The following is a 230,686-nucleotide window of genomic DNA, read 5'->3' as shown; positions in this document are numbered from 1 at the left end:
TCGTCCTTCGGCATCGTGAGCGCTCCGCTCATTTCCTTGCGATTCAGGAGAGAGCGAGAGAATCTGCAGGCGGGCGCACCGTCAAAGAAAAAACATCAGCTCTCTGCCGGTCGCGTCAAAAAGTTATTCACGCAATCTCCATGCGCAAACCCGGTCTCAAGTACCAGACTGCGAGGCGCCGAGATTCCGGCGAAAAGAAATGCGCCGCGAATTCCATTGCGCAGTCGGCTTTTTTTTGCTGAACTCTACGCCCGGCGCGCAGCTTGTGCCCTGATGAGTCTCAAGCGTACGCCGCTTTTTTCCGCACACGCCGCTCTTGGAGGCAAAATGACGCCGTTCGCCGGTTGGGAAATGCCGGTACAATACTCCTCTATCATAGATGAACACATGGCGGTCCGCAAATTTGCTGGAATATTTGATGTTTCGCATATGGGTGAAATTGCTGTACGTGGCAAAAATGCGCTGAATCTGCTGGAAAAACTGACATGCAACTCCGTCGCCGCCATGCAACCCGGACAGGTTCAATACAATGCAGTGTTGAATGCAGCCGGAGGCCTGGTGGACGATATCACCGTATATCGAGTCAATGAGACGGAATACTTCATTGTGGCCAATGCCTCCAATTACCTGACAGTGACGCAGCACCTTCGCTCGTACGCTGAAGGCGATGTTGAAATTGAAGATCAAAGCGAACGCTGGCATCTGCTGGCTGTTCAAGGCCCGCAGAGCGAGGAATGTCTCTTAAGCGCACTTGATTTGAACTTATCCGAAATCGGATATTTCCGATTTCAAGATTTTAGCTGGAAGGGAAAACTGCTGCGCATCAGCCGCACCGGATATAGCGGCGAGGATGGCTTCGAGATCTACTCCGACAATGAAAGCGGCCAGGCAATCTGGGAATTGATTCTCGGAACGCAGCGATCGAAAGGTTTGATTCCCTGCGGCCTCGGCGCTCGCGACACCCTGCGGCTGGAGGCGCTCTATCCGCTCTATGGCCATGAGCTCAACGAGCGCTGGACGCCGGTCGAAAGCGGCATCGGCTGGATTGTGCGTAAGAAATCGCCGCCCTACCTGGCCATGGATCGAATCCTGCGCGAGAAGGAGCGCGGCGTGACCGCACAGGTAGTTCCTTTCCAACTGCTGGAAGGGGGCGTTCCGCGCGAGGGTTACCCGGTGCTCGATCCTTCGGGCGTAAAGATTGCGCAGGTGCTGTCCGGCGCCTACTCGCCCAGCTTGCGCCATGGCATTGGCACGGCTTTTCTTCCAATTGCCATGCGCGCCGCCGGAACTAAATTGCAGATTGAGGCGCGCGGCCGCCTGTTGCAGGCCGAAACAGTCAGCGGGCCTTTTGTGCGCGGATCGGCGAAACGCGGAAAGTAGCTGCGCTGCAAGCTGCGAATACTTTACAGCAGGGGGGCCCGTCCCAGGCTGCCCGCCAATGGCCAGCAAGATTCCGGAAAATTGTCTCTATACGCCAAAGCATGAATGGGCCCGCGAGGAAGCCGGCCTGCTCTGGATTGGAATCACTGATTATGCACAAGATTCGCTGGGCGATATTGTATTTCTGAGTACGCCAGCGGTCGGCGCCGCACTTTCCGCCGGAATCAGCTTCGGGTCCATTGAATCTGTGAAGGCCGCTGAAGACCTCTATGCGCCGACCAGCGGCGTGGTGGCCGAAGTCAATGAGGCGCTGCGTTCCGCTCCGGAAAAAATCAATCAGGACGCATATGGCAGCTGGATCCTGAAGCTCAAAGACTTTGACCGTAGCCAGCTCTCCTCCTTGCTGAGCCCCCAGGCGTACAGCGAATTGCTGGCCAAAAGTGCAGGCTAAGCCCCCGAGGCCTCCCTCCGCCGGGATCTCCGATTCGGCAAAAACTCTTTACAAATAGCTTCCCGGAGGCAACCTGGAGACATCAGCTTTGCGGGGTAAATGATCGACATGGAGTGGGAGAAGATTCTGCGCGATTCCGTCCAGGATGGGACAATTCGAGAGCTCTACCTGCGTCATGTCCCCGTCTTGAAGACCTGTGAAAATTGGAACGATGTCAAGGAAATTGGGCTGATCGACCACCGCACCAAGTACGCCCACTACAAAGGCATTCTGGTAAAGTACGGCGAACGACTCTTCTATGTATCTGAGGAGCGTATGCATGCGCTGGCGCCGTTTCGCGAATGGAAAGCCAAGAACCGCATCAAAGTAACCGACTTAGAGAAAAAGTAAGTTTGTGACGATGTAACAATGAGCCGCTTCGACTACGAGGCCCCTGAGTATCAGGCCGACGGCTCTTTTCAGACGACTCATTTCACAATTGAAGGCTCCGCACAGAGCGGCTGGCGCATCCTGCGCAATTCACAGGCGTGGATGGAGCTTGGTCCGGGCTACGAAGCGCTGCCTACGCTCTATTGCGGCGTCTGTTCTACGGACCTGGCGCGCCGCTTCCTTCCCTACCCTTTGCCGCAGGTCATTGGCCATGAAGTTGTCGCCCTGCATGAGGGACGCCCGGCGGCCATCGAGATCAATGCCTCACACCTTGCACGCGGGCTGCACGATAGCAATTGCCCGTTCTGCAGCAAGGGCATTAACACTCAATGCCCGCAGCGAATCACACTCGGCATCGATCGCTTGCCTGGCGGATTTTCGCCGATGGTGCTGGCTCCCGTTGAGGCCATCGTCCCCGTGCCGGAAAATATCTCGCCGCTGGCGGCGGCGCTCACCGAGCCCTTTGCGGCGGCGCTGCAGGGCGTGGATTGCAGTCAGCCGCGGCGCGGCGAACGGATTGCGGTGCTCGGACCGCGGCGGCTGGGCGCATTGATGATCGCTGCACTCAACGCTTTTCGCAAAGAATGCGGCTACTCTTTTACCATCGTCGGCGTTGCGCGTCATGACTCACTGTTACAATTGTCACGCGATCTGGGCGCCGATGAGGCCCTTGATCTCCGGCAATGCAATCCGTCCAGCCTGGATAGAACCTTCGATCTGGTCTTTGATACGACCGGATCGATGCAGGGTCTGGAACTGGCCCTGAACATGGCGCGCCGCGCCGTGCATTTGAAATCGACCAATGGACAGGCGGCTTTCGGAATGCAACGTCTGACCGACCTGGTCGTGGATGAGCTGGCGCTTCTGCCCTTCCACGAATCCAATTTAAACTTCAAGTGGCCTGCAGAATCTGAGGCTCGTGAGAATCGAGCAATCTTTGCGGCGCCGGCCCTCAATTTCCAGGCGCGCCAGAAGTTGGAGCAATGGGCAAAGAGCAGCAGCCGTACGGTATACTCCCTCTCGCCTGCCGAAGCCGCCGACCGACTGGACGTCGGCGGCTATCCGCCGCAAGCGCCCTACCCCCGTTTTGATCTGGCCGTCGTCGATTCCCTTGCCGACGCTGATAGCATCATCCGACCGACTCCTCCGCGCGAGTTTTCGCTGCTGCGCGCCCGCGGTGCGATTTTGCTGGCGCCGCACCGCGCCGGCTCGCCGATTGCGCCAGAAGTCATGGAGAAAAGCGCCGCACCCTCGCTTGCTGATTCGCTTCTTGAGCGGCGGATCGCAGAAGGCCTGGAGCTGCACAGCTCGCGCTGCGGCGATTTCCGGCGCGCTCTGGCTATACTTTCGGCACATCCCGAAATCGCCGCGCGACTGCAGGAGAAAATGATCACCCAGCTGAAGCCGCTTTCGGAGATCTCGGAGGCGTTTCAGCTGGCGGCAGACAGCGGACGCAGCGTAAAAGTCGTAATGGAGACGCGTTGACCTGCCCGCCGACGCGCGCGCTTACTCTCCGCCGCCCGACTCGCCATCCGAAAGCTCGCTCAACTCTTTTACCCGGTATCCGATGCCCCGTACCGTCTCGATCGAAACGCCGTCAGCTCCTAGTTTTTGGCGCAGACCTACAATGAGCACATCCACGGAGCGAGCCGTTACTGGAGTTGCCTCGCCATGTACCGCTTCGACGATCTGATTGCGCGTAAATACCCAACCAGGCTTGCTGCAAAAGAGCTGAAGAATGCGAAACTCGCTGCGCGTCAGCTGAATCAGTTCATCCCGACGGCGCACTTCGAAGCGCCGCGGATCGATCGCAATGCCGCCATACTGTAGAATTCGGTCGACCTCTGAGGGCGTCGCAGTCTGCTTCCGGCGCCGCAAAACAGCGCGCACCCGAGCGATGAGAACACGCGGGCTGAATGGCTTGGTAATATAGTCGTCGGCGCCAAGTTCGAGACCGCTGACTATGTCAGCCTCCTCATCCCGGGCGCTGATCATCACTATTCCCGTTCGTGCAGTTTCTGAACGACTGCGCAACTGGCGGCATAAATCGAGACCATCCATATCTGGTAGGTTCAGATCAAGGAGTACTAGATCAGGGGTGCGCTCTTTGACAGAGCGTATTGCCGGCTCCCCGCGATCCTTGACCTCCACCTGAAACAGCGCAGGATCCAGGGATTTTTGGATTAGCGCGACAATATCGCGATCATCCTCAATGAGCAGGACTAGTGGGCGCGTCATGAGCAGGGCCAGTGTGACGGCCGCTCCCGAAATGTGTCAACTACAGCGCAGTGCTGACCATCCCGCAACGCTACTGAATTTCGATTGTAAGGACCCGGGACTGAAGCGCTGTGGCCGGACGATGACTGCGCTCAGCGTAAACGTAAACAAAATCGCGCTTTTGCGAAACTCGAGGCCATTGAACTACCCTGAGCCGGCCGCCGCCGCGCGCATTTGCCTGGAGGCCGGCGCCGCTGGCGTTACAGTCCATCCGCGACCTGATCAGCGCCACATTCGTCCGGCAGACGTCATCGCTATCGCCAGGCTGATTGGCGAAGAATTTCCAGATCGGGAGTTTAACATTGAAGGCAATCCCTTTGAACCTGATTTTCTGGAGCTTGTGCAGGAGGCGCGCCCTGCCCAGTGTACGCTGGTGCCCGATGCGCCCGGACAGGCCACGTCCGATCACGGTTGGAATCCAGAAACCGATAGTCGTCGACTGAGCGCGGTATTGGAAAAGCTGCACGAAAACGGGACGCGCAGCAGTCTCTTCATGGACGCGAACCCCAAATGGATTGAAGCCATTGCCAAATTGCGACCGAATCGCATTGAACTTTATACAGAACCCTACGCTCGCGCGGCGGAGAGGCCAGAAGCTGCCGCTGTCTGCCGCCAGTTTGCCGAATGCGCACAACTTGCCGATGGCCTGGGGCTAGGCGTCAATGCCGGTCATGATTTAAGTTTGAGCAATCTTGGCCCGCTGTTGCAGGCAGCCCCGATGATCTGCGAAGTCAGCATCGGCCATGCGCTGATCGCCGACGCTGTGTTCAGCGGACTGGCCGACGCCGTATACAGGTATCTGTCCGTAATTCGTCTGGCAGCCAAAGCCTGAAACAAGGAGCGTCTTGATGACTGGAAAGCCCGTAACTCCGCTGGTGGCTTGCGATGCGCTGATTGAAATCGGCAACCGAGTATTGCTCATCGAACGAAGGAATCCGCCGCATGGTCTGGCAGTGCCTGGCGGCTACATGGATATCGGCGAATCTGCGGAACAGTGCGCTATTCGCGAAGCCCGCGAAGAGACCGGTCTGGATGTCGAACTGCTGGCTTTGCTTGGCGTTTATTCTGATCCCCGGCGCGATCCGCGCGGTCAGGTAATCACGATGGTTTACGTAGCGCGCTCCGCCGGGCAGCCAGTCGCTGGAGATGATGCCGGGGCTATCGTCATGGTCGATCCGGCGAATCCGCCGCCGGGCCTGGCTTTCGATCATCGACGCGTCCTTTACGACTACGTTTGCTACAGGCGCGGCGAGGGTCCTCCGGCGCCGGCCTTGATGCTGGATCGACTGCGGAGGCCAATTACTCAACCCTGAGCGGCAGCACGGACGTGTTGAAAAAAGAAGCCAAAGGTTGCAGCAAGTTCCAGCACCTCAGCAGCCATTGAAAAACGCAGACCGGCATCGCCGTGCGACAGAAAGGGCGTCAAACAGAGGCGCGCCGGCTTGCCCAGCCGCTTTAGCTCGGCAAAGAGATTGGTCGATTCCTCTGGCGGAATGACATTGTCGGCGACGCCGTGTACGATGGCAACCGGAGCGTCCAGGGCTGCAAGGTAGCGCGCCGGCGAGATCTTTGGATAGATCAAATCCGCCTGCTTGCTTTTCAGAATTGCGCGGGACACGGAAAGTCGATAGGCGGAGGATTCCATCAGGCGCTGCATCAATTTTCGTTCGGACGCGGGCAGCTTTGCAATCAGCGCCGGCGCTCGCTGCTGCGCGCCTTCACGGCGAAATCCATTGTCGAGGGCGCGTTCCTTGATCGCGCGAAAGAGAGCAGGATGCGCCTTCAAGGCTAGAGGACCGAAATTCCAGAGCACCACCATCATTCCGTAGTCGTCGGCGCGCTCCGCACCCAGCAAAAACTGCATGGCAGTGTCGACATGACTGAAGCCGCCGATGGCGCAAAGCGCTGCCACTCGATTGCGCGCTGGACCTCGTGCGGCGGCAATAATGCCAAGGCCGGCAGAGAAGGATGGCGCCATCAGCCCAATAGGCTTGCCGTCCCCGAGTTCCGGATGCATGGAGGCAGCCACAAGGCTCGATTCGATTTGGTCGACCTGGCGCGGCGCGATCAGCAGCTTCTGAATGTCATCATATTGCGGCGCGATGGCGCGATATCCAGCAGAAGCCAGTGCGCGGCATACGATGTTGACACGCGGGTCCTTGCTGCCCTGCACCGACATTCCGTGTACAAACAGAACATTGCCAAAGACCTGATCCGGGGGCTCATAGACTAAGGCCGGCTGCTTCTTGCGGCCCGCAGCGAGGCTGATTTCACGAACGGACAAATGCCCAAAGCGCTCCAGAGTAAGCCGCACCATGAACTTGAGGGCATGCAATCGTGCAAACATCGTCGGCCTTGATTGGCAGTGCGCCGCGGCTTCGCAATGAAATTTGCAGGTTGACGCCAGAGTGCAATCGGTCTGGCATTGATTAGATCCAAACCCGTGGAGAAGATCGAGCGAATTGCATGCCTCTACCTGGCATTCCTGAATCATCCTCGGGGCCTATCTTTCGCGGAGATCCGCAATTCCATGCCGGTTGCATACGAAGGGCAGCCAGAATCGGCGCGGCGTAAATTTGAGCGTGATAAAGACGAGTTGAAGGCGCTCGGCCTGCCGTTGCAGCACTATGCTCCCGATTCGCGCCTGCCCGATGGTCGAACGGCGCGCGATCATGTCTATGCAATCTCCGAAGAAGCGGAGCCAATGCCGGTCATCCAGCTGAGCGCCGAGCAAGCGCAGATTCTGGCAATGCTGCTGCTGGGCGCAGCAGCCGACTCTCCGCCTGCTGGCGATCACGAACGCGCGTTGTTGCGATCGGCGGCAGCCAAACTGTTGTATTTGAATCCGCACGCACTGAAAGAGTACGAAGATGCGGCGCCGGCCAAAAATTCCCGGGCGCGCCCTGTCGATTCACCGGAGCTGACGGCGGCCCTGGAAACGCTGGCTGCTGTCCACGACGCGATTCACAGGCAGCGCGTCCTGGAGTTCAACTACCGGGCGCGGGATGGAAGGTCGCAACATCGACGGGTAGCGGGGCGCGGTCTCATCGCTCACCAGCGACGTTGGTGTCTGGCGGCCTACTGCTACGATCGTCGTGCAATTCGCTTGTTCTATCTAGATCGCATGGATACCGTCCGGATCAGCGAAACCCGATATGAAAAGGATCCATCCTTTAATATTCGCAACTATTCATTGCATCCATTGGCCGTTCATGTCCATGATCCGCAGCAAATTGCCATCAAACTCGATTCACAACGCGCCGACGAAGCGATGGAATTCCTGACGGCGGCAAATGGAACGCTGGAGATAAGGCAAACTTCGGAAACGCAGCTGAATTTGACGCTTACCAATCGCGAAGCTTTGTTTGACTGGATGCTGAAGAAACCGGGAATCGTGGTCGCTCTTGGTCCGGCGCAGGCCCGCGAGCAATTTGAAGAATACCGTCAGGCGGTGATCCAATTGTACAAGGCGAGCGCTCCTTGATGTCTGCCGATGCTCGATTGCGTCGGCTGCTGCGTTTGCCGGCTTTTATTTGCGCCAGGCAGGGCATGACATTGGCCGAACTTGCCGCTCAGGCAGACTATCCCAACGAAGCAACGCTCAAGCGCGATCTTGACCAACTGATGATGTTCGGCGCACCCCCCTTTTCGCCCGCTGACTTTGTCACCGTTTCCATTGAAGACGATCGCGTGTTTCTGGATTTTCCCATGGGCCTCGATCGACCGCTGAGTCTGACAGCCCACGAATGGGCCGCCGTGCAGCGACGTCTTGGCCGCGAGCTGGAGTTTCGCACCGCCGGCGATCCAGTGAGTGATCACTTACGTCGGCTTTTGGGTCAGATAGATCGGATTCCGGTTTCGATCGAACCCGCTGACGCCTATGCTGGCAAGCGCGCTCTGATCCAGGAAGCGCTGGATGACGGACTGCAGCTTGAATTTCTCTACCGAACGCTCTCCTCCAGAGAAGCGGAGCTCCGTCGAATCGATCCCTGGGCTCTGCTGCGACGCGGTGCAGCCGACTATTTGATTGGCTGGTGTCACGCTCGCAAAGAGGCGCGCAGTTTTCACCTCGATCGTATCGACGATCCAGGCATACTTGAAGCGCCGCTCGTTTCAAGGGCTCCCGATGATCTCATGCGTATCGTGCAGCAGAGCCCGATCTTTCAACCAGCTGGATCGATTCGAGTGCGCATTGCATTTCGCGATGTTCTGCGCCAGGCTCTTGAGATGCAAACGCCGTTGTCAGATGTGCGGCCAATCGACGCCGACGAATTTCATCTCCTTACCTCAAATACTGGAAATACAACTCCGTCTCTGCCAGAGAATTCGGCATCAGACCAGGCGCCGCTTTCGACCTGGCTTTCTGCAGAAACTACCTGCGCCGAAGCGATCTGGTTCCGCACCATGCTGCGCGGTTTTGGACCTGGCATTGCAATACTCAGTCCGAAATCACTGCGGGCGACCTTTCTGGCGGAGCTCCAGACGATGCCGACGCCCGCGCCCCTCTGAGCTTGAGCCCAGGCCGCGGACAGTGAGCTGCCGATCAGAAGGCGCTGGCCAGGAGGGTAGCATCGAATGCGCTTGTCATCGCCGGTCTGAAACGGTTGCTGGTCAGTCAGCGTCCAAGGCACAACCTGTATGAAAACTCAATCGCTTTCCGAAGCTCTGCATGAGCGCATCCTGATCCTCGATGGCGCGATGGGCACCATGTTGCAGCAGCGCCGCTTCGAAGAACAGGACTACCGTGGCGAGCGATTCAAGAATCACGCCCATGAACTCAAAGGCAATTCGGACATTCTGGCGCTGAGCCAGCCCGACGCGATTCTCGAAGTTCATCGCGCCTATCTGGAAGCAGGCGCCGATATCATCGAAACGAATACCTTTTCTTCGACCAGCATTGGTCAGGCCGATTATGCCACCGAGGGATTGGCGTACGAAATCAATCTGGCCGCGGCGCGCATTGCGCGCCAGGCCGCTCAGGAATATACCGAACGGGATCCATCCAGGCCGCGCTTTGTAGCCGGCGCAATCGGCCCGCTGAACAAGGCGCTCAGTCTTTCGCCGGATGTAAACAATCCCGCTTTTCGAGCGGTAAGTTTCGAGGAGGTCGTGGCAGCATACTCCGAACAGGTGCGCGCTCTGGCCGAGGCCGGCGTCGATGCGTTTCTTGTAGAAACCGTATTCGATACGCTGAATTGCAAAGCCGCGCTGTTTGCAATTCAGCGTTACAATCGAACCGCGAAGTCGCCAATTCCGATTATGGTTTCTGGCACTATTGTCGACATGAGCGGCCGAACGCTTTCCGGACAAACCACAGAGGCATTCTGGATTTCTATTTCACACACGCCGCACCTGATCAGCGTCGGATTGAACTGCGCCCTGGGATCCGAACAAATGCGCCCGTTTCTTCAGGAAATGTCGCGAGTGGCCAGTTGCCGGGTCAGCCTTTATCCGAACGCCGGTTTACCGAACGAGATGGGCGGCTACGATGAGACGCCGGAATACATGGCTAATGTGGCCAGGGACTATGCTCGACATGGTTTCCTCAACATTGTTGGCGGTTGCTGCGGGACCACGCCAGCGCATATCCGCGCTATCGCAGCAGCGGTGCGCGAAGAAAAACCGCGCACGCCGGCAGCGCCGCTGCCACTGTTGCGTCTCTCCGGTCTGGAGCCATTGATCGTCAGACCGGAATCCAATTTTGTAAATATAGGGGAGCGCACCAACGTCACCGGTTCGAAGAAATTCGCCAGACTCATTCTGGCTGGCGACTACGAAGCCGCATTAGCCGTAGCTCGCGAGCAGGTTGAAAGTGGCGCCCAGGTCATCGACATTAACATGGATGAGGGGATGCTCGACTCCGAGCAAGCGATGACAACTTTCTTGAACTTGATAGCTGCAGAACCCGATATCGCTCGCGTTCCAATCATGATCGACTCCTCCAAGTGGTCGGTCATTGAAGCCGGGCTGCGCTGCGTTCAAGGCAAATCCATTGTCAATTCCATCAGCCTGAAGGAAGGCGAAGAGGTTTTTCGGAATCGTGCGCAAACGGTTCGAGACTACGGGGCCGCCGTAGTAGTCATGGCCTTCGATGAAAAAGGCCAGGCTGACAATTATCAGCGCCGTATAGAAATCTGTCAGCGCGCCTACAGAATACTCGTGCAGGAAGTCGCATTCCCTCCTGAAGATATTATTTTTGATCCAAATATTTTGACAGTTGCTACTGGAATCGAGGAACACAACAACTATGCGTTGGACTTCATTGCTGCCGTGCAATGGATCAAGCAAAGTCTGCCGGGCGCGCGAACCAGCGGCGGCGTAAGCAATATATCCTTTTCCTTTCGCGGCAATGATGTCGTCCGCGAAGCGATGCACTCTGCATTTCTTTATCATGCAATTCGAGCCGGCCTGGACATGGGGATTGTAAACGCCGGACAGCTGGCCGTCTACGAAACCATTGAAGCCACGCTGCTGGAACGTGTGGAGGATGTCCTCCTCAATCGCCGGCAAGACGCAACAGAACGGCTGATTGCCCACGCCGAACTCGTAAAGGGCAAAGGCATTGAGGACCGCAGCGAAGCACAAGCATGGCGCACACAGGCAGTAGAAGAACGCATCAAGCATGCACTCGTAAAAGGAATTGTCGAGTATGTCGAAGCCGACGCTGAAGAAGCCAGGCTCAAATACGGCCGGCCGCTAAGCGTAATTGAAGGACCGCTGATGGATGGAATGAATGTCGTCGGCGATTTATTTGGGGCAGGAAAAATGTTTCTACCTCAAGTAGTGAAAAGCGCACGGGTAATGAAGAAGGCTGTGGCCTACCTGGTGCCATACATTGAAGCTGATCAAGCTGGGGCCGTTCGCAAAAACGGCGTAGTTTTGCTGGCCACAGTCAAAGGCGATGTTCACGACATTGGAAAGAACATTGTCGGCGTTGTGCTGGCCTGCAACAACTTCGAAGTAATTGATCTCGGAGTGATGACGCCGTGCGAAAAGATTCTCGACGCGGCCATCCAGAATTCAGCGGACGTCATTGGACTCTCGGGCCTGATCACGCCGTCGCTGGATGAGATGGTTCACGTTGCCGAGGAAATGGAACGACGCAAAATGCGCCTGCCGCTGCTGATCGGAGGCGCTACAACTTCTCGGATTCATACGGCGGTAAAAATTGCGCCGGCTTACGATAACCCGGTCGTACATGTCCTTGATGCATCTCGCAGTGTACCTGTCGTGCAGAGTTTGATTACTCCGGAGCAAAGGGAGGCTTATTCCAGCCAAATTCGTGCTGAATATGACTCGCTTCGGGAGGAACACCTGCGTCGGCAGACCGCAAAGAAATTACTAACGCTTGCGGAGGCGCGATCCAATCGGCTTGCGATAGATTGGTCAAGCGCCGACCTTCCAACGCCGCGACAACTGGGGGTACACGCAATTCAGGCCAGCATTGCAGAACTCCGTCCGTTCATCGATTGGTCCCCTTTCTTCCTGGCCTGGGAATTGAGCGGCAAGTATCCGGCTATTCTCGATGACCCGAAGTTCGGCGAGGAAGCTCGAAAGCTTTTGGCCGACGCAAATCGATTGTTGGATCGATTCGAAGCAGAAAAACTTGTCCAACCCCGCGGAGTATATGGGCTGTTTCCGTCCAATTCCAGGGGAGATGATATAGAAGTCTATTCCGCTGCCGATCAGAGTCAAATTGTCTGCACCTTTCATACACTACGTCAGCAAACAGAGAAGCGCGCTGGCGAACCAAATCGCGCATTGGCTGACTTTGTCGCACCGTCCGATTCAGGCCGGATGGACTATCTGGGCGCATTTGCCGTCACCGCCGGTATGGGGGTCGAGGAACTTGCCGCGCGATTTGTCGCTGAGCATGATGATTACCAATCTATATTGGCCAAGGCAGTTGCTGATCGTCTGGCAGAGGCCTTTGCCGAATATCTGCACTGGAAGATTCGTCGTGAATTCTGGGGATATGCCCCCGACGAAGATGCTTCGTCCGAGAGGCTCATTCGTGAAAAATATCGCGGCATTCGACCGGCGCCAGGATATCCCTCTCAGCCTGACCATACTGAAAAGGATGCTCTATTTGCGTTGCTCGAGGCTACCAGGCATACCTCGATCTCTCTTACCGAATCCCGCGCCATGACTCCAGCAGCGTCCGTATGCGGGATAATTTTTGCTTCACAAGACGCTGATTACTTCAATGTCGGCATGCTCGGCCGCGATCAGGTCGAAGAATACTCCAAGCGCAAAGGTCAGTCGGTTGCGGATACTGAAAAATGGCTTCGGCCCAATATCGCTAGCTAGAGTTTCGGATATAGTACCAGGCCGGCGGCGGATACAGGTCTGGGCGTAGATCCCAGAGTCGGGCGAGGCTTTGCAGGCGCCCAGGCATATCGGCAAGGCTAACATTTTTCAATTCGATAGAACGGAATGTGTTATGTGGCCAACAGTGGTACGTACTACGGATCGAAAAAGGAACAGACGCAACGTAGCGGACGATCGGGTCCCAGTGCCCATGATTTGATATTGATATGCTGGAGACAAGAAGCAGAAGGACCAAATGTGCGATCAAAAGACTTCTGGAAACACTATGGTATCGTGCGATTGCAGAAACTCTCTCCCAAAGGCCAGGACTAATGCGAATTCGCAGCCGCTCCAGGTTTGTCGTCGCGCGCTGATATTCAGTGGAACAGGGGTGCGATCCTCCGGCAAAGTGAGTTCGCAGTAGATGTCGGCCGTGCAGTGCAACGGCCGCGTCCAGCATCCTGCAAAAAGGAACAAAGCGCCAATCCTTGCTTTCATTCCAGAATTCAAGCAGATGAGCTGGGACCATAATTGTAGTATTGTGGGTCGGTCCTTCAATACGGTCGGAACGCGAGACTTCGATGGATCTATCGGGAGCAAGCGCGATCATTTCCAGCTGGTGTTGCCGAAGCGCTGAACGTTCCTATCAAATTTGTGGTACGTACCACAGCTCCCCGTTAGCAATTTTTGAAATACATCGGGTATTCCCGTGGCCGAGATTCCTGCGACCATAGTCGTGGGCGGACAGGCATGGCCGCATCCAAACTCGGTCGGGCAGATTCACGCCGGGAAAGGAAAAAAGGCGCCTACTACAAACCTTGCTTGTATTGAGCGGAGGGCGTGGTTCGATCACTTTCCTGCTGATTACGGCCAACTCAAAATCTGATCGACATCCTCAGCAGCCAGACAGGGAACTCCTGAGCTATGGGCCGAGTCCGTTATTGAGAGGGGGGTGCAGGCGCCCAATTCTTTCGCCAGACCATGAAGCGAAGGCGCATGAACAATGCAGGATTTTTTGCTGACGCTGCAATAGAGAAGCCGGGAATTGCAGGGATGGCACGTAAGACTCGCCGCTCCGAAACGGCCTTCGATGGACTACGAATCGCGGTGGTGCATGATTGGTTGACAGGCATGCGCGGCGGCGAAGTAGTCCTTGAGGAGATCTTGCGGATCTTCCCTCAGGCGGATCTCTTCACGCTTTTACATAATAGAGGGCGGCTCAGCGAGGAAATTGAACAGCGGCGCATTACCTGCAGCTTCATCAACCGATTGCCGCTGAAGAATCGACTGTACCGGCACTACCTTGCACTGTTTCCGACAGCTATTGAAAGACTGAATCTTGTCGACTATGATTTAGTTCTCTCAAGTTCGCACTGCGTTGCCAAAGGAGTCATCCCGGGCCCCAGGGCGGCACATGTATCTTATGTGCATAGCCCGATGCGCTACGTCTGGGACCAGTACCAAAGGTATTTTCCGCCTACGGGCGTAATCAATCGCCTGGTAGTTCCCTTTCTTGCCAATTACCTGCGCCTGTGGGATGCAGCTTCCAATGCGCGCGTCGATCGCTTTGTCTGTAACAGCCGCTTTGTAGCGGCGCGAATCGCAAAATACTATGGGCGGCAGGCGATACCCGTTGCCCCGCCATGCGTTGCAGATGATTTTGTCTCTCCGCGTGCCGCCACCCCTCGAGGCGACTTCTACCTTATCGTTAGCGCGCTGGTTCCTTACAAACGCATCGACCTTGCAATTGAAGCGTTCAGAAGGGACTCCACTCGGCGATTGATCATCATTGGCAGCGGGCCGGAAGAGAAGAAGCTCAGAAAGTCGCTGCCAGATAACGTTCAAATGCCTGGCCCAAAGAATCGAGCGGAGATCGAAGCGCTTTACGCGAGCGCGCGGGCGCTTATCTTTCCGGGCGAAGAAGACTTTGGGATTGTTCCGGTTGAGGCCCAATCCTTTCTATGTCCCGTGATTGCCTACGGCCGCGGCGGAGCGCTGGAAACCGTCGTAAACGGGAAAACCGGGGAATTTTTCTACGAGCAAACGCCGCATTCCTTGCTTGATGCGATACTTCGATTTGAGAAGCGTTCCTATCGTACCGAAGACTTGCAAAAGAACGCGCGAAAATTTAGCGCTTCTGCATTCAGAAGCGGCCTGCTCCGAGAGGTGCAGTTAGCTTTAGAAGGAAAGCGGAGCCCCTGCACATGAAGGTCATATATCTTACAGACATTCATGACGCACTCCGCGAATTGCGAGTGCTCCTCAGCACCACGGAGGCGGATCTTTATTTGCTCTCCGGCGACATTCTCTATCGAGCATTCTACGACGAAGACAAACTGTATGAATTTGTCTGCTTGCAGGAGGACTTCTGGAATCTTGCCAGACGGCTAAAGGTAAAAATAGCCCCCTTCGATCTAGCAACAGATATCCTTCGGTTTCCGGAAAAGTACGGCGAAGACAACAAGGCGGATTCCCATCTCGAGCAAAAGGCTACAGATTATCGGCGCCTTTTTGAGAAGGCCGCAAAAAACATGAAGGAGAAATACGAAACCATAGAGGAGCTCATTGTTAAATTCAGTCATGCACCAGCGCTCGTGCTTCCGGGTAACTACGACATTGACTTGCGCTATACTTCGCTGCGAGATCGGGACTTACATCAGCAGCGTCGTGAAATTCGTGGTTTGGTATTGGCCGGCTATGGCGGAGCGCCTATTGCAACGCCGGGCATTCCGGAGAAGCTGGCAGTAGTATACCACGAGAGCCAGGAAGAGGGCCGGCTCTATTCGGAGCCGCAGGACTTTTTTGAGGAAATCCGCCCGGATATTCTAGCAATTCACAATCCTGCTTACGGATATTTCGACCGGGTTCCAATGTTTGGCCATGTCGGATCGCTTGGCATTCGCAATTACCTGGATCAAAATGCGCCCGCCCTTGTCGTCTCAGGCCATGTCCATGAAGACTACGGAGTGTGCCTGCGCAATGGCTCTCTGCTGCTGAATCCATCTAATTTTGGCGGCGTTGACTCTCCCTATGGCTGGCAGCCAGGCGGCGTCTATGCCGAACTTCAAATGGACGATCGATTTGTTCAGAACGTCGGAATTATGCGACTGGCCGAGGATCGCCACTTTGAATTGTTGAGGGTCTCTCGAATTGAAGATCGACTGCAGGGAACGGTTTGCACTGAGAATGCAGAGTACTGCCATCTTGATCTATCCGGCTTTGTGAGGGACGCGTCAGGCGCCGCCATTCAATGAAGCCGCCGTTTGGCGACCACGCCGTCGTCCAGGAGTTCAATCGAGTCAAACTGTACTTTCGAAGGTTGGAGACCGACGAATCGCGAAGTAGAATCAAGGAGTTTCGCCGGCTGGCGCTGCGTCTCCGGGCGACGGGCATTGAAGCCGCCTTTGACTTCGTTGGTTCACTCAACTTTGGCCAGTCTCTACCCCAGTCGGACGTCGATTGCGTTCTCTACTATTCCTGCCCTATACACGGCGAAATCCATTGTCCCGACAACTGTCCGACCTGCAAGGAGCTGCAGACCGCCGTCTTTGAAGGCATTGCCGACCTTCATGCGCCGCTAGCTTACAAAGTCGAATTCATAGATTGGCTAAACCTCGCGCATTTGCGGCGCGAAATAGAATTAGAAAACGCCGAGTCCGATCAACTCCTGGCTTTTGCTTTCTATCGGAGCATCAGTCGCGCAGTCAATGCACGCCTGCTGCGACCATTGCAAATTGATCTTACAGAGCGACCGGAATTAATACAAAGAATGAAGCCCAAGCTCTGGGAGATTTTTGACGCACTCGGCAAGAGTTCGCGGCACCGACTATCTTTCAAAAAGTACCAGCAGAGAGTGGAAGGTCAGGGCGCGCGCTTGCCTGATTCCATCGGCGAGGCAATTCGACTGGTTCTTGGCTTTCTCTTACCCGGCGCTGCCGGCGCCAGGGGGCCGGCCGAGGCCGCCGGGGAAGAGCCTCCAGACGACCGGAATTGACGGCTTAGCCAGCGCGCCGCGACGAACCCAGATTAGAACTCCGCGCAAAGACTCGCGAACCGCGCTAGCGATCGCTTTGCTGTATGCCGGACCTGCTCCCTCGTTTTTCACGCATTCGCAGAATCATCGTATCCAGGCCGTAAACCAGAGCGCCCAGTATTGTAAAGCCAACGATCGACTCCACCGGCATCCAGACAAAAACTGCGCCCAGCAAGCCGAGAAAACAACCCAGATACTGGATGTACTGTAGTTGATCGCTTGTCGAGCGCCAGAGCAGCCGCTCCAGCCGAACCTCGTCGAAGCGTTGCAAATTGTCGATGATGACTTCCTGAACGTTGATCTGTTCAATCAAAAACATAACCGCATTGAGCGCATAGTCTTCGATCACATGACTTTGCTCTTCCATTGCATCGGGAAGAGAGTGCAGGTAGTTGAACAGCCGCTCCTCATACTTGTCCATGCGAAATGAGAGACCGCCAATCACATCCTGCAAACGCGAGGAGATGTCCTGATCCCCGGTCAGCATCTTGTAGACGCGCAAGATGCCGCCTTCAACAAAACCGACATTCTCGAAATCAATCCCCTTGACGAAATCCCGAACCCGTTGTTGAAATTCTGGCGAACGCAGGAATTCATTGATATAGTGCTGCGAAACTTCCATGATATCCGATCGAAATTCCGGATTTCGCAGCAGGCTCCGCAGCGAATCAGTAATGCGTTCGCGATGCTTCGACACCATGCCGCTCTTGCGGATTTGATCGACTATCAGCTCCGAATTGATGATCTCTTTGCTGATCTGCTCGCCCAGACGAATGACAATCTGATTCTTGCGCGAAGGAATCAGCCCCTGGCCAAGCAGCGGTCGCTTTTTGCGAGGATAGAACAGCATCTTAATCGCCAGCCAGTTGGTACCGTAACCTACGAGGCCGGTAACACAAAGCGTGCGGACAATTCGTTCCAGCTGCAAGATTTCGCCGCGCCATGGAAGTTGCAGTGCAAAACTGAAGTCAAAGAAAATCGAAGCTCCAAAACCAACGACACAGAGATAGGGCAGCAATTTGAGCAGGAATAGAACCGGAGAAAAGCGCGATTCCGTACTGGGGAAAGTAACCTCGCGCGGTTCGGATCGGGGGGCCAGGCGGCGGCCCCATTTTTCCACCAGATGCAGCAATCGATCCGAAGTTATATCTCCGGAAGATCCGACATTCGAGCTGGCGGATGCAGCGGCGGAGTCGCCCTCGGCGTTCTGCTGGCTGCCCTTGATCTCTTCTGGATTCAGATGAGTACGCTCCAGCGCTAGAGAATGTAGCGCGACAGATCCTGATTTTCCACGACTTCCTTCAACCGCAGCTGTACAAATGCCCTGTCGATGCGCACCCTCTTCTGGTCCTCGTTGAGCTCGGGGGCGTCGAAGGAAACCTCTTCCAGCAGCCGCTCCATAATCGTGTGCAGTCGGCGCGCGCCGATGTTTTCCGTGGTCTCATTGACCCGAAAAGCAAAGGCGGCAATTTCATCCAGACCATCTTCGCAGAAGTCCAGTACGACTCCATCGACGGACAGCAAGGCCTGGGCCTGGCGAGTTAGAGAATTGCGCGGACCGGTTAGGATCTGGCGAAAATCCGATTCGCTCAGCTTTTCCAGCTCTACGCGAATCGGAAATCGACCCTGCAACTCGGGAATCAGATCGCTGGGCTTGGCGCTGTGAAATGCGCCGGCGGCAATAAACAGAATATGATCCGTCTTGATCGGCCCCTGGCGAGTATTCACAGTGGCCCCCTCGACAATGGGCAGCAGATCGCGCTGCACGCCTTCGCGAGAGACGTCGGCGCCAGCATGCATCTGGCTGCGACCACAGATCTTGTCCATTTCGTCAATGAAGATGACGCCCATCTGTTCGCTGCGGCGAATCGCTTCGCTCTGTACTTTGTCAGCGTCCACCAGACGATCCAATTCTTCTTCGATCAGGACGCGACGCGCATCGTGAATCGAAAGCCGGCGCCGTTTGCTTTTCCGCGGCAACAAATCGCCCAGCATGTTCTGGACCTGCATATCCAGATCTTCCATATTTGGTCCGCCGGATAGCACCTGCACCATTGGCAGCGCTGCGCTCTGCGTTTCCAGCTCGACCTCGCGCTCTTCCAGCTCGCCGGCATCCAGCTTCCGCGCCATCAAATCACGCGCCTGCAATCTGCGCTCCTCTTCGGCCGGATCGCGCGGCGCGTCGGCCTTGAGCCCGGCGTTGGCTTGCGCTCCGACCTGCGACAGTCCGGAAAGCGTCCGCAACAAATCCGGCGCGGCCCCCTGCGGTCGCGCCTCGTTGCTGCGACTTGACGGTAAAAGCAAGTCCAGCAGACGCTCGCGGGCGCCAGCCGCCGCCTGCTCCTTTACGCGCTCGCGATATTCCTTGCGGACCAGGTTGACGGCGCTGGCCACCAGATCGCGCACCATCGATTCAACATCGCGGCCAACGTAGCCGACTTCAGTGTACTTCGTTGCCTCGACTTTCAGAAAAGGCGCGCCCGTCAGTCTCGCCAGACGACGCGCGATCTCCGTTTTGCCGCACCCCGTAGGGCCAATCATCAAGATGTTCTTTGGATAGATTTCGTCGCGCAAGTCCTCGCTGGCCAGACGGCGACGCACTCGATTGCGCACAGCGAGGGCCACGGCGCGCTTGGCAGCCTGTTGACCGACGATATAGCGATCCAGCTCAGCGACAATCTGGCGCGGACTCATCTCTTCTACCAACCGTATCGAAGCGCTGGCGTCAAAATCGCGCGCCGTTGTCATCGCCATGGCGCCTGTTGGTTGCATTTCGTCCATCAGCTGAGCGTCTCCAGCGTAATGTTGCCGTTGGTGTAGACGCAAATCTCTCCGGCAATCCGCATCGATTCTTCGACAATGCGCCGGGCGTCCAGCTCAGTGCAGCGCGCCAGGGCCCGGGCCGCCGATAGCGCATAGTTGCCGCCAGAGCCGATTGCCAGAATGCCGTCGTCCGGCGCTACAACGTCGCCGGTTCCGGAGATTAAAAACATCTCCTGGCGGTCGGCCACGACCAGCAGGGCCTCCAGTCGACGCAACATGCGATCTGTGCGCCAGTCGCGGGCCAGCTCCACCGCTGAACGACTCAAGGCGCCCTGGTATTGCTCCACCTTTTTCTCAAATAGTTCCAGCAGTGTGAAGGCATCGGCCGTAGCTCCGGCAAAGCCAGTGAGGATATCACGCTGCGCTAGACGCCGAACCTTTTTCGCCCCGGCTTTCATCACGGTCTGGCCCATGCTGACCTGGCCGTCTCCGCCCATTGCTGTCAGGCCGTTGCGCTGTACTGCCAGGATTGTAGTCGAATGGAATTCCGGTCGCTTCATCGATCTGGATGCCAGGCTGCCGGGATGGCCCCCCGACAGACAGTTTTTTTCCCGGCAGGACGCATTCCGCCAGGCAAGCGCCGGCCAGCTCCGTCCAATAACGAACCGGTCCCACGACCGCGGACGCCGTCGATGAAACGAATCCTGGTAGTAGAGGACCAATCGGCAGTGGCGCGAGCCCTATGCGAGGCGCTGAGTGAAGCGCTGGAAGCGCAGCAGGTGACGGCCGAGGCCGCAGGGACGGCCGCTGCTGCCCTGCAGTCAGCCAGGCAAAATCCGCCGGACCTGATTTTCCTGGACATCATGCTTCCAGATATGAGCGGTCTGGATCTGGCTGTAAGGCTTCGATCGCTGCCCGGCCAGGACAGCACGCCGCTGGTCTTTGTAACTGCCCGCAACCAGAGTCAGGATCGTGAACGGGCGCGGCTTCTTGGTTGTGCGGCCTTTGTCGCCAAGCCCTGCTCGCTGGCCACGCTCACTGCACTGGCAGCGCGTCTGCTGCCTTCGGGTCCGGCGCTGAATTGCGATCCGGTCCCAGACGTTGTAAATCCACGGGCGCTTGACTAGCGCTTTCCGTGTGGGTGGCAATTGCGGTGAATTTCGCGCAGGCGCTCTTTCGATACAGCCGTATAGATCTGGGTGGTAGAAAGCGACGCATGTCCCAGCAGCTCCTGCACTGCACGGATATCAGCGCCGCTGTTGAGCAAGTCGGTAGCAAAGCTGTGACGGAATCGGTGCGGATAGAGGCGTTTGCGCAAAGCCAATCGTCGTCCCAGTTGACGCAGCGAGAAGCGCAGGCCGCGGTCGCCCAGCGGACGCGCTCTTGAATTGAGGAAGAGCGCTCCCTCCATTCGATCCTGTTGCTGGACGCCGCTGGAGGCCAGCAGGCGTTCGCGCTGGGCGATGTAAACGCGAAGTGCGCGCCGGGCTGGCGGACCGACAAAGACGATGCGTTCATGCCCGCCCTTGCCGCGTACTTTGAATTGCTCGGGCGCAGAGCGAAGCGTCGTCGCATTCAAATTGAGCAGCTCGGAGACGCGCAGACCGCAAGAATACAGCAACTCAGCAATGGCAAGATTGCGCGCCGCCAGGAAACGGGAAAGTCGCGGTCGTTCGGGCCGCAACGGCTGCCCCGATTCGGCCAGGACGCGCTCCATATCGCCGACGGGCAATGGCTGCGGCAGCGGCCGAAAGAATCGCGGGGCCGGGATGTCGCGCGCCGGAGATCGTAGAATCTTCCCGCGCAGTTCCAGATAGCCATAGTAGGCGCGCAGCGAAGCCAATTTGCGCGCCTGCGAGCGCGCCGAGATCCGCCGCGCACCGCTCGCCCCGGTTACAGCGTGACTGGCGCTGCGCGAGAGGGTCGCGCCGCTACGTTCCATAAAGTAGGCGCGCAGCGTGCGCGTATCCGCTGTCAGCGGCGAAAGCTCCGCCTGATGCAGGTAGCGAAAGTACTCGGCCAGATCGCTCAGATAGGCGCGCTGCGTGTTGGCTGATAGATCGCGCTCGTGCGCCAGATAGTCGTAGAAGCTATCAAACTCAGCGCCCAGCGCAGGATCGGCCAGGGCCGAAGCAGCCAGTTCCTGATTCACCAGTTTGCGCCAGGCCATTGAAATACATATCGGCGCCTGAGGCGTCGGCGCTGAGCGCAGCCTCGTAGTTCTCAGCGCGGGCCCGACTTTCCGTCAGGTGGGCGCTCAAATCGCTGTGAAAAAGTCGCAGGCGCTGCAAGGCGGCGGAATCGAGCCGCAACGACTGATCGTTATTCAAATACTGCGCTGCTGGCAGGATTCGATAAGAAAGCCGGCCGCCGCTGCGATCGCGCCAGACCCAGACTGGAGTGTAGCTGATTTGCCGAAAGCGTGCGCGCACCGGACCCTTTTGCAAAGCAAAACGGAAAATGATGCCGCCGTCGGTATACCGCTTCTGCTGGTTGCTGACAAAATTGCCTGTACTGTAGATGATCAGTCGATCGCGCGTCTCGCCAAAACGATCGGTGATGCTTGTGATCTGATAGGGCTGCACAACATGGGGATGTCCGCCGAGCACAATGTCGGCGCCATTCTGCAGCGCAAAATCAGTCCAGCGCCGCTGGTAGGCGTCCGGCAGACGCATGTACTCAGTGCCATAGTGAAAAATGACAATGATTGCATCGGGCGATTGACCGCGCGCCAGCTCCAGATCTTCGGCGATCTGCCGGCCGTTTTCAATTTGATTCACTACTACTCCGGCGGGAACCCGGATGCCGTTGGTTCCGTAGGTGTAGTTGAGCAGCGCCAGACGCAGGCCCTTGATCTCCAGCCATAAAATGCGATGCTGGTTCCAGTCATCGAGCGAGCGATAGGTTCCCAGTCGTCGAAATCCAAGCTCTTCGACAACATCAATGGTGCGCAAAATCCCGCGGCGCCCTTTGTCGACGGAATGATTGTTGGCCAGCGTCAGCACATCAACGCCGGCGCGCTTAGCCGCCGCCGGCAGAGCGTCGGGCGAACCAAATTCCGGATAGCCGGAATAGAGCCTTCGTTCGCCGGGCAGCGTAGTCTCCAGATTGGCAATGGTCAAATCGGCGCTGGAGAGTTCGGCGGCAATTGGTTCAAAGACGCCGTCGAAATTGTATTGCTGAGTCTGCGCATCCCAGGCGGCAGCCAGTTGCGGATCGTGACACATGATATCGCCAATGTTGGCAATCGTCAACCAGTCCTCTTGATCGTCGGCCTGCAGCGGCTGCGTCCAGCAGCTCTCGACCCCCGACGCCGTCAGACACAGGGCAAGCAGAAGCAGCGCGCCCGGCCGCGATCGGAGCGACTTCATTGCTGGCGCGCTCCGCCGGGCCTGGCTCCCGGGGCCGCGCCTGCTGCTGGCGAGAAGCCAAGCTCTGCAGGCGTCTTGTCCAGCAGCGACAGGCCCCGTGATACGCGCGTCGCGGTGCGCAGCATATCCAGCAGGCGGAAGCCCTGCGACTGAGACATCCAGGCGCGGAAGCTGGGAATGGTTTGCAGATTGTAATGAAAGGGAAAGTCGTCGGGAAACTTTTCACCCTCGGGATAGCCAAGCACGTACTTAGCGCCGGAGGTCGCAGTGCGAATTACAAAGCCACGCTCATCGTGCGGTAAGGCCAGAAAATTGCGTCGCATTGCATCCGGATAGCGGAAGTATTCCTCGGCATTGGAGGTGTATATCAGACGAACAGGAGCATCCTGGTCCTCCGAGATGCGTGCGATTTCCTGCATGGTGACATCACCTTTGAGGTCGCCTGGAACGGCGCGGATGCGTCCGGCGCGAATCATATCCCGGATATAGTTGTAGTCATCCTGGTTATTCACAAAGGTAGAGAGACTGAACTTACGGACCATGTAGTCCAGATCGCGGATGCGCTCCGGCACATCCGTGGAGCCGCGATGCGCTACCTGGAAGGCGGCCCGAATGCGGGGGTAGTCCGGCTCCCCGCCAAAACGGGCCTCCAGCAGTCGCAGCGATTGGGCGCGATTGCGCTTTTCCCACAGCGAGCGAAAGTCAGCGTAGCGCGGCGAAATCGTAATGAAGAACATATGGATTCGATTTACGTCTACAGCGACGTAATCGAAGTCCATCAGCCAGGCATATTCACTGCGCGCCCAGGCGATGAAGGTGAAGTTTTGATCCGTGCCAACGCCAACATAGCCGCCGCCCAGGTTGGCGATATGCGCTCGAAACAAATCGATGCGCCGCTCGTTGGAGGCCGGATAGTGGTCGGCGTGCAGCCCGGTATCTTCCGGCAACACATCGTGCCGCGACAGGTCCGGCAACGGATCAGAGTCGCTGGCAATGAGGGCGCTGGCCCACAGAGCCAGCAGCGCCGTAAGAAGACGGCGCAGGGTTTGCCGACGCGCAGGCAGAAAAGCGAGCATACTGCAGGCTTCGCGTCAGCCAGCCCGGAAGCAATTCATAATTTCGTTTACAACCGCGACGCTTTCCGCCGCGCTTCCTGCGATGGAACAGGCCTACCGCAGCACTCGCGCAAAATTGATTCTGGCCAGCAAGGGTCTGGCGATGGGAACAGCGGACATCATACCTGGCGTAAGCGGGGGCACCATTGCCCTGATCAGCGGCATCTACGACCACCTGATCCAGGCAATCAGTTCCGTCGGTTTGCGCCAGGCGCTCCTTGCCATCGAGGCGCCGTTGGCGATATTCAGGCCAACGCGCCGTAAGATCGTTTTTGATGGCCTTCGCGAGATTCCCTGGAACTTCCTCTTGCCGCTGCTGGGCGGCATCGTCGCCGCTATGCTCGTTATGGTCCGCGTGATCCCATTTATGCTGGAGCGCTATGCCTTCTATTCCTTCTCTTTCATGTTTGGACTGATCCTTTTTTCTATCTCTGTACCCTATCGAATGATGCGTCACCGCGCGCTGGAGTACGTCTTGATTGCCCTGTTTGCAGCGGCCGCCTTTGTACTCACCGGCGTATCAAGGGTTTCCGATGGTCGACTGACCCTGCAGAGTCAAAGCGGCCAGACTGCGCAGACGCTTACCAATCAGAAGGGCGAATGGTCGCTGCGCCTGCCGCTGGGAACCAGGGCCGAGGACTGGCGCGCTCGCTTGCAGGCCAGCGGCGGCGTCGAAGAGTTTGTAGTGCGTGTAGATCCGCTCTCCGCTTCCGGCGCCGAAGCTCAGGTCGCGCTCCATTCCGATAGCACGCTTCTGGCTTCCATCCAATCTTCTCATCGTCGCGACAGCGAACTGGAGATCAGCGGGCGCTTTGCGGTGCGCGGCAATACCAACCCGCTTTTTGTTTTCTTCAGCGGGGCCATCGCCATCTGTGCAATGATCCTGCCCGGCATTTCCGGGGCTTATATGCTGGTGGTCATGGGCCAGTATCAGCTGACGCTGGAAGCGCTGCGCGATTTGAGCGGCGCCCTGCCCGTGCTTCTGGCGCAGGGCTGGTCCGCAGCGGCGGCCAGCGGCGGCCAGGCAGCGACGCTGGTCATCGTTTTTGTGGCCGGAATCTTGACTGGAATTCTGACCTTTGTACGATTGCTGAAGTGGCTGCTGGCGCGCTGGCACTCGCCAACGATGGCGGCGCTAACCGGTCTGATGATTGGCAGCCTGCGCGCCATCTGGCCCGGTTCGGCCCTGCCGGAGGGCGACGGACTCTTCTTTTACGTTGTGGCTGGCATCGGCTGCGCCGTCGGCGGCGCCGTTCTGGTTTTTCTACTGGAGCGCGCTTCGACCAGGCTGCACGATCCTGACGCTCCAATCCATGAACCTTGAATTGTTGCGCGGCCTCAGCGAAATTGTTGGCCGCGCTCATCTTCTGGCGGCCGGCGAAGATGCCGAGGACGATCTACGGGCCTGGGCCTCGGATCGAACGCGCTGTCTGGAGCTTCGGCCTGGCGGCGTCGTCTTTCCAGAAAACGAAGACCAAATCGTTGCAATCGTTCGGCTCTGTCGCCAGTACCGGATGCCAATCGTTCCCTCCGGCGGTCGCACCGGATTGGCTGGCGGCGCCGTCGCCCAGAATGGCGAGCTGGTGCTCTCGCTGCATCGCATGGATCGGATTCTCGATTTTGATCCCTATCTGCCAGCCGTTCGCGCTCAAGCCGGTTGTATTACCGCGACGCTACAGCAGGCCTGCAGCGAACGCGGACTGCTTTTCCCGCTCGATCTGGCGGCGGCAGGGGCTTCGATGCTGGGCGGGAATCTGGCCGCCAATGCCGGCGGCATTCGCGTGATCGGCTACGGGATGCTGCGCGACTATGTCCTTGGCTTGCGCGCCGTGAGCGGCGCCGGCGATATACTTCATTTTCCTGGCGCCATTCTCAAAAACAACACCGGGTTTGATCTCAAGCATCTGTGGATCGGCAGCGAAGGAGTACTGGGTATTATTCTGGAAGCCACGATTCGCCTCGCGGCGCAGCCAACGATGCTGCGCACGGCAATGGCAGCGCATCGTGATTTGCGCCAATCGCTGGACTTGCTGGCCCGGCTGCGCAGCCGCGGCGCTCGCCTGCTGGCTTTTGAGATCTTTGATCGCGAAGCCCTGGCTGTCGTTCGCCGACACCTGCAACTTCCGGCCCCCTTTGGCGGCGACTATCCCTGCTATGCACTGCTGGAATGGGACGCTGAGCGCGAGACGGAGGAAACGCTTCTGGCTGAATGTCTTGAGGCCGAACTTGCCGAAGATGTCCAGATTGCCAGCTCCAGCGCCGGCCGGCAAACGCTCTGGAAGTATCGTGAATCAATCAGCGAGTGTCTCTCCATGGGGCCGCCGCTGCACAAATACGACCTCTCCGTGCCCATTGCCGCCTTGCCCGATTTTGTAGCGCGCTGCCACGCTTTGCTGGCAGCGAAAGCGGTGCGGCCAGTCTTCTTTGGACACGCCGGCGACGGCAATATTCATCTCAACCTGGTGCAAGAAGAGGGAATTTCAGCTGCCGGCTGGCGGACGCTACTGGCAGAGCTGGATGCGACGATTTTCACCATGACCGCCGAATTGGGCGGCAGCATCAGCGCTGAGCATGGCATCGGCATTCTGAAACGGGAGTGGCTAAGTCTGAATCGCAGCTCGCCAGAAATCGCCTTGATGAAAACGATCAAAGGCGCGCTGGATCCGGATGGGATCATGAATCCTGGCAAAATGCTGCCCGATTGAACCAGCGCCGAATTTTCCAGAGTTCGATTCGCGGCCGACGCCCTCCGGTCGCAGGCTGCGGGTTGCGGCCAAAAAAGGAGCTTGCCCGTATTGGCCGCCGTCCGCCCTATCGCGGGAGTCCTATGGCGGTCAGCGAAGCAAAAAAAAGCCAGGCCCGGAACATCATCCTGAGGGCCGTGGAACAGCGACGGATCATTTCTCTGAAGACGTACTACCTTTCCGAGTACGGCGAGTTCCTGCTGCACGCCATCGCCGAAGAAATTTTGAAGTCCGCCGGCCGTATCGAGCTGCTCGATATGGTCTACACCGCAGCCAAAGAGCTGGTGATCAACGCCACCAAAGCCAATTTGAAGCGCGCCATGTTTCACAAGCTGGGCCGACTGCCGCAGAGCCCTGCCGAATATGAAGAGGCCATGCGCCACTACCGCACCAATCTGGTCGAAGAAAAGATCCTGGAGTTCGTTCCGCTCTTTCGCGAGCTTAACTTTCCAGTGATCGCCACTTTCTACTACAAGCCCGAGGTCATGCACATCAAGGTTAAGAATCGATTCACGCTGCTGCCCTTCGAAGAAAGTCGCATCCGCGAAAAGTTTGAAAAGGCGCGGTCATTTTCCAGCCTGTTGGACTTTTACACGGAATACGGCGACGAAACCGAAGGCCAGGGACTGGGCCTGACTATGGTCGGGATCATGCTGGATAACAGCGGGATTGACAAACACCTGCTCACGCTGTATTCCAATGAATTCAATGAGACGGCCGCCCGCCTGGAAGTCCCTCTGAACGAATCCTACACGCCAAAGCGCCGCCATTTTGAGGGCGAGCTGCAGAGCATGGGCGGCGAGCATGAGCGCGAGCGACTGCGTCATATCTACGCCAGTCGTTCCTTTTTTTAGCTGGCCAGATCCGAACGTCGAAGGCAGGCTCTCGCCATGAGTTTGCACCGGCTACGATCAAGAAGCGCCAGACATCTGGCCATTGGCGCGCTTCTGGCGCTCACTGTGTTTGGATCGAAATCGCCGGCCCTTGCGGCGCCGGATGCTGCGCCCTTTGCCTATCGCCTGCAGCTCAGCGGACCGATCACGCCGGCGGCGGCAGAAACGCTGCAATACGCGCTGCAGCGCGCCGAAGAGGATGGCGCGCTGGCGCTGATCCTCCGCCTGGATACGCCCGGCGGCCTGGTCAGTTCCATGGACGAAATGGTGCGCGCCATCATGAGTTCTAAGGTTCCGGTGATCAGCTACGTGGCGCCGCCTGGCGCCAGCTGCGGATCGGCCGGCGTATTCCTGATGTACGCTTCCCAGGTATCGGCTATGGCCCCTGGAACCAACATCGGATCCGCTACGCCCGTCAGCACGGGAGGCGGCGGATTTGGCGGCGAGCAGCAACCGGAGGCCGGCGAGGATCGCATTCCCGAAACCGCCGGGGCCAATGATGAGCTGAATATGAAGCGCAAGATCTTACACCACGCCCAGGCCCAGATTCGAAGCCTGGCGCAGTACTATGGTCGAAACCAGCGCTTTGCGGAGCGCAGCATCACGCACGCCGATAACCTGACCACCGAGGAGGCCGCAGCGATCGGCGCTATTGATCTGATCGCCGAGAACGAAGCGCAGCTATTGCAAAGGATTGAGGGCCGGCGAGTGCGCATGGCCGCGGGCTACGAGGACCTTCGCCTGCAAGGCGCAGAAATTCGCGAAATATCGGCGGACTTTCGCAATCGCATCCTCTCCATTCTCAGTCATCCGCAAGTTGCCATGATACTGATGATGCTTGGCATGCTGGGATTGATGGCCGAAGTCTACTACTCGCCCGGCGCCATCTTTCCAGGCGCTCTGGGCGCGCTCTGCCTGGTTGTCGGACTTTACGCCCTGCAGACGCTGCCCGTGGACTACAGCGGCCTCGCCTTGATAGCTCTGGGCATCCTCTTTTTCATTCTGGAAATCAAGATCGTTTCCTACGGATTGCTTTCGGTTGCCGGACTGATCAGCATATCGCTGGGCGCGCTGATGCTATTTCGCAGCGGCGATGAATTCCTGGGCGCAGGCCAGAGCGCCATTCTGACCATCGCCATTATGGGCGCCGCCGGCATGGCCGCGATCGCCTACCTTGCGGCAAGGGCGCAGCGTGCGCCGCGAGTTTCTGGCTCGGAGCAGCTGATTCGCGAGAGCGGCGAGGCAAGCACGGAAATAAACGCCAGCAGCGGACAGGTCTTCATTCATAGCGAATTGTGGCAGGCGCGCAGCGAAGGCGGGCCAATTCCGCGCGGCGCAAAAGTAAGCGTCGTGGCGCGCAATGGCCTTTGCCTTACGGTGCGCCAGGAATAGTGCTGGTCGATACAGGGCCTGGCAATCACTGTCGCAGCGATGCCGCTTCGCGCAGCGTCCACATCGGGCGCAGCGACAATCAGGCGCAGGAGACTGACCCATGACCCCGATATACATAGCGATTCCGCTGGCCCTGTTTTTTCTAGCCTCGTCCATCAAGGTCCTTCGCGAATATGAGCGCGCCGTTGTTTTTCGCCTTGGTCGCTTCTCGAAAGTCAAGGGGCCGGGATTGATCTTGCTGATCCCCTTCATCGACAAGATGGTAAAGGTTGGCATGCGCACCGTTACCATGGATGTTCCGCCGCAGGATGTGATCACCAGAGACAACGTCTCGATCAAGGTCAATGCCGTGGTCTACTTCCGTGTGATGGATCCGGAAAAAGCGATCATCGATGTTGAAGATTACTTTTTCGCTACCTCCCTGCTTTCACAGACTACCTTGCGTTCCATCATGGGCGAATCGGAACTGGATGAGATTCTTTCGGAACGCGAAAAGATCAACGCCGAGCTGCAGAAGGTCATCGATAAGCACACGGATGCCTGGGGCATCAAGGTTTCGATGGTCGAAGTGAAGCACATCGACCTGCCCGCCGAAATGCAACGCGCGATGGCCCGTCAGGCGGAAGCGGAACGCGAACGTCGCGCCAAGATCATTGCTGCCGAAGGGGAGTTTCAGGCCTCGCAAAAACTGGGCGAGGCGGCGGCGGTCATTGGCGCCCACCCGGTTGCCATCCAGCTGCGCTTCTTGCAAACGCTCACCGAAATCGCAGCGGACAAAAATTCTACGACGATCTTTCCGCTGCCAATTGAGCTGTTACGCCCATTCCTGGAAATGAAGCGCTAAAAGAACCGAAAATGCTCAGCCGCCGCCGCCAAAGCTAAAGCCAGGCGGCGGACCGTCCTCACAGGGAGCGCCGTAGATGCTCATATGCAGGCGATAGGCCGGTGCATAGTATGGCTCGTTGCGAAACAGGTCCAGGAATAGTTCCAGAGGCCCGCGTTCATCAAGCGCCGGATTTTCTACCACAAAGCGGTCCAGGATTGCGTGCTCGGGTCCGATGACAGCGCCCCTGTATTCAAATTCCGCTCGATCGCCGTCGCTCTTGAGCAGGCGACGCAGATAGCGACGCTGCCCCTCGGGCGAATCGCACTGGATTGGCGCCTCCAGGCTGCCGCGCTGCCCTGCGGCAATATCTACGTAACTGACACAGGCCACATGCCAGCCAGACGCCAGCGTTGCCAGGACCAGCAACCATTTCCCTCTGGCAACAGCTTGCGGCATTTTTTCAAATTGCAGACGCCCCTGCTCAATGCAGGAAGTGACGCATCCCCGTAAAAACCATGGTTACGCCGCGCTCGTTGGCAGCGGCAATAACTTCATCGTCACGCACCGAACCGCCCGGTTGAATCACAGCCCGCGCGCCAGCGTCGGCCAGCACATCCAGGCCATCGCGGAAGGGAAAAAAGGCGTCCGATGCAGCGACCGAACCCTGCAGACTCAGTCCAGCGCGCGCCGCCTTGCTGGCCGCAATTTGCACTGAATCTACCCGACTCATCTGTCCGGCGCCCACGCCAAGAGTGGCAAGTTCGCTGGCAAATACGATGGCATTGGATTTGACGTGTTTGACGACTCGCCAGGCAAAATCCAGGGCGCGAGCAAGGCCCTGGTCGAGGCCGGCCCCCGCTACCAGTTTCCAATCCTGACGCATCACCAGCGATGCGTCTCGCTCCTGCAAGAGGACGCCGCCGGCAATCCAGCGCGCTTCCATGGAGGGCGCACGATAGCGCTCGGGCGCCGCGACGCGCAGCAGGCGCAGATTTTTCTTTTCGGAAAATAGTTTCAGGGCCTCATCTTCAAAATCCGGGGCCACGATTACTTCCGCAAAGTTCTCATTGATCGAGGCAGCCGTAGCCGCATCGCACACGGCGCCCAGAGCAATGATGCCGCCAAAGGCGCTGATCGGATCGCAGGCGCGCGCGCGCAAAAAGGCGGCCTGCAATTCGCCAGGTTGTAGCCGACTGCCATAAGCTGCCGCGCTTTCCACCACGGACGCGCCACAAGGATTGAGGTGTTTGACGATGACGGCGCCAGCCGCCGGTAATTCCAGCGAAGTGCGCAAGGCGGCATTGAAATCCAGCATGTTGTTGTAGGATAGCTCCTTGCCCTGCAACTGCTCGATGCCAGCGCGGCCGCCGGCCGCCTCACGCGCCGCTTCGATCGCCGGCCGATAGAGCGCCGCCTGCTGGTGCGGATTCTCGCCGTAGCGCAGCGACATGTTTCTTTGCAGGGTAATGGTCGTTCGTTCTGGAAAAGTCTCGCCCGCCTTCTGGTTCAGGTACTCGGCAATCATCGCATCGTAGGCGGCGGTATGATTGAATACCTTGCGCGCCAGCGCCAGACGATACTCTTGATGCAAAGCATCGCCCTCAATCGCCTGACGCAGAGCCGCATAGTCCGCCGGGTCGCAGACCACGGTTGTAAAGCCGTAATTCTTGGCGGCGGCGCGCAGCATCGCCGGGCCGCCAATATCGATATTCTCGATTGCATCTTCAAAGCTTGCATCAGATCGCACTATGGTCTGCGCAAAGGGGTAGAGATTGACTACCAGCAGGTCGATGCTCTCAATGTTGTGATCGCTCATTGCCTTGCGATGCGAGTCTTGATCCAGCAATCCCAGCAGACCGCCATGGATGCGCGGATGGAGAGTCTTGACCCGGCCATCCATGATCTCTGGAAATCCTGTGTAATCCTCAATGGCCTGCGCAGCGATTCCCGCCGACTGCAAGGCCTTGAGCGTACCGCCGGTGGAGATCAGTTGCACCCCGCGGCCGGACAAATACTGCGCCAGTTCAATCAGTCCGCTCTTGTCGGACACAGACAGCAAGGCTCGTTTGATTTCGCTCATTCCAGTATTCTAACCCGTCGACCTTCAATGCGCAGTTTGCCGCGCACAAACAGATCAACGGCCTCCGTTAGTATTCGATGTTCCTCAGTGAGTATGCGCGCCGCCAGAGCAGCTTCGTCGTCGGTTTCGTTTACCGGCACGGCTGCTTGCAGGATGATCGGACCGGAGTCCAGTCCCTGATCGACAAAATGCACGGTACATCCGGCCAGCTTCACGCCATATTCAAAGGCCTGCCGTTGTCCATGCATGCCAGGAAAGGCCGGAAGCAAGGATGGGTGAATGTTGATCAGTCGATGTTTGTAGCGCTCCACCAGCTCGGCGGAAAAGATTCGCATGAATCCCAGGGCCAGAAGCAGCGCGGGCCGTCGGCTTTCAACCGCCGACAGAAGTTCGCGATCAAAATCGCTGCGCGAGGCAAAGCCCCTGAAATCAACAACCTGCACATCGATGCCGGCGTGGCGGGCCAGCGCTTCGGCGCCGGTTTGCGGCCTGTCGGCTATTACGGCGACGATCTGCAGCCCGGCCAGGCGGCCGCTGCGTATCGCCTCCAGCAGCGCCGCGAGATTGCTGCCGCGCCCGGAGACCAGAGCCACTGCGGCCAGCTTGCTCACCGACGGGCGGCCTCTTCGCTGAAGCGTATCGATGAGAGAATCACGGAGAGTTCGCGAGCCAGTTCTTCGTCCGGCGTCGCATCGGCATTGTAGAGGGCGACTATCATGCGTCGACCTTCGGCGATCATTTGCACCATCCAGAAGCGGCCGTCGCGGCGGTATTCGCAAGCGGCGGCCAGCGCTCCCTGTGGGGTGTGGTAGAGGGCGACGCGATCCTCGGCATACTCCACGCCATTCTTTTCCAGATAATAGCGCAGTTCTTCGGCCGGGTCGAAGGCCTCTTCGGCATCGCGACGGGTGGCCGCCAGCTGCAAAGCGCCGGCGCCATCGGGATCAAAAAAGCATGGAATGTTCTCAATGATCTCCTGCTCCCAGTCGGCCGGAACGAAGACCTGAAAAAATACGCCGTGGAAAATACGGTAAGCGGCCTCGGCTTCCATGAATCTGCGAGGCTTGCGTGGCAGCCGCGGGCGTCAAGCAGCTAGACCTGAAGGCGAGGCCGTCATCATCCGGCTTGACCTGAGCGATTGCAGAAGGGCGAATGTCGGTGTTTTGATTCTTGGACCGCAAAAATACCGCAAGAGCCCGGTCTACATTGTAACCTCGATTCTGGCCATCGCCCTGCTGGCCCTGGCCATGGGCAGCGCCGCAGTAATTATCGCTGTCGCCCTGGTCCTGATGACCTTGCTCTATCCAATCTTCCTCTGGATCTGGGAGCGGGTCTACGGCGCAGACGATATCGCCGATCAGGTTTTCTACGCGCATACCGAGGATGGCTGGAATCTGCCGCTGCATTTCCATCGCCCCTCGCATCCAAGGCCAGGCGCATATCCGGTGATCCTGAGTCATGGCATCGCCGCCAACAAATTCAGCGTTGATCTCGATCGTGCGCACAGCCTGGCCTACTACCTGAAGCGTCAGGGCTTCCCGGTCTTTGTCGTGTCGCTGCGCGGCGTCGGCCGCTCTTACCATCAGGGCCGCACCCGCTATCGTGATTTCAACTTCGATGACATTGTACAACACGATCTTCCTTCCATCATCGCCACCGTTCGTCGCCTGACCGGCGCCCCCAGGGTGAACTGGGTGGGACACAGCATGGGCGGGATGGTCATGTACGGTTTGCAGGGACGCAAGCTGGCCGGACATGAGGATGTGGCCAGCTTCGTAGCCATCGGCAGCCCTGGCCGCATTGATCATACGCGCCGCTCGCTATGGGGCGCAGTAACTCGCTTCCCGTGGGTCAATGAGTTGATCGACTTTCGGTTTGGCGCTCAGATTGTTTCGCCCCTGACCGGCCGCTTTACAACGCCGATCGAAGAGATGATCTTCAGCAAGGACAACGTTTCCACTACGACCATTCGCAAGATGATGAAGAACGGCGTGGAAAATATCTCCTATGGCCTGGCCAATCAGTTCATCAACTGGATGCGCAGCGGCAAGGAGCTCAGCGTCGATGGAAGTTTCAACTATCGCGAGGGCCTGCGCAATATCGAGACGCCCACCCTCTTTCTATCCGGCGCCAGAGATCATGTGGCTATCCCCGAGAGCGTTCGCTTTGCTTACGAACGCGCCGGATCGAAAATTAAGAAGTACATAGAACTTGGTCATGAGCAGGGCCTGCCTGTGGACTATTGCCACACCGGATTGGTGCTTGGCGAACGCGCTCCAGAGGATGTCTTCCCGCTGGTTCTGGACTGGCTGGAGCAATATGGGATCGAGCGGCGGCGGCGCGGCTGGATCAAGCGCGTCTTTCGTCGCAAGAAGAAGGGCCCCAGGCGCGCTCGGAAATTTCGCGACTATCGCGACAGCAACCGCCCCTCCGGCGTGATCCAGGCTTGAGCAAGATGAAAAGGTATCTGGGAAGCTACAGCGTCGCGCTCGCTCTTGGCATCACTGGCCTGCTCGCCTTCTCTTCTTGCAAGAGCGTCAACGCTTACTTCGGGCGCTCTTCGATGGGCGCAAATTACTTTGCCTCCGACTTCGAATGTAAAACGCAGCTGGAAGCGGAATCCGATGAGCGCATCCGCGGTCTGCGCATCGCCAACTTTCAGCTGCCCTTTGCACGGGATACACAGCAGCGCGGCGTCGGCGGGGCGCGCGTGGTCATAGCCGGCGATTCGATTGCCGCGCTCTTTACGCCGACGCTGAGCGCCGCCTACCTGCCCGGCATCGATGTTGCCAATCGCGGCATTCCGGGGGATACCACGGCGATGCTCTTACAGCGGCTCGATACCGACATCGTCCCGCTGCGGCCAAAGCTGGTAGTTATTTCGATTGGCGGCAATGACCTGATTATGGGCCGTTGCCTGGAACTGACGATGCAAAACACGCTGGCCATCGTTCAACACCTGCGCCAGCAGTCGCCCGGCGTGCGTATTGCGCTGCTCTCCATTCCGCCGACGGTGGCGGAACGTCCCAATACCATTACGCCTTTCTATAACCAGCGGCTTCGTTCCGCACTGGGGCAAGAAACGGACCTGAGCTTTGTTGATCTATGGCCTGAACTTTCGCGCAGCGATCGACCCGGCCTGCGCGACGAGTTTCGGATTCCACTTGGACCGGCTTTTGACCTGGTCCATTTCAATGCCGAGGGCTATCGCGTGGTTGCTCGGCGTATTGCGCCCCTGATTGAAGCACAGCGGCCGTGAGCTAGGGCTTACTGGGGACAATAGGCGCCGATCACTTCGTACGAGGTAGTTGAGTCGGCCTCGGCCGTGCAAATACTCTGCACGGCGATCTGTTCACTCAAGGCAAGCGGGACAAACGCACAGGCTATTTTCGAGTAACGATAATCGCTGCGGGCGCTAAATTCCGCAAAGATATCTTCCTCGATAAATGCGCTGATACTGCTATGCCAATGCAGTCTGAGCTTACGATCAACAATTTCATCCCTTGGCGGCGGAGTACCGGGATCTCCACATTCATTCTCTCCGAATTGTGTCCGTTTGCTGTGAATCAAAATTTCCAGACCGTTTTCAAATGCACGATAGCTTCCCCGACCTGCGATAGACTCTGAATGAGGTGAGGTGCACCCGTGATCAGCACTGGCTGACAGTCGCAGTTCGCCGCTGCTCAGGAAATACTTTGTCTCATAGAAGGAGGAGATGTCAGAGTCGCAAATGACATTCGCATGACGTGCCAGCAAACGCAAACCAAGGCGGTCACTGTGCGGCGGTTCGACAGGGCTCAAGTAGCCCCCAAATACAAAGGCATTCGCGGAAATTGAATACCATTGACCGCGTCGGCCAGAGATCAGCTCTTCGCCTGTCACGCTCGCGGCCCGAAGCGGGGTTCCATAGGGGAGTGCATTGATGATGGGCGCTGCGGTAGATGGCGCTGCGCGGATGTGAAGCACAGCGGCCGTAACATACAGTGTATCGCCAAAGAGGCTGCGATTCCATTCTTGAATGACAACGCAGCCGCCTGGCATTGCCAGAACAAATGCGAATACGCAGCATCGCGCCGGGGCGCGCCACATTTTACAATTCCAGACGCAGGTTGGCGCTGGCAGCGTAGTCCTCGCGGGTGCCAAGGGCTTCCACGCCGACCTTCACCGGCCCGAGGTTCAATTCGACGCCAGTGCGAATGAAGTAGACGTCACGCGGAACCGAAGCGTAACGCTGTACGGTCATAGTCAAGTTTGCCGACTGTCCGCTGAGCGAGGATGGGATTGCCGGGTTGGGCTCCAGGGCAAAAGCGCCGCCGCGCAGCAAGAGCGCATCCAGATTGCCAGTGTTGCGTGACAGTCCAAATCCAAAAGTAACATTGAATATATAGAGCAACTGAACGCCAGTGCGTATATCAATTGGAACAGATTGAACGCTGGTCTTGATTTCAGCCAGATCGTCTGCCGCCCAGGTCAAGGCTGTTCCGCCCTCCAGACGCAGGGTGGTGGACTCGGGGGTCGTGGTCGCGTAGCGCAGCCGAATGTCAGAAGCATAGTAGCCGATGCCCACAGATATGCCGCGGAAGCGCAGGATTGGTCCCATGGCAATGTCGCTGGCCTCCGCCAGATGGTAGCGCAGTTCTGCGCCGCGGTTTTCCATGCGCACATTGAGATCGCCCCGCAGTCCGTTCTGGTCTTCAAAGGATTCCGAATGGCGGATGCCGCTCACGTAGACATCGAAACGTGAAAGCGAAAAGAAGCCCGGAGAGGATTCGCGATTTTCGTTAAAAGGATCGTAGGGGTTGCCGGTCAAGGCGCCAAGGTTGATGCCAAAGAAGACGCGAGAGTTTACAGAAGCGCCAGCGCTGGGGATATCCTCCAGCTGGCCAACGCCGGGCGAGGATACGGTCTTCTCTTCCAGCTTACGATAGCCAGCGCCGACATTGGCCCCGGCAGTCCAGCCATAGAGATTCACGGTGCCAATATAGGGCGAGGCAAGGTTGCCCAGCACTGCCGCGTAGGCCATGCGGTCAAAAAAGTCTTTTACGTACTGATCGTAGAAGTCTCGATATAGCTGATCATACTGAGCTTGCGAAACAGGCAGAGAGGAGCACACCGATCCGTTACAGGCAATCTGGGCCGACAGCGACTGAAGGGGAAGAAACGCAAGAGCGCTCGCAAAGAGGAGCGAAACCAGTAACCTTAGCTTCATAACACTAAACCTGCACTTTACAGACAGCCTGCTCAACATAGGACGAGAGAGTTTCTATAGTAATAACAGCCAGAGGGCAACTCAATTTCATTCTTTTTCGGCCTGGCCCGAGGACTGCACCTGCAGCTCGGCGACGCCAAGTTCCTTCAGCAAAGCCGAGAGCTGCAAAAAGCGCTCCAGCGGCGCGCGACGATGCGCCTGCAATTGAATCCGTCGGCCATGTAACTCCGCCGCCCTGAGTCGCAATTGCCCCAGAGTCAGGGAGCGGCCCGCCCACTGCAGCTCGCCATTGAGACCGAGGCTCAGCTGAAGGTCGGCGCCAGCGCCTCTGCCGCCAAGCGCCGGAAGCTCGGTCGGGGCCAGCAGCGTTGCCGAGTTGACGGCGACAATCAAGAAGAGCACCAGAATGAAGACGATATCAAGCAGCGATATCAGAGGCAGAGACGGCGCATCCTCATCCATCGAAAGGGCGTCCAGCGGACTGTCGGTTTCAAATCCGTCGCTCAACCTTTTTCTCCGGCGCTGAACAGCAACTCCAGGCGACGGTAGCGATCACGAAATGCATAGTGCAGGACCAGGGCGGGGATGGCCAGGCACAGACCGGCAATCGTTGTACTGACTGCCTGATGGATGCCGCCGGCCACCTCCGCAAGAATGGATTGTTGCGACTGCGCCACGCGACCAAAGGCCTCCTGCACGCCCAGCACAGTTCCCAGCAGACCAAGCAAGGTGGCGATATGCGCCAGGTAGAGCAACCACATCACTGCCGATCGCAGACTGAGGCTTTCCAGCCAGAAGGCGCCCAGGCGGTGGCTGGCCTCCCCCTGGCGAATTCGTTCCTGAATACGCTGACGCATCTGCACGCTGGCCGCCTCAATTTGGCGGAAACGCGTTGCGCAATAGATTGCAAGCGCCAGTATGACCACGGAAACGAGCGCCAGAGCCAGCATCGCCGGTCCGCCGGCAAGCAGGTAGTTGAACCAGGGAGCCACGGCTCCAGCACTGCGCGGACCAGCGCCCGAGCAAATCCTTTTCCGTTTCCAGAGCAAGGTCTTGAGCCTCCGTAAACGAGCGTTGCACAGCGTAGCCTTTGTAGTCTTTTCCATTGCCTTTTATGCAATGGCCTACTATGCCCTTGAGACCTGGCGCCCGGGAATCCTTGCGGCGCCCGAAGGCATAGATGGCAACAGTCTCTCCGCTGCGGTCGGAATCTTCACTGCGATTGTAATGCTTGCTTATGCCGGCGCCAATGCTGTAGCCGGCGGTTCGCTGAGTGCAGATCCGTGGCGGGCGGAGCGCAAGCGCTGGCGTCAGCCTTCACGCAGTGCGCAGTCGCGCGCGCCGCAGTCGACGCGGATCATGGATGCGGAATTCGAGGAAGAGCAAAGCGGGAAGCGACGCGCTGATGCCGAAGCGCGGGATTCACGGAAAGGCCGCTATGAAGAAGAGGCGCGAGGGCCGCGGCGCAGACGAGGCGGTCGCCGCCGACGTCGACCAGGCCATGGATCGCCCGACGAATGAGCCATCCAGCGCAAAGCGCGCTTCACATACGCTCGGCGGATCAGGCGCAGGAAGCTGCACGATGGATACTGCAAAGCGCTCAAGAACGCCAGTCGCGCTTGCTGCTTTTCTCCGGCCAGCTGGGGGCCGGTAAGACCACAATCATACGCCAGCTGGCTGCTCTGTTAGGCATCCAGGACAATGTAAACAGCCCCAGCTTCAATCTCCTGAATGTCTATGACGCCGCCGGCCTTCGGCTTTTCCACTATGATCTATATCGACTGGGCTCGCCGGCAGAGCTGGAACAACTGGACTTTTTGGAACGCTGGCAAAATCGCAACAGTTCAAATGAATGGCACTGTGTAGAATGGCCAGAGCGCGCCGGCCGGGTTTGGCAGGGCGGTTCCGGAATGCTATGGATCAATATACAAACGGGCGTCCTCGAGGAGGAGCGCCGCTTGAGCATCTTTGATGCGCCGCCATCGCTTGAGGGACATTTTGTCTGATCTCTGCCTGACATTGGACGCTTGCGGTCGCTTCTTGCAGTGTGGCATCTTTGCTGGGAAGGCCATCGGCGTCCATAGCGAGCTGGCCCCGCGCGAATCCTTTCAGCGCTTGATACCGAGTCTTCAACAATTATTGAGCAGTCACAATGTACGACGTCCGGATTGGATTCTATGCGGCCGAGGCCCGGGCTCCTTTACTGGCATTCGCGTGACCCTGAGCGCCGCGCGCACCCTCGCCCAGGTATGGGAGGCGCCAGTACTTACGATCAACAGCCTGCACTATTATCTCTATTCTGCCATGCTGCAGAATGATCACGGCAACGCTGCAATTCTGCTGGATGCGCGCCAGGGTCGCGTCTACGCAACAGCCGCCGACACAATCGAGTGGTTGACGCCGCCGCCGACGGTAGACGCGCCCCCGCTGCTCTGGCTGGAACAGGTCGACGCCGCCTGTCGCCTGTACACGGATGATCTGGGCGCAGTGCGTCCGCTGCTGGAATCGCGCCCCGATCTGCAACAACGGCTAGAAGCCATGCCCGAACCGCGGCTGGCAGACCTTTTTCGCCTGGCAATTGAATTGGGCGGCAAAGACGCGGCGCGACACTGGTCGCTGGCGCTGCCAGAATACCTGCGACTCGATCCAGCGCACGCGCGCTACCCTCAGGGAATCAACCAACTATGAGTATCATTGCAAGATTGTTGCGTTTTCTAGAGCGCCGCGCCGGCGAGACTATCAAACTTGCCGACCTTTTCAAACACCTGCAGGGCGACGATGCGCGGCCTCGCTCGCACAAGTCTGGAGGCAAAGGCAAGCTCCAGCGCAAGGATCGCGATGCGGACAGTCGGCGCTGGCAGCGCGCCGATCTGGAGGCGGCGCTTGCGGCGCTGGTCGAGCTTGGCGTCGTCCATTTGAGCGGCAGCGGCGTAGTGGCCCGCAAACCCTTCCTCTTTCGCGGAAAAATCTCCTTGAGTCCGCGCGGCATGGCCTTCGTGGCCTTGCGCGGCGCCTCTCCGACGGCGCGCGAAGTCTTTGTCGCCCCCCAGGACCAACGCGGCGCTTTGCCCGGCGATGATGTGCTGTTGCGCCTGACCGATCGCAGCCGGGATCGTTTCGAAGGCGTGGTGTCGGAGGTTCTGCAACGCGCGCGGCAGCTCTACCGGTTGCGACTGGAGGGACCTCCGCGCAATGGTCTGGCCCCAGGCGTAGTGCTCGATGCGCCCGGCAAGATTGCCGCCTGCGCCGATGTGCGCCGCTTGCCAGCAGATACCCTGGCGCGGCTGAAGACCGATCAGGTCGTAATTGTGAAGCTCAGCGGTCGACAGGTGCGCTACCAGGGCGCGCACTTTCAAGAGGCCATCTTCCAGCGCTTTGAAAATGCCAACGACATGGATGCCGACTATGCTCGCATCCTGATGAAATATGACATCGATCCCGTCTATCCCGACGAGATTGAGCTGCCCGGCGAATTGGATCAACCGACGCCGGATCGCGTACACGATTGGAAAAAACGCGCCGATCTGCGCCAGCTCTACACCATCACCATCGATGGCGCTGATTCCAAAGACTTCGACGACGCCCTTTCGCTGCAGCGTAACCGCAGCGGTCTGTGGAAACTCTTTGTGCATATTGCCGACGTAAGCCATTATGTAAAGAAGGGCGGGGCCCTGGATCGCGAGGCCGCGCGTCGGGCGACCTCCTGCTACCTGGCCAACCGGGTGGCGCCGATGCTGCCGCCGGTCCTTTCCGAGAATCTCTGCTCGCTGGTAGCGGGTAAGGATCGCCTGGCGTTTACTGCAGAGATGCATATCGATCCAGGAACCGGCGCCATTCGCAAGGCCGAGTTCTACAAGTCAGTGATCCACGTTAATCGAAGACTGACCTACGACATCGCCGAAACGGAAATCGACCAGGAAGCGCGCGGCGAGATGCCCCGCGGCAAACGCGGCGACAGCGATCTGGCATCCGATGGCAGCGCTCCCGGAGAACCGTCGACCCTCACGCAACTCTGGAATCTGGCGCTGTTACAGCGACGCCAGCGCATGGCCGCCGGTCGCATCGACCTCGATGTCCCGGAATCGAAAGTGCGCATTGGCGCGGACGATCGCATCGAAGCCATTGACCAGCGAGCGCGGCTGAAATCCAGCATGCTGATTGAAGAGTGCATGCTCTCCGCCAATATCGCCGTCGCCGAAGCGCTGCGCCGCAAAAAATCGCCTACGCTATTTCGCGTTCACGAGCCTATGGACGAGGCAAAGGTGCTCAACCTGAACGCATTTTTCGAATCCTACAATGTCCCCTTCACAATCAAGGACAGCAGCAGCAAACGCATTCAGAAGGCTATTGAAGCCGTGCGCAAACACCTGGGCGGAGAGAAGCTGGAACGCGTGTTTCACATGACGCTGCTGCGCTCCTTCATGCAGGCCTCTTATCGCCCGCAGGCCCTCGGACACTGGGGCCTGGGCTTCCGCGACTACTGTCACTTTACCTCGCCGATCCGACGCTATCCAGACCTTGTCGTACACCGTTCGCTGGAGGCCCTGCTCGCGCGCAAAAAGCCGGCCTATTTGCCGGAAGAGGTCGAGGAGCTGGGCTACCATTGCAGCGAGCAAGAACGCAACGCAATGGATGCGGAGCGGGATCTATTTAAACTTAAAGTAATGCGCTATCTTGAACAGCGCGACTTACGCTCATTTCGCGGCGTTATCACCGGCTTTAAGCCCGATCGAGTCTTCCTGGAAATCAGCGATGCGCCGGCGGAAGCAGTTGTTGAAGCGCAGCATCTAACCAATGAACGCGAACTGCCCTTGCCCGACCGTTTCTCGGTCTATGTCAAACGCCTGGGCCGCCCGGCGCTGCTTGGCGAAGAATGGGACCTGGCCCTGGAGCGACTGGACTTTGAGGAGATGCGCATCTATTGCCGACCGCTCCTTGCCAGTGCAAAGGGAAAATAGCGGGCAGCATCAGCGAGTGGCGCTCCGCAACGGACCTCAGTCCAGAGGCCACTGCGGCACGGTTTGAATGGCTCGCTGCTGTTCTCCCTCTGTGACCGGCGGCCTGCTGCGTCCGTCGCCCTGGCGGCGCTCTGCGGCCACTACCGAACGCCACCAGGCTTGCGGCGCCTCAGCGCGCAATGGCTCCTGCGCCTGGCCCAGCAAGGGCAGAAACAACTCAACGCCAAGCGCAGGCGCCTGCTGGAAGACCGTCTCCGCCGGATCGTCCCAGCTGTGCATTGCCAGGTTGAAAGTGCTCCAGTGGACTGGCATGAAGCGTCGCGCACCCAGCAGACCGAAGGCGCGCAGCGCATTTTCAGGACCTAGATGGATGTTGCCCCAGGAAGGATGGTAGGCGCCGACTTCCAGCATCGCAACATCGAAGACGCCCAGTCGTTCCTTGATCTGTGTATACTGAGTGCTCAGACCTGTATCGCCGCTGAAGAAAACGGAATTTTTCGGGCCGCGAACTGCGAAAGACGACCACAAAGTAGAATTACTCAAACCTGGACCGCGTCCCGAAAAATGCTGCGCCGGGGTCGCGGTAACCTGAATGTCGCTGCCCGCTACGGTCGCGCTTTCCCACCAGTCGAGTTCGATGATGCGCTCGGGCGGCACGCCCCAGGCTTCCAGATGGGCGCCCACTCCCAACGCCGTGATAAAGGGCGACTTGCCGCGCGCCAGTTGCAGAATGGTCGGGTAGTCGAGGTGATCGTAGTGATCGTGAGAGATCAACACCGCATCGACTTCCGGCGTCTGTCGCAGCGCGACCGGCGGGCGATGAAAGCGCAAGGGACCAACCAGGGCAAAGGGCGAGGCGCGGTGGCCAAAGACCGGATCGGTGATCAAACGCACACCGTCTATTTCAATGTATACAGTTGAATGACCGAGCCAGGTCAGGCGCAGCCCGCTTTGCGGCTTTTTCGTCCACGGCTCTCGCGGATCTTCCATCGGCAGCGGAGCGCCAGGAGTGCGCCACTGACCGCCCCACAGAAAGTCGCCAATGCCAGGACGCTCCTCGCCGCGGCGCAAACCCGGCAGCTGCGGATGGATATTGCGAAAACCGCCGTCCCGCCAGAGCTTCGAGGCGCGCATACGTTCCAGGCGTAGACCGGTCGCCCTCTTGCCAAAGCTGCGAGTCATAAAACTTGTGACCTCTTCTGCATCGCCTTTCTATAACGCGGCCGCCAGTCGCTGGCGGTCGACTTTCCAATGGCCTTCTTGAAAAATCAATGCAGTTGAAAGCGCCGGCAACTGGCTGGCAGGACCGCGCGGCTCAGGCAAAGAGTTCCTGCCAGGCGGCGCTGATGCTGCGGCTTTTCATGAAGGCCGTGCCTATCAAGACGGCATCGGCGCATTCCTGCACAGCGGCCAACCCCTTGCGGTCCTCTACCCCGGACTCGGCTATCAAAATTGCGTCCGGGCGCAGTCTGCGCAGCGCTGGCGCGATGCGCGCGCTCAAACTCAAATCCATTTGCAGCGTATCCAGATCGCGATGGTTGATGCCAATCAAGCGCGCGCCGGCCTCGGCGGCAAGCGCCGCCTCGCTTTCGTTGTGCACTTCAACCAGAGCCGCAAGGTCTTGCGCCGCAGCGGCGGCCAGCAATCGGCCAAGACTCTCCTCGTTCAGAATGCGCACTATCAGCAACACTGCGTCGGCGCCGGCCAATCGCGCCTCAAGGATTTGTTCCTCCGCAATGATAAAGTCTTTGCGCAGCAGCGGCAGGCCAGCCTCCGCGGCCGCGGCAAGATGTTGCAGGTCGCCCTGGAAAAACTCGCGGTCGGTTAGCACGGACAGTGCGCTGGCGCCGCAGCGCCGGTACTCCTGAGCCGCGGCCGCTGGATCATAGTCCGGACGAATCAGGCCCATCGAGGGGCTGGCCTTCTTGCATTCGGCGATGACGCGCAGCGCTGCGCCGGCGGGGCGTCGCAAAGCGGACTCGAAGTACGTTTGACCAAGGTGAGGACGCGGACTGGCCGCCAGCGTTCCCGAAGACCGTAGCGCTTGAAGTTCGCTGCGTTTTGCGGCAACAATCCGCTGCAGAAGACTGGCGCCGGAAAGCGCAGAAGCGCTCACGCGTTGAGCGCCTCTGCCTCCGATTCAAAGATCTCGAAAAGCGAGGTTAGTTCGATGACATCAAAAATACGTTTCACCGAGGGGCGAATGCAACAAAGCTTGAGGCTGCCCTCGCGCGAGTTGAGTTTACGCAAGGTGGCAATGCAGGCCCGAAAACCAGAGCTGCTCATATACTCCACCTTTTCCATGTTCAAGATAAGGTGCTGCGCGCCGGCATCAATCAATTTGCCCAGCTCCTTCTCGACTTCGTTGGCCACGGAGACGTCCAGTCGACCCTCCAGATAGACTACGAGCTTCTCGCCGACTTTCTTTGAATTCAACAAGGTTCTGGCCCCCGACGCCAATGGAACGGCGGTTCAGTGGGCCCCGCGGGCTGGCGGCATGTCAAGAAAAAGGGGCCTTGATGGTCCCCTTTTTGCGAATGCATTGACCCAGGCCAGGAGCGTCGCATCTTTCGCTTGTGTCCTCCGTCAGTCGCTCCGCCGGACTTCTCATCATTGATGCGCACGCCATGGCCTACCGCGCTTACTACGCATTGCAGGGTCAAAATCTCACACACCCGGGCACCGGACAGCCGGTGCATGCGATCTTCGGCTTCTTGCGGATGTTTGTGAAACTGCTGCTGGACTATCAACCGGAACATTGCGCCGTAGTCTGGGACGCGCCGGGCAAGACCTTGCGCGACGATCTCTACTCAGAATACAAAGCCACGCGTAAGCCGATGCCGGACGATCTGCGTCCGCAAATCGACGAAATCAAGGAATTGTGCCAGCGCGCCGGCTTTGTCAATTTGCAGCAAAGCGGCTATGAAGCGGACGATTTGATTGGCGCACTTGCTCATCGCTTTGGTAAGAAACGCCGGGTGCTCTTGATTACCGGGGACAAGGATTGCTATCAATTACTCAACGACAACGTCACCATGTTGCGCGGCGCAAAGGGCGTAACGGAATTTACAGAAATAACTCCGCAATGGGTGCAGCAGGAAATTGGCGTCAGTGTCGCTCAGATTCCGGATTACATGGGGCTGGTGGGCGACGCCTCGGATAATATTCCAGGCGTCAAGGGCGTCGGCGCCAAGACGGCGGCAAAACTATTACAGGCCTATCCGACTCTCGAAGAAGTCTACGAGCATGTGACGGAGGTCGAAAGCAAGTCCCTGCAACAGAAGTTGAGCGAGGCGCGCGACCTGGCGTTTCTGTCGCGCGACCTGGCGACGATCCGCACAAGCATTGCCCAGATTGATGAACTGGATGAAGCAAAGCTGGCGACCCCGGACATCACGGCGGCGGAGCGCATCCAGCTCTTTCGCCAGGAGGGCTACAACGCAATCTATCTTGAATTGCGCAAAGCCGCTGATCGGCGCGCGGCCAGCGCAAATGCTGCTGCTGCGCCGACAACCGGCGCCCCTGCAGCAGCCGGCGCGCGGCCCAGAAAGAGCAAGAAAAAGCCCGACGCAGAAGGCGGCCTCTTTGATCCGCCTCCAGCAGCAGAGGTCGCGGCGACTGAGGATTTGGCCGGCGCCCCGGCAGCGCTTGATTCTTTCTCCGATTTTGCCAGCGCCCATGCGGCAGGCGCCCTTCGCTACCAGCTAGTCAGTGATAGCGCACAGTGGCAGCGCTGTCTGACCGAGCTACAGACCGCAATCGAGCAAAGCGGAATTCTGGCCATTGACACCGAGACCGATAGCGCCGATCCGATGCGCGCCCGGCTGGTCGGCATTTCTCTGTCTGCGCTCCCTGGCCAGGCTTGGTACATCAACGCCCCGCCCGCCGGGACGCCCTTTGCCAGCCAGGGTTTGAAACCCGAAGACCTCTGGAAGGACCTCGGCCGCCTGCTGAGCGCGCCGGGCTTGCGCATCGTCGGACAGAATATAAAGTACGACTATATTGTTTTGAAGCGTCATGGATTTACCATCCCGGGCATCTCCTTTGATACTATGATCGCTTCCTATTTGCTTAATCCAAATGTTCGCCGCAACAATATGGACGATCTTGCGCTTGATCAACTGGCATACAACACGATCAAGTACGAAGACATCGCCGGAAGCGGCCGCAACAAGATCACATTGGATCAGGCGCCGCCAGAGAAGGTGGCGGACTATGCTTGCGAGGATGCGGACATCACTCTGCGCCTGCATCATTGCCTGGCCCCGCAGATTGACAGCAAAGGCTTACGGCCCGTCAATGAACAGATCGAGACGCCGCTGATTCCTGTGCTGGCCTCCATGGAAATGACCGGCGTAGCCATCGATCCGCAGTACTTTGCGCAATTGGCCAAAGAGTACCACAGGGAGATCGCCGCTCTGGAAAAGCGCATCTTCAAAGAAGCTGGCTACCAACTGAACCTGAATTCAACTCGCGAATTGCAGAAGCTGCTGTTTGAAGATCTCAAGCTGCCGCATGGCAAAAAGACGAAAACGGGCTTCTCAACCGACCAGAGCGTCCTGGAGGAGCTGAGCGGCGTTCATCCGATGGTCGACTGGATCCTCGACCGTCGTAAACTGGCAAAGCTGCTGGGCACCTATATTGAAGCTTTGCCAGAGCAAATTCATCCGCAGACTGGACGCATCCATACCAGCTTCAACCAGACAATCGCCGCCACCGGACGTCTGTCTTCTGTAGATCCGAATCTACAAAACATCCCGATTCGCGAGGAGGCCGGTCGCGCCATACGTCGCGGATTTGTCCCCGCGCGCGGCAATCGATTGCTGAGCCTGGACTACAGTCAGATCGAATTGCGCATCATGGCGCATTATTCCGAAGATCCGTCGCTGATTGAAGCATTCACCAAGAAAGACCTGGATGTTCATGCGCGCACCGCCGCGTCGCTTTTTGATGTCGCGGAAAGGGATGTGACCGCAGATATGCGCGCCCGGGCCAAGGCCGTCAATTTCTCCATCATCTACGGCGTCACCGAATTTGGCCTTTCGCGAAATCTGGGAGTTGCCCGGGAGGAGGCGCGCGGCTACATCGATCGCTTCTTTGAGCAGTACCCGGGCGTGCGGCGCTACATGGACGAGACAGTGGCCTTTGCCGAAAAACATGGCTATGTCCAGACCCTTTCCGGTCGCATTCGACAGATTCCAGAGATCCAATCCTCCAATCGATTTCGCCGCGAAGGGGCGGCTCGCACCGCAATCAACACGCCCATTCAAGGCGCCAGCGCCGATATCATCAAGATGGCGATGCTGCAGATTCATGAGGATATGCGCAAAGCCGGCGTGCAAAGCCGGATGATATTGCAGGTGCACGATGAGCTGCTTTTCGATGTTACACCGGATGAAGCCGAGATGATCCGTGACATCGCCCTGCAGCGAATGGAGCGCGCCGCTGAGCTGCGGACTCCGCTGCGCGTGGATTGGAAATTTGGCGATAACTGGGACGAGGCGCACTGAATTGCAAAGCTGGCAGCGGCCGCGGCAGGCGCGGCGCCGGCCAATCAGCGAGCGCCTGTTTCTACCATTCCCGCTTTGACTGCAAACTTAACCAGGTCCGCAGCCTTGTGAAAATCCAGCTTCTTCATAATGTTGGCGCGGTGGACTTTTGCGGTACGCGGTGAAATCTGCAATGCCCGGGCCGCTTCCTCGTTGCTTTTTCCCTGAGCGATCAACTTCAGAACCTCGCACTCGCGATCCGTAAGCAGCGCCAGCGAGCCGCTACGATTGCTGGCTTCGAGCGAAGGACTCGAACGTTCGGTAAGGCGGCCGGCTACGCGCGGACTGAGATAGGTCCCGCCCTGTCGAATTGCTTGAATGGCCTGCAATAGATCATCGCCTGCGTCGTCTTTGAGTACGTAGCCCTCGATATGCTGGCTGCGCAGCTGATCGATGAATTCGTTGCTGTCGTGCCGCGTCAGCATGATGATCTTGAGCTGCCGGTTCTGTCGCCGCAACCGACGGGCCGCTTCCAGCCCGCTCATCCGCGGCATGGAGATGTCCATGATAACCAGGTCAGGCTTGATTTCCTGAATCTGTTCGCAGGCGCTTTGTCCGTCGCCAGCCTCGCCCACAATTTCAAGATCACTCTGCCGGCCTAGAATATGACGCAGGCCCTCACGTACGATGACGTGATCATCGACCAGAAAAAGACGCACCTTCTTCATCGATTGGCCTCCCGCATGCTCGCCAGCGCGTCCGCGCCGAGATAGCCCAATCGAGTTCCGCTGCGCTGCAGCGCCTCCCGGCAAAAGCCGAGATCATAAACCCGGATGGACGAAAAACAAAAAAGCCCCCGGCATCCGGGGGCTCTTCCGACCTTTTCGGCCGCCGTTCGCATTTTTTTCTCTCTTCCTTTTTTTTGAACGCTCAAAACTCAGATAACACATGTTGCATGCGCAAGGCCTGTTTGCGGTCTTCTGCATAACGGACCCATGTCTGCGCTTACTGCTCTGCCCCTTCTGATTCTTGCCTGTGCTGCCTTGTTGCAGCTTGCGTACCCGGAGAACGGTTTTTGAAAGAAAAATATCTGAAGCAGGGGAAACGGATCGCTGACGGGGGAAATCGAGCGTATTTCCCATCGGCCAGAGGGCGTTCAGGCCCGCGCTTGACCGGAAGCCGCTTCGGCAATCGGACTGAGGCCAAGAATTGAACTATTTTGAGTCATTTCTAGTCTTCATAGATGGCTTTTGTTTCATCCATGCATCAATATAGTTCATTTCGGAATTTTAAGAAACCTGAAATCTCTGGAGCCTTTTCCCTTGCGCTGCAGCGCGGCAGGGGTCTCAGCTTCTCCTGCCGGGCCAATGCGTGCCCGTCAGGGTCGGCCGCGATGGAAACAAGGACAGCCTGCAGCTCCGGAAAGGTCGACCTGGGCGGTCGGTTCGACGAACGCCCGGCCCGCTTCGGGTTGCTCATCGTGCTGACGCTGCTTGCTGCCCAGTGCGCTGCCTCGCGCCTGCTTCGCTCCGAACTTGACGATGCCGCAATTACAGCAAGCGTCTTCGCTCGCATTGCACAGGACCAGGAGAGCGATGCCTCCTCGGTTCAAGTGCTTACCGACGAAGGCGAAGTCTATCTGATTGGCCGGGCTGCCTCGGAGTCAGCTTTGCGGCGCTTTGAGGACTACGCTCGCCGATCCACCGGAGTCTGGAGCGTCATCAATCGGATGCGCCTCGGCGATCGTCGCTATACTAGCGCCGATGCCGATCGCAACTTACGGCAACAGATCAGCGAATCGCTGGCGGCAGAAAGCGATCTGAAGGGTCAGAATATCAAGATTGTTGTCTACGATGGCGAAGTGTATCTGATTGGACGCGTCGCCGCCGACACACAGCGCGTTCGCGCTGTGCTGGCGGCCCAGGAGAGCGAAGGCGTGCGCCGCGTGTACAACCAGATCAAAGCAGGGCCGCGGATCTTTTAGCACGCCCGCAATTGGCGCGTCGCGAGGGGCCGGTGGCTGCGGATCCTCCCTTCCTCAGCCGCGACTCAACTGCTCCAGATCTTCAATCCATTCGCCCAGCCGCGCACTGAAATACTGACGCTGTTCGGCGGTCATCATTTGGTCGATTTTCAGCGCCAGATCCTTGAAGCTGCGCCGCCAGCGGAGGACAGCCAGCCGGTAGTAATTGGGGCGGCTGGCTTCAGCATGCAGCAACCAGGCGCGAAGCAAGGCGTCGGTCCGGGCGCCCCGCTCTGGAGATTGCAACGCTGCAAGCAACTGGGCCTGTCGTTCGCGATTCATTTGCAATCGCAGCGGCGTCTCATCGGGCATGGCCCGGGCGATCTGACCAAGCTCGCCTTTCTGGTCCTGCTGCAGACTGCCCAACCATTCCTCTACAGATTCTACGGTCTCCTTTGCGCTGCGTTCAGTGCGTTCTTCCGGCGACAATGCCGCCTTTTGCGCCAGCTCTTCGTTGTAGTCTGCCAGGCGATCGGGAAGGTCTTGCAGCTGCCGGTCGCCAAGTCCCAGCAGCAGCAAGCGAGCATCCGGGTAGATTCGAATCATCAGCGCGTTGCGAAAGCCCGTCATTTGCTGTTGCGCCCAGTCAAGATCCGCTTCCTGTAGACCGCGTTGCACTCGGCCGCGAAGGTCGCGCAAGAATGCGCTGTAGGCTGGCAGCTGGGTCGTTCGATGCCACCGGTAGTGCGCCTGGATTTGCCGCCGGACCCATTGCTCCTGCTGATCATCAAATGCGAAGACCCGGTCCAGACGATAATAGAGCAAGGTATCGGCCTGACGATAGGCGGTCCTTACAACAACCCGGGAACAGTTGCCGGCCAGCAGGCCGCACAGCAACAAGACCGTAACGCTCAGCTTGCGCAGCTTGTAGCGCGGCCGGGTGTCGCAGACGCGAGCTATGCTCGCCCGGCCTGGAAAGTCTGCGATGATTTTAGCGAGGGTTGCGTTCTGGCTCTTCATCTAGTCCTCAGTAATTCGGCGGCGCGGCTTTCAGCGGAACTGAAGTCCTGCCTGAGCGCCGAAGGCCGCGATCCGCTTGATCCGCCAGCCATTCTAATCCAGGCGCACGGCATGGAACGCTACCTCAATCTCTGCCTCGCCGGTTCGGACGGCGCGACCTTTGGCATTCAGTACCTGTTTCCCAATCGTCTCGTACAATGCATTCTTTCCGGATTGGAGCAAGTTCATTTTCCCTTTGATAAGGAGGCAGCGCGCTTTGCGCTGCAGGCGCTGCTGCTGGAAGACGCGGCCGAAGCCGCCTCTGGCGCCCTGGCGGACTACCCGGGCGATGGACCCGATCAAGCGCGCCGCCGCGACCAGCTGGCAGGCGCCCTTGCCGAGGTATTTGATCAGTATCTGAGTCATCGACCGGATTGGATGCTGGCCGATCGCGCCGCCGTCCTTGCTTCCCAACCGCCGATTGAGGATCTTGACTGGCTCTGGCAGCGGCGCCTCTGGGAAAAATTGATCCAACGCTATCCGGAGTTTGCCCTGCCCGATCGGTTGCAGCAGTGGCAGGCGCTGCATCGCGCTGGCCAGCATTCGGCGCCTTTCACAGGAAATCTTTACTGCTTCGCGATCTCCTATCTCCCGGAGATCCATTTGCGCATTCTAGTTGAACTTGCACAACGACGCGACGTTCATCTGTTTACTCTCTCTCCTGGTCTGCCGGATTTCGCTGCTCAAAGCGGCGCCATTCGCCTCCGCGATTTTCTGCAACGACTTTCGCGTGAGAAGTTCAGCAGCTGGCGATGGCTCGATGACGCGCAGAAGCGACCATTGAGCCCGCTGCACCAGATAGCGGCGGCAATGGAAGGCTTCGCCATTACGCCCCACGGCGAAGGCGATCCTCTGCATCTATCCCGGCGTGTACAACTGCACAGCTGCCACACGCCGTTGCGCGAGGTTGAAGCGCTGCAGCTCTGGCTGTTGCAACGCTTTCAGGAAGATTCATCGCTTCGGGCAAGCGACGTCCTGGTGATGGCCCCGGACATCAATCGCTACGCCCCCGCATTGCAAGCGGTCTTTCGCAAGGCCGGGTCCGCTTCGATGCCAATCAGCGTTGCCGACCGCACGGCTGCGCCGGAGCGCGAGGGCCTTGAACTGCTGCTGGCCGCCCTGCAACTGCCGGGCGAACGCTACCGCGCAGGACTGCTGACCGGCCTGCTGCAACATCCCTTGCTTGCGCAGCAGTTTGGCTATCGACCCGAGTTGGTCGATGAATATGTGGCCGCCGCGCATATTCGCTGGGGCGCAGACAGGAACTTTCGCCAGTCCCGGCGGCCGGCAAATCAGCATCCAGGCAGCTGGCGAGAAGGCCTTGATCGCTTGCTGCTGGCCTGGTCTACAGAGCAAGCCAGGGAAGGCAGTCCGCCGCTCAACACGGAAAACATCCGAGAACTTGCGGCCATGGCCGCAGCCGTCGATGCCATACTGGATTCCACCCGGGGCATGGAAGAATTGTTGTCCGCCGCAACATGGACCGAACGCCTCTTGCAGATGATCGAAGCGCTGCTGCCCGCTTATCCGCAGCGCCTGGCGATCGAACGGGCCATTACTCGATTCAAGACAATGGCGCTGCGTCTGCAGCCCTCGCTTCCGCTGTCCGTTGATTGCATTTCCGCATACTTACGGCGTTTCGCCGTCGAGAGTGCAGCCGGCAAGGGATTCATGTCAGGCGGCATTGCCGCCTGTACCATGATGCCCATGCGCAATGTACCTTTCAGGATTGTTTGTTTGCTTGGCATGGACGAAAGCTCCTTCCCCCGCGGGCGCCGAACCATTTCCTTTCATTTGCTGCAGCGCTATCCGAGAGCCGGCGATCCCTCGCGCCGCCTGGAGGATCGTCTGCTTTTTATGGAGGCGCTGCTGGCGGCCGGCGACTGGCTCTACCTCAGCTATTGTGGACAGGATGCCGCTGGCGCGAAGTTGCTGCGCGGACCTTCGACGCTGATCGATGAGCTTTCTACGGCACTGGGTGCGAACGATGGACAAACGTTGCTCGATCGTCAAACGCTGCATCCGCTTTACGCCTGGGACCGACGCTACTTCATCAGCGGACGATTGCCAGGCGATTCCTTGCTGCCGCGCGGGACCTCGCCGCGATTGCTGGAGGCGGCGCGCAGCGTCACAGTCGCCGGTCCGCGTCGCTCAGCTCAGATTGTCCCAGGCAATTCGGCGCGCAAGACAGGCGCTAACCTGGTCGGGCCGCTCAATCTGGGCCAGTTGCTCGATGCGCTGCGCAATCCGGCAGCTCGTTACCTGCGCAATATCGGACTGCGGCTCAGCCCCGCCGATCGCCTCAGCGAAAAGCCAGGGAGCTGCCGCGAGTGGGAACAACAAAACGAATCTCCCTGGCGCGCCGATCCGTTGCAGCAGTATGCGCTGCGCGGCAGCATTCTGCATTGGTTGATTTCCGGGAAAAGCGTCCAGGATGCAGTGGAGGATGCGCTGATCGATGCCGCCCTTCCTGCGGGATGGAGCGGTCGACAAATCGCGCAGCAACTCTGTGCCGAGGCGCAGCACTTGCTTGCGGCAGCGCCTTCCGGCATGCGCGCGACAGTTCTGAAACTTTCGAGACATATTGGCGATGCACTGCTGGAAGATGAGCTGCCAGTCCTGGAGGGCGACGGACGGCTGCTACTACTCAACCATGGCGCTATCAATGCGCGGCGAATTGTGGAGAGTTGCCTGATCTACAGCGCGGCGGGCTGCGAGGGCGATTCCTATTTTTTTTCGCGCGAGTCTGAGGCCTCCATGCTCCGCATTCGCGGCCAGGCCGGCGAAGACTTGCTGCGCTTTGCGGTGCAATTCTACCATGGACTCGAGCAGGAATTTTCGCCGCTGTTCTTGAAGAGCTCGTTGCGCTACTACCAGAGCATTCAAATGGAGGGCGCAGACCGGCGTAGCGCGCAGCAGAAGGCGCTGGCATGCTATCTTCCATCCTTTACAGGAGCTCCTGGCGAGGGTCAGACGCCCGAGCTGCGTTTGCTATTTCCGGACCTTGCGCCGCTGGCTGAATCGTCGCCCTGGTTGCCGCAATTTGAGGAGCTTGCTCTTCGATTCTGGTCGCTGCTCAGTCAAACAACAACGCTGCCGGAGCTATGGAAATGATCCCGGCGCTGGATCCCTCAAGTTGTCCGCTGGATGGACTGAATTTGATCGAGGCCTCCGCCGGCTGTGGCAAAACGCACGCTATCACGCGACTTTGGTTGCGCCTGCTTCTGGAAGCAAATTTGCGACCGGCGCAAATTTTGACGGTTACTTTCTCAGAAGCTGCCGCCGCCGAATTGCGCTCGCGATTGCATCGCACGTTGCGCGAGGCGCTTGAGGACGGCGCTGATAGCTCCGATTTGCAGACGGTAGTGCAAAAAGCCGTCCAGCAGCAGGGACGCGCAGCCGTTCGGCAAATTCTTCAGCGCGCGCAACATGAGTTCGAAGAGGCGGCTATCTACACCATCCACGCCTTTTGCGCAACAACACTGGAGCAAGAGGCCCTGGCCAGCGGGGCGCCAATTGAAGTGCGCGTTCAGCCCGATGAGAGCTCGCTGCTGGCGGAGGCGGCCTTTGAATTCTGGGATCGGTTGATGCATTCCAGGGCCGAACAGACTGCCGCAGCTGCGCTCCAGAATCTGCTTTCGCCGGAAATACTCTATGACCTGGCAATGCAATGGTCGCGGAGGCCTTCCCTCCAATTGTTTGGTTTGCGACCGGAGGCGCTCCAGCAAGAAGCAGCCACGCCGCAGGACGCCTTGCAAATCTACAGTTTGCAGCAACTGCAGCTGTGGCTGGATCAGGCGCCGCAGTACATCGCAGGCGCGGCGACGCGACGCGGCGAACAAACCTATCGCGATATGCTCGGTCGCCTGGCAGCAGCGCTGCGCGACGATCGCCGCGGGCCCGGGTTGCGCGAGGCGCTCTGGCTGCGCTATCCGGCGGCGCTGGTAGACGAATTTCAGGACACCGATCGCCTGCAGTGGGAGATTTTCGCGGCGCTGGCGGAGCGCAGCACGCTGTTTCTGATTGGCGATCCGAAGCAATCCATCTATCGCTTTCGCAGCGCAGACTTGCCGACTTACTTTTTGGCTCGCGACCGGGCGCAGGCTGCCCAGCGACTCTACGGTCTCCATGCCAGTCGTCGCTTCAGCGAAGCAATGACCCGCGCCCTCAACGCGATCTTTGCCGAGCGTGACGGCGCGGCGCCGCCCTTTCTGCATGAGAAATTGCCATCGCCGCCGCTGCAATCTGCGCGACCGTCTTCGAGCACTGAGCCGGCAGCGGCGCTTCAGATTCAGCTGCTGTGGCCGCCGGATGGAATGGATGGGCAATGGAAAATTGCGGATCTGCGTCGCCGGGCAAGCGTCCTTGCGGTACAGGCTATCGCCGCTGAACTCAGCAATGGCCGGCCGCCGCATGAAATTGCAGTGCTGACACTCAAACATTCGGAAGCGGAAGAACTGGCCGCCGACCTGCGCTCAGCGGGCATCGCCGCCGCGTTGCGTCGTCGCCAGAGCGTATTTGGCGAGCCCGCGGCTCTGGAGCTGGCGGCGCTGATGCACGCGATGCTGGCGCCGGAACAAATCGGCCTGGCCCGCCGGGCTTTTGTCACTGCGCTCTGGGGACTGCGCTTCACCGACCTGGCGGATGAAGGCTTGATGGAGGAATGCCTCGCTCAGTTGCGCGCCCTGGAATCCTGCTGGCGCACGCGCGGCGCGCTGGCCTTTTCGATGGAGCTGCAGACCCTGCGCCAGATGCATCGCCGGCTGGCCGGCGACCGCGAGGGACTGCGCTGGATTGCGAACCTCGGCCACCTTTCCGAGCTGCTGGAGACGTCGCCCGCTCAAAATCCCCGCGAACAACTACGGTGGTTGGAAGCCAGGATTGCCGCCGGTCGTGATGAAGAAGACAGCGCCATTCGACAGGAAAGCGAAAGCCCCGCCGTTCAATTGCTGACAGTACACGCCAGCAAGGGTCTTGAATTTCCCTCGGTCTACATTCCGTTTTTCTATGGCCCAAGTGCAAGAAGGGATCGCCACTGGATTGTAGCTGACGACCTGCTGCCCGATCTCGCAACGGATCCAACCGCGCCGCAATCGTATTGCGCGCCAAGCTGGCTGAAGGATGCGCTCGATCGGCCGTGGGCCGATGCAGCGACTCTGAAGAGGGCGGAAGAAAGCGGCGCCCTGCAGGAACGTCAGGAACGTATTCGTCTGTACTACGTAGCGCTTACCAGGGCCCGGGAGCGACTGACGCTCTTTGTGGGCCCCGCTCGCGATGCATTGCACACGGCCCCGGCCCGCGGAAAAGCTGTGGCGCGCGACGCCGCCACACACTTGCTGTTCTGGCGGCCCCTGGCGCGCCCGCCGGCTGCCCGCGAGCAACTGGTCGACGCCCTGAACAATTTGCAGCAACTTTCCGACGGAGCGATCCAGATCCTGGATTCCCGCAATACGCAGAGCGCTCCGTCGCCATTTCCGATCTCCGCCGCCAGCAGCGTCGAAGAAGAATACGCCCTGGGCGCCACGCCGCAGGTATCCGTTGGATTGCGCTGGACCAGCTTTACCGCCGAGTACCACCGGGCGCAGCAGCAACAATCGATGTCTACCCTCAGCGACGACGCCCGCGACCTTGATCAATCGCCTTTGCCGCCGGCAGCTGAAGATCCGGCTGCCCTCGCTGCGACTCGCTTCAACATTGAACCTTCTGCTTCCGAAGCCGGGGCGGTTGGCCTGCATGGATTTCCCTCCGGCGCCAGCGCTGGCATATTCTTTCACAGCTGGTTAGAGTCCATACTGCAGCTCGAAGATCTCAGAGATACGCAGAAGCTTCTAGAAATCACGCAACGAGAGCTGGCATCCTACCGGCCATTGCATACGCACGACCTGATGCAACGCTGGCTGAAACCAATGCTGGCAATGCTGGAGGCCCTGTTGCGTCGCGAACTGGCGCCAGGCCTGCGCCTCCGGGATCTGCCGCGCCGCGACCGTAGCGCCGAAATGCGCTTTCAATTTGCCGATGCCGGCCAGCGCGACGTACAGTGGATTGGCGCCATTGACCTTACGCTGCGCTGCGGCCAGCGCTACTACCTGTTGGACTGGAAATCCAATCGATTGGGTCCAGACTTCGCCGCCTACAACGCCGACGCCCTGGATCGAGCCATGCAGGACGGCGGTTATCTGCAGCAAGCTCAGGTATATTGCGCCGCGCTGCGGCGTCTGCTGCGACAATCAATCGTCGACTATCAGGATGAGCGACACTTCGGCGGAGCGCTTTACGTTTTTCTGCGCGGCATCAACCCGGAAGCAGCCGACGACGATCGTAGCGGGCTGGTGGCGTATCGGCCGGACGCAAACGCTGCAGCGCCAGGCCTGCTGAGCGGGGAGACGCCATGAAGCCAGAAGCGCTTGCTGATCAAATGGCGTCGCTCTGCGCGCGTCTGCATCAGGAAAGCGTCGGCGATGCCGAAGGCGCTGCTTTCCTGATGGAAATTTGTGCGGAGCTTGGCCGGGCGATGGATCAGGGCAATGTCTGCCTGCCGATGGATCATGCCAGGCAATTGCGACTTTCGATGCTGGCCGCGTCTGCGGCCTGGGCGGAGGCGCCAGCGCTGGCAGAGCTGCAAAACGAACCATTGCCCGCTCCCTTGCTGTACTACCGGCAAATGCTCTATTTTCGCAGACATTTTCTTCAGGAACGAAGCGTTGCCCAGGCGCTGGCGCAACGGCTGCAACAAGCCACAGCGCCACATATTGCCGTGCTCCCGCCTGAACATGCTGGAGGAATTCAACTGAGCAGCGAACAGAATGCTGCGGTGCAACGTTCGCTTTCTTCTCCAATTCTGGCGGTAAGCGGCGGTCCGGGCGCCGGCAAGACGCGAACCGCAGCAGCAATTCTGGCAGCCAGAAAGCAGCGACAGCCGCAAGCGCGCTGTGCGCTACTTGCGCCCACCGGAAAGGCAGCGGCGCGCCTGAATGAATCGCTGGTCCCCTTTGTCGCCGTCGCACCTGCTTCGTCGCCCATTGCCCAGACCGTCCACCGTTTCCTCGGCGCGCGTCCGGATGGCAGCTTTCACTACAATGAGCAGCGAAAGGCGCCGATCGAACTCTGCTTGATTGACGAGGCATCGATGCTGGATCTGGAGATGCTGGCCGCCTTGCTGCGCGCCCTGCCCTCCAGCACGGCGCTGGCCTTCTTCGGCGACCGCGACCAACTGGCATCGGTGGAAGCGGGCGCCGCTTTTGCTGAACTCTGTCGCGCTCCGGCGATGCAGGGCGCTGTGGCCTTGCTATCGCAGAACTTTCGATTTTCTGATCAAAGTCAGATAGCGCAACTCTCCTCGCTGGTCCGCCAGGGCCAGCGCCAGCAGTGCCAGGCGCTGCTGCAGCGCTGCCTTGATTTGCCAGAAATGTTCGATGATTTGCTCTGTGCAGGCTCTGATAGCTCCGAATTGCGGCGCTGGATCGTCGATGGTTACGGACCTGCATTGAAGGCGACGTCTCCGGATGAGGCGCTGCAGACGCTGGATCAATTTCGACTGCTGGCCGTTACACGCAGCGGACCGGCCGGAGTGGACAATCTCAATCGCTTTGCCCTGGAAAGTTTGCGTCAGGCCGGTTACGCGCAAGCCCTTCCATCGCCGGCGTTCTCCGGTTGTCCGATCTTGATCCTGGAAAACAGTTATGAACTTGGCCTTTTTAACGGCGATAGCGGCGTTCTCTTTGCCGATTCGCAGGGGCGCATACGCGGATGGTTTCGACGCGGAACGGAACTGAAGAGCCTTCCGCTGCATATGCTTCCGCGCTTTGAAGCAGCCTTCGCTATCACCGTGCACAAGAGTCAGGGAAGCGAATATGAAACCGTGCTGATTGTAGCGCCGGATCGACCGGACTTGCCATTATTCACACGCGAGCTTTTCTATACTGGCCTGACTCGCGCCAGCCGACGGGCAATTCTGTTTGGCCCTATCTCAACCTTTGTCCAGTCTGTGGATCGCCAAACGGAACGGGCCTCCGGACTGGCCAGTATGCTTGCTGATCTGCTGGCGGATGGCCCCGCTGTGACGGCGCAGGCCAGCAAGGTCGGCCCTGGAAAAGCCAACAAAAAGGCCCGCAAGAGCAGAAGCTCCGGCGGGCCTCCCTGATGTGCAGCGCCAGCGAATCAGGCGCGCTCAATCATCATTGCGCCGGCCACGCCGCCGTGGGCGCAGGCGGTGATCAGCACGCGCTTCACGTCGGAATGCTCGTTCATTACCATGATGGCGTTGCCAATCAGGCGAATGCCGGTGGCCCCAAAAGGATGCCCCAGCGCTATAGACCCGCCGTAGGCATTGATCCGTCCGGCCTCGAACTTCTTCTCCCAGTCCAGTCCGGTGCGCTTCTTGATTTCTTCCAGCGCTCCAATTGCCGTCGCTGCAAAGGCCTCATGGATCTCTATCTGGTCGACCTGATCAATAGTGATGCCAAGATCTTCCAGCAGCGCCAGACTTGCCTCGGCCTGTCCGATACCCATCAGATTGGGATGCACGCCCTTCATACGAAAACCGGTGATATAGGCCTGCACCTTCAAGCCCAGCTCACGAGCCTTTTCTTCGGAAGAAATGATGGCGCCTGCAGCGCCATCGGAGCGCGCACAGGCGTTGAAGATAGTAACTGTCGGAGTCGTGGACTTCTGAAGAAAGTCCTTGTACTGCGTCTTGAACTGGTCAAACTTCATGACCGGGTTCTCGAAAAGCAGCATGGCTTTGTCCATGCGGCTGGGGTTTTCAACGATGCCCTTGCGCAACATCACGGCCTCGTCATCGACCATCTCGCTGCCTTCGTCGTCCTTTACTGGAACCAGAAAGGGCTTGTACTTGCCGGCCAGCGTTGCATCGTATGCGCGCTTGTAGCTGGTGTAAGCCAGTTTGTCGCTGATTTCGCGGCTGATGCCGTAGTTCTGAGCTACCACCTCGGCGGTTACAGCCATGCCGTAGCTGGTTTCTGAGTCGCCCAGACCCTCTTCCAGGCTGTCCATGATCTTAACATCGGCCGGCAGTTGATCTGGCAGCAGCTTCATCAACTTATCGATGCTGCCTGCCTTCTTATTGGCGCGGGCGTTCTTCACCACAAAGGGAATGTGCGTCTGCGACTCTTCGCCAAGCGTCAGGTATACTTTGCCCTCGCCCAGATTGATGCGGCGCGCAGCTTCCGCTACCGCTTCCATAGAGGAGACGCAGTTGTTGGCCAGCGTCAGCGCCGGGGTCTCGACCGGCACGCCAAGCTTGTTGGCAATGACGCGCGCTGGATTGGGCGCAAAAGGAAAGCCCTCTCCCACCAGCACCCCGTCCAGTTCGCTTAGTTTGAGTTTGGATTGATCGATGATGTCTTTAGCGACGATGAAACCCAGCTCATGCGACTGGTAGGGCGCAAGTCCCTTGGCAATCTGTGCAAACGGAGTCCGACGCAGAGTAGATACGGCGACACGATGAGGTAATTTCATACGCGGCCACAGTTTCGCCCGACGGAGCCCCGTCAAGCGCTCTGGCTGGCAGCCTCTTCGTAGCTGCAAGCGGCGCATGCGACGTAACGCCCGCGCTCGCGAGAGCTCTTTTCAAAAAGCAGCTTTCCACATTGCGGGCAGTTATGCTCCGCCGGCTTGTCCCAGGTGGAAAAATCGCATTCTGGATAGCGACTGCAGCCGAAGAAGGCCCGGCCGCGCTTGGTTGAGCGCTGGATGATCTGGCCATCGGCGCATTTTGGACAGGGACCGAGCGGGATGGGCTTGGCATTGCGGCACTCGGGGAATCCCGGGCAGGCAAGGAAGTAGCCCTTGCGCCCCAGCTTTTTTACCATATTGCGGCCGCACTTCTCGCAAACGTGATCCGTAGGTTCATCAAGCGCGTTTTTCATTTCGCCGATGGTTTCGTGGGCATTTTTCAAAACGCCGGCGAAGGGTCCGTAAAAGGAGCGCAACATCTCCACCCAGTCCAGGTCGTTGCGGGCGACGCGGTCCAGGTTGTCTTCCATTTGAGCTGTAAAACTGGTATTGATCAGATCGGGAAAATGATCGCCCATGATGCGATCAACCATACGCCCCAGCTCCGTTGGCTTGAGCGCCCGTTGCAGACGCGTCACATAGTAACGCTTGAGCAGAGTAGAGAGCGTGGGCGCATAGGTAGAGGGACGACCGACGCCGCACTCTTCCAGGGCCTTGACCATCGACGCATCCGTATAGCGAGGCGGCGGTTGCGTAAAGTGTTGCTCGGGTTCCAGCTTTTTTAGCTGCAGCGGATCATTCTCAGCAAGCGGCGGCAATAGCGCCTCTTTCTTCTTCTTGTCCGCCTTCTCCGACTTTTCGTCGCGTTCCCCCTCTTCTCCGCCGAAAACTCGAGCAAATCCAGGGAATTTTACGGTGCGGCCGGTGGCCCGAAAAATGGCGCGGCCGGCGGCAATATCCACTGAGGTGTGATCGGCGATTTCGTCGGACATTTGCGAGCTGACAAACTTCTGCCAGACCAGTTGATAGAGCTTCATCTGGTCACGACTCAGGAAAGGCGCAACTCGATCCGGCGTCCAGGCCGGATCGGTAGGCCGAATGGCCTCGTGAGCGTCCTGGGCCGATCGCGAGGTCTTGTAGACTCTGGGCTCTGCAGAGAGATACTCGCGGCCAAACTGCCCCGCAATGAACTCGCGAACGTGTTCGATGGCCTGCGGCGATACGCGCGTAGAGTCCGTGCGCATGTAGGTGATCAAACCGGTGGCGACTCCGCCCTCCAGTTCAATGCCCTCATAAAGTTGCTGCGCCACCATCATTGTCTTTTGCGAGGTAAAACCCAGCTTGTTTGCCGAATCCTGCTGCATCTTGGAGGTCGTATAGGGCGCCGTCGGTTGACGCTTTCGCTCTTTTACTGAAACGGAGCGTACGGCATAGGACGCATCCTGCAACTCATCGACTATTGCCTGCATCTCCGGGCCCGCGCCGATCGCCGCTTTCTTACCATCCAGGGAATGCAGGGCAGCTTTGAAGCTATCCTTGCCGTGCGCCAGGCGCGCCTCGAGAGTCCAGTATTCTTCCGGAGTAAAGCGATCGATTTCCGCCTCGCGGCTACAGATCAAACGCAGCGCCACGGATTGCACGCGTCCAGCAGAGAGACCGCGCTTGATTTTCTTCCACAACAGCGGCGAGATATTGTAGCCAACCAGTCGGTCGAGGATGCGACGGGCTTGCTGGGCATTGACCAGGTCCTGATTGATCTCGCGCGGCTTCTTGATTGCTTCTTCCAGAGCTGTCTTGGTTATCTCATTGAATTCAATGCGCTTGATATCGCCGTTCAATTTTCCAAGGGCTCGCGAAAGATGCCAGCTGATTGCTTCGCCCTCGCGATCAGGGTCTGCCGCCAGCAAGACGCGCTCCGCGCTACCGGCGAGCTTCTTCAGGCGGTTCAAGATACTGGCCCGACCGCGAACAGTAATGTATTCCGGCTGGAAGTCTTGATCTACATCGACAGCCATTCTGGACTTAGGCAGGTCGATGATGTGGCCCATGGAGGCCTCGATGATATAGTTCTTGCCCAGGTATTTGTGAATGGTCTTGGCCTTGGCTGGAGATTCCACAATCACCAATGTCCGCGCCCGCCCCTTCTTCGCGGCGCCGCCTTTGCGTTTCCGGCTGCTGGCCTTCTTCTTTGCTCCGCTGGCGCTCTGGCTCTTGCCGGGCGCTGTCTCCTGGGATTCTTCCATGCTTCTGTCCTGAGTTCCGGGCTGTTGATCCCCGTACTATGGAAGAAAAAATATCTGTCATTCCTTTTTCGACATAATGCGCGAGCTCGACGCTGCCGCTGCCACGCACAAGCGCCCGGTAGCAAGCCTGGATCACTGCCAGCGCAGGAAATGTCGGGCGCCCAGGGAGATTCCGTGGCGACGCTCGCGCCAGAACTGCAGCTGTTGTGGGCTGCGCGGCGCCAGCGGGTCCTCTGCTGACGAGGGGATTGTGTGCAGTTCGAGTCGCGCCGGCAGAAGAATGGGGGCGGCACCATCGGCCAGCCAGGCTCGCCCCCCATCGTTGCTGCCTGGAAAGAGATCGAAGGCCTGATGATCAAAGACCTGAACTGTGCGCCCCTCCTCCAGCGCAAAGCGTGCGCTGATCAGCGCGCCGCTGCCATGCGGCGCCTGGAATACATTCAGTTGTTCCACAAGTCCGGCAATGATTCGATTGCGACGCGGAAAATTTCCGGCAAAGGCGCGATCATCCGGCAAGAACTCGGACACAAAGAAAAAGTCGAGTTCCGCAGCATCAGCCGTCTTCGGAAGATCGAGATTACTCTGTGGGCCCGGATTCAGAATGCCCGCGCCCAGCACGGCCACGTTTGCGCGCCCGGCTGCAATAGCTGCAAGATGCGCCAGGCGATCCACGCCGCGTGCAAATCCAGAAACCAGGGCGACGCAGCCGGCGGTCGGCGCCTTGATCCATGCTGCAAGCGCTGCGTCCAGGAAGGGCGCCGGATTGCGCGTGCCGACTGCAGCGACAGCGTGATCCAGCGCCGACAAAAATCGCCGGCGAAGCTCTGGACGCGGACGACCGCCATCACGCACAAAAAAGGCCAGGGGAGGATCATAAATCTCGGCCAGCAGCGCCGGGTAGTCCAAATCGAAGAGCGTGAAAGAGGCAATGTCCAGCGGCAAAGCCGCACAACGACGAACACTGCGTTGCGCCAGGGCGGACGCTGACTGCAATTCTATCATGCTGAAGTTTTGCTCCAGAAACGCGCGCCGATTGCGTGGCGCCAGTGATCGCAGCGCTGCTGCATTCCCACTGGCAAACAAGTTTCGCCGGTAGGGCAAGGCGGCCAGGAACAGCGCTTGTTGCAGTCTTCGCTCAGGGCGCGGCATCAAAGGAACCGGTGCTACAGGCATCAGCGTTGTTCAGACATTGATCCAGCGCTTCCAGGTTTTGCTTTGCCTGCCGGTAATTGGGGACCGCATCCAGATCGCCGCTGATGGCCCCGCGGCGGCGCAACGATTCCAGCTGCTCCAGCACGGCCTGGTACTCCAGACGCGCCGAAGCCAGGTCTCCGCTTTCTACATAGAGATGACCGAGGGCAAAATGCGCCGGAATATGCGCCTCTTCGACAGCAGTAATGCCGCGCAATAGCTCGATGGCGCGAGCAACATCCCGCCGCGAGGCGTCGCCGGTTTTGCCAAAGAGCAAGGCCAGCTGATAGCGCGGTCGCGAGTCTTCGGGTCGCAAGGCCGCCATTCGTTCCAGAAGAAATACAGCGGTGTCGAAGCGGTTGGGTTCCCAGCCCATGGCGCGCGAGGCATTGGCAAAGGCCAGTCCTGCCTCCAGCAGCAGATCGGGATCTATGCTGTGTTTGCGCAGCGCCTCGCGAAAGTAGGGCAGCGCCTTTTCAAAGGAGACGCCTGGATCTTGCACGTCGCCCTCGTGTACTCCTCCGGCGGCCTGCATCATATAGGCCGCCGCCATGTCGTAGCGCGCACGTTGCATATGCGCTCTGGCCAGCTGCCAGGCGAGACGGCCCTGCAATCGCTCCTCGTTGGCCAGTTGATGGATCTTATCCTGCAGATCGAGCGCCCGCTCTCGGCTGAGCCTGAAATCTCGTTCCAGACGTTCCATCTCCGCCTGATCCGGCTTTTCCACGGGCTGACGATTCTTCTCGCCCAGCGAACGAATGGAATCGCTGAGCTTCTGGCAAGAAGGCAACAGCAAAGTGATGGTCGCTGCAAATAGCAAAATCGCACTTGGCCCGGAGCATGCTTTTGCCCAGGCTTGTGCGCTTATGGCCGACCACATCGAGGTCTTTGCCGCCGTTGAAGTTTCCTGTTTTGTTCGACCGTGGTCAGCACTGAGCATTGCATCACACCTCACGCTTGCAGACAGTATCTCATGGCTCTACGACAGCCAGGGACAGCCGTTATTTTCGCAAAATCCCGACGCCAGGGCATCCGCCAGCCAGAACGAACTGGATGGCGCAGTCGGAGCGCTGCTTGGCCGCTGGCTGCGCGGCGAGCAAGCCCTGGAACTGCTGCGTATTGCCGTTCTGCCGCGCCATCGTCGCCGGGGCCTGGCCCTTGTGATGCTGCGCGACTTTTGCCAGCGCCTGCCGCCGCTCCTGTTTCCGAAGCCAGACCAGGCCCTGCTTGAAGTCCAGGAAGAAAATCGGCCTGCCGTAACCCTCTACCAGCGGCTGGGATTTGAGTGTTACCGCCGACGCCGGGACTACTATGGCCGCGGCAAGGATGGCCTGGAAATGAAACTTGCACTTTCGTAGCGAAAGTGAGCCGGGGACGGCGCCGATAGATAGCTGAATCGCTTCTGAGGCGCACATGATCGAGTTTCTTGCACAGACCGCTCGCAACGATGCCCTGCTGACCGCCTGGCTGCTGGTTTTTGTGCGCTTTATGTTGATGGCGCTCTTTTTGCACTTCGCATTGCAGGCAATCCAGCGCTTTCCCGGTCTGTCGCGATTCAGCGGCAAGTGGTGGTTTGACCTGGGCATGCACCTGTTGAATCTGGCGCTGGCCGTTTTCTTGACCTTCAGCCTGCCTCCGCTGCGGCTTTTCGACGCCCTGCAGCTGCTTCCAGCGCGCAGCACAATGCTCTGGCCCGACATCCTGTTCTCGGCTCTGGCCCTGTCGCAAATCGGCCGCCTCTGGGTTTTCCTGATTCGCTATCTTGACCGTCGCTCCAGCTCCTGAACGCCTGCGGCGCGGCCGGGCAAGCCTCCTGTTGTGCGCCCGAAACGCCCTATTCAATGAAGATCGGCTCGCGCAGCAGACGAACGCCAAAGCGCTCCAGGACCCCTTCCTGTATTTCACGGGCCAGCGAGAGCAGCGCCGCAGAACCGCCGCCCCGATTGACCAGCGCCAGACTGTGCTTGCTGGAAACGCCTGCGCCGCCCTGCAAGTAGCCAGGCGCGAAACCGGCGCGCTCTACCAGCCATGCTGCAGAGGTCTTGATCCCCCCCTGCACTGTGTACTGCGGCGGCGACGGCAAGCCTTGATTCTCACAGCGCTGCTGCAAGCTGGCGAACTCCTCTTCGCTGAGCGTCGGGTTGACAAAAAAGCTGCCGGCGGAGCGCGAATCTGGATCGGTCGCATCGACTACCATGCCCTTGCTGCGACGCAATTCCAGCACCGCGCGACGGACCGCAGCCAGCTGAGCGTTCCCCGGCGGCATCGTGCGCCATTCCGGCGTACGCAGTGTGAGTCGCTGCTCCAGTTCGGCGTAGCGGATCAAGGTCGGCGTATCGGCGCGTAAGGCAAACTCGACGCTCAGCACCAGCCAGCCTTCGGCTGGCGCCTGCTTGAAATAGCTGCTGCGATATCCAAAAGCGCACTCGGCATTGCTGAAGCGGCGACGCTCCAGACTGTAGGCATTGATACACTCCACGCTCTGGATCGTCTCGCCCACTTCCTGCCCGTAAGCGCCGACATTCTGAATGGGCGTGGCCCCGACGCTGCCCGGAATGCCGGAGAGGCATTCGATCCCCTGAGCGCCATCTTCTATACTGCGCAGGACAAAGCGATCCCACTCAAAGCCTGAACTGACGCGGTACTGAACCGCGCCGCCGCGACGCTCCACCGCAATTCCGCCAATCGCATTCTTGACTGCAAGGCCGTCAAAGCCGCGGTCGGAGATGACAACATTGCTGCCGCCGCCCAGCAAGAAAAAGCGCAGCTTTTCGCGACGAGCGTAGAGCAAAGCCTGCTCCAGATCCTCGATCGATTCTACTACGCAAAAACAGCGCGCCGGACCGCCGGCGCCCAGCGTGGTCCATTCGGCAAGCGAGCGATTGTTTTCAATGAGCAGCGCCACGATAGTTTAATCCGGCAAAGTTTTCCCGCAAATCTCGTTCCAGAGTTGTTCCAGGGCGGCGGCGTCAAGCTCGGACCATTGCAGTCCGCGTGTTGCGGCCAGCTCGCGGACGGCCTGCAGGCGGTCTTGAAATTTGCGCGTGCTGCGATGCAATGCGAGTTCGGGATTTACCTTGAGTTTGCGCGCCAGATTGACGCAGGAGAAAATCAAGTCGCCGATTTCTTCCTCCAGGCGCGCGCCATCGGCCTGCATTTGGTCTTCAACCTCGGCGCATTCTTCGCGCACCTTGGCCAGAGGGCCGGCGGCGTCCGGCCAGTCGAAACCGATCTTTGCCGCTTTCTTTTGGGCCTCTTCAGCGCGCAGCAAAGCCGGCAGCCATTCCTGCAGGTCCTGCGGCCTGCCCCCTGGACCGCCCTTCTCTCCGGCCTTGATAGCATCCCAGTTGCTGAGAATTTCTTCGACGCCGCTGACCTGCACATCGCCAAATACATGCGGATGTCGACGGATCAGCTTTTGTGCGCATTCGGCGGCGGCCTGATCCAGGTCAAAGCGCTGCTCTTCTTCGGCCAGTTGCGCGTAGAAAAAGAGAATGAACAGCAGGTCGCCAAGCTCCTCGCGCAGATTCTCGTAGTCAGCGCCGTCCACTGCATGGATCAGTTCGTAGGCTTCTTCCAGCAAGAAGCGGCGCATGCTGCCGTAATCCTGAGCGCGATCCCAATCACAACCGCCTGGGGCGCGCAGCCTTGCCGTCACAGCGCGCAATTCTGCCAGACCTGCTCCGGGATTTTTCGTGGACATGCCCGGTCAGCTTTGGGAGTCGTAGGGCGTGTTCAATCACTTCCTGATTGGCGAACAGAGCTGGCGCATCGATCTACGGCGTCAGGCCGACGGCAGTTTCCGCTGCCGGCGCCAACCGGAAGGCGCCGCAGAGTCGCTGGAGTCCCGGCTCGAGTCTTTCGAACTCAGGGGCGCGGATGCGATTCGATTTCGCAACGGCGCTGGACTGGTCGATGCTCGCTTTGCCTGCGATGGCGAGGAGATCTATCTGCTGCTGGATGGACGCACCTTGCGACTGCGGCAGCGCGGGGTTGAGGCGCAAGATCAAGAGGCTGGCGGCCGAAGCCGCTACCAGGCGCCCATGCCCGGCAAGGTGCTTGCCGTGCAGGTAAGTGTCGGGCAGCGAGTAGAGCCTGAGCAGCCCTTACTGGTTATCGAGGCGATGAAAATGGAACAAACTCTGCGCGCTCGTCGTGCAGGCGTTGCTCTGGCCGTACATTGTGCTGTCGGAGATCTGGTTTCCGCCGAACAGATTCTGGTTGAGGTGGGGCCTGAGGAAGGCCCTTGATCAGGATTTACCCTTCAATTCGCGCAGGATTGCCTGACGACGCTCAAAGCGCTGCCTGGCGTTCAGCGAAAGCCATTCCCGCTTCAAGGCCTTGAGATTTCCGCCGCGGGCCAGAGAGTAGCGATTGAGCAGCTTGGCTGTCTTCTCGTTCATGGCGGGCAGATTTTTTCCGGGAGGGGCGCCGGTCAAGTGTTCGGCGCCAGAGGCCGGGCGACGCTTACGCCGCCCGACCCTTTCAGCTGCGTTTGATGGCCACGTAGGTGGTGTCGTCATTCAGGCCGCGCAGCAGGGAGAACCAGCGCAGCGCCCGACGCTGTCGGGAAAGAACCTGTCGGGCGTCGCCTTTGCTGCCGGCGTGCAGCGTATTCTTGATTCGTTCAATCCCGTAGTACTCATTGCTGAAGTTTTGCGCCTCATAGGCGCCGTCGGTAAAGAGCAGAATCACATCGCCTTTGTTGATATCAGTGCGACGACCGCTGTACATCCAGTTCTCATCGATACCCACGGGGATATTGCGCATGTCAATCTCCTCGATGCTGCGCTCGCGGTGGCGGTAGAAAAGCATTGGCGGCGTCCCCGCCGAGCTGAACTCGGCCGTGCCCGAGTGCATATCGACAATCAATACGGTAAATGTGGCAAACTGCTCCACTCCGAAGAAGGAGGCGGAGGCCTGATTGATTTTGCGCATGATGACAGAGGGTATCACGTTCTTCATACGCACCGACTGGCGCAGCAAGTTGCCAAGCAACAACGCCAACAGCCCTGCTTCGAGGCCTTTGCCGCTTACATCGCTCAGCGTAATTGCCAGGCGTCCTTCATCCAGCCAGAAATAGCCGTAAAAGTCGCCGCTGACCTTGAACCGCGGCAAGGTCTGCCCACAGATCGTGTAGGTTCGGTAGACCGTTTGCAGCGGCGAGTTCATCCCGAGGTCGCGCTGAATGATCTGGTAGAGCCTGCTTTCGTCCAGCAATCGCTCTTCCGCCAGAGCCCTTCCCGGCGCCATTGCTGCGGCAGTCATGCGGCGTTCAACGCGGGCCATCCCCGCGCCATCCAGCAGGCCATGGTCGCATAACAGCTGCAGAAGTTGATCTTCCATATAGATGAAGCCGATCCGAGGTCAGGACGCCAACGCAGCGTAACGCCGTCGCCCAACCTGCGATCCAATCACGGGTACCTTGAGTAGACGAAAATTACTCTGCCGGCATTGGCCGGGCAGCGGCATTCAGACAGGCAGCCAGAGCCTCGCGCAACTCTTGTTTACGCAGCGGCTTTTTCAGGACGCCAGCGACGTGCGCCGGATTCAGCCGCGACAGTCGTTCCTCAATGACATCGGCGGTAAAAATCAATATCGGCGTCTGGCGCAATGTTGGATCGGCGGCAAGGCGCTCCACAAACTGAAAGCCATCCATAACTGGCATGTGCAGATCCAGCAGAATCAACTGCGGCCGCATCCGCCGGGCTATTTCAATACCGTGCCAGCCGTTTTCCGCCTCGACGACCCGCAGTGCGTCATTCTTGAGGTAGTGCCGGATCAGCAGCCGATTGTCCTCGTTATCATCGATAACCAGCACAGTCTCATCCCTGAAGGCTCGCTGCATTGCCGCCGCGTCGGCCGGGGAATCGGCGGCGGACGCCCGGTCGCGCCCCTCAAGGCCCGGCAGCCAGAGCGTGAATTCGCTGCCCTGACCGGGCGTGCTGGAAAGATCAATGCGCCCCCCAAGCATGGCTGCCAGTCGACTGGAAATCGCCAGACCCAATCCGACGCCCTCGCGCACCATGTCCTCCGCCGGCCGGTGTTGGACAAAGGCGTCAAAAATGCTGGCCTGCTTATCTTGAGGAATGCCGGGGCCGCTATCGCTCACGCGAAAGCAAAAATCATAGCGTCCGGCCGCGGTCTTGCTGGCTGAGACCGATACGCTCACTCCGCCTTCATCGGTATATTTGACTGCATTGCCGATCAAGTTCAAGAGAACTTGCCGCAGGCGGTGCTCATCACTGTAAATCACCGGCGGCAGATCTTCCGCAATTTCCAGCTTCCAGTCCAGCTTCTTGCGCAGCAATGAATAGCGAACCATCGCTTCGATCTCGTCGAGGACATCGCGCCAGGCAAAATCGCGGCTGTGAATGGCCAGCTTGCCCGCTTCGATCTTGGAAAAGTCGAGTATATCGTTGAGCAAATCCAGCAGGGCCTTGCTGCTCTTGCGAATGGTGTCGAGGTACTCGCGGTGTTGCGGCGTTTCGATCTCCTCCTGTAAGATCTCGGCAAAGCCCAGGGTCGCGTTCAAGGGCGTGCGAATCTCATGACTCATCGCCGCCAGAAATTCGCTCTTGGCCAGATTGGCCGCCTGCGCTTCGCGAGTCATGCGACGCATTTCCTCGTAGCGTCGACGCTGGCGGATGATACTGCTGCGGACAAACAGGCCGATCGCCAGACCGGAGATCAGCAGCGGAATCCATAGCCAGTAGAGGTATGGCGAGAAGCGCGACCAACCACGACGTGGCGACGCCGCCAATTGCCATTCGCCTTCGGCCAGCAGCACCGGCAAAACGGCCGGCGAAGCCTGAAAGATTTCGGCCTGGCCCCAGAAGACCTCTCCCGCCGCCCCCAATCCATCCTTGCCGCGCAGGGCCAATTGTAAGTTGCGCTCCTCCATCAAACCGGCCGCCGAGAATAGCGAGTCCATATCAATGACCACGCTGATGAGGCCCCAGTAGCGTTGACGATTGGCGCCGACATAGACCGGCGTTCGAGAGACAAGTCCCCGTCCGCCCTGCACCAGATCTACCGGTCCCGCCACAACCGTACGGCGAATGGTCATCATGTGTTCGACGGCGGGCCATTGCGCCGAATTGTTACGATAGCGAAGACCAAGCGCCGCCTGGTTTCCGGGGAGCGGATAGATCATGCGCAGTACGTTATCCGGCGCCAGCCCAATGTTACGAATGTGCGCCCGACTGGCGACAAGTTCGGCGGCCAGAGACTCAAACTCCGATTGCTGCAGTTGTGGCTTTACGGCAACGATGGCGGCCAGTCCGCGCGTCAGATGCATGGTCTTGCTTAGCTCCAGCTCCAGCCGACCGCGCAACTGCGAAAGCTGATTGGCAACGCTCGCTCGTTCCTCGGCCACGTAGCGGTCGTTCTCAAAGCTGCTGAGCAATAGCCCCAATAGCAGCGACAGCGCCGCCGGCAGCAGCTGTCCGAACAACGAAGCATACTTCGATTCGCTCCAGTTGCGTTCGACGATAGCAGGGGCCTCGGCGTCTTTCATGGTCAGCCCCGGCCAGCAGGAAGGCCGGGTAGAGCGCTGTCCAGCCCCCGTCGCTGTGCGCCGAAAAAAAGCAAATCTGCTGGAAATGAGCCAGGGCGTTTACGCTTTTCTATTGTCTTTCTGGCAACGGACTTTGCACTGCGGACGTGCCCCCTTCTGTAGACCTCAGTCAGTCGATTCAGAGTTATCAGAAGAATCGCGATTTCAGTCGCAGCATTCTCATCTATCTGGCCGTGCTCTTCGCCGTGGAGGCGCCAGCCGGCCTGGTATTTGCCGGCTTCTTTCTGCAGCGCATTGAGACAGAGCGCAGTCAGGACTATCGCAGCGCGTGGGACAACTATGTACACCAGCGCCTTGCAATCCATCATAGCAAGCTAACCGGCTACGCCTGGTGGGATGAACCCTGGCGTCTGGCGCTGGCCGGCCGCCTCGCCGAGATGCGCGCGCTCTTTGAGGAAGACCTCACGCTCAGCAGTGAATTTGATTATTTTGCGGTTTACCTGGACCCCGGCGGTCCGGCTGTAGAGCTGCGCGGCAGCGACCGCCAGCAACTGCGATTGCCGGACCCGCTGGCGAGGCATCTATTTGCTACGCGAAGCATGCAGGCTGGCGACAGCCACCTGGTGGCGCAGTTAAGCGACGGCCGCTGGTACTTGCTTTCAGCCTCGGCGCTGTGTCGCATCAACGGCGCGCCGATGACGCCGGGCGTGGAGCTGGTGGCCTACGATCTGGAGCGATTCATGCGCAAGGCCGAAGAGGTCATACCGGTTACGCTGCGCCTTGGCAACCGACCAGATGGCGAGGAGACGGTGCTGGCGCTGCAGGGCCTGGCCTGGCCCGCTCAGGACTTGAAGGCGCTGGCCCGGCCGCGACAATCGGCCCTTTCCCTGACCTTGCCGCCGCTGCTGTTCATGCTCGGCGTGCAGGTCTTGATCAGTCTGGCGCTGTTTGCGGTTCTTGCGCCGCGCTACGGCCGACGCCACAGCCAGCGTTTGAGTGAAATGCTTGATGCCGCCAGAGCGTTGAATCTTGAACTGGCCAGAAGCAATGAGGAGCTCAATCAGGCGCGTCTCGCTGCGATCCACTCCGAAATCAAATACCGTCACCTGGTCGAAGACGCTCGCGAGCTAATCCTTTCGCTGACGCCTCAGGGCGACATCCTGAGCGTCAACATTGCAATTGAGGAGCTGCTGGGCTGCCGCCGCGATGATGTCCTGGGTCGCCCGCTGGCTGATCTGGTTCACCAGCGAGCCGCCAGCGCCGCGACCATTGGCGTCGAATTGCTGCGTGAGAAGCTGCGGGAGGCCTGCGGACCAGGCGGCGTATCGAGTTTCAGCGTGGCGCTGGCGACGCGTCATCAGGAGCCCGTGGAGCTGCAGTTTCGAGTCGAACGGATCGACGCTCAGCAGGACGGACCGCTGCTATTTGCTCGCGCTTCGACAATCCTCGAAGACAATCTGCTGCGCTACGTGCGGGCGGAGCGTAAGTACTATGAGTTTGGAAACTATCTGACTATTGGCGAACAAGTCGGCCAACGAATCACCGAGAACCTGCAGCACTACCTGGATGCGGATGAAACCAATGCGGTTCGCTTTGGCGTTCGCGAAATGATTCTGAACGCCATTGAACACGGCAATCTTGGCATCACCTTCCACGAAAAGAGCGAGGCAATTCGCGCCGGCGAGTACTTTCATTTTATGAACGAGCGCCAGCAGGATCAGCGTTTTCGGCAGCGTCGCGTGCGAGTCTACTACAGCCTTACGCAACGTCATGCAGCTTACATTATTGCCGACGAAGGCGCCGGCTTCGACCACCGTGCGGCGCTGCAGGCCGAACTGGATCTGCTGAACGCTGCAAGCCACAGCCATGGCCGCGGCATCGTCATGAGTCGGCAGGTATTTGATATCATGCGCTACAATGAACGCGGAAACAGGGTATTTTTGCTGAAACGCTTTGCCGCAGCAACTCCGGCCTGAGCCGGTCAGACGCAGTAAGGCTGCAAATTGAAGGGGGAAGGAATGTACGGAAGAAAAGGATTTGGCCTGCTGCCGGCCCTGATGGCAGGAGCAGCTGCTCTATGCTTTGCATTGCCTCTGGCAGCGCAGAGCGCTTTGCCAGAGACCGGCGCGGCGCTGCAGTCTCCGCCGCCTGGCGATGCTGCGGCGCATATCGACTCCGGTCGAACGGCGTGGATGCTGGTCTCTTCGGCTTTTGTGCTCTTGATGGCGCCGGGCCTGGCGCTCTTCTACGGCGGCATGGTGCGTCAAAAAAATATGCTGAACACCATTATCTTGAGCCTGGCCTGTATCGCGGTGATTGGCGTGGAGTGGGTGCTGGTCGGCTACAATATGGCCTTCGGCCAATCTCACGCCGGATTGCTGGGCTGGAGTTCCGGCGGCTTTGCCCTGGGCAACATTCCATGGGACCGCGTGCATCCCAGCGGCGTACCGGAGCTGCTGTTCGTTATGTTTCAGGGAAAGTTTGCCATCATTACGCCAGCGCTGATCACCGGAGCGATCGTGGAACGAGTGAAGTTCTCCGGTTTCATGGTCTTTGCATTGCTCTGGGCCATTCTGATCTACAATCCTCTGGCGCACATGGTATGGGCCAGCGACGGATGGCTGTTCAAGGCTGGCGTCCTGGACTTTGCCGGCGGCACTGTCGTTCATATCTCGGCCGGAATATCCGCGCTGGCGCTGGCGCTGGTTTTCTTGAAGAAGCGCATCGGCTATCCGGAGGACGCCATCCGACCCGGTTCGCTCTTCCAAACGCTGCTTGGCGCCGCCCTGCTCTGGGTTGGCTGGTTTGGCTTCAACGCGGGCAGCGCTATTGCATCGGCTGACGACTTCATGCTGCGCGCTGGACTTGCCTTCACCACCACGCAGGTTGCCGCGGCAATGGCCGCGTTGATCTGGATGGCCGCCGAATGGATGCATCGCGGAAAACCTACCGGTCTGGGCCTCGCCTCGGGCATGGTGGCCGGGCTGGTGGCCATCACGCCCGCGGCCGGACATGTCAGCGTTGCCAGTGCGATCTTGATCGGCGCCATTGCCGCCCTGATCTGCTATCTCTCCGTCTATTTGAAAAGCATACTTGGCTACGACGATTCACTGGACGTCTTTGGCGTGCATGGAATGGGCGGACTCACCGGCGCACTCTGCACCGGCTTGTTTGCCAGCGTTGGTACGGCGCACCTCGGACTTTTCACCGGCGGCGATGCCACGCAATTCCTGCTGCAATTGCAGGGCGCGGGCGTGGCGGTCCTCTTTTGCGCCGTTGGCACTCTGATTCTTGGCTTTCTGGTCGATCGAACCATCGGTCTGCGCGTCAGCAAGAAAGAGGAAACCCTTGGATTGGATCTGACCCAGCATGGCGAAGTCAGCTTCACCTTCCGCTGATCTTTGCCGGAGGAAGCGACTATGAAATTGATCATTGCTTTGATTCAACCGCATCGTCTGGAAGCGGTCAAACGAGAGTTGCAGAAACGAGAGATCCATCGGCTGACCGTGCTGGATGCCAGCGGCTATGGTCGTCAGAAGGGTCAGGTCAAGATTTTCCGCGGACAGGAACTTGACTCCACTCTAATAAACAAAATCGAGATCCAGATCGCAGTAAACGATAGCTTTGTGCAGACTGCCATCGACGGCATCATGGCCGGGGCGCGCGGCGATGATGGCGGCCAGGTGGGCGACGGAAAAATCTTCGTCGTTCCGCTGGAGCAGTGCATCCGGATCAGCGACGGCGTGGCCAGCCATGATGCAATCTAGCAGCAGCTGACGGGGCTATTCAAGCCTGGCTAGCCAGTTCGCGCAGCGGCGCCAGCCTCTGCGCGGCGAGCGCATCGCGGTAAAGCAGATTGAAGGTATCGAAGGGAATCATGCGGCCATCGGGCTGTATCATGTGCACGCAGGAGCGCTTGACGGCGCGCACATCGAAGCTGTGTGCATCCAGAAACTGCATGATGATGACGCGAAAGATATTCTTGTAGCTGAGTCCTGGGGCGCGAATCGCGGGCAAGCAGCAGAGCAGCTGGTTCAAATCGCCGGCGGCGCCTTCGGCGCTGGCGCCCAGACTGAATACGCGCCCGGCCAGCTCGCGCATTTCTTTCAGCGCATTTTCGCGCAACGCTTCATTCTGTTCAAAGACGATGGTGGCGCCGGCCTGAGCAAAAAGCGACCGGGGATCGGCAAAGCGTGAAAGCGGCAATAAATGCTGGTCCATCTTAAGCGCGTAGGCCATCGCCAGAGAATCGGGATTGCAAGGCGTAGGAATGAGGTCCGCGGGGCTGAAAATGGAAGACTGCTTCAGGATTTCCTGGCGTACTTCGGCGAGGGTCAGGCGTTGCGCTGCGCCATCAAGATCAGCCGGAACACGGCCGGCAAACTGAACCGGTTGAAACGTGACGCCGCGCACGCAGGGTTGCTGACGCGCAAATTCCAGGATCTCGCCAATCTGGTGCAAATTTACGCCGCGCTGCAGCGCAACGACCAGCGTTGTACTCAAATCGGCTTCATTCAGTCGATCGATGGCAGCGCGTCGCAGATCGGCGAGGTCCAGGCCCCGCAAGCGGCGCAGCGCGTCGCTCTCCAGCGAGTCAAATTGAAGATAGACTTCGAATCCAGGCTGAAATTCCGCCAGTTGCCGGGCAAAATCGCGACGCCGGGCGATGCGCAGGCCGTTGGTATTCAGCATCAAATGGCGGATGGAACGTCGCCTGGCGCGTCGCAGGATCTCAAAGAAATGCGGATGCATCGTCGGCTCGCCGCCGGAGATCTGCACAACATCAGCGCGGCCTTCGTTGGCTTCGATGCCATCAAGCATGGCGTCGATTTCAGCCAGGCTGCGATGCCTTCCGGCGCGCGGGCTGGAGGCGCTGTAGCAGAGCGGGCAACTGAGATTGCAGCGATCGGTGACCTCTAAGACTGTCAGACAGGAATGCTGTTCGTGGTCCGGACAGAGTCCGCAGTCATAGGGGCAGCCATAATGCGTGTTAGTATTGAATTGCAGCGGCGTTTCACCTGGCTTGCGAACATCACGGCACAATCGATAGTATTCGGCGTCCGTTGAGAGGAGGACGCGCTCCGGTCCGTGCTGTGGACAACGTTTGAGCATGAAGACGCCGCCCTCTTCGATAATGATTTTCGCATCGACCCGACGCAAGCAGCTGGCGCAGAGACTGAGCGTAAAATCGTAGTAGGTGTAACTGCGCGTCGGCATCCGTAGTTATTGATTGGAACTGATACTGTAGATGAGCAAGAACCCGGCCAGACCGCTTCCCGCGCAAACCGGCGCGCCAACGACCAGAATGATTGCTGCGCTGAGCAGATACATGGGACGCGTTTCGCCATCGGCGGCGCGTACGCTGCGCACATAGCGCAGCACATTCCAGATTGCCTGGCCCAGCGACGCAAGGGCCGGGGCCAGCGCCAGAAAGTAGACTGCTCCGACCATCGGGCCCTCGAAGATGCCGCCATCCTGCAGGAAGTGGGGATTGAGCGCCTGACCGATCGCATAGCCGCCGCCAAGCAGCACAAAGTGAAACAGCAACGGCCAGGAGAGCAGCAGTCCAAAGTTCCATAGGAGTATGCGCGCATTTTGCGAGCGCTTCTCCGCCGCAGCCGGAGGCAAAGCGGATGTCTTTGCGCTTTCAAATGGGTTCTGATCGCTCATCGATTCGCTCCGCCAACGGATCTACAACATGAGAAAATTCTGTAGCCAGACATCCTCAATCTGGCCGCGCTCAAGGATATGATTCAGGCTGGCTTTGATTTCGGTCTGCAACTCTAGACGCTGTTCGACGCCCTGGACCTGCTCCACTCGTTTACTGCTTATGATCAGCACAATGATGTTGCGCATCTGCGGGATGCGCCTTTGTAACTCGGCCTTGAATGCCGGCGCGTTGGGAGCATAGCCCAGCTGCACCTGGGTTTGAATGGCGTGGGCGCCGTCAGCCAGGGGAATGCGCAGCGTTTCGCCCAGCGGCAGACGATCCAGAGGAGGAGGAGGCGCTGGCTGGGACAGATCGTCGAGATGGGCATACTGTTGACGGCTGATCTGCAAAGCAGTCCAGTACGCCGCCAGCGGCCCAAACAGAAGCAAGGCTATCAAAGCCGCTGCGGCTATCGCCGCTATCAGCACCATGCGCCTCAGGTTCATCGGCGCCTAGCTGCATTGTCGGCGCTCTGAGCGTCAAGTGCAAGCGGACGGCCCTCAGCGGCCGCCGCTTACTGTTGCACGCAGATCAACTTCCGAGAAGTGGTACAGGCAACATTAGTATTGCTGTTCACACCTGAGGAGCCGTCACTCTGCCAGGTCTGGCCGTAGTAGGCCGGGAAGGGATTGGTTGGCCCGTTCTGGTAGGTCCAGCCAGCACAATTGTCGCGGTAGTCTGGATCGGAGACGTCAACCTTGGCCGGCGTCATCGTCTGCGTGGCGGCGGTCATGTTGACATTCATGCCAGTCCAGAATTGATCGGCAGCATTACCGGTAAAATCACGGCTCATTGGGAAGGGGATCAGTCCAGCTGAATTGGCGATGAACAAGTGCTGGTGCTCATCATCACAACTGGTTCCTGAGCCGGTGCATCGGTAGTAGTAATAGTTGGGCGTCAGCACCCAGCCTACCTGACCGGTGGCGTCCGTACCGGTGGTGGTGGCCATCCGTCGGTTGGTAGCGCTATCGCTGACAATCAGCGCCTTGTAGGTTCCAGCCGGAGCATACGCGGGCTTGTTGGTGGTGCAGTAGTTATCGGCCCCGCCAACGCCGGCGGCAGTCATCTCGCCCACAAAGGAAATGCCGGGCACAAAGACCGCCTTGCCTGGACTTTCGTTATCGGCATTGCTGATTGTCTGGTTAGACGGCGGATGTCCGCTGTAAGTCGAATCTGTCGTGGTCAAAGAAAGATTCACAGTAAAAGTCTGCGTGCCGTCGGCAAAGGCATCATCGGCGCCATGCACGGTGAAGGTCAGGCGATTGGGATCGCTGGCACAGGCCGCATTGCTGGGCGTACCGGCAGTGATCACCTGACCCGGCGTAAAGGTCACGTTGGCCGGCGATACCGAGCCGCACTCATCGCCGCTGCAGGCCGCATTGATCTGCACGTTGTCGGCGTTGGTAGCGCCCAGGCAGATGGAAATGGTAGCCGTGACCGTGTCGCTTTCGTTAGTGCTGCCGGAGACATCGATATAGTAGTACTGTTCGTTGTCGGTGGTCGTTGCAAAAACATCGAGCGGATCAAAACTGAGGCCGCCGCCGGAAAGTCCAGTGGTCACTGTCCAGTTTACCGGGCCATCAAGCAGCGTATCGTCAACGTGCGTGAGGGCGATGCGGTTGGCGTTGGCGCCCATCGTATTGTAGTTCGAGCTATCAATCGTCACGCTGGCCGGAACAGTACCCTCGGTGGTATCTGTGCTGCTCAGCGGCACAGTAACTGCCGATCCCGGACTGGCCTGTGTAATCAGCCAGATATAGTTGGTCGCTGAAGGCTCAGCTCCGCTCAGCCGCTCGCCAGCCGTGCCCATCGGCGAACCGGAGAAGTTACAGGGCTGAATCAGGTTAGCCACGTCATTGTCGCAGGAGCGTATGCGGAAAGAGGGCCGCGCCTCTACCGTGTAGGTGGGATCGGTGGTGGTCACGGTGAAACTGACGTCATAGTCCTGATTACCGCCGTTGGCGCTGTCCGACTTGCCGTTGACCAACACCCACTGGTCGACATTCCAGTTCGAGGGCGTAAAGGTCAGCGTCGGCGTTTGAATGGTGCTGACGCTTGCCTTCGAGGTGGCAAAGTTCAGCGTCACGTTGGACGATGGCTTGCTGCGCAACTTGATACGGAAGCTGCTGTAGTTGGTTCCAAAGTTATTCTGCTCGTCGGTGGCAAAGCCGGTGACGCTGCCCGTGGCATTGCCGGTGCTTGTATCCCACAGCGTGTAGGTGTAGCCGGGGACGCTCTTGTCATTATTGATTACTACCACATTGCGCGGCTTGATGCCGTTGTACTGGGAGTCGGCGCTGCTGGTCGTTTGTACTTCAACTGTATAGGTTTTGGTGCCGTCCACCTCCAGGTCATCCGCGGAATTGATGGTTACGGCTTGTGGCGTTGCAAAATTGGCATTGGTGAAGGTCAGGGACGCTGGACCCGCTGTTCCCTCGCGATGGCCGGCATTGGTAGCATCGTAGATATCGTTGATCGGAATGGTTACATTGGATGTGGGCGCCGTGCGCAGCCGCACCGAAAAGCTGGCGTTAGAAAAGCCAGTTCCGCCCGGTTCTTCCATGATGCGTGAAATGTTGGAAACGCGGACGCCGGGGCCCTCGTCGTCTTCCATCGAAATATTCACATCACAGGGATTTTTGCCGGTATAGACGGCATTGTCATCGCCGCTGGTGATCGCCCCCAGCGAGACAACCAGCGCCGACTCTACCGGATTGCGAATGCCGTCGTCCACGCGTGTAACGCGAAAACACTGCCGCGCAGCCGTGCCGTGGCCAGTCACGCCGTCGCCGGTGAAACTCAAAGAGGCGGGCAGCGGATTGGAGGCAACGGGAAAGGTTGAGGCAATACTTGTTCGGCCGGCCAGGCTGCCATTGGTGCTGATTGGAACAGTCACCGTGCCGGTGAAGGCCAGCATCGGATAAATACAAAATTCGGAGGAGCGCAGGCCCCAGGCCACGCCGCCGTCGGTATCGGCGTCAGTAAAGTAGGGATCAACCGTATTGTAGGAGCGATTGACGTCGCCGTCCTCAATTAAATCAACCATCGTCGGCGTAACGGCAATCTCCGAGGCGCAACTGACGGCAGGCGAGATGTTGTCGGTAATGGTGGCGCCAAAAAGCAAGCGATCGGCGCCGCCCTCAGGCGAGCTGCAAGCGACCAGGGCGCCCACAGCGAGGCTCGTTACAGCAAATACAATGCTCTTGCGCTGCCTGCTCCTGGCAGCTCCTTCCCACAGCTCAAACATCAACACTCCCCGGCGCCGGAACGCGGATCTCTGCAGTCATAAGACGCAAGCGCCCTCCGCGCCATGAAGCAGTTTGCAAAGTGAAAAGGTTAGTTTTGGGTTAATTTACCAGTTGGCGGCTGCAAACTTCGAGCAAGCCAGAAGCCAGAATAGTAAAGCAGCCCGGCCAGCGACGCCCATTGAATGGCGCTCAGACCCAGAGCAAGCTCATAACGCGGCTTCAAGAAATCGATCAGCAATCGAAAGCTGAGATAGGCGAACAGAAAGTACTGGAAGCGACGGCCAGCAGGCCAGGCGTCGGCGATGTTGCCGATCGATGGATGCTCCAGAGCAACAAAGCACAGCCAGAGCGCGGCCAAAAACAGGATTTCATAAAGCGCCGCCGGATGACGGCGCAGGCCGTCGCCTTGATCAAGGCCAAAGATCGAATCGGTTGGCAGGCCAGTTGTGGCATCGCTTACGCCAGTCAGAAAGCATCCCACGCGACCGATGGCTATCGCCGCTATCAGCGGCCGCACGTAGATATCTCCAGTTGAACGCCGCTCGCCAATCCAGCGCTTGCAGAGTTCGACGCCGATCCAGCCCCCCAGCAATCCGCCGACGATGGTCTTGGTGGAGTACAACAGCCACAGCGAATGCCAGGAAAAAGAGAACCAATCCAGATGCTCAAGCGCCGCCAGCAGGCGCGAACCCAGTAGTGCGCCCGATGCGGCGCCCACCAGAGTCCAGAGCCGCACCTGCGGATCAACCGCATCCACAGTCTTACGACGCAGGCTCAGGTAGTAGCGAAAGCCCAGCAGATAGGCCAGCATCTCAAAGAGGAAGTGCGGATGAACGCGCAACGGGCCCAGGCCCAGCATCACCGGAAAATGAGCTACGCTTTGCTCCATCTGGCCTCCGCCTGGCAACAGGCTAAGGCCACATGCCCTGCGCAATCCGATTGACGGCTCCCGACTGGCAGCGCCTGATTCTCCGATGCGCTCCTGGCGATTTCATCTGGAGAGTTTCCCGCTGCCGCCGCGCGTTCTCTTCAACTATGTAATTGAGGCGTGGCGTATCTTGCTGGGCAACTCTGGCTACGCCCTGAGCGCCGCGGCGGCCATGGGTCTCGTGGTAGCAGGCGCCTATTTTCTGAGCCTGCAGGCAACTCTGCAACTGGCGTACGAACGCTATTCGCAGGAGGTGCTCTTGACCCTGCTGGCGCTGCCGGTAACGGCGCTGGCCCTTGGCCTTCTGGCGCGGATGTTTCTTCAGCTGGCGCGGCACGAACGCTTTCGGCTGCGTCTGACGATCTTCGGCTGGCGCGCCTATCTCTGGCTGCTGCTATGGGTCTTCTGCTACTACCTTACCTACCTCACATTGTTTCAGGCGGCATTGGACTGGGAGGATCTGCCAGCGCTCAAGGGCGCGATTATGCAGCTGCGCCTGGCCCTGGGTTTTGCGCTTTTTCTGTGGCTGCTGGCGCGGATGGTATTTGCGCCGGCTTATATTCTGGAAGAACGCCTCAACCTTCGCGCTGCACTGAAACAATCCTACTTGCTGACCAGCGGGCGAACGCTGAAGACCCTGGCCTTCATCTTGATGGGCATGGCGGCGCTGGGACTGGGCTGGCTACCGCTGGCAACAGTGCTCTGGCTGGATCCCTTTTCGCTGGACCAGGTCTTTCTAACCGCGACGCTCTATCTGGGCTTTGTCTGGAGCGTGGTAGCTGGCGCTGTGGGCGGAACCCTCTGGGCCCTTTGCTTTGAAATCTATCGCGGCGAACGTGCTGACCTTGCGCGCCGCGTAGAACAGGACGGCAAGGAACTGGTGCGCAGCGTGGAAAGGAAAATCGAAAAAGCTCGCGCGCCGAGCCCGCGTAAGAAGAAGCCCGCTTGAGGCGCAGCTTCAGCCTGAATCGCGCTCTGGAATGAGTTTGCGATATTGCTCATAGCGGTCGAGAATCTCGCGTACGTAGTTGTAGGGCTCCTCGCCGCGGCAGTAGCCGCTGCGCAGACCGTAACTGTTGTAGTAGGCCGGATCGGCCAGACGCAGCATCATTTCGTCTACATGATGTTCCCAGCGATTGGGATCGCGACCAAACTGTCGCGCCAGCAACTGTGCGTCTTCCACGTGGCCGGCCCCGGCATTGTAGGAGGCGAGAACAAACTTCAATCGTTCCTTTTTCTCGGGAATGAATTCAAAGCGCTGCTCCAGAACTCTGAGAAAACGGGCGCCGCCGCGCAGATTCTGCTCCGGGTCAGCGAGGTTGGAGACGCCATGGGCGCGCGCCGTGGCCGGCATCAGTTGCATCAAACCGGAGGCGCCAGCCCAGGAGCGGGCGTTTGGATTGAAGCGCGATTCCTGGTAGACCAGCGCCGCCAGCAAGCGCCAGTCCCAGTGCAGGTCGGCGGCCACCGCCTTGATGCGATCATCAAAAATCGAGAGCTTGCCTCCCGAGGTCGACGAGTACTCGCTATCAACACGTTCGGCAAAAAAGCGAGGATTGCGGTAGTAACGCGCATAGAGCGAAGCGAGCCGCCCGTCGCCCTTGATCTTCTTGATCCATTCATTCACGCGAGCCTGCAGCGCCGGACTGCTACGCGGAGTAATCCAGGCGATGCGCTGGGGAAAGCTGATGGCCGTGGCGACGTCGATGTTGCTGTAGTAGGCGCGATTGATCAGCGCTGTCGGTTCATCGGCTACGGTTAGCTCGATTTCGCCCTTGTGGACGCGACGAATCAACTCCTCCGTTGATACGGTGCCTTCGACGTATGCCAGATGAATATCGCCGCCGATTTCGTCGCTCAAGTGTCGCAGACGCGATTCGAACTCCGAACGGCGGCGCACATGAACGGTACGCCCAATCAGATCCACTGCCTCGCCAACATGCATCGGCGCAAGCGGCGGGGCGCTGCCAAAGATTCCAAGGCCGAGGGGCGGCAAGCCGACAATTCCGCCTACGGCAGCGGGCGACTGCGCAGCGCCCGTGGCCGGCGGCGGCGCCGCTGGGCCAGCGCTACTGCGTTGCACCAGCACCTGACGCGTGGTCAGGAGATGTTCAGTAAACTGCACCTGACGGGCGCGGCCCCGCGTCTCGGCAATATTGGCGGCGACCAGATCGCCGCGACCGCTGTTCAACATGTAGACAATGTTTTCTACATCGTCTGTAACGATCAGCTCCAGTTTGACGCCCAGTTCATCGGCCAGCATGCGCAGCAGTTCGTATTCATAGCCCAGCGGTTCGCCGCGATAGATAAAATAGCTGTTGGCGCTGTAGGCAGTGATTACTCGCAAGGCGCCGCGCTTCTTGATCTGATCCAGATCGGCGCTGGTGTAGCGTTCCCAGACGGCCAGACAGTTCGATAGCAAGCAGGCAACAATCAGGATTGGCGCAAGGCGACGTGCGGCAGCTATCATGCTCTGAATGAGCCCTGGCAGGAGGGCAATGCAAGACGCTTTTGTGCTACAATGCGCTACTTTTCGCGCAATACTTCGGCGCCGCTCCAGTCCTCTGGCGGCGGTTGCTCTTTGTAAAGGCGGCAGCGTTCAATGTATTGATCGATCAATGGCTCCGGCAGTGAGCGTCCGGCGGCTTCAAAGAGCGGCAAGGCGGCCTTGAATTCCCGACCAACGTAGAGTGGAAATGCCTGCGAGAAGTTATCGCCGCTCTGCACTTTGCGTTGCGCCTGCTCCGGATCATCGGCGTCAAAGACCTCATAGATTTCCACCGGTCGTGTCTTGCCTTTGACCGTAACAACGCCCAGCGGTCGCATCTGCCAGGCGCCGGGCGCGGACAAATTCTGGACCGTGGAAGCGGAAACCAGCAGCGGCAAGCCAAAGCGCCCCGTCAGGCTTTCCAGTCGCGAAGCCAGGTTGACCGTGTCGCCGATCGCCGTAGTATCCAGACGTTCCAATCCGCCTACCGTCCCAAGAATCACCGGTCCGTTGCTGATGCCAATGCCCACTTCAATGGGCAGCTCGCCGCTTCGACTTCGCAATGCATTGAACTGCAACAAGGCCCGCCGCATTGCCACCGCCGAGGCGACGGCGCGATCGGCGGGGCTCTGGCCGCCGCCGCCCTCCACAAACAGGGCCATGATTGCATCGCCGATGAATTTGTCGATGAAGCCGCCATGGGACTCGACAATCGGCGCCATGCGCGCCAGATAGGCGTTGATCAGTTCAATGTTTTCTCTGGGACTGAGCTTTTCGCTGATGCTGGTAAAGGAGCGCACATCTGAAAACAGAACGGCCACATCGGCCTCGCGCGTATCGCCCAGCTGGATATCCAGAGCGCTGCGCCGGCCAAGAACGCGCACAAAGTCGGCGGGTACAAAGCGATAGAAAGAACGGTTCTGAGCGCGCAGCTTGTCAGCCAGATGACGCTGCCGGTCCAGCGATTCAGCGCGCTCATTGACTGTAGCCGAAACCAGCAAGGTCATCACGGTCAACGAACTGAGGTAGAGTTCCAGCAGCAGCAACGAGGTATTCAAGCTGAGCGTCTCGCCATCAATGCGCACAAAGGGACCGTAGCCGTTAACAGTATAAAAGGCCGCTACGCCGGAAAGCAGGATGGTCGCCGCCGTCGCGCCATGCAGGCGGAAGCGGAAGGTAGCCCAGAGAATCAAGGGAATGGGCAAATACGAAAGTTGGTATCGATCAACAAATACAAAAATGCTCAGGGCCAGCAAGGCCGCAAGTAACACCAGCGCTTCCACGGCCTGTGCCAGACGGCCGCGCAAATTCGGTGCAAGCTCCGGCCGACGGCTGAAGGCGTAGAGGAAGGGGGCCACAATCACCAGCCCCTGCATTTCGCCGGTCCACCAGGTAAGCGCGACGCCCCAGAATTTCTGGGCATCGACGAATCCAAAAAGGTACAGCGAGCCAACGCCCACCAGAGCGCTGAGCGCGGCGCCGGGCATAGTACCGATGGTTATAAACCCGATGACATGACGACGACGCCGAAATGGGTTCTTCGTTCCCAGCAGTCGCCGGACCATCAAAGCCGCCAGGGCGACGCTTCCGGTATTTCCGGCGCCAATCAAAAGCGCCGTCGGCAGATGGGGATTGTTCAGGTAGTTGGCCAGAATGGCGCCGAGCGCCACGCCGACAAGGGCGCGCGGGCCGCGCAGCAGGACGATGGCCAGGGCAATGCCCTCCGGCGGCCAGACCGGCGAAACCTGCGAATTCAGGAAGGCGAGCCTGAAGCCTATCTGGGCGCCGCCAATGTAGGCGGCGGCGATCAACAGCCATTCCAGAATTCGCCAGGCCAGGGCGCTGCCTTTTGGCTTGCCAGCAGTCACAACTCAAGGCCGCTCGCGCAAGCATGGATGCAAGTTAAAATTACAACCAATGTTCGCCCGCAGAGCGCCGAAAACTGCTCAAGCCGAGGGTTGCAGTACAAAGCGAATCGGATTGCCTACTTTTCCCTCGAGGTGTTCCAGGCAGAGTTGCGCATCTTCCAGCGGATGCAGAGCTGTTATGGAGCGCGACAGATCCAGCTGTCCGCGCTCTACCAGATGGATCAGCTCCGGCAGGGCCCGCGCATCGGAGCCGTAGGAGCCACAAATCTGAATCATCTTGAAGGTGAGCGAGGCCGGAACGCCAATGTGCAACTGACCGCGTCCGATTCCGACCATGACCATTCGCCCGCCGGAATTCATGGATCGAACACAATCTTCTATATTTTTATAGTATCCAGAAAAATCCGCGATGACGTCAACGCCGCCCATTTGCTTCAGGATCTTACCGGCATTGATTTTGCTATTCAGGTCTATCGTTTCATGAGCGCCGGCATCGCGGGCATTTTGTAGAGCGCCAGCGTCCACATCAAGGGCAATGACGCGGGCCTCCAGAGCGCGGGCAATGAGCACGCCATGAATGCCCAGTCCGCCACAGCCAAAGATGGCCGCCGTCTCTCCCGCCTGCAGTGCGCCGGCATATTTCAGCGCGTGGTAAGGCGTGGAGACGGCGTCCGCCAGGATGGCGGCCTGTGCAAAAGGAAGCGAATCGGGAAATGGAACCAGCGAAGTTTCCGGAACGACGACCTCCTCCGCATAGGCGCCGTCAGCGTCAAAGCCAAGCACGCCTACCTGTGCGCAGAGATTGTAGCGGCCGGCCAGGCATGCCTTGCAGCTGCCACAGCTGGTCCCCGCAGCAATGACGACGCGCTGTCCTGCCTTGAATCGATTCGCGCCTTCGCCAGTTTCGAGAACAATTCCGGAGGATTCATGGCCGGGAATACGCGGATAGGAACTGGCATTCATGGTCTGGTGCAATACCAGATGGACATCGGAGCCGCAAACGCCGCAGGCCTTGACCTGCACGCGCACCTGCCCGGGCCCAGGACTCCGCGGCGCAATGTCCTCTATGCGCAGCTTTCGTTCGCCCTTGTAGAGTAGCGCCGCTTTCATAACAGGAATGAGCTATTGCAAGCGCACATTTCAAGCAAAAATCGAGCAGAGCCGCCGCGTCAAGGGCCGGTCGGCTGGCGCTCCTCCGGACGCGTCGATTGTTGTCGCGCCTCAAGCATTTGGCGTAGCCGATCGATCACGCGACCATTGATGGCGCTGTCGCTGAAATCGCCTTGCTCATTTTGAACGCCGGCCGGCATCCCGGTAAGTAGTTCGATGGCCTCGTCGACATGACTGACAGCGTAGACCTGAAACCGTCCCTCGGCAGCCGCCTCCCGCAGATCGCTGCGCAGCATCAATTGTTGCACGTTGCTGGACGGTATCAGCACGCCTTGATCTCCGGTCAATCCCCGGCGCAGGCAAACGTCGAAAAAGCCTTCGATCTTTTCATTCACCGCGCCAATGGCCTGCACACTTCCGTACTGATCTACGGAACCGGTCACCGCAAAACGCTGCTGAATTGCGACGCCGGAAAGCGCGGACAGCAGGGCGCACAACTCAGCCAGCGAAGCGCTATCGCCCTCCACCGGCCCATAGGACTGCTCGAAGACCAGACTGGCGCTCAGCGCAAGCGGCTGAGCCGGCGAGTATCGGGCGCCCAGAAAGGAACTGAGTATCAGCACGCCTTTGGAATGCAGCGCGCCGCCCAACTCCGTCTCACGCTCGATGTCAACGACGCCTCCCTCGCCTACCCTTGCCGTCGCTGTGATCCGCACGGGATGCGCGCTGAGCATCTCGCCGACGCTGAGCACGGCCAGACCATTGACCTGACCGATCTGAGCCCCCTCCGTTTCAATGCGTACGATCCCTCTGGAGATCAGTTCTTGCATGCGCTGCGGGATACGTTCATTGCGCCTGCGCTGCGCCTGTAAGGCCTGGTCCACATGTTGAACAAGCGTCATGGTTTGGCCGTCGGCCGTCGCAAGATGCTCGGCCTCCGCCATCAAATCGGAAATCCAGCGCGTCTGGAGCGAAAGCCGGTCAGCGCCTCCAGCGCGCCGGGCGCCGTGTTCAATCAAACGGGTCACAGCGCTGCGATGCAGCGGAAGCAACTCCTGGCGCGCCGCCAGAGTCGCGACCATTCTTGCAAAAAGTTTTTCGTTTTCCGGTGTGCGCGGCATGTCGGCTTCGAAGTCCGCCGCCACCTTGAATAGCTCATCAAACTCTGGATCCGCCTCGCGAAGCAGATAGTAGAGCGTCCGATTGCCAATCAGTATGACCTTGAGTTTCAGCGGGATCGGCAGCGGCTCGATCGGCAAGGAGGCGCCCAGACCGAGCGCCTGATTTTCCGACTCAATCCTGATCTGGCCCGACTTCAATGCACGCTTCAATGCATCCCAGGAGAACGGCTGCGCAAGAACCCTGGCCGCGTCCAGAATCAGATAACCGCCGTTGGCGCGATGCAGAGCGCCGGCGCGGATAAAGGAATAGCCAGTAACGGAGGCGCCAAATTGAATGATATGTTCCAATCTACCAACCAGATTGGAAAATCCAGGATTGTCTTCGAAGACCACCGGCGGCCCGCTCTCGCCATCGCGATCGACGATCAGGTTGGCCTGATAGCGATCGCCCGTAACGCGTCCGCTCAGCAGCAGCGCCGCCAGATCCGCCTCGCTGCGCGGACCTTCGCGACCGCGCAGTTCCTCGCCGGATTCGACGACATCGCTCATTACTTCATTCAAATAGGAGATTATCGTAGGGAGTTCAGCATATTTCTCTTTTAAGGCATCCACCAGGTGGGCGACCGCAAGTTGCAGCGCCTCGCGTCCCGCCTCGCGGACTCGCTGCTGCATTTCGCTTTGCCAGCGCGGAAACTGGCGCAACAGCGCCTGCAGACGATCGCGAAATCCTTCGATGAGCTTGCCAATGCGTTCCCGCTCCTCCTCGGATAGGCTGGCAAGATCGCCGGGGTCCATCGGTTCCTCGCCTTTCATTGGCGTGAAAATGAAACCCTGAGGAGTGCGTAGCAAAGCGACGCCCTGTTCGGCGGCGGTGCGACCGAGTTCGCGCAAGGCCGCTTCTTCGCGGTCCTTGTATTCGCGTTGAATGGCCTCGATGTGCATGGTGTAGCGCTCGCTTTCAAAGCCCGCGTTGACCGAAGCGTTTAGCTCGGTCACGAACCGGCGCAAGTCTGCGCGGAACTGCGCCCCGCGGCCGGCTGGCAGTGAAATGGCCAGCGGCCTGCCGGGATCGCCGAAATTGTTCACATAAACCCAGTCCTCCGGCTGAGCGCCCTGGCCGGCGCGCGATTCCAGCAGCATGCGCACTGCAGTATGCCGACCGCTGCCGGCGTCCCCCAGTACGTAGAGGTTGTAGCCCGGCCGGTCGATTCCCAGGGCGAAGCGAATTGCCTCCTGGGCGCGTTCCTGGCCAAAGCCGTCGGGCAAGCCTTCGACGAGCTCGGTGGTTTCGAAACCAACAAGCTGGGGGTCGGCGGCGCGAAACAGCTGGTCGGCGCTAAGCGGACGAAAGTCATTCATGAGCTGGCGCGGATGCCCCGGCGGCAAGCGGAGACAGGGTCGGCCGCACTGTCAAGGCGAGCCTGCTGGCGCCGTCGGGCGACGGATGACGTCAGAATATCCTTGAGTTCTGTAACGCAACTGACATTCAGGGCCCCATGTTCAAGAAGATTGCCAAATGGTTCCTGATTGTAATCGGCGCACTGAGCGCCGCCTTCCTGGCCTTTGTCTACCTGGCCAACTATCATCCAGCGGAAATAGAGCAGGAACAGGTGGTCTGTCCGGCAAGCGCCCCGGAGCTAAAGCCAGGCCAACGGCTGAAGATACTGAACTGGAATGTACAGTACATGGCCGGCAAAAACTATGTTTTCTATTATGATGTCCTTGATGGATCGGGCAAGGACGAACGGCCATCGTCCGCTGATATCGCCATTACGCTGGATGAGGTCGCTCGCGTAATTGTAGCCGAAAACCCGGATATTCTGAATATCCAGGAACTGGACGACGGATCAAAACGCACCGACTATCAGGATCAGCTGAAGTTGTTGCTGGCGAGGCTGCCGGCGGATTACGCCTGCTATACGGACGCCTTCTATCACAAGTCCTCCTTTATTCCGCATCCGCGCATCATGGGCGCTGTTGGAATGAAGCTGGCGACGATATCTCGCTATCGCATTAGCAGCGCGAGCCGTCATCAGCTGGCCTTGATTCCATCGAACTTCTTCATGCAGCAGTTCAATCTGAAGCGGGCCATCCTGGAAACGCACATGCCAATCGCCGGCGCCGCTGATCTGATCGTATTCAACACGCACCTCGACGCCTTTTCGCAGGGCACCAACACGATGGAATTGCAAGTCGAGGAATCGCGTTTGCTGCTGCGCAAGACAACCGAGGAACATCATCCATGGATGCTCAGCGGCGACTTTAATCTGCTGCCGCCTGGCGCCTACGAGTTGATGTCTGAATCGGAGCGGGCCTACTACAAACCGGAAACTGAACTGGCTTCCCTCTATGCCGAATTTAAGGCAGCGCCTACAGCCGCTGATACGGCGCCAGACAATCCGCGGCGCAGCGAGTTTTTCACCCACTATCCCAACGGAGCGCGCGCCACCGGGCCGGATCGGACCATTGACTATCTTTTCTACTCGCCGTTGATCCGTCTCGGCGAGTATCGCGTTCGCTCTGCAGACACGCAGCGGATCTCGGATCACCTGCCCTTGATTGCGCAGATTACGCTCTAAGCTTGCGGCCTGAAGAGCGGCGGAGGCGCGGCGCGACCTCAGAAGCGGAGGCGAAAGATCAGGGCGACACGCTCGGCGGCCGGCGCCAGCTGCCAGTCCAGATGCGAACCTCGCTCCTGGTCTCGCGCCTCCCGGAGGGCGAGCCGGCCATAGACTACTGCATCAACAATACTCCAGAAGTAAAGAGTAGCCATGTAGCCGGCCGCACGTTCGCGTTCATCCGCAAGGACGGCGCGTTGATGTTTCACGCGGGCTTGAGTGTCCAGTAAGGCGAGCAGCGCTACCGAACTGAACGGATCGTCGCCGCGCAGGCTGACAATCGGGGGAACTACGCCGTTGAGAGCGTCGTAGCGTTGGTCGACATCGGAATAGTAGGCGCCGGCGGCGACGAAACCAAGCAGGAAAAATGCAGCCCATGCCGGCCGATCCTGGTGCATTTGCCCCCATCCTGGCAGCAGCGCAGAACGCCAGCCGCCGCCGGTTTTATTGCGAAGCGCCGCAACACTCTCCCTTTGCGACGCTCGGCTGCTCGCGTTTTCCTGGCGTTCGCGCTCCGCCGCAATGGCAGATTCCACTCGATCGCGAATCGCCTCGGTCGAAGTGGCGCCAGCCCATTGTACGGGAGCCACAACTGTTCGAAGCACATCCCCGTTGGGTACAAGTTGGATTCGACCGTCGGAAAACACGACCTGCTGGACTTGTTCGCCCGGTAGGACCCGAACATTGCGAAGCACCAGGCCGCCGCGCAGGAACAGGGTGTCAGCATTGGCCTCAGAAGCCGGCAAGACCACAGCTAAAACCGCCGACAGAAAGCACAGAGAGCGAGAGCCTGCAGCGCTCATTGCGGGTGCAAACTCTCGTCAAGCAAAGCGCTGGCAAGAAGGATTTCTAGTTGAGCGTCCTATGCTGCAAAGTCTGGCCGTCAGTTAGTAGCGCAATTGAATTTCCGCACTGATACTCTGCATTCGGTCCAGCGATGTCGGGAGCGGACCGAAATCGGCAAGACGCGACTCAGCCAGCAATGGAAGCAACGCGGGGCCGACGGGACCGCCCGTGAGAAAGCCATTCACAAGAACAAAAGCAAGGTCGGCAGTTGTATCGGTCGTTGCGCTCGTCACAGTTCGGCGCAGCTGCTGATCGGCTATGGCTACTCGGAGGACTATCGAATCAGATATTCGGTATCCCCCGGCTAGCTCGAAGCGTTGGCCGTCCTGATTAAAATCATACTCGGTCGCGCGGCCAATCGGAATTGGCAAAATGCCGAAAAGGATGCTTGTGTTTTGCTCTCTGGTTCCCGATCCCTTGCCATTCAGGTAGAGGAACCCGGCTTCAAGTCGCAGGGATTCGCTAACTGCAAGGTAGTAGCCAATCCCCAGTCGACCCAGCCCGCCGGTTTCGCGATTCCGTAATTCTCCGAAGGAGGACAATCCTGTCAAGGCGCCAGTCGTTGAAACTATAACGACATCGGAACGTGACTGGTCCGAATGAGCCTGAATACCGACTCGCATCGCTAGACCGGACAACACACTGGCATCGGAATACCAGGGGCGAAATTCGTGCGTGTAGCTGAGGCTGGTCTGATTGGCGCGGTTCCCCTCGAAGGAGGTGTCCTCCAGAGTCTGCAGTGACACCGGAATACCCGCTACAATGAACTGAGTGCGCACTGCCGATTCGCTTCGAAAGCCGGCAGCGCTAGCGACGGTTCGACCCAATTCCAGATATCCAGCGTCAAAGCCCTCCTCGTCCATGAAAGCTAGCCTCAGTCCATAGGATGTTCCCTTGAATATGCCGGGAGCGCCTGCAGAAACTCTGTATCCGTTAAATAGACTCTTGTTAAAGCTGCGGCTGTCCTGGAGCGCTGCCGCGTTCAATGCAACAGCCGGACGCCAGGCCACACTGCCAACCGAAACTGCCACTGAGTCGCTATCCAGGCTACCGCGGCCAACGCTGCGGGTTTGTGCCCAGAGTCCAGTAAAGGTCAGGCAAAGGCCTAAGGCCGCCGCCATTTGCCAGGAAGAAAAAGTTCGGGATCGAAATTGGGATTCCATGCGTATCTACGATCGAGCGCCTCGGTAGTTGCAAAAAAACCAAGGCTGGATGGAATTCTAGATTTCCCTGCGCTCAGCCAATTCGGCTGTTGGAACCTGGACAATTCCGAAGACCGTGTGGATGGATATCCGTCCGGGGCTACTGAGGGCATATCCAGTATAGCTCCGTCCGTCCTTAAGAACAATCTGCTGCAACGAACCATAATGACGGCGAATCGCCTCCGGCGAAGAGAAATCGACTGCGCCATCGAGCCCAATAGCGCCGGAACGTTCCGCGCGCAACCGTTCGAGTTCTTGCCCGGCCTGCTGCAGCTGCGCCGCAGACAGGCGCGCTGACCGGACCAGGCTCAGATTGTCGGAGCCGAGGCGCAGCAAGCTGCCAGCAACAAACTCGCGCTCTCCGGTCGCGGAGCTGATGCGAATGCGACCATGGACCAATACCAGCTCCGCACTATCGTTAGGCAATACGCTGAGTTTCAGCGCTGTCCCGAGCGGAGCATACTCTTTTCCACCCTGAAACAGGATCCATGCCGGCCCGGCGCCCTGATTCGAAGACATGATCGTGAAGACGCCCGAATGAAGTTGTAACTGCAGGGGGACTGTTCCTGTTAACTGGAAGCGCGCGGGGCCCTGGACCTCCAGTTGACCGCCGCCTACCGGCAGCAGCATTCGCGCGCCAGTTTCCAGCGTAACTGTCCGGCCATTTGGCAGTCGCGAAGGCTTGTGCTGTGCATCGAATTGCAGATCGCCTATTGCGCCAACTCCGCGAAAAAACAGAATGTCCACACCTGAGGCGCTGGCCGCTTGCCAGAAATAGATAGCCAGGCCAGATGCGAGAATCAATGAAGCCGCAGTCAGGAGGTAGGGACGCAGACGAGCAAATCTGGCCTCTCTACGACTCTTTGCGACCGCAGCCGTTGCATTAATCAGTGTATGGAGCAATTCCTCAGGCATCGCCTCCAATGGTTGCCGCACATCCCGCAACAAAGGGGGCCAATTGCGCACATCCTCATCCGCCAATCGTTGCTTGTGGTTCTCATTCATTGCCAGAGCCTTCAAGTAGTTCGGAGTCGTATCCAGCGGCCTCGAATTTAGCCAGCAGCGCCCTTGTACCCCTTTGCAACAGGCGGCTGACAGAAGATCGGGACTTGCCCACCGCCTGAGCAATGGTATCAAGATCAAATTGGAACAGGTAACGCAATCGCAGCGCCTCCCGCATCGCTTCGGGAAGCTCGCTATCATTTACAGTGTCCATGATAATTTGACGGAGATTCTCGACTGTAGCATCAGCCTCCAGCTGCGAAGCTGGCTTTGCAAATTGCAGACTCTCGGGCAAACGGACAATTCTCTGGCGACGGCGCCATTCGGTTATTGACTCGTTTCGGACCATCCGAACCAGGTAACCTACGGCGCCCTGACGCTTAATACGACCTTTCTGGACCATGGTGAGGAACTTGAGAAATACGCTCTGCAAAATGTCAGCGGCCATGTCGCGGTCCCGGCACAGATGCAATGAGCAGGTATAAAGTTCAGAATTCTTTTCCAGAATTAGCGACTCGACCTCGCCAACCGCAAGATAATTCGTCTCCATCCAGGCGCTTTCTATGATGCATCTCCGCCAGTTAGCCTCAGGAGAATGCGAGGGGACCTGCTTGCATGCGAAGGGAATCGAGCGCATCTAATTTTTCGTCCCGATTGACGTTCTCCAGTATGCTGGATGGTTATCTACGCTTCAGACGCAGGCAGTTGTTCAGCCTATTTACAGCGCTAAATTCAAGAATTCAGAAGCCCTTGGCCGGGCGCTCGGTCGACCAAGGGCTTCAAGGGTGTCCAGAGCCGCTATCGCCCCATCCGAGCCCGAGGCTTCCTGCGTTGCGATTTTCTGTCGAGACCGTCTCCAAACAGAAAACGCCCGCCCCGCAGTTGCGGAACGGGCGTCGATTTCGCTGAATAAGCGTGCGATCAAGTGCGGCGACCGGCGGCCGCCGCTTCAGTTCAACGTCAAGGCTGAACCGAGATAATCTCGTCGCGGTTTACAAGGTTCACAACATGCTTGTACTCTGCAGACTCCTTGCCGTATTTGAGCTCGGCGGCGCGCAGCAGGTGCACATTCTTCTTATAGCGGAAGCGGAACATCTGGTCTTCCGTTCCCACGCCATATTTCTTGATCATCATTTCCTGGAAGGCGTAGCACTGCGCCAGGTATTTGTGCGCCGGGTACTGCTTTTCGTTTTCGTCGATCTCGATGTAGAGCTCGAGAATCGGGATACACTGCGGCAGGTTGCCCAGGTCAAATTGGTACATGACCCAGTTGCGATAGACGGCGCTGAGCAAACGCTTGAAGGCCGGCTTTTCGCGCAAGTCCGGATTCTGGATTTCGTCCAGGTGGTTGATGGCGCGAGTGAAATAGGTAACCGCCTCCAGCTTGGCGCGACGCTTCATCTGGTTGATGATGCGTTCTTCGCGCGCTTTGCGGTCCACAATCTGCCAGTACCACTTTTCATTCAGGTATTTGGCTTCGGCCGCCTGCTTGCGGAACAGTTCCACTTCATCACGCATCTTGATGATGGTGTTGACTCCGGACTGGTAAGCCGAAAGCGCCAGGCGATATTTGTTGTTTGCAAAGGCCTGCGAAAGGCGATGCAAATCGGCAAAGGCCTGATTGTAATCGCGGTAGTCGGCGTTCTTCCAGAGTTCTTCCGCCGCCAGGTTGCGATTGCGAACATCCAGCTGTTCTGGAGTCAGGTTGGATAGGTTTTCCTCTTCCGATACCAGCTCGCCAGGCGCCGCTTCGAACGGCGTGGGATTGGCCGGGTTGGAGGGTTGGCTGCCGGCGGGAGCGCCGGCGTTGCCGCCCTGGCCGGCCGGCTGGGCATAACCAGCGCCGGCTACTGCCAGGCTCATCAGCAACAGAGCTACGATACGTTTCATCGTCGCACCTTCTTATTCAGTCTTATCGATAGAAGCCCGTTTGCAAAGCGATTTCGGGCCCTATTCAAATCCTGTATCGGAGACCAAGGCGACGGAATCAATGCGCCATAAGAAAATTGTAGGCCGCAGGGACAGAGCGCCAATGAAAAAAGCGCCCGCAGGGACAGCTTTTTCTTGTTTCAGCGATGCCGGCCCGCGCCCCTGCCGGGAGCGACATAAGCGCCGTTTTGCCGGCCAGCGCGGCCCCAATAAACGTCGCCGCCTGCAGGCGAGGAACTGAATTGCTGCCCCACCTCGACAAGATGCTGCGATTGATTCGCGGTCCCGAATTTCGGCCAAACTGCATGGACTGTCTGGATCTGGGCGTCCTGTACGTGCCAGGCTTTTCACGCCAGGACCGCGGCGGCTATTTGCTCTGCAAATGTCAGGAACGGATCAGCCGCTGTAGCGGCCAGCCGCCCTACGAATACTATGACGTGGAACAATCGGCGTTCCGGCCCTGTCCCAGCAAGGCGGCGCGTCTGCGCCTGGAAAAGCTGCGCATCCTGGAACGCAAGAGCGGCATACCGGAACGCTACCGCGGGAAGTTCCTGGACGACATCGATGGACAGCGCTCGGCCGCGGTGGCCGAGGCGGTGGAAGATGCAGTGGATACTGTCGTCCAGTATGGACAGGAGCGCAGCGTGCACAGCGGACTTTACCTGCACGGCCCCACCGGCTGCGGCAAAACCCTGATCAGCTCGGCGATCCTCAATGAGGTCATGCGCATATATCTGGTCGGAGTACGCTACGCCAAGATCAGCCGCGATATCGTTGGCAAATTGCGCGCCACGTTCAATCCGAATTCAGAAATCTACGGCGAGGGACGCAAGATCGAGCTGGAACTGGCGCGGGCGCCTGCTCTGGTCATTGATGATTTTGGCATCCAGAAGGAAACAGAGTGGGTGAACCAGACGCTCTATGATCTGATCGACGCTCGTTACGAGGATAACCTGCTGACCATTGTCACTTCCAACGAACCTATGGATTCACTGCGCGACCTGGCCGGCGGACGCGTCTACAGTCGACTTCGTGAAATGTGCATTGAGGTGCGCATCCAGGCCTCGGACTATCGCCTGGATCAGGCATGAGTCGGGCAATCCTGTCGCTGGGCGGAAACGTGGGCGACCGCCAGCGCTATCTGGCGCAGGCCTGCGCGGAACTCGGAAGGCAAACAGGGCTGCGCATTCTCCGCGCTACAACAACCCTGGACAATCCGGCGCTGCTGGTAGAAGACCAGGCGCCCTTCCTGAACCAACTGCTGGAAATCGAGACCGCTCTTTCGCCTGAGGATTTGCTGGATTTGCTCAAGAGCCTGGAAGGTCGCCTGGGCCGAATCGATCGTTTTCGCTATGGTCCGCGCGAAATCGACCTTGATATTCTCTGGTTCGAAGGCGAGTTGCGGGACTCAAACAATCTTGCAATACCGCACCCGGCTCTGGACTCTCGCGCTTACGTCCGTCAGCTGCTGGCGCAATGGGAACTGAGTCCAGAGGAGCTGCTGCGCGCTTGATGATTGCGCGCGCCAGTCTGCGCAGCAAGGCCTGGCGGCAACCCGGGGTCCGTCTATGAATCCAATCCGAAGATTGCCGGTCATTGGCCGCTACTTTCGCAAGCCGTCCGCAACTGCGGCGCGCAGCTACAGCGGCATGGGCTCAATGCGGCGGCGCGCGCCGGGGCTTTACTACGCCTTTCGGACGCTCTTTCGTTCGGCCATTCGCACCCAGCACCGCGAAATCCAGGCGATCGGCCTGGAAAATATTCCGCCCGACGGGCCGGTGATGCTGGTCGGCAACCACCCCAACTCCTATCTGGACTACCTTAATTTGCTACAGGTCGTGCGTCATCCGATTGCCGTCGCCGCCAAGGATACCATCACCAATATGCCCTACCTGGGACCGCTGCTGCGGCGCGGCATGTTGATGACGCCTATCTCGCGGAAGATCGATCAAGAAGACAACGACATCTCGGAAAGCGATCGGCGCGAGGCCAACGAACGTTCGCTGCGCGAGTGTGTGGAGGCGCTCGTCAACGGACGACTCTTCAATATCTTTGGCGAAGGCGCCTCCACTGACAGCCGCAAGCTGAACAAGATCAAGCTTGGTTTCATGCACATTGCAATCCAGGCCGAGAAGGAATTCAACTTCCAATTAAACCTGCGCATTGTTCCCTACGGGCTGTACTACGATCGTATCAACAAGTTCCAGAGCTCGGTAGTTGTCGTCTTTGGACGACCATTCAAATTGCAGGAGCTCATCAAGATTCCGCCGGACTTTTTGAGTCTGGACGAGGAGAAACGCAGGGACATTGAAAAGAAACTGATGGTCGAGGGCAAGGCGCGGCTGCAGCGCGACATCGAGGAGATGATCATCTCTATACCGGACAAGGGCCTCGTGGACCTGATTGATGACAGCGTCGCTCTGTACAGCTCCAGCCCGGTAAAGTACATGAATGCTTTTGGCAACATTCGTGAGAAGTACAGGATGTCGAAGAATCTAGCCGATGCCATTTTGCGCGCCAGCCACCATGGGCCGGGCCGCGAACGATTGGTCGAGTTGCGCCGTTTGCTGATGGACTACCAGCGCAAATTGCGCGAGACTCACATGCGCGATGATGTAGTGCGTCGCGAACACACCTGGGCCGAGTTTGGCTTCTATGTCAAAGCGATGTTCAAGGGAATGCTGCTCTATCCCTTGATTCTAATTGGCTTTCTGGCCAACTATCCGCCGCGATTGATGGCGCGCTTTCGTCGCTACCAGGTCATCCAGGTTCAAAAACGCCCGCGAGTCGACGGCGACGAACAGGCTGTGCTCTTTGGCTTTGCCGGAACGCTGATCACCTACCCGCTGGCGGCGGCGGCCATCTTTCAGGCTTTGCAGGCCATTGGTTCGGCAGCGGCGGGGCAATGGTTGAATCTCTGGCTGCACTCTTCCGCCCTTGCCAGCTGGCTCAACGATCGCTGGCAACTTCTGACCTGGGTCGCGGCAATTCTGACGCCGTGGGCGCTGGTACGGCTTTGGCGCTTTTCGCTGTGGCATGGCCAGCATCTGCGAGCGGCGCTGGTCTGGAGTCTGGACTGGATCCTCGAGGTATTTCGAGGTCAGCGGGTACGTGAATTGCGGCGTCAGCGTTATGAAATCATAGATCGCCTGGATTTTCTGCTGGGCGATTACCACTCGTGAGCGGCGGCGCACGGACGCAACGCGCCGCGCTTGGATTTCTGCTCAGCATCCAGATCGGCGGATTTTTGCAGCGTTGGTTGGATGACTGCAGCGGCCTGGCCGCCGCCGCCGCACTGACGCTGGGCATCGCCCTTGTATCGCTCTGTATTGTCCTGTGGAGGGCGTCGAGCACACGCCGGATGAGCGCCACAGACAGCGCGACCGCCCCGCTTGCGAAAGTTCCAGCCCTGACCTGGCAGTCTGGCTTCATCGCTGGCATTGCAACGCTGTTGCTTGGATTCCAGCTGGCGATGCCGCCGGCGGGTTGGGATGCACTCACCTACCACCTGAATTTCGCTCTACACTGGTCGCACAGCGGCAGCTGCTCCAATCCGCAGACAGCCTTCGGCGACTATTCCCCCGACTACTATCCATTGCTGCACAGCCAGGCGCTCTATTTGCTTTCGCTGCTTACTCCAACGGCAGCTCCTCTGGCCATTGCTGGCTGGTATTTCCTCTATTGTATTGCACTCATTCGGATTGCCCGGAACTGGCGAGCCTCGACGGGCCCCGTCGACCTTTCTGGCCCTTTTGTTGTCGCTGGCGCCCTTCTACCGTATGTCGCCAGCGGCTTGCTTTGCCTGGAAAATGACATGGCGCTCAGCGCCTGCCTGCTCTGCTGTCTGGCGGAACTTGGGCCCGGCGAGCGGCAGGATCCGGCTAGCCCGAAAGCTGTGGTACGTACCACACACTGGCTCTGGGCCTCGATCGCCCTTGGATTGGGGGCATCGCTCAAGTACCTTGGCCTGCTGTATGCAGTAGGCCTCGGCCTCTGGGCGCTGATTGCAATACGCCCGCACTGGAAGGCCTGGCTGGCGCTCTTGCTCCCGGCGACGCTCGCTGCCGCTCCGTGGTACCTGCACAACCTCTGGTTGACTGGCAACCCGCTTTACCCAGCAGAGCTGCGCGTAGCTAACTGGACTCTTTTCCCAGGTTACTACCCTCCCGAATACTTTTCAGTGGTTCCGGCGCACGCCTTTTCCTGGTACGGCTGGCTCAGCGATCCGGGCGTCCTGCTTGCACTTGCTGCGCCTGCGGCCGCCATTATGATGCCTGGCCTCGTCGGTCGCCTGCCTGATACTGTCAGGCGACCGGGTTGGCTCTTTGCCAGCGCCGCCGGCCTTTTGCTCTTTCTGCTTTTCTGGCAGCTGTCCCCCTTACGGCAGCATCGCCTCGCTGGAGCTCCGCTGGCCCTTGCCTATGCCGCGGCGGCGCCGCTCATATTTCAAACCCGGCGACCGGGCTACGGCGAGCATATCTTCCGCGTTGTCCTGGCGGCTGGCGCAGCGCTGGGCGTGGCGATGCTTGCTGCCAGATTACAACAACTCTACGGACCGCCCTGGGATCTTGCCGTGACAATGAGCGACTACGATCGGGCCACGGCGCGCTTTCTATTTACAGGCGGCGCCTTGCTCTACCTGGCAGCGCTGCTGCTCGCCGGCCTTTGTGGGGCCTTCTGCAGTCGCCTGCTGCATGGCCCTTTCCGACTTCGCGCGCTGCTGGCTGCCGCAGCGCTCGTGCTTGGCGGCGGCCTGGCCGCCGTGCAGGTCGGCAGCAAAACACGTTACGCCGGCGGCGATCTGGCCGCGGCCTGGAATACTGCGCGCTCTCTTCCGCCGGCGGCAAGCGGCATTATAGGCGTCAATGCAGTGGCGCCTTTTCGCGGCAGAGACAATCTTTCTTCTGTGATCTTATTGTTGAATCGGGCTGAGGGCGAACTACCGCTGCATCTGCGCCGCGAACGAATTATCATCAGCACCGACTCGATTCATGCCACTGACAATGCGCCGGATCGCACAGCATTCTACCAGAATCTGAAAGCCCTGCAGCGTTTGATTCTTGTACAAAGCGGGCCTTGGCCGCCAGAGCGCGACTGGCTTCGCCAGCGAAGCGACTGGACGTTGCGCCATGCCTGGCCCACAGTGGAAATCTACGAAAGCCATGTCACACCTTCCCGCTGATTCTACTGAACTTGACGGCTACGATGTCGTCACCCGACACCTGGTCATGGAACGTCATCTCAACGCCTTTGGCAATTTGTTTGGCGGAGTAATGCTTGCCTGGCTGGATGAGGGCTCGGCGCTCTATGTGATGGATCGCATTGGCTACCAGGACTTCGTTACTGTACATATGGACAATGTAAACTTCCGCAGCCCGGCGCGTCGCGGAGACGCCGTCGCTCTCTACAGCCGCGTGCAAAAGGTCGGCCGTTCGTCAATCACTGTCGAAACGCGCGCCCTTGTGCATGAAGCGGGACTCGACCAACGACGAGAAGTCATCGCCTGCCAGATTACTTTTGTCTGCCTGCGCGACGGTCGTCCCTTTGCTTACTTTGAGAGCCCAGAATACAGATCTTACAGCAAAAAACACAACTGAGAGTTCGGGACAAATTGACCGAAAAAGCTCGACCGCGGCGCAATGGCCGGCCCATTTGCAAGAATCATCATGTCGCTCAGCATCGTTTTTCTCATTACGGCTCTGGTTTTCAATGCCACAGCAAACATACTTTTGAAGGTTGGCGCCGGCCGCGTGTCCTCGCTCGAGGGTCTGTCGCTGCTCGACAAGGGCCTGGCTTTGCTCAGCAACCTTCCGCTGGTTCTGGGGCTGATCCTCTTTGCTTCCAATGTAGCATTCTATTTTCTGGCCCTGCGCGCGATTCGCATCAGCGTTGCCTATCCGATCATGACCGGCGGCGGTCTGGCAATTATCACTATCGCCTCTTACTTCTTTCTAAGAGAGCAGATTGATATGCTGCAGACTGCGGGTATTGTGCTGATTGCAGCGGGCATTGTAATGGTAGCTTCGCGAATGGGCTGAGGCCGATGAGCGGCGTTCTTTGAGACGCTCGCACTGGCCGCCGTGGACATATTCCTTTTGGCCTGCTATATCTCAGCGCTGCGACGTTGTAGCACTGTATCCTGCCGCGAAGGCGCGCGGCTCTCCGGATAGTCGGTGCTGTAATGCAGTCCGCGGCTTTCCTTGCGCGCCATCGCCGATTGCACAATCAAGCGCGCCGTCAGGGCCAGGTTGCGCAATTCGAGGATCTTATTCTGAATTACTGTGCGCCGATAGAAGTCTTCTATTTCGGCATGCAGCAGATGGACGCGTCGCAGGGCGCGATTGAGGCGCAGATCGGATCGCACGATTCCAACATAGTCCCACATCACCTTCTTGATTTCTTCGAAGTCGTGCTGCACCAGAATCCATTCCTCGGCGTTGGCAAGTCCCTCCTTCTGCCACTCCTTGATTTCGATTTGGTTCACGGCTGGCGGCGGCGACTGTTTCAGGCAATCGGCAATACGCCACGAAAAGACCAGGCCCTCCAGCAGACTGTTGGAGGCCAGACGGTTGCCGCCGTGGACGCCGGTGCAGGCTGCCTCGCCGGTCACGTAGAGCCCCTCAATGCAGGTCTGCCCATGCAGGTCGGTGCGCACTCCGCCGCACATGTAGTGGGCCGCCGGCACAACCGGAATGGGATCGCGTGAGATATCCATTCCACGGTCCAGGCAATGGGCAAAGATGGTGGGGAAACTGCCCATCAACTGCTCGCGGCCCTTGCCGCTGGCATCCAGCCAGACATGACGCGCGCCCGTTCGCTTCAGTTCCGCGTCGATAGCGCGCGCCACAATATCGCGAGGCGCCAGTTCGGCGCGCGGATCGTAGCGCTCCATAAACGGACGCAGGTCCGGTCCAAGCAGGCGGGCGCCATATCCACGCAGCGCCTCGCTGATCAAGAAGGGCCGCGAGGCGCCGGGTTCGTAGAGCGCCGTAGGATGAAACTGATAGAATTCCATATTGGCGATCTCGGCGCCGGCGCGGTAAGCCAGAGCGACGCCATCGCCGGTGGCAACCTCCGGGTTGGTATTGTGCAGATAGACCTGGGCGGCGCCGCCGGTGGCCAGAATCACAGCGCGCGCGCGTACAATGGTAACATCCCAGCTGTGTCGATCGTAAACATAGGCGCCAAAACAGCGCGGCGCGCCTTCCGGCGTTGCCACAGCATCGCCAGTCGAGGTGCCGGCGCGTCGACCCAGGACCCGCGAGTCCTTGAGATGATAGCGCGTAATCAATTCCACCGCGCTGACGTACTCGCGAATCTCCACGCCACGTTCGCGCACCGCCGCCAGCAACGTACGTTCCACCTCGCGCCCGGTGAGGTCATCAGCATGGACAATGCGATTTTCGCTGTGCCCGCCCTCGCGACCAAGGTCCAGTTCGCCTTGCGCTGTGCGTCGAAAGTTGGCGCCCATTTCTACCAGTCGACGCACGTGCTCCGGACCCTCCGCTACCAAACAGCGTACGGCCGCCGGATCGCAAAGTCCGGCGCCGGCATCAAGGGTATCCTGGATGTGCTTTTCAATGCTGTCCGTAGCGGCAATCACCGAAGCAATGCCGCCCTGCGCCAGACTGGTGCTGGCCTCATCCATGCGCGCCTTGGTCAGGACCAGAGTTTCGCCCAGGTCGGCCAGCAGATAGGCCGCATAGAGCCCCGAAACCCCGCTGCCTATGATCAAGAAGTCGACATCTATTCTTGCAGCCATAGCAGCGAGCAGTGGAATCTATTTCAGGGCGCGGGCGACTGGCCCAGAGCAACCAGGTAGGGCAGCGCTCGAATCAGCATGTGATCTGGCTTTAAGGCGTCGGCTTGATGCAAGCGCAAATAGCTCTCTGCCGCCGCTGAGTTGGCCAGTGCCTTGAGCCGATCGATCCAGCCGGTGCGGCTGCCGTCTGCCGGACGCGACTCCAGCTCCGGCAGGTGTTTCCACATATCCTCTTCGCGCCAGCGCGGCGGGAAAGAGCCGTCGGCTTCGTCGGAAAGCTCGATATCCGGAAGTACGCCGTAAACTTGCACCGTGTATCCGTTAGGAGCGTAGTAGCGGGCGGTTGTCAACTTTAGCATGGCGCCGCCGCGCAGCGGATGGACGCCCTGCACCGTAGCCTTGCCGAAGCTCCGTTCGCCCAGAATCAGCGAACGCTTGTGATCGAGCAGCGCCGAAGCGACGATTTCGCTGGCCGAGGCCGATCCGGCGTTGATCAGCGTTACAATCGGCAGGTCCGCCGGCGTCACTGGCTGCGCCGAACTCTTGTCCTCTTGCACTTCGCCGCTGGCATCGCGCACGCGCACGACGACGCTCCCACGCGGCAGAAAGAGGCCGGCCACATCCACCGCTTCTTCCAGGTAGCCGCCCGGATTGCCGCGCAAATCAAGCACCAGTCCGTCCAGGCGGCCGCCGGCCTCCTGAATCAATTTCTGGTACTCGTTTCGAATCAGGCGCGAGGTGTTGTTCTGGGCATAGAGGAAGCTGGCGATTTTGATGTAGCCGATCTTGCGTCCGCCCAGCAAGCGCGCGTCAGTATTCTGGGCGCTCAACAATCGCGAGGAGACGGCTGTCTGGTGGATCACATCGCGCGTAATACGAATGGAAAGCGTTTTCAGTTCCGTGGCTCGGTTCACCTCCAGAGTCACCATCGTCTGTTTGGGACCGCGGATACGCTTGACGACGGCGCCCAGCGACAGCGTTGCAATCGATTGACCATCGACCTTGCGGATGATATCGCCGGCGCGCAACCCGGCCTGCAGAGCGGGACTGCCCGGCAAGGGCGTCTCGACGATCACATCCTCGCGACCGCCGCCGCGCAGCAAGGCGCCAATGCCTTCGAAGCTGGAATCTTCCGCTTCGGTGCGCATCTTGTCCCAGCTGCCTTGATCAATTACGGCGCTGTGCGGATCCATGGCTTCGACGAAGCCATTGGCGGCCGCAAAATAGACGACGTTCATGCCAAAGGAAGGCCTTTCCTGGCCCGCGGCGCCGGCCTCCCCCTCCTCTTCTTCCGGCGCCTGCATACCTGCTGGCGCAGCCGAGTAAGAAGACAGATTCTTTTCAATCCATGCGACTACGCGTTCAAAGTCGTTCTTGCTGAAATCGACGCGCTTCCAGCTGGCCTCCGTAAACTTGCGCAGCTCTTCATCCTGCTGGCGCTGTCGAAGGAATTCCGCGCGGCGATCGCTCTGACTCATGCGCCGGTAACGCTCTTCATCCTGGGACTGAATGCGATCGCGACGTTCTTTCCACCCGGAATAGTCAGGCACAAAAATGACGAACTGGTCCTGGCCCTCAATCTGCAGCGCGCGGCCCGGCGGTATGCGATCGGCCTCGATAAACTGAGCGCGCTTTTCATAAAATTCCCGGGTCATCAGGGTGAGACTATAGGGAAGAGAGCGCAGCGCCATGTCGGCGGCATTGACATAGCAGCGCGACTGATCGATGCCATCCGGATCGATATAGTTCTCGACTGCGTAATCCACCGATCGATAAAAAGCGTCGCGACCAAAGGAGCCCGGCGCCCCGCTGTCCGCCGAGCCCTTGCAAGCGGCGGCAAACAACGCGGAGATTGTGAAGAGGGTCAAACTTTGGCGCAGTACGAAGCGCAAGAGGGTTCGTTTCATGAAGGAAGGTCGATCCAGGGGGCGGCAGCGGCGGCGCAGTCGCCAGAATGGCATGAGGGATTGGGCGATGGTCGGGCTTTTTCTGTCCATATCTTTTGCCCTCCCCGCCTGCCGCGCGCTCTGGTCTGAACGCCCCTACTACGATCTTTACGATGAGGCTATCAATCTTTACTGGAAGTCGCCGCGCGATACCGAAGCGGCGCTCAAGCTCCTGCGAAATGGCTGCTCCTGGAACGCAGATCTGCAAGACGCAAGCTGCTACAACCTCGGGACGCTGCTGGAACTCGAAGGCCGTCGCGAGGAAGCGCTGGAAGCCTACCGGCGAGCGCAGCGCTTGCGACCGGCGCCGATCTATGACGCCGCCATCCAGGCCTTGCAGCCCCATGAACCGTCAACCGATTCGGAGTATCTGCGCGCTATGGCCAGGGCGGTGCAGTTCTGTCGCGGAAACGCACCGGGCGCGGCGCTTGGCGAATTGCGCGCCGCCAGCGCTGCAGCGCAAGCTGGCGGAACGCCCGCGCCGCGCACCGTCTTCGCCCAGCCCTTTTTTGAACAGTGCCTGAGCGGCATCGCCGACTACCGCGGCTTTCTTGCACAACAGCCGCCAGCATCGGCCAGCGCCGCCGGCGAACAACTCAGCAATCGAGCACGCAGCCACGCCTTTGCGGCGCTGTGGGACATTGAGTTTCATATGCTGCACGGTCAGGGAGCGATTCGCAATCCGCTGACTGAAAGCTGGGAGAAAGCGACCAACGCTGCACAGAGCGGCAATGCCGCGGCCTTTGGCGCGCAGCTGCAAGAATTTCAAGCGCGATTGGGCGCGACTTGCGCCGAACGGTCGGCGCTGGAACGACGTTGCCGGGCCATTCGCCGCGCGGCTGGCGCCTTAATCCTCTACGATCCGCTGTATGCCGCCGTGCGCGAGTCGCAATCAGTGCGCAATCTGGCGCAAGAGCTGCAGGGCCGTTGATTTCTTGCTAAACTTTAGAAAACTTAACCATCGGGGAAAGGCATGGCGATTGACCGCAACCGGACGCGCGAACTGCTGGACAGTATCGACGAATTCTTCGATTCCGTATCCGGCTTCCTGCCAGTCGATGCCCGTCAATTTTTGAAGCGCACCGTTATGGGGCCGGCGCTGGATGAAATTCGGCGCCTGATCACCGAGAGTCGACCGCCTTCGCTTTTCCTCGCCGGTCGGTCCGGACACGGCAAGTCATCGCTGATCAACGCTCTGTCCGGGCGCAATGTGGCCCCGGTTGGCGATGTGAAGCCTACGACGCCGGAATCCATCCCCTATCTGATCAGCTTTCAAGAACCGTTTTCAGCATGGCAGGTAATCGACTCGCGCGGTATCTTTGAGACAACGCGACCCGATGGCGCCCCCGTCGACGATGCCTTGCGGGCCCTGCGCGAGGATCTGCTGCGCCACAAGCCGGACGTCATTCTGCATGTAATCAGCGCCCCCGAAATCCGCAATCTGGCCATGGACCTGACGGTCATGGCGGAAATGGTCGATGCCTTGCAACGCGATAGCGGCCTGCAAACGCCGGTGGTAGTTGTCGTTAATAAGGCGGATACGCTTGGCAATCCGCGCGACTGGCCGCCGGAAAAGAGCGCCCACAAAGCAGCGCTGATCCATGAGGCGCTGCAGTATCTGACCGGCGAGGCGCTTGGGATGCACGCCGTGGCGCTCGACGCCGCTGCGCCCTATCGCGGCCTGGCCGGCCCTGAACGGGAGCGACCGGCAGTGATTGCCGTTTGCTCATTGCCCGGAGAAAACTGGAACATTGATGTCCTGGCCGACTTTATCGGCGCACGCTTGCCGGAGGCCGCCCTGCTGGACTATTACCAGGCGCTGCGCCGCAGAGAACAATTGCGCCGTATCTCCAGCAGCTTGATCAAACGCTTTGCGGTGATTGCGTCGGGAGTCGGCGCATCGCCCCTGCCGCTCTCTGACTTTCTGGTTCTGGCGCCGATGCAGATGTTGATGATAGCTATGATCGGCGGACTCTCCTGTCGGCCGGTCAGCAAGGAAACGGCTCACGAATACCTCTCGGCGATTGGCGTCAACTTGCTGACCGCCGGCGGGCTGCGCTATGCGGCGCAACAGCTGCTCAAGCTTCTGCCGATTGGCGGCTGGGCCGCATCGGGATCGATCGCCGCCTCCGGAACCTTTGCCCTGGGCAAGGCGGCGGAGGCCTATTTTTTCTCCGGCGAGCTGAAGCAGCCGGAGCAATTCCGCGAATTGTGGACAGAAAAAGCCAGCGGTCAGGCTTGATGCAATCGCGCGAGCGACCGGCGAACCCCGGCGCGGCCGGAAGGAGATCATTTTAATATGGCACGATCCATTCTTTATCTGCTGGTGCAGCTCATTGCCGCCTTTTTCGCCCTGAACTACCTGCAGTCATTTTACGCTTTTTACACAACGCACCAGGTTTCCTTCGTTGGCTACACTGCGACCGATCCTCTGGCTATATGGACTGTCCGCAACCTGGGCGTTCGGTTGCTGGCCATCGCCGTTGGATTCCTGGTGGCGCTGCTATCGCGCAGCAAGTCGATGCTGGCGCTGATGTTTGCTGTGCGTCTGGCGGCAGACCTGGGCGATCTGATCAATTCAGCCACAACTCCGGGACTGGACGCCTTCGTTCCACAAATACTGGGCGTCTTTGCCAGCATCGAGGCGCTGTGCCTGCTCTGCCTGCTCTGGCTGCGCCGTTCAGAATAACGCATCGATGGTCCGCGGCCAGAGCGCCGCGGACCTCTGGGGCTTACAATTATTACATAGCGCCCCATAATTTTTGTAACCGCCAGGGGCATCGCGAATCTGTCACCTAATATGGCAGAGCCTTCGTCTGTGACAAACCGGTCGAATTTGGTCCGCCAGAAGATTCCACGGTGGATGCAAGTGCTGAACCTGCTGGTTATCGCCATCCTCTGCTTGAAATCCTGGTCGGCTTTATTTGAACCATCGCTGGCATACGGCTCATTTGATGCAGCGCGGCCTGAGAATCTGAGAGCGCTGCTGGAGCTGGCCGGACGCAACCTTTCGATGATTGCACTGACCGCTCTAGCAATGTGGCGCGCTGAGCGGACCAGTCTGGCTCTGGTCTTTGCCATGCATTTTGTTCGCGAATCTTTTGACATGGGCCTTGCCTTCAAATTTGAAGGAATTCAAGCCCTGAGCTTCGCCCCATTTTTGCTTGCTTACGCTCTTGCCATTCGCCAGCTGCTTCAGGCTCGCCCCCCGGAAGCGGCGCAGTAGGCCGAATCTAGTTTAAACTACATACGAACTACAGGCCTTGCCACGAAATAGACTTCGAAACTTTGCAGACCTTGGAATTAGATCGCCGGGGAGAGTCTCCGGCATGAACACAGGAAAGGAAAACAATGGAAGATTTGAAAAAGTTGAATGAGACCGAACGGGAGGTGTATCGCGACTTATTGAAAGGTCAAACTGCGGTAGTTACCGGCGCCAATTCCGGCATCGGCAAAGGCGTAGCCCTGGCGCTGGGCCAGGCCGGCGCTCAGGTGGTTGTCAATTATGTCGTCGATCCTGAAGCAGCCGAAGGCGTTGCGCATAGCATTGAGCAGAACGGAGGCAAGGCCATTGCCGTGAAAGGCGACGTGAGCAAGGAGGCCGACGTTCAGGAGATGTTCAAGCAGACGATTGGCCACTTTGGAACGGTCGACATTTTGATCAACAATGCCGGCCTGCAGCGCGACGCAAACCTTGTTGATATGACCCTCGAACAGTGGGAGTTTGTGTTACGCGTCAACCTGACCGGGCAATTTCTCTGCGCTCGCGAAGCGGTGCGCGAATTCCTGCGGCGCGGCGTAGTGATGGAACGTTCCGTCGCCTGCGGCAAGATCGTATGCATGAGTTCGGTGCACGACATCATTCCCTGGGCCACGCACTGCAACTACGCTGCTTCCAAAGGCGGCGTGCTGATGTTTATGAAATCCGTCGCTCAGGAACTGGCCCCCAAGAAAATTCGCTGCAACGCCATCAGCCCTGGCGCGATCAAGACGCCGATCAACCAGCAGGCCTGGTTTACGGCGGATGCCGAAGAGAAGCTGCTGGAATTGATTCCCTACAAGCGCGTTGGCGTGACCGAAGACATTGGCCGCGCTGCCGTGTGGCTCTCCTCGGACCTCTCCGACTACATCAATGGCATTACCATCTATGTCGACGGCGGTATGACCAACTATCCCGGCTTTGCGACCGGCGGTTAAGGCAAGGATCAAAATCATGGCAGAACAAAACTACGATGTCATTATCATCGGCACCGGCGCCGGCGGCGGGACGCTGGCGCACAAACTGGCCACGCAGGCGCCGCATCTAAAGATCCTGATTCTGGAACGCGGCGATTGGCTGCCGCGCGAACAGGAAAACTGGGATACGATTTCCGTCTTTCAAAAGGAACGCTACCATACCACGGAAACCTGGCTGGATTCAGAGGGCAAAGAATTTCATCCAGGCACCGGCTACTGGGTAGGCGGAAACACAAAGGTCTACGGCGCAGCGCTGCTGCGTTTGCGTGAGCGCGACTTCGAAGAGGTGCGTCACGCTGGCGGCATCTCGCCGGCCTGGCCGGTGCGCTATTCGGAACTGGAGCCTTACTATCGCGAGGCGGAGATTCTGTATCGCGTGCACGGCAAACAGGGCGACGATCCAACCGAACCGCCGCGCAGCAGCGACTTTCCCTTTCCCGCCGTTTCGCACGAGCCGCGTATTGCCGAGATGCGCGACGAATTGCAACGTCGCGGACTGAAGCCCTTTCACGTGCCGCTTGGCGTACACCTCAATGAGGCCAATCCTCTGGAAAGCGAATGCATTCGCTGCGGCACCTGCGACGGCTTTCCCTGTCTGGTCAATGCCAAGTCGGATTCCGATATCAGCTGCATTCGACCGGTGCACACACTGCCCAACGTCGACTTGATCGTTCGGGCAAAGGTGCAACGGCTTGTAACCGGCGCCTCAGGCCGCAGCGTTGAAGAGGTCCAGGCTGAGGTCGATGGTCAGATGCGCAGCTTCAAGGGCGGCATTGTGGTAGCGGCCTGCGGTGCAATCAACAGCGCAGCGCTGCTGCTGCGCAGCCATAGCGATCGACACCCACAGGGTCTGGCCAATGGCTCCGGCCAGGTCGGCCGCAACTTCATGAAGCACGTCAACGGCGCCATCCTCGGCATCTCCGATCGCCGCAACCCGACGGTGTTTCAAAAGACCATGGCCATCAACGATTTCTACTGGGGCGAGCCGGACTTCGAATTCCCGATGGGCCACATCCAGTTGCTGGGCAAGGCCAATAAGGACATGCTGCGCGGCGACGCGCCCAAGTTTGCGCCAGGTCGCGTGCTGGAAGAAATGGCCACGCACTCCATTGACTGGTGGCTGACCTCCGAGGACCTGCCGGACGCCAACAATCGTGTGCGCATCAATCAAGACAAAGTGATCCTGGACTACCACGACAACAACACCCAGGGCTACGATCGCTTGATGGCGCGCTGGACCAAATTGCTGCGCGAAGTTGAGAAGACCGATCATATTGTGCCGCACTCGCTTTATCTGCGTAAGAAGATTCCGCTGGCGGGCGTCGCCCACCAGGTGGGAACGGCGCGAATGGGCAAAGACGCGGCCAGCTCCGTGCTCGATGCCAACTGCAAGGCCCACGAACTGGACAACCTCTATGTAGTCGATGGCGCCTTTTTCCCTTCCAGCGGGGCCGTGAATCCTTCGCTGACCATCATGGCCATGGCGCTGCGCGTCGCGGAACATTTGCAGCAACGTATCAAGGGCGGATAAGCAATGAATGAAGAACGCCAGCGTCTGATCCAGGATCGCCAGAATCGCGAAGCGCTGCAAAGCAAGGGCGAGTACCCGCGCGATATCTGGAAAGTCTGGGGACCGTACCTCACGGAACGACAGTGGGGCACGGTCCGCGAGGACTACAGCGCCGGCGGCGACGCCTGGGATACGGTGACCCACGACATGGCCCGCAGCAAGGCCTATCGCTGGGGCGAAGAAGGGATCGGCGGCATTTCCGATTGCGACCAGCGATTGTGCCTGGCGCTGGCCTTCTGGAACGAGCAAGACGCAATCCTGAAGGAACGATTCTTTGGCCTGACCGGCAGCGAAGGCAACCACGGAGAGGATTGCAAAGAATACTATTACTATCTCGATAGCAGTCCCTCTCACGCCTACATGAAGATGCTCTACAAGTATCCACAGCAGGCCTATCCCTACGAACAACTGGTGCGCGAGAATCGAAGTCGCGGGAAACTGGACGCGGAGTTTGAACTGGTCGACGCCGGCGTCTTCGATCAGGATCGCTATTTCGACATCTTCATCGAGTATGCGCGCAGCGCACCGGACGATATATATCTCAAAATTACTGCCTGGAATCGCGGAGAACAGGCAGCTCCATTGCATATTCTACCCACGCTCTGGTATCGGAATGTCTGGTCCTGGAATCGTGGCCCGCGTCCGCAGATGCGCTACGCCGACGGACACGTGCAGTTGAAAGAAGCGAACCTGGGCGATTTTCACTTCTACTGCGATGCGCAGGCGCCCTTTCTCTTTTGCGAAAATGATAACAATGAGGCGCGACTCTACGGAAAGGAAGACTGGAAGGGATATGCCAAGGACGGCATCAACGATTTTGTAGTACAGGCAAAGCGCGAAGCAGTCAATCCGGAGCAAAAGGGAACGAAGACGGCCGCACACTGCCGCAGCCTTGTGGCCCCGGGCCAGAGTTTTACGGTTCGCGCGCGATTGACGGCAAAACCGGCGGCTTCTGCCGATGCGGCCCTGCGCGACTGCGACGCCGTATTTGCGGCGCGGCTCAAAGAAACCGACGAATTTTACGGCGATATTCAGGCGCACATTCCCGATCCCGATTTGCGCCTGGTTCAGCGTCAGGCCTTTGCGGGCATGCTTTGGTCCAAGCAGTTCTATTACTACGACGTAGCGCAGTGGCTGCAGGGCGATCCCGGAACGATTGCGCCGCCCGCTGAGCGGCGACGCGGCCGCAATGCCGGCTGGGAGCATCTCAACAACGCCGATGTGCTGTCGATGCCGGACAAGTGGGAGTACCCCTGGTTTGCCGCGTGGGACCTAGCCTTCCATTGCATTCCACTTTCTATTGTGGATCCAAATTTTGCCAAAGAACAGCTGACGCTATTGACCCGCGAATGGTATATGCATCCCAACGGTCAGCTGCCGGCCTACGAATGGTCCTTCAGCGATGTAAACCCGCCGGTGCATGCCTGGGCCGCGCTGCGCGTATTTCAGATTGAGCGCAAGATTCGCGGCGGCGATGGCGATATCGACTTTCTGGAAGGCATTCTGCACAAACTGCTGTTGAATTTCACCTGGTGGGTCAACCGCAAGGACGCCGAAGGAAACAACATCTTCGAAGGCGGCTTTCTGGGCCTCGACAATATCGGGGTCTTTGACCGTAGCAAACCGCTGCCCACCGGCGGCCGCATTGAACAGTCCGACGGCACCAGCTGGATGGCCATGTATTCGCTCAACCTGATGCGCATCGCCATTGAAGTGGCTGCTCATCGGCCAATCTATCAGGACATTGCTACCAAGTTTTTCGAACACTTCATGTACATCGCCAGCGCCATGACCAGCTTCGGCGATCAAAACTCCGATTTGTGGAACGAGGAGGACGAGTTCTACTACGATGTATTGCAAAAGCCGGATGGTCAGCGCATCCCGCTGCGCATCCAGTCGATGGTTGGCTTCATTCCGATGTTTGCCGTGGACATTCTGGACGCCGAGACGCTGGACCGGGTGCCGGAATTCAAGCGTCGTCTGGAATGGTTCCTGGAGAATCGTCCGGAACTGGCGCGCCTGGTGGCCAGCTGGTCCGAACCGGGCCAGGGGCAGATTCGACTTTTCTCTTTGCTCAAGGGCCACCGCCTGAAGCGACTGCTGGCGCGCATGCTGGACGAAGACCAGTTTCTTGCGCCCAACGGCATCCGCGCCCTATCCAAACGTCACGACTCGAATCCTTATGTATTTGTTGCCGGGGGCGAATCCTTCACGGTACGCTATACGCCGGGCGAGTCGGACAGCGGGCTCTTTGGCGGCAACTCCAACTGGCGCGGCCCGATCTGGATGCCGGTGAACTATTTGATCATCGAGTCGCTGCAGCGGCTGCATCACTACTACGGCGATGAGTTCCGCGTAGAATTTCCGCCGGACTCCGGTAAGACGATCTCACTGGCCGAGGCGGCGCATGAAATTGGCCGACGCCTGACCAACATTTTCTTGCGCGGTCCCGACGGCCGCCGACCGGTATTTGGCGATGTCAAAAAGTTTCAGGAAGACAAGCATTTTCGCGACTACCTGAACTTTTACGAGTACTTCCATGGCGATACCGGGCGCGGCGTGGGCGCATCGCACCAGACCGGCTGGACCGGGCTGATCGCCAAAATCATCCAGCCGCGCGGCGGCGCGCGATGAACAAAGCAGCCCGATTGATTCTCTTCTATGCGGCCGCCTTCTTGCAGGGCGTCTGCCTGGTAGTTCTGCCTGGCGCCGCGGACATCATCAAGCAGGCTGACCAGAACGGCATCAGCTCCGAACAATATGGCTGGTTCACCATCCCCTTGATTGTTGGCGTCATAGCCGTCAGCTTTACGATGAGTTTCTTGCCTTCCAGTCCGCTGGCGCGTATGAGTCCCGGAAAACTGTTCCGACTGGGCGCGGCGGTGGACGCGGCCTTCCTGGGACTGCTTGCCCTTTCCCGACTGACGCTGGGTCAGCCGCTGCTATCGCTGGGCGTTTTTCTCGCAGCGCAGCTGATGCTGGGCATGGGCTTCAGCTTGCTGGTTTCGGTACTCAATACGCAGGTGATCGCACTCTATCCGGCGCGCAGTCACACGGTGCTGACCGGTATGCACGCCACTCTGGGCATTGGCGCGGCGGCGGCGCCGCTGCTGGTCAATGCTGCGGCCGCCAGCGGCAGCTGGCAGCTCGCGCCGGCGCTCAGCGCGCTATTGTTTCTGGTTTTGATTCTGCTTCCATTCGGAATGAGCGCACCGACAGCGGCTTCGGCGCGCGCTGACGCTGCATCGCAGCGACTGCCGGCAGGCGCCTGGTTTTTCCTGGCGGCAATTGTGCTCTACGGAATTGTTGAGGCCATTGTCGCCTACTGGAGCGTCGACATGCTCAAGAACGAGCGCGGTCTTGATGCTGCCGAGGCCAAGTTGGCGCTTTCCCTTTTCTGGTTTGCTGTAACTCTCGGTCGGCTGGCGGCCTCGGCCGCAGCGCTCTATCTTTCCAGCCGCGCAGTCTACTTGCTGTCGGCGCCGCTGGTCATTGGCTGCCTGGCAGCAGTGGCCCTGGCGCCTGGCGCCAACGCCTGGTCCATGCAGCTGCTCTTTGCCGCACTTGGATTTGGCGCCTCGTGGTTCTTTCCCTTTTCCATCAGCCTGAGCATCGAGCGCTATCCGCGCCACGAGGCCGCTCTCTCGGCGCTGGCGCTGGCTGCGCTGATGGCTGGCTACGGCATTGGACCTCCGGCCATTGCCGCCGGACTGAGTGCAAAGCTGACGACCTTGAGCGGCGCTTTTGCAATCGCCGCTATCTTCGGTTTGCTCTATGGCCTGGCGGCCCTGCGCGCTGCAACAATGCGACACACCACAGCCGAGGCGACGCCATGAAAATCCAGCATCCGCTATTTCGAAACGTCCCTGGTCTGATCTGGCGTCGGGCAGCGATGCTGGCCGGGCTGGCCATTGTTGTGCTGCACTGCGCTGCAGCGGGCGCGGCGCGACCGGATTCCGTTGGACCCGTAACAATCAGCGTTTCCAATCTGGAGCGCTCCATAGACTTTTACACCAAAGTCCTCGACTTTCGTCTGCTCGCTAAAGAGCAGCAATCGGGCGCGACGCTGGACCGACTGCAAGGGCGCAGCGGCGTCAGCAGACAGGTGGCGCGGCTGCAATTGGGAACGGAGATCATCGAGCTGGCCGCCTACCAGACGCCGCGCGGCCGGCCCTATCCGGAGAGTCGCTCCAACGATCGCTGGTTTCAGCACCTGGCAATTGTGGTGCGCGATATGGATCAAGCCTACCTGCGATTGCAGGCGGCTCATGTGCAGGCGGCCTCCGCCGGCGGACCGCAGACCCTGCCCCTGAGCAATCCGGCGGCGGCAGGCATTCGGGCCTTTTACTTTAGAGATCCTGATAATCACTATTTAGAAATTATCTACTTCCCTGCCGGCAAGGGAGATCCTCGCTGGCAGGAGCCTGGACCGCTCTTTGCCGGCATTGACCACACGGCAATTGTTGTGAGCGATAGCGAACGCAGCGCTGCTTTCTATACCGGCGTGCTCGGACTCAATCGAGCCGGCGGCAGCGAGAATATTGGACCGGAGCAGGAGCGATTGAACAACGTCGTCGGCGCGCACTTGCGCATCTCCACTTACCGATCGCCTTCCGGCCCGGGCATTGAATTCCTGCAATATCTCGAACCGCGCGACGGACGGCCGACGCCTGCCGATCTGACGCCGTCCGATCTGGCCAGCTGGCAGACCATTGTGCAGCTGGAAGGCGATCCGGAAAAGATTTTTGGCGCCATCCAGGCGGCCGGAGGCAAAGTGCTGAGCGCCGGTCTTGTCCAGGACTCAGCCTCGCCGTCCAATTCAGAATTGCTGGTACAGGATCCCGATGGTCACGGCCTATTACTGCACATCAAACGGCGCTGAACCGAATGCCGGCGGCGCATCCTTGCGTATCCGAAGCGCTCAATCCAGCCGCTGATACATTGCCGGATTGGCGCGCAATACCAGTATGGATTCATAGGCTTCCAGCCGGCCGCGGATGCGCACCGGACGCGCAATCAAACCCAGCACGGCGCGATTGACCTGGCCGCCATTTTCGTCGCTGAGCAGCATGAGGTACTCGCGCCCGTCCGCTGCGTGCACCAAAAGCATGGGCGGGATGCCGCCGCTGATACAGCGCTCGGCGCAGGCGCGGTGTACCAGATGGCGCCCCGGATTCATGGCTCCCAGATAGCATTTGCTGTCTACGATTTCGCCAACAAAAGTGAATTCGCCCAGAACAGTCGGCGGCGAATGCTCTGACGATTCGCCCGACGCTGGACGCACAGAATCAGCCGCAACTTCAATCATTGCTGCGCCCCGATTGTAAAGCAGGGATCCGCTCAAGGTTACGCGCTGGCCGCTGTAGGGTCGAACCAGCGAATCGGCGCCGTGCTTAAAGGGCGCCGAGAGCAAGTAGCGCGTATGCACTGTTGGGCCGCCCGGGATCGCACGATCGACGACCAACTGCGGATAAGGGTCCATAGAAACAACGCCGCTGAATTTACGCTGCACGCCAAATTCCAGATACGATGGATCAAACGTGCGCTGTGCGCCAGCAAGCAGCGCGGCTGTCGCGCCAATGAAGGTCAATGCAAGAAGAAGTCCAATTACAAAATGCCGGCGCACGCGCCGCGTAAGCGGCGCTTGCCATCCAATGAAGAATTCTTGTTCGCTGTTCGCTGTCATTGCAGGCGCCGGCAATCAAGATAGCGTAGCTGGCTCGACCAGGGTTCCTGGCGCTTTCGGCCGCGGATCAACATAAACAATTCCTTTCACAATGCGCAGAGCGTAGGTTTCCAGTTTTTCGCGGAAGGGCGGCGGCGCGCGGCCGTCCTCGGGCCGATACTGGTAGCCGTGCCAGGGACAGGTTATGCAACCATCCACAATCTGGCCCTCGCCCAGCGGCCCAAGTTGATGGCGGCAAACATTGCTGACAGCTGAAAAGCCGCCAGCGTGTCGAAAAATAGCAATGCGCTCGCCATCCACCGCAATGATTCGGGCGCGATTCAGGGCAATCTGGTCTGCAGCGCAGACGCGAACCAGACCATCAACCCCTTCCAATCGATCGGTCGCGGCGCGATCTATGCTCCTTTCGCGCAGAGCAGAGATCAGATGCAGTGTGCAGACCGTTGCCAGGCCTGCAGCAATCAGCCAGATAAGCAACGGATCTCTTTCGCTTTGCAATGCGCCCATGGAGACATGCAGGATCAAGAGTGCATAGGCGACGTAGACGCCGAAGTGAATCAACTTCCAGATTTGAGGCCGTAACTGCGCCAACCAGAAGTCATGACTGCTAGCGGCCATGGTTGCCAGTATGCCGAGGGCAAGAAAACCGGGAATTTGAAATGGATAGTCGCTGAGTTGCTGCACGCGCGCTTGCAGCGTCCAAACGCTGGCCAGCGGGTGCTCATCGCCAAAGCCGTGAAACTGAATCAAGCTGAACAGTCCATGAACCAGAGCGAGCAGGAACATGGCAACGCCTAGATGGCGCCGATTGTAAAGCAGCGGCAGGAAAGCCGGATGCAGTCTGGTCAGCGGACCGATGCAGAGTATGGCATGCAGGAGCAGTAGCGCACAACTGCCAGAAGCGCGAATTACGATGGTCTCCGCGGTGGCCTGCGGGAAAGAGTAGGCGCTGCATGCGCCAAACACGATGAGGTATGCTGCGACCACTGCAAACAGCGCCAGATCATAGCGAATCTTGAATGGGTTCCAGGAAATGATGCGATAGTTGTTACTCATAGCGCTGGCATGCTCCTCAGCGGCGCTGCCGCAACGGCTTGCTGATCCAGCAGGCTATAGAGAATGATCTGGCGCGGCTTGTGCAGCACGCCGCAACGCTCCGCGGCGACGATCCAGCTACGCCATCCATCGCCCACCGGCCCAAGCAAGAGCGCATCCGCCGGCAAGCCTCTGGCCGGCAACGGACCTTCGGCGCCTTCATACAGCAGCCACTCCGGGGGAAGGATGCCATGCGAAACCTTGATTTGAGCGTAGCAATCGGCGCCCGCCTGCAGCAGATGGAATTGCCAGCGCAGGCTGCCCTGCTCTTGTGCTGCGCGATGAACCGGCCTTGCCGCCCGTGGCGCTGCGCTCTCAAGAGCGGGAGCGATACGCTGATTTTCGAGTTGAGGCGCGCGCTGCCAGAGCGCAACGCCCGCCGCTGCGCCGGCGACCAGCGGCAAGGCCGGCATCAGCCAGCGGTGCAGCCTGCGCAGCGAAGAAGTCAACGGCGGCCTCGCGCACGGCGCTGCCGCAGCAACATTTGAAAGTCAACGATGCTCAATAGCGGCCAGAATGCCGTTGCGGCCGGAAAGAACAGAAAGCGCAGTCCAAATGGACTGCCGTGCAATGCACGGTCGCGGCGCTTGAAGCTTGAGCCAATGAAGTAGACAGCATAGTAGCAGCCCGCTGTCAGATAACAAACAAAAAGCTTCTCCAGAATAGCTGCAGATTCCGCTGACATCGAACAGGCGACCTGCCAGAAGGAACTCTGGCACGCAAGCCGTGGTCAAGTGAATTCGCCTATCCAGGTCTTGACCGTGAAAATCAAAAAGAACACGCGCCGGTCCACGACGCCCAGGGGACATAAACGACGCCCGCCGCAATCTGGAAGCTGAGGACGGCCATTGCAATTTGCTCATGCCAGCTGAATCGTCCGGGCGCCGGCGCCCGATAGTCGGAGGGTGAAGGATGAGACCGCCAGGCAGGCCAAAGTCGCCGCCGCCGCATCGCAATCAACAAGCAAGGTGGTAAACCTGGCCTTCTATCGACTCAAGCGCAGCTTGCAGGCCGAAGGATTTGACCTGATCACCGACGCTGACGGCAAAGTGACGCTGGTGATTCGCGCGCATTCTCGCTAAATTTCGCTCGCCTCAGGCTAGATCACATCGCGATATCGCTCCGAGCATGGCCGAATCGGAAAGCGAAATCCAAAGACTCAAGCGCATCATTGAAGCCTATGAAAAGCTCACCTCACTGAGTCGCACGGAACTCCTGGAGGCGGATAGCATCATTGAGGCGCAAGAACGCGTCCAGGCTCTGACGCGCGAAGAAATCCGCGCCCTGCACCATACGATCCACGAGCTGGGAGTTTCGGAAGCGAATTTGCAGGAAAAGATCAAGGAGGCCCTCTCCGAGGATTCCAGCAACGAGCAGCAGATTCTGGAGGAACTTGAACGCCTGCGCGGCCACAGCGGATCTGATTTTTACGTCGATCTGTTCCGCGTGCTGGTGCACTATGACTTCAGCGCAGAAGAAGCGGCGCAACACTGGGCGGCTATTCTGGAGCACAATCGCGAGATGGCGCTGCGCCTGGGGCGCCCGGTAAGTTTTCGCGCCGCGCTGCTGGACTACTTCATCAGTCAGAATCGCATTCTGAAAAATCCTAAAATCATCGAAATCAGTCTCTTCGACGAGGTGCTGCGATCGAGTCATGAGGACGAACTGACCGGACTGTTCAATCGCCGCTATCTGGAGAAGGCCTTGCCGCGCGAGGTGAAGCGCGCCCAGCGCCACCAGAGTCCGCTCTCCGTCCTGATTCTGGATATCGACGATTTCAAGAAATACAACGATGTCTATGGCCACGCCGCCGGCGACGAAGTGATGCGCAGCGTCGCACGCATCTTGCACGAGAATTTTCGCAGCGAGGACATAGCCTGTCGCTATGGCGGCGAAGAGTTTGTGGTCATTCTGCCTGAAACCGACTGCAAGCAAGCGCTGGCCGTTGCTGGACGATTTGTGGAGTGTGTGCGAGATACACGCTTTGAATTTGGCGCGGTCACAGTCAGCGGCGGCATTGCGCAACTGCCGCTGCACGGAGACTCGGGCGGCCTTCTGATGCTGCAGGCAGATCGCGCCCTGTACCGCGCCAAGTCGGAAGGCAAGAATTCAGTGCTGGTTGCCGGCTGAGTCCGCTCAAAGGTCGCTTTGCGGGGCGCCAAAAACGCCGACCAGTCCAGCTTCATAACGATCCAGGGCCGCCCCAACGGCGACACGGCAGCGGCCAAGATCGAGCAGGCCCTCGCCAGTGCTGGCGCCCAGCAGCTCCAGCGAGATCGAGCATTCCGCCGCCAGAGCCAGTAGCGCCGCTTCCTGTCCCGGCGGCGGCGAAATCAGAGCGCAGCCATTGCTTTCCCCAAAAAGCAAAAGATCGTCGCGCTCTGCGCTGCAGCGCGCGGCAAGCACCTCCAGCGCCGCCGGGTCCAGACGGACTCCGGGGCAGCTGCGCTGCTCGCTATCATAGATGAATCGAAAGAGCCCTACAGCGAGGCCGCCCAGCGAAAGATCATGGGCGCTGGCAATCAGCCCGGAGCGCGCGCCGGCCGCCAGAAACTCGCAGAGCCGCTTCTCGTCTCCAAGATCCAGAGCCGGCGGGGCGCCAGCGCAAAGATTCAGCTGGCGCGACTGGTACTCGCTGCCGCCGAAGGAGGGACGAAACTCGCCGGCCAGAAATATGGCGCGACCTGGACCAGCGATATGCGGCTTGATGCACAGCGCCACATCCTCCAGCAGGCCAACCATGCCAATGGTCGGCGTGGGATAGACCGGACCGTCATCGCTCTCATTGTAGAAGGAAACGTTGCCGCCGGTCACCGGAATGCCAAAAGCCAGACAGGCTTCGCGCAGGCCGCGAACACATTCAGCAAATACATAGTAGTTTTCCGGCGAGTAAGGGTTGCCAAAATTCAGGTTGTTCGTAACGCCAATGGGGACGGCGCCGGTTACAGCGACGTTGCGGGCGCTTTCCGCTGTGGCCTGCGCCGCGCCCAGCGCCGGATCCAGATAGCAGTAGCGCGAGTTGCAGTCGGCAGAAACGGCGATGGCTTTGTTTGATCCCGGGACGCGCGCCAGCCCGCCATCGCCGCCGGGGCCGATGGCGCGCACCAAACCAACCTCCGTGTCGTACTGCTCATAGAGCGGGCGGCGCGAACACACATTGAAGGCCCCCAGCAGATCCAGGAAGGCGGCGCCAAGATCGGGGTGCTGCGGCAAATCTTCATCCTGAAAATTGCGAAGTTGATCCAGATATTCCGGACGCCGTTGCTCGCGGACGTAGCGCGGAGCGCCGCCGCCCAGTACCAGCGAATCGGCCGGAACCGCCGCACAGAGCCGTCCATCGCGATACAGCCGGACGATGCCGTCGTTGGTGACATGCCCGATCTCCACGGCGCTCAGCTCCCAGCGCTTGAATATACTTTTGACTGATTGCTCTTTGCCGCGCTCTACAACTACCAGCATGCGCTCTTGCGATTCGGAGAGCATAATCTCATAGGCATTCATTCCGGCTTCGCGCAAGGGAACCAGATCGAGATTGATGGACATGCCAGCGCGGCCCTTGGCGCTCATCTCGGTAGTGGCGCAGGAGAGGCCGGCGGCGCCCATATCTTGAATGCCCACCAGCGTCTTGCTGGCAATCAGTTCCAGCGTAGCTTCCATCAGTAGCTTTTCCATGAATGGATCGCCAACCTGCACCGCGCTGCGTTTGCTTTCGCTCTCGGCGCTCAGATCACGGCTGGCAAAAGAGGCGCCGTGGATGCCGTCGCGGCCCGTGGCGCCGCCAACAATGAACACCGGATTGCCCTCGCCGCTGGCGCGGGCAAAAGCCATGGCATCGTGCGCAACAATGCCGACGGTCATAGCGTTGACCAGACAGTTGCGAGAAAAGGAAGGATCAAAGAACAGTTCGCCGCCCAACACCGGTATTCCCAGGCTGTTGCCATAGTCGCCAATGCCTTTGACGGCGTGCGTCAACAGATGACGGTTGCGCGCCTGGTCCGGCGGCCCAAAGCGCAGGCTATTCAGCGAACAAATCGGTCGTGCGCCCATGGTAAAAATATCGCGCATGATTCCGCCCACGCCTGTCGCTGCGCCCTGGTAGGGCTCGACCGCGGTGGGATGGTTGTGGCTTTCGATCTTGAAAACGACGGCCAGGCCATCGCCAATATCCAGGGCGCCGGCGTTTTCTTCGCCGGTGCGCGTCAGGCTGCGCGGCGACTCGGTAGGCAGCGTCTTCAGTTGCAGAATAGAATTTTTGTAGCTGCAATGTTCCGACCACAGTCCGGAATACATGCCCAGCTCCGTCGCGGTTGGCCGACGACCGCCCAGAAACTCCCGGATCCGGGCAAATTCTTCAGCGCTGAGCCCATGCTCGATGGCATCTTGCTCCGTGATTTCTTTTTCGGAGTACAACTCGGCGGAAGGGCTCACAGACGCCAGAGGCAGAGCGCGCAAGTCCGGGGCAACTCGAAAAAGCCGCCTTTGCTTGCCCTTGCAGGCGGCGATTTCAAACCAAGCGCATGACCGCCGCAATCCACCAGGGCATCTACGCCCGCCTTTTTGCTCGATTCTATGACCGCTTCATGCAGTCCACCGAGCAGCGTGCGCTGTTTCGCAAGCGTCGACGGCTGCTTTCAAAACTGCAGGGAGATATTCTGGAGATTGGCAGCGGCACCGGCGTCAACTTTGCGTTTTATCCTGCAGGCTGCCGGGTGCTGGCAGCCGAACCGGCGCCAGCCATGATGGAGCGTGCGCGCGCTGCGGCCGCGGCTCTCCCTGAGGGGCGCGCAAACATCGAAACCATACTGGCTGGCGTCGGCGATGCTGAGCTGGAACAGCGTGTAGCGGCAGCCTCCACGGACTATGTGGTTTGCACGCTCGTACTCTGCACTGTTCCCGATCTTCAGGCGGCGCTGGACTGGATTGATTCAAGATTAAAGCCAGGCGGACGGCTGGTATTGATAGAGCACGTCCGCGCCGCAAGCGCCGCCGGTCGGGCTCTGCAGGGCGCATTGAATCCAGTCTGGAAGCGCTTTGCGCTTGGCTGTCACCTGAACCGCGATCCGGCGGCTGCCCTCGGCGGCCTGCGCTATCAACCGATCGAAGAACAAAGCTTTGTATTGACGATGCCCTTCTACTGCGCCGTCTGGGAGAAGCCCGCAAAGGCCGGCGCGCCCTAGCCTGCGGCCAATCCAGTCACAAATTCACCATTTTCCGATAATCCGTTGACGTACTTTAGTTTTTTTTCGGGCTGGGGTCCCTGGGGTTGTCATGCTTGGTTTTCGAACTCGTCTGGTCCTGGCCTTTACGATTCTTGCTTCAGGCTTCACCACCGCCGCCGTAGTCTATTTCTACCAGGTGGCCAAGGAGCAAGTTTACGAACAGATGGCTTTGCGTTTGAAAGACCTGGGCCGATTGGGCCAGTACCAACTGAGTGCAGCAGATCGCCGCACGATTCTGGAACTGAACCAGGTCTGCGTACAGCTGCAGCGAGATCTGGGCAACGGCGCGCTCTCAGCAATCGGGGACGGCGATGTTCGCCAACCGCTGAGCGAGGAGCAAGTCACGGAATTGCAGCGTCGCCCGGATTTTCAGCGACTGGTTCAGGTGATGCGCGGCATCAAACGTTCCACGCGCATCTCCGTAACTGTTCCACAAAACCTCCCGCAAAGCGTTCTGGACCCCGCCGATCGTCCACAGATTCGCTTTGTCTATTTGCTGACGATGATTCCGGAGTCGCCCGATCGAAAGTATCTGCGTTTCATTGTCGATGGCGACTACGAGGCGCTCGACACCAACGGCAACGGCCAAATGGAAGAGGACGAAGAGCCGACTGAAATTGGAATGATCTACAATGTCGAGGGCCAGCCAGAATTGCGCGAGGCATTCGACGGGAAGGTGCTGACCAATCACACTTTCGTTCGCGACGCCTGGGGACTCTGGTTTTCCTCGTATACTCCGATCATTGATCCAGAGACCAATCAGGTAATCGCCGTGATGGGCATTGATCTGGACGTGGAAGGTCCGGCCAATGCACTGAACCGAACATTCTATATCGCCGCGGCCATTTGTGTTGCTTCGCTTGTACTGAGCGTTGGCGTCGCCTTTATTGCTGCGGCCTACTTTGGCCGACCCATTCGCGCTCTGACCGAAGCCGCAGATCGCGTACGCAATCGCGACTTTCAGGTTCGCGCCCCGGTTTTCAGTCGCGACGAACTCGGCCGATTGACGGAAACGTTTAATACGATGGTGGCGGATATCGGCGCCTACTCCAATCATATGGAAGAAATGGTCGCCCGTCGTACGCAGGAGCTGCAGGAGGCGCTCAACCAGGTGCAGGCTCTGAAGTTAAAGCAGGATGCGGATTATTTTTTGACTACGCTTTTGACCAATCCGCTGCTGAAGAACAACAATTCCAGTCCGGCGGTGCAGACTGCATTCTTGATCGAGCAGAAGAAACGATTTCGATACAAGGCATCGGAAGCGCATCTGGGCGGGGACGTCTGTATCACCGGCAATCTGCGCCTGCAGGGCCAGAATTGGACGCTTTTTCTGAACGGCGATGCAATGGGCAAGTCAATGCAGGGCGCCGGCGGCGCATTGGTACTGGGGACGATCGTCAACTCCATGCTCAGGCGCTCCGAGGATGGCGAAACTTCGCGTCTTATCGGGCCCGAGGAATGGCTGCGCGATGCCTGCAACGAACTGCAGAAGGTATTTGTAACATTTGATGGCAGCATGTTGATCAGTTGCATTATGGGCCTGCTGAACGAGAGCGATGGCAGGTTGATTTATTTCAATGCTGAGCATCCTGCGCTGACGCTCTACCGCAAGGGCCAGGCCAGCTTCCTCGATGAGGCGGCGCCGATGCGCAAGATCGGTTTTCCTTTTATCAGCGGCTTTTCTGTGGTACGCGCTCAACTGGAAGCGGGCGATGTGCTCTTTGCCGGGAGCGATGGCAAAGACGATCTGCGCATGGGCGGCGATGAAGGCGTCAACATCATGAACGAGGACGAGCAGCTATTTTTGCGTATCGTGGAGCAATCGCACGGAGACCTCGACCAGATTCGTCAGGCACTGGCGCGCACCGGAGAAATCATTGATGACCTGTCCATTGTGCGCGTGGAGTATCTGGGCCCGAAGGCGGGATCTGGCGGCGCAAATGGCGAAGATTCGAGCGCCGAGAGCGCGAACCAGAGTCTGCGCCAGGCGACGCATCTGATCCGGGAAAGGAAATACAGCGTTGCGCTTCAGCTGCTGGAACAACATTCAAGCATGGAACAGGGATTCTTGCCGCTCTATTATCGCGGCTATTGCCTTTCACGCCTGGGTCGCAGCCGCGAGGCTTTGCCGCTTCTGGAGCAGGCTTACCAGCAAGATCGACTGCAAACGGCCGTGCTGCGGCTGCTGGGAAAACTTTATCTCAGTATGGGCGATGCGCGAGCGGCAACTCGCTTCCTGAGCGAGGCAGTTAAGCTTGAACCGGAGCATGAGAATTCCGCCCGCCTCCTGCGCAAATTACAGCAGGTCGATGAAGCTTAGAGCCGGTCCCAAAACCGACGCCGTGGGACAAGGATGTCGCACCATTCGGCAAGCGCCGTCTGGCGCGAAGCCGAATCGCAGCGATTTGAAGCTTTGCTTCAAATCGCGTTATAGCCTCAAAGCGGCAGGGACGACGTTTTGAGACCTGCTCTTAAACGCAATACCGCTCAGGCCAGAGCCGAGAGACGATCGTCATCGGGCGGCATCTCGCGATTCTGCGCGGCGCCAAATTGTGAAGTGGCGTCCAGCTTTTCAGCCTGACTTTCCAGCGTGCGGATGCTTTCCAGCAAAACTCCGCCGCCATCTACCAAACCGCTCACGGAATTTTCCAGAGAACTGAGCGCCCTGGAAAGCTCATTGCCGCCATGCTTCTGTTCGTCCGCCTGTGATTGCAATTCCACGCTGGCTTCACGCAGGCGGGTCAGGTGTTCGCCCAGTCGTCCATTGATGCGCTCCTGCTGCTCCACTGTATTCAAAAATCCAGAGAGACTGTCGGCAACGTCCATCATGGTCCGATCTTGACTGGCAACCTCCACCGCAGCGGCCAGCGAGTGCTTGCGCACCTCGGCAAGATCGGCGGCATTTTGCTGAACCGCGTCCTGGATCAGCGAAGCGTTGCGACCGCTTGACTCTGCCAGCCGCCCCACTTCCGTAGCCACGACTGCAAATCCGCGGCCAGAGTCGCCAGCCCGGGCTGCTTCGATCGAAGCATTCAGCGCCAGAAGATTGGTTCGATCGGCCAGTTCCGCCATGATTCCGTTGACTTCCTGCACCTTGCGAAAGGAATCCACCATGCGTTCTGCGGGAGCGCGCAGCGCATCCATCGCCGCACTGACACGATGCGCCGCATCCAGCGCCAATCGAATGCGACTGTTCAATGCGGAAAAAGAACGACGCAACTCTTCGGTAGTATCCTGCAGCGAACGCGAATCGCCGCTGAGACCCTCCAGGCGCTGCTGTTGATCGCGAGCTGTCCGCGCCGAGCTTTCGGTGGTGGTGGAAAACTCCTCCAGCGTAGCGCTCATTTCCTCGAAGGAGGCGCTATGGGCCGCCACCAATTCATTGTACTGATCGGCAAAACCGCGCAGGCCGCGCGAGGTAACGCCCACCGACGATGCCGCGCGCAACATGCTTTCCGACTGCAGCTCAACCGTAGCCAGCGACTCCTGGGCGCGCGCTCGTTGACGATCTGCCGCGCCGCGCAGCTCCAGAAGCAAGCCTATGACCATGTAGACGATAAACGCTCCGGCCGGTAGAAACAGAATCTTCAAAGCCTCCAGGGAGCCGCTCAGCGTGCCGGCGGCATTGATCAATTCCGGATCTTCGGTGAGTTCCAGTCCAACGCTCAGGCCGGCATAGAGCGCGGCAGCCTGCATGATCATCGCCAGCAGCCCGGCAAAAAGCGTCAATCGCCGCGAGGCCAGAAATCCTGTGCTGAGAATATAGAAAAAGAAAATCAAATAGAGCACGTGCGAATCGAGCACATTCTCCGCAGAGGCCGGCCCGGCCAGCGCGCCCGCCACGATGACCAGCCCAAGCACTATGATATCGATTTGCGTAAGCAACGCGGCAAACCACAACGGCGGGCGGCGACGACGATTCCAGAGCGTAAAGACCACGGCATACACAAGCATTGTGCTGATAGCCGCCAGGTAGACGTAGTTCTGCAGCAGCGGCGAGGATTGCCAGGATAGCGCAACGCTGGCATAGTAGAGCGTTGTCAGACCAAAGCGAATCCGGTTGATCAATACCGGTCCCCGGCCCAAAAGCCAGGATTCCGATTTCGTCTGCGCCATGGCCGTACTCCCCGAGCTGCGATGCAATCGCATCGGCAGCCTGAGCCTGCAGGCTTGCGCTTACAAGAAGGAATTAGGGCAGGATCTGACCGGCCATCTGCAAGGCCTGCAAATGCCTCGAGCCAGGCTAGTGCGCAACAGGAGATGCCACGGAACCGATGCAACTGGAATGATCAGTTGCGTTTTGCTGCACATTGATATTCAGCCCAAACACGGTTGTTTCCGCCGACTTGCCGCTCACTGCAAAGGCGCCAAGCTTTCGCAAATCATATGCATCTGGATTCTCAAGCAGTTCGTAGCTTTGGTCGCTGACGACCACAGCGGCCCCACAGGTCTTGGTCAGGCCCTCCAGCCGCGAAGCAAGATTGACCGTATCTGAAATCACCGTGAGTTCCATGCGCTGTTCGCCGCCAATGGCGCCAAGCATCACCGGTCCGCTGTGAATGCCGATGCCAATTTCGATGGGCCGATACCCGGAACGTCGACGATGCTCATTGAAAATAGCAAGCTCCAGTTGCATGCCAATGGCAGCTTCGAGCGCATCCTCCGGGCGATTGGGGAAGAGCGCCATGATAGAGTCGCCTATGTACTTATCAATGTGGCCGCCGCAGCGCTGAATGATGGGGTTCATTCGACGCAGGTAAGAGTTCAGGAAATTGAAGTTTTCGGCCGGCGTCATTGACTCCGACAGCGCAGTAAAGCCGCGGATGTCGCTGAACAACACTGTCATCTGCCGCTGCACCTGGTCGCCAGGTTGCAGCTCCAGAACTGAATTTTTGCCCAGGATTCGTAGATACTCGGAGGGCGCCATTCGTGCGTAAGCCTCAGTCAATGCCGTTTGCGCCACAAGCGAAGCGCTCTGCAGTTCAATGGCAGCGCGCTGCGCCAGTTCCTTATCCCTGCGCAAGACGTTCATGCGATCGGCGAGGCCCAGCGAAAGCAGAGTTACCTCGGCGACGCTGCCAAGCTGCATGCCGTACTGCGTCACAAAGTTCAGCGGCAGTGCGCCAAATGTTTTTAGCGCATAGAGCGCTCCGCCAACCGCCAGCAACAGAAAGGCTGTGACGTAATAGCGCGCCGGCCGGTAGCCCGCTTGCAAACTGAGAAAACCGGCCAGAATGCAAAGCAGCGAGGCGGCCAGACCCAAAAAAACCACCATGATGGCGCCTTGCGTCAATGGGATCAGCAGCGCCAGCGGCGACGCCAGCACGGCGGCGAGGGTTGCAGCCTGCAAAGCGCGGTGCAGTCGCGGCGCTGTCTTGCTGGTGTCCAGAAAGTGCATGGTAAAAGCCAGCACGCCGCATTCCAGCGCCGCAGCCAGCGCTGGATTCATCTTTCGCGCCAGCATCGTCCAGTTTGGCCAGAGATATTCAAAGGCCAGACCATACTGAGAGAAGATAAACAGGCCACATAGACTTATATAAACAATGTAAAGTAAGTAGCCTCGGTCGCGAAGCGAAAGAAAGAGAAACAAGTTATAAACCGCCATCACCGCTACGATGCCAAAGTAAGCGCCAAGCAGCGCTTGATCATTGTGGTCCTCGGCATAGAAGGCCGCCGGGGACCAGAGGCTCAAAGGCATCTGCATGCTATCTTGCGTCTGGCAGCGCAAAAAATAGACTGCGCCCTGCCGCGGCGGATGCAGCCGAAAGACGAAGTTGCGATGTGCGATCGGCCGGCTGGAAAAGGGAAGCAAGAGGCCGGCGCTTTGATGCGACAGTCGCTCTCCTTCCAGACCATAGAAATCGATCCGATCCAGCAGTGGAAATGCGGACTGCAGCAGCCACTCACGCCCGGCGATGCTGTCGCTCAGTTCGATCCGCAACCAGTAAACCGATCGAGTAAAACCAAAGTTCAGACTGGAGCTTGCCGCTGGCTGAAAACGATGCTGAAAGGACGGCGCGCTGACATCGGTTAGCTGCAGCCTGCCCTCGGGATCCTCCAGATAGCTGATCGCAGGGCCCGGATCGACGCGATCGGCCGCCGCTGGCATTTGCAGAGGGGCCGCCGCGAGGCTGGAAGCGCCGGCCGCGATCGCCAGCTGCGCCAGAGCAATGATCACTAAAGCTGCACCGCGGCGACCGTTCATGCTGAAACAGTCGCACCACGAGCGGCGCTCTTACAAAAAAAATTGCCTGGCGGCGCAACTGGCGCCTGATAGAGGCCAGAAAGCGCCGCCAGAGCGGCCGCTTAGAGCCCCGGCTGCACCATGTTTTCCGGACGCACAAAGGCATCGAAGTCTTCGGATTTGACCAGACCGAGGCCGATGGCCGCCTCGCGCAAGGTGAGGCCCTCCTTGTGAGCGTGCTTGGCAATCTTTGCGGCGTTATCGTATCCAATATGCGGATTCAGGGCTGTCACCAGCATCAATGAGCTCTCCAGGTGCTTCTGGATATTTGGTCGCAGGGCCTCAATTCCCACAGCGCATTTTTCATTGAAACTCAGGCAGGCGTCGCCCAGCAGCCGAATAGAATTAAGCACATTGAATATGATCAAAGGCTTGAAGACATTGAGTTCAAAATTGCCAGAGCTGCCGCCTACGTTAACGGCCACGTCATTGCCAATCACCTGGGCGCAGACCATGGTCATTGCCTCGCTTTGCGTTGGATTGACCTTGCCTGGCATAATCGAAGATCCGGGTTCATTGTCCGGTATGTGCAGCTCGCCCAGGCCGCAGCGCGGTCCGCTGGCCAGCCAGCGAATATCATTGGCAATCTTCATCAAGTCGCAGGCCAGCGTCTTGAGCGCGCCGCTGCATTCGACCAGCGCGCCATGCGAGGCAAGCGATTCAAATTTGTTGGGCGCGGAAACAAAGGGCAGACCGGTCAACTTTGCAATCTGAGCAGCGGCCTTCACGGCAAATTCGGGGTGCGTATTGAGTCCGGTGCCAACGGCAGTGCCGCCAAGCGCCAGCTCGTAAATGCCAGGCAGCGCGCGCTCCAGGCGCTCCACGGCATGTTGCAGCATGGAAACATAGCCGGAAAACTCCTGTCCCAGCGTCAGCGGTGTGGCATCCATCAGGTGCGTGCGGCCAATTTTAATGATGTCCTTGAACTCATCGCTTTTCTTTCGCAGAGTGTCGTGCAGCTGTTTGACCGCAGGAATCAGATGGCCAACAACCCGCTCGCCGGCAGCGATGTGCATGGCCGTCGGGAAGGTATCGTTGGAAGACTGGGCACAGTTGACATGATCGTTGGGATGAACAGGCGTCTTTGAACCGCGTTCTCCGCCGGCCATCTCGATGGCGCGGTTGGAAATCACTTCGTTAGTATTCATGTTGGTCTGTGTGCCAGAGCCAGTTTGCCAGATCACCAGCGGAAAATGATCGTCCAGTTTTCCCTCGATTACCTCGTCAGCCGCGCGAATGATCAAGTCAGCCTTGTCCGCGGGCAGAATACCGAGCTCCTTATTTGTCTGCGCTGCGGCCTTTTTCAATACGCCAAGCGCGCGCACCATTTCACGCGGAAAATGATCGTGCCCAATCTTAAAATTCATCAGCGAACGCTGCGTTTGAGCGCCCCAGTATCGATCGGCGGGCACTTGCACCTCGCCCATGGTGTCTTTCTCAATGCGGTATTGCGACATGCGCACAGCTTGCTTGCCGCTTTTGGGACGTCAATTCGATCGCGAATAGAGATCGCCGAAGCGCGCCGTTTCCAGCAGAGAGCGAAAGATCTCCAGGGCCTGGTCGCGTTGAGCCGACTCATAGCGCAGCTCCACAGACAGGCCGCGATTGGGCCGCAGCAGGTAGTACTCGATGAACTTGAAATCCCGCTGGCCTTCCGGCGACGGAGAAGCCGCGAGGTCCTCTTCGTCGAAACGCAACAGTGGCGGCGCTTGCGGTCGGTAGCGGTCGCTTAAAGAACTCTCCAGCACCGCGCAATAACCGTCGCCGCGCTGCCTCGAAGTCCGGCGCAGGCGTCGATCAGGACCTGGGGCCGTATCGCAGCGCATGCCGTGCAAGGCCGATAAACGCCGTTCAAAGCGCAGAGCCTCCTTCAGCTGGCGGTCCAGGCCGCGCTTCAGATCACGATCGAGAATGAATTCGTCAAGTGCTGGAAAGCGGCGATCGCGATCCCAGATTGTAGAGCGAATCGTCAAAGCAAAGCCATCGCGGCCCAGATAGACCGCGGCCTGAAGCGGGTCGAGTTGCAGAGTAGCCGCATCTTCGGCGCGCATGAAGCGCCAGACGCCATCCAGGCGTAGCCGCCACGAAAAGCGCTCGCTGAGTACTACCGTTTGTCGACCATCATCGGCTCGATACACAAAGGGATCGCTGGCCAGATCGTAAGCGGCAAAGTCGTCGCGCTCCGCCGCCTGATTGATACGCTGCGCCGCTGCCGCCGCTGCCAGCCGCAGGGCAGCCGAAGGACGCTCTTCAAACATGGACATGGCGCGCAACGCCTTCCACAGCAGCATGGCCTCCTCCTTCAATCCCTCGCGCCAGAGGGTCGCCGCCTCTTCCAGATGTAGCGGAGCGTCGCGCAGGTCGGGGATAGCTGGCCGCCAGTTGCCCTGGTAAGGATCAAAACGCAAAGCGCCCTGTTGGTTGATTTCGAAGCGACGGCCGCTTTGATCGAGGACGCGATGCCAGGTGCGCGGGGCTTCCAGTGCGCGACTCAAACGCGCCGCAAAGCCGCGGGCGCGCTGCGATTCTTCGCCAATCCAATCCTCACGCAGCAAAAGGTCGATGCGCTCCTGCTGTCGCGTGAGCTCTTCGGGATCCGGACTCAGCGCAGTATCGGCTGCATCCACGCTCTGCGCCCTCAGGGGCCCGATGGACAGCAGCATAAGCATTGGCGCAAGCAGGGCCCGAAACGCGCCCGACCTGTGTGCGCTTCCAGGAGAAGTCCGGCGTCGCCTCACTTCTTTAGTATCGATCCGGAGCGCGCGCCCTGAAGCCCAATCCTGTACCCCGGCGCTGCCCGAGGCCAATTTGATTTGACTGGCGCCGCATGGAAAACGCCACTCCAGGGGCCGTGGCGCTTGAAGAAGAAAAGGACGCCTTCCAATCGATCAAGAATCTGGTGAAGCCCATACTGGATTTCATGGTTGATATCCAGCCAGAGGGACTGGAACATATTCCGCTGCAGGGGCCCGCTGTACTGGTCGGCAACCATCGCTCCGATATGGACCCCTTTATCGTCGCCTCAGTTGTACCGCGCTACATTTCGTGGGTGGCCGCCGAGTATACCGAACGTATCCCGATCATGAAGAATCTGGTGCGGGACACGGGGGTGATTCCTATGCAAATTGATGGCGCTGTGGCCGTGTCCTCGATCAAGCGCATCATGGCCTCGCTCAAGAATGGAGAATTGCTTGGGATTTTTCCCGAGGGCCACGACTACATGGTGCGCAACGACTTTACAGCGCCGATGGCGCCCTTCCACGATGGCTTCGGCATCTTCGCACTGCGCGGCAAGGCGCCCATTGTTCCCTTTGTGTTGACCCCGCTGGACGAAAGCCTGGAAACTATTCCGTTGCCGGCGCGGCTGCGATCGATGCTGGGCCTGCCGGAAGAAGTGGCGCGCATTCCACACCGCATTCAATATCGCTCAGTGCGCGTTTCCTTTCTGGCGCCGCTGGATATCGTCGAGTATTCCGGGCGGCCGGACGCCGAATCAGTTCCAGCAATCTCCGCCGAAATACGCAGACGCATGCATCAAAAGCAAAAAGAAACAGGAATGGTTTCAACATGAAGCGTCTTCTGGTCCTTATCATCTTTTTCTCCTGCGGATGGCACAGCCTGGCGGCGGCGCCCGACGAGCTGACGCAGACGCTATCAAACTCGCCGCAGGAACTGCAGGATTTGCAGCAAACTCTGCTCAATTTTCGTTCGCCGCCTCCGGCTGGACTGCGGCCGCTGGCCGGCCATCGATTTCGAGTGGATCTCTTTACGATTGAGCCTGGCGCAGCGCCCTACTCCGTTTGGGGCCATACGGCGCTTCGCATTTACGACGCCGCGCATGATCGCGATCTGGTCTTCGATTTTGGCCGCTTTCAATTTGATGATCGCTTTTTTGAACGCTTCTTGCGCAACCAGCCGCAATATGAACTGGGCGTAGATCCTTTGCTGCGCACCTTTCTGTTCTATCAGCGCTATGAAAACCGGCGCATCTATGCACAGCAATTGCTGCTGAGCGATGCGGAAGCTCAGGCGTTGCTGCTCAAACTCCTGACGAACTACCGGCCAGAGAACCGCGTCTATCGCTACAATCACTATACCGACAACTGTACCACGCGCATTCGCGATCTTATCGATGGACTGCTCGACGGCCGCTTGAAGGCGCGTTTCGGACCGGAGGCGACAGAGCACAGCTTTCGCAGTTCCGGAGCGGAGAAGACGCTGAGCTGGCCTGTAAAGTCGCTCTCGCCTTTCTACTGGCTGGCGGTGAATCTGATCCAGGGTGCGCTGGTCGATGATCCGATTACCGTCTGGCAACGCCTGTTCTTGCCGGAAGAATTGATGCAGCGTCTGGATCAACTGCGCACAGAGGAACATCTGGAGTCGAGGGTAGGGCCAATACAATTAGCATTGCCCTCCGCTTCACTGCCGCTGGACCAGAGCGTGCGTCTTGCGCCCTGGCTGACCTGGGGGGCGCTCTACGGTTTGCTGCTGGCGCTGTGTTTTGCCTGGCCGGCCTGGCAGATCAAGCGACGGGGCGCTGTTGTATTTGGCGCACTGACCCGCAAAGCACATCACATGGGCGCCGGACTGCTGGGAGCGCTCTTGCTATTTTTGTGGCTGGGTGCGGATCATGAATCGATGGACAATAACTGGAATGTATTGTGCTATCCGCCCTTTCTGTGGCTGATACCCTTTCTGGAGTTCTTCTGGAGAAGTCCGCGCTGGAATGTATGGAAGTTGAAGCTCAACTTCTATCTAACCTTTCCGCCAGCGCTGGCCGCAATTTGCGCCCTGACCGGCCTTGCGCCACGCAGCGCCCTGGCCTTTGCCCTGCCCGCACTGGGCATCCAGTACTTGATCTTCTTGCGCTATCGACGCCTGCTGTCCGCTGCAGAAGCGTAGCTCAACGGGCTGCATTTTGCAAACTTGCCGCATCGCGGAACAAAGCGAAGCGCAGGCCGCGCAGCAGCTCTTGCAACGCCGCGCTGGAGGCCTGCTCCAGCAACGATCGCTCCATGGCAGCGCCAGCACCATTGTCCTCAACAAAGCTCTCGCCCGCTACCGCCAGCCAGGCTTCTGCGCTTCTGGAGTCGACCAGAGTCAGTTCGTAGTGCAGCCAGAGCCGGGTTCGCGACAGAGCGTCAGAGTAAGGCGCCAGACAGCTTTGCTTCGGGTCCGTGAAAGGACTGCTCAAGGATTGAATACTCATACGCCAGCCAAATAGCAGCGCGCGCTCGTAACCCTGGTCCCTGGCCTGCCTGAGGGCGAATTCCATGGCGGAGCGAGCGTCCGCGGGCGCTGCTTGCAGGAGCACAATGCGGGGCGGCTGCGCACAGGCGGCCGCCAGAGCGTTCAGCTCGCCATGCAATGCAGCGACGATTTCCAGAGACGCTACATTTTTTGCGGCAGATGGCACAAAAAGAGCAAGATTTGAGTCGCAAAAGGAAACGCGACCGCTGGCCGCGGACTGCTCAGCGGCGCCAATTGCGATTGGCCAGACTGCTTCATGGCTGCTACGACTCATCTTTGACTGACAGGCGGCGCAGGCGATCATTCCGCCCGCAATCGCTATTGTTGTGAGCGCCAGGCGTCCGAGGGTCTTCACTGTCATTGGCGGGCGGCCTGCATGGTTGCAATGTAGCGGCTTTCGAGGAGCGACAGCGCCAACTTACCGGCGCGCGGAAACAGATCGCTTCGGGGCGCCAGCTCATGGACGGCGGCGGTTAGATAGTAGCCATTGGCCGATCCCTCGCCGTTGATGCGAAAGAGCGCTTCGCCGCTTTCTGTTTCTGCCAGCTCCAATTCGATCTTTACCGTCATGTCAGCATCGTGACTGGGACTGCTGAGCAAAACCAGCGGCGAAACAAAAGCCGCCCACGGCAAATTTGGCTCAGCATGGTAGCGATGGTCTACGCTGCAGAAAATTGCGTAGCCGGCGCCCTGTCGTCGCGCCAGCAAGAGGGCCTCGGCGCGCGTCAGGTCCGTCGGATAGGCCGAGGAAAAAACGACAAGCCGCCGACCCATCAGCGAGGATTCATTGGCGATCATGTTTTGCAATTCCTGGTGCAGGCGGGGTATCAACTCGCCGGCCTCTGGCGGCCAGATGTAGAGCGCAATCGTGGCGCCGGGCGGAGGGATGCGGGCGCTGGCCGGCGCCGCGCTGAACCACTCGCTCCGCGGCTCGCTCCCCCGCCGAATGTTGACGCAGCCCGCAAATGCCATGACCGCCAACAGCACCGGCAAAAGTATGGTCGCACAGCACAGTCGATGCCAGGCGGGAGGCGATAGAAGGATCGCTCTTCTCGCGGCGCCTCCAACTTCGAATCCTCTGGTCTTAAGTCGCCCCATGCTTTCCCACCTCCGCCGATTTAGCGCAAATTCCGCCAGAACTGACTTGCGGCGGCCCCCGGGAAGCGTCGATAAACTACGAAAGCAGTCCAGAGACTGCATTGCCGCCGACAGGATCGTGGAATGAACAGGGAGATCCGCAAGCTTTTTGCCGAAATGGTCGGCGTTTCAATGAATTCCGACCAGGTCAATGAACTGGCCCAGAAGGTCAGCCGCGGCTTTGACATTCGCCATGCGACGGGCTTTGGCTCGGTGATTGCCATTCCACGTCATGCCGCCGCTGAAGCGCTGATCCACGAGCTACGCAGCGAGGAACGGGTCGTTGAGTTCTTTGAATTGATGCTGGAAAATGACGGTAAGTTTGTTTTCGACTCCACTCTGAAGATTGTCTATCGAGAAGACTTCATCAAGCTGCTGGAAAATTGCAAATGGATCTACGACGCCGACACGCGGCGTTTTCTGCGCGATCCCTTCCATCAGGAGCAGGTCAATTTTCTTAACTCAATCAAGATGATAGACCTGCGGCATACCTCGCCCGGTCGCGATCTGGGGACGCAGCTCAAGTCGGAAGCGGAGCGCCTGCAGGTCCACGATCTCAGCTGGCAGGTTACAGTTCGCACCTACCGATTGGGCGCCGATACCTCGGCTTTGATTCGCGATTTGCTGGAGATGCTGCTGCGCAAGCAGGAGCTGGGCGCCCTGGCGGGAGAGATATTTACCGCCCTCAATGAATTGATGATCAACGCCTCCAAGGCTACTTACAAGAGCGTCTTTCAAAAGGAACGTGATGCACAGATCGGGTCGTCGGGGCAGCCGGAAAGCAAGGAGTTTGCCGCCGCTTTTCGCGAGGAACTGGAGCTACATGGCGACGAGCGGCTGGCCGAGCTGGCGCGGGCTGCGGATAGTTTCTTCGACGTGCACTTCAAATCGATGCCCGAGCACGTAGTATGCTGGGCGGTGAACTACACCACGATCAGCGGCCTGGAAAAGCTGCGCCTGTTGAATCGCCTGCATTTCCCGCTGAGCGAGGAGGCTTTGCGCCAGGTTGAGTCAGACGCCTATCGCGAGGGCGCGGGACTCGGCATCAATCTGGTCTTGAGCATTCTTGGCCGCCTGAGTCCGGATCGCCGACCGCTGAAGCCTGTATTCTATCCCGACCGCACCAAGATTGGCTTCGTATTGCGGCGGCGCGATTTACAAAGCGCTCAACGTTCTTGAGAACGCCGCCGCTGGCGCCCGATGGCGGCCGCCGTTATTCCAATCCCAGTTTCTCCATCTTGGGACGAATCACATACATGCAATAGGGCTGAGCGCGATTGTCTTGATAGTAATTCTGGTGGTAGTCTTCCGCCGGATAGAAGGTCGGCGCCGCCAAAATCTCTGTGACGATGGGCCGCTCAAAGTGCGACTGCGCTGCAGCTCGAGAGGCCTCGGCCATCCGCTTCTGAGATTCGTCATGGTAAAAAATGACGGATCGGTATTGCGTACCGACGTCCGCACCCTGACGGTTGAGCGTGGTCGGGTCGTGGCAGGCCCAGAAGAGCTCCAGCAGTTTGTCGTAGCTTGTTTCATTCGAATCGAACTCAATCTCGACAACTTCAGCGTGGCCGCTGTCTCCGGCGCAAACCTGCCGGTAGCCGGGGTTGGCAATCTTTCCGCCAGCGTATCCGGACCGAACGCGTTTGACCCCTGGTTGACGCTGGAAGACCGCCTCCAGGCACCAGAAACAGCCGCCGCCAAGGGTGGCTCGCGCCAGCGCCGCATTGCTCATCTCTTGCCTCCTGCAACTGACCGGAAGGCGGTCGTTGCTTCGTTAGAGCAATAGACGCGCGAGGCGCTGCGCGGCAACAGAATCGTTGCGCCCGGCGCTGGCCGCGCAAGGGGTTGATTATGGGCAAACTGGCCGAGTCCTTAAATCAAAACTGTCAGTGCGTTAGCATGGACCGTCAGCGGCTGCAAAGTGCGCTCGCGCTTTCCCTGGCCGCAGATAAGGTCGATGCTCTGCTGGCCGAGCGTCCGCACCTGTTCAGCGAGGCGCCGGTCTTTCTGTCCGGGGACTGGGTGCAGAAGATGCAGCGGGCAATTCGAAGCGTTGAGGCGGTCCTTGCCAGTCCCGGCTTTCGCCGCCGTCTGGGAATCAGCGAAGCCGTAGATCAGCCAGTGGAACGCGGGATGTTCATGGGCTACGATTTTCATATGACGCCCGAGGGCCCGCGCCTCATCGAAATCAATACCAATGCCGGCGGCGCTTATTTGAATCTGGCGCTGGGCCGCGCCATTTTGAAGTGCTGCGATGCCATCGCGCCGCTGGCCGAGTGGCAGGAACGACAGATGGCGATTGCCGAAGAGGCAATCAAGAAAATGTTCCTGGCGGAGTTTGCTCGCTTTGACGCCTCGCGTCCTTTGCAAACCATCGCACTTTGCGACCGCGAACCCGAGCAGCAGTATCTGTTTCCGGAATTCTTACTCTGGCAAAAGCAGATGCGCGACGCCGGATTGCACGCCCTGATCGTGGATCCTCGCCAGCTCGAGCATCGTAGCGACGGTCTTTACTATGAAGACCGGCGCATCGACATGATTTACAACCGGCTGACCGACTTTGCATTGCAAGATGCGGATTCGGCGGCGCTGGCCAGCGCCTGGCAGGCGCGCACCGTCGCCCTCTCGCCCAATCCGCTGCACCATCGACTATATGCACAGAAAAGCAATCTGGCGCTGCTTTCCGACCCGCTGGAACTGGCGGCGATGGGCATCGATGAATCACACATTGAGATACTGCAGCAAAGTGTGATGCCAGGCGTCGTCGTAAGCAAAGAAAATGCAGATCTTTTGTGGCGCGATCGGAAACGCTGGTTTTTTAAGCCGGAGTCAGGCTTTGGTTCGCGCGGCGCCTATCGCGGCGAGAAACTGACCACTCGCGTCTATTCGGAAATCGTGAAGGGCGGCTACATTGCTCAGGCCTATTGTCCGCCGTCCGAGCGGCAGATCAGCAAAGAGCAGCGGCTGAAGATGGACGTTCGCAGCTACGTCTATGATGGCCAGCTACAGCTGCTGGCGTCCAGGCTCTACCAGGGACAAACCACAAACTTCCGGACGCCAGGAGGCGGTTTTGCGCCGCTCTACATCACGCCGGAGTTCAGCGGCGCCAGGGACCAGGAGCCGGTCGCAAAAACCATACGGATGGGATCTTAGGACGCGCTCTGATTGCTAGGTCTGCGCCGCATTCCGCTCTCTTTTCCGCGGCCTTATTTGCGCAGGCTGGCCAGTAATTCGTGATGCACTACCTGGGCGCACTTCCGTCCCTCGGAAATAGCCCAAACGATCAGCGATTGGCCGCGGCGAACGTCGCCGCAGGCGTAGACGCCGGGCAGGCTGGTCTTGAAAGCGGCGTCGCTTCGACCAAAGCCGGCGGCCACATTGCCGTTGGCATCCAGCTGCAAACCGCGGCTTTGCAGTTGCTCGACCAATCCAGAGCGCACCGGACCGCGATAGCCCATAGCCAGCAGCACCAGGTCCGCATCCCAGACGATTTCGGAGTCCGGCTTCTCTTCAAATCGTCCAGCGGCATTCTTCTCGACGCGGGAGGCGACCAGCTGTGTGACCTTGCCGTTTGTACCGCGAAACTGCCTGGGGTTGATTTGAAAATGCCGCTCCACGCCCTCTTCGTGACTGGTTGAAGTTCGAAATACTTCCGGATAGAGCGGCCAGGGATGATCGTCAGGGCGCTCCGTTGGCGGCTGCTGCGAGCGACGGAAATTGATAATCGAGCGCGCGCCCTGGCGGTTGGCCGTGCCAATACAATCGGATCCGGTATCTCCCCCGCCAATCACTATCACCCTTTTGTCCCGCGCCTGAATCTGATTTGCGACCTTTTCGCCGGCGACGACGCGATTGGCCTGAATCAAGTAGTCCATGGCCCAGTGTACGCCCTGCAAATCGGCCCCAGGGATATGCAGCGGAATGGGATCCTCGGCGCCCATTGCCAGAATCACTGCGTCAAATTCGGCCAGCAGTTGGTCAGCTTCTATGTCGACGCCAACGTGAACGCCGCAGCGAAAGCGAACGCCTTCTAGCTCCATTTGCTTGAGCCGGCGATCGATATGAAATTTTTCCATCTTGAAATCGGGAATTCCGTAACGCAGCAGTCCGCCAATTTTATCGGCTTTTTCAAATACCGTCACGGCGTGGCCGGCGCGCGCCAGTTGCTGCGCCGCCGCCAGTCCGGCGGGACCGCTGCCGATGATCGCCGCGCTCTTGCCGGTCATTTCGCGCGGCGGCTTGGGCTCCACCCAACCTTCTTCAAAACCGCGAGCAATAATAGCGCGCTCGATTTGCTTGATGGTCACAGCGGGGTCGGTGATGCCAAGCACGCAGGCCGATTCGCAGGGCGCCGGACAGAGCCAGCCGGTGAATTCCGGAAAATTGTTGGTGCTGTGCAGGTTTTCCAGGGCTTCTTTCCAGCGGCCGCGATAGACCAGATCATTCCATTCCGGAATCAAATTGTCAGTGGGGCAGCCGGTATCGCCGTGGCAAAAGGGAACGCCACAGTCCATACAGCGCGCCGCCTGTTCCCGCGCCGTATCATCCTCGAAGGTCTTTTCGAATTCGCGCCAATGCTTGATGCGCGTCTCCGCCGGCTCGTAGGCCGTACGGGCGCGCTTGTATTCCATGAATCCTGTCGGCTTACCCATATCAACCTGCCCGTAACTGCCGCTTGCCGCCCGGCAAAGCGCTACAGGTCACAAATCCGCAGCCGGCTGTTGGTGTAAATTCGGTACGCCGCCTCAATAGCGGGTTACACGACGGCCGCCGGCCCGCGATGGCCTGCGGTACGGTCGATTCGATTCTGGCGGTCGGGGATCGCTCAGCGGATGATAGCCAGGCTCTGCCGCTGCCGCCGGCGGCGGCTGTCGCGGCCCCGCAGCGAAAACCGCGTTGGCGCGAACTAGAGCTGTGGCTACCTGATGTTTTTCAAACTCCGACAGATGATCCCACAATTCGGCATCGCGACGCAGTCTTGCAAGATTTCGGCGCGCGGCCTGAGCGTCGCCCGGATAGTTGCGATCCATCAAACAATCGGCGCCCCAGCGCACCAATTCGCTGAGCGCATCATGATCGCGCAGGCGCAATGATTCCGTTGACTGCCAGGTTCTCTGGGTCCAGCTGTAGCCATCCGCGTCAATGTTAGAAGCTGTAACCTCAGAGCTCAGCCGGACCAGGCAATCCAGGCCAACGCTGCTGCGGCTATCGCTGGCCGCCTCAGCGGCGATGATGGGCGCGCAAAGCAGTCCCCCGATGGCAAGTCCGGCGCCCACGTAAACCAGCGTTTCAGCCACAGCGACTGCGCCGGCCGCAGTTACGGAGGCGGCGACGCCGCCGGCCACGCGCAGGTCCTCGACATTCGGCGCCGCTGAGCTGCGCGATTCGAATTCTTGTTGGTAGCGCGCGCAAGCGTCGCCATCGGCAGCGGCGCTACGCATGCTCAGCGAAGTGCAGGAAAGAAAAATGAGCGGCAACCAGAACGCAACGTGAGCCCGGCACAGCATCTTCACAATGGTACTCGAGTTCAAAAATCAGATGAGTCAAGAAAATTGCGCAGGTCAATGCAGAGCGGCGCCGCTTTGAGCGGCTCGGCCGCCGCAGCCCGCCGCTTACTGCAGCGGAAAAATTTCCACTTCTATGGATTTTCCGCGAACATGTCCGCTGACCGGCGCCCCCATGGCGAAGCCGTTTCCGGCGCGGTCGCGGGTTGCGCCATCGAGCAGCACATCAGCGCTCAAGCGTTTGCAGAGCGTTTGCAAGCGCGCCGCAAGATTGACCGGGTCGCCAAGCACAGTATATTCCAGGCGTCCCTCAGTGCCGATGTTTCCAGCAAAGACCTTTCCGCTGGCAATGCCTACGCCAATCTGAATTGGATCGGGCAGGTACGCCGGCCGCGCGGCATTGAAGGCGGCAAGGCTCGCACGGATTGCCTGGGCGGCGCGCAACGCATTGCCGGCATCGTCATCGGTCGCCGCCGGACAGCCAAAGGTCGCCAGCAGACCGTCGCCCAGAATCTTGTTCACCGAACCCTTGTTTTCAAAGATGGCTTGAATGAAGCCGCCAAGCGCCTGATTCAGGAAGGCGGCGAAGTCCGCCGCAGGGATTTTTTCGGCGATGCTGGTGGAGCCGCGAATATCCACGAAGAGCATCGTGGCTTCCAGCGAGTCGCCGCCCAGGTTGGCGCCGATTTCGCCGCTGATAATACGCGACGCAATATCCTCTGAAAAAAAGCGAGACAGACCCTGCTTTTCGCGCTCCAGCCGCTCGTTGACCAGTTTGAGTTCGGCGCGATAGCGCTTGATTTCCAGAGCGTGCTGCAGCTTGGGGGTCAGTTCCGCCATCAGAATTGGCTTGGCCAGAAAGTCAGATGCTCCGCTGGAGAGCGTAACGATCATTACCTCTTCCTCTTTTTGGGAAGACATGACCACGACGGGAATTTCGGAAGTGCTGGGATTGGACTTCAGCTCCTTCAGCACCATCATGCCGCTGAGCTCCGGAAGCTCCAATTCAGTCAGGACCAGATCGGGCGACCATTCGGACACCAATTTCATGCCGCTGACGCCATCGCCAGCCACGCGCGCATCAAAACCCATCATGCTTACGTAGCGTTCCAGCAAGCTGGCGTGTTCTGCATCGCTTTCGAGAATGAGGATTCTAGCGCTTCCTTCCTCCACGTTAGCCCACGGCCGCCTTATAGAAGGCGTGCTCCTTTACCTGCCCGTAGTAGGACTCATTGAAGCCGGCTACAGCATCTTGCGCGCTCAGATGCGCAGTCAAACGGGCCTTCTTGTCAAGCTCGGCCATAGAGAGAAGCAGACCCATCATCTCGCGGCTGGCCAAGGAGGCCAGCGAAGTGACCTTGACCAGATCGGACATCGACTCCATCTGGTCGACGGCGAAGTTGTGATTGGCAATAACATCGCGGTATTGCTCTGGAAGATTCCAGCGCTCCATCACTCGACGGCCAATTTCAACATGGTCTATTTGATAGCGCTTGCGCTCGGCTTCGGTCAGGTCGGCAAACTCGCGCTCCACCTGCTTGATCAGGTCGGCATAATCCGCCTTCTTGTTCAAGGCAAAGACGGTCATGCCAATCTTGTGCAGCAGGCTGCCGATGAAGGCCTCTTCTTTGTACTGTGGCAGTTTCAATTTTTCACACAGCTCCGAGGCAACCAGCGCGCAGGTTACCGTGAACTCATTCAGGTATTTGGTAAAGGTGTCGCCCTTCAGTCCGGCGTTCATGGCCCGCGTTGAGAGCAGGATAATCAGATTCCGCGAGGACTTGAGTCCGATCAAGGTTATGCCGTCGCGCAGCGATTTCACGCGGCCTGAACGGCCGTAAAATGTGGAATTGGCAACGCGCAGGATTTCCGTGCAGACGCCCTCATCGGGCTGGATGATGCGCTCCAATCCGCTGCTGTCGGCGGTCTCTGAATCCGGATTGAAGCGCATCACCGCAAAGGCCACCGCCGACAGCGGCGGAATGATGATCTTATCCAGGTCCAGAGCCATGACGCCTTTTTAGAGTACAGTCGGCCCGAGTCCAGCGCCTTGTCGCCCGATTCCGTCGATTTTGGATAAAATTCAGTGAGCGTCGATTAGCGCGGCGCAGCCTCCGCTTCCTCTAGTTCCATGGATTTTTCTTCTTCCATCTTCTGCAGCGCTATCTTGTAGTCCCCTGGCACAACCTTAACGAAGCGCTTCAAGTGCTGCGCCCAGTGATCGAGGATCAAGCGCGCCCGGGGCGATCCGGTATATTCGAAGTGCCGCGTGACCAGGTGCAACAATTCATCGATATCATCGGCTTCGACGACAGGCTCGAGATCTACCATCTCCGAATTCAGCATTGTGGAAAACTTTTCCTCCGGGTCCCAGACGTAGGCAAAGCCGCCGGACATGCCGGCGCCAAAATTGCGCCCGGTCGGCCCCAGCACGACCACGCGGCCGCCGGTCATGTATTCGCAACCGTGCTCGCCGAGCCCCTCAACTACCGCTCGAGCTCCCGAATTGCGCACAGCAAAACGTTCGCCGGCCATCCCCTGGAAGTAGGCCTCGCCGCTGGTTGCGCCATACAGGCAAGTGTTGCCGACGATGATGTTGCTGGCCGCTTCGAACTTGGACTCGCCTGGCGTCCGAATAGAAAGCCGGCCGCCGGATAGGCCTTTGCCAACGTAGTCGTTGGCCTGCCCGCACAGGCGCATGTCAATGCCGCTGGCCAGAAAGGCCCCAAAGCTTTGCCCGGCAACGCCAGTAAGATCGATGCGAATCGTCCCATCGGGCAAGCCTTCATCGCCATAGCGCATGGCCACCTCGCCCGAAAGCATGGCGCCGACTGTACGATTGGTGTTGCGAACTGGCAGCGCAATCTGCACGGCGCGACGCTCTTCAAGAGCGGGCCGCGACTGTTCGATCAACTGCAGATCCAGTTGCTGCTCGAGGCCATGATCCTGGGCGCGCACGCGATGGAGTTCGGTATTGTAGGCTGGCTCTACCAGCGAGAGAACGCGAGTGAAGTCCAGTCCGCGCGCTTTCCAGTGATCCCGCGGGCGTCTTACCTTCAGTCGATCGGAGCGCCCGATCAATTCCTCCAGCTTGCGCACGCCCATTTGCGCCATGATTTCCCGGGTTTCCTGAGCAACAAAACGCATGTAATTCACCACGTATTGTGGATCGCCCATGTACTTCTTGCGCAGTTCCGGGTCCTGCGTTGCTACGCCGACGGGGCAGGTGTTCAGATGGCACTTGCGCATCATGATGCAGCCGAGGCTGATCAAAGGTGCAATGGAAAAGCCAAACTCGTCTGCGCCCAGCAAAGCGCCGATTACAACGTCGCGACCAGTGAGCATCTTGCCATCGACCTGCACCCAGACGCGGTCGCGCAGTCCGTTGATGACCAGGGTCTGGTGCGCTTCCGATAAGCCCAGTTCCCACGGCGTTCCGGCATTGTGGATGGAGCTCACCGGACTGGCCCCCGTTCCGCCATCGTGCCCGCTGATCAGAATGTGGTCGGCGTGCGCCTTGGCCACTCCAGCGGCAACGGTGCCCACTCCTACCTCGCTGACCAGCTTCACACTGATGCGCGCCTTTGGATTGACGTTCTTCAAGTCGAAGATCAATTGCTTGAGATCCTCGATGGAGTAGATGTCGTGGTGCGGCGGCGGGCTGATCAAGGTAACGCCTGGCGTTGAAAAGCGGATGCGCGCGATGTTGCGATCCACCTTGTGTCCGGGCAACTGACCGCCCTCGCCGGGCTTGGCGCCCTGAGCCATTTTGATCTGCAATTCGTCGGCGTTGACCAGATAGTTGGCGGTTACGCCAAAGCGGCCGGAAGCGACCTGCTTGATCGCCGAACGCATATTGTCGCCGTTTGCCAGGGGCTTGAAGCGAATCGGATCTTCGCCGCCCTCGCCGGTATTGGAACGCCCGCCAATGCGATTCATAGCGATTGCCAGGTCGGTATGCGTTTCCCAGGAGATCGAACCAAAGCTCATCGCGCCGGTGGCAAAGCGCTTCATCAGCTCTTCTACCGACTCCACCTCTTCCAGCGGCAATGGCTGCGCCGCGGATTCGAATTCAAAGAGCGAGCGCAGCGTAACATGACTGCGGTTCTGATCGTTGATCTGCTCGGCGTACTTTTTGTAAGTCTCGTAGTTGTTGGTGCGCGTAGCATACTGCAGCAAATGCAGCGCCATGGGGCTGAGCAAATGGGCCTCGCCATCCTTGCGGTATTGATGCACCCCGCCCGGATCCAGTCGTTCCGGATAAAAGGTTGGATCGTAGGCGGCGCGGTGACGCCGCAGGGTCTCCTCTTCCAGCATTTCCAGGGACAGTCCCTCGACGCGCGACGGGGTGCCGGTGAAATAGAGACTGACCAGCTCCGAGTCCAGCCCCACGGCTTCAAAATTCTGTCCGCCGCAGTAGCTCTGCAGTGTGGAAATGCCCATCTTGCTGAATATCTTCAGCAATCCCTTGCCGACCGACTTGATGTAGTGTTTGCGCGCATCGCGGACGTCCTTCAGCTCCGGCAAATGCCCGTTGCGATGCATATCGTGCAAAGATTCAAATGCAAGGTAAGGATTCACGCCATTGGCACCGTAACCCAGAAGCAAGGCAAAATGCGATACCTCGCGCGGCTCGCCTGATTCAATGATCAGTCCGGTGCGCGTGCGCATGCCAGCACGAATCAGGAAATGGTGCACGGCGGAGGTTGCCAGCAGACTGGGGATGGGCGCCATATTGACGGCTACGCCGCGGTCGCTGAGGATAATCAGGTTGAAGCCCTGGCGCACAGCATCGGCGGCTTCATCGCAAACCTGATCCAGGCGATTGCGCATGCCATGTTTGGCATCCGGATCGAAGAGGATATTGATGGTCTTGGTCTTGAAAATGCCGCTGGCGATATTGCGGATTTTCTCGAGGTCCTTGTTGGTGAGCACCGGATGTTCCAGTTCCAATCGATGGGCCTGGCCCGGCGTCTCCCCCAGCAGGTTGCCTTCCGGACCAATATAGGCGGTCAGCTCCATGACCAGCTCCTCGCGGATCGGATCGATGGGCGGATTGGTAACCTGGGCAAACTGCTGCTTGAAATAGCGAAAGAGCGGCTGCGGCTTTTCGGAAAGCACGGCCAGCGCGGCGTCAACGCCCATCGAACCGATTGGTTCCTGACCATTGATAGCCATCGGCCGCATCGTCAGGTGCAGGTCTTCCGTGCTATAGCCAAAGGCGCGCTGCCGCTCCAGCACCGTCTCATGGTCGGGAAGATGCACAAAGGGCGGATCCGGCAACTCATTGAGTCGCACCAGATTCTGCTGCACCCACTCGCCGTAGGGCTGCTGCGTGCAGATCCGTTGCTTGATTTCTTCGTCAGCAACAATGCGTTGTTCGCGAAGATCAATCAATAGCATCTTGCCCGGCTGCAGCTTGCCATTGTAGGCGATGTTCGCCGGATCAACGTCGACGGCGCCAACCTCGGAGGCCATCAGCACCAGGTTGTCGCGAGTAATAATGTAGCGCGCCGGGCGCAGGCCATTGCGATCCAGGGTTGCGCCGATGATCTCTCCATCGGTAAAGGCCACCGCCGCCGGACCGTCCCAGGGCTCCATCATCGTGGCATGGTATTCGTAGAAATTGCGACGGTCAGGGTCCATCGCCTGATTCTTGGACCAGGCCTCGGGAATCATCATCATGATGGCGTGCGGGATGGTGCGTCCGCCCATTACCAGCAATTCCAGAACGGAATCAAAGGTCGCCGAATCGCTCTGGCCTTCCATAATGATTGGCAGCATCCGCCGCAGATCCTTGCCATAGATCGAAGACTCCATGGCCATCTGCCGCGCTTCCATCCAGTTCTTGTTGCCGCGGACGGTATTGATCTCTCCGTTGTGCGCAATCTGACGGAAGGGCTGCGCCAGATCCCAGGTAGGAAAGGTATTGGTGGAATAGCGCTGGTGGATCAGCGCCAGCGCCGACTCCATATCCGGGGCGCTGAGATCCTTATAAAAGTCGATCAACTGTTGGGCCATGAGCATGCCCTTGTAGATGATTGTGCGACAGCTGAAAGATGCTACGTAGTACTTAGAACGATCGAGCTTGTACTCAGCGCGCACGCGGCGGTCGATGATGCGGCGGATCAAGTACAGTCGCCGCTCAAATTCGTCGATGCTGGCAATATCCTCGGAGGCGCCCACAAAGCATTGCCGCAAATAGGGCGCTGTCTTGCGGGCGCCTTCGCCGGGCACGCGCGGGTCTACCGGAACGTCGCGCCAGCCCAGGAAGTTTTGATTCTCATCGACCACGACTTTTTCGATAAGCGTCTCCAGCGCCTTACGCGTCGTGGGATTTTGCGGCAGATAGATAAATCCGACGGCGTAGCGTCCGGCCGCCGGCAACTTGAGCGATTGCTCGCCGCAGACCCGCCGAAAAAAAACGTCCGGAAGCTGGATCAGAATGCCCGAACCGTCGCCGGTCTCCGGATCGGCGCCAACTGCGCCGCGATGTTCGAGATTGATGATCGAGGTCAGCCCCATGTCGATGGTGCGCCGCGATTTTTTACCGGTGATATCGACGACAAAGCCAACGCCGCAGGAGTCTTTCTCCTGTGCTGGATCGTACATGCCCTGGGACCGTGGCAGGCCCGGCGCTACGTAGTCTGGCTGCGTATTAGGCTGTTCCATGAGCTGCGCACCCTTACGGCCGCCGTCTGCTGTGCGCGGCAGCCGTACAGGCCACGATCTGCAAGCGGCCCCGCTATGTAAATATAGAGTTGGCGCCGCAAATAGCGACTCCTTGCCCGAAGCCTTGCGACTTCTGCAGAAGGCAGCGCATGGCGCCCAAAAAACAGGCGCCGCAGGATAGATTTGTGATTGCGAAGTGCCTGCAACGAGGACCGATTCGTATCGATGGCAATTCGCAGCGCGTTTTTTCTGGTCGCCGGCATCGCTTTGATAGCGACGCCGCCCCTGCTATCCCTGCCGGTCGGGAGGAGCGTGCGCGAAGGCGGAATCCATATCAGCGTTAGCCCTGAGCAGAGCGCGGCGAATGGTTACAGCGCGTTTCGCGTCAGCGTGGCGAACCGAATGCCTGCGCCGCGATCTGTTCATCTGATGCTGGTTCTGAGCGGCGCCGGCGTAGAAACGCTGGAGTGTCCGGTCTTTGTTGAGTTGCGCGCTCGCGAAAGCCTGCAGCGTTCCGTTGGCTGTCGCATCAGCAGCTACGAACGCCTTGAGTTGCGCGTGGCCAGCATCTATCGATTTATCGCGCCGCTCCCCGGGCCAGCGCCTGCCGAAACTCCGGCCAGCGAAACAACGCCGGCAACCACGGCGCCCGCTGAGTCCAGACCGGCTGAGTCCGCACCTGCCGACGCTGATACTGACGCCAGCCTCACCAATCCATCGTCTGCCGAAGAGGCGCCGCCAGGGCCTACAGTCGAGCCGACAGCGCCGCAAGCGGAGTCGCCAGCGCCGCAAAGCGAAGCCGGAGGCGCGACGCCCGAACTTGAGCCGCCGCCTTCAGCACAACCCTGAGTCGGAGGCGCCGCACAGCGTGATGGGCTGCAGATCAGTGCAGCCAGATATCGTAGCGCTCGCCAAGCTCGTTGACCAACTGCTCATTGTTCAACTGATCGGAGCTCATCGCCGCCAGTTCCGCAAGGTACTGGTCAAATCCGCCTGGCGAAAAGACGGTAATCAACTGGCCGCCGTCTTTGCACATGACTTCATGCCAGACCGTGGGCGGAATGTTCACCGTGGCGCCCGGCGTCGCCTCAATTGTTTCATCGTCGAATCGAAAGGTAACGCTGCCTTTTAGTATGTAGAAGATCTCCGTCATCTGGCGGTGATGATGGCGCGCCAGATGAAAGCCTGGCTTCAATGTGTCTTCAACTACCGTGGTACGGCCTTCGGTGAGATTTGCGCCGCATTTTACGCAGACGTGATCCTGGGTCCAATCGTAAGTCAGTCCGCCGCCCGGCGGAACAAGAATTTGCTTTGCCATGGTCGCCATGCCGCCGTGCGGTCAGACGTTCTGTCCAGATACTTTCAGAGTAAAATGTAAATTGTATGCTACAAATAACAGGGCTGTCGCGCTTGCTCAGCTGTACTGCATGGCCGAGAGATGATTGGCGATGTGCATAGCATGCAGCTGCTCGTATTCTGACTTATTGGTTTCGCCGTAAGCAAAGTGCGGCTGCATTACGCCATTGTGGGCTTGAAAGCGCCGAATAGCCGTCAGTAAAACATCGATTCCATCCTTCCAGTCGCCCGCGTTGGCGAACTCCGGGGCGCCCGGAATCGCATCCGTCAAGTTGTGCGACATCTTGCCATCGCTCAAAAACTTGCTGCGCGCGATGCGGCCTATTGTGGCCCGAAACAGTCCGGACTTCATCTGCGGAAAGCCGTCGATCGATAGATCAATGCTCTGGGCGCAATGCAGCATGACCTTGCGCACGCTCCAGTCGCCGCCCAGCTGCACCGCCGGCGCTGCTCGCAGCTTTTGCAGTTCCTGCACGGCGGCATCCAGGGCGGTCAGTTTCATATCCTGAACCAGCGGGACCTCTCCTGCGCTGCAAGCATTTGTCGCGCCGCCAGCCAGAGCGATGGCCGCGCCGGCTAAGGCCGCGCGCTGCAGCAGCTCGGCGCGGGAGATCGTTTCCGATTGAATGGCGCGGTCCGACATAGCCGTATCGCAGGACGCTCCCGGCGGAAGGCAAGCGGAAAGAAGCGCCCGGCGCTGTTCAGGACGCGCCCTCCAGGTTTCGGAGCGACTGTCGCCAGGCGACAAAGGCAATGCCGACGGCAGCCGCTGCCAGCGAGAGCAGCGATAGCATACTGGATACGGTCAGTGCAATCTCCATTAGAGACCGGCGCGCACCAGATCATGCAAGCGCAACAGACCCGCGGGCCGACGCTCATCGTCCAGCACCGGCAGCACATTGATCTGCGAGGGTCGCTCCTGCATCAGGCGCAGGGCTTCAATAGCGCGGACGCCCTTGCGCACAAACATCGGATTGCGCGTCATGATTTGATCAATCGGACATTCCAGCACATTGCCCAATCGAATGATAGCGCGACGAATGTCGCCATCGGTCACAAGGCCAGCCAGACGGCCCTCGCCGTCGACCACCATCACGCCGCCCAGGTTAGGCTTACTCTCTGCTTCCAGCAATTCGCGCATGCTGGCGCTCTCGCCCACAACTGGAATGCCGCGATCGGTGATCAGCAAATCCTCGACGTTCAGCAGCAGGCGACGCCCAAGCTGACCGGCTGGATGATAGAGTGCAAACTGCTCGTGGCGAAAGCCGCGCATCTCGCTGACGGCGCTGGCCAAAGCATCGCCCACCACCAGCGAAACCGTGGTAGAGGCAGTGGGCGCCAGATCAAGCGGATCAGCCTCGCGGCTGACCGTAGCGCGGATGATGACATTGGCCATGCGACCGGCGGCGGAATCTGGATTGCCCAGGATGGCAATGATCGGATTGCCCAGCTTCTGCACCACCTGCAGCATACTGATGACCTCTTCTGATTCGCCGCTCTTGGCCAGCACCATCAGAATATCATCTTTTTGAAGCGCGCCCAGGTCGCCATGCAACGATTCGCCCGGATGGAGAAAGAAAGCCGGCGTACCGGTGGAAGAGAAGGTGGCCGCCAGTTTTTGGGCGATCAGTCCCGATTTGCCCATGCCGGTCAGCGTCAATTTGCCGCGGCACTCCCGGATCATATGCGCTGCACGGCGCACGGCATCGGCGTCAATGCGCGTCTCGTTGTCGCGCAGCTCGTCGATTTGCATGCTGTAGCTTCGAATAAAGAGTTCGTAAGGATCGCCGGGATGGGACATGCGCCGCCGGCGCTCCTGGCCGGTCAGCGGGAAGCGCCGCCAATTGCCGGCGCAATGTCAAGCAGGCTCAGGGACGACGCAAACGCGACCAGAAGCGGCCCGGCGCCTCCAGGGCATCGAGCAATCGCTTCTCAACGTCGATTACGCCGCGGCGGTGCATGCTGAAGAGATGAAAAGCCACGGCAAAAATCAGGAGAAGATTCAGCAGGCCAAAACTGGCATAGAGCGCCGGCAGCCAATTGGCGGCGATGCCGCGCGTTGCGCCCAGTTGCTGAAAAAGCAGCGGCGCCGCCCAGGCAAATACCAGGGCCGCAGCCAGATGCCAGGCGCGATAGGCCGGTCGGGCCAGGCGTTCGAAGACCAACTCTTTGAGGCGCGCGGGAACGGCGCGACGCGGCAGCGAAGCCACGCCTGCAGCCACCGCATCGTAAAGCTCGATCTCGCGACGGCAAAGCGCACAACCCAGGGCATGCTGGCGAATCTCCGCCGAGAGCGCCGGGTGGTTGCGGCGAATTTCTACAAGGTAGTGCTTCATGGCTCAATGCCCCTTTCGGCCAGGCGGGAGCGCAAAATCAAACGTCCGCGATGGATGTACGATTTCAAGGTTCCCTCCTTCAATTTCAAAGTGGCGGCAATTTCTCCGTAAGATAGTTGTTCAAAATACAGTAATAGCAAAGGCACCCGGTAGACGTCCGGCATCTCTTGCAGAGATTCGCGCACTGCAATCTCGATTTCCGTTCGAGTCAGACGCTCCAGCGGATCAACCAGATCGCCTTCGCCGGAGAGCGACTCAATCTGCTCCTGTTCGCCAGCCTGCGCGTCGAATTGCAGGCGGCGTTCGCTGCGCAGACGATTGAGACCCAGGTTCAAAGCCAGCGAATAGAGCCAGGTCGACGGTCTGGACTCGCCGCGAAACGAATCCAGACGGTCGTAAGCGCGCAGATAAACATCCTGCGCAAAATCCAGGGCATCCTCCTCGTTGCGGAACAAGCGCAAACCAAGGTTGTAGATCATGCTCGAGGTTTGATCAAAGATCGCCTCGAAGCGCGCCTCTCTCTCCTCCGGCGATTCCGCCAACTCGGCCTCCGGGCCTGGTCCCAGCGCTCACTCGGAACGCGGACTTGCCTTGTGGAAGCTCAGATAGTAGAAGAGCATGAAGCCGATTCCAGCGAAAAGCGGCAACACCCCTCCCAGCAACGCGTAGCTGACTCCTTCGATGAGAAAAAAGAGAATCGTCATGGGCAAACCGCAGAATACCGCCAGAAGACCGATCAAGAGGCTCAGCACGCGGATATTAGAAACAAATACCGGCGCATACTGGCCGCTGCGGATCAGCTCGCGACGAATGCGATACTGCCAGAGAAAAAAGAAAAAGATCAGCGTGCAGCCGAAAACCACGCCCAGCAATGGCACCAGCGCCAGCAGAACCTGACCGGCCTCCGAGCTGTGACCGCCGCCCTGCTTTTCCAGCAGCTGGCTCAAGCGCTCAATGGCCTGCGTCAGCCGCGCGATCTGTTCGCTTTCTTGCATCCAATCAGTAGGAACCGCAGCGCCGCCTGCCAGTTGCAAGATTTTTTGACACGCCTGCGGGTTGCAAGGCGCCGATTACGGGCCAAGGGCTACAAAATTGGCCTGGGCCAGCACTGCGCTGCCGGGCGTGAAAACTCGCAGCCCGGCGCCGTCGATGCTGGCGATCTGCAGCACCGAATTGGTATTGGAAGAAGCAACAAACAATCGACCGAAGCGGTCGACATCCATGCCCAGAGGCCCGTCAAGAATCGCGGCCCCCGGCTGGTAGATGCGCAGGCCGGCGCCGCTCATGTCATCGATGCGCAGCACGGCATCGGTGAGAAAAGAGCCGATGTAGATACGACCGACGCTATCCACCGCCAGACCGGTCGGGTTGCTCAAAGTCCCAATGCCGGGAGTATACTGGACCAGTCCGGCGCCAGTCATGTCGTTGATTCGCAATATCGAATTGGTTGTACCGGACGCAATGTAGATGCGGCCTGTCGAATCCACAGCCAGTTCATTGGGAGCGGCAAGCGTGCCGACGCCCGGGCTATACTGAACCAATCCGGCGCCGCTGATGTCATCAATGCGCAGGATGCTATTGGTGCTGCTGGAAGAGATGTAGATGCGATTTTGCGAATCGACTGCCAGTCCGGTTGGCTGGTTGAGCGTAGCGCCTGGTGCGTAGATCATGGGGTTCGCGCCGCTGAGATCGTCTACGCGCAGTACAGAAGCGCCAGTATTCGAGGCCAGGTAGAAACGTCCCAGCGAATCACGCGCTATTCCCACCGGATTGCTCAAGGTTCCGACGCCGGGAGCATAGCTCTGCTCCACGCCGCCTTGCAGCGAGGACAGACCCAGAATTGCATTTTGTGTACCCGCGCTGACATAGATGCGGCTGCCGGCGTAGAGCAAGGGCAGTAGCAAAGGACTACACGAAGGATCGCTATCCTGGCAGTCGTAGTCGACACAGCGCCCTGCGCTGGAGAAGGCGACCGCAGACACTAGAAGCGCCATGCAGAGGCGCCGAAGAGCGTTCTGCTGATGCATGTTTCCTTCTTTCTGCAAACGCCAAAGGCGTCAAAGGGTTTTTTTCTACAGATTGGATGTCGCCGCTCAGCCTGCTTCGCGAATCGAAGCCTCGATCAGCTTCATCGCCAGATAGTCGCCAGTAAACGCGTAGGGAATGATCGCCTCGTCAGCGCCGGCCGCACGCAGCCTTTGAGCGTCCTCCTGAGTATCGGCAGTAACAATGATCCTGGCGTCCGGGGCCAGATTGCGGCACTTCCTGAGCAAAGCCATATTATTCGTTCCGCGCAGGAGCATGTCCGGGATCGTCGACAGGATATATCGCGTCGATTGCCAATCAATGTGTTCGAGATTCTCGATGTCGGTTACGTCGCCAAAGATGCCAAGGGCATCCGAACTCTGCAATTGACGAAGCGCCTCCATATTGAAATCAACAACCACAATCTTCCCGAGCACGTCCGGTTTGATGACTGCCAGGTTTTCAATGACCGCCTGCGCCCCGCGGTGATAGCCAAGAATTACTATTGGCCGCGTGTCGCTGCGCGTCCGCGTTTCCTCTGCGCGCGCCTGGCCGGCGCCAACAAGTCGGTGGAAGGGCGCAAATAGCACGGCATTGTATTTGATTCCGTAAATCGATACAATCGATACGATAGCCATGGAATAAAGCAGAATCGAAAAGGTATCCTTACCGATGTGACCCAGACCTATGCCGATGGAACCAATCACCAATGAGAACTCGCTGATCTGTCCAAGATCCAGACTGCTCATAAAGCCGGTGCGAGCGCTCCCTCCAGTTATCCGAATCAGCGGCAGGACCACCAGGAAGCGCGAAGCAATGACAAAAACTGCAATCAGCGGCGCCAGCCATAGAATCGATGGATTCGGCCAGGGAATCTGCATTCCCAGCGCCACAAAGAAAATCGTCAGAAACACATCGCGCAAGGGCAGCACGCGAGAGGTAACAAACAGACTGTAGGGAAAGGTTGAGATTGAAATACCGGCTATCAAAGCGCCCATCTCGATGGAAAGGCCCAAGGCCCCGGCCAGGCCTCCCAGCGCGGCACACCACCCGATGGAAACGGCGACCACCAGCTCAGTGTTCTTCGACACCCACTGAAAGATATGGCGCAATGCAAAGTTAGAAAAAAGAAATCCAACAACCAAAAGCAGTATGCTTTTCGCCAGCGCGATTGCTATCGGCAGAAATTCCGGATTTTGCAATGAGGGTTGTACGACCAACAGCAAAATGGCCCAGATATCCTGAAATATGAGTATGCCAATAGCCGCACGACCATGGTAGGTATCTGATTCAACCTGGTCATAGAGCGATTTGACTACGATTGCCGTACTGGAGAGTGATGTAGCCGCCGCGAGATAAACTACAGTCATGCGGTCGAAAGGCAGAAGAGTGGCGGCAATCAGCGCGAAAAAGCCGGTTCCCACGAGAAAGGAAATTGGGAACTGGGCCAGTCCGGTTACAAATAGCTGGCGGCCAGCCTTTAGAAGGCTGTGCGGATTCATCTCCAGACCGATGATGAACAGCAGAAAGATGAGGCCGATCTCCGACATCAGGTGGATATTCTCGGCGTTGTGGATCAGCGGCGGGCCAATTTCGGGACCGATAATAACTCCGGCCAGAAGATAGCCGACGATCATGGGCTGCTTCAACCGATGGAACACTATGCCGACGATCGTTGCGACGATCAGGGCGATACCCACATCTGCTAAAAATCCGCCGTGCAAATCTTTCCTCCGTGGCAGCCGGACTGTGCCAACTGTTTGTAGAGGCCTTCGGCGCGCTGTCAACCGTAATGTTTGAGCAGATCCACTCGTTTCCATTACTGGCTCCACAGGCGCTCTTCGCTGCACCCGGCCACAACGCCTGGAATAGTTATAGTCAGCTATAATTTTATGTTTGACCGCAGAGTACCGCCATTTCACGGACTGCAGAGTAAGATGCCATGGGCCCCATGATGCATGGGGCGGTATCGATTGGCCGGAGGGCTTGCTTTGACGGCGTGCGCCTCAGGGCTCTCGCCAGTTCACGCCGAGAGTCGCGGCGCTGGCGGTCTTGCAGCTTGCACAGCGAGGTCGCTGGTCGCTCGATGAACCGCTGCGCAACTTTGTGGAACATTGGCCCTATGGCGACGATGGTCCTTCGCTTCGGCAGACGCTCAATCACAGCGGCGGATTTCCCAATCCGATACCGATAGCCTGGATCCATCTGGAAGAGCAGCGGCCCGAATTTGATCGCTCTGTATTTGTGCAGAATGTCCTGAGCAAATACAGTCGACTTGAATCGCCGCCCGGTTCTCGTTTTGCCTATTCCAACATCGGCTATTTGCTGCTGGGGGAGGCGATCGCCCGCCGCAGCGGCCAGAGCTACGAATCCTATGTGGAAAGCAACATTCTGGCGCCGCTGCGTCTTGCGCATGGCGAACGTCTGGGCTTCCAGCTGGCGCCGCCAGAAACCATGGCGACTGGCTATCTGCGGCGCTGGAGCTGGATCAATCTGGCGCTGGGGCTGCTGCTGGATCGGTCGCGCTTCGTTGGCGGCAACCACGGCTGGCGCTGGAGTTACTTTCGGCGCTTCTACGTGAATGGCGCAGCCTACGGCGGCTTGATTGGCAATGCGCGCGGCCTTTCGCGATTGCTGCAGACGCTGCTGGCGAAGGATGGTCCCTTTACCGCAGAGCTGGCCCTTTTGCAAGAGCTGCGGCCCGAGGAACGCAATCTGCCGTCCGCCCTGGGCTGGTTTCGCGGCCGTCTGGCGGGCCATGCCTGGTTGCACCATTCCGGCGGCGGCGGCGGCTACTATTGCGAGATTCGCCTCTATCCCCGACTGCGCCGGGCATCCTTGCTGTTGAGCAATCGCAGCGCCATAAGCGACGAACAAATCCTGAACCAATTGGACGCAGAGCTGCTGGCCAGCCTCCCTTCGCCCTAAGCGCTACTTCCAACCGACGGCAACAGCGTTTGCAAAGCTTTTCGATAGTGTCTGGCAAGCCCAGGCGGCCGCTCGTGCAAGCGCTGGAGTGCGACGCCAAAAAAGATCGCTGCAATAGCAAGCTGCAAGGAGTCAACATTTGCCAGCGCTGGAATCTGCCGACAGCGCTGCGCTGCCAGCAGTTGCTCGCGAAGTACGGGGCCCAGGCCCTGCGCCGGCAGACTCCCGGCGCCTTCCACCGCGCCAAAGAGCAATTGCCGCTCCGCAACGGTGATCGGCGGAAACCTCCTGGCGGCGCGCAGCGCGGAGGTGTGCGCCTGGTAGGCAATGATCTCGCGCAGCAACGCCGGGTTTTTTTCAACACGCTGGGCTGTGTAGTCGAAGATTTCGTAGATGGCCGGCAGTCCTGGCTGCGCACTGCGCACATGTAAGCGAAGATCGATGCTCCACAGTCCTATGAAGTAGAGCAAGACATCGTTCTTTTGCGGAAAATAATTGTAGAAGGAGGGATCTGATATCTCGCATTGTCGGCAAATATCCTTGATGCGAATTTGCGCGAACTCAGTCTTGCGCAGCGCCTGCGCAAAGGCGGACAATACGCTCAACCTTGCACGGGCATACTTGATATCGCGCAGTGCAAGTCCTTCCAGCGAGGCGGGTCCATAGCGGCCAAAGAGTTCCATCGTTCTGTTCGTTGCGACGGCAGGTCGATTTTCATCGCACCGTTAGGCCTCGATGCGCAGATCGGCAGCGTCGATTTCGGCTGAAACCATACGACCGAGGAGCGGTACTCGTACATAGATGCGCGCTTTGCCAGCGCTCTTGACCACAACGCCGTGCACGCCTTTGAGCGAACCGCTGGCGACCAATACTGCCGCGCCCTCGGGAAATTGCTGATCCGGTTGATTCTCCAGCTCCTGTGCGCCGTTGCTCAACAATCGTATATTCTCGATTTCTTCCGCGCTCATCATCGCCGGGCCGCCCTCGCCGCGCACAAAATCGAGGGCGCCCGGGCCGGAAAGGGCAGCCACGCGCTGCTTGCTCAAATCAATGTGAACGAAAATGTAGCCGGGAAACAGCGGAAAATCGACCATCCGAATGCGATCGGACCAGCGGCGGCGACGGCGAACCTGCGGCAAAAAATACTCAAGGCCTCGCCGGTCGAAATAGCGCGCCAGACGACGCTCATGTTGCGGCATACTGCGCAGAACATACCAGACGCTTTGCAGTTCTTCGCGCGGAGCTGCAACATGGTCGGCGCTCACGGCTCCAGCGCCTCGCCTGCCTTTTGACTGCGGGCCACGCTGGCGCCGGAAAACTGCGGCCAGCTATGCGCACTCCAGGCGCCCTCTGCCGGGCGCAGGTCGATTGCTGTTTGCCGGTCAAATACATCGTCGCTGTTCACATCGCGACGAGCGTAGAGTCCGCGACGACCATAACGACGCACGCCCTCTTCATCCGGCAGCGCCCGTTTCGGTCGCTGGAGCATTGCCTGGTGAATGGCCCGAACGCTGCGCGCCATTGCCGCAAACATTTTCGGGTCCTGGGAGATGGACTGGTCGGGACCTGCCAGATTTCGATCCAGCGTAAAATGCTTCTCAATTGCGCGGGCTCCAAGCGCTGTTGCTGCGGCGGCCAGACTGTTGTCCTCGCTATGATCGGACAGACCCGTAGCACAGAAATGCGACCAGCGTTGTAGCGCGGAGAGATTGTAGCTTTCGGGACGCGCTGGATATTGTGAAACGCACTCCATCAGCAGCAGCTGCCGCTCTGCTGGAATTTCTTCCAGTGCGTCGTAGACCTCGTCCTCGTTGCTGGCCCCGGTCGCAAGCAGGATCTGCCACGGTCCCTCCAGCAATCGCTCGAAGAGCATGAAGTTGTTCAGGTCAGCGGAAGCGATCTTGATCAGCTTGCATTGTAGCTCGCGGTAAAGCTGCAGCGAGGGCTCGTCGAAGACCGAAGCAAAAAACTCCATGCCCAGTGAACGCACATGTTCGGCCAGCGCCCGCCAGTGCGCCGCACTCAACTGAAAGCCGCGAAAGAATTCGCGCAGCGATCCAGGTGCGCCATCGCCAAGGCGCGCTGCCGAATGCAAGAATGCATCGGCATCGTAGATCTGGAACTTGGCGGCATCTGCGCCGGAGGCGCGGGCGGAATCCGCCATACGTCTGGCCAGATCGAAATCGCCGTTGTGATTGAGACCAATTTCAGCGATCAAGAATGGCGCTTGCTCGGCGGCGCAAAAGTCGGGCGCGGGTCTGGCAGCGGGCGTACTCACAGACATCCATCTGAAAGGCGCACAGGATGGCGTCAAAATCTAATTGCCGTCCAGGACGAAACACTGCGCCCTCCCGACAATGCCCGCGCGCATCCAGACCCTTGGCCAGTACTTGCGCCGGCAATGTCATCTCTACGAAGAGCTCTGCGCCCTGCGTTTTGTGCGCGACGGTCGAGCGCAAGAGATCAGCTACGGCAAATACTTTCAGCTGGCGCGGCAGATTGGGGCCGGCCTCTGGCGTCGCGGTTTTCGTCCCACGCAAAGGGCTTTGATCGTTGGCAGCAGCAGCCCGGAATGGGCGCTGGCCTTTGCCGCCGTCCAGCTGGCTGGCGGCGTGGATGCATCGCTTGAAGAAAACAGCGATGCCGCGTTATGCATCGCCGCCATGAAACGCTGCGATGCCCGTTGGCTCTTTTCCGATCGTCAAGATTTGCTGGAAGCTGTGCAGCGCGTGCTGGGCGACCGCGCGCAGTACTGTTTGCTCTCCTGGTCGCAGCGCAAACGAAAGCCGCTCACCCTCGCCGATCTACGCGGGCGCGGCGAGGCGCTGCGCGCCTTTGCACGCTTTATGGCGTGGCCTTCGCTGGCCGGCCGCAACTCGCCGGCTTCCGTCATCTTCAAACGACAGGCGCCAGAGATTGAGGGCTTGCCGCCAGGGGCCACGCTCAGCCATGGCGCCATTCTACAGAGCATCCAGGGCTTCGCTTCGGCCGCGCCCATACAGGAAGGCGACCTGATCCTCAGCGGCGTAGCCTTCAGCCGCGGCGCCGGTCGGCTGGCGCTGCTTTTTGCTTTGCATTCCGGCGCGCCGCTGGCAGTGTCGTCGCCCTCTGCTTTCTTTCGCGATTCGCGCCGCTTCCGTCCGAGCCTTGCTTTTGCTACGCCGGATGTCCTGCTACGTCTGGCGCGCAGCGCACGGGAAGGAGAGCTGTCCGAATCGCCGGCGCTCCTGATCGTGCGCCGCATGGCATTGCTGATTGCCAGCCTGAGTCGACGCGCCTGGAATCGCATCTCTGGCGACTCGCCGCCGCCGCCCTCGCGGCGACTCGAACTGGCCAGCTTGCTTTCGGCAATCAGCGGCGCTACGGCGCTCCTGCCCTTCAACTTGCTGTCCGATTTTTACCTGCGCCGAAGCCTTCGACCCCGCCTCGGCGGTCGTTTACGCGCCGTATTCACCGGCGGGCAACGGCTGCCGGCGCAGCTCGAGGATTTGTTCCATGCCCTGGACATTGCGCTGCTGGAGGGTTACTGGCTGGCCGAGGCCGGCATGATTTGCGCCTGCCGCACGCTGGAGTTTACGGGCCAGCGCCGGCGGCTGGCGCCAGGCACCGTCGGTCCTACGCTGCCAGGCATCGAGCTGAAACTGATCGATGCGCGCGGCGAAGATGTATCCGTCCAGCCCTGGCGTTCCGGACGCATCTACCTGCGCGGCGAAAGTTTAATGTTAAATTATATCGAAGAGCCGGAACGCAGCGCGGCCTGCCTGGATTCCGAAGGCTGGCTATCCACCGAGGACATCGGACGCATTACGAACCATGGCGACCTGCAACTGCTCGGCCGGCGCACTCTGGTATCATGAAGCAGCCGGCGTCGGCGGCCCGGATTTCCGCGGATTCTGGCTTAGCTTCCCATAGTAGCGGGCGAAGATTTCCGAAATACGAACATAGCCCATCAACCGCTCCTGATCGACAACCGCCACCTTGTCCATTTCCGACTCGGAAACTATGGCCAATGCCCTGGATAGCGTATCGCGCGGCGATACCGCCGGACAGGCGCTATCGGTGATATCCTCGGCAAGCACCAGACCGCGGAGTTGAATCATCTCCTGGCCGTACATGCGCGTTTTTTTGAGCGAAAGCATGCCGTAGTAAGCCTCGCCATCGCGTACGACGAAGTCTGTAGCCTGTAGCGCGACGGCAGCCTCCTCCACGCTGGCCAGAGTCGCGCTGCGATCGACAATTGCCAGCCGTCGCAATTCTGGAAATTCCAGGCCAATCACCATGCGGTCCAGAATATCCTGTTGCATGTCCCAGTAGTGCGCCGGCGACTTAAAGCGCGTCGGTAGTTGTTCCGTATATATGGACCAACGATGCGAAAGCATAAAGGCGATTACGGAGACCAGCATCAATTGCGGCAAGAGAGCGTAAGTGCCAATCGCGTCGCAGACCATTATCATCGACGCAAAGGGCGCACGCGCCACGCCGGCAAAGAATGAACCCATACCGACCAGCATGAAGGGCGTAATATGCAAGTTCCAACCTGGGATCAAGAGATGCGCCAGACAGGCGGCAAGTCCGCCAAGCATTGCCCCGATGAACATCGAGGGGGCAAACATGCCTGCGGCGCCGCCGGAAGCCACGGTGAGCGAGGAGCTAAGCATTTTCATCGCCGCCATCAAGGCAAAGAAACGCAGGAAATCGAGCGGCGAGGCTTCCTGGCCCAGGCTGCTTTGACCGAGAATCAGCTGCTGCAGTACGCCCAGGCCCTCGCCAAAGGTCTCCGGGAAAAAAAGCGCAATCAAGCCAACGCCCAGTCCGCCTATTGCCGGCTTGATCCAGACTGGAAGCGGCGCTTTGCGAAACAGAGCGCGCAGACCGTGGTAGAGTCGAACATATACGTAGCCGCCGGCATAACAAAGAAGTCCAAGGGCGCCGTACACCAGCAAATCCCGGTAGTGGAACTCGCCCAGATCGGCGACTTGAAACAGGGAGCCCGCGCCGTGGATGGCTGAAAAAGTCAGATAGGCGGTGGCCGAAGAGAGAATCGCCGGCACCAGTGAATCGCTTTCGATATCCTCCGAGTAAAGAACCTCAGTGGCTACCATGGCGCCGCCGAGAGGCGCCCGAAAAATAGCGCCCAGTCCTCCGGCGGCGCCAGCAATCAACAGCGTACGCCTTGCTCTGGCGCCGGCGCCAAGCAGCTGGGCAAACCACGAACCAAAACCGGCGCCAATCAGCGAAATTGGGGCTTCCGAACCTCCGGAACCGCCAGTCGATAGTGTGATGGCTGTGCCCACCGATTTTGCCAGCGGCGCTGCTGGCGGAATTTTGCCTTCGTTATGATGGAAAGCGCGAATCATGTCGTCGGTGCCGGCGCCGCCAACCACTGGACCGATGGTCCGGATCAGCAGTCCAACAGCCAGGCCGCCGGCCGCCGGCAAGAGAACCACCAGCCACTGGTTGCGCGCGCCGGCGGCGAGTTCCGTAACCGCTGCATGCACCGCTCCGGCCGGATGCGCCATAGTTACGCCAGCGAGACCCTCCAGCAGAAGCGCCTCGCCAAGCGCAATGATGTAGGCCAGAGCGGCTGCGCCCAGGCCGGCGAAGACGCCAATCAGCACCGAATAAAGGAAGACCTGGCGCTGTCCTTTGATGCGCAAGAATTCGCGCAGACGAATCAGCTTCATTCAGCAGCAACCGGCAATTGGTTCAATAGCGTGAGCGCTCTCTGATTTTCTGGTTCCCGTTGCAGAGCGTGTTCCGCAAGCAATCTGGCGCGACTCATATTTCCCAGACGCAGATGCACCTCGGCCAGAAGCGTAAGGTTTTGGACATGATCAGGCTCGCGCAGGCGCACTCGCTCTCCAAAATCCGCAGCGAGGTCATAGCGGCCAACCTTCTTATTGCAGTATGAGGTTAGAAACAGGAAATCTGTATCGGCCGGACGGAGCAGCGTGTAGTCTTCGGCTATCTGTGCAGCGCGATCATAGCGCTTCAATCGGAAGTAGGCGGTAGCCAGCAAGCGCAAGGCCTTGCGGTTTTCGGCGTCGCGCGCAATAACCGCCTCCAGCAAGCGAACAGCTCCGTTGGCATCGCCCGCGGCCAGCAGCTCGCGGGCCCCGTTCAAATTGCGTTGCGTCTCCTCGCTGGCGGCATCCCTTCCGAGGGCGTGGTCTTCCTTGAAAGCGATACGGATCAAAGACAGGTCGTCCGTCTGCTGTCCAAAATCGAGAACGGCGCTATAGATTTTTGGCAGGAGCCCATCTCCTTTCTCGACATGACGGAGAAATGCCGTTTCGTCCTCTTGAATCATGGGCGCGCCATCGGCGCCGGTAATGCGCAGATCATCGCGGCCATCAGATCCGCAGATGATGATATCGCCTGGCTCCAATTGCAGGGTGCGAATCGATATGCGTCCATCGAGACCCAGGGTGCCTAACTTGCGAAATATTAGACTCTCCTCGACGAAGGCCGCCTTCCCATCCCGGTACAATACCGAGTACGGATGCTCCGCATTTATATAGTAAAGCAGCCCCGTTTCATCATCCACCAGACCCAGTACCAGCGAAACCAGCATGCTTCCGTCAAAAACTTCAAAGACTTTATGCAATTCCACAAAGGCGTTTTTCAACCACCGCTCCGGATGCTGGCTGCGAGCGTCCGGCGCCAGCTGGGTTCGCTCGATGAGCGCCTCAAAGACGGCGCCCAACACCAGCGCGCCGCCCGCGCCCTGCATCGATTTGCCCATTGCATCCGCATTCATGAAGACAGCGTAGTTGCGTTCGCGCAATCGAACGCTGTGCGCCATACAAAGGTCTCCGCCAATTTCCTCCGACCAATGGCGAAAGGAAAACTTCTTCATCTGGCGGACCAGAAATTCGACCGCCACGTTTTCGTTCCTGGAGCGATTGGCGCTCAACGGTCGCAGCAAGAGCGAGGTCAGGAAGTAGTCGCCATCCTGCTGCGACTTCAACTCTTGCACCTTGTGCAGCGACTGCTCCAGCTCGGCGGTTCGCTCGTGCACCTTCTGTTCCAGTTGATCGGCGTAGTCCTGCAATCCCTGGCGCGCCTCGCGGATCGAAGCCACCATGCCATTGAAGGAACGGCTCAAGTAGCCAATCTCGTCTTCAATTTGCACCGGCGTCTGCGCCGTCAGATCGCCCTCGTTGACGCGGCGGACGGCGGCAATCAAACGGCGCAGCGGAATGATCAGCACATTGCGAAAAAAGAAGGGATAGCCGGCGACAATCACCAGCATCGACACAGAGAGGATCGCCACAAAACGACGCGCTGCTTCGTGCATCGCTGCTCGATACTTACGATAATTGAAGCCAGCTTCTAGCAAGGCGCCATCGGCGGGATTACGAAAACCATAGCTGACATAGTGAACCAGACCGTCGGCCGAGAGCCGGTAACCTCTGCTGTTGGAAGCGGCGCTGCGCGATGGATCGTAGCCGGGCGCGGCCTGCAGGGTATCCAGTTGCAGCGACGCGTCGCGCTGATAGAGCGCCGGACCTGGCGGCGCCAGCGGACGGATGTATTCCAGATCATCGAAACGCTGCCCCAGGCCAAGCGCCAGGGCAATGCGGTCGCGCCGGAGCGTATCGTAGGCGGCTTCGCGGTCGCGCAATTCAAAGTAGCTGATGCCCATGAAAATGAGCAGTATGGTCAACAGGCTAACGCCGACGACTTTGATCATAAAGCTGCTGCGATCTGCAGTGCCGTTAAGATAAACGATGGCGATGGAAAAGAGCGCCAGAATCACGCTCAAGGTATACAGAATCTGGTACAGACTGCGATCGATGCGACCCTCTTGCGTTAGCTTGCTGGCAATGGATTGGCCGACGCCGACCACAAACAAAACCAGACCTATCAAAAAGCAGGCCAGCCGGCCGCGGCCGCGCGATACGATGCCGCGCCAGACGCCCAGCACGCTTTGGAACAGCGCAAACACGCCAATTACATTGGCCGTGTTGGTGCCATATTGATCGGCGTCAAAATTCCAGAGGTGAGCATTGATTTGATAGATGCGCGGCGCCTGCAATGTGTGCAGGATCCAGTAAACCATGACGGCGACGACGACCAGCAGCTGCATGACCAGCAAGCTGCGACGTAGACGCGGATAGATCGGCTGCGGAAAAAGGAAAAAGAACTGCGTTAGAAATACGCTCTGCGTGATTCCGCCGAAGACGGTAAACCAGCGATGCAAGGCGGCCTCCGGAGCATACCAACTGCTGCAGACTACATAACCAAGATTGAGCGTCGAATTCAAGAGCAGCGCCAGGCCGAGATTCAATGTGGCCCGCGAGCGACCCGGCAGACTGACCAGTGAAAGCGATACGGCCAGCGACATGATGGCGGCAATCATCGCGCCTACAGAATAGAAATTGAAGTAGACCGATTCGAACATGAACAAAGCCCCGCGCCGGGACCAACAGACCCGGGCTGCGCATCAATTGCGCGTCCCCCGCGCAGGACCTGTCAAGCGGTCCGCGAAAAAGAAGCAGGCCGAACCATTGACTGACGAAGCGACCGCCAAAGATTGGTTCGCAAAGCCCATGTCGACCAGCGAGCAAGATTCTGCTGCAAGCGGAGAGGAAACTTCGCCGCATCTCTTTGCGGCCTACCAGCAGCTGAAGAATAAGTATCGCAACTACGACACCAAGCACGCTCTGCGCAGAATGCAGGCTTTTCGCCGCGCAGTGCAGCAACTGGAGCAAAAGGGCTATCCCACAGCGCTGGAAATTCTGGGCAGCATCAACTTTGGCCTGGTAGAACCCTATTCCGACGCTGACTGCATCATATTACACTATTGCGATCTTCACGCAGAGTCCGGCGAGTGCCCGCTGAACTGTCCCAACCTGCAATTTGAGAAAGAGGAGATTGCGCGCTCCATTGCCCGGCAGCTGCAGAATGACTCCTGCAAGATGGAAATCCTTGATTGTATCAATCTGGAGTACTTGCAGCGAGCTGTGGACCAGGGAGGCAAACCGGACGAGGGCGCATTGTATCGTTTTATGTTTTACCGGATGATTGGACGTCCGGTGAATCGCCCGCTCTTCATCCCGTTATTCGAAGTCCTGGAACAAAATGCCGATCTGATGCGCGGCTTTCAGGATTACGCCGCCGAGGCGCTTTCGCTTTATCTCAAGACCAGCGACCATCGGCACTCCTTTCGCAAGTACAACGAGCGCATTCTGTCGCGCGGCCTCGATCTTCCCGATGATTTGATCGACGAGTTAATCCGCTATCTGTCCTGAGGTCAGCCGGACCGACGCCATCGGCAGTCCTCAGTTGGCGGAGGGATGCGGCGCCGGCGGCCGTTGCAAATTATCCAGGTGGCGAATGTCCTGACCGGTCTGCAGACGCACCAGCTCTTCGCCAATATTGACGGCCAGATCGCCCATGCGCTCCAGGCTCAAGATGATCCGATAAAGGTCGGCAAAGGCCATGCGCTCCATCTTATCATCGGCTACGGCCGCTTCAAAGGCGCGCTGGCAGAGACGATCCAGCTCGGCGTCCACCTGCTGGATGGAGCCAAAAAATCGGTTCTTTTCTTCCACCAGCGATTCCACCGCCATGCCAATGATTGTGATTACGCGCTGCAGCATCAGCGAAAACAGTTCGTCGCGTTCAAAGATACCGCGCGCTACCTGTCCATTCTTGAAAACGCGTGCGGCGTTGACGATATTGTCGCCGATGCGCTCCAGATTGCGGGTAATGCGAATCGCGGAGAGCGCAAAGCGCAGCGGATCCTTTTTCAGCACCGTCTCGCCAGAATAGCCGTCAAGACCCATCGCCTTGCGCGATGCGACGGCCTCAAGGATTGCATTCTGCGAAATATTGTCGTTCTCCTTTTCGAGGTCATCAATGCGATCATCGAAATGGATCACCTTTTCGGCCAGAGCATAGTCGTCTTTTTCCAGCGCATCGCCGAGAGTGAGCGTCTGCTCAAGAATGATCTCGGCCATGTTGGAAAGGTTGGTCTTGAGATAGTCAAATCTTGATCGACTGATTGCAGGCGACATGGTCCCCCCGCTCGAACAAGACCGGCCGGTCAGCGCGGCCTTGCCCGACCAAACAGATAGACGGCCCTTGAATCTCAGGCCAGACAAAAAAAAGGCCGACGCTGGAAAAATCCAGGCGCCACTGTATGTTGCGCCGCAACAAACGCGAGGGCGCCAGCCGACGCCTTCAGGCGTGTTTGGAAAGCTCTTCCGGATCGCGCGTTCGATCAAAGGATTGGCGGCAACGCCGACATACAAAAACGACTTCTTTTGGCTTCGCTGTAACGCCATTGATCATCGCCAGCCATCCGAAAATCCCGTAACGATTCATGGTTTCAACCAGCGGGTGATTGCGATCGTGTCCGCAGCGACAGGTAGGCAGGGCTTGCGTGGTCATTCTGTTTCCTGGTGGTAATCGCGCAGCGGCCAGAGGGCGCGCAATCGCTCGCCGAGCCGGGCTTCCTGACCACGATTGACCGGTCGGTAGAACTGCGCCTGCGTAAATGCGGGAGGCAAATAGTTTTCTTCCACAAATGCGCCTGGAAAGTCGTGGGGGTACCGATAGCCTGAGCTTGCACCCTCCCGACGATGGAGCTCCGTGGGGGCATTGCGCAGATGATCAGGGATAGTCACTGTCCGACCGCGCACCGCCTGCAATGCAGCGTCTATCGCCAGATAGCTGGCGTTGCTTTTGGGAGCGCTGGCCAGCAATGTAACAGCCTGAGCCAAAACAATGCGCCCCTCCGGCAGGCCAATACGTTCCAGTGCAGCAAAGGCAGCTACGGCGGTGGATAAGGCCTGTGGATAGGCGTTGCCAATATCCTCGGAAGAAAAAATGATCAGCCGCCTGGCAATGAACAAGGGGTCCTCGCCGCCCTCCAGCATGCAGGCCAGATAGAGCAAAGCCGCATCCGGATCGGAGCCGCGCAGGCTCTTGATCAAGGCGCTGACAAAGTCGTAGTGATTTTCGCCGGCGCGATCGTAGCGACGCAGCCGACCGGCGGCGGCAGCGCGCACCTGCTGCGCTTCGATCGGTATGCCGGTGGCGCCGGCCGGCGCGCGCTGGCGCGCCGCTTCCGCAGCCTGTTCTAGAGCAGAAAGCATCCGCCGCGCATCGCCGCCGGCGCTTTCTACCAGCAATCCGGCGGCGTCCTCGGCCAGTCGAAAGCTCTGCATGGCCAGGTCGGCGCTCATGGCCCGTTGCAAAATGCTCAGCAACTCCTGTTCGCCGAGGGGCAGCAGACGGTATGCCTGAGCGCGTGAAAGCAAAGGACCAATCACCTCAAAAGAGGGATTTTCGGTAGTGGCGCCAATCAGAATGATCCATCCATTTTCCACGGCCTCCAGCATGGCATCCTGCTGCGATTTGGAGAAGCGATGGATCTCATCCAGAAAGAGCGCCAAACCGCCGCCGCCGCTCTGGAAGCTGCGTTTGCCTTCGTCGATTGCTTCACGCACTTCTTTGACCCCGCTGGATACGGCTGAAAGATGGCGGAAGGCTCGGCCCGATTCGGCGGCCAGTATGCGCGCCAGCGTAGTCTTCCCACATCCAGGCGGACCGTAGAGGATCATCGAGTGTAGCGGCCGACCGCGCAGACGCGCCGCGAGTTCCTGCTGACCGGCAAATTCAGGCCAGGCCTCTGGACGCAAGCGCGCCGCCAGCGGCGCATGGCCCGCGTTCGTGGCGGAAAAGAGGTCGCTCACCGCGATTGGCGCGTAGCGATTTGCACCTGACTCTTAACGCCCTCCAGCAGTTGTGCAATCTGCGTCTCCAGCACCCGCACGTTTTCTTCTTTGCTGATTTCCTGGAGCAGGGTATGAATGAAGCTCCGCGTAATCTCAGCCATGCGCTCCTGTCCGGCCTCTTCCGCCAGCGCCGATTCCAGTCCGCGCGCCACATGGCTGTTGACATTGGCCAGTGCCAGACGCACGCCGGGGCCAATCGGCGAGGCAATCCAGCGGTCCATTGCTCGCCGCAGCGAATACTGCACCAGTTCGGTAATTTTGGGCTGAATCTCCGGCACCACACGCTTGCTGATCAGCGTCGCCTGGGTCTCCAGCAGGTCCTGCAATTCATCCAGGGCGCCTTCGTCATTCAGAGATACCAATTCCTTCAAACCGCGCTCACGGACAATGGTCTGGATTTGCGCCAGAATGTTGACCAGCACCATGCCGGAAATCTCTTCGGCAATCACTGCCGCGTTATCATGGATGATTTCCGGCGCGAGGCCTGAATCAGGCAGGAAGTTATTCTCGCGCATTCGCGAAAAGAAGGGAATGATTCGCAGCAATCGAAAGATGGCGGCATGATCAGGCGGAAACAATAGAAAGACTTCGTGCCACTGTCGCACCGGAAACAGGAACCAGCGGCGATGTTCGCGCCGCCAGAGGGCCAGAATCCAGCGCCCCAGAAAATCCAGCCAGAAAAAGGCCACAAAGTAGAGATCGAAGCGGTGGAAGTGATCCTTGGGTTCTCCATCTTCGTCAATCCAGCGAAAGTAGTTGGAGCGGATGGTGGGCAGAATGGCGCGATCAAAGTAGTCCAGCTCTGCTTCGCGCCGCTCAACGCTCAGATTTTCCAGGCTGAAGAAGCGGCGGAAGGATTGTTTGCCAGAATCGAGAGCAAAGTGTTCGCGCATTCGATTCTTGATCAACTCCAGCGATCCGCTCTTGTGCGCCGTGACAAAGGGATCGGATTCAATCATGGCGACGCTCCGGTCGCTCAGTTGCAAAAGCAGAGCCTGGCCCTCCTCCGACTCCAGACTGCGACCATCGCTCAAGAAGCGCCGCAGATGTTCATAGGCTTCCAGGTATTCGTCGGTACTGCGATGGCGCTCAATGCCCTTGATCGGATCGTAAAACAGCAGTAGCGGATCGTATTCCTGACCGCTGAGCCGAAGCTGCGGATTACGCTGGTAGTCTTCGCTGTCGTAGCGGTAGTGCAGCTCAATGGGGAAATACTGTAGATACAAATCGCGCACGGTGAGGTGCGTATAGGGAACGCGCATCAGATAGCTGGCGTCGAAAAAGACCAGTGTCAGATTGATCAGCAAGATAGCGCAGTAAAGAAGTTCGTACATGCGGCGCAGCAGGCTGCGGCGCGGGCGGGCCTGTTTTTGCATCAGCATCTCCATTTCCAGCTTTTCCTGGGAGCTCACAGGCGAAACTCCTCTCAGCGCAGACAATCCGGCCAGCAATAATTTCTCGGCGCGCTTGACGATGCGAGGGCAACCGAGTCAGTAGACCGGCAGTGTCCGGATTTTTCTGCGTAATTGAAGGGATTGACGGCGCCGGCAAGAGCACCCTCTGGCAGGGCCTGGCCGCCCAGCTCCGATCTGCGCCGCTCTGTTTGCTGCGCGAACCCAGCGACCTGCCCAGCGGCGAACTGATCCGCCAGCGATTGCGCAATGCCGACCAGCTTTCGCCAGAAGCATGGCTGCAGTTGTTTCTGGAAGACCGGGCGGCCAATGTAGCCGAGCGTATCCTGCCCGCTTTGCAGCGCGGAATGCTGGTGCTGCAGGATCGCTACTACTACTCCACCGCCGCCTACCAGGGGCAGCCGCTGCGTCCGCCTACGGCGCCTGAGATTCTGGAGATGAATCGGCAGCGCGGTTTTCCGGCGCCGGATTTGCTCCTGTTTCTGGAACTCAGTCCGGAGGATGCGCTGCAGCGCATCTCCGAACGCGGAAAAAAGCAGGAAAGCTTTGAAAGCCTTGCCCAACTCCAGCGTATCGCCGCCAACTATGCGGAAATCCTGCCCGCGGATGCGTTTCGTCTGGACGGCCGCCGCTCCGCCGAGGAATTGCAGAAGCAGGCGCTGGACGAATTGCTGCGACGCCGCGCCGCACGAGGGCCCTGAGGCCCTGGCCGCCTTGTTCAGTTATGAAGATTTACACGCGCAAAGGCGATGACGGCCGTACACAACTGGCCAGCGGCGAGCGCGTCTGGAAGCACAGTCGTCGCGTCGACCTCTACGGCGAGGTTGATGAACTCAATTCCGCGCTGGGCATGGCCGGCGCGGCTCTGCCCCCATCGGCAGAGGAGCTTGCGCTGGGTCTCAAAGAACTGCAACGCCTGCTCTTTGAACTGGGTTCCGAGCTGGCCGGATTTCGGGCGACGGAAGATGGCGCTGTATTCCCGGACGATATTCTGGCGCTGGAGCAGTCGATCGACAGAATGAGCGCCGCGCTGCCGCCGATGCGCCATTTTGTACTGCCCGGCGGCGGAGCTGCAGCAGCAGCGCTGCATCTGGCGCGCACCTTCTGTCGACGACTGGAACGTTCTATGACCCGCCTGATCGCCGAGGGCAATCAGGATGAACAGCGGCGCAAAGTGGTCAGCGACACAAACCTGCGATTCATCAATCGCCTGTCCGATTATTTGTTTACAGCGGCAAGATTTGCTAACCACCTTGAGGGAATTGAAGATGTGCAATGGCGCTCACGCGCCAGGTCGCGGCAAGGCGATGAAAAAGAGACGCCTCCTCTACCGCCGGCAACGAGCTAGCCGCAGTCCTTATTTTTCTGATCAGAGAAGAAAATAACGGAAAGGAGAAGCAATGGATTTTGGCATATTTGGCTGGATTTTTATCGGACTGATCGCCGGCGTTCTCGGACGCTTTCTGGTGCCCGGCGACGATAAGATGGGCATCATCTGGACTATATTGCTGGGCATTGGCGGCGCGTTGCTGGGAGGATTTGTTTTTCCCCGACTTGGTCTGCCGATTTCGGGCCTGTGGTCCTACGTGGCCGCCACCGCCGGCGCAGTAGTGCTGGTACTGGCTTTCCGCTTTATTCGTCGTCGCTAAACTATTTCGCTGCCGTCGGCCATCGGCGGCGGCAGCGAACAGCTCCGCTCAATTTTCGTGCAGCAGCTTCTTGATGCGATCACGCAGCTCTGCGGCTCGTTCAAAATTCTCTGAATCGACCGCCTTCTGTAAATCGGCCTTCAGCTGTTCCAGCTCGGAACGCGATTCGCTGGCAGCAGCAGGCGCCGCCGCGGGGGCTTCGCCTTCCTCCGCCGCCTCCGGCGAACTCTGGCTCTCTTCGCCAATCACCACCGCCGCCTCACGATAGACCTTCTCGTGCATGTACATCGGGCAACGCACACGAATGGCGACGGCCACGGAGTCCGACGGGCGCGCATCAAGTTCAACCACGCCTTCGTTGGTCTGGATCACGATGCGCGCATAGAAGATGCTGCCGATGATATCATTGATGATAATATGCAGGACGCGCGCTTCCATCTCCTGCAGCATATTGACAATCAGGTCGTGAGTATTGGGGCGCGGAGGCGTAACTCCATCGAGTGCGCTGGAGATGGAATAGGTTTCCAGGGGGCCGATGAAAATCGGCACGACTTTGCCCGACTGCGCCTCCAGCGGTTTGAGAAAGATGGCAAAGCCGACGTTGGTGATGGAAACATCGGAGATGGTCACTTCCAGCAGATTCTCAGGCAACATGCAAACTCCGTGCGCCGATCGGCGCTCGCCGGCTGGGGCCAGTTTCTACCTTGCCTCCGACCATTCAACCACAACCTGGCCGTCCATTTCGGCGGCAATTCCCGGCAGGTCGCTGTGCACGGCGACGTGCAGCTCGGCCGGAAAGAGTCGCGCGTCCGGCGGCCGATCCAGCTGGCCGGCCTTTTTCTGCACGGCATTGAGCATTGCGCCCAGGTAATCAAAGCACCAGGCGCCGCCGCCATCGCTATCGATGCGCAGGCCTTCAAAGTGTCCCTCGCCGCTTGCGCCGTTGCGCAGTTGCAGCCTCCAGCTGCAGCTCAGGGAGCGATGCAGATTCTCTTTTTCGGATGCGCTCAGCGTGCGCTGAAACGCCAGGTGCAGGCCCGGCGTTTCACGGGAATGAAAGTACATGAAGTAGCCCAGTTCTCGCCAGCTGCGCAGCGAACGCGCCGGGACCTCTGGCCGGTAGACGCGATCGACCCCGGACCACGGCTTCAAGCATTCGCCCTCGGCCGTGGCGTCATCGCAGAAGCTGGCCCGGACGATATGCGGCGGCTGCAATCGAAGCCAGAGCCAGAACGCCGTCGCCGCTGCCAGCACAATGCCAGCAAAGCCTGCCAACCATTGCCAGCGTCGACGCGTCATTTGCCTGCCGCCATGATAATCAGTCGCACATCGTTGAAGGCAGCGATCAGCTCTTGCTGTCGGAAAAAGGCGCTGGTATAAAGGAAGGGCCGAAAGGAGAGTTTTTCAAAGTAGAGCGCGGCCTCGGCGTAGATGCCGTCATATAGATAGACGCGGTGAAAGTCCTCGCTGGTTGCAGCGCGCACCGTCTGGTAGAGCGTCACATAGCCGCAGTCCAGCTCCACCAGCGGAGCGCCGTTGCTTTGCAAGCGCGCTTCAAGCGCCACGCTGCGGCGGCACAGGTCGACCAGTTCCTCGCGGCCCACCGGACGCCGGAAGCTGAGCAGCCGGGCCAGACGGCGATTGGGAAGCCCGTACTGACTATGTCGCAACTCGGCCGGAAGGTTTCCGGTTTCGTAGTCGATCTTGCCCAGGCGTCGCTCCGCCTGGGCGCGGGCCTGCTGGAAAAGCGCCAGATCGTCAAAAGCCGCTATGACAAAGGCCCTGGCGGCCGGCGGCTCGCTAAGCGGTGCTTTCCAGGCTCGCGCCATCGCAGGACAAGGAATAGTATTGAAATTCCGCCGCAATAGCATTTTTCTTCCGCGCAATGAGCGAAGAGGCGCGAAAGAACGAACTGGAGTTCCCCCAGGCGCGAGCCCAACTGGAAGCCGAACTGGATCCGATTCTTTCGGAACGCGGCATCAGCCAGCGGCCGGCCTTTACCTATGAAAAAGGCGAAACGCGCCTTGTGTTTCCCACAGGCGGCATCGATCGCGGCCTGATCTTCGACGCCATGGCGGTGATTAAGAACCATATTGAAAACCTGCGCATTCACACCCTGGAGCCCGGATACATCGTCTTTCAGGATCTTGGTCCCAATCTGTATGCCAGCAACCGCAGCGCTTTCGAGGGAATTCGTTTCAAGTTCGTTTCGATTACTTCGGCCAGCAGAGTCGAGGTTTCGCGACGCGGCAATCTGAGTCAGGATGAGCTGCAGGCCGCGGTCAATTTGTTCCGCCTGTTTCATCCGCTGGAAAAAAGCTCCGATCCTGGACAGCGCCTGGCAGAACTGGGCGTCAAGGTCTACCGGGCGGAGAATACGGCGCGCGCCGAGGGCGAACGAGAGGGCGCGATCAACATCGGCAAACGCTATGGTTTCGCCGGCTACAAACGGACCAAGCAGGAAATTCTGGAAGCAGTGATTCTGCCGCTGAAGCATCCGGAGGTATTTCGCGGCGTTGCCAGGGCCACGCGCGGCACCGAGGAGGGAAGCATTCCCCGTGCAGCTCTCTTCGAGGGGCCGCCGGGCGTAGGCAAGACTACCATGGCGCGCATCGTCGCAGCGGAAACCGGCATACCGCTGGTCTATGTGCCCATCGAGAATATTTTGAGCAAATATTACGGCGAATCGGCGCAAAATATGGCGGCGATCTTTGATGCCGCAGCGCTCTACGATCAGGTCATCCTCTTTCTGGATGAGATCGACTCGCTGGCTGGCTCTCGCGAAGAGGGCATGTTCGAGGCGACGCGACGCATTCTCTCGGTGCTGCTGCGCAAGATCGACGGCTTCGACAGTCGCGATGGCGTCATTACCATAGGCGCCACCAACCGCGCCAGCGATCTGGATCGCGCCCTGCTCTCGCGCTTTGACACGATCATCAGCTTTCCGCTGCCGGATCTCAATGAGCGCGCCACGATCTTCCGGCGCTATGCCGGTCATCTGGCCGCCGAAGAAATCGAACCGCTGGCTCGATCCTCGGAAAAGCTCTCCGGCCGCAACATACAGGACATCTGCGAATTTGCCGAGCGCCGCTGGGCGCGCGCTTTGATCCAGGAAGGCCGTGCGATCTGCCCGCCGCCGGCCGAGCTGTATCGCGAAATCACCCTGGCGAAAGAGGCCCAGCACGAGTCTTTCTGAATTGACAGGCCCAGGGGGCGCGCTCAGCTTACGTTGCTTGGGTCGTGGATTTCCACAGCCCAACGCTTTTCGCATGAACACTCTTCCTGGCCCCGGATTCCCCCCCGGGGTTTTTTTTACTCCCCGCCCGTAGCCCCGCGCAAACGGCGCCAGATTCCAGGCGCCGCGTTGGCGGCGGCTCACCCCGCGCCGGAGTCCGCGCCGGCGGCAAACTGACGCGCTGCGGCGGCCAGTGCTTCGCTATCGGCGGTGGCCAGCATCGTCGTCCAGCCGCGATCGGCCGCCGGCGACAGATTCTCCTGCCGGTCGTCGGCAAAGAATATCGCGCCCGGCAAAAGTCCGGGCAGGGCGCGGCAGAGAGATTGCTCTATGATTGCAAAGTATTCTGGATCAGGCTTGCGGCGACCCATTTCGCAGGAAAAGAACAGGAAGTGCGCGCCCTCCAGCGCTGGCAGGCGTTTGAAAATTTCCTGGTACCACTCGCCGTAATTGGAAGCAATGCCGCTGCGCAGGCCCGGCTGCCGACCCAACTCCGCCAGCAGCTCGGCCATGCCCTGACGAAAGCGCAGCTCGCGCATCAAGGCCTTCTTGAGTTTCTCCGGTCGCGGCAGCCCTTGCTCCTTCCAATCCTCGCTGCGATAGAAGCTGCGGAAGTACTCCCGCTCTGAAATGCGACCCAGCTCAAATTCCAGAAATGCTTCGCGGCGACGCGCTGCGGAAAATCGGCGCAGTTGTTCGGCTTGCGGCAGCAGACGCTGGATGGCCGGATAGAAGGGTTCATCGATCAGCGTGTCCATCATATCGAAGAGCAATACACGCACCGGTCCAGCCGATCGATGCAGCGTGAGAGCGGTCAAGCGCAGCCCAAATCGGGGCTCTGGAATTTCCAGTGGTCCCGAGCTGGCGTCGCCGGCAGAATAGACAAAAAGCAGCGGTCGATGTGCAACAGGAGCTTGCACCGCACGCGGAGTCCCGCCAAACAGCCTGATACGCCGGTTGTGCAGTCAGAGGCAAATTCCGTTCTGCGTAACAATGGCTGAAAAGTCCGAATAAGCTTTTCCAGGCGCCCGGTTGAGAAGCCGGGCTGCCTGAGGCGGAGCCTGCAATGGTCGCGACGCTGCTCTATAATACTCTATTGCTGTTAGCATACGCCATCTTTCGTTTGGTTGCACTCTTTTCAGGGCGCGCTCGTTCCTTCCTGAAGTCGCGACAGCAAGGACTGGCGTCCTTGCAGCAGTGGTTGGCGAGCTATGCGGCTGACGCTCCTCGGCCGCTCTGGCTGCATGCCGCTTCGGTGGGCGAATTGGATCAGGCCCTGGCTGTGGCGCGCGAGTTTTCGCGAAAGGCGCCAGAGCATCCTGTAATCATTTCCGTTTTCAGTTTGAGTGCGCGAACGGCGTCACAGCCTGGCATTGCTCTGGTCTTCTATATGCCGCTCGACCTGCCCTGGCGCTGGTCGGCGCTGGTGCGGCGGATGAGACCGCTGGCTTTTGTTACGATGACCTGGGATCTTTTTCCCAATCTGCTGCGCGCGATGAAGGCCCAGCGCCGGCCCGCTTTTCTGGCTTCGGCCGCGCTGAATGCAGATAACTGGCGGCTGCGCCCCACGATGCGCCCCTTGTTTCGTCCTTTTTATGCAGGCTTTCAGAAAATCCACGCCGTCAATGAACAGCATGCCGCTCATTTTCGCCTGCTGACCGACGCCGCGCGCGTCCAGGTAAGCGGCGATGCGCGCTACGACCAGGTGCTCTTCAAGATTGAAAACGCCAGCTTGAAGCGCGATCTGGAACAAACGCTGCGCTGGCTCGCCCGCGGAACTCCGCCGTGGATTCTGGCCTCCACCTATGCGCCCTGCGAAGAGCGCATCTTGCCAGGATTGCCAGACCTGCTGGAGCGCCATCGGCGCTTTCAGGTCTGGATATTTCCACATAAAGTGGACGAGCCTCGCCTCGCGGAAATTTCACTCAGACTCGAACAGTTGCATATTCCATATCAAAGTCTCAGCGCACTCCTGCAGGGAAGGCGTCCGCCCCGCAAGCCGCGGGTCGTCCTGATGGACCGCCTCGGCTTGCTGGCCGCCGCCTATCGCTTCGCCTGTTTTTGCTACGTGGGCGGCGGCTTCCACCAGCGCGTACACAACACCGCTGAACCGGCGGCCTGCGCTATCCCTGTACTCAGCGGTCCGCGCATCGACTATTCGCCGATTGCGCAAGATCTGGCCCGCGCCGGGGCGCTGCTGGCCTGTGATGACGGCCATCAGCTGCTGCAAGCGGCGGAGCGCTGGATGAAGCAACCGCGCGAGGCGAAGCTGGCCGGCGCACGCGGCAAAGCCTTTCTGGAGGCCGAACGCGGCAGCGCCGCGCGCTTTGTTACTGCCGAGTTACAGCCCCTGCTGCCGGGACGCCCCAGCGCTACGGCAGGGAAGAGACGCCTTTGAAACGCTCTGCTAAGAACGCCCTCTGGGCCAGCGGACGCAAAACGGCCGGACTGGCTGTGCTCTTGAGCTTTGCTTTGTTGCCAGCGGCTCGCTGCTTTTCGGACGATCTTGCTGCATTGCCGTGGTCCAGACCGCAGCGCGTGCTGCTACTGATTTCTATTGATGGCTTTCAGCTTCGCGCGCTCTCGCAGTCCGCGACGCCCAATCTGGCGCAACTGCGCTTGCGCGGCGCCGGCGGCAGCGCGCGCGGCGTTTTTCCCAGCGTTACCTGGCCGGCGCATGCAACGATCAGCACCGGCGTTGGCCCGGCGCTGCACGGCGTGGTTGGCAACTACTTCCTGGATCGCGATGCACGCCGACTGGTGCGCGCCTGGCAGCTGGATGAAACGGAGTTGATTCGAACGCGAACCTTCTACAGTCGTCTGCGCGAGGAATTTGGGCTGCAAAGCGCGGCCCTGCTGTGGCCTGGCAGTTCGCACAGCCCCGATCTGGTCTACAATGTGCCCGAAGTATACGGCGAGGAAGGCTTTGCCGCGACGCTGGACGACGCAACGCGTCGGGAACTGCAGAGCGCCGGACAGAATATCAATGACTGGGCGGAGCGCAGCTACGGCGAAGACGTCGAACTTGATGCACTGGTGCGCGATGCCGCCGTTCACTTGATCGCGCACGATCCCCCGGACGTGCTGATGGTCCATTTTGTTTCCTACGATACGCGACAACATCGCAGCGGCCCGGATACCGCCTATGCCCGAAGTGCGCTGGCTTTTATCGATGATTGCATTGGCGATATTTTTCGCGCACTGGATGCGGCCGATTTACGCGATCGCACTTTGACGCTGCTGGTTTCAGATCACGGCTTTTTGCAGGTGAATCATGCCGTGGACCTGAACCGAGAATTGCAGGCCCAGCGTTTGGTCCGCAACGCCGGAGCGCGCGAACAGAGCGGCGAAGAGGTCTGGGCGGTAACCAATGGTCACAGCGCCTATGCCTACGCGCTCAATCCGGCGCGTCGCGGACAGCTGCAGCGCGCGCTGCGCCGGACGCCCGGCTTGCAGCGCTTACTTTTGCCAGCGGACTATGGAATCGTCGGCCTGCCGGACCCTTTGAGCAATCCGCGCGTCGGCGACTTTGTTGTCGTATTGAAGCCGGACTACTTCTTCAGCCAGCTCTCCGGACGCCGCAGCTCCGTGCGTCTGCCGCGCAGCGTTGGCATGCACGGCTATTTTCCGGATCATCCAGCGATGTTAAGCGGCTGGATACTTTCCGGCGCCGGAGCGCCGGCGATCGCCGAGGATCTATCGATTGGGCTGGAAGACGTAGCGCCGGCCGTGCTGCGCTATTTTGGGGCCCAGCCTGCGCCGCTGCCGGAGGGCAGACTGGCGCCGCTGGTCCCGACGCCCAGGCCTTAAACCAATTGCAGCCCGTCGATCAAAAGCGACGCACTAGTTTACGATCAGCTCCATGACCCAGACATCCGAGACTTTGCCTTCGGAGAGGACGTGATTCACGCTGGCCTTGATTTCTTCGGCCAGTTCGAGACTGGCATGGGTCGTGGATAGTTCATCCTTGGTTTTGCCGCGCAAGATCAGGTTGATGATGTGGCGCATCTGCGGCATACGCTGCGCCAGTTCTGCGCCCAGCGCCGGATTGTTGGCATCAAAGCCAAGCGACAGTCGCATCTTGATAAAGTGCGGTTCGCCCTGGTCCGCCGTGTTGACGCGGAAATCGTCCTGGAAGTTGAAGTTCTCCGTCGGCGGCGGCGGCTTGACCACGGCGATGGACTGCACTTCTTTGAATTGCTGCGCCGCCGCCTGTTGGGCTACAAAAAAGGCGATCACCGACATCAGCACCACGCCAAGCACGCCAAGGGCGACATAGATCAAAATCTTGACGATTTTCGAGAGACCGGAGGAGGCTGTGGGCTCGTAGCCCGCCTGTTCCCCGCTCTCCTGTTCTTCTTCGTCTGCACCAGCCATAGCTCACCTCGACCGCCGTCGGTCGCATTCGACGCCAGCGCCGCTTGAGCCCCGGTCGGCGGGGACGCTGGCGCCGCACAGAAGGGTTGCTTCTGCTACAGACAATATCGTGCCATTTCCAGATTTGGCAGAGAAATTTACCGCCGGCAGCCGCTTTCCAGATAACGGAGTCAATCAATCGGGCAGCAGCGACTCGGCGCCGGGCAAGGGCGTTTCTGGCAGTCGAAAACCAGAAGAGCTGGCGCCGCGCACGGAGTCCTTGTTGGTCAAAATGACAATGTCGATGCGTCGATTGTGCGCCGACGCCTCCGGCGTGCCGGCGTCGCCCTCGCTGGCCAGCGGTCGAAAGGCGCCATAGCTGACTGCTTGCATCCATTGTGCGGGCACTCCCTGCGATGACATGAAGGCGGTAGCATTGATGGCGCGAGCTCCGGCCAGATCCCAGCTGTTACTGTAGTTGCGTTCGTCGCGAACGCCCTGGTTGCTCTGGCCGGCCAGGCTCTCATCCTCGCCGGAGGAAGAATATCCTTCCACGCGGACATAGCGCTCCAGGTTCTTGCAGACCACCGCCGCTTTCTGCAGCACTTCCTCAGCGGAGGCCGTCAATTGGGCGCTGCCGGGTCGAAAAAAGTCGGCGCTGATCAGAGAGATCACCAAACCTCGTTCGTCTTCCGAAATGCGCACCTTGCGCGCCCGGATCTCCGGTTGAAAGACGCTGACCGCTTCCTGCTTGGAACGCGAGAGCGAGCGACCGCGCGTCATCGATGGCAAGGATTCCAGATTCATGCCCATTTCTTCCAGACGTCCGGCAGAAAGCGTCTGGCCGCCAGTAAAGAATCCCATACTGTTGTTGAAAGCTGAAAGAATCAGCTGGATCTCCTGCGGCGTGGCCTTGCCCGTGGCAAAAATCATTACAAAGAGGCAGAGCATCAGCGTCACCATGTCGCCGTAGGTCTGCAGCCAGAGCGGCGCGCCTTCTTCGCAGGGCGGACACTTTACCTTCTTGGCCATGATCGTTTCGATTGCAGCAAGGGCCGCTGGCCTTACTTGTCTCCGGCGCCTTCTTCCAGCGCGGTACGCTCGGAGGGGGCCAGGAAAGAGGCCAGTTTGTCTTTTACAATGCGCGGGTTGTCGCCGGACTGAATGGAGAGAATGCCCTCAATCATAATCGTCTTGGTGGCAACCTCCTCATCGCTGCGCAGGGCCAGCTTCTTGGACAGCGGCAGGGCGACAATATTGGCGCCCATCGATCCATAAAGCGTGGTAATCAGGGCCGCCGCCATACCGGCGCCGATGGCCGCCGGGTCTCCGGCGCCAAGGTTCTTGAGCATCTGCACCAGGCCCACCAGCGTGCCAAGCATGCCAAAGGCCGGAAAGTAAAAGCCGGTATCGTTCCAGAATTTGATGCCCTCAGAGTGGCGACCCTTCAAGTTTTCAATGTCCGTTTCCAGGATGTTGCGTACCAGCTCCGGGTCCGTGCCATCGACAACCAGCTGAATGCCCTTGCGCAAGAAGGGCTCGTCGAGATTGACCAGGTCGTCTTCCAGCGAAAGCAAGCCCTCGCGGCGCGCCCGTTCGGCAAAGTTCACCAGGGTCAAAATCAAATTGGCCGTGTCCGTGGTCCGCGGCGTGAAAGCAAAACGAGTGTAGGTGGGAATCTGAAGCAGGCGCGAAAGCGGCGCCTGGGCAATGGCCGATGCTGTTCCGCCGCCAAAGGTGATGAACAAGGAGGGGATGTCGAAGATGTCGCCCAGTCCCAGGCCGGCGTAAAAGGTCCCGAACATAACCAGACCAAAACCGCCGACTACGCCTGCAATTGTCGCAATATCCATGGAACCCGTGCTCCTGCCCTTCGATTAGCCTGTCCCGGCGGAGGCGCTGCTTTGAGTATCGTCGGACAGGCGCGGACCGCCCTGGAAAATTTTTCGCTCAAACTCCTGGATCAAGCGGACGATATCCTGGGGACTTTCAGTAACGACGTAGCGCCGCTCATTGGTCAAAGTTATGACCGTATCCGGCCGATTTTCAATCAGCTCGATCAAGCGGTGATTCAGGACAAAGGGTTCGCCCTTCAAGCGATGCAGCTCGATCATGACCAGAACCCCAAGCTGCCAGGGCCTGCCTGGCCGTCCGCAATAAATCGGGCGGCGCTTGCACTCCGCCAGCGCCGGCCAGAGCGCGTGGACAGTTTTTCATTTACGCCCTTCCCGCCCGCCGCACTTTGCCGGTCTTGATCAGGAGCTGAGGCCCGCGCTCCGGCGGCGCTTCGGCCATGGGTTGCCGGCGCAGTGGTATTCTCCAGCATCACTTTCCTGCTGTTCTTCGCCTTTGTATTTGTATTTCAGTGGTACGGCATTGCGCTTCTGCCGGAGCGCATGCGCCTGCGGGCGCTGCACTACTTTCTGCTGCTGGCCTCCTACTTCTTTTATACTTTTTCCGTCTGGCAGTATGGCCTGTTGATTGCCATCACCACGCTGATCGACTACGTCGCCGGGCTTACGCTTGGCTACTATCATGAAAATGCTCCAGATTCTCCGCGTTCACGCCGGGCGCGAGCGCTGTGCTTGTTGATCAGCTTGAGCATGAATCTAGGGATCCTGGGATACTTTAAGTACACGGATTTTTTCAGTGAAAGTGTGATCGCCCTGCTGAACAGCGTTTCGCCCGGCGCAGTCAGCGAAAGCAGTCGCTATTCGCTGCTGCTCCATTTGATTCTACCGGTTGGCATTTCCTTTTTTACTTTTCAATCGATGAGCTATACCATTGACGTTTATCGAAAAGTCATTCCGGTAGAGCGCGACCTGCTGCGCTTCGCCCTGTTTATCGCTTTTTTTCCGCAGCTGGTGGCCGGACCGATTGTAACGGCCAAAGAGTTTCTGCCCCAACTGCAGCGCATGCCACAGTTCAATCTGGAACGGATGCGGCTTGCTGCGCGCTGGTTTGCGCTGGGCTATTTTAAGAAGGTCGTTCTGGCCGACAACGTGGCGCCGGTCGTCGACCAGATATTTGGCGCGCCCCACGGTCTAGGGGCCATAGCATTGTGGGTCGGCGCCATTGGCTTCTGGGTGCAGGTCTATTGCGACTTTTCCGGATACTCGGACATGGCCTGGGGCGCGGCAATCTTTCTGGGCTACGAACTGCCGGAGAATTTTCGTCTGCCTTACTTGAGCCGCTCAATAACCGAACACTGGCAGCGATGGCACACCTCGTTGATTCGCTGGAACCGCGATTATCTCTACATTCCGCTGGGCGGAAATCGCGTTGGCTACTGGCGTCAGAAGTTCAACATATTTTTCACAATGTTTGTGGCCGGCGTCTGGCACGGCGCCAACTGGACCTACGTTCTGTGGGGCGGCATTCATGGAACGCTGCTGGCGCTGGAAAGCGGTCTGCGCCAGATGCTGCGCAACAGACAGAACCTGCATACCACAGAAGAGCGAGCGCAAGATGCGGCGCGCCTGCATCATGCTGCGCCGCCCAGCAATTATTTCAGCCGCAAGTGGCCGCTTGATTTGCTGAAGCTGGCGGCGACCAGCTTTGTTACCATTTACTTTGGAACGCTATTTCGAGCGCCCGAGATTCAGACAGCGTGGTCGATGATGACGGCGATGCTTGGCTTCGGTGCAGCGGCCGACGCCAGCGCCGGGCTGGCGGCCCTGGATTCAAACATGGTGTGGCTGGCAGCTTTTGTGATGATCGCCGGGCAGATCATCGGCTGGCAGATCTTTGAACGGGGACGCTTCCAGAATCTGCTGCCGGCCTGGGCGGAAACTGCGCTGTGGCCTGTCTTTGCTCTAATCTGTATCCAGATTGGCGCCAGCGACGCTTCGCCCTTTATCTATTTTGTATTCTGAGACTCCAGCCAGTGATGCCCGACGCAGTTTCTGAAAATCTTTCTCCCTGTCGAAGACTCTGCCGACTTGATCTCGCTGGGCGTCGCTGTGTCGACTGTGCGCGCACCCTCGACGAGATTGCGACGTGGTCCAAGCTGACGACAGACGAGCGCAAGCGTATCATGGGCGAACTTCCCCAACGTCTGCGCCAGGTGGAAACGGATAACTCTTGACGCCAGCGGAGCTGCCCGCAGCGCTGGCAGAATAGTCTTCAGGGAGGAAGTTGCCGTCCTTTGCGACGGGGAGCGCCGATTGATTCGTCGCTTCGGGTGAGATTCCCGCGCTGTCCCGCAACTGTAATCATGGCAGTCCCAAAGCCTGCCCTGTAAGCCAGATCTTCCCCGCGAACGGACTTCGAGGATAGAGTCCATCGCATTCTCACACGCCGCAGGCGCGCGAGGGGGCCCCGGAGACGAAAGAGAGTCCAGGGGCTCTGCTATGCGCGCCAGGAATAACCTGAGTATCCATTGCTTCGCATTGCGCGGCCTCCGGCTTTCTCAACATCCAGGAGAAGGCTAATGAAAAGAAAGATTCAAATCGCGGGCGCGATGGCGCTCATATTGAACATGAGTTACTGTCCACTGGGCGCCGGATCGGAGGACGACTCCGACGAGCAGGGCCAAAACGCAGCGCTGCTGCTGGCCGGGCTAATACTGACAACGCCAGAGATCGCCGGGCGCTGGCACGACAACGGATTCAATACGGACCTGACGGTCAGTCCGGTGAATAGCATCTGGACGGCCGCCGGCACGGGAACGGGCTACTCCTTCACCTATGCGCTAAGAGAATTCGATAACAGCTTGAACCGTTTCTACTACGAGTGTACAGCACAGACTGGCGGGGGCTGTACTGTCGGTCAATTTGGCGCCGTCGCCTGGACGCAGCCGGATGGCAGCAGTTTCTACTGGTGCGAGTATTCCTTCAGCCAGAGCAGTCTGGCTGCCGCCAAAGCGGCCAGCGCCTCCAGCGCCAACGCCTCGAACCTTTCCAGCGGTTGTGCGGGCTTTTCATGGACGCGCTATGATCGCCGCTAAAACGCAAACAAGGCCGCTGCGCTACTCGGCGGCCGCTGCGGCCTTCTGTGCCGCATTGCTTTCGACCTGCGCCCAGCCTGGCGGCGATGATAGCGCGGCCGCGGCGCTCCTGCTGGCAGCCGTAGCGCCATCCAGTGGCGCAAGTTGCCAGCAAACAGCGGCGCCGCCGGCAGGCGCCTTCGTGGCCGACGTCGCCGCCAGCGCACCCGGCAACACTGGCGGCGTTTTTTATGACGTTCGCTGCGCCGTCAATGGCGTGCGCGGGGCCGGCGATGCCAGCGGATCAACCGATGTTTTCAGTTTAAACGAAAGCGGACTGACAGCGTCCATGGTCCTGGAGTGGAGCGGCCGGCGCGTGCTCAACGGCGGCGGCGTCGACTTTGTGGTCTATGAGAATGCCTTTTTTCAAAGCGGCAACAGCAGCCAGCGCTTCATGGAAGCGGCGATCATCGAGGTTAGCGAAGACAATATCAGCTATTGCGGTTTCAACCCGGACTATACAAACGCCCCGGAGACCAGCTATTCGCAGGACCCGACAAAGTGGTCGCGTTTTGCCGGCATCAATCCAGTGTACTACAACCAGGATCAAAATCCGATGACCTCGGCGAACCTGTTCAATGGCGTTGGCGGCGGCGACCGCTTCGATCTGGCTAACCTGGTAGACGATTCCGCTTCCTTTGCCAACGGCTGTTCGCCAGCGCTGGTTACAAATTTGAAGGCAAGCGGATTTGTCTATTTGCGCATTCGCGCCGCATCGTCGCTGAACAATCCCGCGACTGCCGCGCCCTTCTTGCGCGACCCGGGCGCCTTCAATGGCCCCGACATCGACGGGGCCATCGCCGCCAGCGTTGCGACGCGCTGAATCAGGCCGGCGGTCCGAGGCGCTTGCGTTTGATATACATTTCCAGACCGGTTCCCGCTTCCTTCTGAACCTTTGCTTTTACGGAAGGCAGCCAGCCCAGGAACAGTCCGGTTGGGCCAAGGGCCATGCGCGCCCAGCGCCAGAAGTTGAAACTGTCGCGATGCTTCTGGATCTTGCCGTTCTTAAATTCAAAGGAGGCTGTGATGTGGTTCTCGATTCGCCGTCCGGTCTTAGAAAAATCGTAGCTGGCAATCCACTTTGCACCGCCGCTTGCATCGTCGGCGTGTACATCGCTGAAAGTCAGCGAGAAGTTCTGCGCCCGCTCCGCGAGCATCTTCCACATCGCGCCAATCCGCCAACCCTTCAAATCGGGAAAGGCTGGATCGCCAAAGGTGGCATCATCCGTATAGCAATCGGCCATAGTGGCCCCGTCCAGTTTTTGAAAGGCGCTATAGAATTTTTGAATCAGTTCTTCATTGGGATGCATCTTTCTCGCTCCTGAAATTACTGCGCTGTCCTGCGCTCAGTCGGCGGCGATCTGCAATTCGCCGGAAACTTTCGTCTCGCCGTCATCGGCGACGGCTTCAATATTTACCTGCAAGATCTTCTTACCGTTTTCTTCTTTCTTCTTTTTGACCACGCCCTTACAGCGGATCGTCTGCCCCGGTCGGCTCATTCCCTTAAATTTCACGCCAAAAAAATCAATCTGCGCGGCCGGCGCCCAGTTGGTCGCCAGACGACCGAGCATCGCCATGATGTACATGCCATGGGCGATCGTCCCGCCAAGCCCGACCTGATTGGCAAAAGCGGGATCGGTATGAATGGGATTGAAATCGCCGGAAGCGCCGGCGTAGCGCACCAGATCCATATGCTGGATGACGCCGCTCTTCAATTCTGGAATCTCTGCGCCGACTTCGTAGTCGTTAAATGCAATGCGTTTCATTCTATAGCTCCTGCGCCGTCTCAGCTGCCCTCGGGACGTATGACAATGGCCATTTCCGCTTCGATCAGCGTTTCTCCCTTTTCGTCCTTATAGACAGAGCGAAAGGTGACCATGTCCATTTTGCCAACCTTCACATCGACGATTTCCGGTTGAGCGTGCACGGTGGTTCCCGGATAGACTGGCTTGTGATACGTGTATTCTTCCTTCATATGTAGCAGGCGCGCCGTATCGATGCCAACAGAGCGCATATCGTCCCAGATCTTTGGATAGCCCCAGAACATAAAGGTCGTTTGAAAGGTGGGCGGCGCTGGCGTATCCAGGTAGCCGGCAGCCTTTGCTGCTGCCGCGTCGAGGTAGATCGGATTGGTCTCCCCGATCGCCTGGCAGAATTCGCGAATCTTGCCGCGCTCGACCGTGAAGGCGTAGGGATCGAGCTTCTTGCCAATGATATCCTTGCTCAATGCTATCATGCGTCCGATGCTCAAGCAGGGAAGCAAGCGGTCAAGTAAGTGCCGGAGACTGGCCGGGCTCAGTAACGCAAAGCAAGTGCAAAGATGTAACGGCTGTAGTAGCGGGCCGCCGGTCGCTTGCTGAGGCCGCTCCAGGGATCGATTTCGCGTACGGAAGATCGATAGCGGGCCCCCGAGGCAGCCAGACTGAGCGCGCCGCGCACATCGCCAGCGGCATAGGGCCAGGAGAGCGCCAGAATTCCCTCGGCGCCCTGACCGCGATCAAAGCGCGCATAGTTCAGATATACGTCGGCGCTGAATTTTGAGCCTGGCGCCGCGCCAAGGCGCAGACCACCCAGCGCAGCGCCGCCATTCTCATAGTTCGGAGTTGCAGGGTCTACATTGTCGCGAATCCGGTCGGGCAACAATTCAAAGCGCGAGAGTCCCGGCGTTGGAATCAGGGTGCGACCCGGCTGTAGATTGCGTAAAGCAGTACGCTCGGCGCCGGGCGGAGGTCCCTGTACGAGAATCGATGCCGGCCCGCCAAGGAAGAGCGGGCTTGGGCGCACCGCGCCAAATCCGCGCAGGTCATCGTCGCTGTCGTTGCGGTCGCGGGAGCTCCAGAGGCCCGCCATCTCCAGTTCCGGGCCGCGATGAATCGGCAATGCGCGCACGCAAGCGTAGCGCTCTGGAATTCGTTGCTCGCAACCAGGTCCTTCCTGTCCGAGGCCCAGATGAAAGACCAGCGATCCGTAAGCCATCCCGCCCCGAATCGCACGTCGACTCTGCCGCAGTCGAACGCCGCCGCTATCCACCGCCATCTCGCGCCCGTGGTTGTAAATGCCGCCGGCGCGCCAGCTGATCGCGCGCGAGGTACGTGAAAAGTAAAGTCCCCAGTAGTGTACGTCCAGGTCGGGCAGCGCCGACTGGCCAAGAGGAACAGCGACCGACTGCCCGAAAGCGCCAGGCAGATAAAGATCTGGAATAGTGGCACGTCCGGGAAAGCGGAGAAAGCCATAGTAGCCGTTGATTGCAAAGAGGCGGCCGGCTAGCGAGGCGCGCGCCAGGTAGAAGGCCGCCACGTTGTCGCGCCCATCGCTGCGGCTCCGGAGCAGTCGTTCACGCTGCAATTGCCAGGCCCCGGCGCCCAGGTTGACCAGGAAGCTACGACCTAATCCCCAGTCGGCGCTAACACCGGGCGCTTCGCCAACAAACAGGAAACCATCCGGATCGGAGATTGCCAGATGTCTGCCAAGTAAGGCCTGAAAGCCACGGTAAGGCGCTCCAAGGCGGCGATCTACGACAAAGACCTCGCCGGCGCGCCCGTAGTCGGGTCCGCCAAATAGGCCCTCATCCTCCTCCGAGGACTCTGTGGTACGTACCACAAAGGGCCGGCGCGCATAACGCAGCAGGAGCGCAGCTTCAGCAACCTCAGAGTCAAAGGCCCAGTTGAGCTGGCTTCGATTCCAACGCAGATAGTCCCATTCGACCCGGGCAATGAACCGAGCGCCAAGCTCCAGTTCGGCGCGGCGCAGGCCAGCCTCGCCCCCGCCCTGCAGCTGGATCAACCCGTGGTCCTGGACCCTCTTTTCCTGGGCCACGCCGCCATGTTCTGAGGCCGCACCAAGCAGCAGCCCGATGGATGGTCTTAACCAGGGACGCCAGCTTGCTGCAGCATCGTCCCGGGCGCCCCCCTCCGGCTGCGGATCGCCTTCCCTGGTCTCAGGCCTTCCCTGAACTGTGGCGGGAGCAGCGCCACCGAGCGGCGCAACCTGATCAGAACCAGGTTCCGGCTCTATCGCCTGAGCCCAGACAGCTGACCAGGCTGAAAAAGTGAGCAGGCAAGCGGCCAGCAAACCGACTCGGCCCCACCGAAATGGATTGCCTTGTAGTGCGGCGCAAAAAAAGTCGTTCAGTATCTTGTGCGTTGCACTAATAGAGTCTGAAATTTGCCAGAAGAGAGGCCGGGGATGAAGCGCGTATCGAAGAGAACACAGCTGCGGAATGCGGCCCTTGCGCTGACCGGTCTGGCGGTCATGCTCCTCGCTGCCAGCGCGGCCCTGCAGGCCGGAAATGGAACCAGAAACGAGCAGCGACAGGAGCGTCTGACACGCCTTCGTATGAGCGCCTATGTCCATTATCGTAATCCTTCCAAAGCGGAGGAGGAGCGACGGGTCCTCGTGGACACACTTTTGAGCGAGGCCGGACGGCTGCGCATTCCAGGCCATTTCAATATCGAGGGAAAGGCCATCAATCCCGTTTATTTTCTGGCGGCGCTGATTGCTGTGGAGTCCTCCTTTGATCGACAGGCTGTTTCACGCTCGGATGCACGCGGCTACATGCAACTCAAGCCGGATACAGCCGCGTGGCTCGACCGACGCCTGGACGAAGAAGGCCGTCTGCTTCCACAAGATGTTGCGGCTACCCGGTTGGCATTTGCCAGCGTTACGTTGCGACCGGCCGCCGATCCCCGTTTGCGCCGCGAGCTTTTCACGGCGCGCGACAACCTGCGACGCGGCGTTGCTTATTTGAATTTTCTCATTGATGGCCACCCCGATATCCGCATGGTGTGCCTTGCATACAATGCCGGCCCGGCCTCCGTGGCGCGCGGCCTGTGGGACGAACGTTACTGGATCAAAGTGCTGCAATCCTACCGCGAAATCGCAAGCGGGCGCTACCAGGCCAGCAATCTGCGCAGCCTCTGACTTTTTCTCCGTCGCGGCGAGCGACGCTTCGAATTCTGGTCTGCGCGGTTGTGGCGTGGCATTCAAATTGTCAGCTCCCGCCGATAGAGGGGGAATTGCCGGACCGCAATGATATTGCCCGATTGATGTGGCAGGGTTCGTATGCGATCCTGAGGGTTCCGGCGGCGCGCTTCGGCGAGGCCCTGCGGCTCGGTCAGGTGGCAGCCAACGAAGCGATCATCGTCGATAGCACCGCCGGCATTCTCTCCGTGCGCATTCCTGCGGACCGACGCGCCGACCTGGAAGCTCTCGGCTTTGCCTTTGAAAATAGTCCTCCCTTTCGTTATATTGATCCTCTGATTGAATTGCGACGCAGCAGTTCGCGACCGGCAGACTGGCAGCGCGGCTACATGGATGAAGAGCTTGCCTGGCGCAGCCTGCGACGCATGGCGGCAGATTTCCCGGAACTTACACGCTTACAGGAGCTAGGACGCAGCCATCAGGGACGTCCAATCCTGGCCCTGCGCATCAGCGACGACCCTGGCAATCATGGCTACAAGCCTGCCGTACTCTACCTCGGCGCACAGCACGGCAATGAGCCGCTGGCCGTGAATTTCCCGCTCGATCTGGCGTACTACGTTCTCTACGGCTGTGATGCGCAAGTCGAAGACGCATGTTCCTCGCCGATACTTGAGCAGACCAGCAGCCGCGGCGTGCTCAGTCGTCGCAGCCTGCAATTACAGAAGTTCTTGCGCGACTATGAACTCTGGATTGTTCCGGTGGCCAATCCGGACGGCGTACATGCCTTCTGGGAAAAGAATGTTTGGTCAGGCCGCAAGAATGGCCGTGACAATACCGAACCCAGAGGCTGGAATTCGGATGATGGCGTCGATCTCAATCGCAACTATCCGTTCTTCTGGAACTCTGGCATAGAGCGCGCCTCCAGCGGCGAACCGCGCAGCATCTTCTATCGCGGTCCATCGCCGGCGTCAGAACCGGAAACGCAAGCCATCATGGCGCTTACGAGCCGCGTTCGCTTTGCCATCGCCCTCTCCTACCATTGCTTTGCCACGCGGGTACTGGCGCCCTACACCATTGAAGGCGCACACACTCCCGTGCCCAGCGCTTCCTGGCGCATGGGCGAGGAGCTGGCCCGCGCCGGTCAGAGCTACAGGCCGGAAAAGGCCTATGAAGTCGCCCACAACCTCTATGCGGTTGATGGCACCGATCAGGATTGGATGTTTCAGGCCTATGGCGTCATGGCCTTCATAGTAGAAGGCGCCCAGCTGCATCCTCCTTTTGAGCCGGCCGGCCGACTGACCATTCAGGGGATGCGATCGCTCTCGCTTCGCGCCCTACAGCTAATCGAGGAAGGGCCCGTGGTGCAGGTGCAGGTTGTGGATCAGAACGACAGGCCGCTCGAGGCGCGATTGCGTACGCCACAACACTACTACTTTCACAACGAAGCCCTGTATACTTCGCCGCGTAACGGGCGTTATAACTACTTTCTGGAGTTTCCGGCAGAGCTTCAGATCCGCGCCAGTCGAGATGGCTACCAGTCAGCGGAGGCGAAGGTCGACTGCCAGAGTGGGATCTGCCCGCTTCGTTTACAATTGACCCCGCTTGCGGCGCATTGAAAGCTGCGTTGCTATGGCAAAGCCTATTGTTCTCAAAGGCGATTTGAGCCGCGAACTTGCCGCTGACTTTCAGTCGCGCCCGGAACTGGGAGTCGACTGTGAAATGATGGGTCTCAATCCCTTCCGGGATCGACTGTGTACCGTCCAGATTGGCGCCGAACGCGGCGACTGCGCTGTGGTGCAGATCAATGAAGCGGACGGCGCGCCCTTGCTGCAGCAGGTCCTAGAGAATGCTGGCGTGATCAAGATATTCCATTTTGCGCGCATGGACCTGCTCTTTCTCAAACAGCGCATCCAGATTGATGTACGCGGCGTGTTTTGCACCAAACTGGCGTCGCGCCTGGCGCGCACCTACACCGACCGCCACGGTCTAAAGGATGTAGTGCGCGAGCTTTGCGGCGAAGTGATGGACAAGACCAGTCAATCTTCCGACTGGGGTCGCGAAACGCTCAGCGAAGATCAAGTTGTCTATGCTGCGGACGATGTTCGCTATCTGTTCGAGCTGCGCCGCAAGCTGAGCGAGATTCTTGTGCGCGAAAAGCGCATGCACCTTGCCGAGGCTTGCTTCCAGTTCCTCAGCGTGCGCCGACAGCTCGATCAGCTGGGCTACGAGGACATATTTGCTCATTGATGGCTGTAGCCCAATTCAGCCGCGCGGCGTGCGGCCCTCATCGCCTGCACGGCCGCTGAGGGCTTAGAGTTCCGTCAGCCTGGTTCGTCCGCCGGGATAACCAGCAAACAGGCCTGGACTACGTCCGGATCGCTGTTATGAAGAATACATCCAAGATCTGCCGGTTGAAAGCGAGCGCGACAGCGCCGGCGAAACGATTCTCGCGCCGGAGCTGATTCCCAGCTCTGGCGCAAGCTCTGCTGGTCCTCGCGGCTGGCAAAACCAGGCGACTGCAGTGCGACCTGCAGCATATGCTCGTAGGCCCGCGCACAACTGGCATCGGTCACGGGAACCGAGACGCTCTCCACCGCCTCGACGCCGGGCAGCGGCGCGGACGAACCTCCGTTCTGGCTGCCGGCAGACATATCGCCTCCGGCTGCGGCGGCGCCTGCGTCGCCATTTGCGGCCTCCGCTTGATCGATTTGCTGGCAACTGAGCATGGCCGCCAATCCTGAGGCGGCCATGCGACATTCGTAGAAATGACGCGTATATTGCAGGCGACACTGTCGGAGGTACTCGCTACGTCCTGGCTCGCTGAGAATTTGCATTCTTGCGGCGCGCAGCGCCGGCGAGAGCGGTCCATCAATCATGGCGGTCAGGCTCTCCAGCTCCCGTTCCATGAGTGCATTGCATTCCGTCTCACTGAGCGGGCCTGGCGAAGCTGCAGGCGCAGGACCCGTTGGACGATCAGCATCCTCTGCGTGCAAAATGCCAAGGGCAAGGACGGCGCCAAACAGCAGGCTCGCGGCGAACAGCGGCCGGGGCAGAGGTAGCTTCAATCGCGATTGACGCTGCATAATTCGAGGAAGTCCTGGATGGCCGATGGGCGCCAGCAAGAAAGTCAACAGGAAAGTCAGTAAGAAATCGACCGCTGCGGCTGGCAAGGCAAGCGCGAAACGTCGCAGCGCAGCTACTTCCGCAAGTCCCAGGAAAGGCGCCAGGCGCGACGCTGATGCCGGGCGAAACTTTCCTTCCTCCTTTCTCTGGGGCGCAGCAACTGCTGCCACGCAAATCGATGGCGGAGATCTTTCTTCGGACTGGTACGCCTTTTCTCGTATTCCAGGGCGCATTGCCGGGGGTCAAGGTCCGGAAACGGCCTGCGATCACTGGAACCGCTATGCGGAAGACTACCAGTACTTGCGGCGCATTGGTTTGAACGCCTATCGTTTTGGCGTCGATTGGTCGCGATTCCAGCCGACGGCCGACGCGCCGCTGGACCGCCGCGCCCTGGATCACCTGCGCAAGATGCTCTACGAACTGCAACTGGTTGGCGCCCGGCCGTTGCTTACCCTCTTCCATTTTACATTGCCGCAGTGGTGGGCCGAGCGCGGCGGCTTTGTCCGCGAGGAAAACCTGCCCGACTTCTGGCGCTTTGCCGAATGGATCGTCGAACATGTCGGCGATCTGGTCAGCGACTACACAACGATCAACGAACCAAACGTCTACGCCTTGTTGTCCTACGTTGACGGACGCTGGCCGCCTGGTCGCAGCGGTCCGGTCGGATACCTGGAATCGCTGCGCGTCCAGCGCAATCTGGTGCGCACCCACTTCCATCTTTACGATCGGATTCGCGAGATCCATGCGCGTAAGGGATTTGCCGCTCCGCGTATTTCCATCGCCAAGCATCTGCGCTATATGGCGCCCGCTGATCCGGAAAGCGCATTGGACCGCGACCGCTGCCAGTCGGCCGCCTATCGCTTCAACTGGAGTTTTATGGATTGCCTGGAGTCCGGCGAATTGCGGCGACCGCTGGGGCGCGGTGAGAAGCTGCACGATGGCGCCGCCTGGGATTTCATTGGCATCAACTATTACAGCCGTGATCGCATTGCCTTTTCCTGGAAGGCCCTTGGTCGCTTTGGCATTGCCATCCAGCCCGTGCAGTCGGCGCAAAAAACCGATCTGGGATGGGAGATCTATCCCGAAGGCCTCTACCAGCTGCTGCTTGAAGTACGCGACCGCTATCCCGATCGTCCAATCTGGATTACCGAAAACGGGATCGCTGACGCCACGGATCAGATGCGCGCCGATTTTATTCGCCAGCATCTGGCACAGACGGCGCGCGCCATGCGCGAAGGGGCTCGTGTGGAGGCCTACTTTCATTGGTCCTTGATGGACAATTTCGAATGGGCTGAGGGATACGAGCCTCGCTTTGGGCTGGTCGCCATAGACTATGCAACTCTGAAGCGCAGTCTGCGCCCGTCAGCGACGGCTCTGTCGCAGATAATTCGATCGGGACGCTCGCCGCTCCCGTCGATGAGTTAAGAGCAATGTCGACCTGCCCGGAAGACAACCAGTTGATGGACCACAGCCTGGGCCGGTCCACGCCAGGCGAGCTGCGCTTGCATCTTGCCCACTGCCGGCGTTGCCAGGACCGCCTGCACAAATTGGAAGAAGGACTGCTCTCCGAGGGCGTGGAATTCAAGGGTCAGGCCAGCTATCCTTTTCAAAGTCGACGGCAGGCTGGCCAGCGCGACGCCGTCTAAAGACTTGCCCTGCCAGGCGGCTACGCCGTGCATGGAGGGGTGAAGCGAGCCACGATGTTCGCTGCCCTGATGGGCAGCCTGGGTCCCGGACTGCTGCTATTTGCCAGCGCGGCCAGCGCCGGCCCCGACCAGGCCCTTCCGCCGCTGCGTATCGAGCAGGGTGCAAATGGCGCCAGCAACGCGACGGGTTCGTCGCCGCAGCTCACCGGCCCGGCGGAGCAGTTCTCGCTGCCGACGGGCAAGAGTCTGACCCTCAACTTCGTCAGCCAGGATGCGCTTTCGGGCGTGGATGATGTCTACGTACAGCTGAACGAAGGACCCTACAATCGCAGCGCCAACCGACGGCTGGAGCTGCGCGCCGACGGATTCTATGTCGTTCGCTGGTACAGCGTCGATCGTGCGGGGAATCGCAGCGCTGAGCAGGTGCGCGCCATCAGGATCGACAGCACTCCTCCCAAATTGCAATTTGCGCTCTCCGGAACCAGAACTGGACCCATGCTGGAAGTTGGCGGCGGCGCCACGCTGGCATTGAGCGCCAGCGATGAAGGGTGCGGCGTCGAGTCGCTGCAGTGGCGGCGCGGCGCGCAGGAAGCCTGGCAGCCTTATGTATCGCCCTTGCCATTGCGCGACCTGGCCTTTGAAGGCGGACGCGGACTGATTGAGTACCGCGCCACTGATCGATTGCAAAATGAAACGCCAATCGAAAGTTTTCAGTATCTGCTGGATCTGACTCCTCCGGCGCTTCCTCGCATGTTTGGCGATGCGGCGCCAGGCGAAAGCGTCTTGATCAATCGCCAGGGCATCCGCTTTCCGGCGGTGGAAAAGGGCGCTACGCTGGAATATCGTTTGAATGACGAAAGCTTCAGCATTGCTCCACAGGAACAGCCCTTGATTCTGGACAGAGAAGGCCCGGCGACGCTAACCATTCGGGTTACCGATGCCGTTGGCAACAGTCAGCAGCGCAGCTTCACGCTCAATATCGATCTTCGATCGCCTGAAACGGAGATACGCACTGAGCCCTGAGGGGGTTTCTGGCGCCATGGCTAGCGAGCAATCCTTGAGTTACCGCGATGCCGGCGTTGACACCCACGCCGGGCAGGCCTTCGTACGGCGCATTCAAAGCGCCGTGCAGAGTACTGCGCGACCGGAATGGCTTCGAGATCGCGGAGGCTTTGCCGGACTGTTTGATGTCAGCTTTCTGAAATCCTATCGGCAGCCGCTGCTGGTAAGCTCCACGGACGGCGTGGGAACCAAGCTGCGCCTCGCGCAGCTCTTTGATCGACACGAAACCATTGGCATCGACCTCGTGGCCATGTGTGTCAATGATCTGCTGGTAAGCGGCGCCAACCCGCTCTTCTTTCTGGACTACATTGCTACCGGCAAGCTCTCCGCGGAGCGACTGGCGTGCGTGGTGGAATCCATTGCTGCCGGCTGCCGGCAGGCAGGATGCACGCTGCTGGGCGGAGAAACGGCCGAACATCCCGACACGATGGCCGCCGAAGACTACGACCTCGGCGGATTCGTGGTCGGCGCTGTGGAAGCAGATCGACTCATCGACGGCAGCCGTGTCGCAGCGGGCGATGTAATTCTTGGCCTGCCTTCGAGCGGCATTCACTCCAATGGCATGTCACTGGTACGTAGAATCTTTTTGAAAGAGGGGCTGCAACTGCCAGCGAACGCAGCGGATCAACGCTTCTTGCGCGATGAGATCTTGCTGCGCCCCACATTGATCTATGAACCTGTAGTTCGACCGCTGCTGGAAGAGGGCGCTCCGATTCGCGCCATGGCGCACATTACCGGCGGCGGATTCTACGAAAATGCGGCGCGCATGCTCGGCGACACTCTGACAGCACAAATTGACGCCGGGTCCTGGACGCCGCCTGAACTATTTCTACAAATTGCAGATCGCGGTCCAGTCTTGCGCCAGGAGATGTTTTCGGTTTTCAATATGGGCATGGGCTTGTTGCTCTATGTTCCGGAAAGCGAAGCAGACGCAACACTGGCTCGCCTGAAAGAGACGATGGCCGCTGCGCCAACGCCAGCGCTGGGTGCAGTACGACGCATTGGCCGGGTCGTTCCACGGCAAGAATCTGCAGTCGAGGTCCGCTTCTGATGAAGACCGGCGGCGATTTCATTCTCAAAGGCAAGAGCCAGAGCGAACTCGAGGAGTTTTTTCTGGGCATCGAGCAGCCGCGCTACCGCGCCAGGCAGGCCTTCCAGCGCATCAACAAGCATCTGTCTGCTTCGCTCGATGATTTCAGCGAGTTTCCCATCTCCCTGCGCCAGAGCCTGGCAGAGATTGGCGCCTTTCCAGAACTGCAGTGGCTGCAGAGCCAGCGCGAGGCCAGCGGCGTTGAAAAGGCGCTCTTCGCGCTGCCTGATGATCGCGCCGGTCGCGCTCGCCGTTTCGAGGCAGTCTGGCTGGTTTCAGAAAACCGGCGAACGATTTGCATTTCTTCGCAACTTGGCTGCACATTGAACTGCAGCTTCTGCGCCACAGGAACTCTGGAATTTCGAGGAAATCTGGAGACCTGGCAAATTGTAGATCAGGTGTACGAACTGATTCGCCGACGAAAGGAAACAATCAGCAATGTGGTATTTATGGGCATGGGCGAGCCCTTCCACAACTACGAAAATGTTCTGCGCGCCGCGCGCATCCTGCATCATCCCGATGGCATGAACCTTGGCGCGCGCCATATTACGATCAGTACGGCGGGGGTCATTCCCGGCATCGAACGTTTTATCCAGAATCGTGAGCCTTTCAATCTGGCCATATCATTGAATCACCCCGACCCGGAACAGCGCGGTGAAATTATGGACATTGATCGAAAGTATCCGCTGCGTGAATTGCTGATTGTAGCGCGGCGCTTCACACGCGAACTGGACCGACGCCTTACTTTTGAATATGTCATGATCCCCGGAGTCAACATGGGCCCGTCGGAATTGAGGCAGCTAATAAAGATTGCGCGCTCCGTGCGTTGCAAAGTGAATCTAATCCCGCTGAATACGGATCTGCATGGCTGGCGGCGGCCAACGGAAGAGGAGAGCAGCAGTTTCTACAGCGCGCTGCTCGATGCCGGCGTGATGGCCTTCAATCGCGGATCGCCTGGCCGCAGCATCAATGGCGCCTGCGGCATGCTGGCCCTAAAAAGCGCCAGCTGAAAGCCATCGATCAACGCAGGCGCGGCGAGCGGTTATTCCTCGCTCAGCGAAAGTCGATAGCTAACTCCAAGCGAAACGACAGAAATCGTATCATTGTGGCTGCTTCCCGGGTAGGTCAGAGCGTAGTCCAGCAAGTAGCGCGAAGCGTCGAAACTCGTAGAGCTGTTCAATGCAATCGGAGTAACATTTTCGTCGCCAATCTGCAGCGACGTAACTGAGATCGTATAGTCCAGCAGCCAGTTCTCGGCAAAAGCCCAATGCAGTCCAAGGAGCAAGTTGAAGCCGGCTGCTGATAGGTCCCCGCTTTCGGTGCGCAAATCCACGGCGCCATTGCTGAACAGCGATATGCGCTCCATCTCCCAGTCGCCGCCCATCGCCAGCAGACGCAAGGCGGCCTGCAGTTCCAGAGTTTCTGTGGCCTGATAGCGGTAATCAAGGCCAAGCGCCGGCCCGACTGCAGATTCCTGAGTATAGTCGGAAAGACCGAGGCCAATCGCCGATGCACTGAGGCCGCCCGCGCTGGCCGTATTGACCGTCAGCCGATTGTACTCAGCGCGCTGAGCCATGGCGGCTATCCCGAATACCAGGAAGAGTTGATTGCTTTCTGACCCGCGCAGCAGGTCGTAGCCTGCTTCGGCCCGCGTGTTCAGGCGACCCAGCGAATCGACCTCTACCGACTCCAACTGCGTGAAGCTCAGGCTGCTGCTTTGCACAGCGCTAAAGCCAAGGTACTTTGGTCTGGATCCGGCGCCTTCATTGAAAAATGAAAAGCGCCACGGACCGCGCAGATACTCCAGCAAGAAGTCGACTCCGCCGCCGTAGGTCTCCTGCCAATCCGTATTGAAGCCAACGCCGCCAGCCAGAAGCGAACCATAGAGCCGATCATTGTAGGCCTTCTCTTCCAGATCCGGGCTGTGCTGGCTGCCGCCAAATCCAAAATGAATGCGCAGCTCCTCATTGCTTCGTTGCGGCGCAGCCTGCAGACTGCCGGCCGCAATTGCCAGTGTCAGTAAAACTCCCGCCTGAAACACCGCTAATCGACGCATGCTGAACTCACCTGCCAAAGATTCGATCGAGAAGATCCAGAAACCAATTTACCAGGCGCCAGAAAATTCCGCTACGCGAATAACGATGAAGCAGCCGATCCACCCGATCCATCTCGTCCGGTGAAAACTCGCGGCGTACAACATTCTCATCCACCTCCATGAGAATGCGCTCTTTTTGATCCTGTACATCGACCAGACGGGCCTCGATTGATTCCCAGCCCAACTCACGCGCCGCCTGCAGACGGCGAAACCCGGCTATCAAGCGGTTGTCTGCATCGATGACCACCGGTTGCAGCAAGCCCAGCCGCCGCATCGACTCCACCAGCTCGGAAAGGTCGCCGGCATCGCGGCGCACCCGATTTCCGATTTTAATGTCGACGACGCGAACCCGCATCAGCGCTTCTCCAGCTGGACATAGTCGCGCGAGGTTGCGCCGGTGTAGATCTGCCGCGGACGACCGATCTTGGTCTGCGGATTTTCAATCATCTCTTTCCATTGCGCCAGCCACCCGGGCATGCGGCCCAGTGCAAACATGACGGTGAACATCTCCGTAGGGATGCCAATGGCCCGGTAGATGATTCCAGAGTAGAAGTCGACGTTGGGGTAGAGTTTACGCTCAACGAAGTAGGGATCGTTCAATGCCGCCTCTTCCAATTTCTTGGCGATTTCCAGCAATGGATCATGCACGCCAAGACGGTTGAGCACATCGTCGCAGGCCTTCTTGATGATTCGAGCGCGGGGATCAAAGTTCTTGTAAACGCGGTGACCGAAACCCATCAACCGAAAAGTCGAATTCTTGTCCTTGGCCAGTCCCAGATACTTGGACACATCGCCGCCGTCGGAATGAATCCGCTCCAGCATCTCGATCACCGCCTGGTTGGCGCCGCCGTGCAACGGCCCCCACAGGGCGCAGACGCCGCTGGCTATCGTGGCATAGAGATTGGCGCGACTGGAACCTACCAGACGCACCGTCGAGGTAGAACAGTTTTGCTCGTGGTCGGCGTGCAGAATCAACAGCAAATCAAGGGCGCGCTCGACAATCGGGTCCACCTCATAGGAAGTAGCCGGCACCGAGAACATCATGTTCAGAAAATTGCCTACGTAGCTGAGGGCGTTGCGCGGATAGACCATGGGCTGGCCGATCGACTTCTTATGCGAGTAGGCAGCGATGGTAGGCGTTTTTGCCAGCAGACGCGTTATGGAGATTTCACGATGCTTTGGATCGAGCGGATCGCTAGAATCGGTGTAATATCCAGAGAGGGTGCAAATCATGGAAGACAGGATTGCCATCGGGTGCGAATCCTTGGGAAATCCGTCGTAAAGTCGCTTCAGATCCTCGTGGATCATCGTGTGCATGGTCACGCGGGTGCGGAAATCCTCAAATTGCTGCTTGGTTGGCAGCTCGCCGTAGATCAGCAGATAGGACACCTCCAGAAAGCTGGACTTTTCAGCCAGCTGCTCGATCGGGTAGCCCCGGTAACGCAGAATCCCCTTTTCGCCATCCAGAAAGGTTACGCCGCTGGTGGTGCCCCCGGTATTCATGTAACCCTCGTCGATGGTTACTATGCCCGATTGGCCGCGCAACTTGGTGATATCAACTGCGACTTCGTCCTCGCTGCCGCGTAGAACAGGCAGCTCATATTCTTTGTCCTGGAATACCAGTTTTGCGCTTTCAGACATTCGTCTTTCCCCAGTCTTGTTTGTATTTGCAGCCGACGCCGGCAGCGGGCGGTTTCAGGCGGCGACCCCAGCAATGGCAAACGCCCCCTGCGACGACAAGGAAAAAGCGAATGGTCCGCTTGTCCGGCCCCCAATACCGGCGGCCCCTGGAGGGTCGAAAAAGTGATGCTTGCCGCCAGCGGCGCGCCAGGAATGTTCTGCCGTATCAAAATGTGGCTGCGGTCCTGGCCGCAAATGCCCCGGAGTCTTCCGTGCTGAATATACTATCTATTCTTATCGCCGCCTTAAACTCGGTTTTTATGATGGCGGTCTTCCTGGTGAGCATCATTCCCCTGCTTGGGTGGATGAACTGGTTTCCGCTGGTGATTGCGGTCATAGGAATGTTACTGGGCGGCTTTTCGGATAAGAAGAGCGGACTGATCCTCAACGGCGTTGTAGCAATACTACCCGTGTTGCGCCTGATCGTTGGCGGCGGCGCAGCGTGAGAGCGGCGACGGTTGCTTCCCAACGGAAGCGTACTATTGCTTAGCACACAAAATCGAAGGCCGCCGCCTGCGCAGCTGTTCAGCGCCAGCCTCAGGAGTAAAGCCCGCGTTGCACGTAGACGCGGGCGCCTTTGCCCGGCGCCGCAAGCCAGAGATCGCCCTGCTGCAAATGTACTGGCGGCGCCTGCGGATCGAGATAGTCGATCAGCTCCATCTTTTCCAGTATCCGCACCGTTCGCGGCGGTATTGCGCTGTTGCCCGCCACTGCTACGCGCAGCGGCAAGCTCATTGCTTCCCAGCCGTTGTTCAAAATGACAATAGCCGTTTCGCCCTGGAACTCGCGCAAGTAGACATAGACAAAGTCGTCCACATAGAGCGTGTGCAGCGATCCAAAGCTGAGCGCTTCGTTTTGTCGGCGCAATTGCAGCAGCGACTTTGTCCAGGCGAAGACCTCGCCTTCCAGCAGATGCTCCGGCAATGGTTGCAATCCGCCGCCAAAGATCGCCCACGGCATGTCGCGGCGATTGTCTGGATCGCCGCGGCCCTGCATCGCGATCTCCGTTCCGTAGTAGAGCTGCGGAATGCCGCGAGTGGTCAATTGAAAACAAAGCGCCAGCTTCATGATGCGCAGCGCCGAGACTTCGTGCCCGCCGCAACGATCCAGGCAGGTTGTAAAGAAACGCTGCGGAAGGTCGTGATTGTCCAGCAGCGTGACCAGACGATTGGCATTGGTGTACTCGCTGTCGCGATCCAGCGCACCGGGCGGTTCAAAGGGATGCAGGTTGGGTCGCGCCAGCAGACGCGGCGACATGTCGCGTACAAATACGTCGGAGAGCGTAAACTGTAGCGGGAAATCGAATACGGAGTCAAACGCAAAGAATTTCTGGTAGAGCGACAGCAGGCCAACGTCGCCCGAAAGCACTTCTCCCAAGAGCGACACTTCCGGATACTTTCCTCGAACGTACTGCTTGTAAAGCTGCCAGAAGGTGCGCTCTACGTGCTTGACCGTATCCATCCGAATTGCGTCCAGATCGGTCCGATCAATCCAGTCCAGAATATCGTTCACGAAGTAGTCGGCAACCTCGGCCCGATCCTGGTCGATGTCAGGCAGTCCCCACATGCGGCCCTCTTCATCGGACTGCAAACTTTCGGCATTGAACCAATCAGCGCGCATCGGCGTCCCTGGTTCATTGCGCAACGCCGGATGGTTGTAGCCGGTATGGTTCACGACCATATCCAGCATCAGTTTCAGATCGTTGCGATGCAGCACATCGACCAGGTCTTTGAGGTAGGCCTTATCGCCGGGCGCCCGACCGGCCGTTGGCCGGTAAAGGTGCGGATCGACGCGATCAAAGTGCAGCGGCCAGTAGCCATGATAGCCAAAGGATTTTGACTCTGGCAGATGAATGTTCTCATAGACCGGCGTGATCCATAGAGTGCTGACTCCCAGATTTTTCAAATACGGGATCTTCTGGATGATTCCCGCAAAATCGCCGCCATGATAGGCCTGCGGATTGGCCAGATCTACATCTCGATTGTTATCCGGGTCGCCATTGAAAAAGCGATCGGTGAGCAGGAAGTAAATGACATCATTCTGACGAAGCACGACTGGAGCGCAGAAGCTCCCTGTAGATCGTCAATCGGGAAATAGCGAGCTCCACTCTGGCAACTCGCTTGCCAGTGGCCCGCATCGCCGGCAACTGGACGCGATGGGACCTGACTGGATCTTCCGCGACGGAATTCTGAAGGGCAAGGTCGCGCTGGTAACTGGCGGCGCGACGGGCATCGGCAATGGCATTGCGCGGCGTCTGGCTCGCGCCGGCGCCGATGTCGTCGTCGCCAGTCGGACCGCCGAGAAATGCGTCGCGGCAGCGGATGTGCTGCAGAAGGAATTTGGCGTACGCAGTCTGGGGCTGGGTCTGGATGTGCGTCACTCGGCGCAGGTAAACGAGGCCTTCAAAGATGCGGCTGCAAAGATGGGCGGCATTGATATCCTGATCAACAACGCCGCCGGCAACTTCTACTGGCCTGCCGAAAAGCTGCGCGACAAACTGTGGCTGGCGGTCCTGGAAATCGATCTGCACGGGACCTTCTATTGTTCGCGCGCCGCTTTCAAGTATTTGAAGGCCCGCGGCGGCGGATCGATCATCAGCATCAGTTCCAATTTGCAGAAGGATGGTTGGATCGGCATGGCCCCGGCTACTTCGGCCAAGGGCGGCATTGACGCATTGACCAAGACCCTGGCTCTGGAATGGGCGCCGCATAACATCCGCGTCAACGCCATTGCGCCAGGTCCGATTGTTACAGAGGGCGTCTCCAAGGCCTTTGAGATGGGCACGGACTTCAGCGAGGAAACCTGGAAGAAAGCCGTGCCCCTGCAGCGCACCGGACTGGCCGAGGAAGTCGGCGATCTGGCCGTGTTTATGTGTTCGCCAGCAGCCAGCTGGATGACGGGGACGAATGTTCCCTTTGACGGCGGCGAGGCAATCAGTCCGTTGCGCGCTATGCCAAGCGTCGAGCAACTACACGCGGCGATGAATTCGCGGCGCAATCGCGACGCTTAGAGCCGCTCCACGGATGGGGTTTTTGGACGCGCTCTTAGCAGGCGCTACGCTTCACTGACCGCCCGTTCCGGCGTTCACGCTTTGCACCTTGCTCAGCAGGCAAAGCAAGGAACTCTGACAGCTTCCGGCCCTGGCCGGGCGACAGAGTTCCATTGCATCGCCATAGCGTTCGCAGGCCTTCTGGCAGGCCGGCCAGATCACGCTGCTTTGCTGCTCGTACTCCGTGGGATACGCCTCACGCAGACAGGAGCTCATCTCGCCGCAGATCACTGCGCAGTGCTGCGCGGGGGCCGCCGCCTGAGACTGCGGCGCTATTCGCGCCTGAACCGACTGAAACAAAGCCGCAGTTCCCAGTAAGAGCAAGGGCGCCAGATAGGGTAAGCGAACCGACCAGCGACGGATTCGCCTCATTCTCTGAAGGGTCATGGATTGGCCTCTCCTGCGGCAACGCGGTGCGGCTCAGCGCGACTATCCTGCCAGACGGATGAAGCCGGCTGATAGAGAACGGCAGAGTCCATCACTGCCGACCGATCGCGTATCAATCGCGGCCAGACCGGCTCATTGAATTGTTCGCGATAGATTGGCCATTCGCTGCGTTTCCGCCAACCCGCCGGAGGTTGCGTTGCCTCTCGCAAGATCAGCAAGAGACGTCCGCCGCTCAGGCAATCTTGTTCGGTTACCGGCGAGTAGGCGATGATTTCCGCTTCGGGCAGGGCGATAGCAATCTTCTGGATGTCGTGCGGGTTTTGCGAGGCAACACAGTAGGCGCCCTGTCGTGCAAGGCGGTTGTGGCCAATCAGCGGACGCTCCAGCGCCGAAAGCGTACCAAACTGAAATGCAAGCGTGGCTGCCAGCCCCGCAAGCAGCGCCGACCACACTGGCGCACGCTCGCTTTTGTGATAGCGCACAAGGGTCCGGGCCAGGACCAGGGCGAAGAGCGATAGAGCAAAAACGATTGAGGATTGTACGCTAAGGCCGGCCCATAGGGCCGCAACCAGCGACACAAGCCAGAGGAGGAAAGCCAGCGCTCTGGTTGCCTGCAGCGCCCAGGCCCCCCGCCCGACCAGGGCCTCGTTGGTGCTTAAGGCGGCGCCTATCCAGACCAGCGGCAAAAAGGGAGCGACGTAGTAATCGCCCTTGCGCTCCGGAATCAGATGCAAGAGTACCATCAGCGCCGCCGCCAGCAGCAGGATACGGCCGTCGCGTTGACGCGGATGAAGAACGCGACCGGAGGCGCTCTTCCACAGCAGGTAAGCCAGCCAGGGCGTCCAGGGCATGGTGTAGAGAAGAAGCCCCAGTGCAATGCGCCATTCGCCCTGTGCGGCGCCGGAGAATTTCCCTGCGTTTTCTACTACCAGAAAGAAGCGCAGCAAATCCGCGCCGTGCTGATTACCAGCGGCCAGCGCCGCCATCCACAGTCCAAAAACGAACAGCGCTGCGCCATTGACCAGCGTCCAGACGCGCAGCGTCTCGATCCATGCCGATCGGCCGCGCCAGTAGAGACGTCCGTTCTTGATCTGAAATCGGAGCAAATGCAATGAAGTCCAGGCCAGCAGCGCCAGGTCCAGATAGACAAGGGCCAGCGGACCTTTGAGCAACGCGGCAACACCGCTCAGCAGCCCGGCAAGCAATAGCCAGAAGGAATGGCCATGACGCCAGTACTCAAGCAGGGCGGCGACGCCGGCTGTCAGCAACAACGTCAGCATCGCCTCCATCAGCGCCAGGCGGGAAAACTTAACGGCCGCCAGCGAGATCAGGTAGAGCGCTGAAAAAAGCGTAGAACGCAATGCAGACACTCGGGCGCGCCGTAGCATGATGTAGATCAGTGCGGCGGTTAGCGCGCCAGCCAGGACAGAGGGCAGCCGAGCCGCGGCCAGACCTGGTCCAAAGATCGCACTGCTAATCATGCCGGCCCAGTAAAGCAATGGCGGCTTGAAGGGATTTGGAACGCCATAAAGCTGTGGCGCAAGCCAGGCGCCGTCTTCGAGGCTTTCCTCGATGATGGCAATGTGCATGGCCTCATCGCCCTGTTGCAACAGCGCTGTTCCGCCGATGCCCGGCAATAGCCAGAGTACGCCAAATGATAGCAGCGCCAGCAGACGGAGAATGTCCCCCGTTGCCCGGCCCTCCGACAGGAATTGCCAGCTGCGCATGTCTCTTAAGATAGCGGTAAAGACTTAAAGTGACAACTGAAGTTACCTATTTTTACAATCCGATAGCTGCCCTGCGCCGGAGGCCTGGCGTGCAGCGCCAGCCCGACGACCGATCAGCGCGTAAGCGTTCTAGAATGAAGTAGGACTTCGGAGTTCAGTGCACGTTCATTCCAGTCGAGCAAGGGCCGCGCGCTGCGCCAGAGACTGCTGTGATTCAGGTCGCGACGCAGCAATTCGATCAAATCGGTGCGCGCTTTTAGCAGTTTCTCCATTTCGGCGGGTGTGCGTCCATTGCGGCGACAGCGATCGCGCAAGATAAAGAGCGCCCGCCGCGTATCGGCCAGCATCGCCAGCGCGGCTGGTCCATAGCCAAGTTCATTCAACTCGCCGGCCAGGCGGCGCAATCGGGCCGGCGCAATACGGCGCGAACGTTGCTCGCCAAGCGCACCCAGACTCTTGAGCAGCGCCGGATAGCTGCGCAGGCGTTCCTGAAAGAGCGCCAGTTCGCGATCGCGGGTAAACTCAATGCGCCAGCGCCGCTGCTCGTGCTGAAAGCGCCGACGCTCCAGGGCTAACTGCAGCCGATGCCGAAGACGTTCCTGGCGATCGCGCAGCAAGGCCACTACGGTCGCCGTCAACGAACCGGCCAGGGCCAGGCCGCCGCTGAGGGCGATAGCAGCGGAGGTCTCCATGGCGACAGTATCGGCGAGGCGACCGCATCCAGTGCAATCAGGATAGTTGAAATTTACCCTACTTTGTCCGGCGGCGGCGCACGGCAGCGGACTGCCCCGCGCCCTCCTCGTTCTCCAATGGATACAGGCTGGATCCCGCCTGCTCCGGACTGAGCGAGGCTTCCCATGGTCTGGGGATGGCAGCAGCGCTTTTGCGATGGGCAAAGCGATGATCCAGCCAGATCTTGAAGCGATCCTTCCGATTCTCAACAAATACGTAGAGCAAGGGCACAAAACCAAGCGTCAAGATAGTTGCAAAGATCAAACCATAAGCAAAGGACAGAGCCATTGGCACAATAAATGGGTCCTTGCCGCCTATGCCATAGGCCGTCGGCAGGAGTCCAAGCACCGTAGTTAGAGTAGTCAAGAGCACGGCGCGCAGGCGAAGGCTGCCGGCGCGCAGCGCAATATCCGTATTGCTCATTTCCGGATTTTCAAACTTGAGCCGGTTTGCAAAATCAATGAGTACAATCGAGTCATTCACAACAACGCCCGACAACCCGACTACGCCCAGGAAGGCCAGGAAACTGAAGGGTTCCTGATGCGCCACAAACGCCAGACCCACGCCAATAAAAGAAAATGGAATGGCGGCAATGATAATCAGCGGCTGCACCAGCGACTTGAAGGTTGAAGCCAGGATCATGTAAATGACAACCAGAGCGATGGCCATCGCCCGTCCAAGACTGGCCATCGATTCCTCGGTATCCTTGTTCTCCCCGGCAAAGGCGACTTCCACCCCGGGAAAACGCGCAGGGACGCCGGCTGCCAATACTTGCACGCGCTGAGCGACGGAGGCCGGATTCAATCGATTGTCGCTGAGATTGGCGCCAACCGTGACCAGACGTCGACCTTCCTTGTGGTTGATCGAACGAACGCCAAGGCCGCGCGTCGAGCTGGCAATTTGGGAAAGCGGAATCAAATGACCGCCGCTGTTGACAATATTGATTTTCAAAATGGACGCCAGCGATTGCCGATAGCTCTGGTCGAAGCGCACCCGAATATCAATTTCTTCATCAGCTTTGCGCAGTGTTGTAGCCACGGCGCCGGCAAAAGCGGTGTTAACCGTCAGCGCCAGCTGCTGCAGCGAAATTCCGGTCTGCGCCAGCAATCGATCGTTGGCATGAAGTCGAATCTCCTGTTTACCCTGCAGGTAATCATCATCGATATCGATCACGCCCGGAATCTGGTGCAGGGCCTCTTTGTACTCATCCGCCATACGCTGCAGCGTATCGAAGTCGTCGCCGCTCAATTCGATGGCCACCGGCTTGCCTACCGGAGGCCCGCCGGCAAACTCGTCAAATTCCAGAGACTCGAGGCGCCCGGCCAGATCGGCGAACTCGGCCGGCGGCGTCTCCTGAATACTGGCAATTTGCCGGTAGTCCACGCCCAGGCGCTGGAGTTCTCGTTGGTCGGACTGCTGCTGTTCGCGCCAACGCGCCAGGGCTTCAGGATTCAACAGCCATTGTGTGCGGCGTCGCAATATGGCAACGACCGCGCGAGACTGTTCGGTCAGGCGGTCGTCCTGGGGTTGCAGATAGATCTTGATATCGGCGTAGTTTGAACCGCGCCTGGTAAAAGGATCGTTGGCGTCCTTCTGGGTGATACCGGCGCGAGCTACGTAGTTCTTGAGGTCTCGATCCGATAGCTTACGGATCTCATATTCGACGGCTCGAACGAATCGCTCCGTAGCCTCTTTGGAAAGGCCGTTGGGCGCTGTGATCTTGACATGAAGCGCATCGATGGCGCCAGGGAAGAGCTTAAATTTTCCAAAAGCATACGATATAAAAAGCGAGAGGAAAAAGACGCCGATCAGCGCCAGCACCGCCTTGTACCTGTGCCGCAACAACTTCCCCAGAACCGGCTCATAGAAGCGCTCCCTGAAGCGCAAAAACCAATCGCCTTCCCCTTTCACCTCGCCGCTGCGTTGCGAGTACTTGTTCACGTCATAGAGGTGCGAAGGTAAAAAGAATATGCACTCGAGCAAGGAGGAAGTCAGGGCGAGGATGACTACCAGCGGGATGGTATAGATGAACTTGCCCATAATACCGGACATGAACATCAAGGGCGCAAAGGCGGCGATGGTTGTGGTAACCGTCGCCATGACCGGCGAGATGACCTCAGCAGTGCCTTTGATGGCAGCCTCATAGGCCGGCATTCCCCGCTCCAGATAGGAATAAAAGTTCTCGCTGACTACGATGGCATCGTCCACCAGGATTCCCACGACGATGATCAGGCCAAACATCGAAATCAAGTTCAGCGTGATGCCCATCGATCGCATGATCAAAAAGGTCATGCCCATTGCTACGGGGATGCCAAGGGCGACCATCAAGGCCGTGCGCCAGCCCATGAAGAAAAAGAGCGAGAGCACGACCAGAACCAGTCCGATCAGTCCATTGGTTACCAGCACGCCCAGGCGACGCTTCACAAAGAAGGAGAAATCGTTGATTTCGGTCATTGCCAGCTGCGGCGGCGCGGAGCGCCGGAACTCGGCGACGATTGCGTTGGTATCGTTCACCAGCTTAACGATATCCGCCGACTGTCGCTTGATGACGACCAGATTGATGGCGCGCTGGCTCATCGAGCTTTCCAGATAGTCAGGATCGGCGTAGCCTGGCAGCACCCGCGCAATATCGGCAACACGCACCAGCTGACCGATATCATTGCCGCGCACTGGCGTTTGCGCAACCTCCTGCGCCGTCTCAAACTCGCCGACGGTGCGCACGACCAGCTCGGAGTCGGCCAGCTGCAAATCGCCGCCGGGAAGGTTGACATTGCGCTCAGCAAGGGCGCGAACCACCTGCAGCGGCGCCAGGTAGTTTCGATTTAAAGCGTCTGGATTGAGCTGCACCTGGATCTCGCGATCCAGGTAGCCTTTGCGCTCAATGCGAGCCACGCCGGGGTGCAGACGCAATCGATCCTCCAGCTTCTTGGCCAGATCGCGCAATTCATCATAGCTCAACTCGCGCTGACCGGCGCCGGCCTCACTCCACATCGCGTACTCAATAACCGGCGAACGCGCCGTGGTGATCTCGGTAATGATCGGCTTCTCAGCATCGGCAGGCAAATCGTCGCTGCGGTCGACGGCGCTGCGTATGTCATCAATGACTTTTTGCGAATCGCTGACGTCGGGATCGATCTTGATGACCAGCGTACTGCGATTTTCCACCGAGTAGGATCGGTACTCTTCGATGCCATCGACTTCTTTGATGCTGTCTTCCAGCTCGTTGGTAACCAGCTTTTCCACTTCTTCTGGCGACGCCCCGGGGTAAATGGTGGCGACCGTAACCAGATCGAAGTCCACATTGGGAAAGGCCTCGCGGTTCATGGCAACGGCCACCCAACCTCCGACCACAATGATCAAAAAAGTGCACAGGTTAACAAAGATGCTGCGCTGCAAAAAATACTCTATGATGAAGCTCATGACTTGCCGGGGCGTCGCATGGAACGCTTGAACTGCGCCAGTTCAGCTATCTTGTTTGGCCTGTCAATTCCTACGGCTGAATGTCCGCGTAACTACTAGCTCCGGACGATCTTCCGCTATGAACCTTGAGAGCTCTCAGCTAATGTCGCTTGCCTGCCGCTCAGGCCGAAGACAAGAATGAACCATGGAGCAAAGCGAACTGGCTGTCCGAAGACTTGGCGAATGCCGCTATGATTCTCCGCTGGAAATCGAAAAATTCATCGACGAAGCGGAAGGCGTCATGCTGGAAGTCGCCCTCGGTCCGGATCGCAAGCCAGGTCCCCTGTACTTCGAAAACGCCGGGCCGCGCCGCAAGCTTTACTTCGATCCGGCCAGAACGCGCGCCGCTATCGTGACCTGCGGCGGCTTGTGCCCCGGACTGAACAACGTAATTCAAAGCATGGTGCGCATGCTGCGCCTGCAATACGGGTTGCCGTCGGTTCTTGGCATCCGCTACGGCTACGCCGGTCTGGTTCCGGACAGCAAGCATCCGCCAGGCGAGCTGACGCTGCACGATGTGGAAAACATCCACAATCAAGGCGGCACCATTCTGGGATCCTCGCGCGGCCATCAGGATGTGAGTATCATGGCGGATACTCTGGAGAAAAACGGCATCAATATTCTTTTTACGGTCGGCGGCGATGGAACGCTGCGCGGCGCTCACCTGCTCGATGAAGAACTGCGGCGTCGCGGCTCGTCGATTGCCGTCGCCGCCGTACCCAAGACCATCGACAATGACATCGCCTTTGTCAGTCGCACCTTTGGATTTTCTACGGCAGTCACATTGGCCGCACAGGTGCTGGGCGGCGCCCATGCCGAAGCAAAGGGCGCTCCCAATGGAATCGTGGTAGTCAAGGTAATGGGTCGCGATTCGGGTTTCATTGCCAGCTATGCCGCCATTGCATCGACGGAAGTGAATTTCTGTCTGATTCCCGAAGCGCCCTTTCGACTGCACGGCGCCGGCGGTTTGCTGGAAGCTCTGGAAGCGCGCATGCAACGCAAGGGCCATGCCCTGGTAGTCGTCGCCGAGGGCGCCGGGCAGGAACACTTCAGCGATCAGGGCGCCGATGCTTCCGGCAACAAGCGCTACGGCGATATTGGAAAACTATTGTGCGAGGAAATCGCCGAACACTTTCGCAGCGCGCACGTCCCGATTGCGCTCAAATACATCGATCCAAGCTACAGTATACGCAGCATGCCGGCTGGCGCCGAAGACGCTGTTTACTGCATCATGCTGGCTCAAAACGCGGTTCATGGCGCCATGAGCGGCCGCAGCGGCTTTCTTGCCGGCTACTGGAACTCGTACTTCACGTATGTGCCCTTGGAGGCCATCCATGGCCAGCGCAAGCGCGTGGCCAGCGATGGCTACCTCTGGTCGATTGTGCGTGAAAGCACCGGCCAGCCGGAAATGCGCTGAGTCAGGTCGCGAATCTGGCCGTTACAATGGCCAGCGGAAAAAGTATGCGACGCGCAGCGCGTGGCGGACGATAAGCGGCCATGTCTCGCCCTGCACTGTCGTTGCCCATCATCCTCACCCTGGCATGGCATTTCAGCGCCTGTCTGCCGACTTTCATGCTGCGCCCATTGATTACTTCGGCAGCGGTTCCTAACTGGGTTCCTGTGCACGCGACGCCACAACCGGGCGATTACGCCATTCACGAGCTTTCTAAAGGCGGCCGTATTCGTTACCGGGTGGAATCGGTTGCGGCCGATGGCACAGTTGAATTCAGTCAGCAATTTATCAGCGCGCCGCTTATGGCGCAGGGCCTGAAGGGATTCGCTTACCATGTCTATTGCGATGCCGAGGGGCGAGTGCTCCGCGCCGAATATGTAGATTCCGACGACCCGCTAGACCGAGAAGGAATTCGTGTAGCTCGTCCTGGCGACTTTGGCTATATTGAACGACCGCAAGATGCAAGCGGCGACATTATCTACTCGCAGAAAATCAGCGTTCCCGCCGGGGAGTTCCATGTTCGCGAGTTTCGTTTGCTCACATTCAAGAGCAACAATGGCTTCTACCAATCCACCGGCACTCAGATTCAGTTTCTGCATCGTCGCGTCCCGTTTTTGATTGTGGAGCTCAAAGCCACGCTGGATAGCGAATTGCCTGCCGCCCGGGTGGCCAATGTGATTCTGAACTACGTCCCCACAAATCCCGCAGATGCCGCAGTGCGCGCTTTTCTGCTGGCCGAAGCCGGCGCGCAAAACCTGGAGAACTCCGCTCAATTGATCGAGATGGGATCGGCGGCCGGCCCCGCGCCGCACTTTGTTGATCGCTTTCCTTGATCACTTCCAATTTCTGAGCGCGCGCCGTCTCATCGTCGGCATTCGTGACGGGAAGCTCATGCCTTCAGCAGTGAACGCAGACATTGGCCTTGGCCTCGCCGCCCTGGGCCGTCCCGAATATATGAACCTGGGCCACGCGCAAGATTTTGCCGGCGCCAGCAGCGTCGAAGACATGCGCCGCCATTGCTGGCAGATGCTTGACCTGGCCTGGCAGGCTGGCATACGCCACTTTGACGCTGCACGGTCCTATGGCCGGGCTGAAGAATTTCTGGCCGGCTGGCTGCGGAGCTCCGATCGTCCGGACGTCCTGGTTTCTTCGAAGTGGGGTTACATCTACACCGCCAACTGGCGCCCGCAGCCTGAGCGCCACGAAGTCAAAGAACACAACATCGACAATTTGCGGCGGCAGTGGAATGAGAGCAACGCATGGCTGGGACCCCGGCTGCAGCTCTATCAGATTCATTCGGCGACATTGCAAAGCGGCGTTCTTGAAGACCGGGAGATTCTCGGATTTTTGCGCGGGTTGCAGCAGAACGGGCTGCGCATCGGGCTTTCGCTATCTGGCGTCGAACAGAGCGAGACGCTGCGCCGCGCTCGCCAGATTGCTTTTGATGGTCGGCCGCTGTTCGATTCGGTACAGGCGACTTACAATCTGCTTGAGACCTCCGCCGGTCCGGCGCTGGCCGAAGCGCACGCCGCCGGCATGCAGGTGATTGTCAAAGAGGGGCTCGCCAACGGACGCTTAACCTCTCGAAACCAGTTGACCGAGGATCAAAATGCGATAGAGCACCTTCGCGCTTTTGCGACAGAGCGCGAAACAGGCATCGATGCCATCGGTCTGGCCTATGTGCTCAGCCAGCCGTGGGTGGACGTAGCGCTCTCGGGGGCGGCAACTGCGATGCAGCTGCGCTCCAATCTTGAAGCCTTGCAATTTCGCCATGATCCAGAACTTGGCGCGCTGGCTTCCGCGACAGGCCAGCGAGCGGAACAGTACTGGCAAACGCGGGCCGCCTTGCCCTGGCAGTAGCGCAACTTCGCGCGCCAGTACGGCGCAAAAAAACCCGGCCGTAACGGCCGGGTCTTCGCAAGTCGAAGGCTGATGATTCTCAGCAATCGTAGTAGAGGACGAACTCGTAGGGATGCGGACGCTTGTTCTGCATCTCTGTGACTTCGCCGCGCTTGTACTCGATGTAGGATTCGATCAGATCCTTCTCGAATACATCGCCTTTACTCAGGAACTCATGGCTGCCTTCCAGAGCGTTGAGCACTTCGCCCAGGCTGGCCGGAACGGCTTTCAACTGCGCCTTTTGCTCTGGCGTGGCCTCATAGAGATCAAAGTCGGCCGGCGGGCCGGGGTTGATCTCTTTCTGCACGCCGTCAATTCCAGCCATCATCATCGCCGAGAAGGCCAGATAGACGCAACTTGAAGCGTCCGGAGTGCGGAACTCAATGCGGCGGGCCTTGTCGCCCTTCACAGCAATCGGAATGCGAATCGAAGCCGAACGGTTGCGAGCGCTATAGACCAGGTTCACCGGCGCTTCAAAGCCCGGGACCAGACGCTTGTAGCTATTGGTTGTCGGGTTGGTAAAGGCCAGGATCGAGGGTCCGTTGCTGAGGATTCCGCCAATATAGTTCATGGCAAAGTCGCTCATATTCGCATAGCCGGAACCTGCAAACAGGTTCTTGCCATCTTTCCACAAAGATTGGTGGCAATGCATGCCGGTGCCATTGTCGCCAAATACCGGCTTGGGCATGAAGGTTACAGTGTAACCGCGGCGGCGAGCTACATTCTTAAGTATATACTTATACTTGATCATGTTGTCCGCTTGCTGCAGGGCATCGGCGATCTTCAGGTTGATCTCGCCCTGGCCGGCGCTGGCCACTTCATGGTGGTGCTTCTCGGTACCGATTCCGGCCTGTTCCATCAGCCATAGCGCTTCGCCACGAAGGTCATGGTAGTGGTCATTCGGCGGAACTGGAAAGTAGCCGCCCTTGTCGCGCATCTTATAGCCGAGGTTTGGACCTTCGTCGCGGCCCATGTTCCAGCGGGCATTGTCGCTATCTACGTGATAGAACCCGTGTTGCTTGTCGGAATCAAAGCGAACATCGCTGAAGATGAAGAACTCCGCTTCCGGACCGAAGTAGGCGGTATCGGCCAGGCCGGTACTTTTCATGTAAGCGATGGCGCGTTTCAAAATACTGCGCGGATCGCGTCCATACGGTTGCTCGGTCTTCGGATCGTAAATGTCCGAGAATACGTTGAGCGTCTTCTTTTCGAAGAACGGATCGATGAAAGCCGATTGGGGATCGAGTCGGTTCAACATGTCCGACTCCTGAATACCTTTCCAGCAGCGGACGGAGGATCCGTCGAAACCAATGCCGTAGCTAAAGGCCTCTTCGCTGATGGTGTCCAGCGGCATAGTATAGTGGTGGGTTAGACCAAAGAGATCTGTGAAGCGAATGTCGACGTACTCGACTTTTTCCGCCTGGGCCCATTTCAGCAGCTCTTTTGGGTCTTGTGGGATGCCTGCCATTGTTTGATAGCTCCTTCTCTGGAGAGATTGCCGTTCAATTTGCAAGGTCTGTACCTGCAATATTGCGACTGATCGGCCATCTGCGACGGGCGTCGGCGCCCCGGCTATCGCAAAATGCCAGTGAAAGGCTCATGGCGCCTTCTTTTCGTACAAGATGTGGATAGAATATCCACATCTTGTGGTACGTACCACGCTCGTAGCAAAGAAGTCAACGCCACAAACTGACATCAGATTCAACATTGCACCGTGTCCAGTGACAGTAGTGCGCCGAATTTCGGCGCATCTTGCAATGCTTCCGGGGGCTCGCCGAGGGAAGCGGCAATCCTGAACCACTGGCAGGACCCCTCCGCCTCGGCATACTCCATGACGGACAGGTACAGCTCACCATTTTCGACATTCTCAAATAGCTGCGCCATGCGGCGCAAGATTCGATCCGCCGCGCTGTGAAAGGGGTGCGCGCTCTGGCTGCGCGGGGAAAGATCGATATCTGTCGATAGCAGTCGGCTCAGTGGAGGCGGCCCCTGGATAGCCAGGCGCTGCTCCGCGCCCGAACCCCTGGGGCTGAGGATCACCAGCCGAGCGCGATGAGATTGTCCGTCCTCCACAACGTCAACCTCCTAGCTCCGCCAGATCACGCCAGCAAATGCGCCCTTTGAATCGATCGCCATATGAACGCATTCAGTCCCTGCCCTAAACTCGAACTGGCTCAGCGCATTTTTTGTGCTGACATAGCCTGCCTTGCGGTGACGGTCGGCTGAATTGCCGCCTCTGCGGCAGAGGTTCCATGGCCACTCATTCCGGCGCTGCCGCGGCAAACGCACATACTGTTTATCCCAACTTCACTGACGATGCTCTGGTTTATACCAGGGAAACGAAGATAGGACGCGGACTCTTTGCCCGCGTCGACTTGCCAGCCGGAAAAATGCTCGGCGCGCTCTCTGCGGGCGTCACAACGGCGCTGGATATAAAAAGCGATGGCAGCGTCGACTATCCGCCTTGCACCGTTGGCCAGTGCATTGATTTGATCATCCGCGACAACAAGCTGGTCACGATTCTCAAGCCGGCTGATGTTTACTACGACGGGGTGGACATGATCAATCACAACTGCGAACCTAATTGTACGATCACCGAAACCCTCGTCGTAGTGACACTGCGCGAGATTCGCGCTGATGAGGAGCTGACTTGCGACTATTTGAAAACTGGAATCACTAAATTGCGCGAAGGCATCCATTGCCAGTGCCGACCAGGATGCCAGACCATTCTCTAAGTTGCCGCAGGCGCCCTCTACATACGAACCGGGGCCCTTCGCAAGCAAGCGACGGATGAGCGCACATCGTCGACCGCTTTCGCGACTTGTTCTGCCGTTGATCTACACCGCTGCAGCAGTCGGCGCCAATCTGATCGTAATTGTTGCGAACAACTTGATTGCTCCCTATGCGCTACTGGGTGGCGTCGCCGAGAATCTCAGCCAGCTTCCGACGTGGGCTGCAATTATCAGTTTTGCAACGCCAACCACCCTGGCAATGGCTTACTTTTTGCCGGTGCTTCGGTATCCGCCGCCGGGCTCTTCCAGCCAGGAAGCGACGATGCCGGCGGTCGTTGCGCGGCGCATATTGAATGGACCGTTCTTTTCGGCCGCGATCGGCGGCATTGGCTGGGCCTTTGGCGGCGCTCTGGTCCTGGTGCAAATTCAGCTAAGCGGAGCCGCCAATAAGGCAACGCTGATGACTCTTTTTGGAATCGAGTCATTGCTATCGACGCTATTTTGCTTCGTTTTTGTTTACTTCAGTCTCGAGCTGATCAACCGTAGCTTCCTGATACCGCGCTACTTTCCCGCGGGCGGACTGTCGCGCGTGGAAGGGGCCATCAGCTTTCCGGCAAAAACGCGCGCTGCAATTCTTTATGTAGCCATCACCCTTTATCCGGTATTCTTGTTGTTCAATACCAGCATGCCGGCGCTGCAAGCCTTTACGGCACGCAATATGCCGCTGCTGGCGGCGACTGTCGCGGCGCTGACCACCGCAGTAGCCTGGATCCTCTCTCAAACGCTGGCGCGCATCGATCATCGCGCCTTTCGAGAGTTGCGCGCCGCAACCGATGCGATTCGAAGCGGCGTCTATGACATCCGAGTCAGTGTAGTCTCGCGCGATGAACTGGGGGACCTGGGCGAAAGCGTAAATGAGATGGCCGCCGGACTCGCGGAAAAGGAAACGTTGCGGGACGCCTTTGGCAAGATGGTTGATCCGGCGGTGCGCGACCTGGCGCTTAGCGGCGCCTTGAAACTCGGCGGCGAGTTGCGCGAGGCGACAGTTTTGTTTTGTGATTTGCGCGGTTTCACCACGCTCTCGGAGGCGATCCCCCCGCAGGCGCTGGTTCAACTGCTCAATCGCTATTTCGAGCGGATGAGTCTGGCAATCCACGAGCAGGGCGGAATGATCAATAAGTACGTTGGCGATGCGATTCTGGCGGTCTTTGGCCCGCCGGGCGACCAACCGCACGCCGCCAGTCGTGCGCTCCGTGCGGCGCGAGCGATGCGACGCGAGCTGGAAGCGTTGAACGCCGAATTGCGCGCCGAACAATCTGGCGTCCTTGATAACGGCATCGGCATACACAGTGGAATGGTTGTCGCTGGCAACATTGGCTCCAGCTTCCGGATGGAATATACCGTAATTGGCGACGTAGTCAACGTAGCGTCGCGACTGGAGTCGGCCACCAAGAGATTGCGCGTCCCCATCCTGCTTTCGCGCGAAGCGCTGCAGCGTCTTGGCGACGAGGAGTGCAAATTGCCGCGGCTGGGCTTGATTCGACTGAAGGGACGCAAAGAACCGATCGAGGCATTTGCCGGCTGAAAGGAGCCGGTTCGAAATAAATCAGGAGATTGCATATCATATGGAATACGTATCGTTAGGAAAGTCAGCGCTCCAGGTAAGTCGCATCTGTCTGGGATCTATGACCTGGGGTCAGCAAAATAGCGAGCCCGAGGCTCACGAGCAACTGGACTATGCCTGGCAGGAAGGCGTAAACTTCGTGGACGCCGCGGAGATGTACCCCGTCCCGCCCATGGCGGAAACACAAGGACGCACTGAACAATTCATTGGCAGTTGGATGAAGGCGCGCAACAATCGGGCGCAAGTCATTGTGGCCACCAAAGCGGCTGGCCCCGGCGATTGGGTTAAGTATATCCGCGGCGGGCCGCGCCTGGATCGGCAGAGCTTGCGAAAGGCTGTCGAGGGCAGCCTGAGCAGGCTACAAACCGACTACATTGATCTGTACCAATTGCACTGGCCAGAGCGTGTTACCAATTTCTTTGGACAATTGGGCTATGTTCACAAGCCAGAAAAGGACGGAATTCCTATTGCGGAAACGCTGGAGGCGCTTGCCGAGCTCATCTCTGAAAAAAAGATTCGAAACATTGGCGTTTCCAATGAAACGCCCTGGGGTCTGCTGGAATATCTGCGCCAGGCCGAGCAAAGGGGCCTGCCGCGAATCATCAGCATCCAGAATCCTTACAGTCTGCTCAATCGCAGCTTTGAAGTCGGGCTTTCTGAAATTGCGCTGCGCGAAAAAATAAGCCTGCTGGCTTACTCGCCGCTGGCCTTTGGCTACCTTTCCGGGAAGTACCTCCATGGTCAGAAACCGCCAGCCGGCCGACTCACATTGTTCCAGCGCTTCCAGCGTTACACCAATGCTGAATCGGAAAAAGCTACGGAACGATACGTGGCTCTTGCCGCCCAACACGGTCTGGATCCGGCGCAAATGGCTCTGGCCTATGCCCGTTCCCGGGACTTCATGGCTTCTGTCATCATTGGCGCGACGACCATGGATCAGCTGCGCAGTAATCTGGCCAGCGCCAGCTTGAGCCTCAGCGTCGAAGTCAAAAAATCGATCGACGAGATCCATAGACAGGCGCCAAATCCAGCGCCCTGAACGGTCTGCGCTTTGTTTGACCGCCTTCCACGTCCTGCGAAGCTAGCAGCATGTGCGATACCTTTGTAGCGACGCCTGGCTTTACCGCCAGCGGCAGGATGATCTTCGGTAAAAATTCGGATCGGGAGCCAAACGAGGCGCAACAACTGGTGCGCTACCCGGCGCGAGAGTGCCAGGAGAAAGAGCTGCGCTGCACGCAAATCGCCATTCCCCAGGCCGCCTCGATTTATGAAGTGATTCTGAGTAAGCCCTTTCAAATGTGGGGCGCCGAGATGGGCGCCAACGAGCACGGTCTGACCATTGGCAATGAGGCGGTCTTTACTCGCGTCAGAATTGCAAAGAAGAATGACGGCCTCACTGGAATGGATATGATCCGCCTGGCTCTCGAACGCAAACGCACCGCGGCCGACGCACTGTCCTATATCACCGACCTGATCGAAGAATACGGACAGGATGCTTGCGGGGGATATACGGATCGTGGTTTCTTCTATCATAACAGCTTCATCATGGCCGATCCAGAAGAGGCATATGTATTGGAGAGCGCGGGCCGGCACTGGGTGGCGGCAAAGGTGCAGGGCTTTCGCAGCATTTCCAATGGCCTGACGATTGACGCGGACTACGATTACTGCAGCAAGGGCGTCATTGACTACGCACGCAAGCAAGGCTGGCTGCCTGCCGGCCGGGAGTTCAGCTTCCGCGAGGCCTTCTCCGATGGCTTCTTCACCTATTTCAGCAAGTGCAAAGTACGACAGGCGCGCTCTACGGCGGGCGGCAGCGCTCGCACCGGACGATTCCAGCTAAGCGACGCCTTGCAAATCTTGCGCAGCCACGGCGAAATCGATCCAAACAACTTCGATCCGGCCACGGGCGATATGGGCCATCTCTGCTTGCATGCCAGCGGGCTGACCACTCCCAGTCAAACCACCGGTTCGCTTGCGGCCGAACTGAGGCCCGACGGTCGCTCAAGCTTCTGGTTCACCGGAAGTGCGGCGCCCTGTCTTTCCGTCTACAAGCCGGTCTTCTGCCCTGGCGACAATTTGATTGAGTCGGAATTTGCAGCGCCCGGTCCGCGACCGGACCATTCGCTCTGGTGGCGTCACGAGCAGCTGCACCGCCTCGCGTTGCGCGACTATCGGACCGTCTCTGGCATTCTGGATCGCGAGCGGCAGGACCTGGAAAACGACTTCCAGCGCCAGGAACTACTCTATTTGAAGAAAAAGGCCCGCACCAGAGAGTTGAGCGCTTTTTCGCGCGAATGCTTTGAACGCGCCGATGAGGCGCTTGGGCGTTGGCTGACTACGGCGAGGGCCGCACAACCGCAGCGTCGCGGATTTACGCCGCTCTACTCTCTCTATCGCATGCGCACCGATGCGGCCGTCGATTTCGAAGCAACAGCGGCCAAATAACCCGACAAAGCTTGCCGCGGAGCCCGCGCTTCCACAGGCTGCTCGCCAGCATCGGTTTCTGGATGGCCAATGACGATCGGTGAGACCCGTCAGAATGACGGCCGGCATGTATGGCGGCTGGTGCAAAGCGCGCTCTTTGCGGCCCTTGTAATTGCGTCGCTTGGCGCGCATACACAGTTTGTCGCTGCGCGCGAAATTGGCGCTGCCTTTGTCTTCTATGGCTTCTGGATCATTCTAGCCTTACGGCGGGCGGCGCAACAGGGCCGCACCGGTCCTGGGCCGGCGACTGCGCTCTTTCTGCTGACGGCCGCCGCCGGCGCCACCATCCATGCGCTCTCGCGCAACGTCGAAACGGGCATTCCATCCTTACGCCTGATTTTTCGCGCTTCGTTTCACTTCTACGCGTGGTACATGATCTACTCCGCTCTGCGTGGGCGCGATCGGATGCAAATGATACTGGAGTTTGCCGTCTGGTTTGGCAGCTTTCCCTACCTTTGGGCCAGCGTGTGGAATCCGGCCGGAGTTATGCCGTTGTTGCTTGGAGTCGCTGGCTCGGCCATTGAATCCCGAAAAACACTGCGTGAAACGCTGCTATTTCTGCACGGTAGCAATCGCCTGCTGGCAAGCGCCGGAGTGATTGCCGCTATTTCTCTCACCCTTGCGTTCGCCTTCTCCAGTAATTCACTCCAGGGTTGGAACCAGGTTTGTCTCTGGTCGCTGGGCGTCCTGGTAGTTCTGTGCACCATCGCACGAGTTCAGAATACAGGCTGGCGAGAAATCATCCGACCACTGTGGATTCACTTCGTTTGTTTTGCCGCGCTGCAATTTGTTGCTCTGGTGATTATGCTGCTCGAGGACGGCGAAGGCGCCGCGCTCCTGACCAAGAAATTGGGAATTGCCGGCCTCAATGCAAACGATGCATCAGCCTTTGTACTGCTGTATCTTCCGCTTTTCTGCGCCACGCTTATCTACGCTTCGAATCGATTGCTGCGATTCGCCGCACTGCTGTCGATGATATTGGCCGTACTTCTGGCGCTCGCCACTGGCTCGCGAACCAGCATCTTGCTGATCCTGCCGCTGCTCCTGGCAGTCGTCGCTTTTGCAGCCATCCGCCGCTACCGGCCCCAATCCAGACTGCTGCAGAGTACTCTTGGAGCAGCGGCAATCCTGGCAGCGGCTCTTATGCTCGGCGCAGTAGCCTTACGCATTCGCCCTTTGCATTTCAGTGAAAATTCGAGTCTCGCCCTACGATCAATGCAAGAACGCGCCGCGCTATGGACGCAAGCCAAAGATCTTTTGCACAGTTATCCGTACCTCGGGACGGGGCCCCATAGTTTTTCTGCAATTGGCGCGCATGCGGCGCCTGGACTTTCCGCTGAATCGCGCGAGGTTCTGGCCACACAGTTACAGCAGAGCGGACTGAATCTTCATGTGCACTCTCTCTTGCTGCAAAGCGCCCTGGATGGCGGGCCGCCCTTTGCAGCGGCAATTTACCTTGGGCTCTGCGCGGTTATTGCACTGGCCTGGCGCAGCGCCTCAGGCAAGCCGTTTGCCATAGGCCTTGCCCTGGCCTTGTTATCCGTTCCGCTGCAAGGTATGATCAACTATCACTTCATGCATGCGCACTATGTCATTATGGTTGCTGCGTTAATTGGCGCCTCCATACAGATGGGCGCGCCTGCTTTGCTTCCGCTGCGGGAACTCCCGCCACTGTACGCTAGACGCGGAATTGTTTTGAGTCTGGCTCTGGCGGCAACGGCGATCAGCATTTATTTTGCGGCGCTGGCCGTAGCTCATGGGCGCATCATTGATCGACTGGGTAGCCGTGCGCACCTTGGCGCCGCAGGCGCCTGGGTGGTCGAAGGCCCGCCAGCGCCGTCCGAATTGCCGCGAATTCGGCAAGCGCTACGGTGGAGCCAGCTAGGTCGACGGCTGGCGCCCTTGAATCCAGAGTTTGCACAACTACAGGGCGCCATTCTAGTTCATCTGGCCGGGGCCTTTGACCAGACCGCCGCCGCCGAGGCGGCGCTCGAACCCCTGCATCATTGTGCTTTGCACGCCGCAATGCCGGCCTATTGCTACCGTCTGACTGCGACGGCGCTGCAGCTATCCAGACCGGCCAATGATCCAGCGATTGCCAGGGCGGAGGAGCTGGCCAGGGCCTTCGACCCCTTTGAACTGGTGGAGAAGGGATATGTCCGACCCTACTGAGAAAGTAATCTGGCGGGACAGCGCTCTGCTTTTTGGTGCGTTGCTTTTGCTGAATGCTGCGGTGTTGTGGTTGGGCAGTCGACTGCTCTGAGCGCTCGCCCCCGCCAGCTTGTGCGCGTCTATTTCAACGCCGGCGACCAGTCAGTAAAGACCGGGTCAAGATTGCGAGCGGCCAGAGCGTCGGCCACCTGCCGCACCGTGCGTCGATCTTCAATCTCGAATTGCCTGGCGGCGCCGCTGTCGGAGTAGCCGCCTGGCGACGTTTGCGAGCCTGCGCTTATCTGTGTGGCGACAATTCCACACAGTTCATCGCGCAATGGGGCCGGTTCGCGAGTCGACAAAGTCAGGCCCGCGTCCGGCAAGAAGAGGCGCAAAGCAAAGAGAAACCGGGCAAAGTCGCGGTCGCCGATTGAGGCTACATCATCAACGCCCGTCGCCGGACGCAGACGAGGCAGCGAAATTGAAATTTGAGTTTGCCAGAAGCGCTGCATCAGATAGCGGGCGTGCAACGCAGTAAAAAATACATCGCTGGCGGCATCAGAAAGACCCAGCAGCGCGCCCAGGGCAATGCGGCGCATACCGGCCTCGCCGGCGCGATCTGGACACTCCAGGCGATACTCCATCCGCGCCTTAATTCCTTTCAGGTGCACTGCAGCATAGCGCCGGGGGTCATAAGTCTCCTGATAGATTGCCAAACCGTCCAGTCCACGCCAGCGCAGGCTCAGGTAGTCCTCCGTTTTCAGTGGATATACTTCGACGCTCACCGATGCAAAACTTCTGGCAATTCGTTCCACGCAGTCGCCGATGTAGTTGATTGAACTTTCGCGATAGGCCTCGCCGGTGAGCAGCAGAATATGACGAATCCCAGCGGCATGCAGCAGTCCGGCTTCGACTTCGGCTTGTTCGGGACTCAATTGCAAGCGACGAATATCTTTGCCATAGCTGAATCCGCAGTAGGTACATTGCGAATAGCAAATGTTCGAAAGATACAGAGGCGCATAGAGCAGTACGGTCTTACCGAAACGCAGACGCGTCGTGGCCTGCGCCTGTCGCGCCATTTGCTCCAGCGCCGCATCAGCAGCGGGAGATAACAGGGCGATCAGGTCGTCCGCATCGAGCTGCCCCGCGGAGCGTGATAACGCCTGCTCAACGCGGGCGCCATTGCTCGAAGCGATTCGCTGCTGGACGCCAGGGAAAGACCACCGCTGAAATTCTTCGAGAAAGCTCATGGTCCCTCTACCAGACCGCGTATTGCGTCAGTTTCCTGAATTGTCTTGCGAGGGACGACCCAGAAAACCGGTGAGCGGACTGGAGGCCGACGCCGCCGCCGGCATTCGCTCCGAGCTGTGCAAATCGCCGTAAAGCCGAGCGCTTCGACCGGCAAGCACCGCCCAGGCAAATGCCTCGGCAATCGTTGCGGGATCGCGAGCAATTGCCAGTGCAGTGTTGACAAGTACCGCGGAGGCGCCCATTTCCATGGCCTGGGCGGCATGCGACGGTGCGCCAAGTCCTGCATCTACCACGACCGGCACCCGCGCCTGTTCGATGATAATGCGAATGCTTTCGGCGGTGCGTATTCCTTGATTGGAACCAATCGGCGATCCCAGCGGCATGACCGTCGCCGCGCCGGCATCTTGCAGGCGAAGGGCAAGAATCGGATCGGCGTGCATATAAGGCAGAACAACAAAGCCGTCCTTTACCAGCTCCTGCGTCGCGGCAAGGGTTTCCACGGGGTCCGGCAACAGGTAGCGCGGCTCTGGCGTTACCTCCAGTTTGATCCAGTTTCCTCCGCCCAACTCCCGCGCCAGGCGCGCCAGCTGCACAGCCTCCAAGGCATTGCGTGCGCCCGAGGTATTGGGCAGCAATTGAATGCGACTGCGGTCGATGGCCGAAATGAGGTCTTGCTGCTCCAGCGGGCGACTCAGGTCGATGCGGCGCAAAGCAACGGTGACCATCTCGGTAGCGCTGCCATCAATCGCCGCGCGCATCTCTGCCGTGGAGGCAAACTTGCCAGTGCCCACAAACAGCCGCGAATGAAAGCTACGGCCGGCGATGACCAGCGGCTGAGGATCGCTCTGGGCCAGCGCTTGCTGGCGCTGCACGAAATTTCCTGCACCGTTCACAGGTTCCACCAGACTCTGAGCCGCCGCCCTTTCAAGCGAAATGAATTCTTCTGGCGGCGGCCCGCGCCGTAGCCAACGATGAGCCTGGATGCACTTCCTGTCTTTCCAGCCATCGCGCCTGTTTCGCGGCCGTCACGTGCAGACCATTGGCGCCAATCTGCTGGCGCGTTTTCGGGGCTACGATCCCCGGCGGCGCGGCATGATCAACGAGTCGGCGCTGACGCCCACGCTGGATGATAGCGGCGATTGCATCTGGCTGGACATCCATCGCTTCGTGGGCCCTGCCGACTCGCACAAGCCGGCGGCGCTGCTGGTTCATGGCCTGGAGGGCGATTCCGATTCCGTTTATATCATCAGCGTCACGGAGCGCCTGTTGCGCGCCGGCTTTCATGTGATTCGAATGAATCTGCGAAGTTGCGGACGCGGAGGGCATTTTGCAAGGCGCGCTTACAATGCTTCGCTAACGGTCGATCTGCTGGCTGCAGCCGAGTATGTTCGCCGGACTATCTCCCCGCACCTTGCCATCGTTGGCTTCTCCCTGGGCGCCAATCTGACGCTGAAACTGATGGGGGAAGACCGCACGGAACGAGAGCGCCAGCTGCGCGTTTTTGGCGGGAAGGCCCGGCTACGGCGTCGGACGCCGCCGGCGGATGTATTTGTGGCTGCCAGTCCGCCGCTCGACCTGGCCCGCTCCTGCGAGCAACTCGACGAGCCGCCCTGTCGAATCTATCGCGACATGTTCTTACGTGAAATCAAGGAACGCGCCCGTCGACGATTGTTCATTGATCATCCCGATCTGGAGCGTGAATTGCGCGAGATACGCACGATGTTCGACTTCGATCATTGCTTCACTGCGCCGGCCGGAGGTTTTCGCAGCGCCATCGACTACTACAAGGCCGGTTCATCGCTCAACTATCTATCGGGTATTGAAGCTCCGGGACTGGTGCTGCACGCCGAAGACGACCCGATGATCAACATGGAAGGCTGGCATCAGGCCGATTGGGACCGTCGACCGCACATCCTTGCCGAACTGACGGCAACCGGCGGCCACCTTGGATGGATCGCCCGGCGCCACCCGCTGCTGCCGGACAAGCGCTGGATGGATTACAGAATCGTTGAATACCTGAGCGCCTGGCGCGATGCCCTTCGCTGAAAGTCTCGGCGCTGCGACTGCTCAATTTTCGCCGCGAAAGACAAATCGACTTCGACCGAGGCGCAGTTCATCGCCGTCGACCAATCCGCGGGGGCGCAGCAACTTGCGTCCATTGATCAGAACGCCGCTGGCGCTCAGCAGATCGTAAATGATATAGCGGCCATCGTGGCGCTTGATACGAGCATGGACTGGACTGGCGCTGGCATCGCGCAGCGGTATATGCGACCAACGCCCCGAACCAAGCACGGTTGCCTCCAGAAACAGGTCGTAGTCGCGCGCCGCCATCCCGCCCTGCGCTTGCATTTCCAACCGGGCGCGCTTGTATTCGCCCGCTTCGCGCCATGCGCTCTGCGTCAAACGATAGGCGTACTCCCGCAGATACAGCTTGCGGTCATCATCCAGCAGCGCGCCGGCAATCTCTCGCGCCTGGGGATGCACTGCGCGCTCGATCGATTCGTCTGACATTGGCATACCGCTTTCCGCGCGCTGTTCGGCGCTGACCAGGTAGGCGCCAAGTTCATCGTCCGGCAGCGGATGCGGCGCAGGCGCGGCCGCCAATGGAAGCGGACCGGGACTGCCCGGCATGGGCGACGGTTGCGGCGAAGATGAAGCGCTTACTTCGCCTGGCTTCGCTTCGCGATCCGCCGCGTCTACGACCGACGTTGACGCTTGGTTTCTAGCGTTGCGACGCTGGATCAAGAGCAGTAGAGCCAGCAGGCTCAGTCCAATCACCAGGCAGGCCAGACCAATCAACAGTGCGACTGCCAGCGGCGATACGCTGCGCAACCAGAATGCAAACGGGGCGCTGTACTGCGTCGCGCTTTCTTCCCCGCCAGGGGCGACGATCCGAACGGCGATGGAATCGCCCGGGAAAAGCGCCGCGGTTGGACTTTGATAGCGCGCCAGGTAGCGCACAACGCTGAGGCGCCGCATACGTCGAAGCTCGCTTCCAGCGGAACTGCCAACCGGAGAGGCAACTACGGCCCCGCCGGTTCTCAGCGCCAGTCGCTCCAGTCCGCGCGGCGCCGCAGGCTTCGAGGCGAAGAGATAACTGTAAACGGCAAGATCCAGCGGTCCGCGCAGCGCATTCAAGTCGGAAGAATCGCGATCGCTGAGCAGACTGTCCTCCTCGCGAGCGTCGGTCAGCACGACGACGGCGCTACGCACCTGTCCGGCAGGCGCGTCCTGTCGAGCGCAGGCGCGCATGGCCAGATACAGGGCATCATAGATGCGGGTTCTCCTGCCGGTTCTTTGCAGGGACTGTAGCGCGCTGCGCAGGCTATTGTGGTCGCGAGAAAAAGCGCGCAACTCACGCGGGTGCGCGTCGATTACGTAAAGCGCAGCGCGGTCTTGTGGGCCTAACGAATCGAGCAAGGCCTCGCCGAACTTTCGCAGACGACGAAAAGCAGAGGGCGAAACGGATCGCGTTGCATCTATTACCAGCGCCAGATGAAGCGCTTCAGCCTCGCTGCGCTCCGGCGTCAAGGCCTCCGCGACAGTGTATTCCTGTCCTCGACGACTTTCCAGAACACGGAAAACAGGCGGCGTTATTTCGTCCTCCGATGAATCCAGTTCCACATAAAATTGGAGCTGCACCGCTGGATAGTTTTCAATGCGTAGCGCCTCGATGCGCGCCGGCGCCGCCTGCAACGGGCTGATTGCAGAGAGAGCGAGGCCTGCCGCGCTCAGTAGCGCGAGGCGCAACCAGATACGGAGTCGCGATACAGCAGACATGTCGCAACTCAAGGGAGATGTGTTCGCAATATCTGAGGCCATTCGGGCTCTTGGCCGCCTGGGCAAGACGGCACGCCTTAATTATCGGCCGGGAATGACTGCGGCTGCGACTGGAGCGGTCCAATTTCGGCCGGCGGGCGATGTTGCTCATAGCGGCGGAGATCCTGCCGGTAAGCCTGATCGTTGCGGTAGAGCCAGACATAATACAGGCCGGTCAAGAGGACGCCCAGGCCAAAAATCGCAATGGCCAGGCGAATGGATGATCGCCGGTGGCCGTCGAGCGAGAGCAGGAAACTGCGGTGAAGAAGGCCCGCTGCAATCAGCAACAGGTAGATCCCCGCCGCGGCATAGAGCGCAAAAAAGATCATTGTCGAACATCCTGGGCTGTTTCCGCCAGCTGGCGTGCATAGACCGCCGCGCCACGCGGTCCGGCCAGATCGCCAAGCGCCGCCAGGCGCAACTCTGGCGCCGACGTCAACGAATGACGACGCATGTGTCGCTCAATGGAAGGCAGCAGGCGGCGACCAAGACTTTCCATGATGCCCCCTCCTAAGACCACCATTTCCGGCTCGATCAAGTTTACACACTGACTGATGCCGACGCCAAGGTAGCGAGCGTAGTAATCCTCCATCAGTTCGCGAGTATAACGATCGCCCGCCTCATAGGCCTTCTTCAACGAGGACGACTTGACCGGCGTCTTATTGAGGTTGTAGTCTATCAGCTCGCGCAACATCGTCTTCTTTCCGGATTCCAGACGCGCCTGGATGCGCCGATTGAGCGCCCACTTGCCAATGTAGGCCTCCAGCGATCCTCGGATGCCGCCTTCCGGACGGCGGCCGCCAACGCGAACCACGCAGTGTCCCGCTTCGCCCGCGCCGCCATGTGCGCCGGTGAGCAATCTCCCGTGAATCCAGATTGCGCCGCCAATACCGGTGCCGCAGAAGTAGGCGGCGGCGATACTCGGCTTAGTTTGCATAGCATCAAGCTCTCCCAGCAGACCGGCATTGACATCATTGATCAGGCGGCCCGGAAGCGGCAAGGCCAGTTGCTCCAGCGGCCGCACCTCCGACCACGAGAGATTGGGCGCCGTGCGAACCGTGTCCTGTTCCATTTCAATGACGCCAGGAACACACAGCCCAATGGCCGCGGGAACGTAGCCCTGTTCTCTGGATGCAGTCAGCAAGAGTTCGATCTGCGAGCGAATACGCTCGAGAACATGTTCATAGCCCTGGCGCGCTTCCGTATCACATTTCGCGTCAGCCAGAGGTTGAAAATCGGGACTGAAGGCGACGCCGTAGATGTTGCTTCCGCCCAGGTCAATGCCCAGGTATGCTGCCTGCGCTGTTTGCATGGTTCTGCCCTGCAATCAATCAAAGCCGTAGAGCTCTTTCTCCACAATAGCGCAGAGGATTTGTCCCAGCATGATATGACACTCCTGGATGCGCGCCGTATCCGCAGCTGGAACTACAATCAAATGATCGATGCTGGCGCGTTCGGCTTTGGCCAGCAGACCGCCGTCCCCGCCGCTCAGGGCAACCACGCACATTCCGCGCTGGCGAGCAACGCGCAGTGCGGCAATTACATTGAGCGAGTTCCCAGAAGTAGTAATACCCACGATGGCATCTTCCGGGCGGCCAAGGCCCTCAACCTGACGGGCAAAGATTTGATCAAAGCCAAAATCATTGCCGCAGGCTGTGACGGCGCTGGAGTCCGCCGCCAGTGAAATCGAAGGCAGGCTGGGACGTTCCGGCCGGGCGCGATAGCGAATGCTGAATTCGGTTGCCAGATGCTGGGCGTCGGCGGCGGAGCCGCCATTGCCGCAAAACAGAGTCTTGCCGCCGCGGCGAAAAGAGTCGGCCAGCGCGCGGCCGGCGGATTCGATTTCGCCCAGGGATCGATCGATCAGCATTTGCTTGGCGGCGATGCTGTCTTCTATTTGCTTCTGGATCCACGACCTCATTGGGGCACGGTCCTCGCCCCTGGCAATTCGGCAAGCTACTCCCGGAGAACGCCGCTGCGCCCGTTATCGAAAAGCTGTTGCCTCCAGCCTGGCCGGCGGCGGCTGTAGATGGATGTCGCACGGTCGGAAACGACGTTGCGTGGCCGTCGGATTTCTCCTGGCGATTTCCGCCTTCGGCGCGGCATGTAAGCCGACGGCGAAAGCCGGCGTTCTCGATCTGCGCGGACACTCCCTGCGCAGCGAAAGCTACTCGCTACGAGGCGCCTGGAAATTCTGGCCACAACAGCTACCCGCTCCAGAAAGTCAGCCAGAGCAAAGCTTCTATCAATCAGTTCCTGGCAACTGGAATTCGATAGTTTCCGGCGGCATTGGCGTTGGCGCCTACGAGCTGCTGATTCTGCTTCCAGAAGGCGAGCCCCAGCCGCCATTGGCCCTGGAGCTGCCGCCGCAGGGCGTTGCCAGTCGCTGCTATGTAAACGGTCAGCTTATATCTTCGGTTGGCGTTGTGGCCGACCGGGCCGCCGATAGCATCCCAGCTTATCGCAGCGAGCTGCTGCAACTTCCTGCGGCCCGTGGCGCACTTCGACTGCGCTGCTTGATTGCCAATTTCTTCCACCGCAGCGGCGGGATGTGGTTTGCCCCGGAATTTGGCGATGCTGCACGGCTGGATTTTTTGAGGCGCGCAACGCTGCTTCGAGATTTTGCCCTGGCCGGCGCCCTGGCATTGATCGGCATCTATCAATTCAGCGTTTTCATTGGTCGACGCAACAGCATCGACTCGCTGGCCTTTGGCTGTTTTGCATTCCTGATGTCGATCAGGACGCTCTTTACGGGCCGATATCTTGCTTACGCCATCTGGCCCGATGCTGAATGGCAGTGGATGGTGCGCATTGAATACCTGAGCCACATTCTGGCCCTGCCCTGCGTGGCCGCCTATGCAATCGCAAACTATGGCGGTAAAGAGCGGCGATTTGCTCTGGCGCTGGTTTGGTCAGCCGGCATTGGCTTTGCACTTCATACTCTGTTTTTTTCCGTGCGCCAATTCAGCGGCGCTCTGACGCCCTATCAGGCCCTGATTGGTCTTTTCGTAATCTACTTCCTGATTACTCTGATTCGCTGCGCACGCCGCGGCCAATCCGGGGCGCAACGTTCTCTGGTCGGCGCAACGCCGATGGCCCTGGCTGTCTTCAATGACATCCTTTATTCGCGCGGCTTGCTGGATACCGGTTATGTTGCGCCGCTTGGGCTCTTATTCTGGATGACCGTACAGTCCTACGAAACGCTCAGCACAGGCAGCGCGCGCCACGCCGTGGATCTTGAAACGCCAGCGCAGACACGCTCACGCCCGGCGATCATCCTGATTTGTGATCTGGTTGGCAGCGAGGAAGGAACTGCGGTAACGGACGCCCGGGGCCGGCAATACTTACATCAGGTATTGCGGCCAGTGCTTCTGAATCGCAATGGATTTGAGTTCAGCAGTCAATCGCTGGTCGCCGCCCGGTTTTTTGATTCTGCGGAGGCAGCGACTGAAGCGGCGCTTGATATTAAGGAGGCGCTTCGCGAAATGCGCGACCGTGGCGAGCCTCTTTTGCAGCAGGTACGCTGTACTATGGGCATTCATGTTGAAACATCGATCGCACCAAGCGGTCGGCAGCCTGCGCTTGCTGCGACGCAGAGCGTCAGCGAGCTACAGTCGCTAGCAGCAACAATGGGCGCCGAAATTGTACTCAGCGCACCGGTGCTGGCGCAACTGCGCGATCCCGGGCGCTACCAGTTGCGCATGATTGCGCGCCATATTCTCGAAGCAGGCGCTCCGGAATGTTCAGTCTACGAGCTGTTGCATCGACGCGACGCCCTGGCCGGGGCGGGAGACCTCAGCCTGCCGCAATTCGAGGAGGGAGTGCGCAGCTATTTGCGCGGCAACTTCAGCCAGGCCCGCGAATTTTTTGCGACTCGACTGTCCGATGAACCCCAGGACAACGTGGCCCGGTACTACTGGGATAAATCCAGTCTGCGGAGCGAGGAGCAGCCATGACTTCCTATCCATTTTTTGAAATTGAATTGGGAACCGCCCCCGGCGTGGCTACGGTCTGGCTCAATCGACCGCAGGCGCGCAACGCCATGAGCTGGGATTTCTGGAGGGATCTGCCGGCGCTTGTTGAAGAGCTCAATGCCAGATCCGAGCTGTCGGCGGTAGCGCTGCTGGCGCGCGGAAAGTCGTTCAGCACCGGACTTGATATTCCGGAGTTTTTTGAGCGTTTCGAAACGACCATATCGTCGCCGGAGGCTGATGGCCGGGAAGGATTGCTGGCGTTGATTCGCACCATGCAAAAGGGACTCAATGCCATTGCCGCCAGCCCTAAGATCTGGGTTGCTGGCGTGCATCGGCACTGCATTGGCGGCGGCCTGGATCTGATTGCAGCCTGCGATCTTCGCCTGTGCAGCGCCGACGCCAGCTTTTCGCTGCGCGAAGCCAGGGTGGCCATCGTCGCCGATATGGGCAGCTTGAATCGCCTGCCGGGAATCATTGGCATGAGCAATACGCGGCTGATGGCTTTGACCGCCGCCGACTTTTCAGCCGTCGAAGCGCAGCGCATGCAGCTGGTCAGTCAGGTTTACACTACGCAGGCCGAAATGCAGGCCGCCACGCTGCAGCTGGCCGCCCAGATTGCCGCCAACCCCGCCATTGCTGTTCGCGGCACAAAACAAGCGCTAAATTTTATCCAGGAACACGGCATTGCCGACAGCATTGACTATCTTGCAGTATGGAATGCAGGGATGCTCGACA

The 230,686-nt window shown here is 59.0% G+C and carries 207 protein-coding genes and 1 riboswitch (2 of these 208 only partly in view); of the genes, 96 read left to right on the top strand and 111 right to left on the bottom strand.

The features are described 5' to 3' along the window. Positions 1–32 carry the beginning of a hypothetical protein gene (locus K1X75_02165; protein MBX7056843.1) on the bottom strand. Its footprint begins 166 nt before the window's first position, so 32 of the gene's 198 nt are visible here — the first part of the coding sequence; the start codon lies at positions 30–32; the stop codon falls past the left edge of the window. Positions 33–270: 238 nt separating this feature from the next. On the opposite strand from K1X75_02165, the gene gcvT reads away from it, so the two are divergent. From gcvT to K1X75_02145, 4 genes are all read left to right on the top strand, one after another. Further along, on the top strand, positions 271–1,380 hold the full coding sequence (gcvT, locus tag K1X75_02160; GenBank protein ID MBX7056842.1) for a glycine cleavage system aminomethyltransferase GcvT: 1,110 nt from the start codon (positions 271–273) through the stop codon (positions 1,378–1,380). 58 nt (positions 1,381–1,438) lie between these two features. Beyond that, on the top strand, positions 1,439–1,831 hold the full coding sequence (gene gcvH, locus K1X75_02155) for a glycine cleavage system protein GcvH (protein MBX7056841.1): 393 nt from the start codon (positions 1,439–1,441) through the stop codon (positions 1,829–1,831). Between the two features lie 108 nt (positions 1,832–1,939). Then, positions 1,940–2,221, top strand: a complete 282-nt coding sequence (locus K1X75_02150; protein MBX7056840.1) for a hypothetical protein — start codon at positions 1,940–1,942, stop codon at positions 2,219–2,221. Between the two features lie 18 nt (positions 2,222–2,239). Next, the gene (locus K1X75_02145) at positions 2,240–3,745 is read left to right on the top strand and encodes an alcohol dehydrogenase catalytic domain-containing protein (GenBank protein MBX7056839.1); all 1,506 of its coding nucleotides are present in this window, start codon (positions 2,240–2,242) and stop codon (positions 3,743–3,745) included. A 21-nt stretch (positions 3,746–3,766) separates the two neighbouring features. Here K1X75_02145 and K1X75_02140 read toward each other — a convergent pair whose 3' ends face one another. Continuing rightward, positions 3,767–4,498, bottom strand: coding sequence for a response regulator transcription factor (locus tag K1X75_02140; protein MBX7056838.1), 732 nt, complete (start codon positions 4,496–4,498; stop codon positions 3,767–3,769). Here K1X75_02140 and K1X75_02135 point away from each other — a divergent pair. Further along, on the top strand, positions 4,497–5,369 hold the full coding sequence (locus tag K1X75_02135) for a pyridoxine 5'-phosphate synthase (GenBank protein MBX7056837.1): 873 nt from the start codon (positions 4,497–4,499) through the stop codon (positions 5,367–5,369). The genes K1X75_02140 and K1X75_02135 overlap by 2 nt on opposite strands. A 16-nt stretch (positions 5,370–5,385) precedes the next feature. Next, entirely contained in the window at positions 5,386–5,850 is a 465-nt protein-coding gene (locus K1X75_02130; GenBank protein ID MBX7056836.1) for an NUDIX hydrolase, read from the top strand. On the opposite strand, the gene K1X75_02125 is transcribed toward K1X75_02130, so the two are convergent. Beyond that, a complete protein-coding gene (locus K1X75_02125; GenBank protein MBX7056835.1) occupies positions 5,841–6,884 on the bottom strand; it encodes a prolyl oligopeptidase family serine peptidase in 1,044 nt (347 codons plus the stop codon). The genes K1X75_02130 and K1X75_02125 overlap by 10 nt on opposite strands. A gap of 183 nt (positions 6,885–7,067) precedes the next feature. Here K1X75_02125 and K1X75_02120 point away from each other — a divergent pair, with 183 nt between their 5' ends. The 3 genes from K1X75_02120 (at position 7,068) to metH (ending at position 12,847) form a co-directional block, all read left to right on the top strand. Further along, positions 7,068–8,021, top strand: a complete 954-nt coding sequence (locus K1X75_02120) for a WYL domain-containing protein (protein ID MBX7056834.1) — start codon at positions 7,068–7,070, stop codon at positions 8,019–8,021. After that, on the top strand, positions 8,021–9,046 hold the full coding sequence (locus K1X75_02115) for a WYL domain-containing protein (GenBank protein MBX7056833.1): 1,026 nt from the start codon (positions 8,021–8,023) through the stop codon (positions 9,044–9,046). The genes K1X75_02120 and K1X75_02115 overlap by 1 nt, the downstream gene beginning before the upstream one ends. 129 nt (positions 9,047–9,175) lie before the next feature. Further along, the gene (metH, locus tag K1X75_02110) at positions 9,176–12,847 is read left to right on the top strand and encodes a methionine synthase (GenBank protein MBX7056832.1); all 3,672 of its coding nucleotides are present in this window, start codon (positions 9,176–9,178) and stop codon (positions 12,845–12,847) included. Here the strand turns inward: metH and K1X75_02105 are convergent. Then, positions 12,840–13,457 (bottom strand): DUF1564 family protein, encoded by a 618-nt coding sequence (locus tag K1X75_02105; GenBank protein MBX7056831.1) that lies wholly within the window; start codon positions 13,455–13,457, stop codon positions 12,840–12,842. The genes metH and K1X75_02105 overlap by 8 nt on opposite strands. Positions 13,458–13,900: 443 nt before the next feature. Between K1X75_02105 and K1X75_02100 the strand changes: the two genes are divergently transcribed. The 3 genes from K1X75_02100 to K1X75_02090 are packed head-to-tail and all read left to right on the top strand — an operon-like array spanning position 13,901 to position 16,841. Then, complete coding sequence (locus K1X75_02100; protein ID MBX7056830.1) at positions 13,901–15,055, top strand: glycosyltransferase; 1,155 nt, start codon at positions 13,901–13,903, stop codon at positions 15,053–15,055. Beyond that, positions 15,052–16,101: a metallophosphoesterase gene (locus K1X75_02095; GenBank protein ID MBX7056829.1), complete on the top strand. Its 1,050-nt coding sequence runs from the start codon at positions 15,052–15,054 to the stop codon at positions 16,099–16,101. The genes K1X75_02100 and K1X75_02095 overlap by 4 nt, the downstream gene beginning before the upstream one ends. Continuing rightward, on the top strand, positions 16,098–16,841 hold the full coding sequence (locus tag K1X75_02090) for a hypothetical protein (protein ID MBX7056828.1): 744 nt from the start codon (positions 16,098–16,100) through the stop codon (positions 16,839–16,841). The genes K1X75_02095 and K1X75_02090 overlap by 4 nt, the downstream gene beginning before the upstream one ends. A 64-nt stretch (positions 16,842–16,905) precedes the next feature. Here K1X75_02090 and K1X75_02085 read toward each other — a convergent pair whose 3' ends face one another. After that, positions 16,906–18,000, bottom strand: coding sequence for a DUF445 family protein (locus K1X75_02085; GenBank protein ID MBX7056827.1), 1,095 nt, complete (start codon positions 17,998–18,000; stop codon positions 16,906–16,908). A gap of 3 nt (positions 18,001–18,003) precedes the next feature. Between K1X75_02085 and K1X75_02080 the strand changes: the two genes are divergently transcribed. After that, positions 18,004–18,141 (top strand): hypothetical protein, encoded by a 138-nt coding sequence (locus tag K1X75_02080; GenBank protein ID MBX7056826.1) that lies wholly within the window; start codon positions 18,004–18,006, stop codon positions 18,139–18,141. On the opposite strand, the gene hslU is transcribed toward K1X75_02080, so the two are convergent. Together hslU and hslV are read right to left on the bottom strand one after the other, a co-directional pair. After that, positions 18,138–19,628, bottom strand: a complete 1,491-nt coding sequence (gene hslU / locus K1X75_02075; GenBank protein ID MBX7056825.1) for an ATP-dependent protease ATPase subunit HslU — start codon at positions 19,626–19,628, stop codon at positions 18,138–18,140. The two genes, K1X75_02080 and hslU, sit on opposite strands and share 4 nt — an antisense overlap. A 32-nt stretch (positions 19,629–19,660) precedes the next feature. Beyond that, positions 19,661–20,203, bottom strand: coding sequence for an ATP-dependent protease subunit HslV (gene hslV / locus K1X75_02070; protein ID MBX7056824.1), 543 nt, complete (start codon positions 20,201–20,203; stop codon positions 19,661–19,663). 132 nt (positions 20,204–20,335) lie between these two features. Here hslV and K1X75_02065 point away from each other — a divergent pair, with 132 nt between their 5' ends. Then, on the top strand, positions 20,336–20,770 hold the full coding sequence (locus tag K1X75_02065; GenBank protein MBX7056823.1) for a response regulator: 435 nt from the start codon (positions 20,336–20,338) through the stop codon (positions 20,768–20,770). Here K1X75_02065 and K1X75_02060 read toward each other — a convergent pair. From K1X75_02060 to K1X75_02050, 3 genes are read right to left on the bottom strand one after another with little or no spacing between them, the layout of a single operon-like run. Continuing rightward, the gene (locus tag K1X75_02060) at positions 20,767–21,813 is read right to left on the bottom strand and encodes a tyrosine-type recombinase/integrase (GenBank protein MBX7056822.1); all 1,047 of its coding nucleotides are present in this window, start codon (positions 21,811–21,813) and stop codon (positions 20,767–20,769) included. The genes K1X75_02065 and K1X75_02060 overlap by 4 nt on opposite strands. Further along, positions 21,743–23,014, bottom strand: a complete 1,272-nt coding sequence (locus tag K1X75_02055) for a CapA family protein (GenBank protein MBX7056821.1) — start codon at positions 23,012–23,014, stop codon at positions 21,743–21,745. The genes K1X75_02060 and K1X75_02055 overlap by 71 nt, the downstream gene beginning before the upstream one ends. Then, the gene (locus K1X75_02050) at positions 23,011–24,090 is read right to left on the bottom strand and encodes a hypothetical protein (protein MBX7056820.1); all 1,080 of its coding nucleotides are present in this window, start codon (positions 24,088–24,090) and stop codon (positions 23,011–23,013) included. Before K1X75_02050 ends, K1X75_02055 begins: the two co-directional genes overlap by 4 nt. Positions 24,091–24,172: 82 nt before the next feature. Between K1X75_02050 and K1X75_02045 the strand changes: the two genes are divergently transcribed. From K1X75_02045 to K1X75_02025, 5 genes are all read left to right on the top strand, one after another. Continuing rightward, entirely contained in the window at positions 24,173–25,453 is a 1,281-nt protein-coding gene (locus tag K1X75_02045; GenBank protein ID MBX7056819.1) for a DUF368 domain-containing protein, read from the top strand. Further along, a complete protein-coding gene (locus tag K1X75_02040) occupies positions 25,443–26,834 on the top strand; it encodes an FAD-binding oxidoreductase (protein MBX7056818.1) in 1,392 nt (463 codons plus the stop codon). The genes K1X75_02045 and K1X75_02040 overlap by 11 nt, the downstream gene beginning before the upstream one ends. Before the next feature lie 122 nt (positions 26,835–26,956). Further along, positions 26,957–27,727, top strand: coding sequence for a hypothetical protein (locus K1X75_02035; protein ID MBX7056817.1), 771 nt, complete (start codon positions 26,957–26,959; stop codon positions 27,725–27,727). Positions 27,728–27,763: 36 nt separating this feature from the next. After that, positions 27,764–29,158, top strand: coding sequence for a nodulation protein NfeD (locus K1X75_02030; protein ID MBX7056816.1), 1,395 nt, complete (start codon positions 27,764–27,766; stop codon positions 29,156–29,158). 100 nt (positions 29,159–29,258) lie between these two features. Then, positions 29,259–30,002, top strand: a complete 744-nt coding sequence (locus tag K1X75_02025; GenBank protein MBX7056815.1) for a slipin family protein — start codon at positions 29,259–29,261, stop codon at positions 30,000–30,002. 15 nt (positions 30,003–30,017) lie between these two features. Here K1X75_02025 and K1X75_02020 read toward each other — a convergent pair whose 3' ends face one another. Genes K1X75_02020 through K1X75_02005 form a run of 4 tightly spaced genes read right to left on the bottom strand, consistent with a single transcriptional unit; the run spans position 30,018 to position 33,115 of the window. Then, a complete protein-coding gene (locus K1X75_02020) occupies positions 30,018–30,440 on the bottom strand; it encodes a hypothetical protein (GenBank protein MBX7056814.1) in 423 nt (140 codons plus the stop codon). Positions 30,441–30,465: 25 nt separating this feature from the next. Continuing rightward, the gene (gene purH, locus K1X75_02015; protein MBX7056813.1) at positions 30,466–32,064 is read right to left on the bottom strand and encodes a bifunctional phosphoribosylaminoimidazolecarboxamide formyltransferase/IMP cyclohydrolase; all 1,599 of its coding nucleotides are present in this window, start codon (positions 32,062–32,064) and stop codon (positions 30,466–30,468) included. Next, entirely contained in the window at positions 32,061–32,666 is a 606-nt protein-coding gene (purN, locus tag K1X75_02010) for a phosphoribosylglycinamide formyltransferase (GenBank protein ID MBX7056812.1), read from the bottom strand. The genes purH and purN overlap by 4 nt, the downstream gene beginning before the upstream one ends. 5 nt (positions 32,667–32,671) lie before the next feature. Next, the gene (locus K1X75_02005; protein ID MBX7056811.1) at positions 32,672–33,115 is read right to left on the bottom strand and encodes a hypothetical protein; all 444 of its coding nucleotides are present in this window, start codon (positions 33,113–33,115) and stop codon (positions 32,672–32,674) included. Between the two features lie 112 nt (positions 33,116–33,227). On the opposite strand from K1X75_02005, the gene K1X75_02000 reads away from it, so the two are divergent. Together K1X75_02000 and K1X75_01995 are read left to right on the top strand one after the other, a co-directional pair. Next, complete coding sequence (locus K1X75_02000) at positions 33,228–34,514, top strand: alpha/beta hydrolase (protein ID MBX7056810.1); 1,287 nt, start codon at positions 33,228–33,230, stop codon at positions 34,512–34,514. A gap of 5 nt (positions 34,515–34,519) precedes the next feature. Next, positions 34,520–35,323 (top strand): hypothetical protein, encoded by an 804-nt coding sequence (locus K1X75_01995; GenBank protein ID MBX7056809.1) that lies wholly within the window; start codon positions 34,520–34,522, stop codon positions 35,321–35,323. Positions 35,324–35,331: 8 nt separating this feature from the next. Here K1X75_01995 and K1X75_01990 read toward each other — a convergent pair whose 3' ends face one another. The 4 genes from K1X75_01990 to K1X75_01975 all read right to left on the bottom strand — a co-directional run bounded on the left by K1X75_01990 (position 35,332) and on the right by K1X75_01975 (position 38,265). After that, positions 35,332–36,153, bottom strand: coding sequence for an SH3 domain-containing protein (locus K1X75_01990; protein ID MBX7056808.1), 822 nt, complete (start codon positions 36,151–36,153; stop codon positions 35,332–35,334). A gap of 1 nt (position 36,154) precedes the next feature. After that, positions 36,155–37,273 carry a hypothetical protein gene (locus K1X75_01985; GenBank protein MBX7056807.1) on the bottom strand — a complete coding sequence of 373 codons (1,119 nt, stop codon included), beginning with the start codon at positions 37,271–37,273 and terminating at the stop codon, positions 36,155–36,157. An 87-nt stretch (positions 37,274–37,360) separates the two neighbouring features. Further along, entirely contained in the window at positions 37,361–37,780 is a 420-nt protein-coding gene (locus tag K1X75_01980) for a biopolymer transporter ExbD (protein MBX7056806.1), read from the bottom strand. After that, entirely contained in the window at positions 37,777–38,265 is a 489-nt protein-coding gene (locus K1X75_01975; protein MBX7056805.1) for a MotA/TolQ/ExbB proton channel family protein, read from the bottom strand. Before K1X75_01975 ends, K1X75_01980 begins: the two co-directional genes overlap by 4 nt. Before the next feature lie 61 nt (positions 38,266–38,326). On the opposite strand from K1X75_01975, the gene K1X75_01970 reads away from it, so the two are divergent. The 4 genes from K1X75_01970 to K1X75_01955 are packed head-to-tail and all read left to right on the top strand — an operon-like array spanning position 38,327 to position 42,231. Next, a complete protein-coding gene (locus tag K1X75_01970) occupies positions 38,327–38,794 on the top strand; it encodes a hypothetical protein (GenBank protein ID MBX7056804.1) in 468 nt (155 codons plus the stop codon). Next, positions 38,791–39,279: a tRNA (adenosine(37)-N6)-threonylcarbamoyltransferase complex ATPase subunit type 1 TsaE gene (tsaE, locus tag K1X75_01965; protein ID MBX7056803.1), complete on the top strand. Its 489-nt coding sequence runs from the start codon at positions 38,791–38,793 to the stop codon at positions 39,277–39,279. The genes K1X75_01970 and tsaE overlap by 4 nt, the downstream gene beginning before the upstream one ends. Beyond that, positions 39,272–39,961, top strand: coding sequence for a tRNA (adenosine(37)-N6)-threonylcarbamoyltransferase complex dimerization subunit type 1 TsaB (gene tsaB, locus K1X75_01960; protein ID MBX7056802.1), 690 nt, complete (start codon positions 39,272–39,274; stop codon positions 39,959–39,961). The genes tsaE and tsaB overlap by 8 nt, the downstream gene beginning before the upstream one ends. Beyond that, positions 39,958–42,231 carry a VacB/RNase II family 3'-5' exoribonuclease gene (locus K1X75_01955; GenBank protein MBX7056801.1) on the top strand — a complete coding sequence of 758 codons (2,274 nt, stop codon included), beginning with the start codon at positions 39,958–39,960 and terminating at the stop codon, positions 42,229–42,231. Before tsaB ends, K1X75_01955 begins: the two co-directional genes overlap by 4 nt. 36 nt (positions 42,232–42,267) lie before the next feature. On the opposite strand, the gene K1X75_01950 is transcribed toward K1X75_01955, so the two are convergent. The 3 genes from K1X75_01950 to K1X75_01940 form a co-directional block, all read right to left on the bottom strand. Next, the gene (locus K1X75_01950; protein ID MBX7056800.1) at positions 42,268–43,413 is read right to left on the bottom strand and encodes an MBL fold metallo-hydrolase; all 1,146 of its coding nucleotides are present in this window, start codon (positions 43,411–43,413) and stop codon (positions 42,268–42,270) included. A 133-nt stretch (positions 43,414–43,546) separates the two neighbouring features. After that, positions 43,547–44,347, bottom strand: a complete 801-nt coding sequence (locus tag K1X75_01945) for an indole-3-glycerol phosphate synthase TrpC (protein MBX7056799.1) — start codon at positions 44,345–44,347, stop codon at positions 43,547–43,549. After that, positions 44,344–44,670 (bottom strand): STAS domain-containing protein, encoded by a 327-nt coding sequence (locus K1X75_01940; GenBank protein ID MBX7056798.1) that lies wholly within the window; start codon positions 44,668–44,670, stop codon positions 44,344–44,346. The genes K1X75_01945 and K1X75_01940 overlap by 4 nt, the downstream gene beginning before the upstream one ends. A gap of 188 nt (positions 44,671–44,858) precedes the next feature. On the opposite strand from K1X75_01940, the gene polA reads away from it, so the two are divergent. Further along, positions 44,859–47,741, top strand: coding sequence for a DNA polymerase I (gene polA / locus K1X75_01935; protein ID MBX7056797.1), 2,883 nt, complete (start codon positions 44,859–44,861; stop codon positions 47,739–47,741). Positions 47,742–47,785: 44 nt separating this feature from the next. Here the strand turns inward: polA and K1X75_01930 are convergent, their stop codons facing one another. Further along, positions 47,786–48,448 (bottom strand): response regulator transcription factor, encoded by a 663-nt coding sequence (locus K1X75_01930; protein MBX7056796.1) that lies wholly within the window; start codon positions 48,446–48,448, stop codon positions 47,786–47,788. Between the two features lie 665 nt (positions 48,449–49,113). On the opposite strand from K1X75_01930, the gene K1X75_01925 reads away from it, so the two are divergent. Then, complete coding sequence (locus K1X75_01925; GenBank protein ID MBX7056795.1) at positions 49,114–49,704, top strand: BON domain-containing protein; 591 nt, start codon at positions 49,114–49,116, stop codon at positions 49,702–49,704. A gap of 54 nt (positions 49,705–49,758) precedes the next feature. On the opposite strand, the gene K1X75_01920 is transcribed toward K1X75_01925, so the two are convergent. Beyond that, positions 49,759–50,508 (bottom strand): hypothetical protein, encoded by a 750-nt coding sequence (locus K1X75_01920; protein ID MBX7056794.1) that lies wholly within the window; start codon positions 50,506–50,508, stop codon positions 49,759–49,761. Here K1X75_01920 and K1X75_01915 point away from each other — a divergent pair. From K1X75_01915 to recD, 3 genes are read left to right on the top strand one after another with little or no spacing between them, the layout of a single operon-like run. After that, positions 50,455–53,856: an exodeoxyribonuclease V subunit gamma gene (locus K1X75_01915; protein ID MBX7056793.1), complete on the top strand. Its 3,402-nt coding sequence runs from the start codon at positions 50,455–50,457 to the stop codon at positions 53,854–53,856. The genes K1X75_01920 and K1X75_01915 overlap by 54 nt on opposite strands. After that, positions 53,847–57,134 carry a UvrD-helicase domain-containing protein gene (locus K1X75_01910; GenBank protein MBX7056792.1) on the top strand — a complete coding sequence of 1,096 codons (3,288 nt, stop codon included), beginning with the start codon at positions 53,847–53,849 and terminating at the stop codon, positions 57,132–57,134. The genes K1X75_01915 and K1X75_01910 overlap by 10 nt, the downstream gene beginning before the upstream one ends. Continuing rightward, positions 57,131–58,882 (top strand): exodeoxyribonuclease V subunit alpha, encoded by a 1,752-nt coding sequence (gene recD, locus K1X75_01905; protein ID MBX7056791.1) that lies wholly within the window; start codon positions 57,131–57,133, stop codon positions 58,880–58,882. The genes K1X75_01910 and recD overlap by 4 nt, the downstream gene beginning before the upstream one ends. 17 nt (positions 58,883–58,899) lie before the next feature. On the opposite strand, the gene K1X75_01900 is transcribed toward recD, so the two are convergent. From K1X75_01900 to K1X75_01885, 4 genes are all read right to left on the bottom strand, one after another. Then, the gene (locus K1X75_01900) at positions 58,900–60,219 is read right to left on the bottom strand and encodes a thiolase family protein (GenBank protein ID MBX7056790.1); all 1,320 of its coding nucleotides are present in this window, start codon (positions 60,217–60,219) and stop codon (positions 58,900–58,902) included. 32 nt (positions 60,220–60,251) lie between these two features. Then, the gene (topA, locus tag K1X75_01895; GenBank protein ID MBX7056789.1) at positions 60,252–62,459 is read right to left on the bottom strand and encodes a type I DNA topoisomerase; all 2,208 of its coding nucleotides are present in this window, start codon (positions 62,457–62,459) and stop codon (positions 60,252–60,254) included. Positions 62,460–62,591: 132 nt separating this feature from the next. After that, positions 62,592–63,632, bottom strand: coding sequence for a DNA-protecting protein DprA (locus K1X75_01890; protein ID MBX7056788.1), 1,041 nt, complete (start codon positions 63,630–63,632; stop codon positions 62,592–62,594). After that, positions 63,595–64,470 carry a hypothetical protein gene (locus K1X75_01885; protein ID MBX7056787.1) on the bottom strand — a complete coding sequence of 292 codons (876 nt, stop codon included), beginning with the start codon at positions 64,468–64,470 and terminating at the stop codon, positions 63,595–63,597. Before K1X75_01885 ends, K1X75_01890 begins: the two co-directional genes overlap by 38 nt. 46 nt (positions 64,471–64,516) lie before the next feature. Between K1X75_01885 and K1X75_01880 the strand changes: the two genes are divergently transcribed. After that, the gene (locus tag K1X75_01880) at positions 64,517–65,008 is read left to right on the top strand and encodes a GNAT family N-acetyltransferase (GenBank protein ID MBX7056786.1); all 492 of its coding nucleotides are present in this window, start codon (positions 64,517–64,519) and stop codon (positions 65,006–65,008) included. A 55-nt stretch (positions 65,009–65,063) separates the two neighbouring features. Continuing rightward, positions 65,064–65,435 (top strand): hypothetical protein, encoded by a 372-nt coding sequence (locus K1X75_01875; protein MBX7056785.1) that lies wholly within the window; start codon positions 65,064–65,066, stop codon positions 65,433–65,435. A gap of 49 nt (positions 65,436–65,484) precedes the next feature. On the opposite strand, the gene K1X75_01870 is transcribed toward K1X75_01875, so the two are convergent. Further along, entirely contained in the window at positions 65,485–66,555 is a 1,071-nt protein-coding gene (locus tag K1X75_01870) for a UDP-N-acetylmuramate dehydrogenase (protein MBX7056784.1), read from the bottom strand. A gap of 6 nt (positions 66,556–66,561) precedes the next feature. Next, complete coding sequence (mazG, locus tag K1X75_01865) at positions 66,562–67,353, bottom strand: nucleoside triphosphate pyrophosphohydrolase (protein MBX7056783.1); 792 nt, start codon at positions 67,351–67,353, stop codon at positions 66,562–66,564. Positions 67,354–67,381: 28 nt separating this feature from the next. On the opposite strand from mazG, the gene K1X75_01860 reads away from it, so the two are divergent. Beyond that, complete coding sequence (locus tag K1X75_01860) at positions 67,382–67,900, top strand: acetyl-CoA carboxylase biotin carboxyl carrier protein subunit (GenBank protein ID MBX7056782.1); 519 nt, start codon at positions 67,382–67,384, stop codon at positions 67,898–67,900. On the opposite strand, the gene K1X75_01855 is transcribed toward K1X75_01860, so the two are convergent. The 3 genes from K1X75_01855 to K1X75_01845 all read right to left on the bottom strand — a co-directional run bounded on the left by K1X75_01855 (position 67,901) and on the right by K1X75_01845 (position 71,169). Beyond that, on the bottom strand, positions 67,901–68,053 hold the full coding sequence (locus K1X75_01855; protein ID MBX7056781.1) for a hypothetical protein: 153 nt from the start codon (positions 68,051–68,053) through the stop codon (positions 67,901–67,903). It abuts the gene before it with no gap. 82 nt (positions 68,054–68,135) lie between these two features. Then, on the bottom strand, positions 68,136–68,996 hold the full coding sequence (locus K1X75_01850; GenBank protein ID MBX7056780.1) for a SpoIIE family protein phosphatase: 861 nt from the start codon (positions 68,994–68,996) through the stop codon (positions 68,136–68,138). 94 nt (positions 68,997–69,090) lie between these two features. Continuing rightward, positions 69,091–71,169, bottom strand: a complete 2,079-nt coding sequence (locus K1X75_01845) for a response regulator (protein MBX7056779.1) — start codon at positions 71,167–71,169, stop codon at positions 69,091–69,093. A gap of 146 nt (positions 71,170–71,315) precedes the next feature. Between K1X75_01845 and K1X75_01840 the strand changes: the two genes are divergently transcribed. The 3 genes from K1X75_01840 (at position 71,316) to K1X75_01830 (ending at position 74,936) form a co-directional block, all read left to right on the top strand. Beyond that, a complete protein-coding gene (locus tag K1X75_01840; GenBank protein MBX7056778.1) occupies positions 71,316–73,145 on the top strand; it encodes an ATP-binding protein in 1,830 nt (609 codons plus the stop codon). Positions 73,146–73,226: 81 nt separating this feature from the next. Next, positions 73,227–74,567 carry an ammonium transporter gene (locus K1X75_01835; protein MBX7056777.1) on the top strand — a complete coding sequence of 447 codons (1,341 nt, stop codon included), beginning with the start codon at positions 73,227–73,229 and terminating at the stop codon, positions 74,565–74,567. Positions 74,568–74,588: 21 nt separating this feature from the next. Further along, positions 74,589–74,936 (top strand): P-II family nitrogen regulator, encoded by a 348-nt coding sequence (locus K1X75_01830; GenBank protein ID MBX7056776.1) that lies wholly within the window; start codon positions 74,589–74,591, stop codon positions 74,934–74,936. A 19-nt stretch (positions 74,937–74,955) separates the two neighbouring features. Here the strand turns inward: K1X75_01830 and K1X75_01825 are convergent, their stop codons facing one another. The 5 genes from K1X75_01825 to K1X75_01805 all read right to left on the bottom strand — a co-directional run bounded on the left by K1X75_01825 (position 74,956) and on the right by K1X75_01805 (position 81,016). After that, on the bottom strand, positions 74,956–76,386 hold the full coding sequence (locus tag K1X75_01825) for a radical SAM protein (GenBank protein MBX7056775.1): 1,431 nt from the start codon (positions 76,384–76,386) through the stop codon (positions 74,956–74,958). Positions 76,387–76,392: 6 nt separating this feature from the next. After that, positions 76,393–76,839, bottom strand: a complete 447-nt coding sequence (locus K1X75_01820) for a hypothetical protein (protein ID MBX7056774.1) — start codon at positions 76,837–76,839, stop codon at positions 76,393–76,395. 21 nt (positions 76,840–76,860) lie between these two features. After that, a complete protein-coding gene (locus K1X75_01815) occupies positions 76,861–77,325 on the bottom strand; it encodes a flagellar basal body-associated FliL family protein (GenBank protein MBX7056773.1) in 465 nt (154 codons plus the stop codon). A gap of 68 nt (positions 77,326–77,393) precedes the next feature. Next, positions 77,394–80,126: a DUF1554 domain-containing protein gene (locus tag K1X75_01810; GenBank protein MBX7056772.1), complete on the bottom strand. Its 2,733-nt coding sequence runs from the start codon at positions 80,124–80,126 to the stop codon at positions 77,394–77,396. An 89-nt stretch (positions 80,127–80,215) separates the two neighbouring features. Next, the gene (locus K1X75_01805; protein ID MBX7056771.1) at positions 80,216–81,016 is read right to left on the bottom strand and encodes a prolipoprotein diacylglyceryl transferase; all 801 of its coding nucleotides are present in this window, start codon (positions 81,014–81,016) and stop codon (positions 80,216–80,218) included. An 85-nt stretch (positions 81,017–81,101) separates the two neighbouring features. Between K1X75_01805 and K1X75_01800 the strand changes: the two genes are divergently transcribed. After that, the gene (locus K1X75_01800; protein ID MBX7056770.1) at positions 81,102–82,004 is read left to right on the top strand and encodes a hypothetical protein; all 903 of its coding nucleotides are present in this window, start codon (positions 81,102–81,104) and stop codon (positions 82,002–82,004) included. Positions 82,005–82,013: 9 nt separating this feature from the next. Here K1X75_01800 and K1X75_01795 read toward each other — a convergent pair whose 3' ends face one another. From K1X75_01795 to K1X75_01780, 4 genes are all read right to left on the bottom strand, one after another. Next, positions 82,014–82,727: a transglycosylase SLT domain-containing protein gene (locus K1X75_01795; GenBank protein MBX7056769.1), complete on the bottom strand. Its 714-nt coding sequence runs from the start codon at positions 82,725–82,727 to the stop codon at positions 82,014–82,016. Between the two features lie 854 nt (positions 82,728–83,581). Then, positions 83,582–85,411: an MASE1 domain-containing protein gene (locus K1X75_01790; GenBank protein ID MBX7056768.1), complete on the bottom strand. Its 1,830-nt coding sequence runs from the start codon at positions 85,409–85,411 to the stop codon at positions 83,582–83,584. Between the two features lie 78 nt (positions 85,412–85,489). Continuing rightward, positions 85,490–86,521, bottom strand: coding sequence for a zinc-binding dehydrogenase (locus K1X75_01785; protein ID MBX7056767.1), 1,032 nt, complete (start codon positions 86,519–86,521; stop codon positions 85,490–85,492). Positions 86,522–86,580: 59 nt separating this feature from the next. Then, entirely contained in the window at positions 86,581–89,001 is a 2,421-nt protein-coding gene (locus tag K1X75_01780; protein ID MBX7056766.1) for an AAA family ATPase, read from the bottom strand. Between the two features lie 137 nt (positions 89,002–89,138). Here K1X75_01780 and K1X75_01775 point away from each other — a divergent pair, with 137 nt between their 5' ends. Further along, positions 89,139–90,221, top strand: coding sequence for an endonuclease/exonuclease/phosphatase family protein (locus tag K1X75_01775; protein ID MBX7056765.1), 1,083 nt, complete (start codon positions 89,139–89,141; stop codon positions 90,219–90,221). A 38-nt stretch (positions 90,222–90,259) separates the two neighbouring features. Here K1X75_01775 and K1X75_01770 read toward each other — a convergent pair whose 3' ends face one another. The 5 genes from K1X75_01770 to K1X75_01750 all read right to left on the bottom strand — a co-directional run bounded on the left by K1X75_01770 (position 90,260) and on the right by K1X75_01750 (position 95,044). Then, positions 90,260–91,063, bottom strand: a complete 804-nt coding sequence (locus K1X75_01770) for a hypothetical protein (protein ID MBX7056764.1) — start codon at positions 91,061–91,063, stop codon at positions 90,260–90,262. An 84-nt stretch (positions 91,064–91,147) separates the two neighbouring features. Next, entirely contained in the window at positions 91,148–92,137 is a 990-nt protein-coding gene (locus K1X75_01765; protein MBX7056763.1) for a hypothetical protein, read from the bottom strand. Between the two features lie 189 nt (positions 92,138–92,326). Next, the gene (locus tag K1X75_01760; protein ID MBX7056762.1) at positions 92,327–93,313 is read right to left on the bottom strand and encodes a hypothetical protein; all 987 of its coding nucleotides are present in this window, start codon (positions 93,311–93,313) and stop codon (positions 92,327–92,329) included. Continuing rightward, positions 93,306–93,860 (bottom strand): sigma-70 family RNA polymerase sigma factor, encoded by a 555-nt coding sequence (locus K1X75_01755; protein ID MBX7056761.1) that lies wholly within the window; start codon positions 93,858–93,860, stop codon positions 93,306–93,308. The genes K1X75_01760 and K1X75_01755 overlap by 8 nt, the downstream gene beginning before the upstream one ends. Positions 93,861–94,270: 410 nt before the next feature. Beyond that, complete coding sequence (locus K1X75_01750; GenBank protein MBX7056760.1) at positions 94,271–95,044, bottom strand: hypothetical protein; 774 nt, start codon at positions 95,042–95,044, stop codon at positions 94,271–94,273. A 437-nt stretch (positions 95,045–95,481) separates the two neighbouring features. Between K1X75_01750 and K1X75_01745 the strand changes: the two genes are divergently transcribed. The 6 genes from K1X75_01745 to K1X75_01720 all read left to right on the top strand — a co-directional run bounded on the left by K1X75_01745 (position 95,482) and on the right by K1X75_01720 (position 101,277). Then, positions 95,482–96,330 (top strand): ATP-binding protein, encoded by an 849-nt coding sequence (locus K1X75_01745; protein MBX7056759.1) that lies wholly within the window; start codon positions 95,482–95,484, stop codon positions 96,328–96,330. Further along, complete coding sequence (folK, locus tag K1X75_01740; protein MBX7056758.1) at positions 96,327–96,752, top strand: 2-amino-4-hydroxy-6-hydroxymethyldihydropteridine diphosphokinase; 426 nt, start codon at positions 96,327–96,329, stop codon at positions 96,750–96,752. The genes K1X75_01745 and folK overlap by 4 nt, the downstream gene beginning before the upstream one ends. A 55-nt stretch (positions 96,753–96,807) precedes the next feature. Beyond that, the gene (locus K1X75_01735; protein ID MBX7056757.1) at positions 96,808–98,421 is read left to right on the top strand and encodes a 1-acyl-sn-glycerol-3-phosphate acyltransferase; all 1,614 of its coding nucleotides are present in this window, start codon (positions 96,808–96,810) and stop codon (positions 98,419–98,421) included. Next, entirely contained in the window at positions 98,418–100,421 is a 2,004-nt protein-coding gene (locus K1X75_01730) for a hypothetical protein (GenBank protein MBX7056756.1), read from the top strand. The genes K1X75_01735 and K1X75_01730 overlap by 4 nt, the downstream gene beginning before the upstream one ends. Further along, positions 100,402–100,836 (top strand): acyl-CoA thioesterase, encoded by a 435-nt coding sequence (locus K1X75_01725; GenBank protein ID MBX7056755.1) that lies wholly within the window; start codon positions 100,402–100,404, stop codon positions 100,834–100,836. Before K1X75_01730 ends, K1X75_01725 begins: the two co-directional genes overlap by 20 nt. Before the next feature lie 69 nt (positions 100,837–100,905). Next, entirely contained in the window at positions 100,906–101,277 is a 372-nt protein-coding gene (locus K1X75_01720) for a hypothetical protein (protein ID MBX7056754.1), read from the top strand. Positions 101,278–101,342: 65 nt separating this feature from the next. On the opposite strand, the gene nadB is transcribed toward K1X75_01720, so the two are convergent. Together nadB and K1X75_01710 are read right to left on the bottom strand one after the other, a co-directional pair. Then, positions 101,343–103,001, bottom strand: coding sequence for an L-aspartate oxidase (gene nadB, locus K1X75_01715; GenBank protein ID MBX7056753.1), 1,659 nt, complete (start codon positions 102,999–103,001; stop codon positions 101,343–101,345). 23 nt (positions 103,002–103,024) lie between these two features. Then, positions 103,025–104,908, bottom strand: coding sequence for a S41 family peptidase (locus K1X75_01710; protein MBX7056752.1), 1,884 nt, complete (start codon positions 104,906–104,908; stop codon positions 103,025–103,027). Here K1X75_01710 and K1X75_01705 point away from each other — a divergent pair. From K1X75_01705 to K1X75_01665, 9 genes are all read left to right on the top strand, one after another. After that, entirely contained in the window at positions 104,907–105,878 is a 972-nt protein-coding gene (locus K1X75_01705) for a tetratricopeptide repeat protein (protein ID MBX7056751.1), read from the top strand. The two genes, K1X75_01710 and K1X75_01705, sit on opposite strands and share 2 nt — an antisense overlap. Before the next feature lie 42 nt (positions 105,879–105,920). Then, positions 105,921–107,189, top strand: coding sequence for a GTP-binding DUF697 domain-containing protein (locus K1X75_01700; GenBank protein ID MBX7056750.1), 1,269 nt, complete (start codon positions 105,921–105,923; stop codon positions 107,187–107,189). A 57-nt stretch (positions 107,190–107,246) separates the two neighbouring features. Next, positions 107,247–107,636, top strand: a complete 390-nt coding sequence (locus K1X75_01695; GenBank protein ID MBX7056749.1) for a hypothetical protein — start codon at positions 107,247–107,249, stop codon at positions 107,634–107,636. Between the two features lie 174 nt (positions 107,637–107,810). After that, positions 107,811–108,173, top strand: coding sequence for a hypothetical protein (locus tag K1X75_01690; GenBank protein ID MBX7056748.1), 363 nt, complete (start codon positions 107,811–107,813; stop codon positions 108,171–108,173). A gap of 125 nt (positions 108,174–108,298) precedes the next feature. Beyond that, complete coding sequence (locus tag K1X75_01685; GenBank protein MBX7056747.1) at positions 108,299–109,144, top strand: SDR family oxidoreductase; 846 nt, start codon at positions 108,299–108,301, stop codon at positions 109,142–109,144. Positions 109,145–109,160: 16 nt separating this feature from the next. Further along, entirely contained in the window at positions 109,161–110,714 is a 1,554-nt protein-coding gene (locus tag K1X75_01680; protein MBX7056746.1) for a GMC family oxidoreductase, read from the top strand. 3 nt (positions 110,715–110,717) lie between these two features. After that, positions 110,718–113,387: a hypothetical protein gene (locus K1X75_01675; protein MBX7056745.1), complete on the top strand. Its 2,670-nt coding sequence runs from the start codon at positions 110,718–110,720 to the stop codon at positions 113,385–113,387. After that, entirely contained in the window at positions 113,384–114,589 is a 1,206-nt protein-coding gene (locus tag K1X75_01670; protein MBX7056744.1) for a hypothetical protein, read from the top strand. Before K1X75_01675 ends, K1X75_01670 begins: the two co-directional genes overlap by 4 nt. Continuing rightward, positions 114,586–115,635, top strand: a complete 1,050-nt coding sequence (locus K1X75_01665; protein MBX7056743.1) for a VOC family protein — start codon at positions 114,586–114,588, stop codon at positions 115,633–115,635. The genes K1X75_01670 and K1X75_01665 overlap by 4 nt, the downstream gene beginning before the upstream one ends. Before the next feature lie 39 nt (positions 115,636–115,674). On the opposite strand, the gene K1X75_01660 is transcribed toward K1X75_01665, so the two are convergent. From K1X75_01660 to K1X75_01645, 4 genes are read right to left on the bottom strand one after another with little or no spacing between them, the layout of a single operon-like run. Beyond that, positions 115,675–116,439, bottom strand: a complete 765-nt coding sequence (locus K1X75_01660) for a hypothetical protein (protein MBX7056742.1) — start codon at positions 116,437–116,439, stop codon at positions 115,675–115,677. Positions 116,440–116,454: 15 nt separating this feature from the next. Beyond that, complete coding sequence (locus K1X75_01655; GenBank protein ID MBX7056741.1) at positions 116,455–117,495, bottom strand: ferric reductase-like transmembrane domain-containing protein; 1,041 nt, start codon at positions 117,493–117,495, stop codon at positions 116,455–116,457. Continuing rightward, entirely contained in the window at positions 117,492–117,983 is a 492-nt protein-coding gene (locus tag K1X75_01650; protein ID MBX7056740.1) for a hypothetical protein, read from the bottom strand. The genes K1X75_01655 and K1X75_01650 overlap by 4 nt, the downstream gene beginning before the upstream one ends. Next, on the bottom strand, positions 117,980–118,219 hold the full coding sequence (locus K1X75_01645) for a hypothetical protein (protein MBX7056739.1): 240 nt from the start codon (positions 118,217–118,219) through the stop codon (positions 117,980–117,982). The genes K1X75_01650 and K1X75_01645 overlap by 4 nt, the downstream gene beginning before the upstream one ends. Before the next feature lie 220 nt (positions 118,220–118,439). Between K1X75_01645 and K1X75_01640 the strand changes: the two genes are divergently transcribed. Then, entirely contained in the window at positions 118,440–118,616 is a 177-nt protein-coding gene (locus K1X75_01640) for a hypothetical protein (protein MBX7056738.1), read from the top strand. Between the two features lie 46 nt (positions 118,617–118,662). Beyond that, positions 118,663–119,664: a GGDEF domain-containing protein gene (locus tag K1X75_01635; GenBank protein ID MBX7056737.1), complete on the top strand. Its 1,002-nt coding sequence runs from the start codon at positions 118,663–118,665 to the stop codon at positions 119,662–119,664. Positions 119,665–119,670: 6 nt separating this feature from the next. Here the strand turns inward: K1X75_01635 and purL are convergent, their stop codons facing one another. Further along, positions 119,671–121,944, bottom strand: a complete 2,274-nt coding sequence (gene purL / locus K1X75_01630) for a phosphoribosylformylglycinamidine synthase subunit PurL (GenBank protein MBX7056736.1) — start codon at positions 121,942–121,944, stop codon at positions 119,671–119,673. Between the two features lie 107 nt (positions 121,945–122,051). Between purL and K1X75_01625 the strand changes: the two genes are divergently transcribed. Both K1X75_01625 and K1X75_01620 read left to right on the top strand, forming a co-directional pair. Beyond that, positions 122,052–122,711, top strand: a complete 660-nt coding sequence (locus K1X75_01625; protein MBX7056735.1) for a class I SAM-dependent methyltransferase — start codon at positions 122,052–122,054, stop codon at positions 122,709–122,711. Between the two features lie 91 nt (positions 122,712–122,802). After that, complete coding sequence (locus K1X75_01620) at positions 122,803–125,073, top strand: SpoIIE family protein phosphatase (GenBank protein ID MBX7056734.1); 2,271 nt, start codon at positions 122,803–122,805, stop codon at positions 125,071–125,073. Positions 125,074–125,240: 167 nt separating this feature from the next. Here K1X75_01620 and K1X75_01615 read toward each other — a convergent pair whose 3' ends face one another. The 4 genes from K1X75_01615 to K1X75_01600 all read right to left on the bottom strand — a co-directional run bounded on the left by K1X75_01615 (position 125,241) and on the right by K1X75_01600 (position 131,666). Next, positions 125,241–126,869 carry a hypothetical protein gene (locus K1X75_01615; GenBank protein ID MBX7056733.1) on the bottom strand — a complete coding sequence of 543 codons (1,629 nt, stop codon included), beginning with the start codon at positions 126,867–126,869 and terminating at the stop codon, positions 125,241–125,243. A gap of 127 nt (positions 126,870–126,996) precedes the next feature. Then, complete coding sequence (locus tag K1X75_01610) at positions 126,997–128,958, bottom strand: adenylate cyclase (protein ID MBX7056732.1); 1,962 nt, start codon at positions 128,956–128,958, stop codon at positions 126,997–126,999. A 101-nt stretch (positions 128,959–129,059) separates the two neighbouring features. Beyond that, the gene (fumC, locus tag K1X75_01605; protein MBX7056731.1) at positions 129,060–130,454 is read right to left on the bottom strand and encodes a class II fumarate hydratase; all 1,395 of its coding nucleotides are present in this window, start codon (positions 130,452–130,454) and stop codon (positions 129,060–129,062) included. A 30-nt stretch (positions 130,455–130,484) separates the two neighbouring features. Next, entirely contained in the window at positions 130,485–131,666 is a 1,182-nt protein-coding gene (locus tag K1X75_01600) for a hypothetical protein (protein MBX7056730.1), read from the bottom strand. 158 nt (positions 131,667–131,824) lie between these two features. Here K1X75_01600 and K1X75_01595 point away from each other — a divergent pair, with 158 nt between their 5' ends. Together K1X75_01595 and K1X75_01590 are read left to right on the top strand one after the other, a co-directional pair. Beyond that, the gene (locus K1X75_01595; GenBank protein ID MBX7056729.1) at positions 131,825–132,568 is read left to right on the top strand and encodes a 1-acyl-sn-glycerol-3-phosphate acyltransferase; all 744 of its coding nucleotides are present in this window, start codon (positions 131,825–131,827) and stop codon (positions 132,566–132,568) included. Beyond that, entirely contained in the window at positions 132,565–133,899 is a 1,335-nt protein-coding gene (locus tag K1X75_01590; GenBank protein MBX7056728.1) for a DUF4105 domain-containing protein, read from the top strand. Before K1X75_01595 ends, K1X75_01590 begins: the two co-directional genes overlap by 4 nt. A gap of 1 nt (position 133,900) precedes the next feature. Here K1X75_01590 and K1X75_01585 read toward each other — a convergent pair whose 3' ends face one another. Together K1X75_01585 and K1X75_01580 are read right to left on the bottom strand one after the other, a co-directional pair. Beyond that, complete coding sequence (locus tag K1X75_01585; GenBank protein ID MBX7056727.1) at positions 133,901–134,521, bottom strand: hypothetical protein; 621 nt, start codon at positions 134,519–134,521, stop codon at positions 133,901–133,903. An 83-nt stretch (positions 134,522–134,604) separates the two neighbouring features. Then, on the bottom strand, positions 134,605–135,219 hold the full coding sequence (locus K1X75_01580) for a hypothetical protein (protein ID MBX7056726.1): 615 nt from the start codon (positions 135,217–135,219) through the stop codon (positions 134,605–134,607). Positions 135,220–135,468: 249 nt separating this feature from the next. Between K1X75_01580 and K1X75_01575 the strand changes: the two genes are divergently transcribed. After that, the gene (locus tag K1X75_01575) at positions 135,469–136,563 is read left to right on the top strand and encodes a hypothetical protein (protein ID MBX7056725.1); all 1,095 of its coding nucleotides are present in this window, start codon (positions 135,469–135,471) and stop codon (positions 136,561–136,563) included. A gap of 34 nt (positions 136,564–136,597) precedes the next feature. Here K1X75_01575 and msrA read toward each other — a convergent pair whose 3' ends face one another. Continuing rightward, positions 136,598–137,101 (bottom strand): peptide-methionine (S)-S-oxide reductase MsrA, encoded by a 504-nt coding sequence (gene msrA, locus K1X75_01570; protein ID MBX7056724.1) that lies wholly within the window; start codon positions 137,099–137,101, stop codon positions 136,598–136,600. Positions 137,102–137,235: 134 nt separating this feature from the next. On the opposite strand from msrA, the gene K1X75_01565 reads away from it, so the two are divergent. Continuing rightward, entirely contained in the window at positions 137,236–138,537 is a 1,302-nt protein-coding gene (locus K1X75_01565) for a circularly permuted ATPgrasp domain protein (protein ID MBX7056723.1), read from the top strand. Between the two features lie 53 nt (positions 138,538–138,590). Here K1X75_01565 and K1X75_01560 read toward each other — a convergent pair whose 3' ends face one another. The 5 genes from K1X75_01560 to gltB form a co-directional block, all read right to left on the bottom strand. Then, positions 138,591–140,036, bottom strand: a complete 1,446-nt coding sequence (locus tag K1X75_01560; GenBank protein ID MBX7056722.1) for a glutamate synthase subunit beta — start codon at positions 140,034–140,036, stop codon at positions 138,591–138,593. A gap of 93 nt (positions 140,037–140,129) precedes the next feature. Beyond that, positions 140,130–140,915: a hypothetical protein gene (locus K1X75_01555; GenBank protein MBX7056721.1), complete on the bottom strand. Its 786-nt coding sequence runs from the start codon at positions 140,913–140,915 to the stop codon at positions 140,130–140,132. An 81-nt stretch (positions 140,916–140,996) separates the two neighbouring features. After that, positions 140,997–142,061: a response regulator gene (locus tag K1X75_01550; protein MBX7056720.1), complete on the bottom strand. Its 1,065-nt coding sequence runs from the start codon at positions 142,059–142,061 to the stop codon at positions 140,997–140,999. Position 142,062: 1 nt separating this feature from the next. Continuing rightward, complete coding sequence (locus K1X75_01545) at positions 142,063–142,899, bottom strand: HDOD domain-containing protein (protein MBX7056719.1); 837 nt, start codon at positions 142,897–142,899, stop codon at positions 142,063–142,065. Positions 142,900–142,985: 86 nt separating this feature from the next. Further along, a complete protein-coding gene (gene gltB / locus K1X75_01540; GenBank protein MBX7056718.1) occupies positions 142,986–147,560 on the bottom strand; it encodes a glutamate synthase large subunit in 4,575 nt (1,524 codons plus the stop codon). A gap of 225 nt (positions 147,561–147,785) precedes the next feature. Between gltB and K1X75_01535 the strand changes: the two genes are divergently transcribed. After that, positions 147,786–148,409, top strand: coding sequence for a hypothetical protein (locus K1X75_01535; protein MBX7056717.1), 624 nt, complete (start codon positions 147,786–147,788; stop codon positions 148,407–148,409). A gap of 34 nt (positions 148,410–148,443) precedes the next feature. Here the strand turns inward: K1X75_01535 and K1X75_01530 are convergent, their stop codons facing one another. The 8 genes from K1X75_01530 to K1X75_01495 all read right to left on the bottom strand — a co-directional run bounded on the left by K1X75_01530 (position 148,444) and on the right by K1X75_01495 (position 154,977). Continuing rightward, positions 148,444–148,878 carry a cupin domain-containing protein gene (locus tag K1X75_01530; GenBank protein MBX7056716.1) on the bottom strand — a complete coding sequence of 145 codons (435 nt, stop codon included), beginning with the start codon at positions 148,876–148,878 and terminating at the stop codon, positions 148,444–148,446. A 96-nt stretch (positions 148,879–148,974) separates the two neighbouring features. Then, positions 148,975–149,559, bottom strand: a complete 585-nt coding sequence (locus K1X75_01525; GenBank protein MBX7056715.1) for a DUF1569 domain-containing protein — start codon at positions 149,557–149,559, stop codon at positions 148,975–148,977. A 177-nt stretch (positions 149,560–149,736) separates the two neighbouring features. After that, positions 149,737–150,717, bottom strand: a complete 981-nt coding sequence (locus K1X75_01520; protein ID MBX7056714.1) for a KpsF/GutQ family sugar-phosphate isomerase — start codon at positions 150,715–150,717, stop codon at positions 149,737–149,739. A gap of 67 nt (positions 150,718–150,784) precedes the next feature. Then, positions 150,785–151,252: a hypothetical protein gene (locus K1X75_01515; GenBank protein MBX7056713.1), complete on the bottom strand. Its 468-nt coding sequence runs from the start codon at positions 151,250–151,252 to the stop codon at positions 150,785–150,787. Then, positions 151,249–151,794: a sigma-70 family RNA polymerase sigma factor gene (locus K1X75_01510; protein MBX7056712.1), complete on the bottom strand. Its 546-nt coding sequence runs from the start codon at positions 151,792–151,794 to the stop codon at positions 151,249–151,251. The genes K1X75_01515 and K1X75_01510 overlap by 4 nt, the downstream gene beginning before the upstream one ends. Before the next feature lie 27 nt (positions 151,795–151,821). Beyond that, entirely contained in the window at positions 151,822–152,247 is a 426-nt protein-coding gene (locus tag K1X75_01505) for a hypothetical protein (GenBank protein ID MBX7056711.1), read from the bottom strand. Positions 152,248–152,322: 75 nt separating this feature from the next. Beyond that, positions 152,323–153,246, bottom strand: coding sequence for an NHL repeat-containing protein (locus K1X75_01500; protein ID MBX7056710.1), 924 nt, complete (start codon positions 153,244–153,246; stop codon positions 152,323–152,325). A 99-nt stretch (positions 153,247–153,345) separates the two neighbouring features. Continuing rightward, positions 153,346–154,977, bottom strand: coding sequence for a cation:proton antiporter (locus K1X75_01495; protein ID MBX7056709.1), 1,632 nt, complete (start codon positions 154,975–154,977; stop codon positions 153,346–153,348). Positions 154,978–155,329: 352 nt separating this feature from the next. On the opposite strand from K1X75_01495, the gene K1X75_01490 reads away from it, so the two are divergent. Next, positions 155,330–156,205 (top strand): beta-lactamase family protein, encoded by an 876-nt coding sequence (locus K1X75_01490; protein ID MBX7056708.1) that lies wholly within the window; start codon positions 155,330–155,332, stop codon positions 156,203–156,205. On the opposite strand, the gene K1X75_01485 is transcribed toward K1X75_01490, so the two are convergent. Genes K1X75_01485 through K1X75_01475 form a run of 3 tightly spaced genes read right to left on the bottom strand, consistent with a single transcriptional unit; the run spans position 156,202 to position 158,483 of the window. Next, positions 156,202–156,888: a hypothetical protein gene (locus K1X75_01485; GenBank protein MBX7056707.1), complete on the bottom strand. Its 687-nt coding sequence runs from the start codon at positions 156,886–156,888 to the stop codon at positions 156,202–156,204. The genes K1X75_01490 and K1X75_01485 overlap by 4 nt on opposite strands. A 42-nt stretch (positions 156,889–156,930) precedes the next feature. Further along, positions 156,931–157,470 (bottom strand): UpxY family transcription antiterminator, encoded by a 540-nt coding sequence (locus K1X75_01480; protein MBX7056706.1) that lies wholly within the window; start codon positions 157,468–157,470, stop codon positions 156,931–156,933. Then, positions 157,467–158,483 carry an N-acetylneuraminate synthase family protein gene (locus K1X75_01475; GenBank protein ID MBX7056705.1) on the bottom strand — a complete coding sequence of 339 codons (1,017 nt, stop codon included), beginning with the start codon at positions 158,481–158,483 and terminating at the stop codon, positions 157,467–157,469. Before K1X75_01475 ends, K1X75_01480 begins: the two co-directional genes overlap by 4 nt. 79 nt (positions 158,484–158,562) lie before the next feature. Here K1X75_01475 and K1X75_01470 point away from each other — a divergent pair, with 79 nt between their 5' ends. Continuing rightward, a complete protein-coding gene (locus K1X75_01470; GenBank protein ID MBX7056704.1) occupies positions 158,563–160,062 on the top strand; it encodes an AMP-binding protein in 1,500 nt (499 codons plus the stop codon). On the opposite strand, the gene K1X75_01465 is transcribed toward K1X75_01470, so the two are convergent. After that, a complete protein-coding gene (locus K1X75_01465) occupies positions 160,057–161,889 on the bottom strand; it encodes a chloride channel protein (protein ID MBX7056703.1) in 1,833 nt (610 codons plus the stop codon). The two genes, K1X75_01470 and K1X75_01465, sit on opposite strands and share 6 nt — an antisense overlap. Then, positions 161,886–164,612 carry a SpoIIE family protein phosphatase gene (locus K1X75_01460; protein ID MBX7056702.1) on the bottom strand — a complete coding sequence of 909 codons (2,727 nt, stop codon included), beginning with the start codon at positions 164,610–164,612 and terminating at the stop codon, positions 161,886–161,888. Before K1X75_01460 ends, K1X75_01465 begins: the two co-directional genes overlap by 4 nt. Before the next feature lie 223 nt (positions 164,613–164,835). On the opposite strand from K1X75_01460, the gene K1X75_01455 reads away from it, so the two are divergent. After that, on the top strand, positions 164,836–165,462 hold the full coding sequence (locus tag K1X75_01455; GenBank protein MBX7056701.1) for a hypothetical protein: 627 nt from the start codon (positions 164,836–164,838) through the stop codon (positions 165,460–165,462). A gap of 30 nt (positions 165,463–165,492) precedes the next feature. Here the strand turns inward: K1X75_01455 and K1X75_01450 are convergent, their stop codons facing one another. From K1X75_01450 to K1X75_01435, 4 genes are all read right to left on the bottom strand, one after another. Then, positions 165,493–166,230: a phosphate uptake regulator PhoU gene (locus tag K1X75_01450; GenBank protein MBX7056700.1), complete on the bottom strand. Its 738-nt coding sequence runs from the start codon at positions 166,228–166,230 to the stop codon at positions 165,493–165,495. 166 nt (positions 166,231–166,396) lie between these two features. Continuing rightward, on the bottom strand, positions 166,397–166,606 hold the full coding sequence (locus K1X75_01445; protein MBX7056699.1) for a hypothetical protein: 210 nt from the start codon (positions 166,604–166,606) through the stop codon (positions 166,397–166,399). Beyond that, on the bottom strand, positions 166,603–167,913 hold the full coding sequence (locus tag K1X75_01440; protein MBX7056698.1) for a replication-associated recombination protein A: 1,311 nt from the start codon (positions 167,911–167,913) through the stop codon (positions 166,603–166,605). Before K1X75_01440 ends, K1X75_01445 begins: the two co-directional genes overlap by 4 nt. Beyond that, positions 167,910–169,367: a hypothetical protein gene (locus tag K1X75_01435; GenBank protein MBX7056697.1), complete on the bottom strand. Its 1,458-nt coding sequence runs from the start codon at positions 169,365–169,367 to the stop codon at positions 167,910–167,912. The genes K1X75_01440 and K1X75_01435 overlap by 4 nt, the downstream gene beginning before the upstream one ends. Before the next feature lie 92 nt (positions 169,368–169,459). Between K1X75_01435 and tmk the strand changes: the two genes are divergently transcribed. Genes tmk through K1X75_01420 form a run of 3 tightly spaced genes read left to right on the top strand, consistent with a single transcriptional unit; the run spans position 169,460 to position 171,016 of the window. Beyond that, positions 169,460–170,068: a dTMP kinase gene (gene tmk / locus K1X75_01430; GenBank protein ID MBX7056696.1), complete on the top strand. Its 609-nt coding sequence runs from the start codon at positions 169,460–169,462 to the stop codon at positions 170,066–170,068. A 23-nt stretch (positions 170,069–170,091) separates the two neighbouring features. After that, the gene (locus K1X75_01425; GenBank protein MBX7056695.1) at positions 170,092–170,715 is read left to right on the top strand and encodes a cob(I)yrinic acid a,c-diamide adenosyltransferase; all 624 of its coding nucleotides are present in this window, start codon (positions 170,092–170,094) and stop codon (positions 170,713–170,715) included. A gap of 52 nt (positions 170,716–170,767) precedes the next feature. Beyond that, a complete protein-coding gene (locus K1X75_01420; protein MBX7056694.1) occupies positions 170,768–171,016 on the top strand; it encodes a GlsB/YeaQ/YmgE family stress response membrane protein in 249 nt (82 codons plus the stop codon). A gap of 48 nt (positions 171,017–171,064) precedes the next feature. Here the strand turns inward: K1X75_01420 and K1X75_01415 are convergent, their stop codons facing one another. Genes K1X75_01415 through K1X75_01405 form a run of 3 tightly spaced genes read right to left on the bottom strand, consistent with a single transcriptional unit; the run spans position 171,065 to position 172,845 of the window. Beyond that, positions 171,065–171,670, bottom strand: coding sequence for a bifunctional nuclease family protein (locus K1X75_01415; protein ID MBX7056693.1), 606 nt, complete (start codon positions 171,668–171,670; stop codon positions 171,065–171,067). A 45-nt stretch (positions 171,671–171,715) separates the two neighbouring features. After that, positions 171,716–172,315 (bottom strand): hypothetical protein, encoded by a 600-nt coding sequence (locus K1X75_01410; protein ID MBX7056692.1) that lies wholly within the window; start codon positions 172,313–172,315, stop codon positions 171,716–171,718. Next, positions 172,312–172,845, bottom strand: coding sequence for a DUF4416 family protein (locus K1X75_01405; protein MBX7056691.1), 534 nt, complete (start codon positions 172,843–172,845; stop codon positions 172,312–172,314). The genes K1X75_01410 and K1X75_01405 overlap by 4 nt, the downstream gene beginning before the upstream one ends. Before the next feature lie 56 nt (positions 172,846–172,901). Here K1X75_01405 and K1X75_01400 point away from each other — a divergent pair, with 56 nt between their 5' ends. Beyond that, positions 172,902–174,212: an ATP-binding protein gene (locus K1X75_01400; GenBank protein MBX7056690.1), complete on the top strand. Its 1,311-nt coding sequence runs from the start codon at positions 172,902–172,904 to the stop codon at positions 174,210–174,212. Between the two features lie 179 nt (positions 174,213–174,391). Here K1X75_01400 and K1X75_01395 read toward each other — a convergent pair whose 3' ends face one another. Continuing rightward, positions 174,392–175,171 (bottom strand): hypothetical protein, encoded by a 780-nt coding sequence (locus tag K1X75_01395; GenBank protein ID MBX7056689.1) that lies wholly within the window; start codon positions 175,169–175,171, stop codon positions 174,392–174,394. Between the two features lie 146 nt (positions 175,172–175,317). Here K1X75_01395 and K1X75_01390 point away from each other — a divergent pair, with 146 nt between their 5' ends. Together K1X75_01390 and K1X75_01385 are read left to right on the top strand one after the other, a co-directional pair. Continuing rightward, positions 175,318–176,649: a hypothetical protein gene (locus tag K1X75_01390; protein MBX7056688.1), complete on the top strand. Its 1,332-nt coding sequence runs from the start codon at positions 175,318–175,320 to the stop codon at positions 176,647–176,649. After that, positions 176,646–178,061 carry an alkaline phosphatase family protein gene (locus tag K1X75_01385; protein ID MBX7056687.1) on the top strand — a complete coding sequence of 472 codons (1,416 nt, stop codon included), beginning with the start codon at positions 176,646–176,648 and terminating at the stop codon, positions 178,059–178,061. The genes K1X75_01390 and K1X75_01385 overlap by 4 nt, the downstream gene beginning before the upstream one ends. Before the next feature lie 33 nt (positions 178,062–178,094). Here K1X75_01385 and K1X75_01380 read toward each other — a convergent pair whose 3' ends face one another. From K1X75_01380 to K1X75_01365, 4 genes are all read right to left on the bottom strand, one after another. Next, a complete protein-coding gene (locus K1X75_01380) occupies positions 178,095–178,628 on the bottom strand; it encodes a flagellar basal body-associated FliL family protein (GenBank protein MBX7056686.1) in 534 nt (177 codons plus the stop codon). Between the two features lie 174 nt (positions 178,629–178,802). Beyond that, positions 178,803–179,639 (bottom strand): flagellar motor protein MotB, encoded by an 837-nt coding sequence (motB, locus tag K1X75_01375; GenBank protein MBX7056685.1) that lies wholly within the window; start codon positions 179,637–179,639, stop codon positions 178,803–178,805. A gap of 32 nt (positions 179,640–179,671) precedes the next feature. Then, positions 179,672–180,460 (bottom strand): MotA/TolQ/ExbB proton channel family protein, encoded by a 789-nt coding sequence (locus K1X75_01370; protein ID MBX7056684.1) that lies wholly within the window; start codon positions 180,458–180,460, stop codon positions 179,672–179,674. Between the two features lie 24 nt (positions 180,461–180,484). Further along, on the bottom strand, positions 180,485–180,721 hold the full coding sequence (locus tag K1X75_01365) for a flagellar FlbD family protein (protein ID MBX7056683.1): 237 nt from the start codon (positions 180,719–180,721) through the stop codon (positions 180,485–180,487). 195 nt (positions 180,722–180,916) lie between these two features. Here K1X75_01365 and K1X75_01360 point away from each other — a divergent pair, with 195 nt between their 5' ends. From K1X75_01360 to K1X75_01345, 4 genes are all read left to right on the top strand, one after another. Next, on the top strand, positions 180,917–182,482 hold the full coding sequence (locus K1X75_01360) for an MBOAT family protein (protein ID MBX7056682.1): 1,566 nt from the start codon (positions 180,917–180,919) through the stop codon (positions 182,480–182,482). 14 nt (positions 182,483–182,496) lie between these two features. Then, the gene (locus K1X75_01355) at positions 182,497–182,694 is read left to right on the top strand and encodes a DUF1289 domain-containing protein (protein MBX7056681.1); all 198 of its coding nucleotides are present in this window, start codon (positions 182,497–182,499) and stop codon (positions 182,692–182,694) included. A 51-nt stretch (positions 182,695–182,745) separates the two neighbouring features. Next, positions 182,746–182,880, top strand: a riboswitch (cobalamin riboswitch). 159 nt (positions 182,881–183,039) lie between these two features. After that, positions 183,040–183,555: a hypothetical protein gene (locus tag K1X75_01350; protein ID MBX7056680.1), complete on the top strand. Its 516-nt coding sequence runs from the start codon at positions 183,040–183,042 to the stop codon at positions 183,553–183,555. Beyond that, complete coding sequence (locus K1X75_01345) at positions 183,542–184,417, top strand: LIC_13355 family lipoprotein (GenBank protein MBX7056679.1); 876 nt, start codon at positions 183,542–183,544, stop codon at positions 184,415–184,417. The genes K1X75_01350 and K1X75_01345 overlap by 14 nt, the downstream gene beginning before the upstream one ends. 1 nt (position 184,418) lies before the next feature. Here K1X75_01345 and K1X75_01340 read toward each other — a convergent pair whose 3' ends face one another. The 4 genes from K1X75_01340 to K1X75_01325 are packed head-to-tail and all read right to left on the bottom strand — an operon-like array spanning position 184,419 to position 187,410. Next, positions 184,419–184,904: a nuclear transport factor 2 family protein gene (locus K1X75_01340; GenBank protein ID MBX7056678.1), complete on the bottom strand. Its 486-nt coding sequence runs from the start codon at positions 184,902–184,904 to the stop codon at positions 184,419–184,421. Positions 184,905–184,940: 36 nt separating this feature from the next. Next, positions 184,941–185,360, bottom strand: coding sequence for a dehydratase (locus K1X75_01335; GenBank protein MBX7056677.1), 420 nt, complete (start codon positions 185,358–185,360; stop codon positions 184,941–184,943). Positions 185,361–185,380: 20 nt separating this feature from the next. Further along, the gene (locus K1X75_01330) at positions 185,381–185,830 is read right to left on the bottom strand and encodes a MaoC family dehydratase N-terminal domain-containing protein (GenBank protein MBX7056676.1); all 450 of its coding nucleotides are present in this window, start codon (positions 185,828–185,830) and stop codon (positions 185,381–185,383) included. A 59-nt stretch (positions 185,831–185,889) separates the two neighbouring features. Then, positions 185,890–187,410 carry a hypothetical protein gene (locus K1X75_01325; protein MBX7056675.1) on the bottom strand — a complete coding sequence of 507 codons (1,521 nt, stop codon included), beginning with the start codon at positions 187,408–187,410 and terminating at the stop codon, positions 185,890–185,892. Between the two features lie 369 nt (positions 187,411–187,779). Here K1X75_01325 and K1X75_01320 point away from each other — a divergent pair, with 369 nt between their 5' ends. The 3 genes from K1X75_01320 to K1X75_01310 all read left to right on the top strand — a co-directional run bounded on the left by K1X75_01320 (position 187,780) and on the right by K1X75_01310 (position 190,761). Beyond that, positions 187,780–188,514, top strand: a complete 735-nt coding sequence (locus tag K1X75_01320) for a transglycosylase SLT domain-containing protein (protein ID MBX7056674.1) — start codon at positions 187,780–187,782, stop codon at positions 188,512–188,514. Between the two features lie 95 nt (positions 188,515–188,609). Next, entirely contained in the window at positions 188,610–190,130 is a 1,521-nt protein-coding gene (locus tag K1X75_01315; protein MBX7056673.1) for a hypothetical protein, read from the top strand. A 13-nt stretch (positions 190,131–190,143) separates the two neighbouring features. Continuing rightward, entirely contained in the window at positions 190,144–190,761 is a 618-nt protein-coding gene (locus K1X75_01310; protein ID MBX7056672.1) for a ribonuclease D, read from the top strand. Positions 190,762–190,835: 74 nt separating this feature from the next. Here K1X75_01310 and K1X75_01305 read toward each other — a convergent pair whose 3' ends face one another. Beyond that, a complete protein-coding gene (locus K1X75_01305) occupies positions 190,836–191,579 on the bottom strand; it encodes a hypothetical protein (protein ID MBX7056671.1) in 744 nt (247 codons plus the stop codon). Between the two features lie 43 nt (positions 191,580–191,622). On the opposite strand from K1X75_01305, the gene K1X75_01300 reads away from it, so the two are divergent. The 5 genes from K1X75_01300 to K1X75_01280 are packed head-to-tail and all read left to right on the top strand — an operon-like array spanning position 191,623 to position 196,445. Then, a complete protein-coding gene (locus K1X75_01300) occupies positions 191,623–193,062 on the top strand; it encodes a family 1 glycosylhydrolase (protein ID MBX7056670.1) in 1,440 nt (479 codons plus the stop codon). A gap of 5 nt (positions 193,063–193,067) precedes the next feature. Continuing rightward, entirely contained in the window at positions 193,068–193,283 is a 216-nt protein-coding gene (locus tag K1X75_01295) for a hypothetical protein (protein MBX7056669.1), read from the top strand. Between the two features lie 54 nt (positions 193,284–193,337). Continuing rightward, the gene (locus tag K1X75_01290) at positions 193,338–194,306 is read left to right on the top strand and encodes a hypothetical protein (GenBank protein MBX7056668.1); all 969 of its coding nucleotides are present in this window, start codon (positions 193,338–193,340) and stop codon (positions 194,304–194,306) included. Between the two features lie 16 nt (positions 194,307–194,322). Next, complete coding sequence (purM, locus tag K1X75_01285; protein ID MBX7056667.1) at positions 194,323–195,396, top strand: phosphoribosylformylglycinamidine cyclo-ligase; 1,074 nt, start codon at positions 194,323–194,325, stop codon at positions 195,394–195,396. Continuing rightward, on the top strand, positions 195,396–196,445 hold the full coding sequence (locus K1X75_01280) for a radical SAM protein (GenBank protein ID MBX7056666.1): 1,050 nt from the start codon (positions 195,396–195,398) through the stop codon (positions 196,443–196,445). Before purM ends, K1X75_01280 begins: the two co-directional genes overlap by 1 nt. A 32-nt stretch (positions 196,446–196,477) precedes the next feature. Here K1X75_01280 and K1X75_01275 read toward each other — a convergent pair whose 3' ends face one another. Genes K1X75_01275 through K1X75_01265 form a run of 3 tightly spaced genes read right to left on the bottom strand, consistent with a single transcriptional unit; the run spans position 196,478 to position 199,171 of the window. Next, on the bottom strand, positions 196,478–197,491 hold the full coding sequence (locus K1X75_01275) for a hypothetical protein (protein MBX7056665.1): 1,014 nt from the start codon (positions 197,489–197,491) through the stop codon (positions 196,478–196,480). A gap of 7 nt (positions 197,492–197,498) precedes the next feature. Next, complete coding sequence (locus K1X75_01270) at positions 197,499–197,885, bottom strand: ParB N-terminal domain-containing protein (protein ID MBX7056664.1); 387 nt, start codon at positions 197,883–197,885, stop codon at positions 197,499–197,501. After that, positions 197,885–199,171 carry a citrate synthase gene (locus tag K1X75_01265; protein ID MBX7056663.1) on the bottom strand — a complete coding sequence of 429 codons (1,287 nt, stop codon included), beginning with the start codon at positions 199,169–199,171 and terminating at the stop codon, positions 197,885–197,887. Before K1X75_01265 ends, K1X75_01270 begins: the two co-directional genes overlap by 1 nt. Positions 199,172–199,422: 251 nt before the next feature. Here K1X75_01265 and K1X75_01260 point away from each other — a divergent pair, with 251 nt between their 5' ends. After that, positions 199,423–199,656, top strand: a complete 234-nt coding sequence (locus tag K1X75_01260; protein MBX7056662.1) for a hypothetical protein — start codon at positions 199,423–199,425, stop codon at positions 199,654–199,656. 91 nt (positions 199,657–199,747) lie between these two features. Here the strand turns inward: K1X75_01260 and K1X75_01255 are convergent, their stop codons facing one another. Further along, entirely contained in the window at positions 199,748–201,262 is a 1,515-nt protein-coding gene (locus tag K1X75_01255; protein ID MBX7056661.1) for a hypothetical protein, read from the bottom strand. Between the two features lie 103 nt (positions 201,263–201,365). On the opposite strand from K1X75_01255, the gene K1X75_01250 reads away from it, so the two are divergent. Beyond that, entirely contained in the window at positions 201,366–202,220 is an 855-nt protein-coding gene (locus tag K1X75_01250; GenBank protein MBX7056660.1) for an SDR family oxidoreductase, read from the top strand. A 51-nt stretch (positions 202,221–202,271) separates the two neighbouring features. Here K1X75_01250 and K1X75_01245 read toward each other — a convergent pair whose 3' ends face one another. The 4 genes from K1X75_01245 to K1X75_01230 all read right to left on the bottom strand — a co-directional run bounded on the left by K1X75_01245 (position 202,272) and on the right by K1X75_01230 (position 208,525). After that, positions 202,272–202,646: a hypothetical protein gene (locus tag K1X75_01245; GenBank protein MBX7056659.1), complete on the bottom strand. Its 375-nt coding sequence runs from the start codon at positions 202,644–202,646 to the stop codon at positions 202,272–202,274. Beyond that, positions 202,643–204,373, bottom strand: coding sequence for a glycosyltransferase family 39 protein (locus tag K1X75_01240; GenBank protein MBX7056658.1), 1,731 nt, complete (start codon positions 204,371–204,373; stop codon positions 202,643–202,645). Before K1X75_01240 ends, K1X75_01245 begins: the two co-directional genes overlap by 4 nt. A gap of 113 nt (positions 204,374–204,486) precedes the next feature. Continuing rightward, positions 204,487–205,065, bottom strand: a complete 579-nt coding sequence (locus K1X75_01235; GenBank protein ID MBX7056657.1) for a hypothetical protein — start codon at positions 205,063–205,065, stop codon at positions 204,487–204,489. A 58-nt stretch (positions 205,066–205,123) separates the two neighbouring features. Next, complete coding sequence (locus K1X75_01230) at positions 205,124–208,525, bottom strand: efflux RND transporter permease subunit (GenBank protein MBX7056656.1); 3,402 nt, start codon at positions 208,523–208,525, stop codon at positions 205,124–205,126. Positions 208,526–208,709: 184 nt separating this feature from the next. Here K1X75_01230 and K1X75_01225 point away from each other — a divergent pair, with 184 nt between their 5' ends. From K1X75_01225 to K1X75_01215, 3 genes are all read left to right on the top strand, one after another. Beyond that, a complete protein-coding gene (locus K1X75_01225; GenBank protein ID MBX7056655.1) occupies positions 208,710–209,981 on the top strand; it encodes an ATP-dependent 6-phosphofructokinase in 1,272 nt (423 codons plus the stop codon). 80 nt (positions 209,982–210,061) lie between these two features. After that, the gene (locus tag K1X75_01220; GenBank protein ID MBX7056654.1) at positions 210,062–210,850 is read left to right on the top strand and encodes a hypothetical protein; all 789 of its coding nucleotides are present in this window, start codon (positions 210,062–210,064) and stop codon (positions 210,848–210,850) included. Between the two features lie 70 nt (positions 210,851–210,920). Next, positions 210,921–211,877, top strand: a complete 957-nt coding sequence (locus tag K1X75_01215; GenBank protein ID MBX7056653.1) for an aldo/keto reductase — start codon at positions 210,921–210,923, stop codon at positions 211,875–211,877. 79 nt (positions 211,878–211,956) lie between these two features. Here K1X75_01215 and glnA read toward each other — a convergent pair whose 3' ends face one another. Next, complete coding sequence (glnA, locus tag K1X75_01210; protein MBX7056652.1) at positions 211,957–213,384, bottom strand: type I glutamate--ammonia ligase; 1,428 nt, start codon at positions 213,382–213,384, stop codon at positions 211,957–211,959. 233 nt (positions 213,385–213,617) lie between these two features. Continuing rightward, positions 213,618–213,989 (bottom strand): hypothetical protein, encoded by a 372-nt coding sequence (locus tag K1X75_01205; protein ID MBX7056651.1) that lies wholly within the window; start codon positions 213,987–213,989, stop codon positions 213,618–213,620. A 179-nt stretch (positions 213,990–214,168) separates the two neighbouring features. On the opposite strand from K1X75_01205, the gene K1X75_01200 reads away from it, so the two are divergent. From K1X75_01200 to K1X75_01180, 5 genes are all read left to right on the top strand, one after another. Beyond that, on the top strand, positions 214,169–214,651 hold the full coding sequence (locus tag K1X75_01200) for an SET domain-containing protein (GenBank protein ID MBX7056650.1): 483 nt from the start codon (positions 214,169–214,171) through the stop codon (positions 214,649–214,651). Positions 214,652–214,706: 55 nt separating this feature from the next. Beyond that, positions 214,707–216,233 (top strand): HAMP domain-containing protein, encoded by a 1,527-nt coding sequence (locus K1X75_01195; protein MBX7056649.1) that lies wholly within the window; start codon positions 214,707–214,709, stop codon positions 216,231–216,233. Between the two features lie 40 nt (positions 216,234–216,273). Next, a complete protein-coding gene (locus K1X75_01190) occupies positions 216,274–217,311 on the top strand; it encodes an NADP(H)-dependent aldo-keto reductase (protein ID MBX7056648.1) in 1,038 nt (345 codons plus the stop codon). A gap of 50 nt (positions 217,312–217,361) precedes the next feature. After that, a complete protein-coding gene (locus K1X75_01185) occupies positions 217,362–218,717 on the top strand; it encodes a C69 family dipeptidase (GenBank protein MBX7056647.1) in 1,356 nt (451 codons plus the stop codon). Positions 218,718–218,786: 69 nt separating this feature from the next. Then, positions 218,787–220,928, top strand: coding sequence for an O-antigen ligase family protein (locus K1X75_01180; protein MBX7056646.1), 2,142 nt, complete (start codon positions 218,787–218,789; stop codon positions 220,926–220,928). A gap of 119 nt (positions 220,929–221,047) precedes the next feature. Here the strand turns inward: K1X75_01180 and thiH are convergent, their stop codons facing one another. Both thiH and K1X75_01170 read right to left on the bottom strand, forming a co-directional pair. Beyond that, positions 221,048–222,157, bottom strand: a complete 1,110-nt coding sequence (thiH, locus tag K1X75_01175; protein ID MBX7056645.1) for a 2-iminoacetate synthase ThiH — start codon at positions 222,155–222,157, stop codon at positions 221,048–221,050. Between the two features lie 27 nt (positions 222,158–222,184). Further along, positions 222,185–223,012, bottom strand: coding sequence for a thiazole synthase (locus K1X75_01170; GenBank protein ID MBX7056644.1), 828 nt, complete (start codon positions 223,010–223,012; stop codon positions 222,185–222,187). A 127-nt stretch (positions 223,013–223,139) separates the two neighbouring features. Between K1X75_01170 and K1X75_01165 the strand changes: the two genes are divergently transcribed. Continuing rightward, complete coding sequence (locus tag K1X75_01165) at positions 223,140–224,204, top strand: alpha/beta fold hydrolase (protein MBX7056643.1); 1,065 nt, start codon at positions 223,140–223,142, stop codon at positions 224,202–224,204. 21 nt (positions 224,205–224,225) lie between these two features. Here the strand turns inward: K1X75_01165 and K1X75_01160 are convergent, their stop codons facing one another. The 4 genes from K1X75_01160 to K1X75_01145 all read right to left on the bottom strand — a co-directional run bounded on the left by K1X75_01160 (position 224,226) and on the right by K1X75_01145 (position 227,898). Next, positions 224,226–225,938, bottom strand: a complete 1,713-nt coding sequence (locus K1X75_01160) for a VWA domain-containing protein (protein ID MBX7056642.1) — start codon at positions 225,936–225,938, stop codon at positions 224,226–224,228. 77 nt (positions 225,939–226,015) lie between these two features. Then, positions 226,016–226,306: a hypothetical protein gene (locus K1X75_01155; protein ID MBX7056641.1), complete on the bottom strand. Its 291-nt coding sequence runs from the start codon at positions 226,304–226,306 to the stop codon at positions 226,016–226,018. Further along, the gene (locus K1X75_01150; protein ID MBX7056640.1) at positions 226,303–227,289 is read right to left on the bottom strand and encodes an ROK family protein; all 987 of its coding nucleotides are present in this window, start codon (positions 227,287–227,289) and stop codon (positions 226,303–226,305) included. The genes K1X75_01155 and K1X75_01150 overlap by 4 nt, the downstream gene beginning before the upstream one ends. Before the next feature lie 15 nt (positions 227,290–227,304). After that, positions 227,305–227,898 carry a D-sedoheptulose 7-phosphate isomerase gene (locus K1X75_01145; protein MBX7056639.1) on the bottom strand — a complete coding sequence of 198 codons (594 nt, stop codon included), beginning with the start codon at positions 227,896–227,898 and terminating at the stop codon, positions 227,305–227,307. Positions 227,899–228,010: 112 nt separating this feature from the next. Here K1X75_01145 and K1X75_01140 point away from each other — a divergent pair, with 112 nt between their 5' ends. Both K1X75_01140 and K1X75_01135 read left to right on the top strand, forming a co-directional pair. Further along, on the top strand, positions 228,011–229,933 hold the full coding sequence (locus K1X75_01140) for a hypothetical protein (protein MBX7056638.1): 1,923 nt from the start codon (positions 228,011–228,013) through the stop codon (positions 229,931–229,933). Further along, a protein-coding gene (locus tag K1X75_01135) for an enoyl-CoA hydratase/isomerase family protein (protein MBX7056637.1) crosses the window boundary here: on the top strand, positions 229,930–230,686 show its 5' portion. 56 nt of this gene lie beyond the right edge of the window; 757 of the gene's 813 nt are visible here — the first part of the coding sequence; the start codon lies at positions 229,930–229,932; its stop codon lies beyond the right edge, outside the window. Before K1X75_01140 ends, K1X75_01135 begins: the two co-directional genes overlap by 4 nt.

It is taken from the genome of Leptospirales bacterium, assembly GCA_019694655.1.
In the GTDB taxonomy this organism is placed as follows: domain Bacteria; phylum Spirochaetota; class Leptospiria; order Leptospirales; family Leptonemataceae; genus SSF53.
This window is presented reverse-complemented; position numbering and strand designations above follow the sequence as displayed.

Excerpts from the sequence above, each read along its gene's own strand:
- gcvH (MBX7056841.1), top strand. The coding sequence starts at position 1,439 with ATGGCCAGCAAGATTCCGGAAAATTGTCTCTATACGCCAAAGCATGAA.
- K1X75_02150 (MBX7056840.1), top strand. The coding sequence starts at position 1,940 with ATGGAGTGGGAGAAGATTCTGCGCGATTCCGTCCAGGATGGGACAATT.
- K1X75_02145 (MBX7056839.1), top strand. The coding sequence starts at position 2,240 with ATGAGCCGCTTCGACTACGAGGCCCCTGAGTATCAGGCCGACGGCTCT.
- K1X75_02135 (MBX7056837.1), top strand. The coding sequence starts at position 4,497 with ATGAGCAGGGCCAGTGTGACGGCCGCTCCCGAAATGTGTCAACTACAG.
- K1X75_02140 (MBX7056838.1), bottom strand. The coding sequence starts at position 4,498 with ATGACGCGCCCACTAGTCCTGCTCATTGAGGATGATCGCGATATTGTC.
- K1X75_02130 (MBX7056836.1), top strand. The coding sequence starts at position 5,386 with ATGACTGGAAAGCCCGTAACTCCGCTGGTGGCTTGCGATGCGCTGATT.
- K1X75_02125 (MBX7056835.1), bottom strand. The coding sequence starts at position 6,884 with ATGTTTGCACGATTGCATGCCCTCAAGTTCATGGTGCGGCTTACTCTG.
- K1X75_02120 (MBX7056834.1), top strand. The coding sequence starts at position 7,068 with ATGCCGGTTGCATACGAAGGGCAGCCAGAATCGGCGCGGCGTAAATTT.
- K1X75_02115 (MBX7056833.1), top strand. The coding sequence starts at position 8,021 with ATGTCTGCCGATGCTCGATTGCGTCGGCTGCTGCGTTTGCCGGCTTTT.
- metH (MBX7056832.1), top strand. The coding sequence starts at position 9,176 with ATGAAAACTCAATCGCTTTCCGAAGCTCTGCATGAGCGCATCCTGATC.
- K1X75_02105 (MBX7056831.1), bottom strand. The coding sequence starts at position 13,457 with ATGATCGCGCTTGCTCCCGATAGATCCATCGAAGTCTCGCGTTCCGAC.
- K1X75_02100 (MBX7056830.1), top strand. The coding sequence starts at position 13,901 with ATGGCACGTAAGACTCGCCGCTCCGAAACGGCCTTCGATGGACTACGA.
- K1X75_02095 (MBX7056829.1), top strand. The coding sequence starts at position 15,052 with ATGAAGGTCATATATCTTACAGACATTCATGACGCACTCCGCGAATTG.
- K1X75_02090 (MBX7056828.1), top strand. The coding sequence starts at position 16,098 with ATGAAGCCGCCGTTTGGCGACCACGCCGTCGTCCAGGAGTTCAATCGA.
- K1X75_02080 (MBX7056826.1), top strand. The coding sequence starts at position 18,004 with ATGCAGCAATCGATCCGAAGTTATATCTCCGGAAGATCCGACATTCGA.
- hslU (MBX7056825.1), bottom strand. The coding sequence starts at position 19,628 with ATGACAACGGCGCGCGATTTTGACGCCAGCGCTTCGATACGGTTGGTA.
- hslV (MBX7056824.1), bottom strand. The coding sequence starts at position 20,203 with ATGAAGCGACCGGAATTCCATTCGACTACAATCCTGGCAGTACAGCGC.
- K1X75_02065 (MBX7056823.1), top strand. The coding sequence starts at position 20,336 with ATGAAACGAATCCTGGTAGTAGAGGACCAATCGGCAGTGGCGCGAGCC.
- K1X75_02060 (MBX7056822.1), bottom strand. The coding sequence starts at position 21,813 with ATGGCCTGGCGCAAACTGGTGAATCAGGAACTGGCTGCTTCGGCCCTG.
- K1X75_02055 (MBX7056821.1), bottom strand. The coding sequence starts at position 23,014 with ATGAAGTCGCTCCGATCGCGGCCGGGCGCGCTGCTTCTGCTTGCCCTG.
- K1X75_02050 (MBX7056820.1), bottom strand. The coding sequence starts at position 24,090 with ATGCTCGCTTTTCTGCCTGCGCGTCGGCAAACCCTGCGCCGTCTTCTT.
- K1X75_02045 (MBX7056819.1), top strand. The coding sequence starts at position 24,173 with ATGGAACAGGCCTACCGCAGCACTCGCGCAAAATTGATTCTGGCCAGC.
- K1X75_02040 (MBX7056818.1), top strand. The coding sequence starts at position 25,443 with ATGAACCTTGAATTGTTGCGCGGCCTCAGCGAAATTGTTGGCCGCGCT.
- K1X75_02035 (MBX7056817.1), top strand. The coding sequence starts at position 26,957 with ATGGCGGTCAGCGAAGCAAAAAAAAGCCAGGCCCGGAACATCATCCTG.
- K1X75_02030 (MBX7056816.1), top strand. The coding sequence starts at position 27,764 with ATGAGTTTGCACCGGCTACGATCAAGAAGCGCCAGACATCTGGCCATT.
- K1X75_02025 (MBX7056815.1), top strand. The coding sequence starts at position 29,259 with ATGACCCCGATATACATAGCGATTCCGCTGGCCCTGTTTTTTCTAGCC.
- K1X75_02020 (MBX7056814.1), bottom strand. The coding sequence starts at position 30,440 with ATGCCGCAAGCTGTTGCCAGAGGGAAATGGTTGCTGGTCCTGGCAACG.
- purH (MBX7056813.1), bottom strand. The coding sequence starts at position 32,064 with ATGAGCGAAATCAAACGAGCCTTGCTGTCTGTGTCCGACAAGAGCGGA.
- K1X75_02005 (MBX7056811.1), bottom strand. The coding sequence starts at position 33,115 with ATGGAAGCCGAGGCCGCTTACCGTATTTTCCACGGCGTATTTTTTCAG.
- K1X75_01995 (MBX7056809.1), top strand. The coding sequence starts at position 34,520 with ATGAAAAGGTATCTGGGAAGCTACAGCGTCGCGCTCGCTCTTGGCATC.
- K1X75_01990 (MBX7056808.1), bottom strand. The coding sequence starts at position 36,153 with ATGTGGCGCGCCCCGGCGCGATGCTGCGTATTCGCATTTGTTCTGGCA.
- K1X75_01985 (MBX7056807.1), bottom strand. The coding sequence starts at position 37,273 with ATGAAGCTAAGGTTACTGGTTTCGCTCCTCTTTGCGAGCGCTCTTGCG.
- tsaE (MBX7056803.1), top strand. The coding sequence starts at position 38,791 with ATGAGCCATCCAGCGCAAAGCGCGCTTCACATACGCTCGGCGGATCAG.
- K1X75_01955 (MBX7056801.1), top strand. The coding sequence starts at position 39,958 with ATGAGTATCATTGCAAGATTGTTGCGTTTTCTAGAGCGCCGCGCCGGC.
- K1X75_01950 (MBX7056800.1), bottom strand. The coding sequence starts at position 43,413 with ATGACTCGCAGCTTTGGCAAGAGGGCGACCGGTCTACGCCTGGAACGT.
- polA (MBX7056797.1), top strand. The coding sequence starts at position 44,859 with ATGGCCTACCGCGCTTACTACGCATTGCAGGGTCAAAATCTCACACAC.
- K1X75_01930 (MBX7056796.1), bottom strand. The coding sequence starts at position 48,448 with ATGAAGAAGGTGCGTCTTTTTCTGGTCGATGATCACGTCATCGTACGT.
- K1X75_01925 (MBX7056795.1), top strand. The coding sequence starts at position 49,114 with ATGGAAACAAGGACAGCCTGCAGCTCCGGAAAGGTCGACCTGGGCGGT.
- K1X75_01910 (MBX7056792.1), top strand. The coding sequence starts at position 53,847 with ATGGAAATGATCCCGGCGCTGGATCCCTCAAGTTGTCCGCTGGATGGA.
- recD (MBX7056791.1), top strand. The coding sequence starts at position 57,131 with ATGAAGCCAGAAGCGCTTGCTGATCAAATGGCGTCGCTCTGCGCGCGT.
- K1X75_01900 (MBX7056790.1), bottom strand. The coding sequence starts at position 60,219 with ATGAAATTACCTCATCGTGTCGCCGTATCTACTCTGCGTCGGACTCCG.
- topA (MBX7056789.1), bottom strand. The coding sequence starts at position 62,459 with ATGGAAGAATCCCAGGAGACAGCGCCCGGCAAGAGCCAGAGCGCCAGC.
- K1X75_01890 (MBX7056788.1), bottom strand. The coding sequence starts at position 63,632 with ATGCCTGTAGCACCGGTTCCTTTGATGCCGCGCCCTGAGCGAAGACTG.
- K1X75_01880 (MBX7056786.1), top strand. The coding sequence starts at position 64,517 with ATGGCCGACCACATCGAGGTCTTTGCCGCCGTTGAAGTTTCCTGTTTT.
- K1X75_01875 (MBX7056785.1), top strand. The coding sequence starts at position 65,064 with ATGATCGAGTTTCTTGCACAGACCGCTCGCAACGATGCCCTGCTGACC.
- mazG (MBX7056783.1), bottom strand. The coding sequence starts at position 67,353 with ATGTCCACGAAAAATCCCGGAGCAGGTCTGGCAGAATTGCGCGCTGTG.
- K1X75_01855 (MBX7056781.1), bottom strand. The coding sequence starts at position 68,053 with ATGAACGAGAAGACAGCCAAGCTGCTCAATCGCTACTCTCTGGCCCGC.
- K1X75_01850 (MBX7056780.1), bottom strand. The coding sequence starts at position 68,996 with ATGGAAGATCAACTTCTGCAGCTGTTATGCGACCATGGCCTGCTGGAT.
- K1X75_01845 (MBX7056779.1), bottom strand. The coding sequence starts at position 71,169 with ATGAAAGACGCCGAGGCCCCTGCTATCGTCGAACGCAACTGGAGCGAA.
- K1X75_01835 (MBX7056777.1), top strand. The coding sequence starts at position 73,227 with ATGGCAGGAGCAGCTGCTCTATGCTTTGCATTGCCTCTGGCAGCGCAG.
- K1X75_01830 (MBX7056776.1), top strand. The coding sequence starts at position 74,589 with ATGAAATTGATCATTGCTTTGATTCAACCGCATCGTCTGGAAGCGGTC.
- K1X75_01825 (MBX7056775.1), bottom strand. The coding sequence starts at position 76,386 with ATGCCGACGCGCAGTTACACCTACTACGATTTTACGCTCAGTCTCTGC.
- K1X75_01820 (MBX7056774.1), bottom strand. The coding sequence starts at position 76,839 with ATGAGCGATCAGAACCCATTTGAAAGCGCAAAGACATCCGCTTTGCCT.
- K1X75_01815 (MBX7056773.1), bottom strand. The coding sequence starts at position 77,325 with ATGAACCTGAGGCGCATGGTGCTGATAGCGGCGATAGCCGCAGCGGCT.
- K1X75_01810 (MBX7056772.1), bottom strand. The coding sequence starts at position 80,126 with ATGTTTGAGCTGTGGGAAGGAGCTGCCAGGAGCAGGCAGCGCAAGAGC.
- K1X75_01805 (MBX7056771.1), bottom strand. The coding sequence starts at position 81,016 with ATGGAGCAAAGCGTAGCTCATTTTCCGGTGATGCTGGGCCTGGGCCCG.
- K1X75_01800 (MBX7056770.1), top strand. The coding sequence starts at position 81,102 with ATGCGCTCCTGGCGATTTCATCTGGAGAGTTTCCCGCTGCCGCCGCGC.
- K1X75_01785 (MBX7056767.1), bottom strand. The coding sequence starts at position 86,521 with ATGAAAGCGGCGCTACTCTACAAGGGCGAACGAAAGCTGCGCATAGAG.
- K1X75_01780 (MBX7056766.1), bottom strand. The coding sequence starts at position 89,001 with ATGAATGACTTTCGTCCGCTTAGCGCCGACCAGCTGTTTCGCGCCGCC.
- K1X75_01775 (MBX7056765.1), top strand. The coding sequence starts at position 89,139 with ATGTTCAAGAAGATTGCCAAATGGTTCCTGATTGTAATCGGCGCACTG.
- K1X75_01770 (MBX7056764.1), bottom strand. The coding sequence starts at position 91,063 with ATGAGCGCTGCAGGCTCTCGCTCTCTGTGCTTTCTGTCGGCGGTTTTA.
- K1X75_01760 (MBX7056762.1), bottom strand. The coding sequence starts at position 93,313 with ATGAATGAGAACCACAAGCAACGATTGGCGGATGAGGATGTGCGCAAT.
- K1X75_01755 (MBX7056761.1), bottom strand. The coding sequence starts at position 93,860 with ATGGAGACGAATTATCTTGCGGTTGGCGAGGTCGAGTCGCTAATTCTG.
- folK (MBX7056758.1), top strand. The coding sequence starts at position 96,327 with ATGAGTCGGGCAATCCTGTCGCTGGGCGGAAACGTGGGCGACCGCCAG.
- K1X75_01735 (MBX7056757.1), top strand. The coding sequence starts at position 96,808 with ATGAATCCAATCCGAAGATTGCCGGTCATTGGCCGCTACTTTCGCAAG.
- K1X75_01725 (MBX7056755.1), top strand. The coding sequence starts at position 100,402 with ATGTCACACCTTCCCGCTGATTCTACTGAACTTGACGGCTACGATGTC.
- K1X75_01720 (MBX7056754.1), top strand. The coding sequence starts at position 100,906 with ATGTCGCTCAGCATCGTTTTTCTCATTACGGCTCTGGTTTTCAATGCC.
- nadB (MBX7056753.1), bottom strand. The coding sequence starts at position 103,001 with ATGGCTGCAAGAATAGATGTCGACTTCTTGATCATAGGCAGCGGGGTT.
- K1X75_01705 (MBX7056751.1), top strand. The coding sequence starts at position 104,907 with ATGAAGGAAGGTCGATCCAGGGGGCGGCAGCGGCGGCGCAGTCGCCAG.
- K1X75_01710 (MBX7056752.1), bottom strand. The coding sequence starts at position 104,908 with ATGAAACGAACCCTCTTGCGCTTCGTACTGCGCCAAAGTTTGACCCTC.
- K1X75_01700 (MBX7056750.1), top strand. The coding sequence starts at position 105,921 with ATGGCGATTGACCGCAACCGGACGCGCGAACTGCTGGACAGTATCGAC.
- K1X75_01695 (MBX7056749.1), top strand. The coding sequence starts at position 107,247 with ATGGCACGATCCATTCTTTATCTGCTGGTGCAGCTCATTGCCGCCTTT.
- K1X75_01690 (MBX7056748.1), top strand. The coding sequence starts at position 107,811 with ATGCAAGTGCTGAACCTGCTGGTTATCGCCATCCTCTGCTTGAAATCC.
- K1X75_01685 (MBX7056747.1), top strand. The coding sequence starts at position 108,299 with ATGGAAGATTTGAAAAAGTTGAATGAGACCGAACGGGAGGTGTATCGC.
- K1X75_01680 (MBX7056746.1), top strand. The coding sequence starts at position 109,161 with ATGGCAGAACAAAACTACGATGTCATTATCATCGGCACCGGCGCCGGC.
- K1X75_01675 (MBX7056745.1), top strand. The coding sequence starts at position 110,718 with ATGAATGAAGAACGCCAGCGTCTGATCCAGGATCGCCAGAATCGCGAA.
- K1X75_01670 (MBX7056744.1), top strand. The coding sequence starts at position 113,384 with ATGAACAAAGCAGCCCGATTGATTCTCTTCTATGCGGCCGCCTTCTTG.
- K1X75_01665 (MBX7056743.1), top strand. The coding sequence starts at position 114,586 with ATGAAAATCCAGCATCCGCTATTTCGAAACGTCCCTGGTCTGATCTGG.
- K1X75_01660 (MBX7056742.1), bottom strand. The coding sequence starts at position 116,439 with ATGACAGCGAACAGCGAACAAGAATTCTTCATTGGATGGCAAGCGCCG.
- K1X75_01655 (MBX7056741.1), bottom strand. The coding sequence starts at position 117,495 with ATGAGTAACAACTATCGCATCATTTCCTGGAACCCATTCAAGATTCGC.
- K1X75_01645 (MBX7056739.1), bottom strand. The coding sequence starts at position 118,219 with ATGTCAGCGGAATCTGCAGCTATTCTGGAGAAGCTTTTTGTTTGTTAT.
- K1X75_01635 (MBX7056737.1), top strand. The coding sequence starts at position 118,663 with ATGGCCGAATCGGAAAGCGAAATCCAAAGACTCAAGCGCATCATTGAA.
- K1X75_01625 (MBX7056735.1), top strand. The coding sequence starts at position 122,052 with ATGACCGCCGCAATCCACCAGGGCATCTACGCCCGCCTTTTTGCTCGA.
- K1X75_01620 (MBX7056734.1), top strand. The coding sequence starts at position 122,803 with ATGCTTGGTTTTCGAACTCGTCTGGTCCTGGCCTTTACGATTCTTGCT.
- K1X75_01615 (MBX7056733.1), bottom strand. The coding sequence starts at position 126,869 with ATGGCGCAGACGAAATCGGAATCCTGGCTTTTGGGCCGGGGACCGGTA.
- K1X75_01610 (MBX7056732.1), bottom strand. The coding sequence starts at position 128,958 with ATGAACGGTCGCCGCGGTGCAGCTTTAGTGATCATTGCTCTGGCGCAG.
- fumC (MBX7056731.1), bottom strand. The coding sequence starts at position 130,454 with ATGTCGCAATACCGCATTGAGAAAGACACCATGGGCGAGGTGCAAGTG.
- K1X75_01600 (MBX7056730.1), bottom strand. The coding sequence starts at position 131,666 with ATGCTTATGCTGCTGTCCATCGGGCCCCTGAGGGCGCAGAGCGTGGAT.
- K1X75_01595 (MBX7056729.1), top strand. The coding sequence starts at position 131,825 with ATGGAAAACGCCACTCCAGGGGCCGTGGCGCTTGAAGAAGAAAAGGAC.
- K1X75_01590 (MBX7056728.1), top strand. The coding sequence starts at position 132,565 with ATGAAGCGTCTTCTGGTCCTTATCATCTTTTTCTCCTGCGGATGGCAC.
- K1X75_01585 (MBX7056727.1), bottom strand. The coding sequence starts at position 134,521 with ATGAGTCGTAGCAGCCATGAAGCAGTCTGGCCAATCGCAATTGGCGCC.
- K1X75_01580 (MBX7056726.1), bottom strand. The coding sequence starts at position 135,219 with ATGGCATTTGCGGGCTGCGTCAACATTCGGCGGGGGAGCGAGCCGCGG.
- K1X75_01575 (MBX7056725.1), top strand. The coding sequence starts at position 135,469 with ATGAACAGGGAGATCCGCAAGCTTTTTGCCGAAATGGTCGGCGTTTCA.
- K1X75_01565 (MBX7056723.1), top strand. The coding sequence starts at position 137,236 with ATGGGCAAACTGGCCGAGTCCTTAAATCAAAACTGTCAGTGCGTTAGC.
- K1X75_01560 (MBX7056722.1), bottom strand. The coding sequence starts at position 140,036 with ATGGGTAAGCCGACAGGATTCATGGAATACAAGCGCGCCCGTACGGCC.
- K1X75_01545 (MBX7056719.1), bottom strand. The coding sequence starts at position 142,899 with ATGGCTCTGGACCTGGATAAGATCATCATTCCGCCGCTGTCGGCGGTG.
- gltB (MBX7056718.1), bottom strand. The coding sequence starts at position 147,560 with ATGGAACAGCCTAATACGCAGCCAGACTACGTAGCGCCGGGCCTGCCA.
- K1X75_01535 (MBX7056717.1), top strand. The coding sequence starts at position 147,786 with ATGGCAATTCGCAGCGCGTTTTTTCTGGTCGCCGGCATCGCTTTGATA.
- K1X75_01530 (MBX7056716.1), bottom strand. The coding sequence starts at position 148,878 with ATGGCAAAGCAAATTCTTGTTCCGCCGGGCGGCGGACTGACTTACGAT.
- K1X75_01525 (MBX7056715.1), bottom strand. The coding sequence starts at position 149,559 with ATGTCGGACCGCGCCATTCAATCGGAAACGATCTCCCGCGCCGAGCTG.
- K1X75_01520 (MBX7056714.1), bottom strand. The coding sequence starts at position 150,717 with ATGTCCCATCCCGGCGATCCTTACGAACTCTTTATTCGAAGCTACAGC.
- K1X75_01515 (MBX7056713.1), bottom strand. The coding sequence starts at position 151,252 with ATGAAGCACTACCTTGTAGAAATTCGCCGCAACCACCCGGCGCTCTCG.
- K1X75_01505 (MBX7056711.1), bottom strand. The coding sequence starts at position 152,247 with ATGCAAGAAAGCGAACAGATCGCGCGGCTGACGCAGGCCATTGAGCGC.
- K1X75_01500 (MBX7056710.1), bottom strand. The coding sequence starts at position 153,246 with ATGGCGCTTCTAGTGTCTGCGGTCGCCTTCTCCAGCGCAGGGCGCTGT.
- K1X75_01485 (MBX7056707.1), bottom strand. The coding sequence starts at position 156,888 with ATGGAACTCTTTGGCCGCTATGGACCCGCCTCGCTGGAAGGACTTGCA.
- K1X75_01470 (MBX7056704.1), top strand. The coding sequence starts at position 158,563 with ATGCCCGCGCGCATCCAGACCCTTGGCCAGTACTTGCGCCGGCAATGT.
- K1X75_01465 (MBX7056703.1), bottom strand. The coding sequence starts at position 161,889 with ATGAAGCTGATTCGTCTGCGCGAATTCTTGCGCATCAAAGGACAGCGC.
- K1X75_01460 (MBX7056702.1), bottom strand. The coding sequence starts at position 164,612 with ATGTTCGAATCGGTCTACTTCAATTTCTATTCTGTAGGCGCGATGATT.
- K1X75_01450 (MBX7056700.1), bottom strand. The coding sequence starts at position 166,230 with ATGTCGCCTGCAATCAGTCGATCAAGATTTGACTATCTCAAGACCAAC.
- K1X75_01445 (MBX7056699.1), bottom strand. The coding sequence starts at position 166,606 with ATGACCACGCAAGCCCTGCCTACCTGTCGCTGCGGACACGATCGCAAT.
- K1X75_01425 (MBX7056695.1), top strand. The coding sequence starts at position 170,092 with ATGAAGATTTACACGCGCAAAGGCGATGACGGCCGTACACAACTGGCC.
- K1X75_01420 (MBX7056694.1), top strand. The coding sequence starts at position 170,768 with ATGGATTTTGGCATATTTGGCTGGATTTTTATCGGACTGATCGCCGGC.
- K1X75_01415 (MBX7056693.1), bottom strand. The coding sequence starts at position 171,670 with ATGTTGCCTGAGAATCTGCTGGAAGTGACCATCTCCGATGTTTCCATC.
- K1X75_01410 (MBX7056692.1), bottom strand. The coding sequence starts at position 172,315 with ATGACGCGTCGACGCTGGCAATGGTTGGCAGGCTTTGCTGGCATTGTG.
- K1X75_01405 (MBX7056691.1), bottom strand. The coding sequence starts at position 172,845 with ATGGCGCGAGCCTGGAAAGCACCGCTTAGCGAGCCGCCGGCCGCCAGG.
- K1X75_01400 (MBX7056690.1), top strand. The coding sequence starts at position 172,902 with ATGAGCGAAGAGGCGCGAAAGAACGAACTGGAGTTCCCCCAGGCGCGA.
- K1X75_01390 (MBX7056688.1), top strand. The coding sequence starts at position 175,318 with ATGGTCGCGACGCTGCTCTATAATACTCTATTGCTGTTAGCATACGCC.
- K1X75_01380 (MBX7056686.1), bottom strand. The coding sequence starts at position 178,628 with ATGGCTGGTGCAGACGAAGAAGAACAGGAGAGCGGGGAACAGGCGGGC.
- motB (MBX7056685.1), bottom strand. The coding sequence starts at position 179,639 with ATGGCCAAGAAGGTAAAGTGTCCGCCCTGCGAAGAAGGCGCGCCGCTC.
- K1X75_01370 (MBX7056684.1), bottom strand. The coding sequence starts at position 180,460 with ATGGATATTGCGACAATTGCAGGCGTAGTCGGCGGTTTTGGTCTGGTT.
- K1X75_01365 (MBX7056683.1), bottom strand. The coding sequence starts at position 180,721 with ATGATCGAGCTGCATCGCTTGAAGGGCGAACCCTTTGTCCTGAATCAC.
- K1X75_01355 (MBX7056681.1), top strand. The coding sequence starts at position 182,497 with ATGCCCGACGCAGTTTCTGAAAATCTTTCTCCCTGTCGAAGACTCTGC.
- K1X75_01350 (MBX7056680.1), top strand. The coding sequence starts at position 183,040 with ATGAAAAGAAAGATTCAAATCGCGGGCGCGATGGCGCTCATATTGAAC.
- K1X75_01345 (MBX7056679.1), top strand. The coding sequence starts at position 183,542 with ATGATCGCCGCTAAAACGCAAACAAGGCCGCTGCGCTACTCGGCGGCC.
- K1X75_01340 (MBX7056678.1), bottom strand. The coding sequence starts at position 184,904 with ATGCATCCCAATGAAGAACTGATTCAAAAATTCTATAGCGCCTTTCAA.
- K1X75_01335 (MBX7056677.1), bottom strand. The coding sequence starts at position 185,360 with ATGAAACGCATTGCATTTAACGACTACGAAGTCGGCGCAGAGATTCCA.
- K1X75_01330 (MBX7056676.1), bottom strand. The coding sequence starts at position 185,830 with ATGATAGCATTGAGCAAGGATATCATTGGCAAGAAGCTCGATCCCTAC.
- K1X75_01320 (MBX7056674.1), top strand. The coding sequence starts at position 187,780 with ATGAAGCGCGTATCGAAGAGAACACAGCTGCGGAATGCGGCCCTTGCG.
- K1X75_01310 (MBX7056672.1), top strand. The coding sequence starts at position 190,144 with ATGGCAAAGCCTATTGTTCTCAAAGGCGATTTGAGCCGCGAACTTGCC.
- K1X75_01300 (MBX7056670.1), top strand. The coding sequence starts at position 191,623 with ATGGGCGCCAGCAAGAAAGTCAACAGGAAAGTCAGTAAGAAATCGACC.
- K1X75_01295 (MBX7056669.1), top strand. The coding sequence starts at position 193,068 with ATGTCGACCTGCCCGGAAGACAACCAGTTGATGGACCACAGCCTGGGC.
- K1X75_01290 (MBX7056668.1), top strand. The coding sequence starts at position 193,338 with ATGTTCGCTGCCCTGATGGGCAGCCTGGGTCCCGGACTGCTGCTATTT.
- purM (MBX7056667.1), top strand. The coding sequence starts at position 194,323 with ATGGCTAGCGAGCAATCCTTGAGTTACCGCGATGCCGGCGTTGACACC.
- K1X75_01280 (MBX7056666.1), top strand. The coding sequence starts at position 195,396 with ATGAAGACCGGCGGCGATTTCATTCTCAAAGGCAAGAGCCAGAGCGAA.
- K1X75_01275 (MBX7056665.1), bottom strand. The coding sequence starts at position 197,491 with ATGCGTCGATTAGCGGTGTTTCAGGCGGGAGTTTTACTGACACTGGCA.
- K1X75_01270 (MBX7056664.1), bottom strand. The coding sequence starts at position 197,885 with ATGCGGGTTCGCGTCGTCGACATTAAAATCGGAAATCGGGTGCGCCGC.
- K1X75_01265 (MBX7056663.1), bottom strand. The coding sequence starts at position 199,171 with ATGTCTGAAAGCGCAAAACTGGTATTCCAGGACAAAGAATATGAGCTG.
- K1X75_01250 (MBX7056660.1), top strand. The coding sequence starts at position 201,366 with ATGGGACCTGACTGGATCTTCCGCGACGGAATTCTGAAGGGCAAGGTC.
- K1X75_01245 (MBX7056659.1), bottom strand. The coding sequence starts at position 202,646 with ATGACCCTTCAGAGAATGAGGCGAATCCGTCGCTGGTCGGTTCGCTTA.
- K1X75_01240 (MBX7056658.1), bottom strand. The coding sequence starts at position 204,373 with ATGCGCAGCTGGCAATTCCTGTCGGAGGGCCGGGCAACGGGGGACATT.
- K1X75_01235 (MBX7056657.1), bottom strand. The coding sequence starts at position 205,065 with ATGGAGACCTCCGCTGCTATCGCCCTCAGCGGCGGCCTGGCCCTGGCC.
- K1X75_01230 (MBX7056656.1), bottom strand. The coding sequence starts at position 208,525 with ATGAGCTTCATCATAGAGTATTTTTTGCAGCGCAGCATCTTTGTTAAC.
- K1X75_01225 (MBX7056655.1), top strand. The coding sequence starts at position 208,710 with ATGGAGCAAAGCGAACTGGCTGTCCGAAGACTTGGCGAATGCCGCTAT.
- K1X75_01220 (MBX7056654.1), top strand. The coding sequence starts at position 210,062 with ATGTCTCGCCCTGCACTGTCGTTGCCCATCATCCTCACCCTGGCATGG.
- glnA (MBX7056652.1), bottom strand. The coding sequence starts at position 213,384 with ATGGCAGGCATCCCACAAGACCCAAAAGAGCTGCTGAAATGGGCCCAG.
- K1X75_01200 (MBX7056650.1), top strand. The coding sequence starts at position 214,169 with ATGGCCACTCATTCCGGCGCTGCCGCGGCAAACGCACATACTGTTTAT.
- K1X75_01195 (MBX7056649.1), top strand. The coding sequence starts at position 214,707 with ATGAGCGCACATCGTCGACCGCTTTCGCGACTTGTTCTGCCGTTGATC.
- K1X75_01190 (MBX7056648.1), top strand. The coding sequence starts at position 216,274 with ATGGAATACGTATCGTTAGGAAAGTCAGCGCTCCAGGTAAGTCGCATC.
- K1X75_01185 (MBX7056647.1), top strand. The coding sequence starts at position 217,362 with ATGTGCGATACCTTTGTAGCGACGCCTGGCTTTACCGCCAGCGGCAGG.
- K1X75_01180 (MBX7056646.1), top strand. The coding sequence starts at position 218,787 with ATGACGATCGGTGAGACCCGTCAGAATGACGGCCGGCATGTATGGCGG.
- thiH (MBX7056645.1), bottom strand. The coding sequence starts at position 222,157 with ATGAGCTTTCTCGAAGAATTTCAGCGGTGGTCTTTCCCTGGCGTCCAG.
- K1X75_01165 (MBX7056643.1), top strand. The coding sequence starts at position 223,140 with ATGCACTTCCTGTCTTTCCAGCCATCGCGCCTGTTTCGCGGCCGTCAC.
- K1X75_01160 (MBX7056642.1), bottom strand. The coding sequence starts at position 225,938 with ATGTCTGCTGTATCGCGACTCCGTATCTGGTTGCGCCTCGCGCTACTG.
- K1X75_01155 (MBX7056641.1), bottom strand. The coding sequence starts at position 226,306 with ATGATCTTTTTTGCGCTCTATGCCGCGGCGGGGATCTACCTGTTGCTG.
- K1X75_01150 (MBX7056640.1), bottom strand. The coding sequence starts at position 227,289 with ATGCAAACAGCGCAGGCAGCATACCTGGGCATTGACCTGGGCGGAAGC.
- K1X75_01145 (MBX7056639.1), bottom strand. The coding sequence starts at position 227,898 with ATGAGGTCGTGGATCCAGAAGCAAATAGAAGACAGCATCGCCGCCAAG.
- K1X75_01140 (MBX7056638.1), top strand. The coding sequence starts at position 228,011 with ATGTCGCACGGTCGGAAACGACGTTGCGTGGCCGTCGGATTTCTCCTG.